The sequence below is a fragment of the Erythrobacter sp. SDW2 genome (assembly GCF_021431965.1).
Classification (GTDB): domain Bacteria; phylum Pseudomonadota; class Alphaproteobacteria; order Sphingomonadales; family Sphingomonadaceae; genus Parerythrobacter.
Genome location: NZ_CP090370.1, coordinates 1,919,527 through 2,147,571 on the forward strand (window position 1 = coordinate 1,919,527; position 228,045 = coordinate 2,147,571).

At 63.3% G+C, this 228,045-nt stretch carries 205 protein-coding genes, 7 tRNA genes and 1 pseudogene (2 of these 213 cut by a window edge); 84 read left to right on the plus strand and 129 right to left on the minus strand.

What is annotated here, in order from left to right; genetic code table 11:
* The 3 genes from LY632_RS09375 to LY632_RS09385 form a co-directional block, all read right to left on the minus strand.
* Positions 1 to 1,284: the 5' end (the start) of an error-prone DNA polymerase gene (locus tag LY632_RS09375; protein WP_234090876.1), read on the minus strand. The gene continues 2,289 nt to the left of window position 1, outside the view; the window shows 1,284 of its 3,573 coding nt (coding positions 1–1,284); it begins with the start codon at positions 1,282 to 1,284; the stop codon falls past the left edge of the window.
* A gap of 1 nt (position 1,285) precedes the next feature.
* Positions 1,286 to 2,716 (minus strand): UdgX family uracil-DNA binding protein, encoded by a 1,431-nt coding sequence (locus tag LY632_RS09380; RefSeq protein WP_234090877.1) that lies wholly within the window; start codon positions 2,714 to 2,716, stop codon positions 1,286 to 1,288.
* A gap of 145 nt (positions 2,717 to 2,861) precedes the next feature.
* On the minus strand, positions 2,862 to 4,106 hold the full coding sequence (locus tag LY632_RS09385; RefSeq protein ID WP_234090878.1) for a putative DNA modification/repair radical SAM protein: 1,245 nt from the start codon (positions 4,104 to 4,106) through the stop codon (positions 2,862 to 2,864).
* A 258-nt stretch (positions 4,107 to 4,364) separates the two neighbouring features.
* Here LY632_RS09385 and LY632_RS09390 point away from each other — a divergent pair, with 258 nt between their 5' ends.
* The gene (locus tag LY632_RS09390; protein WP_234090879.1) at positions 4,365 to 5,090 is read left to right on the plus strand and encodes a carbonic anhydrase; all 726 of its coding nucleotides are present in this window, start codon (positions 4,365 to 4,367) and stop codon (positions 5,088 to 5,090) included.
* 65 nt (positions 5,091 to 5,155) lie between these two features.
* Here LY632_RS09390 and LY632_RS09395 read toward each other — a convergent pair whose 3' ends face one another.
* Both LY632_RS09395 and LY632_RS09400 read right to left on the minus strand, forming a co-directional pair.
* On the minus strand, positions 5,156 to 6,784 hold the full coding sequence (locus tag LY632_RS09395) for a DNA polymerase Y family protein (RefSeq protein ID WP_234090880.1): 1,629 nt from the start codon (positions 6,782 to 6,784) through the stop codon (positions 5,156 to 5,158).
* A complete protein-coding gene (locus LY632_RS09400; protein WP_234090881.1) occupies positions 6,666 to 7,475 on the minus strand; it encodes an ImuA family protein in 810 nt (269 codons plus the stop codon). The genes LY632_RS09395 and LY632_RS09400 overlap by 119 nt, the downstream gene beginning before the upstream one ends.
* Before the next feature lie 124 nt (positions 7,476 to 7,599).
* Here LY632_RS09400 and LY632_RS09405 point away from each other — a divergent pair, with 124 nt between their 5' ends.
* A complete protein-coding gene (locus tag LY632_RS09405) occupies positions 7,600 to 8,082 on the plus strand; it encodes a pyridoxamine 5'-phosphate oxidase family protein (protein WP_234090882.1) in 483 nt (160 codons plus the stop codon).
* 65 nt (positions 8,083 to 8,147) lie between these two features.
* Here LY632_RS09405 and LY632_RS09410 read toward each other — a convergent pair whose 3' ends face one another.
* A complete protein-coding gene (locus tag LY632_RS09410; protein WP_234090883.1) occupies positions 8,148 to 9,728 on the minus strand; it encodes an amino acid permease in 1,581 nt (526 codons plus the stop codon).
* A 135-nt stretch (positions 9,729 to 9,863) separates the two neighbouring features.
* Here LY632_RS09410 and panB point away from each other — a divergent pair, with 135 nt between their 5' ends.
* Both panB and LY632_RS09420 read left to right on the plus strand, forming a co-directional pair.
* The gene (panB, locus tag LY632_RS09415; protein ID WP_234090884.1) at positions 9,864 to 10,733 is read left to right on the plus strand and encodes a 3-methyl-2-oxobutanoate hydroxymethyltransferase; all 870 of its coding nucleotides are present in this window, start codon (positions 9,864 to 9,866) and stop codon (positions 10,731 to 10,733) included.
* Positions 10,734 to 10,789: 56 nt separating this feature from the next.
* Entirely contained in the window at positions 10,790 to 11,839 is a 1,050-nt protein-coding gene (locus LY632_RS09420) for a DUF475 domain-containing protein (RefSeq protein ID WP_234090885.1), read from the plus strand.
* On the opposite strand, the gene LY632_RS09425 is transcribed toward LY632_RS09420, so the two are convergent.
* The 7 genes from LY632_RS09425 to LY632_RS09455 all read right to left on the minus strand — a co-directional run bounded on the left by LY632_RS09425 (position 11,836) and on the right by LY632_RS09455 (position 21,359).
* On the minus strand, positions 11,836 to 12,801 hold the full coding sequence (locus LY632_RS09425; protein WP_234090886.1) for a bile acid:sodium symporter family protein: 966 nt from the start codon (positions 12,799 to 12,801) through the stop codon (positions 11,836 to 11,838). The two genes, LY632_RS09420 and LY632_RS09425, sit on opposite strands and share 4 nt — an antisense overlap.
* A gap of 68 nt (positions 12,802 to 12,869) precedes the next feature.
* Positions 12,870 to 14,534, minus strand: a complete 1,665-nt coding sequence (locus tag LY632_RS09430; RefSeq protein ID WP_234090887.1) for a tetratricopeptide repeat protein — start codon at positions 14,532 to 14,534, stop codon at positions 12,870 to 12,872.
* A gap of 85 nt (positions 14,535 to 14,619) precedes the next feature.
* Entirely contained in the window at positions 14,620 to 15,984 is a 1,365-nt protein-coding gene (gene prsR, locus LY632_RS09435) for a PEP-CTERM-box response regulator transcription factor (protein WP_234090888.1), read from the minus strand.
* Positions 15,985 to 15,987: 3 nt separating this feature from the next.
* Positions 15,988 to 18,054 carry an XrtA/PEP-CTERM system histidine kinase PrsK gene (gene prsK / locus LY632_RS09440; RefSeq protein ID WP_234090889.1) on the minus strand — a complete coding sequence of 689 codons (2,067 nt, stop codon included), beginning with the start codon at positions 18,052 to 18,054 and terminating at the stop codon, positions 15,988 to 15,990.
* A gap of 35 nt (positions 18,055 to 18,089) precedes the next feature.
* Positions 18,090 to 19,475, minus strand: coding sequence for a TIGR03013 family XrtA/PEP-CTERM system glycosyltransferase (locus tag LY632_RS09445; protein WP_234090890.1), 1,386 nt, complete (start codon positions 19,473 to 19,475; stop codon positions 18,090 to 18,092).
* A gap of 124 nt (positions 19,476 to 19,599) precedes the next feature.
* Positions 19,600 to 19,911, minus strand: a complete 312-nt coding sequence (locus tag LY632_RS09450) for a hypothetical protein (protein ID WP_234090891.1) — start codon at positions 19,909 to 19,911, stop codon at positions 19,600 to 19,602.
* 71 nt (positions 19,912 to 19,982) lie between these two features.
* Entirely contained in the window at positions 19,983 to 21,359 is a 1,377-nt protein-coding gene (locus tag LY632_RS09455; protein WP_234090892.1) for a short-chain fatty acyl-CoA regulator family protein, read from the minus strand.
* A 141-nt stretch (positions 21,360 to 21,500) separates the two neighbouring features.
* Here LY632_RS09455 and LY632_RS09460 point away from each other — a divergent pair, with 141 nt between their 5' ends.
* From LY632_RS09460 to LY632_RS09470, 3 genes are all read left to right on the plus strand, one after another.
* Positions 21,501 to 23,099 carry an isocitrate lyase gene (locus LY632_RS09460; protein WP_234090893.1) on the plus strand — a complete coding sequence of 533 codons (1,599 nt, stop codon included), beginning with the start codon at positions 21,501 to 21,503 and terminating at the stop codon, positions 23,097 to 23,099.
* Positions 23,100 to 23,110: 11 nt separating this feature from the next.
* Positions 23,111 to 23,284, plus strand: coding sequence for a hypothetical protein (locus tag LY632_RS09465; protein ID WP_234090894.1), 174 nt, complete (start codon positions 23,111 to 23,113; stop codon positions 23,282 to 23,284).
* Between the two features lie 122 nt (positions 23,285 to 23,406).
* The gene (locus LY632_RS09470) at positions 23,407 to 23,964 is read left to right on the plus strand and encodes a hypothetical protein (RefSeq protein ID WP_234090895.1); all 558 of its coding nucleotides are present in this window, start codon (positions 23,407 to 23,409) and stop codon (positions 23,962 to 23,964) included.
* Between the two features lie 3 nt (positions 23,965 to 23,967).
* Here LY632_RS09470 and LY632_RS09475 read toward each other — a convergent pair whose 3' ends face one another.
* The 7 genes from LY632_RS09475 to efp all read right to left on the minus strand — a co-directional run bounded on the left by LY632_RS09475 (position 23,968) and on the right by efp (position 29,815).
* Positions 23,968 to 25,293, minus strand: a complete 1,326-nt coding sequence (locus tag LY632_RS09475; RefSeq protein ID WP_234090896.1) for an amidohydrolase — start codon at positions 25,291 to 25,293, stop codon at positions 23,968 to 23,970.
* A gap of 68 nt (positions 25,294 to 25,361) precedes the next feature.
* The gene (locus LY632_RS09480; protein ID WP_370636489.1) at positions 25,362 to 27,131 is read right to left on the minus strand and encodes an SLC13 family permease; all 1,770 of its coding nucleotides are present in this window, start codon (positions 27,129 to 27,131) and stop codon (positions 25,362 to 25,364) included.
* A gap of 93 nt (positions 27,132 to 27,224) precedes the next feature.
* Positions 27,225 to 27,809 (minus strand): hypothetical protein, encoded by a 585-nt coding sequence (locus LY632_RS09485; RefSeq protein WP_234090898.1) that lies wholly within the window; start codon positions 27,807 to 27,809, stop codon positions 27,225 to 27,227.
* Positions 27,810 to 27,879: 70 nt separating this feature from the next.
* Positions 27,880 to 27,964: transfer RNA gene (locus tag LY632_RS09490), tRNA-Leu, on the minus strand.
* A 72-nt stretch (positions 27,965 to 28,036) separates the two neighbouring features.
* A complete protein-coding gene (locus LY632_RS09495; RefSeq protein WP_234090899.1) occupies positions 28,037 to 28,855 on the minus strand; it encodes an inositol monophosphatase family protein in 819 nt (272 codons plus the stop codon).
* A gap of 19 nt (positions 28,856 to 28,874) precedes the next feature.
* On the minus strand, positions 28,875 to 29,225 hold the full coding sequence (locus LY632_RS09500; protein WP_234090900.1) for a hypothetical protein: 351 nt from the start codon (positions 29,223 to 29,225) through the stop codon (positions 28,875 to 28,877).
* Between the two features lie 26 nt (positions 29,226 to 29,251).
* On the minus strand, positions 29,252 to 29,815 hold the full coding sequence (gene efp / locus LY632_RS09505; protein ID WP_234090901.1) for an elongation factor P: 564 nt from the start codon (positions 29,813 to 29,815) through the stop codon (positions 29,252 to 29,254).
* Positions 29,816 to 29,944: 129 nt separating this feature from the next.
* On the opposite strand from efp, the gene LY632_RS09510 reads away from it, so the two are divergent.
* Positions 29,945 to 30,307, plus strand: coding sequence for an elongation factor P (locus LY632_RS09510; protein WP_234090902.1), 363 nt, complete (start codon positions 29,945 to 29,947; stop codon positions 30,305 to 30,307).
* Here the strand turns inward: LY632_RS09510 and thiE are convergent.
* Positions 30,304 to 30,963 (minus strand): thiamine phosphate synthase, encoded by a 660-nt coding sequence (thiE, locus tag LY632_RS09515; protein WP_234090903.1) that lies wholly within the window; start codon positions 30,961 to 30,963, stop codon positions 30,304 to 30,306. The two genes, LY632_RS09510 and thiE, sit on opposite strands and share 4 nt — an antisense overlap.
* 48 nt (positions 30,964 to 31,011) lie before the next feature.
* On the opposite strand from thiE, the gene LY632_RS09520 reads away from it, so the two are divergent.
* Entirely contained in the window at positions 31,012 to 31,401 is a 390-nt protein-coding gene (locus LY632_RS09520) for a hypothetical protein (protein WP_234090904.1), read from the plus strand.
* A gap of 3 nt (positions 31,402 to 31,404) precedes the next feature.
* On the opposite strand, the gene LY632_RS09525 is transcribed toward LY632_RS09520, so the two are convergent.
* From LY632_RS09525 to tkt, 6 genes are all read right to left on the minus strand, one after another.
* A complete protein-coding gene (locus LY632_RS09525; protein ID WP_234090905.1) occupies positions 31,405 to 32,289 on the minus strand; it encodes a fructose bisphosphate aldolase in 885 nt (294 codons plus the stop codon).
* An 81-nt stretch (positions 32,290 to 32,370) separates the two neighbouring features.
* Positions 32,371 to 33,018 carry a 2OG-Fe(II) oxygenase family protein gene (locus tag LY632_RS09530; protein ID WP_234090906.1) on the minus strand — a complete coding sequence of 216 codons (648 nt, stop codon included), beginning with the start codon at positions 33,016 to 33,018 and terminating at the stop codon, positions 32,371 to 32,373.
* A gap of 2 nt (positions 33,019 to 33,020) precedes the next feature.
* The gene (locus LY632_RS09535; RefSeq protein ID WP_234090907.1) at positions 33,021 to 33,479 is read right to left on the minus strand and encodes a PaaI family thioesterase; all 459 of its coding nucleotides are present in this window, start codon (positions 33,477 to 33,479) and stop codon (positions 33,021 to 33,023) included.
* Entirely contained in the window at positions 33,476 to 34,675 is a 1,200-nt protein-coding gene (gene pgk / locus LY632_RS09540; RefSeq protein ID WP_234090908.1) for a phosphoglycerate kinase, read from the minus strand. The genes LY632_RS09535 and pgk overlap by 4 nt, the downstream gene beginning before the upstream one ends.
* Before the next feature lie 12 nt (positions 34,676 to 34,687).
* Positions 34,688 to 35,695 (minus strand): type I glyceraldehyde-3-phosphate dehydrogenase, encoded by a 1,008-nt coding sequence (gene gap, locus LY632_RS09545; protein WP_234090909.1) that lies wholly within the window; start codon positions 35,693 to 35,695, stop codon positions 34,688 to 34,690.
* A 14-nt stretch (positions 35,696 to 35,709) separates the two neighbouring features.
* Positions 35,710 to 37,689, minus strand: a complete 1,980-nt coding sequence (gene tkt / locus LY632_RS09550; protein ID WP_234090910.1) for a transketolase — start codon at positions 37,687 to 37,689, stop codon at positions 35,710 to 35,712.
* A 207-nt stretch (positions 37,690 to 37,896) separates the two neighbouring features.
* Here tkt and LY632_RS09555 point away from each other — a divergent pair, with 207 nt between their 5' ends.
* From LY632_RS09555 to LY632_RS09575, 5 genes are all read left to right on the plus strand, one after another.
* On the plus strand, positions 37,897 to 38,124 hold the full coding sequence (locus LY632_RS09555) for a hypothetical protein (protein WP_234090911.1): 228 nt from the start codon (positions 37,897 to 37,899) through the stop codon (positions 38,122 to 38,124).
* Positions 38,121 to 38,762 carry a cell division protein ZapA gene (zapA, locus tag LY632_RS09560; RefSeq protein WP_234090912.1) on the plus strand — a complete coding sequence of 214 codons (642 nt, stop codon included), beginning with the start codon at positions 38,121 to 38,123 and terminating at the stop codon, positions 38,760 to 38,762. The genes LY632_RS09555 and zapA overlap by 4 nt, the downstream gene beginning before the upstream one ends.
* 301 nt (positions 38,763 to 39,063) lie before the next feature.
* Positions 39,064 to 39,636 carry a 5-formyltetrahydrofolate cyclo-ligase gene (locus LY632_RS09565; protein ID WP_234090913.1) on the plus strand — a complete coding sequence of 191 codons (573 nt, stop codon included), beginning with the start codon at positions 39,064 to 39,066 and terminating at the stop codon, positions 39,634 to 39,636.
* Entirely contained in the window at positions 39,633 to 39,848 is a 216-nt protein-coding gene (locus tag LY632_RS09570; RefSeq protein WP_234090914.1) for a DUF2842 domain-containing protein, read from the plus strand. Before LY632_RS09565 ends, LY632_RS09570 begins: the two co-directional genes overlap by 4 nt.
* Positions 39,849 to 39,865: 17 nt before the next feature.
* Positions 39,866 to 41,356 (plus strand): MFS transporter, encoded by a 1,491-nt coding sequence (locus LY632_RS09575; RefSeq protein WP_234090915.1) that lies wholly within the window; start codon positions 39,866 to 39,868, stop codon positions 41,354 to 41,356.
* Here LY632_RS09575 and LY632_RS09580 read toward each other — a convergent pair whose 3' ends face one another.
* Together LY632_RS09580 and LY632_RS09585 are read right to left on the minus strand one after the other, a co-directional pair.
* Entirely contained in the window at positions 41,357 to 42,331 is a 975-nt protein-coding gene (locus tag LY632_RS09580; RefSeq protein WP_234090916.1) for a nitronate monooxygenase family protein, read from the minus strand.
* A gap of 113 nt (positions 42,332 to 42,444) precedes the next feature.
* A tRNA-Asp gene (locus tag LY632_RS09585) sits at positions 42,445 to 42,521 on the minus strand.
* A 242-nt stretch (positions 42,522 to 42,763) separates the two neighbouring features.
* Here LY632_RS09585 and LY632_RS09590 point away from each other — a divergent pair.
* A complete protein-coding gene (locus tag LY632_RS09590) occupies positions 42,764 to 43,156 on the plus strand; it encodes a hypothetical protein (protein ID WP_234090917.1) in 393 nt (130 codons plus the stop codon).
* On the opposite strand, the gene LY632_RS09595 is transcribed toward LY632_RS09590, so the two are convergent.
* From LY632_RS09595 to thyA, 5 genes are all read right to left on the minus strand, one after another.
* A complete protein-coding gene (locus LY632_RS09595; protein ID WP_234090918.1) occupies positions 43,157 to 43,753 on the minus strand; it encodes a YdeI family protein in 597 nt (198 codons plus the stop codon).
* 18 nt (positions 43,754 to 43,771) lie between these two features.
* The gene (locus tag LY632_RS09600) at positions 43,772 to 45,061 is read right to left on the minus strand and encodes a dihydrolipoamide acetyltransferase family protein (protein WP_234090919.1); all 1,290 of its coding nucleotides are present in this window, start codon (positions 45,059 to 45,061) and stop codon (positions 43,772 to 43,774) included.
* A gap of 4 nt (positions 45,062 to 45,065) precedes the next feature.
* Positions 45,066 to 46,136 carry an alpha-ketoacid dehydrogenase subunit beta gene (locus LY632_RS09605; RefSeq protein ID WP_234090920.1) on the minus strand — a complete coding sequence of 357 codons (1,071 nt, stop codon included), beginning with the start codon at positions 46,134 to 46,136 and terminating at the stop codon, positions 45,066 to 45,068.
* Positions 46,133 to 47,422, minus strand: coding sequence for a 3-methyl-2-oxobutanoate dehydrogenase (2-methylpropanoyl-transferring) subunit alpha (locus LY632_RS09610; RefSeq protein ID WP_234090921.1), 1,290 nt, complete (start codon positions 47,420 to 47,422; stop codon positions 46,133 to 46,135). The genes LY632_RS09605 and LY632_RS09610 overlap by 4 nt, the downstream gene beginning before the upstream one ends.
* Before the next feature lie 116 nt (positions 47,423 to 47,538).
* Positions 47,539 to 48,495, minus strand: coding sequence for a thymidylate synthase (thyA, locus tag LY632_RS09615; protein ID WP_234090922.1), 957 nt, complete (start codon positions 48,493 to 48,495; stop codon positions 47,539 to 47,541).
* Between the two features lie 111 nt (positions 48,496 to 48,606).
* On the opposite strand from thyA, the gene LY632_RS09620 reads away from it, so the two are divergent.
* Positions 48,607 to 48,683 (plus strand) — tRNA-Pro (locus LY632_RS09620).
* A 76-nt stretch (positions 48,684 to 48,759) separates the two neighbouring features.
* Here the strand turns inward: LY632_RS09620 and LY632_RS09625 are convergent.
* Positions 48,760 to 49,227, minus strand: coding sequence for a DUF3429 domain-containing protein (locus LY632_RS09625; protein WP_234090923.1), 468 nt, complete (start codon positions 49,225 to 49,227; stop codon positions 48,760 to 48,762).
* Positions 49,228 to 49,259: 32 nt separating this feature from the next.
* On the opposite strand from LY632_RS09625, the gene LY632_RS09630 reads away from it, so the two are divergent.
* On the plus strand, positions 49,260 to 50,594 hold the full coding sequence (locus LY632_RS09630; protein WP_234090924.1) for an AarF/ABC1/UbiB kinase family protein: 1,335 nt from the start codon (positions 49,260 to 49,262) through the stop codon (positions 50,592 to 50,594).
* Positions 50,591 to 51,064: a low molecular weight protein-tyrosine-phosphatase gene (locus tag LY632_RS09635; protein ID WP_234090925.1), complete on the plus strand. Its 474-nt coding sequence runs from the start codon at positions 50,591 to 50,593 to the stop codon at positions 51,062 to 51,064. The genes LY632_RS09630 and LY632_RS09635 overlap by 4 nt, the downstream gene beginning before the upstream one ends.
* Here the strand turns inward: LY632_RS09635 and recG are convergent.
* Entirely contained in the window at positions 51,047 to 53,107 is a 2,061-nt protein-coding gene (gene recG, locus LY632_RS09640; protein WP_234090926.1) for an ATP-dependent DNA helicase RecG, read from the minus strand. The genes LY632_RS09635 and recG overlap by 18 nt on opposite strands.
* A 53-nt stretch (positions 53,108 to 53,160) precedes the next feature.
* On the opposite strand from recG, the gene LY632_RS09645 reads away from it, so the two are divergent.
* Together LY632_RS09645 and mfd are read left to right on the plus strand one after the other, a co-directional pair.
* Positions 53,161 to 53,439: a succinate dehydrogenase assembly factor 2 gene (locus LY632_RS09645; protein ID WP_234090927.1), complete on the plus strand. Its 279-nt coding sequence runs from the start codon at positions 53,161 to 53,163 to the stop codon at positions 53,437 to 53,439.
* A 115-nt stretch (positions 53,440 to 53,554) separates the two neighbouring features.
* Entirely contained in the window at positions 53,555 to 57,055 is a 3,501-nt protein-coding gene (gene mfd, locus LY632_RS09650) for a transcription-repair coupling factor (RefSeq protein WP_234090928.1), read from the plus strand.
* Here mfd and LY632_RS09655 read toward each other — a convergent pair.
* Positions 57,040 to 57,840, minus strand: a complete 801-nt coding sequence (locus tag LY632_RS09655) for an EAL domain-containing protein (protein ID WP_234090929.1) — start codon at positions 57,838 to 57,840, stop codon at positions 57,040 to 57,042. The genes mfd and LY632_RS09655 overlap by 16 nt on opposite strands.
* 109 nt (positions 57,841 to 57,949) lie before the next feature.
* Here LY632_RS09655 and LY632_RS09660 point away from each other — a divergent pair, with 109 nt between their 5' ends.
* Positions 57,950 to 58,738: an NAD kinase gene (locus tag LY632_RS09660; protein WP_234090930.1), complete on the plus strand. Its 789-nt coding sequence runs from the start codon at positions 57,950 to 57,952 to the stop codon at positions 58,736 to 58,738.
* Positions 58,739 to 58,797: 59 nt separating this feature from the next.
* Positions 58,798 to 58,872 (plus strand) — tRNA-Asn (locus tag LY632_RS09665).
* A 7-nt stretch (positions 58,873 to 58,879) separates the two neighbouring features.
* Here the strand turns inward: LY632_RS09665 and LY632_RS09670 are convergent.
* The gene (locus tag LY632_RS09670) at positions 58,880 to 59,620 is read right to left on the minus strand and encodes a sulfite exporter TauE/SafE family protein (protein WP_234090931.1); all 741 of its coding nucleotides are present in this window, start codon (positions 59,618 to 59,620) and stop codon (positions 58,880 to 58,882) included.
* 61 nt (positions 59,621 to 59,681) lie between these two features.
* Between LY632_RS09670 and LY632_RS09675 the strand changes: the two genes are divergently transcribed.
* On the plus strand, positions 59,682 to 60,299 hold the full coding sequence (locus LY632_RS09675; RefSeq protein WP_234090932.1) for an N-acetyltransferase: 618 nt from the start codon (positions 59,682 to 59,684) through the stop codon (positions 60,297 to 60,299).
* Between the two features lie 28 nt (positions 60,300 to 60,327).
* On the opposite strand, the gene secA is transcribed toward LY632_RS09675, so the two are convergent.
* From secA to LY632_RS09690, 3 genes are all read right to left on the minus strand, one after another.
* On the minus strand, positions 60,328 to 63,084 hold the full coding sequence (gene secA, locus LY632_RS09680) for a preprotein translocase subunit SecA (protein WP_234090933.1): 2,757 nt from the start codon (positions 63,082 to 63,084) through the stop codon (positions 60,328 to 60,330).
* A gap of 93 nt (positions 63,085 to 63,177) precedes the next feature.
* On the minus strand, positions 63,178 to 63,438 hold the full coding sequence (locus tag LY632_RS09685) for a hypothetical protein (RefSeq protein WP_234090934.1): 261 nt from the start codon (positions 63,436 to 63,438) through the stop codon (positions 63,178 to 63,180).
* Positions 63,439 to 63,501: 63 nt separating this feature from the next.
* Complete coding sequence (locus LY632_RS09690) at positions 63,502 to 63,849, minus strand: hypothetical protein (protein ID WP_234090935.1); 348 nt, start codon at positions 63,847 to 63,849, stop codon at positions 63,502 to 63,504.
* Between the two features lie 87 nt (positions 63,850 to 63,936).
* Here LY632_RS09690 and argJ point away from each other — a divergent pair, with 87 nt between their 5' ends.
* A complete protein-coding gene (gene argJ / locus LY632_RS09695) occupies positions 63,937 to 65,163 on the plus strand; it encodes a bifunctional glutamate N-acetyltransferase/amino-acid acetyltransferase ArgJ (protein ID WP_234090936.1) in 1,227 nt (408 codons plus the stop codon).
* A gap of 3 nt (positions 65,164 to 65,166) precedes the next feature.
* Positions 65,167 to 65,973 carry an inositol monophosphatase gene (locus LY632_RS09700; protein ID WP_370636573.1) on the plus strand — a complete coding sequence of 269 codons (807 nt, stop codon included), beginning with the start codon at positions 65,167 to 65,169 and terminating at the stop codon, positions 65,971 to 65,973.
* Positions 65,974 to 66,160: 187 nt separating this feature from the next.
* On the opposite strand, the gene trxA is transcribed toward LY632_RS09700, so the two are convergent.
* The 9 genes from trxA to LY632_RS09745 form a co-directional block, all read right to left on the minus strand.
* Positions 66,161 to 66,481 (minus strand): thioredoxin, encoded by a 321-nt coding sequence (gene trxA / locus LY632_RS09705; RefSeq protein WP_234090938.1) that lies wholly within the window; start codon positions 66,479 to 66,481, stop codon positions 66,161 to 66,163.
* An 80-nt stretch (positions 66,482 to 66,561) separates the two neighbouring features.
* On the minus strand, positions 66,562 to 70,008 hold the full coding sequence (gene addA / locus LY632_RS09710) for a double-strand break repair helicase AddA (protein WP_234090939.1): 3,447 nt from the start codon (positions 70,006 to 70,008) through the stop codon (positions 66,562 to 66,564).
* Entirely contained in the window at positions 70,005 to 72,968 is a 2,964-nt protein-coding gene (locus LY632_RS09715; RefSeq protein WP_234090940.1) for a PD-(D/E)XK nuclease family protein, read from the minus strand. Before LY632_RS09715 ends, addA begins: the two co-directional genes overlap by 4 nt.
* Positions 72,961 to 73,677: a nucleotidyltransferase family protein gene (locus LY632_RS09720; RefSeq protein WP_234090941.1), complete on the minus strand. Its 717-nt coding sequence runs from the start codon at positions 73,675 to 73,677 to the stop codon at positions 72,961 to 72,963. The genes LY632_RS09715 and LY632_RS09720 overlap by 8 nt, the downstream gene beginning before the upstream one ends.
* On the minus strand, positions 73,674 to 74,675 hold the full coding sequence (locus tag LY632_RS09725; protein ID WP_234090942.1) for an aminoglycoside phosphotransferase family protein: 1,002 nt from the start codon (positions 74,673 to 74,675) through the stop codon (positions 73,674 to 73,676). The genes LY632_RS09720 and LY632_RS09725 overlap by 4 nt, the downstream gene beginning before the upstream one ends.
* Complete coding sequence (gene tsaE, locus LY632_RS09730) at positions 74,672 to 75,109, minus strand: tRNA (adenosine(37)-N6)-threonylcarbamoyltransferase complex ATPase subunit type 1 TsaE (RefSeq protein WP_234090943.1); 438 nt, start codon at positions 75,107 to 75,109, stop codon at positions 74,672 to 74,674. Before tsaE ends, LY632_RS09725 begins: the two co-directional genes overlap by 4 nt.
* Complete coding sequence (locus LY632_RS09735; RefSeq protein WP_234090944.1) at positions 75,106 to 77,448, minus strand: PAS domain-containing sensor histidine kinase; 2,343 nt, start codon at positions 77,446 to 77,448, stop codon at positions 75,106 to 75,108. The genes tsaE and LY632_RS09735 overlap by 4 nt, the downstream gene beginning before the upstream one ends.
* A gap of 107 nt (positions 77,449 to 77,555) precedes the next feature.
* Complete coding sequence (ahcY, locus tag LY632_RS09740; RefSeq protein WP_234090945.1) at positions 77,556 to 78,965, minus strand: adenosylhomocysteinase; 1,410 nt, start codon at positions 78,963 to 78,965, stop codon at positions 77,556 to 77,558.
* A 141-nt stretch (positions 78,966 to 79,106) separates the two neighbouring features.
* Positions 79,107 to 79,583, minus strand: a complete 477-nt coding sequence (locus tag LY632_RS09745; protein WP_234090946.1) for an S-adenosyl-L-homocysteine hydrolase — start codon at positions 79,581 to 79,583, stop codon at positions 79,107 to 79,109.
* 202 nt (positions 79,584 to 79,785) lie between these two features.
* On the opposite strand from LY632_RS09745, the gene LY632_RS09750 reads away from it, so the two are divergent.
* Positions 79,786 to 80,265 carry a peroxiredoxin gene (locus LY632_RS09750; protein ID WP_234090947.1) on the plus strand — a complete coding sequence of 160 codons (480 nt, stop codon included), beginning with the start codon at positions 79,786 to 79,788 and terminating at the stop codon, positions 80,263 to 80,265.
* A 69-nt stretch (positions 80,266 to 80,334) separates the two neighbouring features.
* Here LY632_RS09750 and LY632_RS09755 read toward each other — a convergent pair whose 3' ends face one another.
* On the minus strand, positions 80,335 to 82,683 hold the full coding sequence (locus LY632_RS09755) for a TonB-dependent receptor (protein ID WP_234090948.1): 2,349 nt from the start codon (positions 82,681 to 82,683) through the stop codon (positions 80,335 to 80,337).
* Between the two features lie 105 nt (positions 82,684 to 82,788).
* Here LY632_RS09755 and LY632_RS09760 point away from each other — a divergent pair, with 105 nt between their 5' ends.
* Entirely contained in the window at positions 82,789 to 83,409 is a 621-nt protein-coding gene (locus tag LY632_RS09760; protein WP_234090949.1) for a TetR/AcrR family transcriptional regulator, read from the plus strand.
* 5 nt (positions 83,410 to 83,414) lie between these two features.
* Here LY632_RS09760 and LY632_RS09765 read toward each other — a convergent pair whose 3' ends face one another.
* From LY632_RS09765 to LY632_RS09785, 5 genes are all read right to left on the minus strand, one after another.
* Positions 83,415 to 83,840, minus strand: a complete 426-nt coding sequence (locus tag LY632_RS09765; protein WP_234090950.1) for a PaaI family thioesterase — start codon at positions 83,838 to 83,840, stop codon at positions 83,415 to 83,417.
* A gap of 21 nt (positions 83,841 to 83,861) precedes the next feature.
* On the minus strand, positions 83,862 to 84,473 hold the full coding sequence (gene folE / locus LY632_RS09770) for a GTP cyclohydrolase I FolE (RefSeq protein ID WP_234090951.1): 612 nt from the start codon (positions 84,471 to 84,473) through the stop codon (positions 83,862 to 83,864).
* A 156-nt stretch (positions 84,474 to 84,629) separates the two neighbouring features.
* On the minus strand, positions 84,630 to 85,121 hold the full coding sequence (locus tag LY632_RS09775) for a hemerythrin domain-containing protein (protein ID WP_234090952.1): 492 nt from the start codon (positions 85,119 to 85,121) through the stop codon (positions 84,630 to 84,632).
* Between the two features lie 111 nt (positions 85,122 to 85,232).
* Positions 85,233 to 85,309: transfer RNA gene (locus LY632_RS09780), tRNA-Arg, on the minus strand.
* Positions 85,310 to 85,369: 60 nt separating this feature from the next.
* Complete coding sequence (locus LY632_RS09785) at positions 85,370 to 85,789, minus strand: NUDIX domain-containing protein (RefSeq protein WP_234090953.1); 420 nt, start codon at positions 85,787 to 85,789, stop codon at positions 85,370 to 85,372.
* A gap of 80 nt (positions 85,790 to 85,869) precedes the next feature.
* On the opposite strand from LY632_RS09785, the gene LY632_RS09790 reads away from it, so the two are divergent.
* Positions 85,870 to 86,058 carry a Flp family type IVb pilin gene (locus LY632_RS09790; RefSeq protein ID WP_234090954.1) on the plus strand — a complete coding sequence of 63 codons (189 nt, stop codon included), beginning with the start codon at positions 85,870 to 85,872 and terminating at the stop codon, positions 86,056 to 86,058.
* Between the two features lie 128 nt (positions 86,059 to 86,186).
* Positions 86,187 to 86,354, plus strand: coding sequence for a Flp family type IVb pilin (locus LY632_RS09795; protein WP_234090955.1), 168 nt, complete (start codon positions 86,187 to 86,189; stop codon positions 86,352 to 86,354).
* 87 nt (positions 86,355 to 86,441) lie between these two features.
* Here LY632_RS09795 and LY632_RS09800 read toward each other — a convergent pair whose 3' ends face one another.
* The 4 genes from LY632_RS09800 to LY632_RS09815 form a co-directional block, all read right to left on the minus strand.
* On the minus strand, positions 86,442 to 87,917 hold the full coding sequence (locus LY632_RS09800) for a M48 family metalloprotease (protein ID WP_234090956.1): 1,476 nt from the start codon (positions 87,915 to 87,917) through the stop codon (positions 86,442 to 86,444).
* Positions 87,918 to 88,006: 89 nt separating this feature from the next.
* Positions 88,007 to 88,951, minus strand: a complete 945-nt coding sequence (locus LY632_RS09805; RefSeq protein ID WP_234090957.1) for an acetyl-CoA carboxylase carboxyltransferase subunit alpha — start codon at positions 88,949 to 88,951, stop codon at positions 88,007 to 88,009.
* 9 nt (positions 88,952 to 88,960) lie between these two features.
* Complete coding sequence (locus LY632_RS09810; RefSeq protein ID WP_234090958.1) at positions 88,961 to 89,848, minus strand: tyrosine recombinase; 888 nt, start codon at positions 89,846 to 89,848, stop codon at positions 88,961 to 88,963.
* A 6-nt stretch (positions 89,849 to 89,854) separates the two neighbouring features.
* A complete protein-coding gene (locus tag LY632_RS09815; RefSeq protein ID WP_234090959.1) occupies positions 89,855 to 91,498 on the minus strand; it encodes a hypothetical protein in 1,644 nt (547 codons plus the stop codon).
* 406 nt (positions 91,499 to 91,904) lie between these two features.
* Here LY632_RS09815 and LY632_RS09820 point away from each other — a divergent pair, with 406 nt between their 5' ends.
* Genes LY632_RS09820 through LY632_RS09835 form a run of 4 tightly spaced genes read left to right on the plus strand, consistent with a single transcriptional unit; the run spans position 91,905 to position 94,836 of the window.
* Positions 91,905 to 92,474, plus strand: a complete 570-nt coding sequence (locus tag LY632_RS09820) for a shikimate kinase (protein WP_234090960.1) — start codon at positions 91,905 to 91,907, stop codon at positions 92,472 to 92,474.
* Positions 92,465 to 93,574 (plus strand): 3-dehydroquinate synthase, encoded by a 1,110-nt coding sequence (gene aroB / locus LY632_RS09825; RefSeq protein ID WP_234090961.1) that lies wholly within the window; start codon positions 92,465 to 92,467, stop codon positions 93,572 to 93,574. Before LY632_RS09820 ends, aroB begins: the two co-directional genes overlap by 10 nt.
* A 32-nt stretch (positions 93,575 to 93,606) precedes the next feature.
* Positions 93,607 to 94,377, plus strand: coding sequence for a cyclase family protein (locus LY632_RS09830; protein ID WP_234090962.1), 771 nt, complete (start codon positions 93,607 to 93,609; stop codon positions 94,375 to 94,377).
* 3 nt (positions 94,378 to 94,380) lie between these two features.
* Positions 94,381 to 94,836: a GNAT family N-acetyltransferase gene (locus LY632_RS09835; protein WP_234090963.1), complete on the plus strand. Its 456-nt coding sequence runs from the start codon at positions 94,381 to 94,383 to the stop codon at positions 94,834 to 94,836.
* Here the strand turns inward: LY632_RS09835 and LY632_RS09840 are convergent.
* The 11 genes from LY632_RS09840 to LY632_RS09890 form a co-directional block, all read right to left on the minus strand.
* Positions 94,833 to 95,204 carry a tRNA-binding protein gene (locus LY632_RS09840; RefSeq protein WP_234090964.1) on the minus strand — a complete coding sequence of 124 codons (372 nt, stop codon included), beginning with the start codon at positions 95,202 to 95,204 and terminating at the stop codon, positions 94,833 to 94,835. The two genes, LY632_RS09835 and LY632_RS09840, sit on opposite strands and share 4 nt — an antisense overlap.
* On the minus strand, positions 95,204 to 97,243 hold the full coding sequence (locus LY632_RS09845) for an acetyl/propionyl/methylcrotonyl-CoA carboxylase subunit alpha (RefSeq protein WP_234090965.1): 2,040 nt from the start codon (positions 97,241 to 97,243) through the stop codon (positions 95,204 to 95,206). Before LY632_RS09845 ends, LY632_RS09840 begins: the two co-directional genes overlap by 1 nt.
* Positions 97,243 to 98,040 carry a DUF3445 domain-containing protein gene (locus LY632_RS09850; RefSeq protein ID WP_234090966.1) on the minus strand — a complete coding sequence of 266 codons (798 nt, stop codon included), beginning with the start codon at positions 98,038 to 98,040 and terminating at the stop codon, positions 97,243 to 97,245. Before LY632_RS09850 ends, LY632_RS09845 begins: the two co-directional genes overlap by 1 nt.
* 122 nt (positions 98,041 to 98,162) lie before the next feature.
* Positions 98,163 to 99,173 (minus strand): biotin synthase BioB, encoded by a 1,011-nt coding sequence (gene bioB, locus LY632_RS09855; RefSeq protein WP_234090967.1) that lies wholly within the window; start codon positions 99,171 to 99,173, stop codon positions 98,163 to 98,165.
* A gap of 10 nt (positions 99,174 to 99,183) precedes the next feature.
* Positions 99,184 to 99,921 (minus strand): HNH endonuclease signature motif containing protein, encoded by a 738-nt coding sequence (locus tag LY632_RS09860; protein ID WP_234090968.1) that lies wholly within the window; start codon positions 99,919 to 99,921, stop codon positions 99,184 to 99,186.
* On the minus strand, positions 99,918 to 102,071 hold the full coding sequence (scpA, locus tag LY632_RS09865; protein ID WP_234090969.1) for a methylmalonyl-CoA mutase: 2,154 nt from the start codon (positions 102,069 to 102,071) through the stop codon (positions 99,918 to 99,920). The genes LY632_RS09860 and scpA overlap by 4 nt, the downstream gene beginning before the upstream one ends.
* A gap of 10 nt (positions 102,072 to 102,081) precedes the next feature.
* A complete protein-coding gene (locus LY632_RS09870) occupies positions 102,082 to 102,693 on the minus strand; it encodes a glutathione S-transferase family protein (protein ID WP_234090970.1) in 612 nt (203 codons plus the stop codon).
* A 1-nt stretch (position 102,694) separates the two neighbouring features.
* Complete coding sequence (locus LY632_RS09875; protein WP_234090971.1) at positions 102,695 to 103,480, minus strand: enoyl-CoA hydratase-related protein; 786 nt, start codon at positions 103,478 to 103,480, stop codon at positions 102,695 to 102,697.
* A gap of 292 nt (positions 103,481 to 103,772) precedes the next feature.
* Complete coding sequence (mce, locus tag LY632_RS09880) at positions 103,773 to 104,222, minus strand: methylmalonyl-CoA epimerase (protein ID WP_234090972.1); 450 nt, start codon at positions 104,220 to 104,222, stop codon at positions 103,773 to 103,775.
* A gap of 377 nt (positions 104,223 to 104,599) precedes the next feature.
* Positions 104,600 to 106,132, minus strand: coding sequence for an acyl-CoA carboxylase subunit beta (locus tag LY632_RS09885; RefSeq protein ID WP_234090973.1), 1,533 nt, complete (start codon positions 106,130 to 106,132; stop codon positions 104,600 to 104,602).
* A gap of 64 nt (positions 106,133 to 106,196) precedes the next feature.
* Positions 106,197 to 107,222 carry an aldehyde reductase gene (locus tag LY632_RS09890; RefSeq protein WP_234090974.1) on the minus strand — a complete coding sequence of 342 codons (1,026 nt, stop codon included), beginning with the start codon at positions 107,220 to 107,222 and terminating at the stop codon, positions 106,197 to 106,199.
* Between the two features lie 78 nt (positions 107,223 to 107,300).
* Here LY632_RS09890 and LY632_RS09895 point away from each other — a divergent pair, with 78 nt between their 5' ends.
* Positions 107,301 to 108,422, plus strand: a complete 1,122-nt coding sequence (locus LY632_RS09895) for an FAD-binding oxidoreductase (RefSeq protein ID WP_234090975.1) — start codon at positions 107,301 to 107,303, stop codon at positions 108,420 to 108,422.
* On the opposite strand, the gene gorA is transcribed toward LY632_RS09895, so the two are convergent.
* The 3 genes from gorA to LY632_RS09910 all read right to left on the minus strand — a co-directional run bounded on the left by gorA (position 108,419) and on the right by LY632_RS09910 (position 112,377).
* Positions 108,419 to 109,768: a glutathione-disulfide reductase gene (gene gorA, locus LY632_RS09900; protein WP_234090976.1), complete on the minus strand. Its 1,350-nt coding sequence runs from the start codon at positions 109,766 to 109,768 to the stop codon at positions 108,419 to 108,421. The two genes, LY632_RS09895 and gorA, sit on opposite strands and share 4 nt — an antisense overlap.
* Positions 109,769 to 109,866: 98 nt before the next feature.
* A complete protein-coding gene (locus tag LY632_RS09905) occupies positions 109,867 to 111,309 on the minus strand; it encodes a DEAD/DEAH box helicase (RefSeq protein ID WP_234090977.1) in 1,443 nt (480 codons plus the stop codon).
* Positions 111,310 to 111,669: 360 nt separating this feature from the next.
* Positions 111,670 to 112,377 carry a CDP-alcohol phosphatidyltransferase family protein gene (locus LY632_RS09910; protein WP_234090978.1) on the minus strand — a complete coding sequence of 236 codons (708 nt, stop codon included), beginning with the start codon at positions 112,375 to 112,377 and terminating at the stop codon, positions 111,670 to 111,672.
* A 61-nt stretch (positions 112,378 to 112,438) separates the two neighbouring features.
* Here LY632_RS09910 and chrA point away from each other — a divergent pair, with 61 nt between their 5' ends.
* Positions 112,439 to 113,740, plus strand: a complete 1,302-nt coding sequence (chrA, locus tag LY632_RS09915; RefSeq protein WP_234090979.1) for a chromate efflux transporter — start codon at positions 112,439 to 112,441, stop codon at positions 113,738 to 113,740.
* Here the strand turns inward: chrA and LY632_RS09920 are convergent.
* From LY632_RS09920 to pgi, 3 genes are read right to left on the minus strand one after another with little or no spacing between them, the layout of a single operon-like run.
* The gene (locus LY632_RS09920; RefSeq protein ID WP_234090980.1) at positions 113,737 to 114,207 is read right to left on the minus strand and encodes a TspO/MBR family protein; all 471 of its coding nucleotides are present in this window, start codon (positions 114,205 to 114,207) and stop codon (positions 113,737 to 113,739) included. The two genes, chrA and LY632_RS09920, sit on opposite strands and share 4 nt — an antisense overlap.
* 45 nt (positions 114,208 to 114,252) lie before the next feature.
* Entirely contained in the window at positions 114,253 to 114,996 is a 744-nt protein-coding gene (locus LY632_RS09925; RefSeq protein ID WP_234090981.1) for a hypothetical protein, read from the minus strand.
* Between the two features lie 46 nt (positions 114,997 to 115,042).
* Positions 115,043 to 116,584 (minus strand): glucose-6-phosphate isomerase, encoded by a 1,542-nt coding sequence (pgi, locus tag LY632_RS09930; RefSeq protein ID WP_234090982.1) that lies wholly within the window; start codon positions 116,582 to 116,584, stop codon positions 115,043 to 115,045.
* 51 nt (positions 116,585 to 116,635) lie between these two features.
* On the opposite strand from pgi, the gene lepB reads away from it, so the two are divergent.
* From lepB to LY632_RS09950, 4 genes are read left to right on the plus strand one after another with little or no spacing between them, the layout of a single operon-like run.
* On the plus strand, positions 116,636 to 117,505 hold the full coding sequence (lepB, locus tag LY632_RS09935; RefSeq protein ID WP_234090983.1) for a signal peptidase I: 870 nt from the start codon (positions 116,636 to 116,638) through the stop codon (positions 117,503 to 117,505).
* Entirely contained in the window at positions 117,502 to 118,173 is a 672-nt protein-coding gene (gene rnc, locus LY632_RS09940; RefSeq protein WP_234090984.1) for a ribonuclease III, read from the plus strand. Before lepB ends, rnc begins: the two co-directional genes overlap by 4 nt.
* Positions 118,170 to 119,075 (plus strand): GTPase Era, encoded by a 906-nt coding sequence (gene era, locus LY632_RS09945; RefSeq protein ID WP_234090985.1) that lies wholly within the window; start codon positions 118,170 to 118,172, stop codon positions 119,073 to 119,075. Before rnc ends, era begins: the two co-directional genes overlap by 4 nt.
* Before the next feature lie 6 nt (positions 119,076 to 119,081).
* Positions 119,082 to 120,341, plus strand: coding sequence for an MgtC/SapB family protein (locus tag LY632_RS09950; RefSeq protein ID WP_234090986.1), 1,260 nt, complete (start codon positions 119,082 to 119,084; stop codon positions 120,339 to 120,341).
* A 630-nt stretch (positions 120,342 to 120,971) separates the two neighbouring features.
* On the opposite strand, the gene LY632_RS09955 is transcribed toward LY632_RS09950, so the two are convergent.
* The 6 genes from LY632_RS09955 to plsY all read right to left on the minus strand — a co-directional run bounded on the left by LY632_RS09955 (position 120,972) and on the right by plsY (position 128,212).
* The gene (locus LY632_RS09955) at positions 120,972 to 121,577 is read right to left on the minus strand and encodes a response regulator (protein WP_234090987.1); all 606 of its coding nucleotides are present in this window, start codon (positions 121,575 to 121,577) and stop codon (positions 120,972 to 120,974) included.
* Between the two features lie 23 nt (positions 121,578 to 121,600).
* Complete coding sequence (locus LY632_RS09960) at positions 121,601 to 121,921, minus strand: hypothetical protein (protein WP_234090988.1); 321 nt, start codon at positions 121,919 to 121,921, stop codon at positions 121,601 to 121,603.
* 81 nt (positions 121,922 to 122,002) lie between these two features.
* Complete coding sequence (locus LY632_RS09965; protein WP_234090989.1) at positions 122,003 to 123,133, minus strand: alpha/beta fold hydrolase; 1,131 nt, start codon at positions 123,131 to 123,133, stop codon at positions 122,003 to 122,005.
* A gap of 40 nt (positions 123,134 to 123,173) precedes the next feature.
* Entirely contained in the window at positions 123,174 to 125,741 is a 2,568-nt protein-coding gene (topA, locus tag LY632_RS09970; RefSeq protein ID WP_234090990.1) for a type I DNA topoisomerase, read from the minus strand.
* Between the two features lie 670 nt (positions 125,742 to 126,411).
* Positions 126,412 to 127,515 carry a DNA-processing protein DprA gene (gene dprA, locus LY632_RS09975; protein ID WP_234090991.1) on the minus strand — a complete coding sequence of 368 codons (1,104 nt, stop codon included), beginning with the start codon at positions 127,513 to 127,515 and terminating at the stop codon, positions 126,412 to 126,414.
* 103 nt (positions 127,516 to 127,618) lie between these two features.
* Entirely contained in the window at positions 127,619 to 128,212 is a 594-nt protein-coding gene (plsY, locus tag LY632_RS09980; protein ID WP_234090992.1) for a glycerol-3-phosphate 1-O-acyltransferase PlsY, read from the minus strand.
* A 150-nt stretch (positions 128,213 to 128,362) separates the two neighbouring features.
* Between plsY and murI the strand changes: the two genes are divergently transcribed.
* The 10 genes and pseudogenes from murI (at position 128,363) to LY632_RS10030 (ending at position 137,885) form a co-directional block, all read left to right on the plus strand.
* Positions 128,363 to 129,133, plus strand: coding sequence for a glutamate racemase (gene murI / locus LY632_RS09985; RefSeq protein WP_370636494.1), 771 nt, complete (start codon positions 128,363 to 128,365; stop codon positions 129,131 to 129,133).
* A gap of 81 nt (positions 129,134 to 129,214) precedes the next feature.
* Entirely contained in the window at positions 129,215 to 130,435 is a 1,221-nt protein-coding gene (gene hemA, locus LY632_RS09990; protein WP_234090994.1) for a 5-aminolevulinate synthase, read from the plus strand.
* A 40-nt stretch (positions 130,436 to 130,475) separates the two neighbouring features.
* The gene (locus LY632_RS09995; RefSeq protein ID WP_234090995.1) at positions 130,476 to 131,702 is read left to right on the plus strand and encodes a cell wall hydrolase; all 1,227 of its coding nucleotides are present in this window, start codon (positions 130,476 to 130,478) and stop codon (positions 131,700 to 131,702) included.
* Positions 131,703 to 131,712: 10 nt separating this feature from the next.
* Complete coding sequence (locus LY632_RS10000) at positions 131,713 to 132,012, plus strand: YdeI/OmpD-associated family protein (protein WP_234090996.1); 300 nt, start codon at positions 131,713 to 131,715, stop codon at positions 132,010 to 132,012.
* 76 nt (positions 132,013 to 132,088) lie between these two features.
* Complete coding sequence (locus tag LY632_RS10005; protein WP_234090997.1) at positions 132,089 to 132,544, plus strand: endonuclease/exonuclease/phosphatase family protein; 456 nt, start codon at positions 132,089 to 132,091, stop codon at positions 132,542 to 132,544.
* Between the two features lie 108 nt (positions 132,545 to 132,652).
* Positions 132,653 to 133,237: a hypothetical protein gene (locus LY632_RS10010; protein ID WP_234090998.1), complete on the plus strand. Its 585-nt coding sequence runs from the start codon at positions 132,653 to 132,655 to the stop codon at positions 133,235 to 133,237.
* Between the two features lie 34 nt (positions 133,238 to 133,271).
* On the plus strand, positions 133,272 to 133,946 hold the full coding sequence (locus LY632_RS10015; RefSeq protein WP_234093212.1) for a nitroreductase: 675 nt from the start codon (positions 133,272 to 133,274) through the stop codon (positions 133,944 to 133,946).
* Between the two features lie 101 nt (positions 133,947 to 134,047).
* Positions 134,048 to 134,851 (plus strand): annotated as a pseudogene (locus tag LY632_RS10020) (TauD/TfdA dioxygenase family protein).
* A gap of 110 nt (positions 134,852 to 134,961) precedes the next feature.
* The gene (locus LY632_RS10025) at positions 134,962 to 137,157 is read left to right on the plus strand and encodes an EAL domain-containing protein (RefSeq protein ID WP_234090999.1); all 2,196 of its coding nucleotides are present in this window, start codon (positions 134,962 to 134,964) and stop codon (positions 137,155 to 137,157) included.
* Between the two features lie 65 nt (positions 137,158 to 137,222).
* Entirely contained in the window at positions 137,223 to 137,885 is a 663-nt protein-coding gene (locus LY632_RS10030) for a LuxR C-terminal-related transcriptional regulator (RefSeq protein ID WP_370636574.1), read from the plus strand.
* 238 nt (positions 137,886 to 138,123) lie between these two features.
* On the opposite strand, the gene LY632_RS10035 is transcribed toward LY632_RS10030, so the two are convergent.
* Together LY632_RS10035 and LY632_RS10040 are read right to left on the minus strand one after the other, a co-directional pair.
* Complete coding sequence (locus tag LY632_RS10035; protein WP_234091001.1) at positions 138,124 to 139,326, minus strand: type III PLP-dependent enzyme; 1,203 nt, start codon at positions 139,324 to 139,326, stop codon at positions 138,124 to 138,126.
* Between the two features lie 193 nt (positions 139,327 to 139,519).
* Positions 139,520 to 140,071, minus strand: a complete 552-nt coding sequence (locus tag LY632_RS10040; protein ID WP_234091002.1) for a LemA family protein — start codon at positions 140,069 to 140,071, stop codon at positions 139,520 to 139,522.
* A 76-nt stretch (positions 140,072 to 140,147) separates the two neighbouring features.
* Here LY632_RS10040 and LY632_RS10045 point away from each other — a divergent pair, with 76 nt between their 5' ends.
* Complete coding sequence (locus LY632_RS10045; protein ID WP_234091003.1) at positions 140,148 to 141,104, plus strand: DUF3137 domain-containing protein; 957 nt, start codon at positions 140,148 to 140,150, stop codon at positions 141,102 to 141,104.
* A gap of 40 nt (positions 141,105 to 141,144) precedes the next feature.
* On the opposite strand, the gene LY632_RS10050 is transcribed toward LY632_RS10045, so the two are convergent.
* The 4 genes from LY632_RS10050 to LY632_RS10065 all read right to left on the minus strand — a co-directional run bounded on the left by LY632_RS10050 (position 141,145) and on the right by LY632_RS10065 (position 144,611).
* Positions 141,145 to 141,654 (minus strand): YbjN domain-containing protein, encoded by a 510-nt coding sequence (locus tag LY632_RS10050; RefSeq protein ID WP_234091004.1) that lies wholly within the window; start codon positions 141,652 to 141,654, stop codon positions 141,145 to 141,147.
* Between the two features lie 69 nt (positions 141,655 to 141,723).
* Positions 141,724 to 142,896, minus strand: a complete 1,173-nt coding sequence (locus LY632_RS10055) for a carboxynorspermidine decarboxylase (protein WP_234091005.1) — start codon at positions 142,894 to 142,896, stop codon at positions 141,724 to 141,726.
* 62 nt (positions 142,897 to 142,958) lie between these two features.
* Positions 142,959 to 143,351 (minus strand): GxxExxY protein, encoded by a 393-nt coding sequence (locus LY632_RS10060; RefSeq protein WP_234091006.1) that lies wholly within the window; start codon positions 143,349 to 143,351, stop codon positions 142,959 to 142,961.
* 48 nt (positions 143,352 to 143,399) lie between these two features.
* Entirely contained in the window at positions 143,400 to 144,611 is a 1,212-nt protein-coding gene (locus LY632_RS10065) for a saccharopine dehydrogenase family protein (RefSeq protein WP_234091007.1), read from the minus strand.
* A 244-nt stretch (positions 144,612 to 144,855) separates the two neighbouring features.
* Here LY632_RS10065 and LY632_RS10070 point away from each other — a divergent pair, with 244 nt between their 5' ends.
* The 3 genes from LY632_RS10070 to LY632_RS10080 all read left to right on the plus strand — a co-directional run bounded on the left by LY632_RS10070 (position 144,856) and on the right by LY632_RS10080 (position 146,736).
* Positions 144,856 to 145,794: a threonine/serine dehydratase gene (locus LY632_RS10070; protein WP_234093214.1), complete on the plus strand. Its 939-nt coding sequence runs from the start codon at positions 144,856 to 144,858 to the stop codon at positions 145,792 to 145,794.
* Positions 145,795 to 145,858: 64 nt separating this feature from the next.
* On the plus strand, positions 145,859 to 146,305 hold the full coding sequence (locus LY632_RS10075; protein WP_234091008.1) for an MAPEG family protein: 447 nt from the start codon (positions 145,859 to 145,861) through the stop codon (positions 146,303 to 146,305).
* The gene (locus tag LY632_RS10080) at positions 146,302 to 146,736 is read left to right on the plus strand and encodes an MAPEG family protein (RefSeq protein WP_234091009.1); all 435 of its coding nucleotides are present in this window, start codon (positions 146,302 to 146,304) and stop codon (positions 146,734 to 146,736) included. Before LY632_RS10075 ends, LY632_RS10080 begins: the two co-directional genes overlap by 4 nt.
* Here LY632_RS10080 and trxB read toward each other — a convergent pair.
* The 3 genes from trxB to LY632_RS14320 form a co-directional block, all read right to left on the minus strand.
* Positions 146,733 to 147,713, minus strand: coding sequence for a thioredoxin-disulfide reductase (trxB, locus tag LY632_RS10085; RefSeq protein WP_234091010.1), 981 nt, complete (start codon positions 147,711 to 147,713; stop codon positions 146,733 to 146,735). The genes LY632_RS10080 and trxB overlap by 4 nt on opposite strands.
* Positions 147,714 to 147,783: 70 nt before the next feature.
* The gene (locus tag LY632_RS10090; RefSeq protein WP_234091011.1) at positions 147,784 to 148,563 is read right to left on the minus strand and encodes a tyrosine-protein phosphatase; all 780 of its coding nucleotides are present in this window, start codon (positions 148,561 to 148,563) and stop codon (positions 147,784 to 147,786) included.
* 102 nt (positions 148,564 to 148,665) lie between these two features.
* On the minus strand, positions 148,666 to 148,800 hold the full coding sequence (locus tag LY632_RS14320) for a hypothetical protein (protein WP_255695716.1): 135 nt from the start codon (positions 148,798 to 148,800) through the stop codon (positions 148,666 to 148,668).
* Here LY632_RS14320 and LY632_RS14375 point away from each other — a divergent pair.
* The gene (locus tag LY632_RS14375) at positions 148,738 to 149,112 is read left to right on the plus strand and encodes a response regulator (protein WP_370636575.1); all 375 of its coding nucleotides are present in this window, start codon (positions 148,738 to 148,740) and stop codon (positions 149,110 to 149,112) included. The genes LY632_RS14320 and LY632_RS14375 overlap by 63 nt on opposite strands.
* Here the strand turns inward: LY632_RS14375 and LY632_RS10095 are convergent.
* From LY632_RS10095 to LY632_RS10115, 5 genes are read right to left on the minus strand one after another with little or no spacing between them, the layout of a single operon-like run.
* Positions 149,072 to 150,466, minus strand: a complete 1,395-nt coding sequence (locus tag LY632_RS10095) for a trehalose-6-phosphate synthase (protein ID WP_234091012.1) — start codon at positions 150,464 to 150,466, stop codon at positions 149,072 to 149,074. The genes LY632_RS14375 and LY632_RS10095 overlap by 41 nt on opposite strands.
* A complete protein-coding gene (locus LY632_RS10100; RefSeq protein WP_234091013.1) occupies positions 150,463 to 152,274 on the minus strand; it encodes a glycoside hydrolase family 15 protein in 1,812 nt (603 codons plus the stop codon). The genes LY632_RS10095 and LY632_RS10100 overlap by 4 nt, the downstream gene beginning before the upstream one ends.
* Positions 152,259 to 152,990 (minus strand): trehalose-phosphatase, encoded by a 732-nt coding sequence (otsB, locus tag LY632_RS10105; RefSeq protein ID WP_234091014.1) that lies wholly within the window; start codon positions 152,988 to 152,990, stop codon positions 152,259 to 152,261. The genes LY632_RS10100 and otsB overlap by 16 nt, the downstream gene beginning before the upstream one ends.
* 55 nt (positions 152,991 to 153,045) lie before the next feature.
* Entirely contained in the window at positions 153,046 to 153,993 is a 948-nt protein-coding gene (locus LY632_RS10110; RefSeq protein ID WP_234091015.1) for an acyl-CoA dehydrogenase family protein, read from the minus strand.
* The gene (locus LY632_RS10115; protein ID WP_234091016.1) at positions 153,990 to 155,129 is read right to left on the minus strand and encodes an acyl-CoA dehydrogenase family protein; all 1,140 of its coding nucleotides are present in this window, start codon (positions 155,127 to 155,129) and stop codon (positions 153,990 to 153,992) included. The genes LY632_RS10110 and LY632_RS10115 overlap by 4 nt, the downstream gene beginning before the upstream one ends.
* A gap of 95 nt (positions 155,130 to 155,224) precedes the next feature.
* Between LY632_RS10115 and LY632_RS10120 the strand changes: the two genes are divergently transcribed.
* From LY632_RS10120 to LY632_RS10130, 3 genes are all read left to right on the plus strand, one after another.
* Positions 155,225 to 156,028, plus strand: a complete 804-nt coding sequence (locus LY632_RS10120) for a crotonase/enoyl-CoA hydratase family protein (RefSeq protein ID WP_234091017.1) — start codon at positions 155,225 to 155,227, stop codon at positions 156,026 to 156,028.
* Between the two features lie 82 nt (positions 156,029 to 156,110).
* The gene (gene acs, locus LY632_RS10125; RefSeq protein WP_234091018.1) at positions 156,111 to 158,054 is read left to right on the plus strand and encodes an acetate--CoA ligase; all 1,944 of its coding nucleotides are present in this window, start codon (positions 156,111 to 156,113) and stop codon (positions 158,052 to 158,054) included.
* A gap of 76 nt (positions 158,055 to 158,130) precedes the next feature.
* The gene (locus tag LY632_RS10130) at positions 158,131 to 158,493 is read left to right on the plus strand and encodes a DUF393 domain-containing protein (RefSeq protein WP_234091019.1); all 363 of its coding nucleotides are present in this window, start codon (positions 158,131 to 158,133) and stop codon (positions 158,491 to 158,493) included.
* Here LY632_RS10130 and LY632_RS10135 read toward each other — a convergent pair.
* Genes LY632_RS10135 through LY632_RS10140 form a run of 3 tightly spaced genes read right to left on the minus strand, consistent with a single transcriptional unit; the run spans position 158,430 to position 159,294 of the window.
* Positions 158,430 to 158,930 (minus strand): TIM-barrel domain-containing protein, encoded by a 501-nt coding sequence (locus LY632_RS10135; RefSeq protein WP_234091020.1) that lies wholly within the window; start codon positions 158,928 to 158,930, stop codon positions 158,430 to 158,432. The two genes, LY632_RS10130 and LY632_RS10135, sit on opposite strands and share 64 nt — an antisense overlap.
* Positions 158,816 to 159,076 carry a TIM-barrel domain-containing protein gene (locus tag LY632_RS14380; RefSeq protein ID WP_370636496.1) on the minus strand — a complete coding sequence of 87 codons (261 nt, stop codon included), beginning with the start codon at positions 159,074 to 159,076 and terminating at the stop codon, positions 158,816 to 158,818. The genes LY632_RS10135 and LY632_RS14380 overlap by 115 nt, the downstream gene beginning before the upstream one ends.
* Positions 158,998 to 159,294 (minus strand): hypothetical protein, encoded by a 297-nt coding sequence (locus LY632_RS10140; RefSeq protein WP_234091021.1) that lies wholly within the window; start codon positions 159,292 to 159,294, stop codon positions 158,998 to 159,000. The genes LY632_RS14380 and LY632_RS10140 overlap by 79 nt, the downstream gene beginning before the upstream one ends.
* Before the next feature lie 407 nt (positions 159,295 to 159,701).
* Between LY632_RS10140 and LY632_RS10145 the strand changes: the two genes are divergently transcribed.
* Together LY632_RS10145 and LY632_RS10150 are read left to right on the plus strand one after the other, a co-directional pair.
* Positions 159,702 to 162,224, plus strand: a complete 2,523-nt coding sequence (locus LY632_RS10145) for a glycoside hydrolase family 3 protein (protein ID WP_234091022.1) — start codon at positions 159,702 to 159,704, stop codon at positions 162,222 to 162,224.
* A gap of 22 nt (positions 162,225 to 162,246) precedes the next feature.
* The gene (locus LY632_RS10150) at positions 162,247 to 163,281 is read left to right on the plus strand and encodes a glycoside hydrolase family 5 protein (protein WP_234091023.1); all 1,035 of its coding nucleotides are present in this window, start codon (positions 162,247 to 162,249) and stop codon (positions 163,279 to 163,281) included.
* Positions 163,282 to 163,287: 6 nt separating this feature from the next.
* On the opposite strand, the gene LY632_RS10155 is transcribed toward LY632_RS10150, so the two are convergent.
* On the minus strand, positions 163,288 to 164,946 hold the full coding sequence (locus LY632_RS10155) for a glycoside hydrolase family 43 protein (RefSeq protein ID WP_234091024.1): 1,659 nt from the start codon (positions 164,944 to 164,946) through the stop codon (positions 163,288 to 163,290).
* 90 nt (positions 164,947 to 165,036) lie between these two features.
* On the opposite strand from LY632_RS10155, the gene LY632_RS10160 reads away from it, so the two are divergent.
* From LY632_RS10160 to LY632_RS10185, 6 genes are all read left to right on the plus strand, one after another.
* Positions 165,037 to 166,161 (plus strand): fumarylacetoacetate hydrolase family protein, encoded by a 1,125-nt coding sequence (locus tag LY632_RS10160; RefSeq protein WP_234091025.1) that lies wholly within the window; start codon positions 165,037 to 165,039, stop codon positions 166,159 to 166,161.
* Between the two features lie 76 nt (positions 166,162 to 166,237).
* On the plus strand, positions 166,238 to 166,996 hold the full coding sequence (locus LY632_RS10165; RefSeq protein ID WP_234091026.1) for an SDR family NAD(P)-dependent oxidoreductase: 759 nt from the start codon (positions 166,238 to 166,240) through the stop codon (positions 166,994 to 166,996).
* Entirely contained in the window at positions 166,987 to 167,871 is an 885-nt protein-coding gene (locus LY632_RS10170) for an SMP-30/gluconolactonase/LRE family protein (protein WP_234091027.1), read from the plus strand. Before LY632_RS10165 ends, LY632_RS10170 begins: the two co-directional genes overlap by 10 nt.
* A 41-nt stretch (positions 167,872 to 167,912) precedes the next feature.
* Positions 167,913 to 169,775, plus strand: coding sequence for a sialate O-acetylesterase (locus LY632_RS10175; RefSeq protein ID WP_234091028.1), 1,863 nt, complete (start codon positions 167,913 to 167,915; stop codon positions 169,773 to 169,775).
* Positions 169,772 to 171,091, plus strand: a complete 1,320-nt coding sequence (locus LY632_RS10180; RefSeq protein ID WP_234091029.1) for a mannanase — start codon at positions 169,772 to 169,774, stop codon at positions 171,089 to 171,091. Before LY632_RS10175 ends, LY632_RS10180 begins: the two co-directional genes overlap by 4 nt.
* Before the next feature lie 47 nt (positions 171,092 to 171,138).
* Positions 171,139 to 171,960 (plus strand): aldose 1-epimerase, encoded by an 822-nt coding sequence (locus tag LY632_RS10185; RefSeq protein WP_255695724.1) that lies wholly within the window; start codon positions 171,139 to 171,141, stop codon positions 171,958 to 171,960.
* A 7-nt stretch (positions 171,961 to 171,967) separates the two neighbouring features.
* Here LY632_RS10185 and LY632_RS10190 read toward each other — a convergent pair whose 3' ends face one another.
* Genes LY632_RS10190 through LY632_RS10200 form a run of 3 tightly spaced genes read right to left on the minus strand, consistent with a single transcriptional unit; the run spans position 171,968 to position 177,028 of the window.
* Positions 171,968 to 173,752, minus strand: a complete 1,785-nt coding sequence (locus LY632_RS10190) for an IlvD/Edd family dehydratase (RefSeq protein ID WP_234091031.1) — start codon at positions 173,750 to 173,752, stop codon at positions 171,968 to 171,970.
* Complete coding sequence (locus LY632_RS10195) at positions 173,749 to 174,861, minus strand: LacI family DNA-binding transcriptional regulator (RefSeq protein ID WP_234091032.1); 1,113 nt, start codon at positions 174,859 to 174,861, stop codon at positions 173,749 to 173,751. The genes LY632_RS10190 and LY632_RS10195 overlap by 4 nt, the downstream gene beginning before the upstream one ends.
* 43 nt (positions 174,862 to 174,904) lie before the next feature.
* Positions 174,905 to 177,028, minus strand: a complete 2,124-nt coding sequence (locus tag LY632_RS10200; protein WP_234091033.1) for an alpha-glucuronidase — start codon at positions 177,026 to 177,028, stop codon at positions 174,905 to 174,907.
* A gap of 58 nt (positions 177,029 to 177,086) precedes the next feature.
* Here LY632_RS10200 and LY632_RS10205 point away from each other — a divergent pair, with 58 nt between their 5' ends.
* Genes LY632_RS10205 through LY632_RS10215 form a run of 3 tightly spaced genes read left to right on the plus strand, consistent with a single transcriptional unit; the run spans position 177,087 to position 183,083 of the window.
* On the plus strand, positions 177,087 to 179,489 hold the full coding sequence (locus LY632_RS10205; protein WP_234091034.1) for a glycoside hydrolase family 3 N-terminal domain-containing protein: 2,403 nt from the start codon (positions 177,087 to 177,089) through the stop codon (positions 179,487 to 179,489).
* A 23-nt stretch (positions 179,490 to 179,512) separates the two neighbouring features.
* Complete coding sequence (locus LY632_RS10210) at positions 179,513 to 181,870, plus strand: glycoside hydrolase family 3 N-terminal domain-containing protein (RefSeq protein ID WP_234093216.1); 2,358 nt, start codon at positions 179,513 to 179,515, stop codon at positions 181,868 to 181,870.
* 1 nt (position 181,871) lies between these two features.
* Positions 181,872 to 183,083: an endo-1,4-beta-xylanase gene (locus LY632_RS10215; protein WP_234091035.1), complete on the plus strand. Its 1,212-nt coding sequence runs from the start codon at positions 181,872 to 181,874 to the stop codon at positions 183,081 to 183,083.
* 140 nt (positions 183,084 to 183,223) lie between these two features.
* Here the strand turns inward: LY632_RS10215 and LY632_RS10220 are convergent, their stop codons facing one another.
* Entirely contained in the window at positions 183,224 to 186,592 is a 3,369-nt protein-coding gene (locus tag LY632_RS10220; protein ID WP_234091036.1) for a TonB-dependent receptor, read from the minus strand.
* Between the two features lie 169 nt (positions 186,593 to 186,761).
* Between LY632_RS10220 and LY632_RS10225 the strand changes: the two genes are divergently transcribed.
* From LY632_RS10225 to LY632_RS10235, 3 genes are read left to right on the plus strand one after another with little or no spacing between them, the layout of a single operon-like run.
* Positions 186,762 to 188,315 (plus strand): tryptophan halogenase family protein, encoded by a 1,554-nt coding sequence (locus LY632_RS10225; RefSeq protein WP_234091037.1) that lies wholly within the window; start codon positions 186,762 to 186,764, stop codon positions 188,313 to 188,315.
* Positions 188,312 to 189,847, plus strand: a complete 1,536-nt coding sequence (locus tag LY632_RS10230) for a tryptophan halogenase family protein (protein WP_234091038.1) — start codon at positions 188,312 to 188,314, stop codon at positions 189,845 to 189,847. The genes LY632_RS10225 and LY632_RS10230 overlap by 4 nt, the downstream gene beginning before the upstream one ends.
* Before the next feature lie 23 nt (positions 189,848 to 189,870).
* The gene (locus tag LY632_RS10235; protein ID WP_234091039.1) at positions 189,871 to 190,860 is read left to right on the plus strand and encodes a cupin-like domain-containing protein; all 990 of its coding nucleotides are present in this window, start codon (positions 189,871 to 189,873) and stop codon (positions 190,858 to 190,860) included.
* Between the two features lies 1 nt (position 190,861).
* Here the strand turns inward: LY632_RS10235 and LY632_RS10240 are convergent, their stop codons facing one another.
* Genes LY632_RS10240 through LY632_RS10250 form a run of 3 tightly spaced genes read right to left on the minus strand, consistent with a single transcriptional unit; the run spans position 190,862 to position 195,241 of the window.
* Positions 190,862 to 192,313: a tryptophan 7-halogenase gene (locus LY632_RS10240; RefSeq protein WP_234091040.1), complete on the minus strand. Its 1,452-nt coding sequence runs from the start codon at positions 192,311 to 192,313 to the stop codon at positions 190,862 to 190,864.
* The gene (locus tag LY632_RS10245; RefSeq protein ID WP_234091041.1) at positions 192,310 to 193,833 is read right to left on the minus strand and encodes a tryptophan halogenase family protein; all 1,524 of its coding nucleotides are present in this window, start codon (positions 193,831 to 193,833) and stop codon (positions 192,310 to 192,312) included. The genes LY632_RS10240 and LY632_RS10245 overlap by 4 nt, the downstream gene beginning before the upstream one ends.
* Before the next feature lie 16 nt (positions 193,834 to 193,849).
* A complete protein-coding gene (locus LY632_RS10250) occupies positions 193,850 to 195,241 on the minus strand; it encodes a sugar porter family MFS transporter (protein ID WP_234093218.1) in 1,392 nt (463 codons plus the stop codon).
* A 155-nt stretch (positions 195,242 to 195,396) separates the two neighbouring features.
* On the opposite strand from LY632_RS10250, the gene LY632_RS10255 reads away from it, so the two are divergent.
* Positions 195,397 to 196,959, plus strand: a complete 1,563-nt coding sequence (locus LY632_RS10255) for an aldehyde dehydrogenase (NADP(+)) (RefSeq protein ID WP_234091042.1) — start codon at positions 195,397 to 195,399, stop codon at positions 196,957 to 196,959.
* 24 nt (positions 196,960 to 196,983) lie between these two features.
* On the opposite strand, the gene LY632_RS10260 is transcribed toward LY632_RS10255, so the two are convergent.
* The 5 genes from LY632_RS10260 to LY632_RS10280 all read right to left on the minus strand — a co-directional run bounded on the left by LY632_RS10260 (position 196,984) and on the right by LY632_RS10280 (position 200,386).
* Positions 196,984 to 197,060: transfer RNA gene (locus LY632_RS10260), tRNA-Met, on the minus strand.
* A gap of 94 nt (positions 197,061 to 197,154) precedes the next feature.
* The gene (locus LY632_RS10265) at positions 197,155 to 197,691 is read right to left on the minus strand and encodes a 2'-5' RNA ligase family protein (protein ID WP_234091043.1); all 537 of its coding nucleotides are present in this window, start codon (positions 197,689 to 197,691) and stop codon (positions 197,155 to 197,157) included.
* Positions 197,692 to 197,785: 94 nt separating this feature from the next.
* Entirely contained in the window at positions 197,786 to 198,754 is a 969-nt protein-coding gene (mltG, locus tag LY632_RS10270; protein WP_234091044.1) for an endolytic transglycosylase MltG, read from the minus strand.
* The gene (gene fabF / locus LY632_RS10275) at positions 198,754 to 200,013 is read right to left on the minus strand and encodes a beta-ketoacyl-ACP synthase II (protein ID WP_234091045.1); all 1,260 of its coding nucleotides are present in this window, start codon (positions 200,011 to 200,013) and stop codon (positions 198,754 to 198,756) included. Before fabF ends, mltG begins: the two co-directional genes overlap by 1 nt.
* Before the next feature lie 136 nt (positions 200,014 to 200,149).
* Positions 200,150 to 200,386 (minus strand): acyl carrier protein, encoded by a 237-nt coding sequence (locus tag LY632_RS10280; RefSeq protein ID WP_120717626.1) that lies wholly within the window; start codon positions 200,384 to 200,386, stop codon positions 200,150 to 200,152.
* Between the two features lie 162 nt (positions 200,387 to 200,548).
* Here LY632_RS10280 and LY632_RS10285 point away from each other — a divergent pair, with 162 nt between their 5' ends.
* Entirely contained in the window at positions 200,549 to 200,980 is a 432-nt protein-coding gene (locus tag LY632_RS10285) for a PA2169 family four-helix-bundle protein (protein WP_234091046.1), read from the plus strand.
* A gap of 65 nt (positions 200,981 to 201,045) precedes the next feature.
* Here LY632_RS10285 and aspS read toward each other — a convergent pair whose 3' ends face one another.
* Entirely contained in the window at positions 201,046 to 202,836 is a 1,791-nt protein-coding gene (gene aspS / locus LY632_RS10290) for an aspartate--tRNA ligase (RefSeq protein WP_234091047.1), read from the minus strand.
* A 186-nt stretch (positions 202,837 to 203,022) separates the two neighbouring features.
* Here aspS and rnd point away from each other — a divergent pair, with 186 nt between their 5' ends.
* Entirely contained in the window at positions 203,023 to 204,219 is a 1,197-nt protein-coding gene (gene rnd / locus LY632_RS10295) for a ribonuclease D (protein ID WP_234091048.1), read from the plus strand.
* 59 nt (positions 204,220 to 204,278) lie between these two features.
* Here rnd and LY632_RS10300 read toward each other — a convergent pair whose 3' ends face one another.
* Entirely contained in the window at positions 204,279 to 205,343 is a 1,065-nt protein-coding gene (locus tag LY632_RS10300; protein ID WP_234091049.1) for a PepSY domain-containing protein, read from the minus strand.
* A complete protein-coding gene (locus tag LY632_RS10305; RefSeq protein ID WP_234091050.1) occupies positions 205,343 to 207,478 on the minus strand; it encodes a TonB-dependent receptor in 2,136 nt (711 codons plus the stop codon). The genes LY632_RS10300 and LY632_RS10305 overlap by 1 nt, the downstream gene beginning before the upstream one ends.
* Before the next feature lie 158 nt (positions 207,479 to 207,636).
* Here LY632_RS10305 and LY632_RS10310 point away from each other — a divergent pair, with 158 nt between their 5' ends.
* On the plus strand, positions 207,637 to 208,533 hold the full coding sequence (locus LY632_RS10310) for a hydrogen peroxide-inducible genes activator (RefSeq protein ID WP_234091051.1): 897 nt from the start codon (positions 207,637 to 207,639) through the stop codon (positions 208,531 to 208,533).
* Between the two features lie 99 nt (positions 208,534 to 208,632).
* Positions 208,633 to 208,968 (plus strand): PilZ domain-containing protein, encoded by a 336-nt coding sequence (locus LY632_RS10315; RefSeq protein ID WP_234091052.1) that lies wholly within the window; start codon positions 208,633 to 208,635, stop codon positions 208,966 to 208,968.
* 12 nt (positions 208,969 to 208,980) lie between these two features.
* Here LY632_RS10315 and pgsA read toward each other — a convergent pair whose 3' ends face one another.
* Entirely contained in the window at positions 208,981 to 209,589 is a 609-nt protein-coding gene (gene pgsA / locus LY632_RS10320; RefSeq protein WP_234091053.1) for a CDP-diacylglycerol--glycerol-3-phosphate 3-phosphatidyltransferase, read from the minus strand.
* A 121-nt stretch (positions 209,590 to 209,710) separates the two neighbouring features.
* Between pgsA and LY632_RS10325 the strand changes: the two genes are divergently transcribed.
* Positions 209,711 to 211,015: an MFS transporter gene (locus LY632_RS10325; protein ID WP_234091054.1), complete on the plus strand. Its 1,305-nt coding sequence runs from the start codon at positions 209,711 to 209,713 to the stop codon at positions 211,013 to 211,015.
* Here LY632_RS10325 and LY632_RS10330 read toward each other — a convergent pair whose 3' ends face one another.
* Positions 211,016 to 211,234 carry a hypothetical protein gene (locus LY632_RS10330; protein ID WP_234091055.1) on the minus strand — a complete coding sequence of 73 codons (219 nt, stop codon included), beginning with the start codon at positions 211,232 to 211,234 and terminating at the stop codon, positions 211,016 to 211,018. It lies immediately after the preceding gene.
* A gap of 148 nt (positions 211,235 to 211,382) precedes the next feature.
* Between LY632_RS10330 and LY632_RS10335 the strand changes: the two genes are divergently transcribed.
* On the plus strand, positions 211,383 to 213,044 hold the full coding sequence (locus LY632_RS10335) for a thiamine pyrophosphate-binding protein (protein ID WP_234091056.1): 1,662 nt from the start codon (positions 211,383 to 211,385) through the stop codon (positions 213,042 to 213,044).
* A gap of 10 nt (positions 213,045 to 213,054) precedes the next feature.
* Here the strand turns inward: LY632_RS10335 and LY632_RS10340 are convergent, their stop codons facing one another.
* Positions 213,055 to 213,465 (minus strand): EVE domain-containing protein, encoded by a 411-nt coding sequence (locus LY632_RS10340; RefSeq protein ID WP_234091057.1) that lies wholly within the window; start codon positions 213,463 to 213,465, stop codon positions 213,055 to 213,057.
* Between the two features lie 163 nt (positions 213,466 to 213,628).
* Here LY632_RS10340 and LY632_RS10345 point away from each other — a divergent pair, with 163 nt between their 5' ends.
* From LY632_RS10345 to LY632_RS10365, 5 genes are all read left to right on the plus strand, one after another.
* Positions 213,629 to 215,290 (plus strand): bifunctional diguanylate cyclase/phosphodiesterase, encoded by a 1,662-nt coding sequence (locus tag LY632_RS10345; protein WP_234091058.1) that lies wholly within the window; start codon positions 213,629 to 213,631, stop codon positions 215,288 to 215,290.
* A gap of 54 nt (positions 215,291 to 215,344) precedes the next feature.
* Positions 215,345 to 216,154, plus strand: coding sequence for a diaminopimelate epimerase (dapF, locus tag LY632_RS10350; protein ID WP_234091059.1), 810 nt, complete (start codon positions 215,345 to 215,347; stop codon positions 216,152 to 216,154).
* Positions 216,151 to 217,326, plus strand: a complete 1,176-nt coding sequence (locus LY632_RS10355) for a MiaB/RimO family radical SAM methylthiotransferase (protein WP_234091060.1) — start codon at positions 216,151 to 216,153, stop codon at positions 217,324 to 217,326. Before dapF ends, LY632_RS10355 begins: the two co-directional genes overlap by 4 nt.
* Positions 217,323 to 218,423 (plus strand): signal recognition particle-docking protein FtsY, encoded by a 1,101-nt coding sequence (gene ftsY / locus LY632_RS10360; RefSeq protein WP_370636498.1) that lies wholly within the window; start codon positions 217,323 to 217,325, stop codon positions 218,421 to 218,423. The genes LY632_RS10355 and ftsY overlap by 4 nt, the downstream gene beginning before the upstream one ends.
* Positions 218,424 to 218,554: 131 nt before the next feature.
* A complete protein-coding gene (locus LY632_RS10365; RefSeq protein ID WP_234091061.1) occupies positions 218,555 to 219,223 on the plus strand; it encodes an inner membrane-spanning protein YciB in 669 nt (222 codons plus the stop codon).
* Here LY632_RS10365 and LY632_RS10370 read toward each other — a convergent pair.
* The 10 genes from LY632_RS10370 to LY632_RS10415 form a co-directional block, all read right to left on the minus strand.
* The gene (locus LY632_RS10370; protein ID WP_234091062.1) at positions 219,220 to 221,154 is read right to left on the minus strand and encodes a potassium transporter Kup; all 1,935 of its coding nucleotides are present in this window, start codon (positions 221,152 to 221,154) and stop codon (positions 219,220 to 219,222) included. The genes LY632_RS10365 and LY632_RS10370 overlap by 4 nt on opposite strands.
* Positions 221,155 to 221,271: 117 nt before the next feature.
* Complete coding sequence (locus tag LY632_RS10375; RefSeq protein WP_234091063.1) at positions 221,272 to 221,970, minus strand: cytochrome C biogenesis protein; 699 nt, start codon at positions 221,968 to 221,970, stop codon at positions 221,272 to 221,274.
* The gene (locus LY632_RS10380) at positions 221,967 to 222,368 is read right to left on the minus strand and encodes a cytochrome c-type biogenesis protein (protein ID WP_234091064.1); all 402 of its coding nucleotides are present in this window, start codon (positions 222,366 to 222,368) and stop codon (positions 221,967 to 221,969) included. The genes LY632_RS10375 and LY632_RS10380 overlap by 4 nt, the downstream gene beginning before the upstream one ends.
* The gene (locus LY632_RS10385) at positions 222,365 to 222,886 is read right to left on the minus strand and encodes a DsbE family thiol:disulfide interchange protein (RefSeq protein ID WP_234091065.1); all 522 of its coding nucleotides are present in this window, start codon (positions 222,884 to 222,886) and stop codon (positions 222,365 to 222,367) included. Before LY632_RS10385 ends, LY632_RS10380 begins: the two co-directional genes overlap by 4 nt.
* On the minus strand, positions 222,883 to 224,829 hold the full coding sequence (locus LY632_RS10390) for a heme lyase CcmF/NrfE family subunit (RefSeq protein WP_234091066.1): 1,947 nt from the start codon (positions 224,827 to 224,829) through the stop codon (positions 222,883 to 222,885). Before LY632_RS10390 ends, LY632_RS10385 begins: the two co-directional genes overlap by 4 nt.
* A complete protein-coding gene (gene ccmE, locus LY632_RS10395; RefSeq protein ID WP_234091067.1) occupies positions 224,826 to 225,287 on the minus strand; it encodes a cytochrome c maturation protein CcmE in 462 nt (153 codons plus the stop codon). Before ccmE ends, LY632_RS10390 begins: the two co-directional genes overlap by 4 nt.
* A complete protein-coding gene (locus LY632_RS10400) occupies positions 225,284 to 225,427 on the minus strand; it encodes a hypothetical protein (protein ID WP_234093329.1) in 144 nt (47 codons plus the stop codon). Before LY632_RS10400 ends, ccmE begins: the two co-directional genes overlap by 4 nt.
* A complete protein-coding gene (ccmC, locus tag LY632_RS10405; RefSeq protein ID WP_234091068.1) occupies positions 225,424 to 226,146 on the minus strand; it encodes a heme ABC transporter permease CcmC in 723 nt (240 codons plus the stop codon). Before ccmC ends, LY632_RS10400 begins: the two co-directional genes overlap by 4 nt.
* A 68-nt stretch (positions 226,147 to 226,214) precedes the next feature.
* Positions 226,215 to 227,279: a Glu/Leu/Phe/Val dehydrogenase dimerization domain-containing protein gene (locus LY632_RS10410; RefSeq protein WP_234093221.1), complete on the minus strand. Its 1,065-nt coding sequence runs from the start codon at positions 227,277 to 227,279 to the stop codon at positions 226,215 to 226,217.
* A gap of 60 nt (positions 227,280 to 227,339) precedes the next feature.
* A tRNA-His gene (locus LY632_RS10415) sits at positions 227,340 to 227,416 on the minus strand.
* Between the two features lie 193 nt (positions 227,417 to 227,609).
* Here LY632_RS10415 and LY632_RS10420 point away from each other — a divergent pair.
* Positions 227,610 to 228,045 carry the 5' portion of a 2OG-Fe(II) oxygenase gene (locus LY632_RS10420; protein ID WP_234091069.1) on the plus strand. It continues 212 nt past the right edge of the window, so the window shows 436 of its 648 coding nt (coding positions 1–436); it begins with the start codon at positions 227,610 to 227,612; its stop codon lies beyond the right edge, outside the window.

The following is a 228,045-nucleotide window of genomic DNA, read 5'->3' on the forward strand; positions in this document are numbered from 1 at the left end:
AATGAAGCGGTCGAACAGCAGCTGGTGCTTGGCCGGATCGACGCTGGTGATGCCGAGCACGAAACACACGGCCGAGTTGGCCGCGCTGCCCCGGCCCTGGCACAGGATCGGCGGGCTCACACCTTCGCGGGCAAAATCAACGATATCCTTGATGGTGAGGAAGTAGCGCGCGAGGTCCAGCTTCTCGATCAGCGCCAGCTCGCGCAGCAGGGTTTCCCGCACACTCTCCGGCAAGCCACCCGGATAGCGCGTTTTCGAGCCTTCCCAGACCGAGTGTTCGAGGAATTGCTGCGGCGTCATGCCGTCGGGATAGATCTCCTGCGGATACTCATATCTCAGCTCTTCGAGATTGAAATTGCAGGCATCCGCCACCTCGCGCGCGGCGCGGATCGCATGCGGCCAGCGGGCGAAGAGGTGGCACATCACCTCGGGCGGCTTGAGATAGCGTTCGGCATTGCCATGGAGCAGGTGTCCGGCCCGAGCGACAGTGGTCTTGTGCCGGATCGCGGTCATGACATCCTGCAAGGGACGTCGCTCAGGTGCATGATAATGCACGTCATTTGTCGCCAACAGGGTGAGGCCGTTGGCCCTTGCCAAGGCGTCGAGCCGGTCGATCCGGGCGATATCATCCCCGCGATAGAGATAGCTGGCCGCGAGGTGGCGCAGGGTCGGCAGCTGGCGGGTCAGGTGGGGGAGAATGACCGGAAAACCGGCGCACAATTGTGTCCACCGCTCTTCGTCGGCCTCGCCATCGTCCTTGCGGAAAGGAACGACATTGCTCTCCACCTCGATCGTGAAACGATGTTCCAGATCATCCGGCGGCAACAGGATCAGCTGCACCCCCTCGCTGTGCTCAGCCAGCATGGCGAGGGAGATGTCGCATTGCCCTTTCGCCTGCCATTCGCCGTCGAGCGTCGCCATCCGGCCGGCGCTGATCAGGCGGCATAGCCCGCCATAGGCGGCGCGGTCACGGGGATAGGCGAGGAAAGCGAGCCCCTCGACCGTCTCGATCCGGGTGCCGATCACGGGGCGTAGCTTGAGCGTCTGCGCCTCGGCATGGATGCGCACCACGCCCGCCATGGTGTTGGCATCGGCGATCCCGATCGCGTCATAGCCGTGGCTTCGCGCGGTCATCACCAGATCGACCGCATCGCTCGCCCCGCGCAGGAAGCTGAAGCAGCTGACCAGCCCCAGCTCGACGAAGGGCGCGCGGTCCGGCGGGTCTATCGCATCGGGATCGAGTTCGATCCGGCGCTTGTCGGGCGTGAGCGGCGCGTCGGGCATGTCACGCCGCCAGCTCCGCCAGGCGCGCCTTCACTGCCGCCAGATCGCGCGCGAACAGCGCCGCCTGCTCCTCCGCTGCGGCCCCGTCGAGTCGCAGCAGGTAGGAGGGGTGTGCCGTCACCCACAGCTCGCTCCCGTCCTCAAGCGCCATCGGCGCCCCGCGCACCCTGGATATGCTGACGGTCTTGCCGAGCAGGCCGCGCGCCGCGCTTGCTCCCAGCGCCAGCACCAGCCGCGGCTGCACCAGCATCCGTTCGCTTTCCAGCCACCAGCGGCAGGTGTCGATCTCCTTGGCGGTGGGCGACTGGTGCAGGCGGCGCTTGCCGCGCATGACGAATTTGAAGTGTTTCACGGCGTTGGTGAGATAGGCGCTGCGCCGGTCGATCCCGGCCCGTTCGAGATGCCGGTCGAGCAATTGTCCCGCAGGCCCCACGAAGGGACGGCCAGCCAAGTCCTCCTGATCACCCGGCTGTTCGCCGACGATCATCAGGCTGGCGTCATGCGGTCCCTCGCCCATCACCGCCTGGTTGGCGAGGCAACCGATATCGCACTGGCGGCACTCATGGATGGCCTGCTCGATCGCTGCGAGGCTCTCGGGCCGATCCGCCAGCTCCCGCGCGCCCGCCGCCACCATTGCCGCCTCGCGCGACTGCGCCCCGGCGATGAGCTCGGGAATGAGCGAGGCTTCGGGCAGGTTCTTCCAGTATTTCCTGGGCATTTCGGAGAGCATGGCCCCGACCTTGAGCCGCGCGGGATTGAAGATCGAAGCGTAATAGGTCCGCCACAAATCCTCCGCAGGGTCGCCCTGCGGAGCGTCGCTTTTCTGTGCCGGCGGGCCTTCGCGCATGACCTGCCCATCCCAATGCAGCGTCCCGCGCGGGGTCAGGATCGACCAGCGCATATTGGCGAAGCGGCGCTTGAAGAAACCGGCATTGGCGCGCAGGATGTGATGATCGGGCTCGAACCAGGCGACATAATGCTCGCCCCCATCCTGGTCCTGCACCTGCCGGAAGCGGACGAAGGCGTGCATCTTGTGGCTGTCGCGCCGCACCGCCTTGGCGAGATCCTCGATCCGCCGGACGTCGGCATCGGCGCCATCCTCCAGCAGGCGCGGGTTCGACTGCTGCCGCCAGACGAGGCGATAGAGCAGCGCGAACCGCTCCGGGTCGGAATGCAGCGCGGCGTTCTGCGCAAGGCTGAGGAAGCGCTTGCTGGCCCGGATCGGCCGCGCATCGGCGGGCGGCACCGGCAGCCGCGTGTCGCCCCCGAACAGATTGCCCGCCCCGCCCGGTTCGATCCACGCCACCCGGTCGGGCGGCACGTCGCACTGCACCAGCTGCCGCGCCCGCTCGCGCCAGAAGGCGAAATCGTCGGGGCGCGGCAGGGTGACCGCATAATAGGCGCCGAGGCGGACATGCTGCATCGCGGTCATAAACTCCCCTCCCGCTTGCGGGAGGGGTCGGGGGTGAGCGCGAAGCCACGGCCGTCGCATTGGCCCACCCGGCTGCGACTAGCGAACAAGTTCGCAAGTCTCGCTGCCCCTCGCGCAAGCGGTAGGGGGAAAGAACCCTCACCCCTCATGCCGCAAACAGCTCCAGCTGCTCCTCTTTCGGGGCGAGCATCCGGCGCAGGTCGGCACGATCGGTGAGGAGCGTCGGGCGCCAGTCGCAGGTGACGATGAAGGGCCGCACCTTGGCCAGCGAGACCGTCAGCAAGGCGACATCGTCGAGCCGCAGCGTCCGGTGTCGCCGCGCGGCGAGGATGCGCCCGACCGACCGCGTCCCCAGCCCCGGCACGCGCAGCAATTGCTCCTTGCTGGCGCGGTTGACATCGACCGGAAAGTGCTCGCGGAACTTCAATGCCCAGGCGAGCTTGGGATCGATATCGAGCGGCAGGTTCCCGTCGGCTTCCGCCGCCTGCACGATCTCTCCGGGGCGGAAGCCGTAGAAGCGCATCAGCCAGTCCGACTGGTAGAGCCGGTGTTCGCGGATCAGCGGCGGGCGTTTGAGCGGCAGTACCGCGCTGGCATCGGGGATCGGGCTGAATGCCGAGTAATAGACCCGCCGCAGCCCGAAGGCGCCATAGAGCCTGCTCGCCTTGCCGACGATATCGGCATCGCTCGCCCCGTCGGCCCCGACGATCATCTGGGTCGACTGGCCGGCGGGGGCAAAGCGGGGCGCGTGGCGGAAGCGCTTCCGCGCATCCTTCGCCTCGACGATAGCCGCCTTGGTCCCTCCCATCGCCCCTTCGATCTGCTTCGCATCCTTGTCGGGCGCGAGCCGGGTCAGCCCGGCTTCGGTCGGCAGTTCGACATTGATCGACAGGCGATCGGCATAGAGCCCCGCCTGCTGGATCAGCTCCGGGTCCGCCTCGGGGATCGATTTCAGGTGGATGTAGCCGCGAAAATCGTATTCCTCGCGCAGGATCCGCGCCGCCTCGACCAGCTGCTCCATGGTATGGTTGGAGCTCTTGATGATGCCGGAAGAGAGGAACAGTCCCTCGATATAATTGCGCTTGTAGAAGCTGATGGTGAGATCGGCGATCTCCTGCGGGGTAAAGCGCGCGCGGCGGACATTGCTGCTCTTGCGGTTGATGCAATAGTGGCAGTCGAAGATGCAGTGATTGGTCAGCAGCACCTTGAGCAGCGAGATACAGCGGCCGTCGGGCGCATAGGCGTGGCAGATGCCCATCCCCTCGGTCGAGCCAATCCCTTTTCCGCCGAGCGAGTTCTTCTTGGCCGTCCCGGACGAGGCGCAGGAGGCATCGTATTTGGCCGCATCGGCGAGGATCTCAAGCTTCTGGAGGATGGTTTGCGAGGACATTTGTTCCTTATATGTTCTTGCTGCCGGCAAGGCCAGCACAGCAATGAAAATTTTTTCGATTCTTCCGGGAACCAATCGCGCGCGCGCGCGTAAGGCGGGTACGGACCGGGCCCCTCTGGCGAGTGCATGCACTCGTGATGTCGGACGCAAGCAGGGGCGGCCGAATTTCACTTCATCGCCCCGAACTGCACTGCCCGGTCTCGTCCCTGACGAAGCCGTGCGGTGCGACACAACGAACGCATGAGTTGGAGACGATTGATGATTTCACGCAGGAATATGCTCGGCGCAACGGGTGCACTGGGCGCGACAGCTCTGGTAGGAGGGGGCGGCGGCGCCTTGGCCCAAAGCAGCGAGATCGGGCTGACCCCGGCCCCGCCGGCGTCCGAACTGACCCCTGACCAGGCGCTGGACCTGCTGCGCCAGGGCAATGCCGCTTTTCTGGGTGGCCAGCAGACCAATGTCCTTACCAGCCCGCAGCGCCGGCTCGACCTTGCCAAGGGCCAGAATCCTTTCGCGGCTTACGTCACCTGTTCCGACAGCCGCGTTCCACCGGAACTGCTGTTCGGCCGCGGCCTGGGCGAGCTGTTCATCATCCGTAATGCGGGGAACACGGTCGATACGGTTGCGCTGGGCTCGATCGAATATGCCGTGGCCGTGCTCCAGGTGCCGCTGGTGGTGGTGATGGGCCACGAGAGCTGCGGCGCAGTGAAAGCTGCGACGGAAGTCGTGACGGACAATGCCACTTTCCCGGGCGTGATCGGCCAGATGATCGAACCGATTATCCCTGCCGTGCTGAGTGCGCGCGGCGAGGAAGGCGATCTGCTCGACAATTCGATCCGCTCGAACGTCCGCCGCGTGGTGCGTTACCTGCGCGAGCATACCGATCCGATCCTGCTCGAACCGCAGAAGCAGGGCAAACTGAAGGTCGTGGGTGCATATTATGACCTCGACGATGGTCGCGTAGACTTCTTCGACTTGCCCTGATTTCTGCCGGCTGCCCGGTTGGCCCCCCTCCCTCCCCCTCCCCCGACCGGGCAGCCACCCTTTCTTCAGGCACACATTCCCTGCAAGTACCAGTCCGGCGGGCCCCCGCGCCCGTCGCCGATCAGGCCGTGGCGATAGATCCAGTAGCGGCAGCCCTTGCTGTCCTCGATCCGGTAGTAATCGCGCAGGCGGACCGTCGAGCGCTCGCGCCACCATTCGGGGGCGATCCGTTCCGGTCCTTCCACTCGCACCACCTCGTGCACCTCGCCGCGCCAGCGGAAGCGCTGGGGATAGCCGTCGGGCGTGGCGTAGAGCACCGCGATAGGCTCGGCCCGGTCGAGCAGCTTCAGCGGGCGGGTATGGAAGCGCAGTTCTTCCTGCTCCGCCGGAGGGGGCGCGAGCGGCGGCTGCCAGCGCTGGGCGCGTTCGGGTATATGGCTGCCGAAGGGGACCGGGCGCTGCACCGCGCGCGGGCCTAGCCGTGTGCTCAGCCGGTCGATGAAAGCGGCGAGCGAAGTGCCGTGATCCTCGGCGGCGGCTTCGATATCGCCCTGCACCAGTGCCAGCGGCTCGGCCCAGCTGGCGCGCAGGCGCACGGTCTCGATCCCGAACCCGGCGTCGATGCCTTCGAGCTTCTCCGAGAACAGCCGGCAGATATGCCCCGCATCGCGGGTGGCGGCGGCAAGCTCCAGGCGCCGGACCACCACCTCGCCATCGACCCGCCACAGCCCGAGTTCGAGCCGCCGCGCGCCCTTGCCCTGCCCCTCCAGTTCACGCGCCATGTCGGCGGCAAGATCGGCCAGCACCTTGTCGAGCAGGTCGCGGTGGCGAATCGGCTCCATCAGGCGGCGCTGCACCAGCGGATCATGCTCGGCGACGACCGGCAGCAGCGGCTCGGGCACGCGGCCGAGCAGCTGGTCCATCCGGATGAGCGGATTGGCGGCGGGCGAGCGGCGGTTGCGGAACCGGCGCATGATCGCATCGCGGCCAACCGTGCCCAATTCGCCCAGGCGTTTCAGACCCAGGCGACGCAGGATGGTGATGACATCGTCGTCGAGCCGCAGCGCCGCCACCGGCAGGTCCGAGAGCCGGGCTTCCATATCATCACCGGGCGAGAGAATGCTGCGCGGCGGGCCGTAGTGGGCCAGCGCCCAGGCCGCCCCGGCGGTCGGCGCGATGGCAAGCCGGGCGGTGATCCCGCGCAGCTCGAACAGCGCCTGTGCATCGGCCAGCAGCTTCGCCTCGCCGCCGAACAGATGCGCGACGGCGGTGACATCGACGATCACCCCGTCGGGCGGGTCGAGCGCGCTCCACGGGCCCCAGCGCTGCGCCCATAAGGCCAGCTTCTCCAGCGCGTCGAGATCGCCGGCCGGATCGGAGGGTGCGACCTTGAGCGAGGGACACAGCGTGCGGGCATCGGCCAGCATCATGCCCTTGCGCGCACCTGCGGCCATACCCGCGTCATTGGCGGCATTGATGCGTGGGCCGTGCGCAGTCTCGGTGATCAGCGCCAGCGGCTCGGCATCCGCTCCCTCGCCACGGGCGCAGCCCCTTCGACCGGGCTCAGGACAGGCTTCAGCCAGCCGCCAGCGGTCGATCGCGAGACGCGCGCACCAGATGGAAAGGATTCGCCGTGGCGGCGCGCCCTTCCCCGCTGTGATGCGGACGCCCGGCGACAAGTTCTGTGCCGTCATCGTGCAATATCCATTCGCCCGGCGCGTGGGAGCGCGCGCGGAACAGTTCGGCCCGCCAGCGGGGTATGCCCGGCGCCTGCGGATTCCATTCGGGTGCCGGCGACGGGGCGCTGCGCGCCTCCCACCGCAGCCTTGCCGACGACAGCTCGCGCGCCGCGTCGAGCCGTATGAGCCACAGCGAGGAGCCATGTTTCTCCGCCGCCAGGCTGAGGCGGCGCGAGGCGGTGAAGTCGAACACCTTGGGATTGCCCGCCAGTTCGCCGATCACGCAGGCGATCTCGCGGCAGCGCAGCCCTTCCTCCAGCGCGAACAGCAGGTCCTGGGGTTTCTCTGCCAGCACATGGATCAAACGGTGGCGCACCGCTTGCGGCAAGCCCGGGCGATAGGGCCGCCCGCTCAGCCGCGCTGCCGCCCGGTCCTGCACCCACAGGATGGCGCGGCGATCCTCCGCCTCTGCCCCCTCAGCAACCGCCTGCGAGCGCAATTCGTCGAGTGCCAGCGACAATGCCAGCCCAGCTCCGCTTCCTTCGCGGCCGCTCGCGAATACCTCGCTGTGCCGCGCGAACTGCCCCTGTCCCGCCAGGCCCGGCCGCCAGCGATTGCTCCGCACAGCAGACAGCGCCCCTATATCGACGGCGGTGATGCGAAACTGGCTGCGGGAAGCAGGATGGAACATGGAGGAACGACTCATATGTTCCTTTTATGTTCCATCTTGTGCGGCTTTGCAATTCATCCTGATACCGCCCTCGGGGCAAGTTCGGAACAGCCACGCGTGCCGACGGTTGGTCAACCATAGCAAGGAGAAAACCCCCACCATGACCGATCAAGCAACGCCCGATGAACTGAAGCAGAAATTCTGGCACGAACTGGCCAATTCGCCGTTCCTGTTCCTGCAACTGGATGGCCGCTCGGACACTTCCGTCCCGATGTCCGCCCAACTCGACAAGGACGCCAACAGCTCGATCTGGTTCTTCACCCAGAAGAACAGTTCCTTCGCACAGCTTGGGCCCGTCACAGCGAGTTTCGCCGGCAAGGGTCACGACCTGTTCGCCCGGTTCAACGGTACGCTGGCTGTCGAGACCAGCCAGGAACGTTTCGACCAGTTCTGGAACAACTTTGTCGCAGCCTGGTATGACGGCGGCAAGGACGATCCCGACATCCTGTTCCTGCGCATGGACCTCGGCGATGCCGAAATCTGGAACGGCGATCTCGGCCTCGTCAACACCGCCAAGATGGCACTGGGCCTGACCGTCCATGACGAGGCGGAAAAGCAGCACGCAGACGCCGTGACACTCTAACCCCGTGAACAATGAAAAAGGGGCCGCTCCCGCGCGGGAGCGGCCCCTTCACTGTTCATGACCCTCTATTCGCCCTTGGGAGTGTCGATCGGGAACGCATGCTCGCTCCCGCCAATGTCATCGACCACTTCTACGATCCCCTTGCCGAGATGGCTGCGGCTGCGGCTGTAGCCGACGTAAATCACGATTCCGATCGCGGTCCAGATCGGCAGCATCAGCATGGCGGCAGCAGGCAGGTTGAGAAACAGGAACAGGCATCCCAACACCGTCAGCGGCGCTATGATCCATACTCCTGGCACGCGGAAACTGCGCGCCCTCTGACCATCAGTCCGGCGCAGGACCATCACCGCCACAGCCACCATCAAAAACGCATAGAGGGTCCCCGCATTGGCAATATCTGCCAATTGCCCAACCGGGAAGAACGCTGCGCCCACCGCAACCAAAACGCCCGTGACCGCCGTCACGATATAAGGCGTCTTCCACTTGGGGTGTACGCGCGACAGCGATTCGGGCAGCAGTCCGTCACGGCTCATGACAAAGAAGATGCGGGTCTGCGCAAACAGCAGAACCAGGATCACCGAAGGAAGAGCCAGGATCGCGGCATAGCCGAGCATGTCGCCGATCGGGCCGAATCCGATCTGCCGCAGGACATGTGCCAATGCTTCATTGGAGCAAACGAGCGCGTCGGCATACTGCGGCATGGCGCACTGACGTGCCAGTTCGGCCGAACCTGCCGGGAACGGCACCCCATTAGGCCCCATGATCGGCTGTCCGCCGATGGTGCCAATCGCGCCCGCAGCGACAAGGATATAGAACACCGTGCAGAACAGCAGTGAACCGATCAGGCCGATTGGCACATTGCGCTGGGGGTTCTTGGTTTCCTCCGCAGCAGTCGAAACTGCATCGAACCCAACATATGCGAAGAAGATCGTGGCAGCGGCACCAACGGCACCAACGCCCGTTCCCCAGCCGCCGAACACGCCGGCCGGCAGGAACGGATTGAAGCGGTCGGCATCGAAATCCGCACTGGTTAGCGTGAGGCCGATAAACGCGGTCAAGGCGCTAACCTTGATCAGGACCAGCACTGCGTTGACCTTGGCGCTCTCGCTGGTGCCGATCATCAGTAGCCAGGTAACAAGCAGCGCGATGATCATGGCCGGGAGATTTATGAACCCACCCGGAGCTCCGCCGAGAGCCAACGGACCTGCAGTCAGCCATGCCGGCAAGGCTATTCCGAAGGTCTCGTTCAAAATTGTGCCTGTGAAATAGCCGGACCAGCCGACCGACACTGCGCTGGCCGCGATTGCATATTCGAGCACGAGCGCCCAACCGACCGTCCAGGCTAGAAATTCGCCCATGGATGCGTAGCTGTAAGTATAAGCCGACCCCGCAACGGGAATCATCGAAGCGATCTCGGCATAGCACAGCGCAGCGACGATGCAGACAGCGCCGGCAATGACGAATGCCAGCATCAGACCAGGCCCTGCCTTCTGGGCACCGGCGGCGGTCAACACAAAAATGCCCGTGCCTATGATGCAGCCGATACCGAACAACATCAGCTGGAACGCACCCAGAGAACGGCGTAGCGACTTTTTCTCCGCGGTTGCCAGAATGGCGTCCAGCGGCTTGACCCTGTCAAGAAACATGCAAAATTCCCCTCATTCGTGCTGCGGCTCCCACCGCGACACCTGAATGGGCCGGAAGCTAGTCGCATTATCGGCCAATACAAGGCGGAAACTGCGGGGTTTCCCCGCTTTCGCGAGGCGTCTAGAACCCGCTGCATGTCGACGACCTTCCAGCTCGATACGAGCACGAGCCGCGCCAACCCCACTCCCGCGCCGATGAAGCGCCTGACCGTGCCTAGCATTCGCGCCCGCAAGCAGGATGGCGTAACCGCCGAACCGCTGGTGATGCTGACTGCCTACACGGCTAGGCAAGCCCAACTGCTGGACGCCCATTGCGACCTTTTGCTGGTCGGCGACTCGCTCGGTCAGGTCATCTACGGCTTGCCCTCCACCATCCCGGTCACGCTGCGGATGATGGCCGATCATGCCGCCGCCGTGGTGCGCGGCAGCTATCATTCGGTCGTGGTGGTCGATATGCCATTCGGCTCCTACGAGGCTTCGCCGCAGCAGGCGTTCGACAGCGCGAGCTTCCTGCTCAAGGAAAGCGGCGCGGCGGCGGTCAAGCTCGAAGGCGGCGCGGCGATGGCGGAAACCGTGGCTTTCCTGAGCCAGCGCGGCATTCCGGTGATGGGGCATGTCGGGCTGACCCCGCAGGCGGTCAATGTCCTCGGCGGCTACATGGCGCGCGGACGCAGCGACGCGGAAGCCGACAAGATCGTGACCGATGCCAAGGCGCTCGATGAAGCGGGCGCCTTCGCCATCGTCATCGAAGGCGTGGTCGAGCCTATCGCAATCGCCGCGACCAAGGCCGTTTCCGCCCCCACCATCGGGATCGGTGCCTCGGCACAGTGCGATGGCCAGGTGCTCGTTACCGAAGACATGCTTGGCATGTTCGAGCGCGTTCCGCGTTTCGTGAAGAAATACGGCAACATCGCCGAGGTTATCGAGCAGACCGCAAAAGCCTATGCCGATGAAGTCCGCGCTCGCGCCTTTCCCGGCTCTGAACAGACTTACCAGCCCAAGTAGTTGCCGCCGGCCCAGCAATCGCCTAGCGGGCCCCAAACGACATAATGGGCTCCAGCATGCAAACGCTTTTCCGCTTCTACGGCTTCTCTCTCATCTTCACACTCGCCTGCCTCGGCCTTGGCGTGTGGTACGGCTGGGAGAGCACCGGCACATTGTCCGGGACAGCCGCCATGCTGTGGATCATCGTGGTGCTGTCGGTGCTCGAAATCTCGCTCAGCTTCGACAACGCCGTGGTCAATGCGTCTGTGCTCAAGGACATGGACGAAGTCTGGCAGAGGCGCTTCCTGACGTGGGGCATTGCCTTTGCCGTGTTCGGAATGCGGATCGTATTTCCGCTGGCAATTGTGGCCATCGCAGCGGGTCTGGGTCCGATCGAGACGGTGAACCTTTCGCTCAACGACCCGCAGGAATACGAGCGGCTGGTCAGTTCGGCGCATGTCGGCATAGCCGGTTTCGGTGGCGCATTCCTTGCCATGGTCGGCCTTAAGTTCTTTTTCGACGCCGACAAGGAAGTCCACTGGATCGGATCGGTCGAGCGGTTTCTCGCCCGTTTCGCATCGCTTCCTGCGGCGGAGATTGCGCTGTTGCTGCTGGCGATGTGGGGCATTTCGACGATGCTGCCCGACGAAGAGGCGCTTACCTTCCTTGTGTCTGGCCTTCTAGGCCTTGTGACCTTCATTGCCGTCGAGGGCGTAAGTACCCTCCTCGAGATGAAGGAAGAAGCGGCGCGCCTGCAAGGTGCCGTGGTGCGCAGCGGACTTGGCGGCTTCCTTTATCTCAATATCCTCGATGCGAGCTTCAGCTTCGACGGGGTGATTGGTGCCTTCGCACTTTCGAACAACATGATCGTGATTGCCTTGGGCCTCTCCATCGGCGCGATGTTCGTTCGCTCGATGACTATCCATCTCGTCAAGCAAGGCACCCTGGCAAACTATCGCTTCCTCGAACACGGTGCCTTCTGGGCGATCATCGTGCTTGGTGCGATCATGCTGCTTTCCGCAAAGTGGCATATCCCCGAAACGATAACCGGCCTGATCGGCGCCATCCTGATCGGGTTGAGCCTGTGGTGGTCGATCCGCCACAACCGCAAGGAAATAGCCGACTAGCCGGACCTTTCGGCCAGCAGGTTTGCCAGCGGTGCCGCAGCGACCAGCTGGAACAGGTGATAGAGAAGCAAAGGGGCGATCACGAACCCGGCGGCCGCTGGCGGGAACAGCAGCGCCGCCAGTGGCGCTCCCACGGCTACGCTTTTCTGGCTGCCCGCGAACAGGAATGAAATGCGGTCTTTGAACGGGTAGCCCAGCGCGCTGCCAGCCAGCCAGACCCCGATGTTCGCAAGCGCCAGGAATGCCACGACCAGGGTGAACAGTATCGTCCAGGTACCGATTTCCATCGACTGGCCGATTCCCTGCTCCACCGCACCCGAAAATGCCACATAGACCGCGATCCCGATCACGATCCTGTCGGTCCACACGATCTGGGCCCGCCGCTGGCTGATCCAGTCCCATGTCCAGCTCTGTACAAGCTGCCCGATTACGAAGGGCAGGATCAACAGCAACGCCACCCGCACGATGACCCCTGGCCCGGCATCTGCGACTGCCCCCCCTCCCAGAAGGGCGAATATCGGCGCGGAGACGAACACGCCCACGATGTTGATCAATGCCGCCCCGATGACAGAGAGGGCGGTATTGCCATTGGCCATGGTCGTGTAGGAAGTTGCCGATTGCACCGTCGACGGCAGCGTGCCCAGATAGAGAAATCCAAGCGCCACCATCGGCGGCAACCATCCTGCCGCCAGCCTGGCAAAGCCCAATCCCATCAGGGCCATCGCGCCGAATACCCACAGACCCAGCGGCAGAAAGAAACGCCAGTTGCGCAGCCCCTTTGCGATTTCGCTGCGGTGGATGCGCATTCCGTTGAGAAGAAAGAGCAGGAAGATCGCTGCGCTCGATATGGTGCCGGCGATTGCGTGCGCTTCACCGGCTGCCGGCGCAACGATCGCCAGCCCGGTCGCGATCGACAACACTGCAATCATCGGGTCGCGCAGGATCTTCAGCCAAGAACTCATGCAGCCGCCCTGCCTGCATCCCGCGACCTTGTCGAGCAAGCGAAGCTAACGCTGCCGCAAGGGGCCCGTTACCGCCCGATTCGCCTGGTTTTTTCCGAGATGGCCGCGGCGAGGTCTCCGCCACCGGCCAGAAGCAGAGCCTGCAGGCTCGCCGGGTGGGTCGGCATGATCTCGAATGCGCGGCCAGCCATGGCCATTGCCAGGTCCGGCTGATCCATTCGCATGGCAGCGGCCGCCCGCAAGGCCAGCAGGTCGGGATCGCGATCCCCGCCAGCGGCCAATGCATGGTCCAGCAGCATCGCCGCCTGCTCCACGTTCCCGCGAGCAAACTGCGCCTGTGCCAGCATGTGCATTGGCTCGACCGCCATCGGATGCCCGGTCACATACTGTCGAAGCAATCGCTCGGCATCAGCCGACCTGCCCAAGGCGTGCAGAGTGGAAATTCGACGCCGGGCGAGCGGCCACGACTGCCGGATGGTTGCCGATTTCGCGTAGTAAGCCATGGCCTTGCCGGGGTTGTTGGCTGCCAGTTCGGCATCGCCAGCCAGCGCCAGTGCATCTGCCGACCCCGGGAAGCGGCCAAGGAACGCGGTGGCAGCACGAATGGCTTCCCCGCTGTTGCCGGCGACAAGGCGACTGCGCACGTAAGCCATGGCATCCCGACCGGAGCTGTCCCCACGGAAAGCCACATCCGCTAGATTATCCGCGGGCCGCAGTGCGATCAGGTTGCCGGACTGCTTGCGGGAAGCAAGGTCGAGCAAGACGGCAGCTTCGGCGCGCTCCCCCAAGGCTTCGTGAGCCCTGCCCACCAGCGTCTGGAGGTATGGCGACGCGCTGGTCAGTCTTGCCGCTGCACCGAAGCGGTACACGAGTTCACGGTGATTGCCTCCCAACGCCAGCGCACGCGCCAGCAAATCGCGCACGCGCCGGTTCTCCGGTTGCTGCCGGTAAAGCCGGTCGAGTTCCTGCGCGGCGCTGGCATGGTTGCCTGTCTCAAGGTCGATAACGCCCGACAAGAGCATTCCTGCAGGCGTGCTTTTCGCCTCTTGGCCGCTGCGCATCAGCAGCTTGCGTGCAAGGCCATATTTCCCCGCCCTCGCCGCGATCACTGCCTGCAGAAAGTAAGACCGCAGATAGCCCGGATCCTGCGCGGTCATTTGGCGAACGACTTTCAGCATCGCTTTCGTTTCGCCAGCCTCTCCCAGAGTGGCCGCATATTCGGCCATGAGGTCGAGCTGGCCGGTCTTGGCGGCAACGGCCTTCTCGAACCACGGCAAGGCAGCCCGCATCCCTTGCGCATCGCGCGCCAGCTGGCCGCGGAACATCAGGGCTTCAGGGTCCTCGGGGCCCAGCTGGACGGCCTTGACCCCGGCGTCCAAGGCCATGGTCTGCTCACCGCCGGCATAGCGCAGGCGGCCGATATCGACCCACAGGCGTGGGCTGTCAGGGGTGAAGCTGTTCGCCCGGTCAAACGCGTCGCCAGCTGCAGGCATGTTGCCTTCGCTCATTTCGAGGCGGCCCAGCATATGAAAGCCGTGACCGGCGGTTTCCCGGGTGAACCGGCCTTCCCCCAGCCACTGGCGGGCTTCGATAGGTTGGCCTTGCAGCAATTCCGCTTGCCCCAGATAGGCCGCCAGAGCTTCGCGCGGTGTGCCGCTGTCGAGCAATTCGCGCAGGGCGAGTTCGGCCCCGAAGCCATCGCCTCTTTCGAGCGCGGCGAGCGCCCGTTCCATCGGCGGCGGTACGGGCTTGGCGTCGCCGCAACCGGCCAGTGCCGCAGAACCAGCAAGCGCGAGCCAGACTGTCCGCAGTGAAGGACTAGGCCTGCAGGTCATACTGCTTGAGCAGGTCGTACAGTGTCGGGCGGCTGATCCCGAGCATCTTGGCGGTGCTGGAGATGTTGCCCTCGCTGCGCGCCAACGCATGACGGATTACCCGACGATCAGCCAGTTCGCGCGCGGCCTTGAGGTTGAGAGCCTGGCACTCACCTTCGCCGTCTGTCGCAAGGTCGAGATCCTCGGCCCCGATCAGGCGAGCGTCTGCCATGATCACTGCGCGCTTCACCCGGTTCTCCAGTTCGCGAACGTTGCCCGGCCAGCCCCAGCCATCGATGGCAGCAAGAGCATCGGGCGCGAAGCCTTTCACTTGAGGGTTCATCTCGCGCGCGAAGCGGGTCAGGAAGGCCTTTGCCAGAAGGGTCGCGTCCCCAGGGCGTTCGGCGAGCGAAGGGATCTTCACTACGATTTCGGCCAGGCGATAGAACAGGTCTTCGCGGAACGTGCCGGCTGCGGTCATCGCTTCGAGATCCTGGTGGGTCGCGCAGACGATCCGGGTGTCGACTGCAATCTGTTTGCGACCACCAATGCGTTCGATGGTCCGTTCTTGCAGGAAACGCAGCAGCTTGACCTGCAAGGGCAGAGGAATGTCGCCGACTTCGTCGAGGAACAACGTACCGCCGTGCGCCTGCTCGATCTTGCCTTCGGTGGTCTTCACCGCGCCGGTAAAAGCGCCCTTCTCATGCCCGAACAGCTCGCTTTCGAGCAGGTTTTCCGGAATTGCCGCGCAATTGATTGCGACGAAGGTCGCATCGCGGCGAGTGCTGGCGTCATGGAGCCCGCGGGCAAGCAGTTCCTTGCCGGTCCCGCTCGCGCCGAGCAGCATGACGGAGACATCGGTGTTGGCGACGCGCTCGATCGTGCGTGCAACCTTGACCATCTCAGGCGCCGCAGTGATCATGGTGCCGAGCACCCGGCGCTCGTCCCCCACCTTTTGCGCCAGCCGACGGTTCTCGCTCTCGATAGCGTGCAGGTTGAAGGCGCGTCGCACGATCAGCCCGAGGTCATCGATGTTCACCGGTTTCTGGTAGAAGTCGTAGGCACCGCGGGCGATCGCCTGCTGCGCGCTTTCCCTTGCGCCGTGACCGGACGCGACAATGACCTTGGTATCGGGCTTCATCGCCATGATCGCGTCCAGCACGGCGAAGCCTTCCGAGGTTCCATCGGCATCGGGCGGCAAGCCAAGATCGAGGGTAACCACCGCAGGCTCCTCCGAGCGCAGCGCAGCCAGCGCCTGGTCGCGATTGCCGGCAATGATGACGTGAAAATCCTCGTAGGCCCATTTGAGCTGCGCCTGCAGGCCCTCGTCATCCTCGATGACCAGCAGTTTGGGTTTGGGATCGGACATGGCTTAAGCCGCCTCCTCGTTTGGACCGGGTTTGAGGAACCGCGCTGCCTCGGCAAGCGGAATGGAGATGGAAAAACGGGTGCCGATGCCAGGTCGCGACTGGACGTCGAGCCGACCGCCCATCGAGCGCACCAGTTCGCGCGCTTCGAATGCCCCGATGCCGAAGCCGCCATCCTTGGAAGACACGAATGGCTTGAACAGCCGGTGACGCAGGAACTCGGCATCCATGCCGCTTCCGCTGTCGATCACTTCAATCTTCGCCAGCAAACCATCGGTCGAAATGTCGATCGAAATCGGCATGTCGGGTACGCTGGCGTCGATGCCGTTCTGGACGAGATGGACCAGCGCCTGTTCCAACCCTTCCGGATCGGCCAGTACGACGCAGGGATCGGCGCGGGTCAGGGCAACGGGATGCGTTCCGTTGAAACGTTCCACCACCCGGCGCCCCAGTGCGGCAAGATCGATTTCACGCAGGGCTGCCTCGCCGCTGGTGCCATAACGGCCAAGCCGGGCGAGGAGTTGCGACAACTTGTCCGAACCGCTCCGCAGCGTCACCAGCATATCCTTGCGGAACTCGGGATTGTCGGCGTGTTTCTCGGCGTTGCGCGCGAGCAGCGACAGTTGGCTGGCAAGATTCTTGATGTCGTGCATGACAAAGGCGATGCGGCGATTGAAGTCGTCGAACTTTGCCGCCTCCATCAGCGCGGCATGGCTCTCGTGTTCGGCGAGGTAGCTGGCCAGCTGGCGACCGACGACCTTGAGCAAGTCATAGTCTTCCCAGTCGAGCGGCCGCACATGAGCAGGCCGAGCCAGCAAGACCGCACCACATATCCGGTCGAAGTGCAGCAGCGGGACGAGCGTCCAAGCTTCCTGGATCGCCAGCACGGCATCGGGCAGGCTGTCTCGGTCTTCCTCGTCGGAGCCTCGCAGTCGATCGATCTCAACCACGAAATCCTCCCGTTCAAGCCGGCTGGTGAAATCCCCTGGCAATGTCACCAGTTCGCGTCCGTCATCGGACCAGTTCCAGCTGGCGGCTTCGCGCAGAAGACCGTCCTCTCCAGGCAGGAAGAGCAAGGCTGCCGGGCTTTCGACAATGTCGGCGATGGCCTTAGAGGCACGCTGGTAAAGTGTGGTCTCGGAACTTCCCATATGGCTGATCGTGCGGGCGAAACGCATCCACTCTTCGCGGTAGTCGTAGCGGTGCTGGAACAGATGCTTGAGCAGTGTGACCCGCAACCAGCCACGCAGCTTCTTGGACGGTAGCCACAGCAAGGTGACTGTCACCGCCGCAACCAGGAAGCCGATTTCCGCCAGACGGCCCAGATTGCCACCAAGGGTGGCAAGCAACTGGGCAGCGCCAAACATGAGCAGCAGGTATCCGCCGATCACCAACAGTGAGAGCGTCTGGAAAGTCATCGAATGGCTCGCTCGCAACCTGCGACCGGCCAGTCCGTTACTCGCCCCGACGACGAGCGGGATCGCCATCAGGCCAGCCACGAGGCCGCGCATTGCAGCGAACTCGGCAGCAGGGGCTTCGCTGAGATAGGCGACCACATAATGGTTCAGTTCGAAGGCCCAGAAGCCCGCGAGGCCTGCTGCGCTCCAGCGCAGGGCATCGCGCGTGGCCGGTTCGGCCCCACCGTAGAGGTTGTGCAGGAGAACCAGAGCCCCGATCGAAACGAGGATGTGGAAGAGAAACCCGATCTGGGTGGTGGTTGCCATCAGTGCCGCAGTGACCGCCCAGTTGTTAGCGATATAGAGCAGCACCGGCTGCAACAGTTCCACCATCGCCAGCACGATAACGACCGGCCGCACCTGAGCCATGCTGAGATCGCGACCGTCGTGGGCAAAGAGGCGATAGAGCACCAGAATCCACGCAAGGTTGCGCGCGGCTTCCGCCAGGGCGGCGACTTCGGTGCCAGAGCCGTAAGCCGAAACCACTGCCGCCCAGAGCCCGGTCAAAGCCAGCGCCGCCATGGTCGGTTTGCGATCACCACGCTTGGTCAACGGTCGCCGCGCCAGCCAGATGACCGCCGATGCGCAGCATGCCGCACCGATCAGGTGCAGCATGTTGGAGGCGAAGGTCCAGATGGCGAGCGAGGAGATCAGCGGGCTCCTTCCGGCCAGAGCACGACCCGCAACGTCTGCAGCAGGATCAGCAGATCGAGGAAGGGCGTGTAGTTCTTGGCGTAATAAAGGTCGTACTCCAGCTTGTGCCGGGCATCCTCGATACTCGCGCCATAGGGATAGTTGATCTGCGCCCACCCGGTAATGCCGGGCTTCACCATGTGCCGTTCGGCATAATACGGCAGCTGCTGTTCCAGCTCGTCGACGAACCTTGGCACTTCCGGACGCGGACCGACGAAACTCATCTCGCCCTTGAGCACGCTCCAGGTCTGCGGCAGTTCGTCGATGCGGACCTTGCGGATGAAGCGGCCCAGGCGGGTGATGCGCGGATCGTCCTTCTCGGCCCACTTCGCCCCATCCTTCTCGGCATCGGTGCGCATCGAGCGGAGCTTGAGCACATTGAACGTTTCGCCATAGAGCCCGATGCGGGGCTGGCGGAAGAAGGCCGGGCCCTTGCTGTCGAGCTTCACGAGAAGCGCGAACAGCGCGATCACCGGGAGCGTAAGGACCAGCAAAAGCCCGCTGGCGGCGATATCGAAGGCCCGCTTGGCAATGCTGGAGAAGGTCCGCCCGGCGCTAAATCCGTCCGAGAAGATCAGCCAGCTGGGATTCACGGTATCGAGGTCCACCCGCCCGGTTTCGCGTTCGAGGAAACTCGAAAATTCGTTTACGTGGACTCCCTTGGTCTTGATCCGCAGCAGATCCTTGAGCGGGAGCGAATTGCGCCGCTCCTCAAGCGCCAGAACCACTTCGCTGGCGCCCAGATTGCTGACGAACTGGCCGAGATCATGGATCGCTTCGCGGGCAATTGCTTCGCGGACTTCGCGCGCTGCCTCGGTCATCGCAATGTACGACACAATAACGAACCCGCTTTCGGGTCGCGCGGCAAGGTCGGCCAGCCGCTTGGCGCGGGCGCCGGCTCCGAGTACCACCACCCGCCGGCGAAAGGCCGAGGTCCCGAGGAGGCTGCCCAGAACAAGACGGTTCACCACCAGAACGGCAACCGCCAGCAGCATGGAGTACAGGAGGGTCGAGCGCCACATCGTGGCGCCGGGGAAGAGGAAATCCAGAAACGACAGGGCAATGATGCCCAGGCTGATCGCGACGAGCAGGCGGGTCCCTGCGAACTGCATCGAACGGAGCGCCTCTGCACCGTAGACGCCGACTGCAATCATCGCAGTCCAGAGAGTGAGCGCAAAGGTAGCCAGGAGCAGAAACCGCTCCGACAGAGGTCCTGGATCCATGCCGATTTGAGAGGCTCGGACCAGCCACGCAACCTCTCCCGCCAGCAGCAATAGCGCAAGGTCGAACAGGCCCAACAACAGGACCGCATGGGGTATGTAGTGTTTGAACAGGCGGATCATCTCTCTGCCCGGCGCTCCTTGGCCAATCGACCAATGCACTAGGGCAGAGAGATGAAATGTCGGTAAACTTTACACCACCTCCTTGAGGGAGGCATTACTGCCGCCAGGGATGGTAAACACGGGCTTACCGGGCCGGATTGGCCTTTTGTGCGGCATCGGAAACAGCCTCACCGGCATCCTGGGCGGCATCGCCAACCTGGTTGGCAGCTTCGCCAACTTCATTCGCGGCCTCCGTGATTGCGTTATCCTTGGCAATCTCGACCCCCGAAGTCTGGCTGAGGAAGTAGGCGCCGACGATCAGGCCGAGGACGAGGATGAGGAGGAAGATGTATTTCCCGGCCCCGCCACCTTCGCTGCGGTCGGAGATGACTGTGGTATGGGTGGTCGAAGTCGTCCCGTCTGGGTTCTCGGTGCGGATAATGCGTTCTTCGGTCATCGGTATTCTCCTTGCCGCGTTCAACGCGGATGCTGGCGACAAGGTTCCGGGTCGTTCACATCATTACATGGTTAACTGAACGAGTATGGCAGGTTCGCGCGCGCAATCAGCTCGAAATTTAGGGTCGCCCCCTTCGGAGGAAGCGATCTTTGGCGGCACTCGCGCCAATAACAGCGCGCGCAGCCCAGCCCTATTCTGGTTGCATCTTCGGGTTGCAGCGACACCCCCTGTGCCATCGCGAGGTCAGCTGCAAGGCGGGCTTCAACACCCAGGACAATTGCGAATTGACCTGACGAGGCCCCTTCGGCCGAAGCGACGGCATAGCTCATGGTGAGCCAATGCGACGGACCGCCCGCGCTCTCCTCCAGCATCACGGGCTGGACCAGCCATCCTTCGCGACGGCCGAAAGTGTGGTGCACCTGCCAAAGCGGGCAGCTATGTTCGCCTTCGATCAATGCGGTGCCGGTAGCCCCGGCAATGCGCTTGGAAAATTGCCCCGCCCTATCGAAACGCGCCATGAAAAATGGCAAACCTCGCTGGCCGACCCGATGCAGTGTCGTAAGCCGTTGGGCTACCAGCTCCACGCTGGCCCCGAACCGACGGGTCAGGACTTCGACATCATAGGCAGTGGCATCGCAGGCCCGCAGGAAGCGGCCATAGGGCATCATAAGCGCGGCCGCGAAATACTCGGAGAGGTGCCGTTCGAAGAGTTTTCGTGCCGCATGGTCCGAAAGATCTGCACCAGCGGCAATGCTGGCGATGGCTGATCCTTGCTCCAGTTCTGCAATCTGCAGCGCCAGCTCGAAATTGCGTGAGGCGGGCGAGAGCATCTCGGAGAGCTGGACCTGACGCGCATGGAAATCGAGCCGACGGATCGCGTCGGGCATGACCTCGCGCGGCAGGATGCGGATAGCCAGGTGGTGCTTCTCGCGGAGGCGATCGGTCGCGGCAGCGAGAAAGTCCTGCCGGGACAGGCGCAGTTCGTCCGCCAGCTGTTCCGCCGCCACATCGAGATCGGCAAAGTGGTTGCGCCAGCGATCGATCTCTCGCCTGCAGGCTGCGAGCGGATCATCGCTATGCGGATCACCCGCCCCCTGTTCGTCGAACAGGCGCGCAAAGGCAGCAGCAGCCTGCGGAGCATTGGCGAGGAACTCGACCACTTCATCCCGGTCGATCCCCAGATCATTGAAGCGTTCGTCGCCGAGGCGGCGGGCCAAGCCATCGATGCCCCCGATGGCTTCGTCTTCCCGCAAGTCGCGCGGATCGAAGCCGAATTCCTCTGCCAACTGCACAATCACCCGCGCCGTGACCGCCCGCTGGTTGCGCTCCATCAAAGTGAGGTAGCTCGAAGAGATCCCGAGACGGTTGGCCATGGCGGCCTGCGTTATTCCTTCACGCTTGCGGAGGCGGCGGAGTGCGGCTCCGGCGAAAAGCGACTGTTCGGCCATTGTAACTATCCTTACAAAGTTACATTATTGCAGTGCCTATATCACCAATTTCGACAAGAAAGTCTGTAAGAATCCCTATCTGAGTCACGCTGCGAGTGCGAAAGGTATCGCAACACCCCATTCCCGGACAGGAGATTCGCCGTGACCTACCAGCAAGCCATCGCAGCGCTCGACAAGACCATCACCGCCAACGGTGCGCCATGGAACGCAATCGACGCCGAATCGGCAGCTCGCATGCAGATCCAGAACCGTTTCCCCACGGGTCTCGACATTGCGCGCTACACCGCCAGGATCATGCGCGAAGACATGGCCGCCTATGACGCCGATCCGGCCAACTACACCCAGTCGCTCGGCTGCTGGCACGGGTTCATCGCCCAGCAGAAGATGATCTCGATCAAGAAGCATTTCGGCAGCACCAAGCGCCGCTACCTCTACCTCTCGGGCTGGATGGTCGCCGCATTGCGCAGCGAGTTCGGCCCGCTGCCCGACCAGTCGATGCACGAGAAGACCAGCGTCCCGGCGCTGATCGAGGAACTCTACACCTTCCTGCGCCAGGCCGACGCTCGCGAGCTGGGCGGCCTGTTCCGCGAACTCGACAAGGCCCGCGAGGCACAAGACGCGGTCAACATCCATCGCCTGACCCGCAAGATCGAGGATCACCAGACCCACGTCGTGCCGATCATCGCCGATATCGACGCCGGCTTCGGCAATGCGGAGGCGACCTACCTGCTCGCCAAGAAGATGATCGAAGCCGGTGCCTGCGCGCTCCAGATCGAGAACCAGGTCTCGGACGAAAAGCAGTGCGGTCACCAGGACGGCAAGGTTACTGTCCCGCACGAGGAGTTCCTGCAGAAGATTCGCGCAATCCGCTATGCCTTCCTCGAGCTGGGCGTGCCCGATGGCATCATCGTCGCCCGCACCGACTCGCTGGGTGCGGGCCTCACCAAGTCGATCGCCTATACCAAGGAAGAGGGCGACCTCGGTGACCAGTACAACAGCTTCCTCGACTGCGAAGAGGTCGATCCCAAGGATATCGCCAATGGTGACGTCTTCATCAGCCGCGGCGGCAAGCTGCTGCGCCCGAAGCGCCTCCCGTCGAACCTCTACCAGTTCCGCGAAGGGACCGGCGAGGACCGCTGCGTGCTCGATTGCATCACCTCGCTCCAGCACGGTGCCGACCTGCTGTGGATCGAGACCGAGAAGCCGCACATCGGCCAGATCGGCGGAATGGTCAGCCGCATCCGCGAGGTGATCCCCAATGCCAAGCTGGTCTATAACAACTCGCCCAGCTTCAACTGGACGCTCAACTTCCGCCAGCAGGTGTTCGACGCCTGGCAGGAAGAAGGCCGCGATCTGGCCAACTACGACCGTGCCCGCCTGATGGACGTGGAGTATGACGAGACCGAACTCGCGGCCGAAGCCGATGACCGGATCAGGACCTTCCAGGCCGACGCGGCCCGCGAAGCCGGCATCTTCCACCACCTGATCACCCTGCCGACCTATCACACGGCAGCGCTGAGCACGGACAACCTCGCCAAGCGTTACTTCGGCGACGAGGGCATGCTGGGCTACGTCAAGAACGTCCAGCGCGAGGAAATCCGCCAGGGTATCGCCTGTGTGAAGCACCAGAACATGGCCGGGTCGGACATCGGCGATGATCACAAGGAATACTTCGCCGGTGAAGCCGCGCTGAAGGCCGGCGGTGCCGAGAACACCATGAACCAGTTCGAAGCCGCCTGAGGAGAGGAAGCATGACCGATACCGAGACCAAGCAGACGGAACCCGGCCGGGCACGCGCCCTGCTCTCGACCGCCGACTTCAAACTGCTGCGGCGTGCGCTGGAAAGCCATGCCAAGGCCACCGAAGACCGCGAGGAGCTGGCCAAGATCAATGCCTTGCACCACCGCCTCGGCAATTACGGCTGAGGCCAACGAAATCTCCTGGGGAGGAGACACGGCCGTCGGAGCTTCTCGCTCCGGCGGCCGTCTACTTTTTTCGGTTCAGTGAGCTTGCGATTGGTTAACCGCTTTGCAGCTATGGCAGGGCGATGGCCCGCGCTCGCAAGAAGCAGAAAGTCGACATGGCGAAAATGTATCGCCATTTCGCTGTCATCACCGTCGCACTGACGGCGATGGTAGGTATCTTTGCGGATGGCGAAGCGCAGCAGGCGGTCAAGAGCGAGCTGCAGGAACGCGCGGAGCAAAACAAGAGGACCCAGGCGAACAAAGGCACCGGCAACGAACTGATCCGCCGCGATCCATACGCCGATGGCGGTGTGGGAAGCTTCAGCCCCGACAATGCATTGACGAGTTTCAATGCCGGACTTGGGTCATCGGATTCGAGCAACTTCATCCAGCTACCGGCCGGAGACAAGGACGCCAATACCGTCTGGGGTCGGCTCGGCATTCCCGAAGAGGATTGGTTCACCCTGCCGAAGGAAGTCCGCATATCGCTCGCCGGCACGAATGACCCTATGATTGTCGGGTTGCCTGAAGAGCGGCGTGCAGCGATCAGGAAGCTGTCGGCCGCCTCGCGGAGTCGGGCCCGGCCCGACACCTCGATGGCAGGGAACGCTATCGTGCTGGATGAAGGCGAAGACTTCTAGGCGTCAGCCGCCGTCCCTTGCCATCAGGTCGAGCGTGGCCGACACCATCGCCTCGCTGGCGGTGGAGATCACCTTCTCCGCGTCCGGCGCCCAATAGGGGCTGTGCAGCGAAGGCAGTTCCTTCTCCCCGCGTTCGGCTGCTGCCATTTCCGCCTCCGGCACACCGCCCACCCAGAAAATCAGCGACTGCACATTCTCGCGGTCGGCACGGTAGAACTGGCTGAAATCCTCGCCACCCATGACCGGCGGCATTTGCACCACCCGCTCCTCGCCGAACCTGGCCTTGAGTCCGGCCATCACTTCTGCGGTGAACTCGGGCGTATTATAGGTCGCAGGGGTGTAGGGGTCCTCGACCGTCACGACCGGCATGCGATCTTCCGGCATACCCGCCGCGATGGCTTCGCCCCGGACGATACGGGCAATGCCGTCGAGCAGGAGTTTGCGTGATTCGTCGCTGTAGGACCGCACCGTCAGCTGCAACCGTGCCTCGTCGGGAATGATGTTGTGCTTGGCACCCGCAAGGAAGCTGCCAACCGTCACGACCGCCGGATCCAGCGGGGAGCTTTCGCGGCTGACCAGCGTTTGCAACTTCATCACGATCGCGCTGGCGAGCACGATCGGATCCTTTGTCGTCTGGGGATAGGCTCCATGGCCGCCCACGCCCTTCACCAGGATATCGACGCTGTCGACATTGGCGAGCGCAAAACCCGGAGTGTAGCCGATCTTGCCCGCCGGGAAGCCTGCCGCATCGTGGAAGCCCAGGACATAGTCAGGCTTGGGGAAGCGTTCGTAGAGCCCGTCCTCCAGCATCGCGAGCGCGCCAAGGCCGATTTCCTCTGCCGGTTGCAGGATCATCACCAGCGTGCCTGACCACTGGTCCTTGCGTTCGGCCAGCAACTGCGCCGCACCGACCCACGCGGTCATATGCGTATCGTGGCCGCAAGCATGCATTACACCTGTCGTTACCCCTGAGGCGGGGGTTGCCGTGACTTTGGAGGCGTAGGGCAAGCCGGTCTGCTCGACCACAGGCAGGCCATCCATGTCGGCGCGCAGCATGACCGTCGGCCCATCGCCGTTGCGCATGACCGCGACGACGCCAGTCTTGCCGACACCTTCGGTCACTTCGAAGCCGAGCTGGCGGGCAATTTCCGCCAGCTTGGCCGCCGTCCGCACTTCCTCGAAGCTCAGTTCGGGATTGGCGTGGAGATCGCGATAGAGCTCCATGAGGCCGGGCATGTCCGCCGCTACATCGGCCCGCAGATCATCGGCCTGAGCCGGAGTTCCCGCCAGCGCCAGCAGAGCCGCGCCCGCCCACATTCCAAAACGCATATCCAACTCCCGGAATCCCCTAGTCACCGATACTTTTTGCACAGTGCTCCAGCTTAGGAAAGCCCGCCTCAGCGCATTCCCGGATAGGTCAGCACCAGCAGGATCGATAGCGTCGTCACCATCAACGCAACCAGCGGCACGCCCGTGCGAATGTAGTCTTTGAACTCGTATGAGCCTTCCGACATGATCAGCATGTTGGTCTGGTAGGCGATCGGCGTGGCATAGCAGAGGTTGCAGCCGAACAGCACCGCGAGGATAAGTGGCTCCGCCGGCAGGCCCAGCTGGTTGGCAATGCTGTAGGCGATGGGCGTGCCAACCGTTGCCGCGGTGGCATTCGAGGCGAAATTGGTCAGCACCGTCACGAACAGCATGATCGTCGCCAGCACCAAGGCGGGCGCGAGGTGCTGCAACCCGCTCGCCAGAACCAGACCGAGCCAGTCGGCTGCGCCGCTTTCGTCGATAATACGGCCGATAGCGATACTGGCGGCGACAAGCACGATGACCTTGGCCGACAGCGCCCTGCCCACCCGGTCGAACTTCACGCAGCCGGTGACGAACATGAGGATCGCGCCTGCCAGCGCGGAAATGGCAATCGGCAGCAGGCCGATCGAAGCGAGCCCGACCGAGCCGATCATGATTCCTGCAGCCAGAGCCGCCTTGGACTTGCGTGGAAGCTCGCGTGTGCCCTCGAGCTGCAACAGGCTGTCGGCTTGGGCAAAGGCCCGCAAATCGGCAGGCAGGCCCATAACGAGGAGCACGTCGCCTTCGGCGATCAGCAAATCGCCAGCCGGGGAATAATCCATCCGGTCACCGACCAGGCGGTCTGGACGATGCATGCCCAGCACCGCGACACCGTAGAGGTCGGCGATGCCGGAAGTCGGCATGGAGCGGTTGATCAGGCGAGAATCGCCGGTCACCGTCATCTCGACGACGACGATATCCTCGCCTGTCTCACTCGATTTGCGGCGGATCTTGTCGGTTACCCAGACAGGTGCGACTTCCGCACCGATAACGCGCATGGCGTCTTCGAGGCCATCATGCGTGCCCGAAATCAACAGCCTCTGCTGCGCGTCGATAGTGCCTTCCACATTATCGTGGACCGTTATGTCGGCGGGCAGTTTCCGAAGCAGGGTCGAAACCTCCTGGCCGACCAGCGACGAGCCCTCGCCAACCCGCAGCCGGGTGTAAAACCGACGCTTCTGATGCAGGTCCTCGACCCGGTTGTCGCCCAGCATCCGCGGCATCACCAGCCAGAGATAGGGCAACGCGATGGCCGCAGCGACGATCACAATGGGGGTGTAGTGGAACACGCTCATCGGCCGCATGCCGAGGTCGGTCGCGATGGAAACGACGAGGATGTTCGTCGAGGTGCCGATCGTAGTGGCCATTCCGCCGATCAGCACAGCCGCGTTGACCGGGATGAGCGTCTTCGACGCAGGCATTCCGCCACGCGCTGCCAGCGAGACGAAAATGGGTAGCAACAGGACCAGCACCGGCGTGTCGTTGACGCCCATGGACAAGGTAAAGGCAATCAGCAGGCTGACCAGCAGGCCGAGCTGGAGATTGTAATTGAACACGCGCTCGAGGAAATAGGCCGCCGGTTCGAGTGCGCCCGTGACCACAAGGCCCCGCCCCATGATCATCAGCGCGCAAATGGTGATCAGCGCGTAATGCCCGAAGCCGGCAAAAGCCAACGCCAGGCCGTCGATCGGCTTGGTATCGGGCATGGGGAAGAAATACAGCCCGACCGCTATCACCGCGATGGTCAGCAGCGAGACGATTTCCACCGACATCCGTCCGCGTGCGAAAGCGACGAACATCGCAATCGTGACGGCCATGGCGGCTATCGCGTGGAAGGAAGGGGCGGCAATCATCGAGTGGGCAAAGGTTACCCGCCCATGCCCCTCTCCGCAATGACTAGAATTACCGGATCAGGCCTCAAACCGCTGCGCCAGCACGCTTATCCCGAAAAGCGCCGTGGCGGTGGTGCCCGCTGCACCGGCTTGCATAACCCACGCCATCCCATCGGCCATGCCGAGCAGGTTGAGACCCACAGCCGCCGCTCCGGCGATGACGGTCAATCCTCCCAAGCCCTTTGCCAGTGCCGTTGCCCTGCCCCAGGCAGCGAGCCCTGTGCCGATGGCGGCCATGCCGATCATCGCCTTGGCATGAAAATAAAGGAAGAACGCTCCGCCCAATACGCTGGCAAAGACCTTGGGGTCCTTAGCTTCAGCGGCAGGGCCGAACTCGGCCAATCCGATCCCGAGCTGCAGGATATTGACTATTCCGGCGAGTGCGACGGCCGACCACACGAGCGGCATGGTACCGCGGGCGATCAACGCCAGCGCAGCCATCGTGAGCACGGAGTAAAGCGCCATCTCGCTCACCCAGGTGATCTTGCGCAACAGCGCATCGTCAGTGGGGGACACCTCACCAATATAGAAGAGTTGCGTCGCCACGGCGGCTAGCAGGGTGATTGCTATGATGATGGCAGCACGGCGTGGTGTGAAGGTCATGGCTGGTCCCCTGTTCTGACGAAACTGGTTCGTATCCCAGGGGGCAAGGGTTACAGCGACGTTGGAAAAGTGGTGCCCCTGGCCCGACTCGAACGGGCACTCCGTAAGGAACTCGATTTTGAGTCGAGCGCGTCTACCAATTCCACCACAGGGGCAAGCCGTGCGAGCGCGGCGGATAGCGCCGCTTGAAAATTACTTCAAGGCATCCTTGCCGCACAATCGCTACGCTACTTGAGCGCGTTCGCCAATAATTTGTGCAGCTTCGAATGCAGCGCATCGTTCGCCGCCAGCACCTGCGCCGAATGGATCGGCTGCGAACGTCCGCGATAGTCCGTCACGAAGCCCCCCGCTTCGCGCACGAGCAGGCAGCCCGCGGCGGTATCCCAGTCGTTGAGGCCGCTTTCCCAGAACCCGTCATAGCGGCCAGCAGCGACCCATGCGAGATCGAGCGAGGCAGCGCCGAAGCGGCGGATGCCCGCAACTTCCGGCCCGATGGCACCGAAGATACGGCTCCACTCGGCGAAATCGCCGTGACCCTGGAACGGGATGCCGGTCGCGACCAGCGCTTCGGGCAGCGAGCGGCGCGCCGAAACGCGCAGACGCGCATCATGCAGCCATGCACCGCGGGTCTTTTCCGCCCAGAAGGTCTCGTCGGTGATCGGCTGGTAGATGACTCCGGCGGTGACTTCGCCCCAGCCCGAACCGTCGAGCTTCGGTTCCTGAACCGCGATGCTGATCGCGAAATGCGGGATGCCGTGGAGGAAGTTGCTGGTTCCGTCGAGCGGGTCGATGATCCAGCGCGGTTTCGACGGATCGCCTTCGATGATGCCCGCTTCTTCCAGCACAAAACCCCAGTCGGGCCGCGCGTGCAGCAGTTCGTCATAGATCGTGCGCTCGGCCACCTGGTCGGCCTTCGAAACGAAGTCGGCCGGTCCCTTGCGGCTGACCTGCAAATGCTCGATTTCGCCGAAGTCGCGACGCAGCTTGCCACCCGCCTTGCGCGCGGCTTTCTCCATCACCCGGATGAGACCCGATACGGCTGCCATTGGTAGTGATACTTTCCTGTCAGTCGAACGCGACGCGGATCGAGCCCGCGGTCAGTTCGATTTCGCCCCAACCGCTATCGATATGGGCGTAGTCTTCGGTGATCATCGCAGAGTGGATGATACTGAGGTCCTGCTGCTCGCCTTCAACCACCTTGGTTTTGCGGATATGGAAATCATCCAGTTCGGCAAAGCGGACGAAGCCCTGCTTGTAGCAGCCATCCTCGCCCGGCTGCGGTGGGACGAAGTCGGGATGATCGGCCTCGAGCCGGAAATCCATCTCCAGCGCCAGTGACTTGTCGTCGTAGATCACGCCGAGGATGAAACTTCGGTCGAGATCGATCTTGTCGAGTTTGGGATGCCTGTCGGACATGGCCGCCTCCGCTTGCTCCGCCTCAGTTAGCCGGCCTTGCCGACGTAGGCCTGTTCATACACGTCGACCACAATGCGCGTGCCGCTTTCGATATGCGGCGGGACCATGATCCGCACGCCATTGTCAAGGACGGCAGGTTTGTAGCTCGAAGATGCTGTCTGCCCCTTAACGACGGCGTCAGCTTCGACGATGGTCGCTTCGACCTGGTTGGGCAGTTCGACCGAGATCGGCCGCTCGTCCCACAGCTCGAGCATGACTTCCATGCCGTCCTGCAGGAACGGGCGGGCATCGCCCAGCAGGTCGCTCGGCAGGTTGATCTGCTCGTAGGTGTCCTTGTCCATGAACACCAGCATCTCGCCGTCTTCGTAGAGGAACTGGTAGTCCTTGGTATCGAGACGGACCTTCTCGACCGTGTCCGCGCTGCGGAAGCGGACATTGGTCTTGCGGCCATCGATGAGGTTCTTCATCTCGACCTGCATATAGGCTCCGCCCTTGCCTGGCTGGGTATGCTGGATCTTGGCGACCTTCCAGATGCCGCCTTCATACTCGAGGATATTGCCGGGACGGATGTCCACGCCGCTGATTTTCATGTCGAAGAGCCTTCAGTGAGGTGTCTGCGCATCGGCACAGCACGGTATTGCGAGCGCCCCATAGCGAGGTGGTCACCTGCGGGCAAGGTTGGTGGCGCTATCGGCGCTCGCATGGTAGAGGCTCGACCCGTGAAACGCGCACTCATCCTGCTTTGCACCACCCTCGCGGTCCCTGCCTTCGCCCAGAATGGCGCGCCGCTCGGCACCTTGCCTGTGGGTCGCTACCAGTGCTCGCTGCCCGGTGACGCCGGTGGCGCCGCGTGGCTGCCCATCGAAGGCAAGAAGTTCTCGATCAAGAACGCCTCGCGCTATCTCCATGAGGATGGAGAGGGGACATATCTGCTAGCGGGGGACGATCTGGTGTTCACCCGCGGCCCGATGAAGGACGAACGCTACCGGCGGACGGGTGCCAGCATGCTGCGAATGAAGAACGCCGACGGCACTCTCAGCCGTATCCGCTGCGTGCGCACCGGCCCGCTGCAATCGGATTAAGCGCGGATCGCCCTGGCAAAGGCCTCGACCGCGGCCCCCTCATCAGCGTTCCATACAGCGCCCGATACGGCGAGGAAGTCGGCGCCGGCCTCAACCAGGGGGCGGCAGTTTTGCGGCGTGATGCCTCCAATCGCGACGCACGGTATCTCGAACAGGGTCGACCACCATTCGAGGATTTCCGGTTCGGGTCGATGCTCGGTTTCCTTGGTGCCCGACGGGAAGAAGGCACCGAAGGCGACATAGTCCGCACCGCGCTCACCCGCTTCCATCGCCAGGTGCTTGGAGGAATGGCACGTCACGCCGATCTGAGCCTCGCGGCCCAGATGCTCGCGGGCATCCTTGGGATCGCCATCGCCCTGCCCCAGGTGCACCCCATCGGCCTTGAGCCGTTTGGCCAGGGCAATGCTATCATTGACGATGAAAGCCACGTCCCGCTCGGCACAAATCGCCTGCAAGGGATCGGCGAGCCGCGCCGCCTCGTGCTGGTCCAGCCCTTTCACGCGAAACTGGAACGCAGTCACGATTCCGTCGCCCGCATCGATGGCGCGCGCGAGCCGCTGGGGAAAATCACCATCCACATCGAGTGGTGAAATCAGGTAGAGCTGGCAATCGGTCATGGCGCGCTCCGTATCGCGATAAGGACGCGTCGTCGACATTCAGATTCAGGCAATCCGCATGCGCGCTATCTTGCCTCCATGAACCGCATGATCCGCCTCGGGCTCCCCGCCCTGCTCGCACCGCTCGCCGCCTGCGCCGTTATTCCTGACGCGCCCATCGTCGAAGGGACCCCGCGCGCCGAACTGTCCCCGGTGGCGCTGGGCCAGCCCGTTTATGTCGGTGATGTGGTCGTCACGCCCAAGCGCGTCGTCGAGGACAGCCGATGCCCCATGAACGCGCGCTGCGTCTGGGCCGGCCGGTTGATTGTCGAGACCCGCATCGATGGCGCTGGCTGGCGCGACACGGCCAACATCACGCTGGGCGAAACCTATGCCACCCATGGGCAGGTCGTCGCCCTGGTGTCGGGAGAACCTGGCCGGATGACGAACGAGGAAACCGCGCCGTCGCAATACCGGTTCGTCTACGAGCCGCGCTGATTCTCAGACGGACGCAGCGGCGATCTGGTCGATCGCCTTGCCGAGAACGTTGTCGAATTCCTCGTCCGACTGCCCCTTGCGCAGGTCTTGCAGGAGCCCGCGACTGAAGCTGGCGATCATGCCCGGGTTCTTGGCGAGTTCCTCGCAGGCCTTGTCGGTCGAATAGCCCCCTGACAGGGCCACAACGCGCAGCACCTTCTGATGACGGGTGAGTTCCGTGTAGAGGCCCGCGGTCTTGGGGATCGAAAGCTTGAGCATCACCTGCTGGCCTTCCGGAAGAGCATCGAGACCTTCATAGATCGCGTCGAGCATAACAGCCTCGCCATCGGCGCGGTCTTCGGCCGTGATGTCATATTCCGGTTCGAGGATCGGCATCAGCCCCGCGGCAAGGATGCGCGCGCCTTCGGCAAATTGCTGATGCACCACGGCCTTGATGCCGGCGGCGTTGTTCGATTTGATGACAGAGCGCATCTTGGTCCCGAACACGCCCAGTTCCTTAGCCCGCGCGCACATGTCCTCGAGGCCCGGATTGGGCTTCATCAGCTGCGCCCCGTCACGTTCGTCCTCGAGCCCCTTGTCGACCTTCAGAAAAGGAACGATGCCGCGTTCCTTGAGGCGCGCGGAAACGGGCTTGCCGCCGCTGGTCCCCTCCATGGTTTTCTCGAACAGGATCGCGCCGATGACCTTGCCATTGCCGAAGCACGGACTTTCGATGATCCGGCTGCGCATGGCGTGGATCTGGGCGAACATCTCGTCATCGCCCGACCATTCGCTGTCCTCGACCCCGTAGCCGCGAAGCGCCTTCGGGGTCGATCCGCCCGACTGGTCAAGTGCAGCGATAAACCCCTGGCCGGTGGCGATGCGGGCGGTCATTTCCTGAAAGTTCATGGGTATTCGTGTCCTGTCTACGCTTCGCGTGCATACGTATGCGCGGCCCAATAGCCACCAGAACCGCAACGGGCAACGGGATTAACTGCGGTTATCGGCCGTCAGTGCCGCCACAAGGTTGATCGCGATCGAGATCCGCGTCCCCTCGCCTTGGAAAGGCCGCACAGCATGCTGCAACCAGCTTGGAAACATCACAATCATGCCAGTCTTGGGACGGATCGAAAGCTCTGTCTGTTGTGGTTGCCCGTTCGCCTCAAGCATTCGCAGGTCCGGTGCTGTCATGCGAACCATCGGCATACGCGGGTCGAGCAATTGCAGTTCACCGCCCAGTGCCGGACTCGCATCGCCGTTGTAGCCATCGTCGATATAGGCAACTGCCGACCAGAAGCTGCCCGGATGGAAATGGTACTGGTTGGCGTGACCCTTGTGGCTGACGTTGGCCCACATCTCGGGGATCCAGCCGAAGAGGTTCGCCTGCGGACTCTTGGCATCGAGTGTCTGGGCATCGGCCATCTGCATCGCCTTGAAAGCGAGCGCGCGGGCCGCCTCCCCGCCCCAATCGATCATCTGCGTGTTGGAGTGCCACCCGCCGATATTGGAGATAGAAATACCCCTGTCATCGCGCGCATGCTCGGCCTCGATGGCCTGTCGCAGAGCCATGATCCCCGCCTCGCTCTGCAATGTATCGACAACGAAGGGTGTCGAAAACAGGCGGCGGGTTTCGGCCACGGTCAGTCGTTCCGCCGTCCGACCTTGCGAACGATGCCGTTGAAACGCAGCGCGGCCTTGCCATCGGCTGTGACGATGCCGGCGATGAAGATCGTCTTGCCGCCGCCGCGCACGACCTCGCCCCGCGCCTCGACCAGCTGGCCGACATAGACAGGCTCGAGGAAATCGCCGGTCAGGCTGAGCGTTACCGCATGGTGTTCGAGCAGCTCATCCCGGGCGATCGAGAACAATGCGCCATCGGCGAAGGTCATCAAACAGCCGCCGTGCATGAAGCCCGCGCCGTTCATGTGGCGCTGCTCCGCGCGGAAGGCGACCAGTATGCTGCCGTCGTCTTCGCGCTTCTCGTAGAAGGGTCCGGCGCGGTCCTCGAAAGGATCGCCGTGCCAATAGGTCCACCCGGCGAACTCACCCTCGGTGCAGGGCCTGCGCCCGCCTACGTTCTCTGGCGGCTGTTCGCTCATGCCTGGAGCGCCTTGACCCCCGGCAGTTCCTTGCCTTCCATCCATTCGAGGAAGGCCCCGCCTGCGGTAGAGATATAGGTCACATCGTCGGTTACACCGGCATGGGCCAGCGCCGCGACAGTATCGCCGCCGCCCGCAACGGAGATCAGCGAACCATCCTGGGTCAGGGCCGCAGCGGTTCGCGCAAGCGCGACCGTGGCGGCATCGAAAGGCTCGATCTCGAATGCGCCCAGCGGGCCGTTCCACACGAGTGTGCGGCAGGTCTTGAGCACATCGCCCAGCGCCTCGACCGCCTGCGGGCCGACGTCGAGGATCATCTCGTCTGCGGCGACCTCGTGGACGTTGCAGGTGCGCAGCGACGGCGGATTGGCGGCAAACTCCTTCGCCACCACGACGTCATAGGGCAAATGCACCGTGCAGCCGGCATGGTCGGCCGCGTCCATGATGGCGTTGGCGGTAGCGGCCAGATCATGCTCGCACAGGCTCTTGCCGACATCGACCCCGCGCGCGGCGAGGAAAGTGTTCGCCATGCCCCCGCCGATGATGAGGTGCTGCACCTTGCCGACGAGGTTCTGCAGCACGTCGAGCTTGGTCGAAACCTTGGCCCCGCCAACCACTGCGGCCACCGGCGTCTGCGGAGTGCCGAGCGCGGCGTCGAGCGCCTTCAGTTCCGCCTCCATTGCGCGACCGGCATAGGCCGGAAGCACATGCGCCAGCCCTTCGGTCGAGGCATGGGCGCGATGGGCGGCGCTGAAAGCGTCGTTGACGTAGAAATCGCCATGTACCGCGATCGCCTTGGCGAAGGCAGGATCATTGGCTTCCTCGCCCGGCCAGAAGCGGACATTGTCGAGCAGCCCGATGTCGCCATTGCCGAGAATGCCGATCGACTGTTCGACCACCGGGCCGCTGACCTCGGGGATGAACATGATCTCGCGATCAAGCACCCGCTCGACATCGCCCTGCACCATGCTGGTGCTCATGGTCGAATGCCGCGCCCCCTTGGGTCGCCCGAAATGGGCAAGCAGGAGGACCTTGGCGCCTTTTGCCGACAGTTCGAGAATGGTCGGTTTGACCGCTTCCACCCGCGTGACATCGCTCGCCCGGCCTTCGTGCATCGGCAGGTTGAGGTCGACGCGGACAAGCGCGACCTTGCCGGTTACGTCGCCAAGGTCGTCAAGGGTTTTGAAGGCGGCCATCAGTCGATCACCTCAGAGGAAGCTCGCCACCACGCCCGAGGTGTCGATCATGCGGTTGGAGAAGCCCCATTCGTTGTCATACCAGCTGACGACTCGGGCGAGCTTACCTTCAAGAACAGCGGTCTCGAGGCTGTCGACGGTCGAGCTGGCCGGGTGATGGTTGAAGTCGCTGCTCACCAGCGGCTGCGTGGTATAGTCTAGCACGCCCTTCATCGGGCCTTCGGCGGCAGCCTTCAGCGCGGCGTTGAGCTCTTCGGCGGTCGTCTCACGACCGGGGACGAAGGTCAGGTCGATCAGGCTGACATTGGGGGTCGGAACGCGGACCGACGAACCGTCGAGCTTGCCCTTGAGTTCCGGCAGCACGAGACCGACCGCACGGGCTGCACCGGTAGTGGTCGGGATCATGTTCTGCGCTCCGCCCCGCGCCCGGCGCATGTCGCTGTGCATCTGGTCGAGGATGCGCTGGTCGTTGGTGTAGCTGTGGATCGTGGTCATGAAACCGCGCTCGATCCCCACCAGCTCGTGCAGCACCTTGGCTACCGGAGCGAGGCAGTTGGTGGTGCAGCTGGCGTTCGAGATGATGTCATCGTCGGCGGTCAACGTGTCATGGTTGACGCCATACACCACGGTCTTCGAAACCCCCGTTGCCGGAGCCGAGATCACCACGCGCTTGGCACCGGCGGCGATATGCCGACGGGCCGCTTCGTCCGACTGGAAGAAACCGGTGCATTCCATCACCAGGTCGATGCCCATGTCCTTGTGCGGCAGATCGCCCGGATTGCGCGCGCTGGTCACATGGATGCGCTTGCCGTTGACGATCAGGTCGTTGCCATCGACGTCCACGGTGCCCGGGAAGCGGCCATGGGTGCTGTCGAAACCGAACAGCAGCGCGTTGGCCTTGGTATCGGCGAGATCGTTGATGCTGACCAGCTCGAGATCATGGTCGGTCCGCTCCAGCAGAGCGCGCGCGACGAGGCGTCCAATGCGCCCGAAACCGTTGATGGCAACCTTGGTGGTCATGGAAGAACTCCTGCTTACGCCTTGATCTTGTTGACAATCTGCGGGACGATTGCGTCCGCCGTGAAACCGAATTTCTCGTAAAGAACCTCTGCCGGAGCCGAGGCACCGAAGCGGTCGAGCCCGATCTTGATCCCGTCCGCGCCGACGTAGCGGTCCCAGCCATAGGTGGCCGCTGCTTCGACCGAAACTTTGAGGACATCGGCCGGAAGGATGTCCGCACGATAGGCGGGGTCCTGTTCGTCGAACAATTCGGTACTGACCATCGAGACGACGTCGGCCCCGATGCCCTGCTCTTCCAGTTTCGCTGCACATTCAGCGGCGATGTGGAGTTCGGAACCGGTCGAAACGAGCACGACCTTGCGGGCGTTCTCAGCGCTCTTGATGCGATAGGCGCCCTTGGCCGAGAGGTTCTCGTCCGCGGCCTGGAGTCGCATCTGCGGCAGGTTCTGGCGGCTCAGCGCGAGAACGGTCGGGCGGTCCATCTGCTTGAGCGCGATTTCCCAGCATTCGGCAGTTTCGATTGCATCAGCCGGGCGCATCACGAGCAAATTCGGCATCGCCCGCAAAGATGCGAGATGCTCGACCGGCTGATGGGTCGGGCCGTCTTCGCCGAGGCCGATACTGTCATGGGTCATGACGTAGATCACCCGGCACTGCTGCAGCGCCGAAAGCCGGATAGCGCCGCGGGCATAGTCGGTGAAGACCAGGAAGGTGCCGCCGTAGGGGATGACCCCGCCGTGCAGCGCCATGCCGTTCATCGCCGCAGCCATGCCGAACTCGCGGATGCCCCAGTAGAGATAACGCCCGCTGTAATTGTCGGCCATGAAGGGTTCGATTCCACCGGCCTTGGTGTTGTTCGACCCGGTAAGATCGGCGCTGCCGCCGATGGTTTCGGGCACGCGCGGATTGATTTCGGCCAGCGCCATCTCGCTGGCCTTGCGGGTCGCCACCTTGACCGGGTTGGCGATCAACTGGGCGAGGTAGTCGTCCATCGCCGCGCTTGCGGGCAGTTCACCCGCCATTCGGCGGAGGAACTCGGCCTTAAGATCGCTGGCCTCAAGCCTGGTTGCCCAGGCACCGTGCGCTTCGCGACCACGATCGCCAATCGAATGCCACTCGCCGAGGATACCCTCAGGAATGACGAAGGGTTCTGCTTCCCAGCCCAGCACTTCTCGAGCTGCAGCAATCTCGTCGGGGCCGAGCGGCGCGCCGTGGGTGGCGCTGGTGCCCTGCTTGTTGGGCGCGCCCTTGCCGATGATCGTTTTGCAGGCGATCAGCGAAGGGCGCGGATCGGCGATCGCTCCGTCAATGGCGCGAGCGATATCGGCGAAATCATGCCCGTCGCATTCGGCGACATGCCACCCGGTCGCTTCATAGCGGGCGCGGATGTTCTCGCTGGTCGAAAGGTCGGTCGCGCCGTCGATGGTGATGGCATTGTCGTCCCACAGCACATTGAGGCGGCCAAGCTTGTGGTGCCCGGCAAGCCCGATCGCTTCGTGGTTGATACCCTCCATCAGACAGCCGTCGCCCGCGATCACCCACGTGCGGTGATCGACGAGGTCGTCACCGAAGGTTGCATTAAGGTGCCGCTCGGCCATCGCCATGCCGACTGCCATGGCCAGACCCTGACCCAGCGGGCCGGTGGTGCATTCTACACCATCGAGAAGGAAGTTTTCCGGGTGCCCGGCACAGGGACTGCCGAGCTGGCGGAAGTTGCGGATATCGTCCATCGTTGGCTGGGCATAGCCGGTCAGATGCAGCAGGCTGTAGATCAGCATCGAGCCGTGGCCCGCGCTCAGGACGAAGCGGTCCCGGTCCGCCCATTTCGGATCGGACGGGTCGAACTTGAGATACTGCGACCACAGCACTGTCGCGACGTCGGCCATCCCCATCGGCATCCCGGGGTGGCCCGAATTAGCCGCCTGCACCGCATCCATCGAAAGCGCCCGGATAGCGTTGGCCATCGGGGCAAGGCGTGCGGGATCGAGACTCATGGGCAGGTGGCTCCGGCAATGTGGCAATCGGCATAGAAAGCAGGGTCCGATTCGCTCGCGCGCACCCTTTGCGAAAGGCGTTTGCCGAGGTCAAGGACAGCGCGGGTTGGGTCCACTATAGCCAACTGACCGCACGCTTCGCCCGACTTATCAACAGGCCCGCCCAAGGCTTTGCCTCTGCACGATAAAGGCGATAAATCACTCGCCATGGAAGGGGAACGCATCGAAACGGCTGTGCAGCGGATCGAGCAGGCACTGGCTCGCATTTCCGCCATCGCCGATAAAGGACCGCCCACAGTCCCACCGATGCAAGGAGCCCCGGCGGCTGTGCCGCCCAACGTCCTCCAGTTGGTGACGCGCCATGAAACCCTGCGCGAAGCCGTGCTTGCCGAACTAGAGCGGCTCGACGAGATAATCGGGAAGCTCGAGGGATGAACACGCTCCAGCTCAATATCGGCGGGCGCACCTTCGCCATCGCTGTGCAGCCGGGCCAGGAAGATCATGTGCATCATCTAGCTTCGCAAATTGATGCGAAATTCCAGCAGCTTACTCCGCGCTACTCGCAGAATCTGCTGTTCGCTACACTGCAACTGGCCGACGAGTTGCATCGCTCGCAACTCGCCTCGGCCCAAGCGAAGCAAGAGGCGCAGGCTGCGGTTGATGGAGCTTCCGACCTCAAGCGCGAGGCGGACATGGCAGTCGGCCAGACTGACAAATTAAAGCGCCGGATTGCCGAACTGGAGGAGGAGCTCAGCAATTTGCAATCCTCGATCCAACAGGAATCCAACAAATACAATGATCTCATCGCCGACAATGAGCGGTTCAAGATTGCCGTCATGGAGGCAGACACGGAGAAAACGCGGCTGCAAGGCGAACTTGCCTCGGCAAGGCGGGAGCGTGACGCACTCGAGCAGCAGTTGGCCGAAGCCCCTGCGGCTGCGTCAGGCCAGCAAGCCTTCTTCGATCCCGCCTCGTCGGCAATCGACCCCGAATTGGTTCCAGCGCTGGAACGATTCGCCGAACTGCTCGAAAATTGTGCCAGCAAGCTTGAGGGTAAGGGCGCCGCATCCTAGATAGGCAGTGGCGGGACTGCCCGGCACGAGCCGAACGAATATCCCTGAGGCTATAAGCAATCCATGGGAGCTGTCCCTGCCTGGGTTAACGGGTTCGTCCCGGGGACTCGGGTAAACGGCGCCCACCTGACGTTAGGCGTCAGAGGATTTCACTGGCAAACGACCCATGGTGGTTCCGCCACACAATTTTGATGAAGTGCCGTAGATCCGTTCAGGCTGAGCCTGTCGAAGCCCCGCACTTTTTCCACTCAACTTATCACGAAGGACGAGCGGCCCTTCGACAAGCTCAGGACGAACGGTGTTGGATAAGGCTGAACTGAGGAAGCGACTCCGCAAGATCCGCCGCGAGCACGTCGCGGGTCAACCGCCTGCGATCCGGTCGCTGCTGTTCAATCGTCCTCCTGCACCGCTGCTCGACATCATCCCCGATGGAGCTGTGATCGGCCTGTATCACGCGACGTCGCACGAAGCACCAACGGCTTCCTACGCCAAGTTTTTCTTCGAACGCGGGCACACCCTGGCCCTGCCACGGTTTGCCACGGAGCGAAGCGAGATGACATTCGCCGCCTATACCGATCCCTTCACCGAGAGCGACCTTCTGGACGGCCCCTTCCAACTGATGCAACCGTCCGCCGCTGCCAGAAAGCTGGTTCCTGACGTCGTGTTCATCCCGCTGGTAGGGTTCACTGCCGACGGCCATCGTCTTGGCCAAGGGGGTGGCCACTATGATCGCTGGCTCGAAGCTCATCCGGACCGGACCAAGGTCGGTCTTGCCTGGGATGTACAACAGGTCGAGACATTGCCACTGGAGCCGCACGACCAGTACCTGGATGCCATCGTAACGCCAACCCGCTTGTACGGACCCTTTGCATGAGAACCGAACCGACCTGGCGAATACCCTTCGGGGTACTACTTCTGATCATCGCGCTCACGGCCTATGCGCTGGTGATCGCACGCTATGTGCCGGAGCTGATCGGTGGATGGCATGCGGCGTTCCAGACCGTCGTCTATCTCATCCTTGGCCTTGTATGGCTGCTTCCCCTCAAACGTTTCCTGCTGTGGATGGAGAGCGGCAGCAGCAAATGATTGACGCGGCGTAACGAGTGGCTAGCTTCCCCTTCAGGAGAGAAACGCTGGCCACATCATCATCTACGTCCGTTGCGGGCGACGTCGCTCGCCAGGGAACCCGTCTCGGTCTCGGTACCAAGCTCGCCTATGGCTTCGGTAGCGTGGCGTTCGGGGTCAAGGACGGTGGCTTTAACTACTTCCTGCTACTGTTCTACGGCACGGTTGTAGGGCTGGAACCGGGTCTTGTCGGTCTCGCCATCCTAATTGCTCTGGTGCTGGATGCGATCAGCGATCCGCTCGTCGGCTATTGGTCGGACAACCTCCATTCCCGCTGGGGCCGCCGACATCCCTTCATGTATGCTTCGGCCATACCGGTCGCGGCAACCTACTATCTGCTGTGGAACCCACCCGAGGGACTCAGCCAAGGCGAGCTGTTCGTTTTTCTGCTTGGCCTGGCGGTGCTGATCCGCACTTTCATCACTTTCTACGAAACGCCCAGCTCGGCGCTCTTGCCAGAACTTACGGCGGACTACGAGGAACGCACCAGCCTCCAGACGTTTCGCATCATGTTCGGCTGGGTCGGCGGCAATGCCATGACCGTGCTGATGTTCGGCGCACTGCTGGTGCCGACAGCGCAGTATTCGCACGGCATCCTCAACCGCGACGGCTATGCATCCTATGGCATCATCGCCTCGGCCCTGATCTTCACTGCGATCGTCGTTTCAGCGCTCGCCACCCACCGGCACATCCCGAACCTGCGCCAGCCTCCGGCAAAGCAGCAGTTCTCGCTCCGCCGGCTGTTCGGGGAGATGTTCGAAACCTTGCGAGAAAGCAGCTTCCTGGCCCTGTTCTGGGCGACCGTGATGGGTTCGGTGGCGACAGGCCTTTCGGCCGCGCTGGCGTTCGTGATGCTCAGCTATTTCTGGGGCTTTTCGTCGGAACAGCAGTTCATCTGGACCGCGCTGGTCTTTTTCTCCGCTCTCATCGCCTTTGCCATCGCGCCTGCCATCGGCAAGCGATTCGGCAAGAAGAAGGCCGTCATAGTCCTGGGCATCGTCGCGTTCACCGTTGCGCCCGCCCCGGTCATCCTGCGCCTGATGGGTCTGATGCCTGAAAACGGCGATCCGATCCTGTTTCCGCTGGTGGCGGCGATCAATACGCTCGACCTGTCGCTCATCATCGCCTTGCAGGCGATCCTCTATTCGATGATCGCCGACCTCGTCGAAAGCAGCGAGCTACGCACAGGAAGACGGTCGGAAGGCGTGTTCTACGCGGCGGTCACCTTCACCCGCAAATGCACCGTCGGCCTGGGATCGTTTACGGGCGGCCTGATCCTGACCGCCATCTCCTTCCCGCAAGGGGCGGATCCATCGACCGTCCGCGCCGATACGCTGTGGTGGCTGGGCGCGGCCTATGCACCGAGCCTGTGGGTGCTGTGGCTGGCGATGCTGTTCTGCATCAGCCGCTATCGCATCACCAAGGAAGAGCACGAGGCGAACCTGGAGCGGCTCGCCTCGCGCCAATAATCAGGCCGCTTGCAGCCTGTTCATACGGGCGAGGATTTCCTCTGCCTCCTGCATGATCCGGTCGATCAGTTCCTTGCAGGTCGGGATATCGTGGATGAGACCGGCGACCATGCCGCAGCTCCATGCGCCGGCATCCATGTCGCCATCCATCATGATGCGCGGATAGACCCCGGCGACTTCGCCGATGATGTCCTCGAACTTCAGCTTGTCGCCCAGCGCCTTCTCTTTCTCGAGCAGGCGCTCGACCGCTTCATTGGTCATCACGCGCTCGGTGTTGCGCAGCGGGCGCATCACCAGGCGGGTGTCGAGCTCGCTGGCGGCGACAATGGCCTGCTTCACATTATCATGCACCGGGGCTTCCTTGGTGGCGATGAAGCGCGTGCCCATGTTCATCCCTGCCGCGCCCATGGCGAGCGACGCAATGAGGCTGCGCCCGTCGGCCATGCCGCCGCTCGAAACGAACGGGATTTCCAGCTCGTCCGCCGCGCGCGGGAGCAGGATAAAATTCGGGATGTCGTCCTCACCCGGGTGACCGCCGCACTCGAAGCCATCGACCGAAACCGCATCGCAGCCGATTTCCTGCGCCTTGAGGCTGTGGCGCACGCTGGTGCATTTGTGGATCACCTTGACCCCGGCATCCTTGAGCGCGGGCATCACCTGCACCGGGTTGCGCCCGGCGGTTTCGACGACCTTCACACCGCCATCGATGATGGCCTTGACCAGCCCCGGATAGTCCGGCGGCGTCAGCGAAGGCAGGAAGGTCAGGTTCACGCCAAAGGGCTTGTCCGTCATGTCGCGGCACTTGGCGATTTCGTTGGAGAGCTTTTCCGGGGTGCCCTGGGTCAGCCCGGTGATGATGCCGAGACCGCCGGCATTGGAAACCGCCGCAGCCATCTCGGCAAAGCCGACATAGTGCATGCCGCCCTGGATGATGGGATGCTCGATGCCGAACATTTCGGTGATGGCGGTTTTCATGCTGGTTCTCTCCCCACAGGTTTTCGCTTGCAACGGACCCTTGCCGTTAGCGAGACAAAGCTCAAACAAAAATTGCCTTGGGAAGGGCGAAACGCGACTTCCCGGGAGGGAAGTGGCGAGAGTGACGGGACTTGAACCCGCGACCTCCGGCGTGACAGGCCGGCGCTCTAACCAACTGAGCTACACCCCCGCAAACCACTGGCGCAATCGCTGCGTTCCTGCGTGGGAGCGGCGCAACTAGGGCAGGCTCCCGAGGCTGTCAATAACCCTTGAACGCAAATTTCGCGGGCGGGAAACATACAACCGCGTTAACCATATTTTCGCCTCTTCCAGGCACCTCCCTGTTCAACGCAATCTGCTGGCAACGGGGGGATTCCTGCCATGCGCAAGTTTGTATTGACTGCCGCCCTTGCCTGCCTCGCCACCGGAGCCATGGCCGCGCAGTCGGCCATCGATATCCGGAAGTCGGTCTATATCGAACGCGCCGAACGACAGGGCGACCGCGTGGTGCGCGCGCTCGAACCTGCGACCACGCTTCGCAAAGGCGATTCGGTGGTCCTTATGCTCACTTGGAGTGCATCCGGGCAGAGCGACAGCTTTACCGTGTCCAGCCCGGTTCCTCGGGATCTCGCCTTCAAGCGCAGCGGCGGCCGGGACGCACAGGTCTCCATTGATGGTGGGAACAGTTGGGGTCAGCTCACGGAGATGCGCATCGGGGCGCGTCGAGCCTCGCCGGAAGAGGTCACTCATTTGCGCTGGCAGGTCAGCCGCGAAGAAGCCCTGCGCGGCAAGGGCATGTTAAGCTACAGCGCTATCGTGCGCTGATCAGCAATTTTCATACTTCCAGTTCCGCTTCTTGCCTTCGGCCAGCCATTCGAGCGTGGACGCTATCCGCTTGGCGCGGGTTTCCTCACGCTTCGCCTCGGTGATCCATTCGAGATATTCCCGGCGGTGTGATGGAGCGAGCCGGGCAAAGGATGCTTTCGCCTCGGGCTTGCCTTCCAGTGCTACCGCGAAATAGTCCGGCATCGGGATCTCCGGCTTGGGCTTTGGCGCGCCGCTTCCCTTGGTCGCGCTGCCGTGCTTGGCCACGCGATCCCGAGCAGCGTGAATCGCTGCGATAACCTTTAACTCAGGCGGGATCTCTTCGAGGCTGGCAATCTTGCCATATCCTCCCATCCCCCCATTCCCCTTTGCAGCCTGGCGTCCATCGCCATGGATGACCAAGGCACAATGCGCCTTGAAGGCCGATATACCGGCGACATTCTTCCCGCCGACAAGGAAGTGCGGCATGCCCCATTTGATGTCCTCTGTGCCCTCGGGCAGCGCCTCATGCGCTAACTCGCGCAGGCGCGTGAGGATCGGCTGCGCAAAGGGCGCGGCCTTGTCGATATAGGCGTCGATGCGCGGGTCCCTCTCCATGCGGAGAGGTATATCACATCAGCCAGCGAGAATCAGCGCCGGAGTTTCCAGCAGTCGCTTAAGTGCCTGCACGAAGCTCGCCGCATCGTAGCCATCGACCACGCGGTGGTCGCAGCTGATCGAGATGTTCATCAGCTTGCGCTTCTCGATCCGCTCGCCTGCCCCCAAACCATTGGCGCCGTCGGGGACAAACATCGGGCGTTCGATGATGCGGTTGGGGCCGATGATCGCGACTTCGGGCCGGTTGATGACCGGCGTGGTCGCCACGCCGCCCAGCGGGCCGAGCGAGGTTACCGTCAGCGTGCCGCCCGACAGTTCATCGGACTTGGCCTTGCCCGTTCGTGCTGCTTCGGCGAGGCGCGCAATTTCATTCGCCAGCTGCCACAGGTTCTTCGCCTCGGCATTGCGGATCACCGGGACCATCAGCCCGGCATCGGTCTGTGTCGCCATGCCGAGGTGCACTGCGCCGCTACGGGTTATCACACCCGCTTCGTCGTCGTAGCGGGCGTTGATCATGGGAAACTCGGGGAGCGTCTTGCAGATCGCGGTGATCAGCAGCGGCAGGATCGTCAGCTTGGGCCGGTCTGCGCGCTTTGCATTGAGCTGCGCGCGAATGGTCTCGAGATCGGTCACGTCGCATTCCTCGACATAAGAGAAATGCGGGATGTGGCGCTTCGAAGCCGCCATGTTCTCGGCGATGCGGCGGCGCATGCCGATGACCTTGATCTCCTCGTCATTGCGCGTCGGCGCAGCTGCGGAGAAGCCGCTGGTATAGGACAGGAAGGCGTCGAGATCAGCGTGGCGAATACGGCCATCCTCGGCCGGTTTCACTTGCGCGAGATCGATGCCGAGATCTATCGCGCGAGCGCGAACGGCGGGCGATGCAAGCACCTTCGCTTCGACCCTGGGAGAGGGAGCAGGGGTAACCGGCTGAGGCGGAGCGGGCTCGGGATTGGCGGCCACCGCATCGTCGCCATCGCTCGCGTCGGGCGTCTCGACTTCGATCCGTTTTTCGACGACTTCAGGCTTCGGTGCCGGAGCAGCCTCGACGGGCTCTTCAGCCTCACCTTCAACCTCGATCACCAGCAGCATCGCACCGACCGAAACCACATCGCCCGGCTCGCCGGCAATCTCGGTCACCGTACCCGCAACCGGGCTCTCGATATCGATCGTCGCCTTGTCGGTCATCACGTCGACCAGGTGCTGGTCTTCCTCGACCCGGTCTCCGACCTTGACATGCCATTCGACGACTTCCGCCTCGGCAACGCCTTCGCCCACGTCGGGCATGTTGAATGTGAACTTGGCCATCGGGTCAGTCCTTCAAAAGTCGGTCAATCGCTTCGCCGAGACGAACGGGGCCGGGGAAATAGGCCCATTCGAGGCTGTGCGGATAGGGTGTGTCGAAGCCGGTGACGCGTTCGATCGGAGCTTCGAGGTGGTAGAAGCAGCGTTCCTGAACCAGTGCGGAGAGTTCCGCACCGAAGCCGGAGGTGCGGGTCGCCTCGTGCACGATCATGCACTTGCCGGTCTTCTTCACCGATGCCTCGATCGCCTCGATATCGAGCGGCACGAGCGTCCTCAGGTCGAGGATCTCGGCATCGACGCCCTTCTCGCGGCACACCGCCTCGGCGACATGGACCATGGTGCCATAGGCCAGCACGGTCAGCGTCTCGCCCTCGGTCACCACCCGCGCTTTGCCCAGCGGGACCTTGTAGTAGCCCTCGGGAACCACCGAATCCTTGTGCTTTTTCCAAGGCTCGACCGGCTTGTCGTAATAGCCGGAGAACGGCCCGTTGTAGATCCGCTTGGGCTCGAAGAAGATCACCGGATCGTCGTCTTCGATGCAGCTGATCAGGAGCCCCTTGGCATCGTAGGGCGTCGAAGGGATCACCGTCTTGAGGCCCGCGACATGGGTGAACAGTGCCTCCGGGCTCTGGCTGTGGGTCTGGCCACCGAAGATGCCCCCGCCAAACGGCGAGCGCACCGTCATCGGTGCAATGTAATCGCAGGCCGAACGATAGCGCAGCCGCGCCGCCTCGGAGATCAACTGGTCGAGCCCCGGATAGATGTAATCGGCGAACTGGATCTCAGGCACCGGACGCAGGCCATAGGCCCCCATCCCCACCGCCGCACCGATGATCCCGCACTCGGATATCGGCGTGTCGAACACGCGGTTCTTGCCGTATTTCTCTTGCAAGTGAGCCGTGGCACGGAACACGCCGCCGAAGTAGCCCACGTCTTCGCCCATGATGATGACGTCGGGATCGCGTTCGAGCATGATGTCGAGCGCGTCGTTGATCGCCTCGATCATGTTGAGACGACGCCCAGTCTCGTTGGCGGTGCCCGCTTCTGCCGCGGCCGGCTCTTTCACTTCGCTGCTCATGCCCAGGGTTCCTCTCCGGGCCATTTTATCTCGCGCTCGCGGCGAGCCTGCGCCGCCTGCTCCTCCAGATGCCAGGGCAGGTCCTCGTAGACATCCTGGAACATGGTGCGGAACGGCTGGTGCAGGCCATGGCCGAGGATGCCGTTCTTTTCGGCTTCCTTGGTTGTCGCCTTGACGTGTTCTGCGGCCTCGAGATCCATCGCCGAATGCCGTTCCTCGTCCCATTCGCCGATGGCGATGAGGTGCTTCTTCAGCCGGTTGATCGGGTCGCCCAGCGGCCATTCCTCCCGTTCCTGAGCGCTGCGATAGGCGCTGGGATCGTCCGAGGTGGAATGACCCTCGGCGCGGTAGGTGAAATGCTCGATCAAGGTTGGGCCCTTGTTGGCACGGGCGCGGTTTGCGGCCCATTGCTCGGCGGCATAGACCGCCAGCGGATCGTTGCCATCGACCCGTAGCGACGCAATGCCATAGCCAAGGCCGCGCGCGGCGAAGGTGGTCCGTTCCGCCCCTGCAAAGCCCGAGAAGCTGGAAATCGCCCACTGGTTGTTGACGACGTTGAAGATCACCGGTGCGTTGTAGACGGTGGCAAAGGTGCAGGCCGCGTGGAAATCGCCCTCCGCCGTCGAGCCCTCGCCCACCCAGGTCGCAGCAATGCGGCTGTCGTTCTTAGAGGCGCTGGCCATCGCCCAGCCCACCGCCTGCGGCAGTTGCGTGGCGAGATTGCCCGAGATCGAGAAGAAGTTGTGTTCGCGGCTCGAATACATGATCGGCAGCTGGCGGCCCTTCAGCTTGTCCGCCTTGTTGGAGTAGATCTGGTTGATCATCTCGACCAGCGGATAGCCGCGCGCGATCAATATTCCCTGCTGGCGATAGCTGGGAAACACCATATCGTCGGCCGCAAGCGCCATGGCGGCCGAGACGCTGGTCGCCTCTTCACCGGTACACTTCATGTAGAAGCTGGTTTTGCCTTGCCGCTGGCCGCGAAACATGCGCTCGTCGAAGGCGCGGACCATGGAGAAATGCCGCAACATGATGCGCAGCGTTTCCGGATCGAGCTTGGGGTCCCAGGGGCCATGCGCCCTGTCATCGTCGCCCAGCACACGGATCAGGTCATGCACCAGCGGCGTCGTCTCGCGCGGGTCGCAGGCCTCGTCGGGACGTGGCTGCGCCCCTGCCGGCGGGATATCGAGATAGGAAAAATCGGCCTTGTCGCCGGGCCGATATCTCGGCTCGGGCACATGCAGTTCGAGGGCGGGCTTGTTCTGCCCTGCGGGCCGGTCGGCCATATCGCGCTCTCCCAACTGGCGCCCCCGGGGATCAGAGACGGCAGATGCATTCTTACAATTGCGCGCACATTTATTGCGCACGATGCAAGTGGTCAAGCTTATGGACCTTCGTGAGCCTAAACCGCAACAGGCGCCGTGATCGGCGGGTGCGGTGTGTAATTTTCGACCACGAAATCCTCGATCTGGTAGTCGAAAATGCTGTCCGCGCGGCGCACTATTTCAAGCCGCGGCCGATCCCGCGGTTCGCGCGCCAGCTGTTCGGTGATCAGATGCGCATGATTCAGGTAGAGATGCGTGTCACCGCCCATCCACACCAGCTCTCCGGGCTCAAGGTCCACCTGCTGCGCGACCATCCGCTGGAGCAATGCCGCCGACCACAGGTTGAACGGCAGGCCCAGCGCGACATCGCAGCTGCGCTGGTAGAGCAGGCAGTTGAGCCGGTCTCCGGCGACATGGAACTGGTAGGTCTTGTGGCACGGCGGCAGCGCCATCCGGTCGAGCTCGGCCACGTTCCAGCCTTCGATGATATGGCGGCGGCTCCCCGGGTTGGTGCGCAAGCTCTCGACCACCTCGGCGACCTGGTTGATCCCCTCGCCCTTCTCGTAAAGCCCGTCCTTGCGATAGCGCCAGGTCGGCCAGTCTACCCACTGCTTGCCATAGACCGGGCCGAGATCGCCCCAGCGCATGGCGAAGGCCTCGTCATCGGCGATCCGCTGGACAAAATCGTCCAGCGCGATGTCATCGCCCGTCTCGCGCACATAGCGAGCGTGCGGCCACTCGTTCCAGATCTTGACCCCTTGCAGCACCAGCGGGCGGATATTGGTATCGCCGGTTAGGAACCAAAGCATCTCGCGCGTGGCGGTCTTCCAATAGACCCGCTTGGTGGTGAGCAGCGGCATCGCCCCGCCCGCGAGGTCGAATCGCAGTTGTGCCCCGAAGACGGATCGTGTGCCGACGCCGGTCCGGTCCACCCGCTCGCTGCCATGCTCCCAGATGTGGCGCATGAGATCGAGATATTGCTGTTCCGGATGCGCTCCGGTGGCAGAATCGAGGGGAAGCGAGGCACTGGCCATGTAAAGTCCCATACCCTGCAATTGCCCGCTTGCCACCCCGCTCGTCCACACCTATAGGGCGCGCCTTGCCTCGACCCGCGGCGGCTTCGGCCCGGCGGGAACGACATCGGTCGGGGAGTAGCTCAGCCTGGTAGAGCACTGTCTTCGGGAGGCAGGGGCCGGAGGTTCGAATCCTCTCTCCCCGACCAGTTTTCACTAGACTAAACCGTCCGGGGGACGGTTTTGCGTGAAAACTCCCGAGCGAAGCGCGGGAGGCGTCACGCTTCAGCGTTGCTCCATCGCCAACAGCGCCAACACTACGCTCAAGCCCCCCAGCCCCAGCGAAAGCCGCCAGCGCAGCGTCATCCATTCCTTGCCACCAAGGGCCAGCTGGCGATCCACCAAGGGCGAGAGGCAGAGCATCAAACCGAGCCACAGCAACGACGGCCCCGGCCATTCCGACCCAAACGTCCAGGGCAGGAACAACGCCAATCCGATCAAGCTCGGCAGCACGGCCACGGCAAAGGCCCAACGCGGCGCTCCGGGGTGGCTCAAGGCCTGCCCCCACCACACACCTCCCAGAAAGCTGAAGATCAGCGCGGCATAGGCATAGCTGGAGGCAAGCGCGATCCACGACAGCGAACCGCCCTGCACCACCAGCAAGATGGCGATCATCTGCGGCAGCAGCCCGGCATAGCCGAGCCACTGCGCCGCTGCCGGAACGGACTGCCGCTCCGCCGTTTTGTCGTTCATTCCTGTTCGATCCCTGCTAACGGCCCACCCACATGTCAGACCAAGATAACCCCTCGCGCCACCGCGCGGTTCCCAGCGGGCGGCTGTCAAGGCTCGCCGGCTTTGGCAGGCTGGCCGGCGGAGTGGCCGGTTCCGTGCTGGGCGAAGGAGCCAAGCGATTCGCCGCAGGAGAACGGCCCAAGCTGGAAGAACTGGTGCTGACCCCTGCCAACGCCCGCCGCCTGACCGACAGGCTAGCGCATCTGCGCGGGGCGGCAATGAAACTGGGGCAGATGATCAGCATGGATGCGGGCGATATGCTGCCGCACGAACTTTCGCAAATCCTGGGTTCATTGCGTGACCAGGCGAACTTCATGCCCCCGCAGCAGCTCGACAAGGTGCTGGCCACCGAATGGGGCAAGGACTGGCGCAACCGCTTCCGCCGCTTCGAACCTCGCCCTATCGCTGCCGCCAGCATCGGCCAGGTCCACCGCGCGCTGACCCGCGAAGGCGAGCTGCTGGCGATCAAGGTGCAATATCCCGGTGTCGCGCAGAGCATCGACAGCGATGTCGACAATGTCGCGACACTGCTCAAAGTGTCTGGCCTGCTGCCCAAGGAACTGGATTACGCGGAACTGCTCAAGGCGGCGAAAGAGCAGCTCCACGAGGAGGCCGATTATGTCCGTGAAGGACAGCAGATGCGGCTGTTCAAGGCGCGGCTGGCCGACCGGCCCGAATTTGTCGTGCCGGTGCTAAACGAAGGGCTGACCACTGACCGTATCCTGGCCATGAGTTTCGAGGAAGGCGCGCCGATCGAAAGCCTCGAGAGCAAGCCGCAGGACCTGCGCAACCACGTGTTTGAGCGGTTGATCCGCCTGGTGGCACGCGAGCTGTTAGAATTCGGCGTGATGCAGACCGACCCCAATTTCGCCAATTTCCGCTACCAGCGCGGCACCGGCAAGGTGGTGCTGCTTGACTTCGGGGCGACCCGCGAAGTCGATCCGTCGATCCGGACGGCCTATCGCAAGCTGCTGATGGCGGGCTTGCAACAGGACCCCGACGCCGTGCGGCGCGAGGCGCTGGCCGCAGGGTTCATCAACCAGAACGTCATCGACCGCCATCCGGAACGGATCAGCCGCATGATCGCCATCATCGTCGGCGAAATGGCCCGCGATACCGATTTCGACTTCGGCGACCGTTCCTTCGTCCCGCTGCTGCGCGACGAGGGCATGGCCATCGCGCAGGACCGCCAGAGCTGGCACCTTCCGCCCGCCGAAACCCTGTTCGTCCAGCGAAAGGTCAGCGGCACCGCGCTGCTCGGCGCGAGGCTGAAGGCGGTGGTCAATATCCGCAAGGTGGTCGAGGAAGTGCTGGAAGCGACCGCATGAACCACAAACCCGCCATCCTGTTCGTCTGTCTCGGCAATATCTGCCGTTCGCCTCTCGCCGAAGCGGCCTTCCGCAAGGCGGCGGCGGAGGCCGGGCTGGAGGCGCATACCGACAGTGCCGGGACCGCCGCCTATCATGTCGGCGAACCGCCTGACCCGCGTAGCATTGCCACCGCTGCCCGATATGGGATCGATATCGCGCACTATCGCGGGCGGCAGATCGAGGCAGCGGATTTCGCGCGGTTCAGCCATATCCTCGCGCTGGATCACTCCAATCTCGCCAATATCCGGCGGATCGCCCCGGATGGCCATACGGCCCATGTCTCATTGCTGATGGACATGGTGCCGGGCCGCGAAGGTGCCGCGGTGGCCGATCCCTATTACGATGGCGAAGAGCAGTTCGAGTACACCTGGGAAGACGTATGGCGCGCGGCGCAGGCGCTGGTGGCCCGCCTAGCCGCCGCGCAGTAACTGCACGCCCCAGTCTCGCTCGAACAGGTAGAGAAGCACCCGAGCCGCCTCCCCGCGCAGAGAGCTAAGTCCACCGTCGCGATCCACCAGCAGGCGCGCGTCGTCGTGCGCAACAGGGAGCAATCGCTGGATCTGCTCGAGATTTGCGACGCGGAATGGCGTATCGCCCGATTGCCGCGTGCCGAGCAATTCGCCGCCGCCGCGCAGGGCCAGGTCTTCCTCGGCGATGCGGAAGCCGTCCTGCGTCTCCCGCATCAGGGCGAGCCGCTTGCGGCCAGTCTCCGACAGCGCCTCACCGCGCAGCAGCAGGCAGACGGACTTCTCCGAGCCGCGCCCGACCCGGCCGCGCAACTGGTGGAGCTGGGCCAAGCCGAAGCGTTCGGCCTGCTCGATCACCATCAGGGTCGCAGCAGGGACATCGACCCCGACTTCGATCACCGTGGTTGCCACCAGCAGTTTCGCCTCACCGCTGGCGAAGCGTTCCATCGCCCGGTCCTTCGCAGACGGGTCGAGCTGGCCATGGACCAGCACCACCGTTTCGCCGAACCGCTCCCTCAGCGCCGCGTGGCGCGCCTCGGCTGCGGCAAGGTCGGTGGTCTCGCTGTCATGGACCATGGGACAGACCCAGTAGGCCTGCTGCCCGCCCTCGATATGCCGCCCGACGGCCTCGACCACTTCGGCGATGCGGTCCTGCCCGACGACCCGCGTATCGATCGCCTGCCGCCCGGGGGGCATTTCGTCGAGCTTGCTGACATCCATCTCGCCATATTGCGCGAGGGTCAACGTGCGCGGGATCGGCGTCGCGGTCATCGCCAGCGTGTGCGGTGTGTGCTTGCCCTTGCGCGCCAGTTGCAGGCGCTGGGCGACGCCGAAGCGGTGCTGCTCGTCGATCACCACGAGGCCCAGATCGCGATAATTGACGCTGTCCTGGAAGATCGCGTGGGTGCCGACGACGATATGGATCGACCCGTCGAGCAGCCCCATCAGGATGCTCTCCCGCGCCCGGCCCTTGTCGCGACCGGTCAACAGTGCGACCTCCGCCCCTGTGGGACGAGCCATGGCCCGCAGGGTCTCGAAATGCTGCCGGGCAAGTATCTCGGTTGGTGCGAGTAGAGCAGCCTGCGCCCCGGCCTCGACCGCGACCAGCATCGCCTCCAGCGCCACCACGGTTTTGCCCGCACCGACATCGCCTTGCAGCAGCCGCAGCATCGGCGCTTCCTGCGCCACGTCGCCTTCAATCTCCCGGATCGAGCGCTGCTGGGCACCCGTGAGCGGAAAGGGCAGTTGCAGCTTGCCCCGGAGCGAGCCATCGCCGACCAGCGCCCGCCCGCGCCGCTGGCGGTTGTCCGCCCGCACCAGCATCAACGCCAGGCTGTTGGCGAGCAGCTCGTCATAGGCGAGCCGGTCGCGCGCCGCCGTGTGCTCGCCCTTGTGCGCCAGCTTGAGCGCATCGGACCACGCCGGCCACCCGGCCTTGTCGAATTGCGCCGGCTCGATCCATTCGGGCAATTCGGGCAGCCGCGCCATCACCTGCGCTACGAGGCTCGCCACCTTGGGCTGGGTGAGCCCCTCGGACAGGGCATAGACCGGCTCGCACAGGCGCTGCAGGCTCTCGCCACCTTCTTCCAGCACATGGTCCGGATGGACGATCTGAAGCATGTCGCCGTATCGTTCCAGCTTGCCGGCGACCCAGCGCCGCTCGCCCACCGGCAGCAGTTTCTTGGCGGAGTAGGCCGCGCGTCCGAAATAGGTCAACGCGCAGACGTTGCCGATCGAATCCTGCGCCAGCACACGGTGCGGCCCGCGGCCCGATCGCGGAGCCCGGTGCTCGATCGGGGTAAGCGCGAGGACGATCTGCTCGCCCTCGCCCGCCTCGTCGAGGTTCTGCACCGACCGACGGGTGACGAAGCGTTCGGGCAGGTGATAGGCGACATCGCGCACCCGCGTCAGGCCCAGTCTGTCGAGCGGCTTCTTGAGCTTCGGCCCGACGCCTTCGAGCGTATCGACCTCGGCAAACAGCGGGTTGAGGATCTCCGGGCGCATGTCATTCCTATACCCGCTTGCGCCGCCAATGCGAGTGCCCTACCCGCCCGCTGATGCCCGACGCACCCGACTTCGCCACCCGTCTCGCCCGCGCCAAATTCCGCGGCTGGCACCGCGGAACGCGCGAGGCCGATTTTATGATCGGCGGATACTTCGACCGCTATTCCGCGAGCTGGGACGAGGCCGGGCTGGCCTGGTTTGAAATGCTGCTGGATGTAGACGATGTCGACATCATGGCTTGGGCCTTGGGCACACAGCCGATCCCCGAGCACATCGCCGGCGATCAGATGGAGCTGATGCGCAAGCTCGATTACGTCGATATCCCGCGCTGACCTTTCGGCGGGGTAGCGCACCGCGCAAACCCCCGCTAACGCACCCTGCAACACTTCACCGCACCCCCTTCCCGATCGGGCAGGGGGCAATCGCGTATGCCGGATAGCCCAAACCATGCCTGACCTCGCCCGTATCCTCAAAGCCGAGTCGCCGCTGACCCTCGCCTCGGTCGCGCGCGGGGCGCAGCCGATGGTGATGGCGGACCTTTCTCGCGCTGCGACCGGACGCGCGGTGTTCATCGCACCGGACGAAGCGGCAATGCACGCCGTAGCCGAAGCGGCGCAGTACTTCGCGCCCGAGTTGGAAGTGATCGAGTTCCCGGCGTGGGACTGCCTGCCCTATGACCGCGCCAGCCCGGCCCTTTCGGTCAGTGCCCGGCGCCTCGCGGCGCTGCACCGGTTGCAGGCAGGCAAGAGCGGTTCGCAACTGCTGGTCACCACTGTCAATGCCGCGCTTCAGCGGGTGCTGACGCCATTCCGCATCCGCGAAAGCGTCCGCGAGTTTTCGGTCGGGACAGAGATCGGGATGGAGAGTCTCTCCGCACTGCTGCGCCGCCAGGGCTATTCGCGGGTCGACACGGTGGTCGACGCGGGCGAGTATGCCATTCGCGGCTCGATTGTCGATATCTTCCCCTCCGGCCTGGAACAGGGCCTGAGGCTCGATTTCTTCGGCGACGAACTCGAAAGCCTGCGGCTGTTCGATCCGTCGACGCAGATGAGCACCGAGGTCATCGAATCGCACCTGCTGCTTCCCGCCAGCGAGGCCTTGCTCGACGAAGACAGCATCAAGCGTTTCCGCAGCCGCTATCGCGAACAGTTCGGCGCGGCGGCGACGCAGGACCCGCTTTACGAGGCAGTCAGTGACGGGCGACGGCTTGCCGGGATGGAGCACTGGCTACCGTTGTTCGAGGAACGCCTCAGCACTGTCTTCGACCACTTCGGCGACAACGACCTGATCGTCATGGACAGCGCCGCAACCAGCGCGGTCGAGGAACGGCTCAAGGATATCGGCGACTACCGCGAAAGCCGGGCCAATGCGACGGGACAGGCCAAGGGCAGCTATCGCCCGCTCCAGCCCTCCGCGCTGTATCTGGACGGCGATGAATGGACCGAAGGTCTGGCCAATGCACCCGCGCACCGCACCACCATCTTTGCTGAACCTGCAAGCGACAGCGTAGTCGACTTCGGCTTTGGTTCAGCCCGCGATTTCACTCCCGAGCGCGGCCGCGGCGACAACGTCTACGAAGTCGCAGCGAAGCACCTGAAGGCGCTGGGCAAGGCGGGCAAGCGTCCGCTGCTGGCTGCCTACTCTACCGGCAGTCGCAGCCGCATCGCCTCGATCCTCTCCGAAGCGGGCTGCGAGACCAAGTTGGCCGACAGCTGGCAAGAGGCGCTCGGGCTCGCGGCCAAGGGCACCCCGGTGGCGCTGGTGTTGCCGGTCGAAACGGGCTTCGCCAACGACCAGTTGGAACTGCTGACCGAGCAGGATCTGCTCGGCGACCGGCTTGTCCGGCGCAAGAAGAAGCGCAAGGATTCCGATGCCTTCCTGGCCGAACTTCAGACGCTCAACCGGGGCGATCTGGTGGTCCATGTCGAACACGGGATCGGCAAGTATCTCGGCCTTGAGCCCATCGCCGTGGGCAAGAGCCAGCACGATTGCGTGATGCTGGAGTACCGGGGCGGCGACAAGCTCTACATCCCGGTCGAGAACATCGACGTGCTGAGCCGCTATGGCTCCTCCGAAGATGCGGTCATGCTCGACAAGCTCGGCGGCGAAGGCTGGCAGCGCCGCCGCGCCGCGCTGCGCGAACGTATCCGGGAGATCGCTGGCGAGTTGATGCGCACCGCCGCAATGCGGGCGCTGCGCAAGGCCCCGGTGCTGGAGACCGACGAGGCCAGTTACAACCAGTTCCTCGACCGCTTCCCTTGGTCGGAAACCGAGGATCAGGACCGCGCCATCGCCGATGTGCTGGGCGATCTGGAAAGCGGCCGCCCGATGGACCGGCTGGTCTGCGGCGATGTCGGCTTCGGCAAGACCGAGGTGGCCCTTCGCGCCGCCTTTGTCGCGGCCATGGCCGGGCAGCAGGTCGCTGTGGTCGCCCCGACCACCCTGCTCGCCCGCCAGCATTTCGAGAACTTCAGCGCGCGCTTTGCCGGCTTTCCGCTCAAGGTCGGGCGGCTCAGCCGCCTGGTCCCGGCCAAGGAGATGGCGGAGACCCGCGATGGCCTGAAATCGGGCGATATCGATATCGTAGTCGGCACCCACGCGATCCTCAGCAAATCGACGCAGTTCAAGAACCTCGGCCTGGTGATCGTCGACGAGGAGCAGCGGTTCGGGGTGACCCACAAGGAAGCGCTCAAGCAGCTGCGCGCCAATGTGCATATGCTCACCCTCACCGCCACGCCGATCCCGCGCACCCTGCAGATGGCGATGAGCGGGCTGCGCGAGCTCTCGACCATCCAGACCCCGCCGGTCGATCGCCTCGCAGTGCGCACATATGTGATGGAATGGGACGACATGGTGATGCGCGAGGCGCTGCTGCGCGAGCATCACCGCGGCGGGCAGAGCTTCATCGTCGTGCCGCGAATTTCCGACATGGAAGGCGTCGAGGAATGGCTGCGCGAGAATGTGCCGGAGATCAAGGCGATCTCCGCTCACGGCCAGATGGGCGCCGCCGAAATCGAGAGCCGCATGAGCGCGTTCTACGAGGGCAAGTACGAGGTGCTGCTTTCGACCACCATCGTCGAAAGCGGGCTGGACCTTCCCAACGCCAACACCATCATCATCCACCGCGCCGATATCTTCGGCCTCGCCCAGCTCTACCAGCTGCGAGGCCGCGTCGGCCGCTCAAAGCTGCGCGCTTATGCCTATCTGACCCATGCGGCGGATACACAATTATCAGAAGTGGCGGAGAAGCGGTTGAAAGTGCTGGGCGATCTCGATTCCCTGGGTGCCGGGTTCCAGCTCGCCAGCCACGATCTCGACATTCGCGGCGCGGGCAATCTGCTTGGCGACGAGCAGTCGGGCCATATCCGGGAAGTCGGGTTCGAACTCTACCAGTCGATGCTGGAGGAAGCGATCCTCGCTGCCAAGGCAGGGGACGCCGGGATGCTGGAAGAGCGCGATCCGCTCAGCCCGCAGATAACCGTCGATGCCCCGATCATGATACCGGAGGACTATATCCCCGACTTGACCGTGCGGATGGCGCTCTATCGCCGCTTGAATCAGGCGCAGGACAAGGCAGAGATCGAGGCACTGGCGGCGGAAATGATCGACCGCTTCGGCCCCCTGCCCTCCGCCACCGCCAATCTCGTAAAACTGATCGAGATCAAGCACCAGGCGATCGAGGCCAATATCGCCAAGATCGACGTCGGCGCGAAGGGCACGCTCGTCACGTTCCACAAGGACGATTTCCCCGACGGGCCCGGGCTGCTGGCTTATGTCGACCGGCTGAACCAAGGGACACAGGACACCGCCAAGCTGCGCCCCGACATGAAGCTGGTGATCAACCGCGCGTGGGGTGACCCGCAAAGCCGTCTCAACGGCCTGTTCCAGCTGACCAAGGGACTGAGCAGTATCGCCCGCCGCAAGCGCAAGCCTCAGAAGGCAGCCTGAGCCTGCGCCAGCTCGCGGAATGTCCGCGCTGGCATGGGGGCGGCTCGCAGGAAGCCCTGGTAGGTGTCGCAGCCCTCGGCCGCAACGATGTCGCGCTGCGCTTCGGTCTCGATACCTTCGGCGATGACGCGCAGGCCCAGCGCCCGGCCCATCGCCACAATCCCGCGCAGCACTGCCAGGTCACGCTCGTCGGTGGCGATCCCGTCGACCATCGAACGGTCCAGCTTGAGGTAATCGAGAGGCAGGATCTTGAGGTAGCGGAAGTTGCAGAACCCCGCGCCGAAGTCATCGAGGGCGATGCGGATGCCGGCCTCGCGCAGGGTACCCAGTGTAACAGCCGCCTTGGGCAGATCACCGAGCAAGACTTCCTCGGTAATTTCGACCGTGAGCCGGGCGGGATTGATCCCTGCCTGTGAAACCCGCAGGAGGAACCCCTCGGCAAAACCGGTCGCGGCCATTTCTTCGGGCAGAACATTGACAGACAGCCGCAGATCGCCTGGCCAGCGAGCGAACTCGGCCAGAGCATTGGCGACAATCCTGTGCGACAAGCGGCTCGTCACTCCCTGGACCTCAGCGATGGCAAACAACGGTCCTGCCCCGATCTCGCCAAGTTCGGGATGTTTCCACCGAGCCAGCGCCTCGGCCCCAATCAACCGCTCTTCGGGCAAGACAAACTGCGGTTGGTACACGGTCTCGATCTCACCGCACTCAATGGCGCTGGCAAGGTCGGGCGCATGATTGAGCACGCGCTGGATTTCCGTTTCAAGGAGCCGGGCTTCGGACATTTGTGGCACCTAGGCGAGGGAACGTTCTCCGTCGCCCGCCAATCTGCAAGCGTTGCCAAATGGCACGGTCCTTCATAGGAGGGCGCATCCAATGGGAGCGGAGGCCAGATTGGCTCGGGACAATCAGTTCAAGACCTTGGCCCTCCAGGCCGCCGATACCGAGCGCGCCGAAGCGGCCGCGGCGGCGCTGGCAAGGGATTTCCCGTTTGCGCCGCTCGCCGAGGCCGACGCAGTGGTGGTGCTGGGCGGAGACGGTTTCATGCTCCAGGTGCTCCACCACATGCTCGACGATGGTGCCGTGAAGCCTGCTTATGGGATCAACATGGGCACGGTGGGTTTCATGATGAATCGCCCACGCAAACGCCCGGACCTGCTGGCCGCTGTCAACCGTGCCTCGCTGCGCTCGGTCGCTCCGTTGCGGATGACCGCCACCGCACAGGATGGCACCGAATACACCGCTGCCGCCATCAACGATGTTTCCCTGCTGCGCGAAACCCGCCAGACGGCCAAGATCGAGGTGTCGGTCGGCGGCAAGGTGCGGATCAACGAGTTGGTCTGCGACGGGGTGCTGGTGTCCACCCCGGTCGGATCGACCGCCTACAACCTCTCGGCCAACGGCCCCATCCTGCCGCTCGATTCGCAAGTACTGGCGCTGACCCCGATCAGTCCGTTCCGACCCCGCAGGTGGCGCGGAGCGATCCTGCCGGAGTATACCGACATCAACTTCCGCGTGCTCGAGCCCGCCAAACGGCCCGTAGCGGTTGTCGCCGACCAGAAGGAATACCGCGACATTGCCGAGGTTTCCGTGGCAATCGAACGCTCCTCTGCCCTGACCCTTCTGTTCGATCCGGGACACTCGCTGGACGAACGCATTGTGGCAGAGCAATTCGTTACCTGAGGGGCTTGCCAAACGGAATCGGCCCCCATATAGGCGCGCTTCGCCTGGCAACGGGCTGCTCCCCGATAGCTCAGCGGTAGAGTAGGTGACTGTTAATCACTTGGTCGTTGGTTCGAATCCAACTCGGGGAGCCATCTTTTCCTAGGCTCCAAGCAGCAGCCTTCCCCCCACCCAGATCGTCAGCGCCGCGGTCAGCCAACGGATAATCCGCGCCGGGAATACCTTGAGCGCCAGCAGGCTGCCGATCTGGCCGCCAACCACCACAGCCAGCATCAATGGCAAGCCGTAAGTCACCGCCTCGCCGAACACCTGCGCGCCGTTCTTGAGCAATTGCCCGACCAATCCGAACAGCGAGTTCACCAGAATGAACAGGCTAGCGGTGGCGGCAATGGCTCTGGCATTGTTCCAGCGCGTCAGATGCAGCAGCGGGGCGAGGAAGATGCCGCCGCCGATGCCGACGAGCCCCGACAGATAGCCGAGCGGCAACGCGATCACCGGCATGAACTTTGCGAGGTGAGTGGGCTCATCACCGCCCGAGCTCTGCGGCAGGAACAGCGCCAGTCCGGCCAGCACCAGGCTGGCACCGAGCAGGGTGAAGAACGCCCCCTGCCCGATGGGTGTCAACCCGCCGAGCAGAGCCGCAGGCGCAGCAACCCCGGTCAGCACCAGCGCACCCTTCCAAGGCATTACCCTGGCGCGGCCGAAGCGGATGGTGCTACCGGTCACCACGGCGATATTGCACACCAGCGACAGCACCGGCAGCAGCCTGTAATCGAACCCGTAGAGCGCTAGCAGTGCGCTGTAGGTCGAGCCGCCGCCAAAGCCGACGCTGGCATAGAGCAGCGCGGTGACGAAGAATCCGGCAACGAGGAAAACAGGCATCGCCGCTCCCTATACGCAGGCGCGCCCGGCTGCTAGCCGTTGATCGGAGCGGGAGGGGGCGATGACACCGGACGATATCGACCTTGGCGAATACTGCCGCCGAGTAGGGACAAACGGGACCACGCTGGTTGGCAGCATCACTGCCGATGCCTTTCGCAACGATCCCTTCAACCTCTGGCTGTTCGGGAACTTCGCCGGGATCCGCAACCTGTTCCAGCTGCAGGCGCGTCGGATCTATACGCCGCGCGGCTATTGCTACACGCTAGGCAACGATGGTGCATGCATGTGGATGCTGCCGGGCGGCGACGCCAGTTTTACGACCGGCGACTATTGGCGCTTTGCCCTCCCGACGATTTTTCTGTGCGGTCCGGGCGCGGTGAAGCGCGGCATCAAGACCGGCGAGGCGATGGCTGCGCGCAATCCGACATTCGAGCATGCCTACCTGTTCAGCATCGGCGTTCGGCAATCGGCACAGGGGAAGGGTCTGGGGCGCAAACTGATCCAGCCCGTGCTCGACGCCTGCGACCGAAAGGGCTTACCGGCCTATCTCGAGAATTCGAACCCGGCCAACACCGGGTTCTACAATTCTTGCGGCTTTACCCAGCTTGGCGACCCGATCATCGTCGAGCCGGGTGCGCCGCCGCTGGTGCCAATGGTCCGCACGCCCCGCGACAGCTAGCAGCGCGGCTGCACGGGGCACACGCGGGTCAGACCGCTGCGCCGTGGCAGTGCTTGTACTTGTTGCCAGAGCCGCATGGACACGGGGCGTTGCGGCTTATTTCCTGCCCGGCCCACGGATTGTCGGTCGCGCCCGCCGCCCCGCCCGGCCCGAAGGCGGCTCGCGGAGAACCTGCCAGCGATCCGAACATCTCCGGTCGTATGTCGGACCCGTCGCCATCGTTCGAGTTGTCGACGCCGCTGAGCGGATCGATATGGCCGGTGAGGAAATCCGGCAGGTCCGGCAGCGCCTGCGGCGGAGGCGGTGCGGCCAGGCGGAATTCCTTCGTCAGGAGGATGGTGGTTACATCCTCGCGAAGTTTGTCCAGCATCGATTCGAACAGGCCAAAGGCTTCCTGCTTGTATTCGTTGATCGGCTGCTTTTGCGCATAGGCGCGCAAGAACACGACTTGCCGCAGCGCATCGAGGGTGGCCAAGTGCTCTTTCCAGAAGTGGTCGAGCCGTTCGAGCAGGATGCTCTTTTCAACGCGCTTCCAGGTGCCGGGGTCGATGTTGGCAATCTTTGCCTCCATTCGCTCGTTTGCCATCGCGACAATGCGTTCTTCAAAGATTTCCGGCTCGATCGCCTCTTCCTGCATCCATTCGTCGAAGGGCGGGGTCAGGCCCAGCACTTCCTCGACCCGGGTCTTGAGCCCTTCGATGTTCCACTGCTCCGGATACGAGCCCGGCGGGCAAGCCTCGCCAACCAGCGTGTTGATCGTGTCATGGCGCATGTCGATAACGACATCGTCGACCGCCTCGCTGTCCATGATCTCGGCGCGCTGCTCGTAGATCACCTTGCGCTGGTCGTTCATCACGTCGTCGTATTCGACGACCTGCTTGCGGATGTCGTAGTTGCGGGCCTCGACCTTTTTCTGCGCGGTCTCGATGGCCTTGCTCAGCCACTTCGACCCGATCGCTTCGCCATCGGCGAGATTCGAATTCATCATCCGGGCAAACAGCGTGTCGGGCCCGAAGATACGCAGCAGGTCGTCCTCGAGGCAGAGATAGAACCGGCTGAGGCCCGGATCGCCCTGACGACCCGAACGGCCGCGCAGCTGGTTGTCGATGCGGCGGCTTTCGTGGCGTTCGGTGCCGAGCACGAACAGGCCACCCGCGGCGAGCACTTTCTCGCGTTCGGCCCTCACCTCGGCCTTGATCCGTTCGATCGCCTCTTCGCGCTCAGGGCCATCCTCCATGTCGCGCAGCTCATCATCGATGCGGAATTCGAGATTGCCGCCGAGCTGGATATCGGTCCCGCGGCCCGCCATGTTGGTGGCAATGGTCACTGCACCAAGACGGCCCGCCTGCGCCACGATATGTGCTTCGCTCTCGTGGAAGCGGGCGTTGAGCACCGCATGCTTGACGCCTTCGACATCGAGAAACTTGCTCAGCTTTTCCGATTTCTCGATCGAAACTGTGCCGACCAGAACCGGCTGGCCGATCTTGCTCTTCTCGGCAATGGCCTTGGCGATGGCCTGGAACTTGTCGTCGGTATTCTTGTAGAATTCGTCTTCCTCGTCGATGCGTTGGACGGGCACGTTGGTCGGGATCTCGACCACGTTCATCTTGTAGATGTCCCAGAACTCGCCGGCCTCGGTCGCGGCGGTGCCGGTCATGCCGGAAAGCTTGGGATACATGCGGAAATAATTCTGGAAGGTGATCGAGGCCATGGTCTGGTTCTCTGGCTCGATCTTGACGCCTTCCTTGGCCTCGACCGCCTGATGCAGGCCGTTCGACCAGCGGCGACCATCCATCATGCGGCCGGTGAACTCGTCGATGATGACGACCTTGTCGTCCTTCACGATGTAATCGATGTCGCGCTTGAACATGATGTTCGCCTTGAGCGCCTGGTCGAGGTGATGGACGACCTGGGTGTTTTCGACATCATAGAGGTTGTCGGTCTCGAGCAAGCCCGAGGCCTTGAGCATTTCCTCGATGTGCTCGTTGCCTTCCTCGGTCCAGGTGATGTTCTTGGTCTTCTCGTCCGCTTCGTACCACGAAGGATCGACCTGTTTCACGATGGCATCGACCGCAACATAGAGATCGGTCTTGTCCTCGGTCGGGCCGGAGATGATCAGCGGCGTGCGCGCTTCGTCGATGAGGATCGAGTCGACTTCATCGACAATGGCGAAGTTGAAGGGCCGCTGCACCATCTGGCCGCGATCATGCTTCATGTTGTCGCGCAGGTAATCGAAGCCGAACTCGTTGTTGGTGCCGTAGGTGATGTCCGAATTGTAGGCTTCGCGGCGTTCGAATTCGTTGAGGCCGGGCACGATCACGCCGACGCTCAGGCCCAGCCACTGATGGAGCTGCCCCATCCATTCGGCGTCGCGGCGCGCGAGGTAGTCGTTGACGGTCACGACATGCACACCCTTGCCCTCGATGGCGTTGAGATAGGTCGCGAGCGTTGCCACCAGCGTCTTGCCTTCGCCGGTGCGCATTTCGGCGATTTCGCCGCGGTGGAGCACAACGCCGCCGACCATCTGCACGTCGAAGTGCCGCATGCCGAGGACGCGGACCGATGCCTCGCGGACCGTAGCAAAGGCTTCCGGCAGAATATCCTCGAGCGTTTTGCCGCCGGCGAGCAGCTCGCGGAACTTGGCGGTCTGCGCCTTCAGTTCATCGTCGGAGAGCGATTTGATCTGCTCTTCAAGTGCGTTGATCTGGTCGACGACCTTGCCGATCGACCTGACGTAGCGGTCGTTCGACGAACCGAACATCGATTTCATGATTTTGTTGAGCATGGGAACGGGCCTGACGGAATGGGAATAAACAAAAAGGAGAACGCCCCCGGCAGACGGCGCGAGGGCGTGAGGCAACAGATGGGCTGTTGGGTCCTATTCGAGCGAAAGATCGCTGCCGAGCATCACGGTCGGCAAGATAATGCGGACCGGCGGAGGCGGCGGGCATTCCCGGGCTGTCTCACGGCGAGCAGGACCCCGCTCGCGGTCGCGCCGCTGGCGGCATTCCTCGCGCCTTTCATCGGCGCGGTCTTGTTGCCTGGTCTGGACCTGAGCACCGAACAGCTCGCCCATGGCCGCGCTCGCGGGAGTGCCGATGGCGGCAAGCCCGGTCAGAAGCGCAAGCAGAGTCAGCAATTGGCGACGCATAGCAAGTCTCATATAGGGTCGGTGGCGGTTCGAGTCCACTGCAGCAGCGCGCTATTCCCCTTTCGGGCTTTGTAGCGCCGAAACGCTATCTTCGGCTTCCACCGCCACATCCTCGACATCGACAGCGAAGGTCATCGAGAACCGCTTGGCCACTGGCTTGCCGTCCCCGTCCTGGAATCCGAGCCTGCAGACTTTCCTTGCCTCATCCTCGCACAGTCCCTTGAATATCCCCATTTCGCCCAGACCGCCTTCGCTTGTTTCAGTGCAATCGGTGACCGTTCCATCGGCGCCCACCACCATCGGCACGGGAGCGGTCGCGACGGGGCGCGGCGGCGGCGCCGGTTCAACATCAATTTTGTGCTGGGCCAAAATGGCCAGCGCGAGAATGCTTGCAATCATGGGCGACCTCCAACCTGCATATTCCTCCCTGCACCCGTTGCCAAAGGCAAGCTTGCAGGTGAACCACGTCACTTCTAGGGCGCGGATATGGACCTCGAACCTTCGCCTCTCGCTCGCCCGTTTCCGCAGATGCCTGCCATTGATGGCGTGACTCTGCGTACCGTGCGCGCCGGCTACAAGAAGTGGGACCGCGCGGACCTGACCCTGATCGAACTGGCTGAGGGGACCAGCGTCGCTGGTGTCTTCACCAAGAGCGCCTGCGCTTCGAGCGAAGTCGAGCTGGGCCGGGAGTATGTGCGGCAGGGCAAGGCCCGCGCGCAAATCATCAACGCGGGCAATTCCAACGCCTTCACCGGCTATCGCGGACGGGAGGCGGTGGAGCGCATCATCGGCAAGGCAGCGCGCCATTTCGGATGCCCGGGCGAGCAGGTGTTTGTCTCCTCCACCGGCGTGATTGGGGTGCCTCTGCCGATCGACGTCGCCGACGCCGGGCTCGAAGCAGCCTTCACCGCCGAGACATGCGAGTGGCAGGACGCGGCACGGGCGATCTCCACAACCGACACCTTCCCCAAGGGCGCGCATGCCTCGGCCATGCTCGGCGGGACGCGGGTCGAGATTTGCGGGATCATCAAGGGCAGCGGCATGATCGCCCCCGAGATGGCAACCATGCTCGGTTACGTGTTTACCGATGCAGCGGTGAAACCCGCCTTCCTGCAAACATTGCTCGAGGCCGCCAACCGGCGCACATACTCCTGCATCACTGTCGATGGCGATACCTCGACCAGCGACACGGTTATGGCATTTGCCACTGGCAAGGCAGGCAACGCGCCGCTGGCCTCGTTCGACGATCCGGGCGCCGACTCCTTCGCCGCCGCGCTGGAGGATGTCTGCCGCCAGCTTGCCCAATTGGTGGTGCGCGACGGTGAGGGCGCAAGCAAATTCGTCGAAGTGCGGGTGGCAGGCGCAGTCAGCGACACAAGCGCCCACCGCATCGGCATGGCCATCGCCAATTCGCCCCTGGTCAAGACCGCCATTGCCGGCGAAGATGCCAACTGGGGCCGGGTCGTCATGGCCGTCGGCAAGGCCGGCGAACCGGCAGATCGCGACAGGCTCTCGATCGGCTTCGGTGGTCACTGGGCCGCCCGCGATGGGCAGCCTATAGCCGATTTCGACGAAACCCCGCTGGCCGAACACCTCAAGGGCGAAGACATCGTGATCGATGTCGAACTGGGTCTCGGCACCGGGCGCGCCATGGTTTGGACCTGTGACCTGACCCATGGCTATATCGCGATCAATGCCGATTACCGGTCCTGAGGTCTGCGCGTGAGCACGCTCGACCGCGAAATTCTCGCACTGATGCAGCGCGTCAGCCGCGACATCATCCTGCCGCGCTATCGCAACCTGTCCGCTGGCCAGATCATCGAGAAAGCGCATGACGACCTCGTCACCATAGCCGACCGGGAGGCGGAGAATGCGCTTTCAGAGGGGCTGGCTACTATCGATCCGTCGCTGGCCATTGTCGGCGAAGAGGCAGCACATGCCGATCCGCTGATACTCAACTCCCTGTCGACCGACTGCTGGATCATCGATCCGATCGACGGCACCCACAATTTCGCCCATGCCCAGGGACCATTCGGCATCCTGCTGGCGCGGGCTTCCGGGGGAGAAAGCCGGTCTGGCTGGATATACGATTGCCTGACGGGCCGATTTTGCGCGGCCCATTCCGGACGGGGTGCGTTCGTTAACGGAGAGCGAGTGCGAGCGGCGAGCACAGGCGAACAGCCGCCGGTAGCGGCAATCTCCGTCATCTTCCTCGACCCCGTGCGTCGCGCGGCAGTCGCCGAGCATATCGCGCCGCATTACCATGTCGTCGAAACACCGCGCTGCGCCGCCGAACAATATCCGCGACTGGCCCTTGGCCAGAACGATGTGTCGTTCTTCGAACGCACGCTTGCGTGGGACCATGCTGCCGGGGCGCTTTGGGTCAACGAGGCTGGCGGCAAGGTTGCACGGCCGGATGGCTCGCCCTACCGCGTCAACGAGTACCACCGCACCGGGATGATCGGCGCGGCCACACCGAAGCTGTGGGACGACCTTGCCACCCATTACGCTAGGCTGGGGTAGTTTCCGCTGTCCTACAGGCCGGGAAACGTGGCAGGTACTGCCGATGCGAAGCGACTGCCAACCATCCCCGGGGCCCCTACGCTCGTGGGTCGAGCGCGCAGAGGGCAAAAGAACACCTTTTAGATCAGTGGTTTGAGCGACGAAGCTGAGATTGAAACGGTGTCAACTTCGTCAAGCAACCGTCAACTTAAAGCTGCTGTTCGAGCCAAGCCTTGAGCTGGCCCTTGGGCGCAGCGCCGGTCATTTCGGCAACTTTCTGGCCACCCTTGTAGAGCGCAAGGTAGGGGATGCCGCGCACGCCCAGCTGGCTCGGCGTGTCGGTGTTTTCCATGATGTCCATCTTGGCGATGGTCACCTTGTCGGCCAGTTCGTCGCTGATTTCCTCGAGCGCCGGAGCGATCATCTTGCACGGACCACACCAGTCGGCCCAGAAATCGACCAGCACTGGTTTGTCGGCCTCGAGCACGTCGGCGTTGAAGCTGGCATCGGTGATGTTGACGGTGGCCATGGGGGGAATCTCCTGTTGTTGGATTGCAATCTAGGCAGCGCGTCCGCCCGGACCAAGGGCGCGGTGACAAAGCTTTCCTGCTATGTTTGCAACGCCGCTTTGTGCGGCGCAAGCAGGGCGTCGGGCAATGCAAACAGTTGCGGCGTCTGGGTGTAGAGCACAGATGCGCGCACTGCGCGTCCGGGATAGATCACTTCCAGCGCCGCGACGTAGGCAGCCATCTGCCGGACGATGCCGTCGGGAATTGCGTCCAGAGAAGAAGGGGGGCGACGCGCGGTCTTGAAGTCGACCACAGTTACTTCGTCGGCGGTGACCAGCAACCGGTCGGCAGTCCCGGCTACGACCTGCCCTCCGACGGTTGCGGCGAGCGGCACTTCAGCCAGTCCATCGGGGCCGAAAATTTCAGCGAAGTCAGGGGTGGAAAGGACCGCCAATGCGCTTGCCAGCAGCTCCTCACGGTCGTTCTCTGGCAGATCGCCGGCCTGCCGTGCCATCCAGCCTCTTGCCGCTTCTGCGCGGCGCTCGTCAGGCACTTCGGGGAGCCGCTCGAGCAGGCTATGCAGCAGCACGCCGCGCCGAGCGGCCAGCGCGACTTGCTCCGGTGGCAGCGGCGGATCGGCGCTGCGGTCTTCCCCTGCCGAACTCGGCGCCAGCGGTCGCGGCGGGCGTGGTTCGGGGCCGATGGGCGTCGTAGCCCAAGCCGGGAGTTCCTTCACAATGTCCTGCTGTACGTCCTTTGCCGAGACAACCGGCGGTGGAAGTTCGCCCCATTCTCGCCGTCCACCCCAGATATCGTCCTGCAGGACCTCGCCTTCCATCAGCGGTTCCAGGCGCGCATACCAACTGTCAGGCTTGGGTCCGTCCTTGTCCTTCTTGCCCAGCGCACCGCCGATATACAGCGCTTCCTCGGCGCGGGTCATGGCAACATAGAGCAGCCGCCAGTGCTCTTCCTTCTCTGTCACATCGGCAGCATCGACAGCGGCGGCGATAGGCCCAGCGCGTTCCCCCTTGGAGAAGGGCAGGATCGGGACAGACTTGCCGCTCGATTCCTCAACCAAGTCGACCGGTCGCGCCTTCTTATCGTCCGGATTACCGACCGCGTCGGCAAGGATGACGATTGGGGCCTGCAAGCCCTTGGAGCCATGAACCGTCATCACCCTGACCAGCCCGTTGTCGCCACCCGCTTCACGCTTCAGATCGGCGTCGCCGGCGTCGAACCACTGGATGAAGCCGGCGAGGCTCGGCGTATGCGACGCCGAGTAAGCGAAGGCAGCGTTGAGCAACTCGTCGATCGGGTCATTTGCCTCACGCCCGAGCCGCGCCACCAGCTTGCGGCGACCTTGCCACGGACCGGTCAGTATCCAGTGGATCAGCGCCTCGGGCGGTTCGAAATCGACCCGCTCCAACAAGCCGCGAAGCCGCTCGATCGTCGCCATGACGAAGGGATCGTCATGCCTGCGCAAGTGATCCCACAGCCGCATATCCTTGTCGCGCCAGGCGTATTTCAGCAGGTCATCCTGCGTCCACTCACCCAAGGGCGAAACCAGCACATTGGCGAGGTTGAGATCGTCCAGCGGCTGCGCTGCAAACCGCAGCGCAGCAACAAGGTCCTTGACTGCCAATGGCGCGCCGAGCCGCAAGCGGTCCACCCCGGCGACTGGGACACCTGCCGCATGGAGCCTGGCCACGATCAGCCCTGCGAGTTCCTTGCGCTTGCGCACCAGCACCATGATGTCGCCCGGCCCGGCGTTGCGATGCTCGCCCTTGGCCAGCGGGTGGCCTTGTTCAAGCCACTGCTTGACCTGCTTGGCGATATTGTCGGCCATCAGGCGGTCAGAGGGCGGGAGCCAGCCTTCTTCGTCGCCTTCACCGTCATCGTCGCTGCCGTCGGAGCTGCGAACCGGGTTCCACAGCGTCACCAGGCCGGGCCGGGTGGCGTCCCCGATGTGCGGCTCATGCGTATCGTCGAGACCGATATTCTCACGCCCGATGGCAGCGATCGCGGCATCGACGAAATCGAGCACGTGTTGCGCCGTACGGAAACTGCGTCCCAGCCCGAGTTCGCGCAGCGAGCGCAAGGCAATGGGCGCATTGCTCCGCTCTTCCCGTGCCAACTCCCGCGCATTGGCAATCGCCGCTTCGATCTCCGCTTTGTAGAGCTCCTTCTGCAGCCGGAAATTCTCGGGGTTGGTGCCCTGGAAACCAAAGATCGCCTGCTTGTAATCGCCGACGACAAAGATCGTCCGCAGCTTGCCATCCCGCTGGCCGAGGCCGGTGAAGAAATCGCCGGTCAGCGCGCGGATTATGGCCCATTGCGCTTCGTTTGTGTCCTGCGCCTCGTCGACCAGAATGTGGTCGAACTGCCGGTCGAGCTTGTATTTGATCCATTCGCCGAGGTCGGATCTGGTCAACAGCTCGGCCGCCCGCCGGATCTGGTCGTCGAAGTCGATCAGGCCGTCACGCTTCTTGCGATCATCCCACGCCAGCGCAAACTTGCGGCCGAGGGTCAATGCGGGGATCAGGCGGTCGGCTATCGCCAGCAACGCCCGCCGCTCGTTGATGGCTGCCATGCTCTTCCCCACCCGCGCGTGGGCCGCAGCGAAAGCCGGATCGAGATTCTTGGGCAGTTTGCCATTGCCGTTCTTGAAGAAGAATGCGTCGGTCAGTTCATCGAGACTGGCGAGTCTTCGTTCCGGCGTCAGGCCCAGCCAAGTGCCGGCGGCCGCAACAGCCTCGCCACCCTGCTTGCCCTTCCATCCTGCGTAGAACGCAACGCAATCGCGCAATGAGCGGACATCGAAGAAATGATCGGAGCACATCGCCGCGAGGTCGGCCTCACCGAAATCGACTGGAAGACCAAGTAGCGGCATTACCCTCTCGCCAAGCGGCGGCTGCCAGCCTGAGGTACCCGTCCAAAGCTCGATCGCTTCGGCGCAGCGCATCAGCCAAGCCTGCGCTCCATCTGGCGCATACTGAACCGAGAGTGCGGCCAATGCGTCAAGATCGTAAGGGTCGCCCTCCAGCAGCAGCTCCGACAGCACTTCCCGCGCGAGCATCACCTTCTCGCGGTCTTCCAGCGCCCTGGTGCCCGGGACCAGCCCGGCCTCCTCCGGAAACGCGGCGAGCAGCCACTGCGAGAAGGCGTGGATGGTGTCGATGCGCAGGCCGCCACCGGGACAGTCGAGGACTTTTGCAAACAGTGTGCGGGCGCGGGCCCGCTCGGCGGGGCCGCTAGGCGCACCGATCGCCTTGAGGTCCAGCTCCAACGAGACCTCGTCCATCCGCACCCAACTCGCGAGCACTTCGTTGACGCGGGTCGCCATCTCGGCCGCGCCCGCCTTGGTGAAGGTCAGGCAGAGCACGCTGTCAGGCGGGCAATCCTCTTGCAGCAAGAGGCGCAAGACTCGTGCCGAGAGGACCTGTGTCTTGCCCGTCCCCGCGCTGGCCGATAGCCACACGCTGTCCCGCGGCTCGACAGCTTCTGCCTGCTGATCCTTGAGCGGATGGACGAGCTTCCTTTTGCTCATTCCTCCCTCCCCAGCCACTCATCGAGCCGCATCAGCTGGTCATAGCTGTTGTAAACCTTGGCATCGGGATTGAGGCGGGCGGTGAAGCCTTCTTCACCCAAGACCCAACGGTCGAGCGCGTCATCCAGATACCGATGGGCCTCAGAAACGAAGTCCTCAGGTAGAATCCCGGTCTTCTTATTGCCATCCTTGATCGGTGTCTGGACATAGCCAAAACCGCTCTCGGACTTGCCTCTACTGTCCTTTGCCAGCGACCAGTACTCGAATTTGCTAGCTTCGCCGTGAATGCCTGCTTTCGCAAAGCCCCCCAATCCAACCATCAAGCCGAGGGTTCCAAGCTGGAGCGCATAGCCCGCTTCCACTTCCTTACCGGTCGGCGGACTACCGGTCTTGTAGTCGACCACTGCGTATTCGCCGTTCTCTAGCAGGTCGAGTCGGTCGATCCGCCCGAAGAGCGTGACCCCGCGATGCTCGACCTCACCCCACTTCTCCCACAGCACCGGCTTGCGGGTCGGGTCGGAAGCAATAGCGAATTCAACCCATTCCAGCCCCTTCAGCAGCCGCGGCTCCCACAGGAACCGGGTCAGCGGATGGTGGTCCATCGACTTGAGCTTGTCGCTGGCGATGGTGACGAGGTCGCCGCCATGTTCGTGCCAATGTTCGAGAATGTCGTGCGCAACCTGCCCCTGCCACGCCGGGGTCGGCTCGGCGTCGAGCAGCTCAAGCTCCTTGAGCTTGAGGATCTCGCCCGCATAGAATTGGTACGGGTCTGACCGGAGCCGGTCGAGAGCGGTGACGCTGATACGCTGGCGGCGCTGTTCGGCGGACGGCTTGGGATCGGGCTTCTCGTAGCGCGGTGCAAGGGGCGCATCGTCAAGCGCGCGCGCCAACTCGGGCAATGTCCCATCCTGGTAGCGATCGAGCAAATCGCCCAGCAGCGCCTTCACCCTTAACAAGAAACGCGATGCTATCGCCGGCCCCTCAGCGTCACGTTCGGAGCGGCTCAGGATCACTTCCGGGGCGCCCAGAGCACCGGCAAGGTCATGCGCGGCGAGCCCGATCCGGAAGTCCGCCCCCGGCACGCCGAGCGCCCTCAGAACGGGCGGTGCGAGCAGCGGATCGACCGACGGCTTCGCCGGCCAGCTACCCTCGTTGAGCCCGGCGCAGATCACCAGATCCGCGCGGGTCATGCGGGCTTCGAGAAGACCATAGATGGCAACCCGTGGGTGTCCGCCATAGGGCGGCCGCACCGCCTTGCTCTCCATTGCGTGCGACAGCACACCATGGAGGTCCTTCGGATCGATCAAGGTCCCGACGTTGCGCGCATGCCCCCGCAGGTCTTCGACAAAGGCAGCAAGTGCGCGGCCATCTTCCTGCGCCCACATTCCCGGCCCGCACAGCGCTTCACCCGTGCCGGCAAGCAGATCCAGCATGTCTGCAAGCAACATTTCTCCCGGCAGGTCGAAGAGAGGCGCCAGAAGCGCTTCGGCCTCGCCCCACCAATTGCCGACACCGGCCTTCCCCGCGACATCGCGTAGCGGTTCCAGACCCGGCGCGGGACGCGGACCGCGCAGTTGGCGTTCGAAGCCGCGCAAAGCTCGCAACCATTCGCGCCGTCCCTCTTCGCGGCGCACCAGAGGATGGCCGAGCAAGCCGACCAGCGGCACCGGCGCGGCACGTTCGGCGATCACGGCGAGAAGCAGGAACAGCCGCCCTGCGGTGGTCTGGGACAGCGGACGCCCTGCGGAATCGTCCGCTTCGATATGCCAGCGGCGCAGGTGGTGGACGATCCGACGCGCCAGCGCACGGTCGGGCGTGATGATCGCCACCCTGCGCTCGGCCACGTCCAGCGCTTCCCGAACCGCGAGGGCCACGGTCTGCGCTTCTGCCTCGGGATTGGGTGTCTCGAGCAGGCGAATACCTGCCATGTGCCGCTGGGCCGGCTTGAGTTCGAACCAGGTCTTGCTTGCCTCGGGTGGCAGGAAGATCGAACTGACCGCATGGCTGCGCTCGGGCCGTGCCGCGCCTCGGCCCTTGCGATGCCACGGCTCGACCTCGCCGCGGCCCACACCCATCCGGTTGAGCAATAGTTTGAGATGGTATTGCGGATGAGTGACGGCATCACCCTTGGCGAAAGGTGCGCCTCCGGACTCGGCAGGGGCGCCCGCGCAGCCGAGTTCGTCCCACACCGCGTCATCCATCGTCAGATCGAAATCGGGCAGGATGACGGCGCCCAGGGGAAGCTCGGACACGACCCGCAAGAGGCGCGCCAAGGCGGGTGCTGCACTGGTGACCCCTGCAGCTACGATTGGCGATGCGGGCGGGTTATCCTTCCAGCGACGTGCGGCATGTTCGAACAGGCGATTGCGACGCGCAGCAGCGTCCAGCTTGCCCATTTTCTGCAACTCGGAGAGCCAGTGCGCCTGGACAACGGCAAAGCGTCGCAAGGACTCCTGCCAATGCTCTGCAAGGTCGGGAACAAGATCGAGCACCGGGGTCTCGAGCAACTCCTCCGGCCCGATATCCTCGACCAGCAGCCGGTCCATGGTCCGCGCCGTTTCCTGCGCCAGCTTGAACAGCGCTGGGCCCTTGGCGCGCTCTGGCTCAAGGTCGCGCAGGATCTGCGCCAACCATAGCCAGCGCCAGGTTGGATCGACTGCCGGAGGAATATCCGCCGCGCCCAGCGGGTCGAGCAAGCTGCCCAGCGTCTCGTCCAGATCCAGGTCGCCGACAACCGCCATGCGCGGCATCAGCAGGCCCTTGGTACCGATTTCGCCAAAGTGGCGGATGAAGGCCTCGGTGACTGTGCGTGCGGCGCGGGCGCTGGGCAGCAGCAGTGTCAGTCGAGCAAGTCCTACACCCTCCTGGGCGTAGCGAGGAACCAGCCCGGCCACGAGCGCATCGGCAAAGCCGCGGTGCGCGGCAATGGAGTACACCTTGGGGCCGCTCCGCTCAGCCACCTGTCAGCATCGTCTCGGTCGGGCGGATGGCTTGCGGAGCGCCAACTTCGAACCACAGCCCGGTGAAGGGCAGGCCATAGAGCCGCCCTTCTCCAATGGCGCGGTCCCACAGCAGCATGGTGCCGAACTTGCCTGTGGGCGCGTCCCGCAGGAGCCGGTGCGAGACGATCTGAATGCCCGTGTAGATAAAGGGCGCGATGCGACCGGACTTGCGGCGAGTGATCCGCCCCATCGGATCGAGATGGAAATCGCCCATGCCATCGAAGTTGACCGCCCGGGCGTGAGGGACAACCAGCAACAGCGCGTCCATTGTTTCGGGATCCCACCGGTCCGACAACTCGCGAAAAGCATTGCGCGGGCCATCGAGCCAGATGTTGTCCGAGTTGAGGCAGAAGAACGGGTCCGGCAAATGCGGCAGTGCCTTGATCATCCCGCCGCCGGTTTCCATTAATTCCGCCCGCTCGTCCGAAATCGTGATTACCGGAGCCCGGCGCGGTGCCAGATGAGCTTCGAGCGCGTCAGCAAGATAGTGGACATTGACAACCGCCTTGGCGACTCCAGCTTCGGCGAGACGATCAAGCGTATGATCGATCAGCGGCTTGCCCGCGACGCGAACCATAGGCTTCGGCTGAGAGGCAGTGAGTGGCCGCATCCGCTTACCCATGCCGGCAGCCATGACCATGGCGGTGTCGCTGGCAAGCTCGCTCATGCGATGGTCCCGCCCAGTTGATGGCGCAGGTCGTCCGGAATGTTCGCATCGAACCACCGCGCAACCGGAGCAAGCGCAGGATGCTTGAGGTCTCGCTCCATCGCTTCCCAGACGCGCGGGACCAGGGCGAGATAGCGCTGCTTGCCGTCGCGCTTGTAGAGGCGCGTGAAGATGCCGACGATCTTGGCGTTCCGCTGGGCCCCGAGCAGCGCGTAGTCCGCATCGAAATGTTCGTTTGCCAAGCCGTGCGACTGGTACCGCTCGAGCATTTGCGCTTCGAGTTCGATCGAAACGTCGCGCCGGGCATCTTGCAGCAATGACACCAGGTCATAGGCCGGATGGCCCGCAAGCGCGTCCTGGAAATCGATCAGGCCCTGTTCGCCTGAACCGTCTGACGCCGGGCCGAGCAGCATGATATTCTCTGCGTGGTAATCGCGCAGCACGGTCACGCCTTTGCCCTGGCGCGCGAGCAATGGTCCAAGCGCGTTCTGCCAAGCCTCGACGAACCCTTCTGCATCGACTTCAAGCCCCATTGCCGGAGCGTACCATTCGGTCAGCAGGTTCACTTCCCGCCTGTAGGTAGGCCAGTCATACGGCGCGAAAGGCCCTGCCTCGATCCGATGGAGCGGCACCAGCGCATCGATCGCGGCAGTATATGCACCCGCCTCGCCTTGCGGGTTATGATCGAGCCAGTCTCGCATCCGGTCGTTGCCGAAATCTTCGATCAACACCCAGCCTGAAGCGCGGTCGTCGGCATATATCTGCGGTGCTCGCGCGCCCTTCGCGCTGAGCCAGCGTGCGACATCGAGGAACGGCTGTGGATCCTCATGCGGCGGCGGAGCGTGCATCAGCATCGCTCCGCCACGCTCACCCGTCAGCCGGAAGTAGCGTCGGAAGCTGGCATCACCCGGTATTGGATCGATAGTGCAGCCCGCCCAACCGGCCTGGTCCAGGAATGCAGCGCCGCCTTCGGGCAGCGCATCGGTATTCTCGCTCATGGCAACCGCTCTAGCCAAGCCGACCCACCTTCGACAATCGCCCTGCGCCCGTTTCCGGCAATTTCCAGCAGGATCGAGAGGCACGCCGGCTCGTGGGCAAAACCACCCGCCTTGCCCGGCCATTCCGCCAACAACGCCGCGCCATCGCGGTAGTCGTCGAGGCCGATCTCGTCGGCTTCGGAAGGATTTTCGATTCGATAGAAGTCGGCGTGCACGACCGGTGGGTCGAGCGTGTCGTAGGTCTCGATTATGGTGAAGGTCGGCGACGGGACTTCGCCTTGATGCCCCAGGGCTGCGAGGATCGCACGGGAGAGGGTCGTCTTACCCGTTCCAAGTCCGCCTTCCAGCGCAACGACATCGCCGGCTTGCAGGCGGGCTGCGATCCGCGCGCCGAGCTGCGCCATCGCGCCGAGGTCCGGAAGATCGACGATCACGGCAGAACGATCATTACCGCGGTCCCGAGCTTCTTGCGCGACTGGATCGTCAGAGTCCCTCCGTGGGCCTCGACGAGTTGCCGAGCGAGCGGGATACCAAGCCCCTGCCGCCGTTCCATGCCGGATCCATCGGCCTTCGGCCGCAACCCTTCCATGGCCCGATTGAGCTCCTCGGGCGACATGCCGCAGCCACTGTCGGAAATGACGATCCTCGTTCCCTCCGGCTTTTTCGAAAGATCCACCAGGATCTTGCCGCCGCTGTCAGTCGCAACAATGGCATTGTCGACCAGGTGGCCGATGGCTCGTGCCAGCTGGCGGCGGTCGGCCTCAACTTTCAGATTGGCACCTCCGCGCAGATCGAGGGTCAGCGCCTTGGCGGTGATCTCCTGCTCGCGTTCGCGCACTACGCGGGTGACAAAAGGAAGCAGTTCCAGCTTCTCCTTCTGGATCGGCAGCAGCCCCGCCTCGCTCTGCGACAGGTCCAGCACGTTTTCGACCTGGTCGGTCAGTCGCGCCACGGAATCGATAATTGCGCTGACATATTCCTTGCCCTGGTCGGACAGTTCGCCCGCGACCCCGGCCTGCAACAGCTCGGCAAAACCTCCGATCGAGGTCAGCGGCGTCCGAAATTCGTAGGACATGTTGGCGAGGAAGCGGGTCTTGACCCCGTCGGCCTGTTCCAGCGCCTGATTGCGTTCGCGCAGTGCCGTTTCGGCCTGCTCATTGGCCGTGACATCGAGCGTGGTCAGCAGACCGTTCCCGTCGGGAAGCGGGATGCCCGCAAACTCCAGCGTGCGCCCGTCAGCAAGCGCAACACGTCCGGCCAGTTCCTTGCGATCCAGCGTAGCAGCCCTGATGACTTCACCCAGCAGCTTGACCTGCTTGGGCTTTGCAAGGTTGCCAGCAATCTCTTCAAGCAGGTCATCCACCAGCGGGTGCTGGTCGAGCATTTCCTGCTCGACGCCCCAGGTTCCGGCAAAGCTGCGGTTCCACAATTGCAGGTGGCCATCTGGCGCAAACACCGCCAACGCTTCGAACAGGCTGTCGAGCATGGCCGTCCGGGTACGCAGGAGTGTGTCCCGCGTAGCCGAAAGGGCCAGTTGCTCGGTCCGATCCTCGGCAATCAGCGCCAGCCCGCCGTCTGGCATTGGTTGGGCCACAAGCCGGAGGTGTGTGCCATCCGATAGCGGCCAGGCTTCTTCCTGAGCCTCACCCGCCGTGAACCAACCGACCCGTTCGGCTCGCCACGCGGGAAAGTCGCGAACTTGGGGGGTCTTGCCCGCATCACGCGCGTCCGAAACCAGGCGCTCGAACAGGAGTCCGTCAGGAACTACGCCGAGCTTCATCCCGAATATGCGGCGGAATGGCTGGTTCGCAAAAGTGAGCTTCCGCTCGGCATCGAATTGGGCCACGCCAACGGACAGGCGATCCATCATTCCGCGCTGCGCTTCGGCATAGGCACGGTGGGAGCGGGCCTGCTCTTCCATTTCCTGGATATCGACCGCGTATCCGGCAACGCCTTCCTTACCCAACGGAAGGTCGGAGACCCGCAGGGCCCGGCGCTGACCTCCGATCGTGGCCTGCACGATCCGTTCGATCGCTTGCTTCTGCTGCATTGCCTGTCCCGCGATCTGGGCAGCCGAAAGCCCGTCGACGGCTTCAATCAATTCTGTCTGAGCGGCCACCACACTCTCGGCATCCTTGCCCGCAACAGCTTCGACATAGGCGCTGTTGACGAGCCTGATCTTGCCGTCGGAACCACGAAACCACATCGGCATCGGCGCGGCTTCGATAAGCCCCACCAACGCGGCGAAATCACCTTTCGCGCGCGAGGATTCCTCGCGCATCCGGCTCAGCTCGGTGGCACTCTCGCTGAAATCGAACACCCATACCAACGCTGCCCCGCCCGGTGAAACCTGCGGGTCGGCTAACTGGCCACGCAGAGCCAAACTACGCTGCGAACCCGGCACCGTAAGGTTCATGCGAAAAGGAGCGGCAGTCTTCTGCGCGCGGCGGACCTTCTGGGTCAGTTCGGACAGCTGCTCGCGAGTCAGTCCCCGATCCCCGTCTTCGGCAAGTTCGCTGATGAACTGTGGCAATCGTTCGAATCCGAGCCAATGGGCAAGTCGCTCCGAGCCTTCCATTCGCCCGTCGGCACGAACCAGCAGCGGAATTGCCGGCGCCTCATCGAGCATCCGAGCCATTCGGCGGGCAGCGGCGCGAGTCTTCTCCGCTCCTCTCGCCTTGGCCACGGCGCCTATCATCAGCCATGCCGCACCTGCCGTCCAAGCGGCGAGGAGGAGGCCAATCAAGGCCATAACGGTGGGCGTGATTTCCATGTGATAATGCAGCTATGCCGCGCCGGGGCACGATGCAACCTGGTGCAAAAGGAAAAGCCCCCGCAATTGCGAGGGCTCTCCTGTTTTCTGCGATCAAACGACGCCGATCAGTAGCGGTAGTGGTCCGGTTTGAACGGTCCTTCGACCGGCACCCCGATATAGTCGGCCTGAACCTGGCTGAGCTTGGTCAGCTTGACGCCCAGCTTGTCGAGGTGGAGCGCCGCAACCTTCTCGTCGAGGTGCTTGGGCAAGACATACACGTCGTTATTGTACTCGTCGCCCTTCGTCCACAGCTCGATCTGCGCCAGCGTCTGGTTGGTGAAGCTGAAGCTCATCACAAAGCTGGGGTGCCCCGTCGCGCAAGCGAGGTTCACCAGGCGACCCTGGCCGAGAACGATGATTTCCTTGCCATCGGGGAACTTGACCAGGTCCGTGCCCGGCTTGAGTTCGTTCCACTCGTAGTTGTTGAGCGCCGAAATCTGGATTTCACTGTCGAAGTGACCGATGTTGCAGACGATGGCCTTGTCCTTCATCGCCTCCATATGGGCGGCGGTGATGACATGCTCGTTGCCCGTCGCGGTCACAAAAATGTCGGCCTTGGTCACGGCTTCTTCCATGGTCACGACTTCAAAGCCGTCCATCGCCGCCTGTAGGGCGCAAATCGGATCAATTTCCGTCACCAGAACCCGCGCACCCCCGTTACGAAGCGACTGGGCACTGCCCTTGCCCACGTCACCGAAGCCCGCAACACAGGCGACCTTGCCCGAAAGCATCACGTCGGTGGCGCGGCGAATGGCGTCGACCAGCGATTCGCGGCAGCCATAGAGGTTGTCGAACTTCGACTTGGTCACGCTGTCGTTCACATTGATGGCCGGGAACGGCAGCTTACCGTTCTTGGCGATATGGTAGAGCCGGTGAACGCCAGTGGTGGTTTCTTCCGAGACTCCGACGATGTTCTTCACCGAGCGGGTCAGGTAGCCCGGCTTTTCCTTCACGAACGCCTTCAGCGCGCGTTGGAATTCGATTTCCTCGGCATTGGTCGGTTCCGGCAATTCATCGCCGGATTCGATGCGCGCACCCCACAGCGCGAACATAGTGGCATCGCCCCCATCGTCGAGAATGAGGTTGGCGGTCCGGTCCGGATCGGCACTGGTCGACCAGTCGAAAATACGACCGACGTAGTCCCAATAGTCGGCGAGGCTCTCACCCTTCACAGCGAACACCGGAATGCCCTGTTCCGCAATGGCAGCAGCGGCGTGGTCCTGGGTCGAGAAGATATTGCATGTCGCCCAGCGGACGTCGGCGCCAAGCGCGACAAGTGTTTCGATCAAGACAGCGGTCTGGATCGTCATGTGCAGCGAGCCGGTGATGCGCGCGCCCTTGAGCGGCTGCGCGTCGCCGTATTCGCTGCGCAGCGCCATCAGGCCCGGCATTTCAGTCTCCGCAATTGCGATCTCGTCGCGGCCGTATTTGGCGAGCGCAATATCCTTGATGACGTAGGGAGGATGGGCCGACATGGGGGTGCTCCTTGCAGTGCAATACGCACCGGCAAAATTCATGCGGGCGCGCGAAAAGAATGACGCGCGCGCCTTAGCGACCCGTTCCGATCGGGGCAAATATAAAGATTTCTTTATATGGGAGTTGCGCTACGCTTACCGTCATTCACGGAGTGCAAGTGTCGTTCCCGCAGGTCGGCGTTCGGCCAGCAGGTAATTCGCCTCTACGAGCAGTTTGTCACCTTGGCGCTTGTCTGCCAGGTCACGGGTAACGCTCTTGAGCTCGGCACAGCCGAGCCAAGGATGCCCTTGACCGTATAGGTTGGCCATACTGACGCTGATGTCATCCAGCATCCGCGTTGCTCGCTTCGCGCCGTGCGTGCGCGCAAGGATATCGTGCAGCGCGCGATAGGCTTCGTTCAACGTCGGCAGATGCTGCGTGGAGAAACGCTGGTAATCGGCCTGGAAATCGTCTGGCCCGAAACGGCACCTTAGCGAACTCACCATCAACATGATGTCGAGCTTGCGCACCGATTCCGCTTCGTTTTGCGAATACATCGCCTGGGCAGGCGTCGCCATCGGCAACGCGACCGCAGCCGCCAGGCACGCCGCGCGCGCCCGCATTCCGTTCTTTCTCATCGTCCGTCTCCCCGCGGACCCCCTTTTCGCCCGCGCCAAGAAGACTGGCCTATCCCGTTTACCCGTTCTTAAACGTCAATGGTGAACCAGGATTCACCATGCGGAATGTGGCGCCGGTGCCTCGCAATGGCCATTGCACCGTTGTCGTTGCACCCTATCTGTGGGCCACACATTACTCCCAACCAAAAAGGATGCAGCCGACATGTCGATTTCCAAAGGCGATACCCTCCCCGATGTGAAACTGGTCAAGCCGACCGAAGCCGGACCCGAGCAGGTCCAGTCAGGTGACTATTTCAAGGGCAAGAAAGTTGCGCTCTTTGCGGTTCCGGGTGCCTTTACCCCGACCTGCTCGGCCAAGCACTTGCCTGGTTATGTCGAGAAGGCCGAGGAATTGAAGGCCAAGGGTGTGGACGAAATCGTCTGCACCTCCGTCAACGATCCGTTCGTGATGGGCGCCTGGCAAAAGGCCGATGGTTCGCCCGAGATCACCTTCCTGGCTGACGGCAACGGCGATTTTGCCAAGGCAATCGGCCTTACCATGGACGGCAGCGGCTTCGGCCTCGGCACCCGCAGCCAGCGCTATTCGATGATCGTGGAAGACGGCAAGGTGACCGAGCTCAACGTCGAGGCGCCCGGTGATTTCTCGGTCTCGAGCGCGGAACATTTGCTCGGCCAACTCTAAGCCAATTTGATCCGCCAAAAGTAAGGGCGCCCCCGTGAGGGTGGCGCCCTTTTTCTTCGGAGAGACGGTTCAGAAGCGGATTTCCCCGGTCACAAACACCCGACGCGGATCGCCGTAGAAACCCGTCAGAGTTCCTTCGCGGCCTAGGGTCGGGACGAAGGGCGCGCCATTCACGCCGCCCGCCACAAAATTGTAGCCTGCGACAATGTAACGCTTGTCGAACAGATTCTTCACATGCAGGCCGATAGTGAACAGGTCGCTATCTGCGGTGTAGACGAGGCTCGCATCGACCAGTGCATAGCCATCCTGGTCAAGATAGGGGTTCGGCACTTCGAACTGGCTGGCATCGCTGCGATAGGAAACCGAGCTCAGCAGGTCGACCATGCCTCCAGCAGCGGGAACGCCAAGGTCGAAACCGAAATGGCCGGTGAACTCCGGCGTATTCTGGAACACCCGCTGGTCAGCCACATCATTGCCGAAGTTGTCGATAAAGGTGTTGAACTTGGCATCGAGATAGCCAAGCGACCAGTTGACGTTCAGGCGGCTGCCGATTCCGGCAAAATCGCGGCCAACCAGCGCCCTGCCTTCAAACTCGAACCCGTTGACGTCGGCAGAGGCCGCGTTGGAGGTAATCCCGATAAAGCTGTCGTTGACACCATCATTGTTGGTGTCGATCCCGACCGAGCCGGGAATCTGCACATCCTTGTACTGACCCAGGAATCCCGCAAGGCTGATGTTGAGACGGTTGTCCAGCAGCGATGCCTTCCAACCCAGTTCGAAACTGTCGACCGTTTCAGGATCGAAACTCAGGAACGCGAACTGGTCGTCATAGTCCCGGTCGCCATCACCGTCGAGGTCGGGCGCAGCGCTGGTCTGGCCACGCGGATCGAAGCCGCCCCCCTTGAAGCCGCGCGAGTAGGTGAAATAGATGTTGTTGTTATCGTTCGGCTTGAAGCTGACCGACGCGCGCGGGGTGAACTCCTTGAAAGTCTTACTGCCGAGGAAGTCCGACGTGACAGCAATCGGGATTGCGGTCGACGGCGGGAACAGGTCCGAAAAGCCACCGATGAAGGTCGTCCGCAGCACGCGGCTGGTCCGCTTGTCGCTTGTGTAACGACCGCCGAGCGAGACACTCAGCCGGTCGGTGATGTCGTAGGAGAAATCGCCGAAGATCGACCAGGTGCTGGTGTCGACATCGCCGACGGTCTGCGCATTGAGGCCCGGGAGGTTGAGGATCGCACCTGTCGTGAACAGTGCTACATCGAAGGCAGTGAAAGCGTTGGCATCGAGGTAATAGGCCCCGAGCACACCGTTCAGCTTTTCGCCTTCGTACAGGAACTGCAGTTCCTGGCTGAATTGCTTGTTGTTGTAGATCGCGGGCACATCGAGGTCGGCCGACGGCAGGCTGTCGAAGTCGATCGGTGTGGTCGACTTGTCCTTGCGATAGCCGGTAATCGACTTCAGCGTGATGGTGTCGGAAACCTCGTAGGAAATTGCCAGCGCCCCGCCCCATGCCTCGACTTCCTGGTCGACGACATTCAGACCGGCGCGGGTGTCGTAAACATTGTCCAGGACCGGCGCACCAGTGACAAGGGAGGGGATCAGGCGATGCCCCTGGCGAGCCTCGCTGTTGTCCTTCACATAGTCACCGGACAAGCGGATGAAGAGCGGTCCGCTTTCCATCTCGATAGTCCCGCGCGCCGCCCAAACGTCCTTGTTGTAATTCTCCACCCCTTGGAGATTGAGATTGTCGCCAAAGCCGCCACGGCTGAGCCGCGCACCGCTTGCACCAATGCGGATTGCCTCCGAGAGCGGCACGGAGGCGCTGAGAATCAAGTCTGCCTGGTCATAAGAGCCGTAGGTTGCCCGGGCCTTGAAGCTGGGATCCTCGGGAAGGCGAGCAGTGACGTACTTGATCGCACCGCCGATAGTGTTGCGACCGTAAAGGGTACCCTGCGGGCCGCGCAGCACTTCGATCCGCTCTACATCATACACGTCAAGAACGGCCGCTTGCGGACGATTAAGATAGACGTCATCAACGTACAGTCCGACGCCCGCTTCAAAACCCGCAACCGGGTCTTGCTGGCCCACACCACGGATAAAGGCGGTCAGCGTCGTGTTGGTGCCGCGGCTTACTTCGAGCGTAAGGTTTGGCACTTCCTGCGCGATGGCGGTGATTTCCTGCGTTCCCTTCCGGTCGAGGTCGGCACCTGAAATCGCCGTCAGAGACAGCGGGACGTCAACGGCCAGTTCCTCGCGCCGACGTGCTGTAACCACCAAGGGCTGTCCATAGCCTTCAGATTGACTGAGAGAATCTTCGGCTTCGCCAGCGTCCTGCGCGGCAGCCGGTGCAGCGAGCCAGAATGTGCTGGCAGCGCCAACCATCAATGCAGCGCGCAAACGAGGCGGATTGGACATGATTCTTTCTCCCAAAAGCTGTTATGGGAGGAATCATATTGAAAGATGAACCACCTTTCAAGTTAAGACTTGTCGACAGCCTGGTTTGCGCATAGCTTGCGGTCCATGGACGGGGACACAACAGCAACAAACGGAGCATTGACCCCGGTTACCGAACGCGGGCGCCGCACGCGCCGCAAACTGCTCGATGCAGCCAAATTCGAATTCGGCGAACGCGGCTTCCACGAAGCTTCAATCAGCGGGATCACCCGGCGCGCAGGGGTCGCCTTGGGCAGCTTCTACACCTACTTCGAATCGAAGGAGTCCATTTTCCAGGCGCTCGTCCGCGACTTTAGTGATGGAGTGAAGCAAGCCGCTTCCTCAGCCCTGGAGAACAGCGCATCTGCCTTTGACCGCGAGCGCGACGCCCTCTCCGCATTCCTTGCCTTCGCGCTGGAACACAAAGAGATATATCGCATCATCGACGAAGCCGAATTCGTCGACCCGCCTAGCTATCGTGCCCACTACGAAAACACCGCGCTACGCATCCTCGAACGGTTGCGGGACGGAGCGGCCAAAGGCGAACTCATTGATGATCTGAATGAAGCCCATGCCTGGGCGATCATGGGAATGAACGTGTTTCTCGGCCTGCGCTATGCCGTGTGGGCGCGCGAGGGGGATGATATCGCTTCAGTGCCGGACCTTGCCCGCGACATCTTGATGCGCGGCATCAGCCGTCACTCCTGACTCACTCAGGGAATGGCGTAGGTCACGGTCGACTGCGCAACAATGTGGTGTTCGCTGTCCTGCCACAAGCGGACATCCACCGAAGCCAGTTTCCGTCCCAGCTTGAGCAAAGTGGTGTCAGCGTAGACCGCATCCTTCTGAACCCCCCGAAGGAAGCTCATGTTGAGATTGCTCGTCACCGCCATCGCCACCGGGCCGATGTGAGCTAGAATTACAGCATAGGCGGCACGATCAGCCAGTGCCATCTGGGTCGGCCCCGAAACCAGATTGCCTGGACGCAGCATTGTCTCGTCGGGCACCATCCTTATGCGCAGGAAGCCTGGTTCGAACCGTTCGAACGCGAAATTTCGCTGCGGATCGCCGGGAAAGGCCTGACAGAAGAACTCCGATAGCTCGTCTGGCGTCATCGCCAGTTTGAACTCACGCGCCATGCCCCTTCCCTTCGCGCTGGCTCAACCGTAGCCCATCAGGCTAAGCACTTCCTTGCGGCTGCTGTGGTCATCAAGGAAACATCCGAGCAGGCGGCTAGTAACCATGCCGACCCCCGGTGTGCGAACACCACGTCCCGTCATGCAACCATGCTGCGCCTCGATCACGACGGCGACTCCATGAGGTTCGAGATTGTCCCAGATGCACTGGGCGACCTCGGCCGTGAGACGCTCCTGGATTTGCAGCCGGCGAGCATACCCGTGGAGCACACGCGCCAGCTTGGAAATTCCCACCACATGCTTGTTGGGCAAATAGGCAATGGCGGCCTTGCCGGTGATCGGCGCCATATGGTGTTCGCAGTGGCTCTGGAACGGGATGTCCTTGAGCAGCACGACCTCGTCGTAGCCACCCACTTCCTCGAATACGCGAGACAGGTGGATGGACGGCTCTTCCTGGTAACCCTGGCAATATTCGAGCCAGGCCCGCCCTACCCGCCTCGGTGTATCGAGAAGTCCTTCACGCCTGGGGTCATCGCCCGCCCATTCAATAAGCGTGCGGATCGCATCCTGTACGTGCTGAGGGACATCGGGCTTGCCCGATGTGTTCCCATGATCGTGATCTGCGTCGCAACCCATAGTGGCGCGTTCCTCCAAGGTGCGACGGTTGCCGCATATGCCATGTTCCAGCCCCAGCCTTCGCCGAGGCGAGCGAGAAATGCAAATAGGTGCTGGCGCGCCGACAAAAAACCCGGCCCAAAGGACCGGGTCATTGGTTCGGATGTCACCGGTGGCTCACTCCTTGGCGTCTTCCTTCTTCTCCGGAGTAACCTCGGCTTCGGCCTTCTCGGCTGCCTTCCTCCGTTCGAAGACCTCCTCCATCTGCTTCACATCTTCGGCGGTAAGATATTCCTCAAACTCAGGGAAATGCTCGTCTTCCTCTTCCTTGATGTGATGCCGATAATCGTGGTCGAGCTGCTTGAATTTCTGGAGCCAGGCCGAAGATGACATATCGGTCGCAGCGAGATCGTTGAGGGCTTCTTCGATTTCGTGATGCTCGGCGACGGAATGGCGCGTCTCATCGGTCGTCGGGGGCTTGCGGAGCATGGATGCATAAAGTGCCTGCTCTTCTGCCGACGCGTGGCCCTTCACTTCCCTGGTAAAGGCTTCGAACAATTCGCGCCGCTCGGGCGTGTCGCCACTGGTCTGCGCAATCTGGTCGAGGAGTTCGCGGTGACGGTCGTGGTCCTGCTTAAGCCGGCTGAAAATATCCTGGGTCGCTGACATTGGTGGGTCTCCGAGATGCAAGTGTTACAGGGGCAACGGAGAAGCCCAACCCCGGTTCCAAACCTAATGATGCACAAAAGGCCGCCCCTCTTGCGAGGAACGGCCTTTTGATGGCGCACCCGGAACGATTCGAACGTCCGACCCCCAGATTCGTAGTCTGGTGCTCTATCCAGCTGAGCTACGGGTGCGCGTTGGAGGGCGGCACATAGGAGTGCGCTCGAGGCTTGGCAATCCCTTTTGAAGCGCAGTTAGGGCCTTTTTTGCGCCAGTTGCCGTGCCAGCACGACGTCGAGCGGTGGTTTGTCCAGTGTCGCGATCCCGGCATGGTCGAACCACTGGAACTGACCACCCTCACGCGCCTCTAGGTCTCCGTGCCATCGTTCGGCGGTGTAAAGAAGGATGACAATCCCGTCCGCACTCTCGTCACCGCAGGAGACCGCAAAGCCCGTTTCAGCCAATTCATCCGGGTCGAGTCGTATTCCGGCCTCCTCCTCGATCTCTCTTGCCAGTGCCGTACCGGGGCATTCATCGGCTTCGACCTTGCCGCCCGGGAACTCCCATAGTCCGCCGTGCTGCTTGTGCGCGGGTCGCTTGTGCATCAGCCAGCGCCCACTTCCATCGCTCACGGCCGCAGCGACCACGATCAGAGGTGTAAACTTTTTTGTCATTTCTGTGGCCTCAGCAAACCCTTTCTTAACCCTGGCGCGGCAATATCGGCGATCAGTGCACTCATTGGGTGGGATTTTACATGCGGAACCTGATCAAAAAGCTCTTCAGCGACAGCTCGGGCGCGACGGCCGTCGAATACGGTATCATCCTCGCCATGATCTTTCTCGCCATGATTGCGTCGGTTTCGCAGGTCGGCAACGTCGTTACTGACAAGTGGAACTTTGTTTCTGATACCTCGCAAGAGGCCGTCGACAAGGCATCCATCTGATCACCAATGACAAAAAAACCGTCACTCGCTTTAGGATTTTGTCAACCGCTCACCCTTACACCGAAATTCGCTCGATCCGGATCACTGGAAAGAGTCGGGTACCGAAGACTGAAACCAGGAGACTACAAATGACTTTCTTCAAGAACCTCATGAAGGACAACGAAGGCGCGACCGCCATTGAATATGGCCTGATCGCCGCTCTGATCGCCGTCGCCGCCATCTCGGCGATGTCGGGCCTCGGCAACCAGCTGAGCAACACCTTCGGCAAGGTTTCGTCGGACATGGCTTCGGTCTAATTCGACGGCGCAAGCCAAAAACAGAAACGGCGGGGAGCGATCCCCGCCGTTTTTGTTTGTGCGTGGCAAACACGACGCCCGTCAGCGTTAGCGTCCGCGAACGACCAGCTTTACCTTCTGTCCGGCCTGGAGTTCATCGGTCGAGCCAAGGCCGTTGAGCACACGGAAGCGTTCAACCTGGGCATTGTCATAAGCCATCCGGCGCGCCAGCGATGCAACCGTATCGCCGCGGGCAACAGTCACGACCTGGATCTTGCGTGGGATCACTGCAGAAGCCTCGGCGGTCGTAATCCTCCGCATCGACTGGTACATTGGGGCGAACACGTCTCCCTTCCCTGCTGCTGTGACAGCCTGAAAATGAAATGCCTGGCTTGGTGCGAATTCATACGCAAACACAGTGACATCGATCTGCCCTGAACCATTGCTCACCCGGGCCGTGCCATAGGCGGCCTTCAGCCCGTTCACTGTCGTGCGCTGGATCGATGAAGGTGCCAGTTGCTGCTGATTACCGCCAAGCGCGGCGAAGGCGGCCCGGATGTAGGCATCGAGATCGCCGTTGTAGCTCGCCGTGGTCAGCTGCGCCTGGCCCGACTGGCCGTTGATACTGACCGCGCGGGTCCCGTTGATCATGTAGAATCCGGTCGGCGCCGAAAAACGCAGCTTCAGATCAGGATGGATGAAATCCTGTCCTTCGATCACACCTTGTGCCGGATCGTCGCCGTAGAGAATGCCGTCGATTCTCGTCAGGAAGGTGTCCCGATTGGTGATGCTGCCCGCCAAGCCCTGCGCCTTTTGGCGGGCAGTCGTTACACGGCTTGCCGGATCGGGGTGGGTCGATGCCCATTCCGGGATCGAAGCATTGCGGCCCTGCAATTGCGCATCGAGATTGTTCTGCATTGCAAGGCTGCGCAGCACTGTGCTCATCGCTTGCGGATCGTAATTGGCCTGGGTCAGGTATCTGATGCCCAATTCATCGGCTTCAAGCTCCTGGCTCCGCGAAAACTTCAGCGTCAAAAGCTGAGAACCCTGTTGGAACACATTGGAAAGCGTGTTGCCGAGGCCCGAGTTACCGAGAATCACGTTAGAGGCGATGGCGCCAAGAATGCCGAGGATCGAGTTGCGCTGCGCCGCCGCCTGTCGCCGCTGCGAATGTCGAGCGGCAACGTGGCCAACTTCGTGCCCCAGCACCGCAGCCAGTTCGGCTTCGTTGTTCATCAGCGCGACCAGTTGGCGGGTGGTGTAAATATAGCCGCCGGGGATCGCGAAGGCGTTGTTGACCGAGCTGTTGACGAGGCTGACGGTGAAATCTTCACGGGCGTTGCCAAGGCCCGACTGCACCGCGACGTTCTTGCCGATTTGCTCGACGTAGGTCGCCTGCGGCCCCGTCATCGCCCCGCCGAATTCGGCTAGCAGCTTGGGGTGCGCCTCTGCGCCCTGCTGGGCTTCGCTCTGCGTGATGGGTGCCGAAGCACTGGGAATCGAGCCACCTGCGCCCATGCAACCCGAGAGGGCAAATGCGAGCGCTGCCGTGCCGAGAAAGGCCGGTTTCAGGGTTCGGGACATATCTTGTGTCTCCTCATCTTTAAGCTTCCCAGAGCCTTAGCATGGGCCCGTCGGAAAGGTTGTCAGATGGCGTAACGCAGCAATGGCGATTAAGCTCCGATCTGAAGAAACCTTTCTTCGCGTATCCTGCGCAGTCCGTCCGAAGGAATGGCACCCAGCGCAGTCAATTCCTCGTCGATCGCAGCCGCCAGGCTCTGGCAGGCCCCGGCGGGATCACGATGTGCCCCGCCAACGGGCTCATTTACGATCCGGTCTATAACGCCCAGATCCTTGAGATGTTGCGCAGTGACTTTCATAGCCTCGGCGGCATCGGGTGCCCGCTCGGCGGTCCGCCACAGGATCGAAGCGCAACCTTCGGGCGAAATGACCGAATAGACAGCATGCTCGAACATCAGGACCCGCTCTGCACTCGCCAGCGCCACGGCACCGCCGGATCCACCCTCGCCTACAATTGTCGCAACCATAGGAACGCCTAGCGCGAGGCAAGCCTCGGTCGAACGAGCGATGGCTTCCGCCTGGCCGCGTTCTTCGGCTTCCACCCCCGGAAAGGCTCCGGAGGTGTCGACCAGGGTCACCACCGGCAGGCCAAACCGATCAGCCAGCTCCATCAACCGGATGGCCTTGCGATACCCTTCGGGCTTCCCCATGCCGAAATTGTGACGCAGCCGACTTTCGGTGTCGTGGCCCTTTTCGTGTCCGATCAGCATGACCTTGCGCCCCCTGAGCTTGGCAAAGCCGCCCATGATCGCTTCATCGTCGCCATAAAGACGGTCACCGCCCAGCGGCACGAACTCGTCGAACGCATGGGCAACGAAGTCGCGAAAATGAGGCCGCAGCGGATGCCGGGCTACCTGGGTTTTCTGCCACGGCGTCAGCGCCGCGTAGGTGCTCGCGAGCAGTTCGGCACTTTTCTTCTCGAGCCGCTTGAGCTCATTGGAGATATCGACCTCGTCACCCTCGGCGGCGGCGCGCAATTCCGCGATCCGCGCTTCGAGCTGGGCGACAGGCTTCTCGAATTCGAGATAGGCATTCATGCGGACGCGCTAGTCGCCTCGCCGCTTTTCCGCAAGCGGATGCCGTTCATTGACCAATGCTACCAAGCGCGCAGCGTCGACATGGGTATAAATCTGCGTGGTGGCGATATCGGCGTGGCCGAGCAGCGTCTGGAGTACGCGCAAGTCTGCCCCGCCCTCGAGCAAGTGAGTCGCAAAGGCATGGCGCAGGACATGCGGGCTGATCTTACCCGGATTCAATCCCGCGTGGGTCGCCAGTTCCTTGAGCAACTGGAACAACCGGATTCGCGTCAGATGCTTCCCGCGCGACGGGAACAGCCATGGCGAAACGGCTTCACGCAACGGGAGCCATCGAGCAAGTGCCTCACCAGCGCGGCGGCTGATCGGGACCATGCGCGCCTGTCCTCCCTTGCCGGTCACAGTCAGGAATGGCGCGTCCCTCGGGACTGCCGAAACCGGAAGCGATACCAACTCTGTCGCTCGCAACCCCGAACCATAGAGCAATTCGAGCAATGCAAGCATTCGAACCGTTCGAGGACGACCGGATGCGGCCTCCAATTCAGCGCGCGCGAACAGTGTTTCGATCTCGTCATGCGATAGGATCTTGGGGAGCAGCCGGCGCGTCGCCGGCCTCGGAAGCGCCGGCGATGGATCATCATCGCGCAACCCTTCGTCGATCAGAAACCCGAAGAATTGGCGCAAAGCCGACGATTTGCGCGCGACAGTCGAAGGAGCCAGCGAAGCCCAGGCACTGCCCAGCTGCGACACCTTGGCGCGCGGGGCGGACGCCAGCTCTCCGACCAGTTTCTCCGCTCCTTCGAGATCCCGGCGATAGGCCGCCAGAGTATTGGCCGCCGCACCGCGTTCGGCCGCCAGCATGGCGAGGAAATCTTCGATCGGGGCCGAGGCTGCGCCCATCGCCGATCAGCCGCGGGCAACGGCCTCGGCAGCTATCATCCGCGCCTCGCTAGCCAGTCCTGCATTGTTGAGAGCACGGACGATGTAAAACAGATGGCGAGGGGTCATTCTGTCCCAGCCTTCGCCCTGCATCCCGACTCCGACAAGGAAGGATACCAGTGGCTGGTTACGAAGCTCTCCGGCTCGACTGACCATCCGGCTCCACCGCGTTTGCCGTCCAAGTTCGAGACCGAGCGACTGCGAATAGCTGTTCACAGCGCCGTTCTCCAGGCGACCGAGCCCGGCGAGACCAGCAACCAGGAAAGCCGATTTGCGCTGACCCGAACTGGTATCGTCATCTATAAATGCATCAACGTCGCCGCTCCCGACAGGCGTAGACCTGCTCGGCTGGGCCAGCACCAATTGCGCCCAACCCTGACTACCCTCGGGAACGACTTCACCCCATTCGAGCGCGTCCTTGTCCAAGCCAGCGGCCAACATCGAGGCAATGAGCGGTCCGGCATCCTCCGCCAATTCCTGGCTCGCCGGCAGGCGTGCGGCTGCATAAGCAGTCAGGACAAGCCGCGCGTAGTCTGGCGTTTCATTTCCCCATACGGCCTTTATGGCAGCGAGCCTTTCCCCCGGATCGGTCGCGATATAAGCGTTGCGAAGCTGGGCTGCGAGCGGTCCCCAGGTTCCTTCGTTGCCGTTCTCGGCATAAAACTGGCCATAAAGGTCGATCAGTGCCCGGGACGAAAAGATGCCTTCACGCGCTGCCCGTTCCGCAGGCCCCATTCGATCTACCACCGAAAGAGCCGGATTGCGTGCCGCAACGCGCTGGTAATAGGTGCCCAGATCGTCGGTCAGTTCGCCGGGAATTTCGGCTCCTAATGCAAGCGCGAGGCCATAACGCCACGGATTGAGTTCCTCGACGCCCTGCCATTCAAGGTTGACAGCGCTGCGCCCACGCCCTGCTGCCCCGGCATAACGTTGGGCCAGCAGCACATCGATCGCGGGTGCCGTGTTCTGGTTGCGCATGCGTATCAGGGCACTGCGCGCACTGGCGCTTTCGCCGGCGAAAGCATTGCAGATTGAGCCCAGCATCCGCCACTGGGCATCGTCTCGCAAAGCGCCACGGAAACGCACAGCCGGGCACGCGCCGGTAATATCACCTGTCGCGATAAACGAATTCACGGCCGCGTCGGCCAATGTCTTGTTCCAGTTGCCGACATCGATGTCCTGCGCGATTCCGCGCGCAGCCTCGAACTCACCCATGGAATTAAGAGCCTTGGCACGCAGCCCGGCAAACTCAGCCGGTGCCATTCCAGCGGGGGTTTCCAGCCTGCTTACCAGCGCACGACGGACGAGGATATGGCCCCAGCGAGAGATCATCGGCGTCTTGAGACCGTTCAGGGATGCACGCACCAACGACACAGGTTGCCTTCCGACCGATCCCACCGGCATGCCGCCTTCACTGGCATCGAGCAAACCAACCTGCTCCATTGACCTGCGCGCGCCTGGCGGCATGTCGTATTTGGGCTTGAGACCCAAAAGTTCGTCGAGTTCGGCAGGGTCAAGCCTTTCCAGCTCTTCAAGCGAAGGCAAGCCGGGCGGCAACGTCACAGGTCCGGAGGGCGCTGATCCGCCACCACCAGGGATCGGCTGGATCACGGGCACACTGCCTCCCGACGGAGCCGACGGGACCGTTTGTGTCGAAGGAGAAGCAGGACGCGGCGCCGGGCGCGCACTCGGTGCGGGAGCGGGATCCTCGAAGCCCGGCGGCAGGAGCGACTCGGGCGAAGCACTGGCACTCGCAAAGGCTGTGGTCAGGGCCAGCGCCCCGGCACCTGCCAGAAGACCCAACACAGCCGACCGCTTCATTGCATACCCTCCGGTACCGGAACCGCCTGCTCGATCGGACGAAGCGGTTCCCTGCCGCCGTCCCACCAAGCCCAGGCCAGGATAGCCAGCACGAGCAAAACACCGATGCCCGCCCACCGAACCATAGCCATTTTCGTTTCCAGCAAAACTTACCCTTTGTTGCCTTCGCCCTAGCCCATCTCTAGGCCAAGCGGCAATGCAAGACAGCACGCCCCTCACCAACCCAGCCGATATTGCGGCGATCTCCCGACGGATTGAGCGGCCGGTCGTGCTGGTCGGACTTATGGGTGTTGGCAAGTCAACCGTTGGCCGCCGCCTTGCAAGCTTGATCGGGCGAGACTTCGTCGATGCCGATGAGGAGATCGAAGAGGCCGCGCAGATGTCGATCTCGGAGATTTTTTCGGAGTTCGGTGAGGCATATTTTCGGGATGGCGAGCGGCGCGTGATAGCCCGACTAATCGAGGAAAAGCATGGGGTCATCGCCACCGGCGGCGGTGCTTTCGTCAATGACGAAACCCGTGCGCTCATTCTCAATGAGGCGATTGCCGTTTGGATCGATGCCGACATTGCGACTCTGGTGGAGCGCACCTCGCGCCGCAACACCCGTCCGCTCCTCAAGCAGGGCGATCCCGAGGAAATACTGGCCCGCCTTCACGCCGAGCGGCAGCCGTTTTATTCGCAAGCACCGATCCACGTTCGCAGCGAGAACGGGCCACACATATCGACCGCCAATCGCATCCTGGAGGCAATCGACCAATGGCTGTGATTCCTGTCGAACTCGCCGGACGCAGCTACGATGTGCACGTTGGTCGCGGGCTGCTCAGTGATGCTGCCACTCTCGCGAAGGATTTTTTGCGCAAGTCAATCGTACCGGTAGTGGCCGATGCCAATGCCTGGGCCGATCATGGCGCCACACTGATGGCAGCACTCGCGGCAGCGGAACGGGAAGTAGCGCTTTATCAAGTGCCCTCAGGTGAGGACTCAAAAAGCTGGCAGAGCCTGCAAACCCTCACCGATTGGTTACTCACCCAAGGTGTTGAGCGCGGAGACCATGTCTTTGCACTGGGCGGCGGTGTCGTTGGCGACCTGACCGGTTTTGCCTGTGCCATCCTCAAGCGCGGATGTGGCTTCGTCCAGATACCGACAACCTTGTTGGCGCAGGTCGACAGTTCGGTTGGCGGCAAGACGGCGATCAACACCGCTGCGGGGAAGAACCTCGTCGGGGCGTTCCATCAGCCGTCGCTCGTATTGGCCGATACCGCCACCCTCGACACCCTGCCCGACCGCGAAATGCGCGCTGGTTTCGCCGAGGTGCTTAAATACGGCATTCTGGGCGATGCGGAGTTCTTCGCGTGGCTGGAAGCCAATGGCGGCGCAGTATTGGGGCGGAACGAATATGCGCTTGAACACGCGGTCACGGCCAGTGTGGCTGCCAAGGCGCGGATTGTTGCCGAGGACGAGCGTGAGACCAGCGGCGTGCGGGCCTTGCTCAACCTCGGGCACACCTTCGGCCATGCGCTGGAGGCTGAGACCGGTTTTTCCGACCGTTTGCTCCACGGCGAAGGAGTCGCATTGGGAATGGTGCTCGCGGCACGCTATTCGGCGCGGCGCGGCGAGCTGCCGGTCGAAGACGCCGAGCGGGTCACCCGGGTGATTGCGGCTTCTGGCCTGCCTTCGGAGTTATCCTCAATAGGATTGAAGACCGACGGTGCCGGACTGGTGCAGCACATGCTCCACGACAAGAAGATGGACGCGGGCACCCTGCCCTTCCTTTTGCTGCGCGGCATTGGTGCAGCATATCTGGCGAAAGACGTCGATCTTCAGGATGTTGCCGCCTTCCTTGACGAGCAGCTTGTCCTGCATTGACGGAAACACTGCCCCGCGCGATTGTGCGCAGCATGACCCGCTTCATCGATCTGTCGATCCCGATCACCAACGATGTCACTTCCGATCCGGAAGTGATGCGCCCCAAGGTCACCTACATGACCCATGAGGACACCTGGCAGCAGATCGCCATGTTCTTTCCGGGTCTGGAGAAAGAGGACCTGCCCGATGGGGAAGGCTGGGCGGTCGAGATGCTGGAACTCAGCACTCACAACGGCACCCATATGGACGCGCCGTGGCATTATCATTCGACCACTGAAAGCGGTGCCGCTCCCGCCCCCAGCATCGACGAAGCACCGCTTGACCGGTTCTTTCGCCCGGGGGTCAAACTGGACTTCAGCCACCTGCCGCATGGCCATGTGGTCAGCGCAGCCGAGGTCGAGCAGGCGTTCGACAAGATCGACTATGATTTGCAGCCGCTCGATATCGTGCTGGTCCAGTCCGGCGCAGTTTATGGCACCGAGAACTTTACCGATCAGGGTGTGGGGCTTGGCGCAGAGGCAACGCTGTGGCTGACCGAACGCGGGGTCGAGGTCGTCGGGACCGATGCGTGGAGCTGGGATGCGCCATTCAGCCACACCGCTCGCCGCTGGGCCGAGACACGCGATCCGGCGATCATCTGGGAAGGCCACAAGGCCGGCCGCATCCGGCCCTATTACCAGATCGAGAAGCTGACCAACCTGGCCGCCCTGCCCACCCACGGCTTCACCTTCAGCTGCTTCCCGGTGAAGATCGAGCGCGCCAGCGCCGGATGGATCAGGGCCGTGGCGCTGGTGGAGGATTGATAGATGCGCGTAGACCCCGCCAGCTTGGAAGACCCTGCCGTCCGCCAGATGGTCGAATATCACCAACGCGATGCGCAGTCCTTGTCCCCACCCGGCACCAGCTTCGCGCTCGATGTTTCGGGATTGGCAGGGCCGTCGATCACTCTGCTTGGCGCTTGGGAGAACGAGACACTGATCGCAATCGGCGCGCTCAAGCGCCTGTCGGGGACCCACGCCGAATTGAAATCCATGCGCACTCACCCCGACCATCTCGGCAAGGGCGCAGCCAAGGCAATCCTGAACGCGCTGACCGAAATCGCGCGTTCAGAAGGTATGCTGCGGTTGAGCCTGGAAACCGGAACGGGCGAAGCGTTCGCACCGGCGAAGGCACTCTACAGCGGCTTCGGATTTGCGCCGGGGGAGGCCTTTTCGGACTACGTCAACGGGGCGCACAACCAGTGCTGGCACATGGCGCTCTAGAAAAGGCGCGAACCGTCGGGCACCTTCACGTCGGGCGCGAATAACACGACCTCGCCTGCCTCGTCGGCGAAGCCTAGCGTCAACACTTCGGACATCGCCGGGCCGATCTGGCGCGGCGGGAAATTGACCACCGCCGCGACCTGCCGCCCGACCAGATCGTCGAGGTGATAATTGGCCGCAATCTGCGCGCAGCTCTTCTTCTCGCCGATCACCGGGCCGAAATCGATCCGCAGGCGGTAACTCGGCTTGCGCGCTTCGGGGAATTCCTCTGCTGCCACGATGGTCCCGATGCGGATATCGACCTTGAGGAAATCGTCGAAGGCGATTTGTGCAGCGGCCGGAGCATCGGGATCGTGGCGGAGATGCATTATTCCAGCTCGAGGATCACCGCATCGACCGCCAGGCTGTCGCCCTCGGCCGCGTTGATTTTGGATACCACCGCCTGCTTCTCGGCGCGCAGGATGTTCTCCATCTTCATCGCCTCGACCGTGGCAAGCGGCTGGCCGGGCTGGACTTCCTCGCCCTCGCCAACGTGCAGCTTCACCAGCAGGCCAGGCATCGGGCAGATCAGCAGCTTGGAGAGATCGGGCGGGATCTTCTCGATCATGTGGTCCGCCAGATGTGCGATGCGGGTCGGCAGGATGCGCAGCTGGTGGGTCGCACCGCGCGTGGTGATGGCAAAGCCGGTGCGGGTGGGCCTCAGCTGCAAGGTCAGTGCCTCGCCTGCCACCTCTTCATCGCCGCCCCATTCGACATCGACCATCGCCTCGCCGGGCGTGTATTCCATCTCCAGCGCTACAGCATCGCCATCGACCGTGATCGCCTCTTCCTCGAGACTCACGATATAGTCACGCTCGCCGATGCGGACAGTCCAGTCCCCCGGCGGCAGCATGTTCCCGTCGAGCTGCTGGTCGATCCGCCGCGCCCGGTCCGCATCCGCGGTGGCAATTACACCGCCAATGGCAGCAAGTGCGCGGAGCAAGTCATCCGAAGCCGCCGCACCGTTGAACCCTTCCGGATATTCCTCGGCGATGAAGCCGGTGGTCAGTTCGCCCGATCGGAAACGCGGGTGCTGCATCAGCGCGCTGAGGAAATCGACATTGTGCCCCAGCCCTTCGATGCGGAAGGCATCGAGCGCCTGGATCTGCAAGTCGGCCGCCTCGTCGCGGGTTTCGCCCCAGGTGATCAGCTTGGCGATCATCGGGTCGTAGTACATCGAGACCTCGCCGCCTTCATAGACGCCGTCGTCGATCCGCACTCCGCCAACGCCGCGCCGGCCATTGGCGCTGCCATCATCGGTCCAGCCCTGGAGCGGCGGCTGATAGCGAACAAGCCGCCCGGTGCTGGGCAGGAACCCGCGATAGGGGTCCTCGGCATAGACGCGGTTCTCGATTGCCCAGCCATCAATGCCAATTTCGTCCTGCGTCATCGCCAATTTCTCGCCGGCAGCCACGCGGATCATCTGCTCGACCAGATCGATGCCGGTGATCGCCTCGGTAACCGGATGTTCCACCTGCAGGCGGGTGTTCATCTCGAGGAAGTAGAAGCTTTCGCCGGTCGGGTCCGCGCCGCTGACGATCAGTTCGACCGTGCCTGCGCTATAGTACCCGACGGCGCGCGCCAGCGCGACGCATTGCTCGCCCATCGCCTTACGCATCCTGGGCGTGACGAAGGGCGACGGCGCTTCCTCGACCACCTTCTGGTGGCGCCGCTGGATGCTGCATTCGCGCTCGTTGAGGTAGAGGATGTTGCCGTGCTGGTCGCCGAGGATCTGGATCTCGATGTGGCGCGGATTCAGGATGAACTTCTCGATGAAGACGCGGTCGTCGCCGAAGCTGTTGAGCCCTTCTCGCTTCACGCTCTCGAAGCCTTCGCGGACATCGGCGTCGTTGTAGGCCAGACGCATGCCCTTGCCCCCGCCGCCGGCGCTGGCCTTCATCATCACGGGGTAGCCGATTTCCTCGGAAATCCGGACCGCGTGGTCGGTATCCTCGATCTCGCCGACGAAACCGGGGACCACATTGACCCCCGCTTCCCTGGCCAGTTTCTTGGACTCGATCTTGTCGCCCATCGCCGCAATCGCGCCGACCGGCGGGCCGATGAAGGCGATGTTCTCCTTCGCCAGCGCTTCGGCGAAACTGGTGCGCTCGGAGAGGAAGCCATAACCCGGATGGACCGCTTCGGCTCCCGTTTGCTTGCACGCGGCGATGATCTTGTCGGCGACCAGGTAGCTCTCGGCCGCAGGCGCAGGCCCGATATGAACCGCCTCGTCCGCCATGCGCACGAAGGGAGCGCGCGCATCGGCGTCCGAATAGACCGCAACTGTTTGGATACCCATGCGGCGGGCGGTCTTGATGACGCGGCAGGCAATCTCGCCGCGGTTAGCAATCAGGATTTTCTTGAACATCAGCCCTCGGATTCCTCTCTTCGCCCATCCGCATAGCCCAACAGCGCCGGAAGGTAAGCCCCTATCCCGCGTCGTTCGCGCTCGCCGGAGGGAATGGCCTGGACGGCTTCGGCCAGCCAGTGGATCGAGTCCGCCGGCAACGATCCAAGCGGCTCCACATAGACGCCGATGGTGAAGAGGATCGCGCCCGTCTGCGGCAGCCGGCGCAGGGTCTGGCGTTCGCAACGGGCGAAGAGGCGGTCCCCGGCGTTCTCGGCGGTGACACCCGCGAACAACTCGCGCTCGCCTGGCAGGTGGCACAGGGCACCGCTGTCGACGACGAACCAGTTGCTGCGGCCATACAGCGCGCCGGGCTTGAGCTTGGCCATGAAGCGGTCCACCCCGGTGGCCAGCTGTTCGGCATAGCCATGGATCGGGGCATGCATCATCGCGAGCGGCAGGCCCATCTTCTGCTCGACCCGCCAGTCGGTCGGGTACGCCACCGCGGCACCGATCAGGCGGTAGATGTCCTCATCGGGCTGTCGGGTGAGGAGGCACATGTCCTCGTGTTGCGCGCGGGCCGCCTCGGCCAGGCCGCCGGAAAGGCCAAGCATGGCGGCGAGTTCGGCACCGGGAGCTTTGGCCTCTTGGGTCAGCTGGATGGCTTCCGGTCGGGCATCAAAGGCTACTGCGCGAGTGGCGAGATCAGGATCAGGCTGGAGCCATTCATCCTCGTCCAGCGCGCGCAGGCCGATCTTGAGCTTCTCGCCATTGCGCGCGTGCGGGAGCAATTCGCGGACGGAGAAGCCGAGGGTCATGCCCCTACCCTACCCCTTCACGTCACCCCGGACTTGATCCGGGGTCCCGCTACCTGTTGTGCCCGGCTTCGAGAAAAGCGGGACCCCGGCTCGGGGGCCGGGGTGACGAGAATGAGAGTTCTTCACTCCGCCGGTACCGCTTGCCGTTCGGCACGCATCGGCTCCTCGCCTTTCAGCGCCGTCAGCCCCAGCTTGGCGAAGAGCGCGGCGTCGCTGTCGTCACCGGCATTGGGCGCGGTCAGCAACTTGTCGCCGGTGAAGATCGAGTTCGCGCCCGCAAGGAAGCACAGCGCCTGTGTCGCCTCGCTCATGCTCTCACGCCCGGCGCTGAGGCGGACCATGCTCTTGGGCATACAGATGCGCGACACTGCGACGGTGCGGACGAATTCGATATCGTCGATCTTCGCCAGCGGCGTGTCGGCCAATATATTGCCCAGCACCGTGCCCTTGATCGGCACCAGCGCGTTGACCGGCACGCTTTCGGGATGCTGCGGCAAGGTGGCGAGCGTGTGGACGAAGCCGACGCGATCCTCGCGGGTCTCGCCCATGCCGATGATGCCGCCGCTGCACACGTTGATCCCCGCGCCGCGCACGTGGTCGAGCGTATCGAGCCGTTCCTGCATCGAACGCGTCGAGATGATCCGCTCGTAATACTCCGGGCTGCTGTCGATATTGTGGTTGTAGTAGTCGAGCCCCGCCTCGGCGAGCATGCCCGCCTGCTGCGGCGTCAGCATGCCCAAGGTCATGCAAGTTTCCAGCCCCATCTCGCGCACGCCCTTCACGATCTCGACAATCGCGGGCATGTCGCGGTCCTTGGGATTGCGCCACGCCGCGCCCATGCAGAAGCGCTGGCTGCCCGCATCCTTGGCCTGCGCCGCTCGCTGGAGCACGGCTTGCACGTCCATCAGCTTGGTCGCCTCGACGCCGGAATCGGCATGGACCGACTGCGAGCAATAGCCGCAATCCTCCGGACACCCGCCGGTTTTGATCGACAGCAGCGTACAGAGCTGCACCTGCTCGGGCGGATGGAAAGCGCGGTGGACCGTGGCGGCCTGGAACAGCAGCTCGGTGAACGGGAGGTCGAAGAGGGCCGCGATTTCCTCGCGGGTCCAGTCGGTGCGGATGGGGGTCATTGGCGAAGTCCTACAAGCCTTGGAGAATTTTTTGAAACTCTCTTTCCAGCTTAATTCTGTTTGAGCCAAAGTGCGCCTCCCGATGATGGTTTGGGCACAGCGCGATAACGTTTTTCAGGGTGTCTGGCCCCTGCTTGGAAAGGCTAATGATATGGTGTGCCTCGACATATCGACCTCTACCCTCAGTTTCGAAACCGCGCTTGCCACAGTACTCGCACCTGCCGTTAGCCCGATGGCGGACCGCGTTCCTAACATTCTCATTGCGAATGAAGTATGTTCCGGATGATTTTCGGCGCGCCGGACGCTCAGATCCGAGATTGTCGTCCGGCAGGTCATCGATTGCCGATTGTCCATTCGCAGCTGCCCTTTTCGCTGATTCAGTTATCCAGAAGCGATGCTTGTGATTTTCAAGTGTTACACCAATTCGGCGAGCATAGGCTTCTAGCTCAACATGCAGAGCTGCATCCTCCACATAGCCTGACCCGATAATTCTATTGATCTCGCGATTGGTGTCTTTCCCGTCACGCGAACCGCGAATGTCCAAATGCTTCAAAAGATCGTTGTTTCGATATCCAACAAATTTTGAGGGACAAAATGCCAGTTTGCCCTGAAACTGAAAAGGGAAGAAAGCCCTTCCCTTTCGAATGAGAAGCGCTGCGTCCGAACTCAGGTCATTGTCAGACTCAATGATCTCAGCAAGATAGTAGGCATTGCGCTCCAAGTCGCGAAGGTTGCGAACAAAGCTCACTCCGCCGCCTCGTCCAGCTCATCCCCCGCTGGCGGCATATTGTGGCCCAGCAGCCGCAGGATATCCGCGCCGCATTCGACTACATTGCTGCCCGGGCCGTAGATGCCCTGCACTCCCGCCTCGCGCAGGAAGTCGTAGTCCTGCGGCGGGATCACGCCGCCGGCGACGACCTTGATGTCGCTCCGGCCGGCCTCGCGCAGCAGGTTGATCAGTTCGGGGATCAACGTCTTGTGCCCGGCGGCAAGCGAGCTCGCACCGATGGCATCGACGCCGTGCTCGAGCGCCATTTCCATCGTCTCTTGCGGCGTCTGGAACAGCGGGCCGGAGATCACGTCGAAGCCCATGTCGGTGAAGGCGCTGGCGATGACATTGGCACCGCGGTCGTGGCCGTCCTGGCCCATCTTGGCGACCATGATCTTCGGCTTGCGGCCGAGGCGGCGTTCGACCGCCTTCACCCCGTCCAGCACCTGCTGCCAGCGGCGGTCGAATTCGTAGGCCGACTTGTAGACCCCGCGCACCGGCTTGGGGGTCGCATCGTGGCGGCCGAAGACTTCCTCCATCGCCGCCGAAATCTCGCCCAGCGTTGCATCGTGACGGGCGGCTTCCACAGCGAGCGCGAGAACATTGGCCCCGCCCGCCGCGCCTTCGCTGAGTGCCTTGAGCGCTGCCCGGCACGCCGCCTCGTCGCGCACATCGCGCACCGCCTTGAGCCGCGCGATCTGGCCCTGCCGGACCTTGTGGTTGTCCACCTCCAACGTATCCATCGCGTCTTCGGTTTCGCGGCGATACTTGTTGACCCCGACGATCACCGTCTCGCCCCGGTCGATCCCGGTCTGCTTCTGCGCGGCGGCGGTCTCGATCGCGGCCTTGGGCGCGCCGGTGGCGACATAGGCCGTCATCCCGCCGGCCGCCTCGACTTCCTCTATCAGCGTCCAGGCATCGTTCACCAGCTGCTTGGTCAGCGCCTCGATGTAATAGGAGCCGCCGAGCGGATCGACCACGTGGCAGATGCCGCTTTCCTCCTGCAACACAAGCTGGGTGTTGCGGGCGATGCGGGCGGAGAAATCGGTCGGCAAGGCAATGGCTTCGTCGAGCGCGTTGGTGTGGAGCGACTGGGTGCCGCCCAGCGTGGCGGCCAACGCCTCCACCGTGGTGCGGATGACGTTGTTGTAGGGGTCCTGCTCCTGCAGGCTCACACCCGAAGTCTGGCAGTGTGTGCGCAGCATCTTGCTGCGTTCGGACTTGGCCCCCAGCCCGTCCATGACCCGCCACCACAGTGTGCGCGCCGCGCGCAGCTTGGCGATCTCCATGAAGAAGTTCATGCCGATGCCGAAGAAGAAGCTCAATCGCCCGGCGAAGGCATCGATATCGAGCCCGCTGGCCATCGCTCGCGTGACATACTCCTTGCCGTCGGCGATGGTGAAAGCGAGTTCCTGCACCGCCGTCGCCCCGGCCTCGTGCATATGATAGCCGCTGATCGAAATGCTGTTGAATTTCGGCATGTTGGCCGAGGTATAGGCGATGATATCGCTGACGATCCGCATGCTCGGCTCAGGCGGGTAGATATAGGTGTTGCGGACCATGAACTCCTTGAGGATGTCGTTCTGGATGGTCCCGTCGAGCTTGTCCTGGCTGACCCCCTGGCGCTCCGCCGCGACGATGAAGAAGGCCAGCACCGGGATCACCGCGCCGTTCATGGTCATGCTGACCGACATCTGATCGAGCGGGATGCCGTCGAACAGGATTTCCATGTCGCGCACGGTGTCGATCGCGACGCCGGCCTTGCCGACATCGCCGACGACGCGGGGGTGGTCGGAGTCATAGCCGCGGTGGGTGGCGAGGTCGAAGGCGACCGACAGCCCCTTCTGCCCGGCGGCGAGGTTGCGGCGGTAGAAAGCGTTCGATTCCTCGGCAGTGGAGAAGCCCGCATATTGCCGGATCGTCCACGGGCGGCCGGCGTACATGCTGGCCTTCACCCCCCGCGTGAACGGAGCGAAACCGGGCAGGCCGGGGTCGATATCCGCCGTATCCTCTGCCGTATAGAGCGGCTTGATGGTGAAGCCTTCCGGCGTGTGCCAGTCGAGATCGCGGCCCTTCACTTCCTTGTCGGCAAGGGACTTCCAGTCGGCGGGGGTCGGCTTGTCACTCATCTCGGGTCCTTCAAGCGGCGGCGCTGGGCCGCGCGCTTACGCGTTCGTGCCATGCCAGCAGCGCTGCACAATCTTGCGGCGCTCCGCAACCCACGAAACCGGCAAAATCCATCGTCGTGAGCAGGAGGATATCGGCCATGGTATAGCCGTCGGTAGCGAGGAATTCACCCCCCTCAAGCGACTGGTCGAAGAACCGAAACGCTTCCTCCACGCGCGCGCGATTGGTCTCGCCCCATTCGGTATTGCGGCCGGGGAGGCGCGCGGTGAAGGCGTGGGTGTGGACCCAGACGGCCCCGACCGGCGGCATCAGAATCATCTCGACCCTTCGGCTCCACTGCTCGATATGGGCAATCTCCAGCGGCGTGCTGCCGAACAGCGGCGGTTCGGGGTGGAGCGCCTCGAGATAGCGGCAGATCGCCACACTCTCGGTGATCACCTCGCCATCGTCGGTTTCCAGCGCCGGGGTCTGCCCACGGGGGTTGATCCGCAGGAACTCCTCCGACTTCTGCTCGCGCGCCAGGATCGAGATTTCGCGGCTTGGCAGGTCGATGCCCTTTTCGGCCGCAAAGATGCGCACCCGGCGCGGGTTGGGCGCCGGGTTCGGGCTGTCGTAGAACAGCATCCTACTTCCCCTTGAACTCGGCCTTGCGCTTCTGGAGGAAGGCCATGCCGCCTTCCATCGCATCGGCGCTGGCCCCGGCGATCTGCTGTCCTTCGGCCTCGGCCAGGAGAACGTCGGACAGGGTGCCGTCCATCGCCAGCGCGATGTTGCGCTTCATGGTGGCGTAGGAAACGGTCGGGCCATTGGCGAGCTTCTCTGCCAGCGCCTTCGCCTCCGCCATCAGCGCGTCATCATCGACCGCCTTGTAGATCAGGCCCCATTCCTCGGCCTGCTGCGCCCCGATCTTCTCGCCCAGCATCATCATGCGGGTGGCACGGGCGCGGCCGATCGCGCGGGCGAGCAGCCAGGTCGAGCCGCCGTCGGGCACGAGGCCTATATTGACGAAGGCCTGGAGGAAATAGGCGCTCTTGCCCGCGATGGTGAAGTCCGCCGCCAGCGCCAGCGAGCAGCCGACACCTGCCGCCGGGCCGTTGACAGCACAGATCACCGGCACCTTGGCCCGCAGCACCTGCGTCACCGCCGGATTGTAGTGGTTCTGCAAGGCGCGGTGGCTGCCGCCCTTGGCCTGCAGCGCACTGCGCTCGCCGCGCGCCGCAAGGTCCGCGCCCGAGCAGAAGCCCTTCCCCGCCCCGGTGATCAGCACCGCCCGCGCATTGCCCAGGTCATAGAATGCCCCGCCCAGCTCGTCGGCCATGTCCGGACCCATGGCGTTGAGGCGCTCGGGCCGGTTGAGGGTGATGGTCAGCAGCGGGCCGTCGCGCTCGACGGTGATGGTTTCGTAGGACATGCTTGTCTCTCCCAAAAGTCCTGTTTCGCAACCGACTGTGGCGCGGGTGAGCGGTGGTGGCAAGTCCTTAGCGCCACCTTACACGTCACCCCGGACTTGATCCGGGGTCCCGCTGTTCTTCGGGTGGGACGCAAAATCGAGCGGGACCCCGGCTCGGGGGCCGGGGTGACGGGGTGACGGGGTGACGGGGTGGGCAGTTGGGGGAGCCGTCATCCCAGCAAAAGCTGGGATCTGCCTCCCACTCGCTCCATGCCGAGAAAGATCCCAGCTTGCGCTGGGATGACGCGAGCGATCAATTCGACCAGTGCCCGCCTTCCTTGGGCGTCTCCATGATCTCCGTCAGCATACCCTGCATGTCCTTGGGATGGAGGAAGAAGATCGGCGTGCCGTGCGCGCCGATGCGGGTCGGGCCGAGGATGCGCTTGCCCATGTCCTCGAATGCCTCGCGGGCGATCTCGATATCGGGCACTTCAAAACAGACATGGTGCTGCCCGCCGAGCGGGTTCTTGGCGAGGAAGCCCATGATTGTCGAATTCTCGTCCAGCGGCTCGATCAGTTCGATCTGGGTGCCGTCCATGCCGGATGAGGTGGGCGTATTGACGAAGCAGACCTTCACCCCCTGCTCGGGCATGTCGAACGGCTCGGAGATATCGGTCGCGCCCATCACATCGCGATAATGCGCAATGGAGTCCGCGATCGAGGGTGTCGCGACGCCGATATGGTTGAGACGGCCGAGTTTCATATCGCCACTCCGTTCTCTGTCAGGCGGCCGCTCAACAAACGACACCCTTTTTACTACATACGACCGAGCGGATTGCTTTGTCGATGTCCTCTAGATGGCGTTTCTGCTCTTCGACGCGCCTAGTGCTTTCCACAACCGCTTCGTTCGCAGCCTCAATCCGTGGAGCCCATTCTGCGTCGATTGCGTCCAAACTAGCGGCTATTTCTCGATCGCGACACGATTCTGTGAAGCAACGATCAAGTGGAGTCAGTTGCGAGTACCAGATTGCGATAACGCCTGCGCCGACGACGAGCATACAAGCGACAATGGCGCGCTTCGAAAGGTGAATTGTGAGTCCGTCCTGAGTTGTCACAGATTTTCCTCGTTTTTATAACGCATCACAACGGAATATTATCATGCTTCTTCCACGGGTTCTCCAGCACCTTTCCGCGCAACTTCCGTAGCCCCAGGGCAATCCGCCGCCGGGTCGAGTGCGGGTAGATCACCTCGTCGATATAGCCGCGCTGGGCCGCGACGAAGGGGTTGGCGAAGCGGTCTTCATATTCCTTCGTCTTCTCGGCGATCTTGTCCGGATCGTCGCGGTCCTGGCGGAAGATGATCTCCACCGCGCCCTTCGCGCCCATCACGGCGATTTCGGCGGTGGGCCAGGCGTAGTTGAGGTCGCCGCGCAGATGCTTGGAGGCCATCACGTCATAGGCCCCGCCGTATGCCTTGCGGGTGATGACGGTGATCTTGGGCACGGTTGCTTCGGCATAGGCGAACAGCAGCTTGGCGCCGTGCTTGATGATCCCGTTATGCTCCTGGTCGGTGCCGGGGAGGAAGCCGGGGACATCGACGAAGGTCAGGATCGGGATCTCGAACGCGTCGCAGAAGCGCACGAAGCGTGCGGCTTTCTTGCTCGAGTTGATGTCGAGCACGCCCGCCAGCACCATCGGCTGATTGGCGACCACGCCCACCGTGCGCCCCTCGACCCGGCCGAAGCCGCACAGGATATTGCCCGCATGGGCCGGCTGGATTTCGAAGAAGTCGCCTTCGTCGAGCACCTTCCGGATCACTTCGTGCATGTCATAGGGCTGATTGGCGTTGGCCGGGACCAGCGTGTCGAGGCTGTCCTCGATACGGTCCCACGGATCGCTGGTCGGCCGTTCGGGCACCGGCTCGCGGTTCGACAGCGGCAGGTAGTCGAAGAAATTGCGGGTCGCGAGCAGCGCCTCGATGTCGTTTTCGAAGGCGATATCGGCGACGCTGGTCTTGGTGGTGTGGGTCACCGCCCCGCCCAGCTCCTCCTGCGTCACGGTCTCGTTGGTGACGGTCTTCACCACATCCGGCCCGGTGACGAACATGTAGCTCGAATCCTTCACCATGAAGATGAAGTCGGTCATCGCCGGGGAGTAAACCGCCCCGCCCGCACACGGCCCCATGATCAGGCTGATCTGCGGCACCACCCCGGATGCCAGAACGTTGCGCTGGAACACCTCGGCATAGCCACCAAGGCTCGCAACACCCTCCTGGATGCGAGCACCGCCGCTGTCGTTAAGGCCGATGACCGGTGCGCCGACCTTGAGCGCGGTGTCCATCACCTTGCAGATCTTCTCCGCATGCCGCTTGCTGAGCGAGCCGCCGAAGACAGTGAAATCCTGGCTGAAGACAAAGACCAGACGGCCATTGATCGTGCCGCTGCCGGTGACGACGCCATCGCCCGGGATCTTCTGGTCCTGCATGCCGAAATCGGTGCAGTCATGCTCGACATAGGCGTCGAGCTCTTCGAAGCTGTCTTCGTCGAGCAGGATATCGAGCCGCTCGCGCGCGGTCAGCTTGCCCTTGGCATGCTGCGCGGCAATGCGTTGCTCGCCCCCGCCCAGCTTGGCCGAGGCGCGGCGGCGTTCCATTTCAGCGATATTGGCGGACATGCTCTCTCCAGATTTGTTGCACGGCGGTTAGCCAGCGCAAATGCCCAGCGTCAAGCGAAGTGGCTCAGAGCTTCACCACGCCGTGTTCGAACAGGCTGCGCGCGCAATCGAGGATGCTCTCCTGCTCGGGACGGGTTTTCCAACCCAGCACCTTTTCGGCGTGGCTGGCGTCGGAATGGCGAATGCGGCCCAGCTCGCTCTTCACCGAGCGGAACGGCGGGTTGATGATCATGAACAGCGCCACCAGCCAGCCCGGCATAACCCTTTTGGGCAGCTTGCGGCCCTGTTCCCTCGTCAGCCCGGCGCGCAGGATGTTGGCGATCTCGATCATCTTCAGGAACCGGCCCGACGCAATGAACCGCTCACCCGCGATACCGGGGGTTTCGAGGCAGCGGACATGCAGGTCGGCGACATCGCGCAAATCGACCACGCCAAACCCGATATCGGGCGCCATCGGCACCTTGCCGCTCAGCAGCATGGTGATCGGGGTGACCGAGGGCGAGAAATCGCCGCTGTCGACCGGGCCCAGCACCAGCACCGGGTTGACGGAGACGAACTCCATCCCGCCGTCCTCGGTCTCGATGAACTTGCGCGCCTCACGCTCGGCGATGGTCTTGGACTTGGCGTAGGCGTTGGTGTCGGGCGAGTTGATGTCGGTCCAGTCGGCCTCGGTCGAGGTATATTCCTGCCCGCCCCTTCCATAGGCGATGGCGGCGATCGAGCTGGTCTGGACGAAGCGCTTGACCCCTGCCGCCTTGGCGAAGCGCAAAGCGCGGAGCGTGCCCTCGCGGGCCGGGACGATCAGGTCGTCTTCGTGATCCGGCACGGAATCCGATACGGGCGAGGCAACGTGGGCGACATGGGTGCAGCCCGCCACTGCCTCGGCCCAGCCATCGTCGCTGAGCAGTTCGGCCTGGAAGACCTTGAGCCGCTCTGCCGGCGGATTGCCGAAGCGCTGGCGCAACCCCGCCTCGCTTTTCGCCGTGCTGCGAACGGTGGTGTGGACCGTCCAACCCTTGGCCAGCAACTGCTTGATGAGTTCGCCGCCGATGAAGCCGGTGCCCCCGGTGACCAGAACCGTATTCGCCATGCCCGCTCTCCTTTACATGCGGCCTAAGGCCAAAGGTTGCAGCGCGCAACGGATTGCGTCAGGCTGGCGCGCATGCAGATGGTCGATACTCTGGTCATCGGTGGCGGGATCGCCGGATTGTCACTCGCCGCGCGCTGCGTGAAGCATGGCAGCGTTGTGGTGCTGGAGGCGGAAAGCGCGTTTGGCTACCACTCCTCGGGCCGCAGCGTCGCGCACGCCCATTTCGGGCTAGGCGACGATGTGATCCGGGCGCTGACGGCGCTGAGCATGGAGCGACTGGCCGAGGTGCCGGAGGATGGCAGCCCGCCTGCGGGTGTGGTGCATCCGTCGTTGCACATTGCCAGTGCTGACGATCTCGACGCGCTTGACGAGTTGGAGGCGCAGCATCGCCGGTTTGCGACCAATTTTTATCGCATCGGCGGGATCGAGGCGCAGGACATGGTGCCGGTTCTGACTGATTGGTCAGTGAACGAAGCAGTGCTCGACTATGCCGCACTGAAACTCGATGCCGATGTCATGTTGCAAGGGCATATCCGCGCCGTCCGGTCGGGAGGTGGGCAGATGCATTGCAGCTCGCAGGTTAAGGCCATTGTTTGCAGTAACGGCGGCTGGGTGGTTGAAACGACAAGCGAAAGCTATCGGGCCGCGAGGATCGTCAATGCCGCCGGGGCCTGGGCAGATGTAATCGCTGACATGGCCGGAGTGTCTCAAATCAAACTAGAGCCGAGACGCCGCACGGTCATTTCTTTTGACGGTCCTTCAGGACAGGACATCTCCAATTGGCCCTTCATCAAGACAGTCGGCGAGGGCTTCTACATGCTGCCCGAGGGCGCGGGGCGGCTGCTTGCCTCATCAATGGACGCTACCCCCTGCGAGCCCTGCGACGCCGCGCCGGAGGAACTCGATATCGCGACAGCCGCCCACCGCGTCGAGGAAGGGACCACGCTCGAAATCCGCCGCATCCATCACAGTTGGGCGGGCCTGCGCAGCTTCGCTCGGGACGAGCGGCCCGTGGTCGGTTTCGCGCCCGATGCACCCGGCTTTTTCTGGTTTGCCGGGCAAGGCGGGTTCGGCCTGCAAACCTCTCCCGCTCTCGCCGATTTGGGGGAGCACCTGCTGTTCGGCACACCCCTGCCGGAGGAGTTCGCTGGCTTCGGCCTTTCGCCTGAGCTGCTCTCCCCTGACCGTCTGCGCGCCTAGCGCATCAGCACAAGCTCTTCCGCCATGGTCGGATGGATCGCCGTGGTCGCGTCGAAGTCGGCCTTGGTCAGGCCGGCCTTCACCGCAATCGCGGCCGCCTGCATCATCTCGGCCGCGTCGGGCGCGATCATGTGGATGCCGACGATCCGTCCGTTGCTGTCGTCGCATACCATCTTGAACAGGCTGCGCTCGTTGCGTCCTGCCAGCACGTTCTTCATCGGCCGGAAATCAGCCTGGTAGACCCTGACCGAGCCGAGCGTGTTTCGCGCCTCGCTCTCCGTCAGCCCGACGGCCGCGATCGGCGGATGGCTGAAAACAGCGCTGGGAATGCAGCTGTGATCGACGGCGTAGGGCTCGCCCTTGCCGAACACGCTATCGGCAAAGGCCTGGCCCTCGCGGATGGCCACCGGGGTCAGTTGGACCCGATCGGTGACGTCACCGACGGCATAAAGATAATCGACGCTGGTCTTGCTGTAGGCATCGACCTTGATTTCGCCACGCTGGCCCAGTTCGACCCCGACCTTGTCGAGCCCCAGTCCCTCGACATTGGGTACGCGCCCGGTCGCGAACATCACCGCGTCGACTTCCATATCGTCGCAGCCGTCCAGTTCGACCTGCAAGGTCCCGCTCGCGGTCTTCGTGATCGATTTGAAGGTGGTGTTGAACTTGAACTCGATGCCCTTCATTAGGCTGATCTGCAGCAGCCGGTCACGCAGCGCTTCGTCATAGCCGCGCAGCAGCACGTCGGACCGATTGACCAGCGTGACCTTGCTGCCGAACTCGTTGAAGATCCCGGCAAACTCGTTGGCGATATAGCCGCCGCCGGCGATGATGATCCGCTTCGGGAGGGCATCAAGGTGGAACGCCTCATTCGAAGTGATGATGTGCTCGGCCCCCGGAAAATCAGGCACGAACGGCCGGGCGCCAGTGGCGACGAGGATATATTTCGCAGTGACCTTCCGTCCGCTTGCCAGGGTCACCTCATGATCTCCGGTGATCTCGGCGCGTTCCTCGAAGATCGTTACCTCATGATTGCCGAGGGTCTGGGTGTAGAGACCCTCCAACCGGGTCACATCGTTCAGCACGGCGTTGCGCAGCTTGATCCAGTCGAAGCTCTTGCCCTCGATATTCCAACCGAACTGCTCGGCGTCCTCCAGGTCCTCGGCGAAATGCGCGCCATAGACCAGCATTTTCTTGGGCACACAGCCGCGGATCACGCAGGTGCCGCCGATACGGTGTTCCTCGGCCACAGCCACCCTTGCACCATGTGCTGCGGCCACGCGGCTGGCGCGGACCCCGCCGGAGCCCGCGCCAATTGTGAAGAGGTCGTAATCGTAATCGGCCATGCGGCTCATCTCCTGCTGCGCGGGCGATATGGCGGCTCATGGTAAGCTTGCCAACCGCCGGGCGCGCAAGAGTGTGTTCGTGGCCAAGAAGCGCAGGGTTACCCCTGCCGGCGTTGCTGACCCCCGCCACCGTTGCCACCGCCACCAAAGCGACGACGGCGATTTCCGCCCGACTTGCCTCCGGGGGCGCCCTGCCCGGCATGCTTGGGCTTGCCGGCGCGGTTCGGATGCTTCTTCCCCGGACTGCCCTGCTTCTTGGCCGGGTTCTCGACCGGACCGCGAGCCTCACCGCCACCGCGCGGCGCACTGTTACCGCGCGGCTTGGGCTGCACGCGCGGGCCGCGCTGCTGTTGCTCGCGCTTGGTCGGGCCCACGCCTTCGACAACCGCGCGGAAATTGTCCGGCAGGGCGAGCCGCTCGAACTCCGCGTCGGTGTTCTTGCGGATATCCTTCAGGTACGCGCGTTCATCCTCGGCGCAGAAGGCGATGGCGATGCCGTCCTTCCCGGCCCGGGCGGTGCGGCCGATGCGGTGGACATATTGTTCGGGCACGTTGGGCAGTTCGTAGTTGATCACGTGGCTGACGCCCGGGATGTCGATACCGCGCGCGGCGACATCGGTCGCGACCAGCACGGGCACACGGGCGCTCTTGAACTCGGCCAGAGCGCGTTCGCGCTGCGGCTGGCTCTTGTTACCATGGATCGCGTTGGCGGCGATACCGACCTGCGCCAGCTTCTTCACCACGCGGTCCGCGCCATGCTTGGTGCGGGTGAAGACGAGGATCCGCTCCTGCTTGCCGGGCACCGGATGGCGGCCCTTGAGGATCATTTCGAGCAGCGACTGCTTCTCGTCCTGCTGGACCATGAACAGGTACTGGTCGATCCGCTCCGCCGTGGTCGCCGCTGGCGTGACAGAGACATGCGCCGGATTGGTCAGGTAGTTCTTGCTCAGTTCCTTGATGCTCGTCGGCATGGTGGCGCTGAACAGCAGCGTCTGGCGCTCCTTCGGCAGCATCGGCACGATCTTGCGCAGGGCATGGATGAAGCCGAGGTCGAGCATCTGGTCGGCCTCGTCGAGCACCAGGATCTCGACCCCGCCAAGACCGAACGCCTTCTGGTCGATCAGGTCGAGCAGACGGCCGGGCGTCGCGACGAGAATGTCGGTGCCGCGGTGCAGCTTGTTGCGATCCTTGCCCACGGACGTGCCGCCGACGATCGACTGGACCTTGAGGCCCGCCATCGCGCCATAATCCTTGGCCGACTGGGCGATCTGCCCGGCCAGCTCGCGGGTCGGCGCGAGCACCAGCATACGGCATGACTTGAACGGCGTCTGCCGGTCGGCCTCCCGCAAATTGTCGATGCTCGGCAGCATGAAGGCGGCGGTCTTGCCGGTGCCGGTCTGGGCAATGCCCAGCAGGTCGCGGCCTTCCAGCAGCAGCGGGATGGCCTGTTCCTGGATCGGGGTCGGCGTGTTGTAGCCCTTCATGTCGAGGGCCTGCAGCACGGGCTGCGACAGCCCGAGGGTTTCGAATGTGGTTGTCATAGGTACTCGCAAAATGTGCGGTGCGCCTGCGGACTCCAGCCGGAGTCCGGGCGCAGCGCGGGTGTCAAAACGACCCGCGTGAAAAGGGAAGCTTCTTGAAAAGGACCGAAGGGCTGCCGGGGCCTGGGGAATGTCTCTCCCCGGCCGCTTCACGCTGGCGCGCGCTTCGATGCGCGTCATATGGTGCAGCGCAGCATGAAAGTCAATCGGTTAGGTCGCGCAGAGCTGAAAGGTCAGACAAAGTTCACACCAACCTTACAGTGGCGAAGGCGCTTTCTCGGGATTTTTCTCGAAATAAGATCAATGATTCGAAAGAGCGATGGCGCTCCATGCCGCACCTTGGTGCCTGTTGGATAGCGCTTATCGCCTACGCCACTCCTCGTTGCGGGCGGGTTCTTCTTTCGCAAGGCGCCGCGCCGTCACGGCCGTCTGGATCGCGAAGAGCGCAATCAGAATGAGCCCGACGCCTCCGGTGAACAGGTCGAAGCCCGAAATATCTCCGAACCAGCCCGGCCCCGTCCCGAACCCCATCATCGCCAGCGTCAGGCCAATGAGGAGGAAGCGCAGCTCGGTCGGGCCGGCATTGAGATAGGACAACTTGAGTTCCCCCAACACCCGAACCGAGAGAAAGGCGTGGATCGACAGCAGCAGGTAGCCCGCCAGAGCCACCAGCGCCCATTCAAGCGTGACATAGGGGCTGAGGCCGATGCCCACCACCACCAGCGTCGTTGCCAGGCCATCACAGCTATGGTCGAGGAAATAGCCGTAACGCGGCCGTTCGATCTGCCGGAAGCGGGCGAGACTGCCATCGGTGCTGTCACCGAACCACTGCACGCCGTAGCCCGCGATCGCCAGCCACAACCAGTTCTCGCCCATATTGCTGGCAAGGTAGCCACCGAACACCATGAAGGCACCGACCATACCGATGCCGGTCAGCAAGTCCGGCGTCACCCATCCTGGCAGCCGCGCGCAGATCCAGTTCAGCAGCCGGCGTTCGCTGCGGGCGAGGAGGTTTTCCTGAATACGATTGATCGGTGGCAGGGGTTTGGGGGACTGTGACGTTTGCATGACAATGCCATGCGCCGCTTTGCCATGGCACACAATCGCTAATGCGCGCATATACAGCTGGATGAGCGATCCCCGCACTGGCCTGCCGGACCTGACGCGAGCATTCTGGCGTATCGGCTGGCTCAGCTTTGGCGGTCCGGCGGGCCAGATAGCGCTGATGCACCGCGAAATCGTGGAAGAGCGCGGCTGGGTCGACGAGAGCGACTATCTCGAGGCGCTGAACCTGTGCCACCTCCTGCCCGGACCGGAGGCGCAGCAGCTGGCGACATGGATCGGCTGGCGGCTTCATGGATGGCGTGGCGGTGTCATCGCGGGCGGGCTGTTCGTGCTGCCCGGCGCGCTGGTGATGCTGGGGCTGTCGGTGTTGTATGCCCTGGCCGCCAATCTCACCTGGTTCGAGGCGTTGTTCCTCGGCATCAAGGCTGCGGTGCTGGCCATCGTGTTGCAGGCGCTGAACCGGATCGGCTCGCGCGCATTGGGAGGCTGGCTGCGCAAACTCCTGGCCATCGCGGCATTCTTGGCGCTGTTCGTGTTTGGCCTGCCCTTTCCGCTGGTGGTGCTCGGTGCGTTGGCCCTGGGTGCCATGATCGGCGGGGTGCGGCCTGGCTGGCTGGCGCTTGATACGGTCGAGACCACGCCGCACGGGCCCATGCCATGGATTGCCAGCCTGCGCGCGGTGGCCAGCTGGGGCGCGATCTGGATCGCTCCGCTGGCATTGGTGCTGGCGACGCTCGGACCGGGCCATGTGCTATGGGATGTCGGGCTGTTCTTCTCGAAGCTGGCGGTCGTCACATTCGGTGGGGCCTACGCAGTGCTGGCCTACATGGCGCAGCAGGCGGTCGAAACCTACGGCTGGCTAGGCCCCGGTGAAATGGCCGACGGACTGGGCCTGGCCGAGACGACCCCCGGCCCCCTGATAATGGTGACGCAGTTTACCGGCTTCCTCGCCGGATGGCGCGCACCGGAGCCGTTCTCACCGCTGCTGGCAGGTGTGCTGGCAGCGGGGTTGACGACGTGGGTGACCTTCGCCCCGTGCTTCCTGTGGATTTTCGCGCTGGCCCCGTGGATGGAACGATTGAAGTATGCGCCCCGCATCCGCGCCGGACTGGCCGCGGTGATAGCGGCGGTGGTGGGCGTGATCGCCAACCTCGCGTTGTGGTTCGCGCTGCACGTGCTGTTCGCGCGGGTCGGGACGATGGATGCCGGGCCGGTGAGCTTCTCGTTGCCGGAATGGACCACACTCGACTGGCGCGCGGCGGTATTGACCGTGCTCGCGCTCCTGTTGACATTCGGGTTCAAGTGGAGCGTCATGCGGGTGCTGGCGCTTTGCGCAACCGGTGGGCTCGCGCTGACCCTTCTTTAGGCAAAGGGGCGGTTGAGCCGCACGATCACGAAGTTGAGGCAAGCCGCGAAACTGACCCAGACGAGGTATGGCACGATCAGCCAGCTCGCGAGGACCGAGAAGTCGCGCAACAAGACGCACAGCGCGAGCACCGAGGCCCACAGGAACGGCACCTCGACCAGCGCCCAGTCGGGCCGTTTGAGAGTGAAGAACAGCGGCGACCATAGGAAATGGAACACGCCATTGACGAGGAAGAGCGCGATCAGCAATCGCCGCGCGCCTTCGTCCGGCGCCGCGTTCCAGCTCAGCACGAAAGCCCATGCCGCCAGCCCGAGGATGATCGTCCACGCCGGGCCGAACAGCCAGTCGGGCGGTTGCCAGCTAGGTTTCTTGAGCTCGCGGTACCAGCTGCCGATCTTCGTCAGCAGTCCACCGCCCAGGCCGAGAATGACGGCCCATGCGATCGCAAAGGTTAGCGCGGAGGTCATTTTCGCATGCTATGGCTTAAATGCCGGAAGCGTCCAGCTCTTTGGTCAGCCGAGCACGGAATACATCAACAACTCGCCATCATAAACACCGCGCACGGGCTCGCCCGATGCGTTCACCGCCGGCTCGAACTTGTGGTATTTGGTCAAGACTTCACACAGCGACTTCTTCACGATCGCGCGCCTGAAACTCTGCGACAATCGGCAGTCGGTGATTTCTCCGGTTGCTGAAACCGCCAACGCAAATCCAAGCCGTTGCCTCAGCAAGCCAAGCGAGGAGGCGGTCCGAACCAATTCTGCCCCCCCATCGTACGAGATCAGCTTGGGAACGGGCCCACGCGTAATCAGCCCTTTCAACCGGTTCATGCAGCGGGCGAACTGCGGCTTAACATCCGCCAAACCTGCAGTGTCGAAGCGCTCCGAATTGCCCTTGCCATCCACCACATCAAAGTATGGGGCGTCACCCAACACACCAAAGAGGGTGAACAACTGGAGCACAGGGACGGTGCGATCCTCGACCTTCAACATCACATCGAAACGGTTCGATTCTTCTAGCAGAATAGAAGGAGTGGTGAGGCCCACGTGGTAGCCGTATTCTTGGTCAGTGTGATAATGGAAGATCCGGCCCCGTTCGGGCGAACTGGTGATTGTGCAGACTTCTCCGTCTGTCGTGACCGACCATGTCTCACTTTTGGCAAGAACTTCGGTTGCCGCAGGTGCCTCTTCTGCCGAGGCGGTTGTACCGCTCAACAGCAACACCGTGACTAATAGGCAAAAAATAACATCGCGCATTGGACCACACCGTTTTCAAGCGGTCTCTGTCTAGCCTGAAACCGAACTACTGCAACCCTGCCGCCTCCAGCAGAGCCTGCGTACTCGCATCGAATGTCGCCCCGCCCGCCTCGATATCCTTGGCCATCTTCTTGCCCAGCTCGACGCCGAACTGGTCGAAGGGATTGATGCCCATCAGCACAGCGTTGGCGAAGGTGCGGTGTTCGTGGAAGGCGATCAGCGCGCCCAGCGTTGCGGCGTCGAGATCGTCGCACAGCATGGTCGCGCTGGGGCGGTCGCCGGGGAAGGCGCGCGCGGGGTCCTTGCCGTCGGCGCTCATATTGCCGCCCGCCATCAGCGCCGCGCCCTGCGCAAAGCAGTTGGTCAGCAGGATGCGGTGATGCGCCGGGTCGAGATTATCGCCGGGGGCGATGCTGGCGATGAAGTCCACCGGCACCAGATTAGTGCCCTGGTGGAGCAGCTGGAACACCGCATGCTGGGCATCGGTCCCCACCCCGCCCCAGGTGATCGGCGCGGTTGCACCATCCACCGGTGAGCCGTCCGCCTTCACCATCTTGCCGTTCGATTCCATCTCCAGCTGCTGGAGGTAATCGGGCAGCAGGCCGAGCCGCTCGTCATAGGCGAACACCGCCCGCGTCTGGCAGCCGCGCACGCGGGTGTAGTACTGATCGGCAAAGGCCGCGAGCAGCGGCAGGTTCGCCCTGCCCTCTTTCTGGGCGAAGTGGGTATCGACGGCCTGCGCGCCCGCCAGCATGGCCTCGAACTCGTCCCAGCCGGCCGCCAGCGCGACCGGGAAACCGATGCTCGACCACAGTGAATAGCGCCCGCCGACGCTCTCCATGAAGGGCAGCACGCGCGTCTCGTCGACGCCCCATTCGACCGCCTTCTCGGGCGTGGCGGTCAGCGCGATCACCCGCCCGCTCGGGTCCTTGACCCCGCCATCAGCGAGCCATTTGAGCGCGCTGTCGGCATTGGTCAGCGTCTCGATCGTGGTGAACGTCTTGGAAGCGACCGCGACAAGCGTGGTCGCCGGGTCGCAGGCGGCAAAGGCCTGCTCCAGCGCCACTCCGTCGATGTTGGAGACGACATGAACGTCGACCAGCGCGAGGTCCCGCGTCAGCGCATCGATCGCCAGCTTCGGACCCAGTGCGCTGCCGCCGATGCCGATGTGGATCAGGTGCCTGACCTCGCCCAATGCGCTCTGGTGGATTGCCTCGACCAGCATGTGCATGCGGGCCAGCAAGGCCTGCGCTTCTTCGACGCTTGCGTCCGACCCGGTGCCGCGCTGCGCAGTATGCTCGGCCGCGCGCCCTTCCGTGACGTTGATCTTCGCGCCTGACAGCAGCTTCTCGCGCGCGCCGGCGAAGTCCATTGCCGTGGCCAACGCTTCGAACTGGTCGAGCAACTCTCCGGTCAAATGCGTCTTAGACCAGTCGAACAGGATCCCGCCTTCGGTCTCGCCTTCACCCCAGCTCAGGCGCTTGCTCAGCTTGCTAACGCGGTCACAATCGGCGGCGAACAGCTCCAGCAGGGTGTCCCTCTTCGCCGAACGGATCGCATTCCAGGCGTTTTTCACAGCATCGGTCACGGCTTTAGAATCCCCTTGCCAGTCGTTGCCGGTGGCCTAGTGGTGCAGCCGATGGATGAAAAGACCGAAACCCTGCCCGCTTCCGCCATGAATACGGTTGCGCCGCATGCGGGCGGCACGAATGACACAGCGGACGACAAGCCCAAGCGCAAGGAGATGAGCTTCCCGCTCTTCCTGCTGCTGGTGGTGCTGGGCGCGCTCGCCTTCCGCAGCTTCGCCTTTTCGCTGTTCAACATTCCCAGCGAGAGCATGCTGCCGCGCTTGCTGGTGGGCGACTATCTGGTTGCCTCCAAGTGGAGTTACGGCATCTCGAAACACTCGCTGCCAGTCGAACTGGGCCTGCCGGGTGGCAGGCTGCTGGCGAGCGATCCCGCGCGCGGCGATGTGGTGATCTTCAAGCATCCGGTCGACCATGTCGACTACGTCAAGCGGGTTATCGGCCTGCCAGGCGATATCGTCGAGCTGCGTGACGGGCTGGTAGTAGTGAACGGCAATGTCCTGCCCCAGCGCCGCGTCGGCGAGTTCCGCGTGCCCGTCTCGCCCAACACCGATTGCCCGCCAGGCATCCCGATCCAGCGGCGCGAGGACGGGATCATGTTGTGCCGCTATGCCCTGTGGCAAGAAACCAACCTCCAGGGGCGCAGTTACCAGGTGCTCGATTTCGGCAAGAGCCCGCAGGACAACTGGGGCCCGCGCGTGGTGCCCGAAGGCCGGCTGTTCCTGATGGGCGACAACCGCGACAATTCGCAAGACAGTCGTTTCCCGGCCGAAAGCGGCGGGGGGGTGGGAATGGTTCCCGCGGCCTTGCTGGTCGGCAAGGCGCAGAGGATCGTCTGGTCGACCGATGGCAGCGCCGAATGGCTCAAGCCATGGACGTGGTTCACCGCTGCGCGCAAGGGGCGTATGGGGGACGGGATATGACTATACTCGCCCCGGAGACCCGTGACTGGCTGATCGGACATGGCTTTGCCGTTTCCGACGACGAGCTGTGGCTGGAAGCACTGACGCACGGCAGCACCGGGGCCATGCGCGACTACCAGCGGCTCGAGTTTCTGGGTGACCGGGTGCTGGGCCTCGCCATTTCCGACCATCTCTATCGCAATGTCGGCGGGGCCGAGGGTGCACTGGCCCAGCGGCTCAACGCTCTGGTGAGCAAGAGTGCCTGCGCCAAGGTCGCCCGGCATCTCGGCGTCAGCGAGCATGTCGTACTCGGCAAGCAGGCGCGCGAGGACGGCGCGGCCAAGAGCACCAATATCATGGGCGATGTGATGGAGTCGCTGCTCGGCGCGAACTATCTCGAGGCCGGATATGGTCCGACTGCCGCGCTGGTGCACAAGTTCTGGGCCGAGGATCTCGACGGCAAGACCGGCCGGTCCAAACATCCGAAATCGGCGCTGCAGGAATGGGCCGCCGGCAACCAGCGCCGCCCGCCGGAATACACGCTGGTCGACCGGTCCGGGCCCGACCACCAGGCGATCTTCACGGTCCGCGTCGAAGTCCGCAAGGTGGGTGCGGCCGAAGCCACCGCCAGCAGCAAGCAGGAAGCGGAAACGGCCGCCGCCAAACTTTTCATGGAGCAGTACGGTTGACCGACACCCCCACCACCCACTGCGGCGTCATTGCCGTGCTCGGTGCCCCCAACGCCGGCAAGTCGACGCTGGTGAACCAACTCGTCGGCCAGAAGGTCGCGATCACCAGCGCCAAGGCGCAAACCACCCGCGCGAGGATGCTGGGCATTGCGCTGCACGAGGCGACGCAGATGATCCTGGTCGACACCCCCGGCATCTTCGCGCCCAAGCGTCGGCTCGACCGCGCCATGGTCAACGCTGCATGGGAAGGCGCGGAAGCCGCCGATGCCGTGCTGCTGATGGTCGATCCGGTCAAGCAGCGGCGGCACGAGCTGGAGCCGCTGCTGGAAAACCTCAGCCAGCGGCCCGAGCGCAAGATCCTGGTCCTCAACAAGGTCGATGTGGCGAAAAAGGAGCCGCTGCTGGCGCTGGCACAGGACCTCGCCGCCAAGGTTGAGTTCACAGAGATCTACTTCGTCTCGGCCCTGACCGGGGACGGCGTGCCCGAACTGAAGCAGGCACTCGCCGCGATGATGCCCGAGGGGCCGTGGCACTATCCCGAAGACCAGGTGAGCGATGCCAGCGAACGGCTGCTGGCGACCGAGATCACCCGCGAGCAGCTCTATCAGCAGCTGCACGAGGAACTGCCTTACGACAGCGCGGTGCGGCCCGAGCTCTACCAGCACCGCCCCGATGGCAGCCTGGAGATCCACCAGCAGATCATCGTCACCCGCGACAACCAGCGCGCCATCGTGCTGGGCAAGGGCGGCAGCCGGATCAAGGCCATCGGTGAGGCGGCGCGCAAGGAACTGGCCGAAGTGCTGGGCGTGAAGGTCCACCTGTTCCTGCATGTCAAGGTCGAGGAAAACTGGGCCGAGAGCCGCGAGATCTTCGAAGAGATCGGGCTCGACTGGGTGCGATAAGGCACGGTGGCACTCTTCCCGCCTGACCTCTGGGCCCATGCCGCCTCTGGACTGGCGGTCGGCTTGCTGGTCGGGATCGAGCGCGGGTGGAAACTGCGCGGCGAGGCGGAGGGATCGCGGGTCGCGGGCATCCGCACTTTCACCCTATTGGGGCTCGTCGCAGGTCTTGCGGGCGTGCTGGCGGCGGCCGGATATCCGCTCGCATCAGGGATGATGATTGCCGCCGCCGCAGTCGTCGTGGCTATCGGTTACGGCAGGGCAATGTTGGACAAGGGTTCGCCCGACGCGACCTCGGCCGTTTCGGCTCTGGCCGTGCTGGCGCTGGGCTTCCTCGGAGGCATTGGCCAACCCGCGCTGGCGGTGGCAGGCAGTGCGGTGATGACGCTGATCCTGGCGCTGCGCACCGAGGTGCATGGCTTCATCGATCGGCTCGACGAGGCCGACATCAAGGCCTTTGCCCGCTATGCCGTAATTGCGCTGGCGGTCTATCCCTTCCTCCCCGCTGGTCGCTACGGTCCCTATGACGCGTGGGAGCCGCGGACGCTGTGGCTGGTGGTGGTGCTGGTGACCGGCTTCTCCTTCGCCGGATACGTCGCCAACCGCATCTTCGGAGCCAAGCGAGGGACCATTGCCACAGCGATCATCGGCGGGGCCTACAGCTCGACCGCCGTGACCCAATCGCTCTCGCAAAGGCTGGGCGCCGGACAAGGCACCGGCGCAGAGAATGCGGGCATCGCGCTGGCGACGGCTGTGATGTACCTGCGGGTCACGCTGCTGGTCGGGGTGCTGGCCACACCGCTGCTCAAGCCTTTCGTGATCCTGATCCTGCCCGCGCTGCTGACCGGCTGGGGCGTGAGTTGGTGGCTTTACCGCCGCGCCGCGCATAGCACCGGCCCCGCCCCGCCCGGCAACCCGATCGCGCTGATCCCAGCTTTCGGTTTCGCCGCCTTCGTCGCCGTGGCCGCTGTCGCCGCGCGCTGGGCGCAAGGTGAGTTCGGCGAGCAGGGCATCGCGGTCTTGCTCCTGCTGATGGGCAGCATGGATGTCGATGCCGCCATCGTCACGGCTGGTGGGTTGGAACCCGGCACCATCGCCAACGAACTCACCGCACTGGCGATCACCGGGACGATCCTCGCCAATATGGCCGTCAAGCTCGGGGTGACAATCGCTTACGGGAGAGCAGCCGCGAAGCCCGCTGGGTGGGCGCTGGGGGCGAGTATGCTGGCGCTGAATGCAAGTCTCTTAGCAGGCTACATTCACCTCTAAAAATTTGCTGAACAAGAAGCAAACATCTACGAAGAAAATGAGATCTCTATCAGAGTTTCGAGAGAAATCTCATCGGACAATTTTCGGGATTAAGCTGGATAAAAATGGGCTCAGTGAAGCAAGGCTCGGTACAAACAAGAGAACCAATCTACGGTCAAGGCGGGCTCTCGGCACGATCTCGCGGGAGGATTCACAAGGAGCGCTACCAACGTGACTTCGACATTTCTGCGGAACAAGTCACTGGAATGTCTAAGTGGCTAACAGCGAGCCTTTTTGCCGCAAATTCTGGCGGTGTTCTGACTGTACTGAACACGGCAGATAAGCTAACTAATCCAGACACGGCTGCGGCTCTTTTCGCAGGAGGGCTGTTGTTTGCGCTACTAAGCGGAACAGCGATTCAGGAGTTCTATAACCAAATCTCTGATCCGCTTGACGACCTCATCCAATACTGGTCAGAGGTCGAGGAGGGACAGCCAGAAGACAGTGATAGGTTTGATGAGATTGTAAGGCGACTTTCCACAATCAAGAAATGGACGTGGACAGCGCCAATTCTCGGATGGCTATCCGGTGCTCTATTCGTAGCTGCTTCATTTTCGGTGGCTTACGGTCTTGCCGGGAATAGTGAGAAGACTACCCCGCCACCATCCGCTCAACCTTCGCCTTCAGCGCGGCCTCGGTGAACGGCTTGACGATGTAGTCGTCGGCTCCGGCGCTGATGCCTTCGTGGATGTCGGTCGCTTCACCCTTGGAGGTGCAGAACATCACCTTGGCGCGCTCTCCACCCGGGATGGCGCGCAGGCGGGCGACGAATTCGACGCCGCTCATGACCGGCATCTGCCAGTCGGTGATCACAAGATCGGGCATGCCGCCCTTGCAACGGGCCAGCGCTTCCTCGCCATTCTCGGCTTCAGCCACGCGGTAGCCCAGCTCCTCGGCGATCTTGCGCGAGAGCTTGCGGACGACGCGGCTGTCATCGACGATCAGGCAGCGTTTGCTGCCCGTGACTGCCGCATTGCCTTCGCGCATGGCCTTGGCGGCAGCAACGATGGCGTCGGTATCGCTCAGGTCCTGCGGCGCAGGCGCGCTGTCAGGTAGGGGATCGTCCTTGTAGGGCACGTCTTCATACACCAGCTCGCTGCGGGTGGTCGGCTCCGGCGGATAAACTGGTTCCTCACGCGGGACAGCCTGCTGCTTCGCAGGCGCCTGGGCGTCATGCGGCAAGGGTTCCTGGCCCACAGAAGGGCCGGTGCGGCGCTTGATCAGATTTTGAATGGTCGTGCCTCCCGCTCGAGCGCGCTGCGCATGGCGAAGTCGTCGTCGAACTCGCGATCATAGCCGTCGTCGAAACCGTCGTCGTTGACGCCGCCGAGTTCCTCGCCCGCGGTCAGGCGGACGTGGATATAGGGCATCCAGACATCGCCGAAATCGGCCTTCTGGTACCACACGTCCAGCACGTCATAGCTCGCCCACATGCCGTTCTTTTCGCGCAGCCGCAGGCCTTCGCCGATGCGCGGCACGGCGGCAAAGCGCAAGCGATGTTGCGACTGGTGCGTTTCGTTCTGGACTTCGATTTCGATCACAACCGTTCCCCGATTGGGGACAGCCCTAACAGTCAATGCTTGATGATTTACCAACAAACGTGTGTGGGCATTCGACGGAGCCTAGAACTGCCCGCAATTGCCGGTTGCCCGGCGACCGGCAAAGCGGTCCGCTATCCACGCCAGCGACTGCACAGTGCTGTTCAAAGCCGTGCGCGGGTGATCCCCGCCAGGAAGCGAATCATACTGGACGCTACGCCCCCGGCGGCACAGGCCGCGCGCAAATTCGAGCGTGACCTGCGGCGCAACCAGCGAATCCTCGACGCTCTGGGCGATGTAGACCGGCCCCGGGACGTCGCCCGGCTTGATGCTGTTGCGCCGGATCAGCGACGACCAGCCGTCGATGCGCGCAATATCCTTGCCTGCCAGCGCGTTGCGTATGGACAGGATGCCGAGCAGCGTACCCAGTTTGGGATCGGATTCGAGGCTGATGCACTTCTGCGCCAGCGCATTGGCGACGCCGCGGTTGAGCGGCCCGAACAGCTTGTCGAGCGGGGCATCGAACCGCTTCGACCAGCTATAGGCCACGAAGGCCGTGAGGAAAGCGCGGGCATTGGCATCGCTCGCCTGCGACAGGTTTTTGCCCAGATCGGTCGGCGGGGCGGCGGCCAGCGTGCCGACGAGATTCAGTTCGCGGGCATAGCTTTTCGCCTCGCGCGCGGTCCAAAGCGCGGCATGGCCGCCTTGGGATTCGCCCCAGACCACGAATTCGGTCCCGGCATAGGCACCGGCGATGGCCCTTGCCGCGCGTATCGCATCGAGAACCGAGCGCGCGGTCTCGCGGCCGACCAGATAGGCATGCTGGACGGGGCTGCCGAGCCCGGGATAGTCCGGCGCTACGACGACATAGCCGGCCGAGATCATCTCGCTCAGACCGGGTGTGAAATCGAAGAAGCCAGGTTTGTCCGAGAGGTCGCACTCTTCCACTACGCCCGAGGTGCCGTGGGTCCATGCGACGATCTTGCGCGGCTGGCGCGGAGCAGCCTCGCGCGGGGCCACCACCATGCCGGTGGCTTCGATCCGCTGTCCCTCTTCGCTCGTGGTCCAGTAACGGATGCGCCAGGCCTGTGCGCCGCCGGGGGTTTCGACCACCGGATCGGCAGAGATCAGTTCACCTGCTGACTGCGCGGTAGCGGAAGGGGCGAACAGGAATGCAAGCAGAACGGAAAATGCGTAAAGCAGGCGCGTGACCATCGTTGCTCTCCAGCGACGGAAGCGATCAATCAGGCCTGTATCACTTTCCTGCGGGTGCTGCAGCCTTCTTCTTTGCCGGAGAATTCTTTTTCGCTGCTGCCTTCTTCGGAGCAGCTTTCTTGCGGCCTTTCTTCTTCGGAGGGCCCTTGGCGGCGCGGGCGTCGATCAGTTCGATCGCCTGCGCCTCTGTCACGTCCTCGGGCTTCACGTCCTTGGGCAAGGTCGCATTGGTGGTGCCGTCGGTGACATAGGGGCCATAACGGCCGGGCATGACCTTGATCTCGCCGCCGCTGGTGGGGTGGGTGCCGAGCGCCTTGATCGGCTCGGCCTTGGCGCGGCCCCCGCCGGCGCCGCGATTGGCCGCCTGGGCAAGGATATCGACCGCGCGGTTCATCCCGACTTCGAAGACTTCACGGGTGTTCGTCAGCTTGCCGTATTTCCCGTCGTGGCGGAGATACGGCCCGTAACGCCCGATATTGGCTTCGATTTCCTTGCCTGTTTCCGGATGCTCGCCGATGATGCGCGGCAGGTCGAGCAGCCTGGCGGCCCATTCGACATCGAAATCGTCGAGATCCTTGGGGATCGAGGCGCGCTTCTTTTCGCCGTCCGCTTCCATTTCGACATAGGGACCGAAGCGCCCGGTCTTGCGGTGGATATCCGCCCCGGTGACGGGGTGCTGGCCCATCACACCGTCCTCTTCGCCCGCTCCGCCATCGGCGCCCGGCTGAGCGAAGCGGCGGGTGAATTTGCATTCGGGATAATTGGCACAGGCGACGAAGGCCCCAAACTTGCCGCCACGCAGCGCCAGACGGCCACCGCTGCGGCCTTCGGCAAGGCACTGCGGGCAGGCGCGCGGATCGCTGCCGTCCTCGCGCGGGGGGAACAGGTAGTCGGAGAGATATTCGTCGAGCGCCTCGGTCACTTCCGAGGGCAGCTTCTCCATCACCTCGTCGGCCTTGGGCTTGAAGTCGGCCCAGAACTTGGCGAGCAGCTCCTTGTACTCCTCGCGCCCGTCGGAGACGGTGTCGAGCTCGTCCTCCATCCCGGCGGTGAAGTCATAAGCGACATACTGCGGGAAGAAGCGTTCGAGGAACACCGTGAGCAATCGCCCCGATTCCTCTGCAAAGAAACGGTTTTTCTCCATCCGAACATAGTCGCGGTCGCGCAGGGTCTGGATGGTCGAGGCATAGGTCGACGGGCGGCCGATGCCGAGTTCCTCGAGCCGCTTGACCAGCGAAGCTTCGGAAAAACGCGGCGGCGGCTGGGTGAAGTGCTGGTTGGCCTCCACGCCGCGCTTGGCCGGACTGTCGCCCTTGTGCATGACGGGCAATAGACCGTCATCGTCATCCTCGGACTTTTCGTCGAAGCTTTCCTGGTACACCGCAAAATAGCCCGGGAATTTCACTACCTGGCCGCTGGCGCGCAGCTCGTGCTGCCCGGTCGCATCGCGCAGCGTCACGGTGGTGCGTTCGAGCTGCGCGGCGGACATCTGGCTCGCCATCGCGCGCTTGAAGATCAGGTCATAAAGCTTTGCTTCGTCACCGGAAGCCGCATGCTCGCGCTTGAAATTGGTCGGTCGGATCGCCTCGTGCGCCTCCTGCGCGTTCTTGGCCTTGGTGGCGTAGAAGCGCGGCTTTTCGGGCCGGTAATCCTCGCTGAAGCGCTCGGCGATGGCATCACGCGCGGCCATGATTGCCGACATGTCCATCTGCACGCCGTCGGTCCGCATGTAAGTGATTGCGCCGGCCTCATACAGCGATTGCGCGAGCCGCATGGTGTGGCTGGCCGAATAGCCGAGCTTGCGCGCGGCCTCCTGCTGCAGGGTCGAGGTGGTGAACGGCGGCGCGGGATTGCGCTTGAGCGGCTTGGTCTCGATGTCCTCTACCGTGAAGCGCCCCTGCTCCACCGCCGCCTTGGCCGCGAGCGCCGAGCCTTCATTGCCCAGCGTCATCTTGTCGAGCTTCTTGCCCTCGAACCTGACCAGGCGGGCATCGAACTCGGTCCCGTCGTGGAGCAGCTTGGCAACGACCGACCAGTATTCCTCGGCCCGGAAGGCCTCGATCTCGCGCTCGCGGTCGACGATCAGCCGCAGCGCGACCGACTGCACCCGGCCCGCGCTCTTGGCGCCGGGCAGCTTGCGCCACAGCACGGGGCTGAGGGTAAAGCCGAACAGGTAATCGAGCGCGCGGCGGGCGAGATAGGCATCGATCAGCGGCTGGTCGAGTTCGCGGGGGCGGCCCATCGCTTCGGTCACCGCGGCCTTGGTGATGGCGTTGAAGGTGACACGGTCGACCTTGGCGGGCAGTGCCTTGCGCTTGGCCAGCAGCTCGCGCACGTGCCACGAGATCGCCTCGCCTTCACGGTCGGGGTCGGTCGCGAGCACGAGCCGATCGGCCTTCTTCGCGGCGTCGGCGATTTCCTTGAAGCGGCTCTGCTTGTCGCGATAGAGTTCCCAGTCCATCGCGAAATCCTCGTCCGGCCGCACGCTGCCGTCCTTGGGCGGCAGATCGCGGACATGGCCATAGGAGGCGAGGACCTTGAAGTCCTTGCCCAGGTAACCCTCGATGGTCTTCGCCTTGGCCGGCGATTCAACGATAACAAGCTGCATGTGAGGTGCGATCCAGTCCCTTACGCGTATACGTGTACGTACGCGCGAGGGTGGGGTTGGGTTCACGGAGGTGTCAAGCGGCAGAGCTAAGCAGCACTATTTCAGTTCGAATTGAACCGCCGATATACACCCCAGCACAGCAAACATAAACCGCCCAAGAGCGGCCAACGAGCTTCAAGACCTGTGTCCAAAATTTCGGCACCTCGCAGCACGTTCCCAAACACTCCGGAACCGCCGTAGCGGATGTCCATCAGAATGACGCTGGCCAACGCGATCGCAATCCCAGCCATGATGAAACGATTGGCACTCCTATAATCCATCTTATGCTGCTCCGTACCCTAACAGCCCTTTCAGATGGGACACATGCGCCAACGTAGCAATCCGGCTAATTTCAATCCATTGCGTTAGTCGTCTTTCAATGCGCCCACGCAAGCCGGACATTCTTCGTTTGCCCCGGGGTCGGTCCCATACGGAATAACGGCACCGCAGTAAGGACATCTGCGACCATCTCGCTCGGCTGCGTCATGTTGCGCTTGGTCGAGCAACTCCAGCTCATGCTTCGCTTGTCCCATCTGGGACCTCCTTGCTTCTCTTTGAGTCCTACGAGAAGCTAGCCGACAGCCGTCAAAATGCAAGTTTGGAGAACATGATTAACACCCTCAGCGTGACCCTATCTTAAACTCACCCGCCCAGCCGCGTGCCGCTCCAGCCGCCCGGCAATCTCCAACTCCAGCAGCGCCAGTTGCACCGACGCGGCGCTTGTCCCCGACTGGCGGATCAGTTCGTCCACGGCCACCGGGGCGGTGGTCAGCAGGCTCGCAATATCGGCGGGCTCGGCCTTGGCCAGTTCCTCCGGCGCGTGGTCGAAATCGTGCCAACCGCCCTCGCGGAAGCTCGACCGCGGGGTGCCCTCGAAGCTGCTGAGCAGTTCGACCACATCCTCCGGCCCCTGCACCAGCACCACGCCTTCGCGGATCAGCTGGTTGCACCCGGCAGAACGGGCATCGAGCGGGGAGCCGGGGATCGCCATGACCTCCCTGCCCGCCTCGCCCGCCAGCCGCGCGGTGATGAGCGAGCCTGACTTCGGCGCAGCCTCGACCACCAGCGTGCCTGCCGCGAGGCCAGCGATAATGCGGTTGCGGCTGGGGAAGTGGCTCCCGCGCGGTTCGGTGCCCGGCGGTTGCTCGGCCAGCAGCAGCGCTTCGCTGCCGATGCGCTCCTGCAGCTCGGCATGCTGCGGCGGATAGGCGATGTCGATCCCGCTGGCGATGACGCCGATGGTCGCCCGCGAGGGATCGCTCAAGGCACCCTCATGCGCCGCGCCGTCGATGCCGCGTGCCAGCCCCGAGACCACAGTGAACCCCTCCCCCGCCAGCGCCGCGGCGAACTCGCGGGCGATCTTGACCGCCGCCGCGCTCGAATTGCGCGCGCCGACCATGGCGACGCAGGGCTTGGCAGCGAGCGACAGGTCACCGCGAAAGGTGAGGATCGGCGGCGCGCTGTCGAGCTCGCCCAGCAGCGCCGGATAGTCAGGCTGGTCATGGAACAGGTAGCGCGCGCCGGCCTTGCGCACCGCCTCGACCTCGCGCTCGACCACCTCGGCGGCGACCGCACGATAGGCCCGCCCGCCGCGCTGGGCCAGATCGGGTAATGCCTCCAGCGCCGCCTCAGCCGTGCCGAACCGCGCCAGCAACTGGGCATAGCTGACCGGCCCGATATTAGGCGAGCGCAGCAGCCGGATGCGGGCAAAGGCTTCGGACTGGGAGAGTGACAAGCCTAAACTCCGTCATCCCAGCAAAAGCTGGGATCTCTCCGAACGGCAGTGCCAGCCTCAACCAGATCCCAGCTTTTGCTGGGAAGACGAAAAGGCAAGGAGATCACGACTTGCTGCCCACCTTGGGCTCCTCGCCCCGGCGCAATCGGCCGATATTCTCGCGGTGGAGCCAGAGAACGATCACTGCGATCAGCCCCAGCGCCGCGGCGAAGGTCGGCCGGTCGAAATACCACGCCGCCCCGACCGAGGCGACGGCTGCGCTCATCCCTGCCAGCGAGCTGATCCGCGTCAACGCCAGCATTCCGAGCCATACCACGGCATAGGTCAAGCCGATCGGCCAGCCGAGCCCGAAGCACACGCCCGCCGTGGTCGCCACGCCCTTGCCGCCCTTGAAGCCGAGCCAGACCGGGAAACAATGCCCCAGCACCGCCCCCAGCGCGGCCCAGCCGATATCGTTGGTGAACCAGCCCCAGGCAAGAAACACCGGGACGAAGCCCTTGAGCCCGTCGAGCAGCAAGGTCGCTGCGGCGATCCCCTTGTTGCCGGTGCGCAGCACATTGGTCGCGCCGATATTGCCGCTGCCGATCTCGCGCACGTCGCCCATGCCGGCCATACGGGTGAGGATCAGGCCGAACGGCACCGAGCCGAAGGCGTATCCCAGCAGCAGCGCCAGCGACGGGTCGATGTTGAAATCCATGTGCCAATTCCCCCACATCGAAACAGATGTAACGACTCACAGGAGCAACCGTCCCGCGCTTGTCGAACGACGGTTGTTTCCTCTACGGCAGGCAAACGCAAGCACAGCCCGCACGGAATTGGACTTTTGGACGCCAGCTCACCCATCCTGTTGTTCGATTCCGGTGTCGGCGGGCTGACGGTGCTGGCCGAGCTGCGCAAGCTGTTGCCGCAAGCGCCGCTGATCTATGCCGCCGACCTCGCCGGTCTGCCCTATGGCACCAAGAGCGAAGCCGAAGTCGCCGCGCGGGTCTGCGGCCTGCTGGGCCGGATGAGCGAACGCTACCACCCGCGCGCCATTTGCATTGCCTGCAACACCGCCAGCACGATCGCGCTGGGCATGGTCCGCGAAGTGCTCGAGGTGCCGGTGATCGGCACCGTCCCCGCGATCAAGCCGGCTGCCGCGATGACACGGACCGGAGTGATCGGCCTGTTCGGCACCGCCGCGACCGTGCGTCAGCCCTATGTCGACCGGCTCGAGGCCGAGTTCGCCGAGGGCAAGACCCTGCTGCGCCACGCTGCGCCCGGCCTCGTCGCCCTGGCCGAGGCCAAGCTGCGCGGCGAGGCGGTCGATCTTGCGGCGGTCCGGGCCGAGGTCGGCGGACTGCTTGATGCGCCGGGCGGCGAGCAAATCGATACGGTGGTGCTCGCCTGTACCCATTTCCCGTTGCTGGAAACGGAGCTGGCGCAAGTGTTCGGCTCGCAGGTTCGCTTCATCCACGGCGCGGAAGGCATCGCCCGGCGCATTGTTGCGATCACAGAAGGTCAGCCTTTCGATCAGCAGTCCGGGGATCTGTTCATCGCCACCGGCGAAGTGGCGGGAATCGAACGACTTTCCGCGCAACTTGCGGAATATGGCTTGGTGCGGATCGAGCGCTTCTAGCCGCCACGTCAATCCTGCGAATCGTTCGCAAAGATCGTGCTGGAATGGCGCGGAATTCCACACTATTTGACCCGCCAGCTCATGAACTACGATCAGATCTTCGACCAGGCGATCGACCGGCTCCACGCCGAAGGCCGCTACCGGGTCTTCATCGACATCCTGCGCAACAAGGGTGCCTATCCCAACGCGCGGTGCTTCCACGGGCACAACGGGCCCACGCCGATCACGGTATGGTGTTCGAACGACTATCTGGCGATGGGCCAGCACCCCAAGGTGATCGCGGCGATGGAAGAGGCGCTGCACGATGTCGGCGCCGGTTCGGGCGGCACGCGCAATATCGGCGGCAACACCCACTACCATATCGAGCTGGAGCGGGAACTGGCCGAGCTCCACGGCAAGGACGCGGCCTTGCTGTTCACCAGCGGCTATGTCTCCAACGATGCCACGCTCAGCACACTGGCCAAGCTGCTGCCGGGCTGTGTGATCTTCTCGGACGAGCTCAATCATGCCAGCATGATCGCCGGCATCCGCAATTCGGGAGCCGAGAAGCGGGTGTTCCGCCACAACGATATCGAACACCTCGAAGAGCTGCTTGCCGCCGAAGACCCTGCGACGCCCAAGCTGGTTGCCTTCGAAAGCGTCTATTCGATGGACGGCGACGTTGCCCCGATCCACGCGATCTGCGACCTGGCCGAGAAGTACAACGCCCTCACCTATATCGACGAAGTCCACGCTGTCGGCATGTATGGCGCGCATGGGGGCGGCATTTCCGAGCGCGACGAGGCCGCGCACCGGATCGACATTATCGAAGGCACCATGGGCAAGGCCTTCGGCGTGATGGGCGGCTATATCGCGGCCGATCGCAAGATCGTCGACTGCATCCGCAGCTATGCGCCCGGCTTCATCTTCACCACCTCGCTCGCCCCGCCGCTGGTGGCGGGTGTGCTCGCGTCCGTGCGGCACCTGAAGCAGTCGAGCATCGAGCGCGAGGGCCAGCAGGCTGCCGCCGCCACGCTCAAGGCGCTGATGCGCGATGCCGGGCTGCCGGTGATGGACAGCACCACGCATATCGTCCCGCTGATGGTCGGCGATCCCGTCCGCGCCAAGAAAATCAGCGACATCCTGCTCGCCGAATACGGCGTCTATGTGCAGCCGATCAATTTCCCCACCGTACCGCGCGGGACCGAACGCCTGCGCTTTACGCCGGGCCCGGCGCACAGCGAAGATATGATGCGCGAATTGGTCGATGCGCTGGTCGAGATATGGGACCGGATGGAACTGGCACTAAAGCAGGCGGCCTGACCCCCTGTTACCGGCGGCCTCGCCTGCCTAGATTGGCAGCATGAGCACCGATCATCCCCTGCGGCGGCATGTGCGCGAAAACGCGCCTCTGCTTGGCGTGGTGGCCGTGATGATCGCCGCATTCATCGGACTGGCCGCTCTTTCTCCTGGCGAGCCTACGGGCACAGGCAAGGATGCAAGCGGTCCCGCAATCGGCAAGAACGGCACCATGACGTCAGGGCTCGATGGCCTGCCGGCAGCGGCGAACGATACCGTCGTGCTGTCGGAACTTGCGCCTGACGATGCCCGTGCGCGCAATGCTCTGGTGGACTTCGCCAAGGTCGGCCCTGGCGCACCTAGGCCGTTCCAGTTTCGTGGCACAGCCGCCGACCGGATCCGCGCCCGCGATTGCCTCGCCCTCGCCGGCATGGCCGAGGCCGGCAGCGGCGACGGCGATCAGCGCGCCGTGATGCAGGTAATCCTCAATCGGGTGCGCCATCCGGCCTTCGCCAAGACCGTCTGCGGCGTGGTGTTCGAAGGGTCGCAGCGCGCCACCGGTTGCCAGTTCAGCTTTACCTGCGACGGCTCGCTTGCCCGGCGCTATGCCGATGCCTCATGGGCCGCAGCACGCAAGCGCGCGGAGGAAATGCTCGGCGGTGCCACCTATGCTCCGGTTGGCAATGCGACCCATTTTCATGCCGACTATGTCTATCCCTGGTGGAGCCCCCAGCTCGACAAGGTAGCGCAGGTCGGCGCGCATATCTTTTTCCGCTGGCGCGGGCATTGGGGGACGACTGCCGCGCTATCGGCCAGCTATGCTGGGACGGAGCCTGATCCGATGGCCTTGCGCCAAACCGCGATCGACGTGGCAGAGGCCAATCCCCTGCCGACACTCCCCGCAACGCCGACTCTGCTCGAGAGCGGTGAAGCGGTGCGAACAATCACGGCCACGGGAGCTTCCGACGTCAACGGTGCCGCTGTCGCAAGTGGCAGCCCCGGCTCACCCGCCGCTGGGGTCCACTTCGTGATCGTCTCGGGCAGCGAGTCGCCCGAAGCGCTGGTCGCCAAGGCCCGCATGCTGTGCCCGGGCGACCGCTATTGCCAGGTCTACGGCTGGAGCGATGCAGGCGATATCCCGGCCAAGCTGCCGCTTCCCGCCGCATCACGCCAGACACTGAAATTCAGCTTTCTGCCCGCCCGTGGCGGCAGTGGCGAGGCCGTCTACTTCGATTGCCAGCTGTTCCCGGCCCCGGCCATCGGCAGTTGTCTTCCCCGCGCCAGACCCTAGAATTCGGCGCATGATCCAGGGCGCCGATCCAGAGTTTCGCCACAACACGCCGGACGATATCGCCGCAGGGCTGGCGGCCGACGGCGGGCTGAGGGCCCGATGGAACGCCTTGACCCCGCTCGGCCGCAACGAATGGATCTGCTGGACCATCAGTGCCCAAAAGGCCGACATCCGCGCCAAGCGGCTCGCCCGCTTGCAAGAGGGGGGGGGCCGCAGGCAAGAAGCGTCCATGCTGCTGGCCTGGTTGTCCCCACCGACGCGAAAGCGCACGCAAATGGGTGGACGCCTGAAGACAGGACCGGACGCATAGCCGAGGATGCCGCCAGAGCATCACCGCATCAATCGATCGCCGGGTCGCTTCCGCTTGGAAACGAGGAGGCGAAGCAATGACGATGATAGACCGGGTCCGCTGGCAGTTTGCGGACAATCCCGCGCACCGCGAATTCGTGGCCGAGCGGCTGCTGGGCCTGAATCACGCGCTGGGCGAGGAAATCCACGGCGGCACCAACGAGAATTCGCTGCGCCTGGCCTCGTGGAACATCATGCATTTCGGCAACCGCGGATCCTATGACCGCACGCCGGAATCGATGCTCTACATCGCAGAGATCATCGACCATTTCGACCTTGTCGCGGTGCAGGAGGTCAACCGCAACCTCGCCAAGCTCGAGGACTTGCTCGAAAACTACCTCGGCAATGACTGGGACTATCTCGTCACCGACACCTCGGGCGGGCACGGCGGGGTCAAGGACGCCGGGAACGACGAACGGCTCGCTTTCCTGTTCCGCAAGTCCAAGGTCCATTTCCGCAAGGAAGTGGGCGAGATCGTGCTGCCCGAAGGTTAGGCCATCGCCGCGCCGGATGCGGAGAACACTGGCCGCCAGGTCCAGTTTGCACGCACGCCTTTCTCGGTCGCCTTCCGCGCCGGCTGGCTCAAGTTCAAGCTCTGTACGGTGCACATCTTCTACGGCTCGGACGACGAGGATTCGCCCGACATGCGCCGCCGCAAGGCCGAGATCCGCAAGATCGCCGATTTCCTCGCCCAGCGGCAGGAGATCGAACGGGCTGCGGCAGTCGATGCGGTCAAGGGCAAATGGGACAAGCCAGCAGAGGCCGGATGGGATTGGAACTACATCCTGCTGGGCGATTTCAACATCATTTCGCCCGAGCACGGCACCATGGCGGCACTGGAGGATGCTGGCTTCACCGTCGCCACCAAGCCGCACCGGACGAATCTGGGTAGCAATATGCACTATGACCAGATCGCCTATCGCGCAGCCCATCCCGGCTTCGAGGTGAGGAAATCGGGCGTGTTTTCCATGCTCGACCATGTCTATCGCGATGTAGACGCTTCACATTATGTCGAAGTGGCCAAGATCGCCAAGCTGACGGAGAACGGCCGCACCGGCACCCGGGCGAAAGCGTATTTCAAGCAATATTACCGCCGTCAACAACTCTCCGACCACAAGCTGCTGTGGGCGGAAATTTACATCGACTATTCCCACGAATACCTGCAGGCGGTTATCGACGAGACATAACCGGTTACAGGGGGAATCGATGAGTGGGACGGCAATGAATTATGACGAGGTGGTGCTGGGACGCAGATCGATCCGGGGCTATCTCGACAAGCCGGTACCGCAGGTGTTGATCGAGGAAATCCTTGCGCTGGCGATGCGGTCGCCTTCGTCGATGAACACCCAACCCTACTACTTCCACGTCATTACCGGCGAGCCGCTTGACCGTATACGCCAGGGCAACACTGAGAATATCCTTGCGGGCGTGCCTGACAGCCGCGAGTTTCGCCGCGGGCATCCCTTCCAGGGTGTCCACCGTGACCGTCAGGTCGGCTGCGCCATCCAGCTGTTCGAAGCGATGGGCATTGCCCGCGACGACAAGGAGGCCCGGCAAGACTGGGTGCTGCGCGGTTTCCGCCAGTTCGACGCGCCGGTCTGCGTGATCGTTACCTATGACAAGGAACTATCCGACAGCGACGATACACCGTTCGATTGCGGCGCAGTGACCACGGCGCTGGTCAATGCAGCGTGGAGCCGAGGGCTCGGCTGTGTCATCAACTCGCAAGGCATCATGCAATCGCCCGTTGTGCGCGAACACGCGGGTATCCCGGACGACCAAGTGATTTTGAAAGCGGTCGCCATGGGCTGGCCTGACCCGGATTTCCCCGCCAATCCGGTCAAGATCACCCGCCGCGAAGTCAGCGAGGCCGCACGCTTCGTAGGGTTTGAGTGACAGCACGCTTCGGCCCCCCCCCGGAGGGAGAGAGACAGGGCCACCGCCGACGACAGATTCGACCGGGCACAGCTGACACGGCCAAGCTCGACGTTCGCCCGATGACGCCGGCCATCGGCGCGCAGATCTTCGGTGTCGATCTGGGCGCAAGCGACATTGCCGCCAGCATTCCAGCAATCCACGCGGCGCTGCTCAGGTACGGGGTCGTTTTCTTCCGCGACCAGCGTTTGTCGCAGGAACAGCATATCGCCTTTGCGCGCCAATTCGGCGAGCTCGAAATCCATCCGGACACACCGAAGGACCAGCCCCATCCGGAAATGCTGCGCATCGCGCATGGGCCTGACAGTCGCGGGCAGGAAAACAACTGGCATTCCGACGTCACCTGGCGCCAATGTCCTTCGCCCGGATCGATCCTCCGTGCGCGCGAAATTCCGGAGGTCGGGAGCGACACGCTGTTCGCCAACATGCACATCGCTTACGAACGGCTCAGCCCCGAGATGCAGGAATTCGGCTGCGGGGTGACAGCGGTGCACGATATCGCCCGTGTTTTCGCCAAGCGGTTGGGCAAGGCACCGGAGGAGCTGCACGAGAAGTACCCGCCGATGCGCCATCCGGTAATCCGCACCCATCCGGAAACGGGCGAGCGGGCGATCCACGTCAACGTCGGCTTCACCAGCCATATCGATGGCCTTTCCGCCGACGAGAGCCGCTGATTGCTGGACCATCTCTACGCCACTGCGAAGGATGTCGAAATCCAGTGTCGCTTCCGCTGGCAGACCGGGTCGGTCGCAGTCTGGGACTACCGGGTGTGCAAGCATTTGGCGGTCAGCGACTATTTTCCGGCGCGACGCGTCATGGAGCGGGTAACGGTTGCCGGCGACAGGCCGTTCTTCCGCCCCGATTAACGGCTCCTTTGCCCCGCAATTGCCTCCTTTCCTTAGGCCGATAGTAACCACTTTGGTCCTACCCCTATCGGTCAATAGCGCGCTTGCAAAATCAGGGAACCGCACCACTCATGTCCGTCCGCAGCCTGTTCCAGGGAAAATCATCGCACGCAGACGGTGCGGGGATCATCGGACCTGAGGACAACGCGCGCCGCCTCGAAGTGTTGGAGGACATCGAGCAGGCGGGGATCGGCTGGATCTGGGCGAGTGACTCCGAAGGACGGCTAATCTATCTTACCGATGGTGCCTGCCGGAAACTGCCACTGGAACGCCCCGATGTGTTGGGCAAGCCGCTGATAGAATTGTTCGAGACCGATCCCGACAATCCCGACGGTGGCACCGCTCGCCCGCTCAACTTCCAGCTCAAGGCGCACAACAAGCTGCATGACCTCGTCGTGCGGTTCGCCCTCGGCAAGTCGAAGCATGATGTGCAGCAGATCTGGTGGTCGCTGACTGCCCATCCCAAGTTCGACAAGAACGGGAATTTCTGCGGCTATCGCGGCCATGCCAAAGACATCACGGTCGAATACGAGCGCAAGCTGATCGACTCGAAGCTGGCCGAGTACGATTCGCTGACCGGCCTCGCCAACCGCCACTATATGAACAAGCGGATCGAAAACATTCTCGCCGCCTATCGCAGCGCCAAGCGCTCCTGCGCGCTGATGATGCTCGATCTCGACAAGTTCAAGTACGTCAACGACACCATGGGCCATCCGGCCGGCGATGCCGTGCTGGTGCAGGCCGCTGAACGCTTGCGCGCGGTCATTGGCGATCGTGGCGAGATTGGTCGTCTGGGCGGTGACGAATTCCAGGTCATCCTGCCCGACATTGATGACCGCGGCACGCTTGGCGAATTGGCCGAGAAGATCATCAAGATCGTCAGTCAGCCCTACCCGATCGAGGACGAAAAGCGCGCCGTGATCGGTACCTCGGTGGGCATCGCCATCGCCCCCTATGACGGTGTCGACAAGGAAGAACTGGTCAAGGCCAGCGACCTCGCGCTCTACGCCGCCAAGAATGGCGGACGGGGCCAGTTCCGTTTCTACCACGCTGATTTCAAGGACGAGGAAGAAGAGCGTCAGGCGTTGCTCGACGATCTTCGGGTGGCGTTGAAGAACGGCGAACTGGAGCTTCACTACCAGCCCGTTGTCCGCGCCAATGACAACACCGTCGCTTGCCTCGAGGCGCTGATGCGCTGGCAACACGCCGAACGCGGTGCCGTCAGTCCCGACGTGTTCATCCCGGTGGCCGAGGAATCCGACCTGATAATCCAGATGGGTGAATGGGCGCTGCGCCAGGCTTGCGACCATGCCATGGCATGGCCTTCGACGGTGCGCGTCGCCGTCAATGTTTCGGCGGTGCAATTCGTCCACAAGGGCTTCCCGGAAACAGTCGCCAACGTCATCGCCCAAACAGGGATCGATCCCGACCGGCTGGAGCTGGAACTGACCGAAAGCATTTTCCTTGGCGATACCGACGCCACTGAAGAGACTTTCAAGACCCTCAAGCGGCTCGGCGTAAGGCTGGCGCTGGACGATTTCGGCACCGGTTATTCTTCACTAAGCTACTTGCGCTCGGCGCCATTCGACAAGATCAAGGTCGATCGCAGTTTCGTCGATTCCTGCACCGAGCAGGAGAAGAACAGCGCCAAGATCATCGCCGCGATCGTCGGTCTTTCCAACGCCCTGGGCATGGAAACCACCGTCGAAGGCGTCGAGGCGTTCGACCAGCTCAAGGTCGTCCGTGAAAAAGGTGCCAAGCTTATCCAGGGCTGGCTTTATGCAAAAGCCATGCCGCAGGAGAAGATTCTCGAGCTGATCAAGTCCGGCGAATTCATCATCGAGCCTGAAGGGCCGGACACGCACCGCCGCGAACGCCGCAGCGTGTTCCGCCGCATCGGCGTGATCCATGACGATCATCACTATCGCGCCGTCATGCGCGACCTTTCGACCACCGGCGCAAGGATCGAAGGACTTGTGGGAGTGCCGGTCGGCACGCCGCTCGTGCTCGATCTGGGTGCGGGTCAGCTCGTCGTTTGCGAAGTCATCCGCAGCAAGGATGCGATGATTGCCGTCAATTTCGAGACCCCGCTCGTCAGTGACGGGGCCGGCGGCCTGGTCACTCGCCATCGCGTTTCGCCCTATGCACTTGCTGCAGCCGGGATGCCGCTGACCGCACTTCCCGAAGGCAGCTATCCGATGGAGCGGATGCATGGTTCGCCAAACAGCAAGCCGCAATTCCTGGAAGTGCAAGTGGGCCATAGCTGAGCAAGACTGGGCGCTGAATCGCTGCAACCATTGCCAATTTCGAACATTGTCCCAATATGGCAATCATGGGACTGGTCGAACGGCCTTCAGAAACGGCAGGCGAATCGCGCGATCAGCGCGCGGTGGAAAGTCCTGCGCGCTGGGTGCTCGACCTGATCGAAGCAAGCCCGATTGCCTCGGTGGTCTCCGATCCCCGTCTGCCGGACAATCCGCTGGTCGCAGTCAATGACGCTTTCGTCGAACTGACCGGCTACACCAAGGAAGAATGCATCGGTCGCAATTGCCGGTTCCTGTCAGGCAGCGGGACCGAGCCCTGGCTGACCGAGAAAATCAAGGAAGGCGTCCGCGATCGCAAGGCGGTTCTTGTGGAGATACTGAACTACAAGAAGGATGGCACCCCGTTCCGCAATGCCGTTCTCGTCGCACCGATCTTCGAAGAAGGCGACGAACTCACCTATTTCCTGGGCAGCCAGGTCGAGGTGCAGGACGACCAGCCCGCTATGGGCATGGCCCGGCGCGAGAAGGCAGCCGAAATGCTCAAGACCCTTTCGCCGCGCCAGCTCGAAGTGACTGCACTGGTGGCCTCGGGCTTGCGCAACAAGGAAGTCGCCTACCGGCTCGGCCTCTCGGAAAAGACCGTCAAGATGCACCGTGGACTGGTGATGGAGAAGCTGGGCCTCAAGACGAGCGCCGACCTCGTCCGGATCGCTGTCGAAGCCGGAATCTAGGCAGCCCTAGCCCAAGGTCCATATTTTGCGCTGACTGCAAACGGCGTAGGCCATCGACTGCCGGGTTCGGTTGCTGGCAGTTTCCTCCTGTCCCTCCCGAAGCGCCCTTCGACCGACCCGGCAGCGCCTGTCAGCGACAAGAGCCGCCTTGTTCCGGACAGAACCTGAGGGTCGCACCTTGAAGACCGCCACGACCGATCCCGTCGTCGGCGGTCTTCTACATCCGGAACGCTGAAACCTAGCGAAGGCTGACGACGTTGTCGGTCGCCTTGAGTACGCGATCACCGCGATAAAGGCTCTCCATCGGTTCGTCTTCCACCACGATCTGCTGTGCATTGCCGAAGCCGTTGAAGCCGGTCTTCATTGCCGCGCCATACGCACCGAGCATACCGATCTCGATGAAGTCGCCGGCCTGGATGTCTTCCGGCAGCCGGAACGGGCCTTCCATGTAGTCGGCATCGTCGCAGGTCGGACCGTAAAAGGCGAACTCGGCCTCCGGCTTGATCAAGTCGTCGTCAAGCGCGCGAACTGGGAACTTCCATGCCACATGCGCCGCATCGTAGAGCGCGCCATAGGCGCCGTCATTGATGTACAACTCCTCGCCGCGGCGCTTCTCCACCCGCACGATCAGCGAGCTGTATTCGGCGCACAATGCACGACCCGGCTCGCACCACAGCTCAGCGTTATAGGCAATTGGCAGCGCTTCGAAGTGCTTGTGGATGATGGTGAAGTAATCCTCCATCGGCGGAGGATCGAGCTCCGGATAGATGCTCGGGAAGCCCCCGCCAACATCGATCATGTCGATCACGACCGAAGCATCGGCAATTGCCGCGCGGGTCCGCTCGATCGCCTGGACATAGGCAAACGGGGTCATCGCCTGGCTGCCGACATGGAAGCACACGCCCAGCCAGTCGCAATGCTGGCGCGTCTGCTGCAGCAATTGTGGCGCTTCGATCAGGTCGCAGCCGAACTTGCTGGCAAGCGACAGCTCCGAATAGTCGGAAGACACGCGGATCCGCACGCACAGTTTGAGATCCCTGGCCGGATTGCCCTGCTCATCGGAGCAAGCCTCGACGATCTTCTCCAGCTCCTCGACCGTGTCGAGGCTGAAGGTACGCACGCCATGCTGGTGATAGGCTTCGGAGATTGCGCGCGGCGTCTTGACCGGGTGCATGAAGCACAAGGTCGCCGCCGGCAGCGTCTGGCGAACCAGGCGCACCTCGGCGATCGAGGCGACGTCATAATGCGTCACGCCGTTGTCCCACAGGATCTGCAGCAGCTCCGGCGAGGGATTGGCCTTGACCGCATAGAGCACCCGCCCAGGGAACTTCTCGACGAAGAAGCGGGCGGCGCGCGCAGCGGCGTGCGGGCGGTTGAGAATGACCGGTTCGTCCGGCGCGAGGGCGCGAACTACAGACCGTGCGTCAGGGAAATGCTGCAACTCAAGGGACCCCCTAAACGGCTCTTTCAAGCCATGAAACGACAAGCTGCCTTGCGGTTAGGAAGTCCCCTTGGGGCAGCGGAAGGCGCGCGTATATAGATTCGGTCATGAACAGCAAGTGTAAATCGGACCCCGATTGCACAAGCCCGCCAAGGGGTGCTGCGGGCCTCAGGTGCGGTGGGTCGTTACCCGCTCAGAAGTTGATCTGTGGGACCTGGTCGACCACGCCCTGCTCGCTGTCGTCGAGCCTGTGGAAGTCCGCCTGATGGAACCCCATCGCGCTTGCGAACATCACCGCCGGGAAGCTTTCACGCGCCGTGTTGAAGCGCGCGACGGCGGCATTGAGCGCACGGCGGGCGGCGGCGAGCTTGTCTTCGGTATCGGCCAGTTCGCGCTGCAATTCCTGGAAATTGACGTTGGCCTTGAGCTCGGGATAGGCCTCTGCGAGCGCCAGCACGCGATCGAGCGCGACCTTCAGCTGGGCCTCGTCCGACGACGATAGCGAGCCGGACGCCGCTCGGTTACGGGCATTAATTACCTGTTCCAGCGTATCTTTTTCATGCGTGGCATAGCCCTTCACCGTTTCGACCAGATTGGGAATCAAATCATGTCGCTGGCGCAGCTGGGCATCGATATCGGCCACGCCCTGCTGGACATTCTGCCGCAATCCTACCAGCCGGTTGTAGATGCCGACCACGACCAGCGCGATTGCCGCCAGCACGCCCAAACCGATGATCCAGCCCATCGCCCTATTCCCCCGCCCTATCACTCTGCCTTGGTGGGCGATATAGGACCCCAAGCAGCATGGGGGGTCAAGCACAATGGTGACGATGCCGGACATCGACCGGTTGATGGCCGGTTCGCTCGGCCAGTTTCTCACTGCGCAGGCAGAAGCACGAGCGGAAGCGAAGGCCAAGGCGTGGTCGCGGGTGTGGCGCAGCGCAATTCTCGTCGGGCCGCTGGTGCTGGCAGCGGCAGTCCTTCTCCCTCTCCCGCTCGATGTGAAATTGTGGGGCAGCGGCCTAATCACGATGGGAATCTGGTATTGGACGCAAGGCCCGGTCCGCGAGGCCAAGCGGCGGGTCAAGATCGGCATCAACGAAGGCATCGCCGCCGCCCTTGGGCTGACCTACACCCATGACGGCGAGGAAGGCCGCGAGTTTGCCCTGTCAAAACAGTACCGGCTGCTACCGGGACATGACCGCCACGCGCTCGAGGACTTCTGGAGCGGCACGCTCGAAGAGCATGATTTTCTGCTCCACGAAGCGCATCTTGAGGAGCAACGCGGCTCGGGCAAGAACCGGCGCTGGGTAACGGTGTTTCGCGGGGCCATCATCCGGATTGCCGCCAAGCGCCGGTTTCATGGCACGACGCTGGTGCAGCGAGCGGGCAAGCACCGCAAGTTCCTCGGTCTCGGCGGGCGCAAGGACAATGTCGAGTTCGATGGCCATAGGCTCGACACCGTCGATATGGTGCACCCCGATTTCGACGACACGTTCGAAGTCTGGTCCGATGACCAGGTCGAGGCTCGCTATCTGGTGCACCCGCGCTATGTCGAGCAGCTGCTGGCGATCGAAGCGGCGTTCGACGGGCAGGATATCCGCTCGCTGTTCACCGCTGGCGATATCATCGTCGTCGTCGGCAGCGGCAACATGTTCGAGGGGGGAACCATGAACCCGGCCAGCGACCGCGAGATGGTGGAAAGATGCGCGCAGCAGTTCGCCTCGCTCGGGCGGTTGGCGCAAATGGCGAACGAGACGCGCACCCTGGAAGGATGAGCGCCTCGTTCAGGCCGACAATGCAATCAGGCTTGAAGGATCAATAGCCTTCTTCGCCCAGCACGACGCCATAGGCCGCGCTGGAAACATCGAGCAGGACCAGCACATTGGCCTTGATGTTGGCCATGGTCACACCGTCATCCAGAACCTGATAGCGGGTGAAGCCCAGCGTGCCGTCGCTGAAATCGGCCCAGGTATTGACCGCGGCCTGAGCGAGGTTCGCTTCCGAGAGACGCTCATGGGTCATCCCTTCAGGGATATCATAGCGGACCTGCATCATGATGCCCTGGCAGCCGGAGACGCCGTTGACGTCGCAAGCCGTACCGATCAGCAGATAGATGATACCATATTCGTCGGTCGCCACGACGCTGGTATCGCCATAGTCGCCTTCGCTGTTGAAGGTGTGGCCAAGCTCCGACACTACCGCTTTGAGATCGCCGACCGTGACCGACTTCTTGATTGTGGTGGCGTTGTAAGACTGCGCTGAAACGGCGGCGGGTGCGGCAACGGCGAGCACGGCACCGGCGAGCGCAAGAGCACGAAACTTCATGGGTAGAATCCCTCCTGGTAAAACCCCACGCGACTCATCGCATGCCAGCCACGTTTTGGCGAGCGGAGATTAACTCAGCCTGTCACGAAAATCTTCGTAGCCGAACGACTTGATCTGCTCGAGCTGGTCGGTGGCGCTGTCCCACAGCCAGATGCTGGGGAGCCGGACCCCATTGAAGGTGTTGGTTTTGACCATCGAATAATGCGCCTGGTCGAGGAAGGCGAAGCGCTGGCCGGGTTCGCACGGCACCGGCAGGCGGTAATCGCCGATCACATCGCCGGCAAGGCAGGATGGGCCGCCGAGACGGACAGCCTCGCCTTCCCGCGCCTCGTGCAACATGGCGGGGCGATAGGGTGCTTCGATGACATCGGGCATGTGGCAGGTGGCGGAGACGTCGACGATGGCGAAAGGCACCTCATTGACCCCGGCATCGAGGATGGTGCCGACGAGGATTCCCGCATCGAGCGCCACCGCCTCGCCCGGCTCGAGATAGATCTCGGCTCCGGTGTCTTCCTTGGCGTCACGGAGGAATTCGACCAGCTCCTCGCGCTGGTAATCGGCGCGGGTGATGTGATGACCGCCGCCCATGTTGATCCATTTGAGCTGGCCGAACCACGGTTCGATGGCGTCGAACACCTTGTCCCAGGTCTGATGCAGCGGCTCGAAATCCTGCTCGCACAGGTTGTGGAAGTGGATGCCATCGATCCCCTCCATGATATCGGGCGTCAGCTGGTCGATCGGGAAGCCGAGGCGGCTGCCGGGGCTGGAGGGATCATAGCGCGGCACTTCGCCGGTCGGGACCATCGGGTTGATGCGCAGGCCGACCTCGAAACTGGCACCTGCCCTGCGGGCCTGCTCGAGGATCAGCGCCGCGCGCTCGATCTGCTGCGGCGAGTTGAAGATGACATGATCCGACAGGCGGCAGACTTCGGGCAGGTCCTCCGGCTTGTAGGCAGCGCAATAGGTGCTGATCTCGCCGTCGTAGAATTCGGACGCGAGCCGCGCTTCCCACAGGCCGCTGGTGCAGACACCATCGAGATATTCGCCGATGATGGGCGCCACGGAATGCATCGAAAACGCCTTGAGTGCGGCCAGCACCTTGATCTCCGCCGCATCGCGCACGTCCGCGAGGATCTGGAGGTTGGCGCGCAGTTTCGCGGCGTCCACCACAAACGCGGGGCTATCGACGCGGCTCAGGTCGAAGTGGGCAAAGGCGCCCGGATCGCCGGCTTTGGTTTGCATTTGAACTTTTGAGCCTTTTTGGTTCGGGGGAGACCGCAGAGGAAAGAAGACCGCAGAGCGCTTTACCCGATTTGATGGTTGTTCACGAGCCTTCTGATACCCTCACGCATGGTCGGGGCGGAGAAGTTGAGAAGCAGCCCTACGGGCTGTTTGGTGAGGCGCAAATAGGTTAGCATCTGCTTTGCATGCACCTTGCTCAATTGCTCGACCGATTTGATTTCAAGGATAAGCGTGCCTTGAACAAGAATGTCGATCTTGAACGCTGCGCCGAAGGCGTGGCCATCGAATTCAATCGGGACCGGCACCTGCCTCTCGGCGCGCAAGCCGCGTTTTTCCAAACGTCCGGCGAGGACTGTCTCATAGACCGTTTCAAACAATCCTGGTCCCAGCTCCCGGTGAATCCCGATAGCCTCATCAATCACGATAGAGGAAAGCTGATCGCCCGTCGAAAGCACCCTCTGCGATCTCCTTTCCTCTGCGTTCTCTGCGCGAACCAAAAAACCTCAGAAGCTCACCGGCCCGTCCAGCTCCTCGACCGTCCATGGCAGGCCGTGCTGGTTGAGCATCTCCATGAAGGGGTCGGGGTCCATCTCCTCCATGTTGAACACGCCCGCACCGCTCCAGATGCCCTGCACCATCATCGCGCTTCCGATCATTGCCGGGACGCCGGTGGTGTAGCTGACGGCCTGGTTTCCGGTTTCCTCGTAAGCGGCCTCGTGGGAGCAGATATTCTTGATATAGAACGTCTTCTCGCCCGAACCATCGAGCGCCTCGCCGGTGGCGATGCAGCCGATGTTGGTGTTGCCCTTGGTCGTCTCGCCCAAGGTTTCCGGCTTGGGCAGCACGGCGGCGAGGAATTGCAGCGGGATGATTTCCACGCCCTTGTACTTGATCGGCTCGATGCTGGTCATGCCGACGTTCTGCAGCACGGTGAGGTGGGTGATATACGCATCACCGAAGGTCATCCAGAAGCGCGCCCGCTCCATCTCCGGGTTGAACCTGGCGAGGCTCTCCAGCTCCTCGTGGTACATCATGTACATGTTCTTCTTGCCGACGGCTTCGAAGTCGAACTCGACCTTGTGCGCCATCGCCGGGGTCTCGACGAATTCGCCATTCTCCCAGTGCCGGGCAGGCGCGGTGACTTCGCGGATGTTGATTTCCGGGTTGAAGTTGGTGGCGAAATGCTGGCCGTGGTCGCCGCCGTTGCAGTCGAGAATGTCGAGCGTGCGGATGGTCTTGAGCTTGTGCTTCTTGAGCCACATGGTGAAGACGCTGGTGACACCCGGATCGAAGCCCGACCCGAGCAGCGCCATGATGCCGGCTTCCTTGAAGCGGTCGTGATAGGCCCACTGCCAGTGATATTCGAACTTGGCCTCGTCCTTGGGCTCGTAGTTCGCCGTGTCGAGATAGTTCACCCCGGCGGCCAGGCAGGCGTCCATGATCGGCAGGTCCTGGTACGGTAGCGCAAGATTGACCACCAGCGAGGGCTGCACTTTCTTGATCAGGTTGATCATCGCCGGGACTTCTTCGGCATCGATCTCGTAAGTCGCCACATGGACACCGCAGCGTTCCTTGACGCTGGCGGCAATCGCATCGCACTTGCTCTTGGTGCGGCTGGCGAGGTGGATGCTCGGGAAGATGTCGGGATTGAACGCCATCTTGTGGACGCAGACCGAGCTGACGCCGCCGGCTCCGATAACGAGGACTGTCGACATGTGGGTGGTTGCTCCTGAAACGAATCTTGCGCGCGCTCTAGTCGAACGTGCCTGCGGGGTAAATCGATCCGCGCTTTCCTACTGGGCTGAAGGCGCGATAAGGACGCACCATGACACAGCTCCTTTCCCTGCGCTCAACCAACATTGTTATGTTGCTTCCGGTCGCCGGGGTTTTGCCTCAGGACAGTGTGACAAGTGTGACACGCGAACATTCAGGAGCACCGCAAACGTGACCATCGACCGTATGCCGACCCGCGCCGGAGTGCTCGAAGCGGCGGAGAAGATCGCCACCATTCTCCCCCCTACCCCGCTGCTGCCTGTCACCATCGGTGAGGTGCAGAGCTGGGTGAAGGCCGAGGTGCTGCAACCTGTCGGGGCATTCAAGATTCGTGGCGCTTGGCACCGGCTGACGGCGCTGGACGCGGACGAGCGTGCGGCGGGCGTGGTCGCAGTATCGAGCGGGAACCATGCGCAGGGAGTCGCTTGGGCCGCCAAGCGGCTCGGCATCCGCGCGACGATTGTCATGCCGCACGATGCTCCGCAGGTGAAGCTCGATGCGACCAAAGCTTTGGGGGCGGAGATCGTGCTCTATCAGCGACCGGGCGAAGATCGCGACGCCGTGGCGGCAGGCATCATTGCCGAGCGCGGCGGCACGCTGGTCCACGCCTTCGGCGATCCGTGGGTGATCGAGGGGCAAGGGAGCGCCGGGATCGAGATCACCGCGCAATTGGGCCGTGAGCCAACCCGCATCCTCGCCTGCTGCGGCGGCGGCGGGCTGACGGCGGGCCTCGTCCTGGCCTGTCCGGATGCTCAGGTGCACCCCGTCGAGCCCGTTGGCTGGGACATGGTCGGGCAAGCGATGCGGAGCGGCGACATCGTCAGCGCCGCGCCCGATGCACCCAAGACCATCTGCGACGCGCTTCAGCCTCTCGCGACCAAGCTGGTCAACCTCGCCGTGCTGATGAATCATGCCGCACCCGGGCTGGTGGTGAGCGACGACGAGGTGCGCGCGGCGCAGCGTTTCGCGTTTTCGCAGCTGCGGCTGGTGGTCGAACCGGGCGGAGCGGCCGCCCTCGCCGCCGCTCTGGCGGGCAAGGTCGCGCTCGACGGACACACCGTCATCATGCTGACCGGCGGCAATACCGATCCTGCGAGCTTCGCCGCAACTCTGGCCAGCAGTTGAGTTGCATTTGACAATCCACCACGCCGCCGCCACTCTGACTCTTCGCAAATAGGGAGGGGAACCCATGCAGGCACAAATGCTCGCACCGGCCGCAGTGCTGGTCTTGTGGTCGATTGTCATGCTCTTCTGGATGGCGGGCACCAGACTGCCGGCAATGAAGAAGGCTGGTATCGATATGGCCGGCGCGCCCGGCGGCCGCGGCCAGGATCTGGAAGGCCGGATCGATGCCAAGGCCAACTGGAAGGCGCACAACTATGCCCATCTGATGGAGCAGCCGACGATCTTCTATCCCACCGTCGTCATCATCGCGATGATGGGCGCGGGGCAATGGGATGTGCTGCTGGCGTGGATCTATGTCATCCTGCGGATCGTCCATTCGGTGTGGCAGGCAACGGTCAACAAGGTCAACATCCGCTTCCTGCTGTTCATCCTCTCGACCACCGCACTGGCCGTCCTGGCAATCCGCGCGGTGCTGCTGACCCTGTTCCACAACCCGGGAGTTATCGCATGACGACAGGTATGGGTATCCTGCAACCGGTTGTCGCGCTGGCGGCGTGGACCATGCTCATGTGGCTGTGGATGTATGTCACCCGCATCCCGGCGATGAGCAAGGCCGGGATCGACGGCAAGAAGCTGGTCGGGTCAACCGGGGCCAGCCTGCGCGGGCAATTGCCCGACAGCGTCAACTGGAAGGCCGACAACTACAACCACCTGCATGAACAGCCGACGGTGTTCTATGCCATTGCTATAACGCTGGCGATCATCGGCCAGGGCGACGGGCTCAACGCCCTGCTCGGCTGGATATATGTGGGGCTGCGTGTGGCGCACTCGCTGGTGCAGGCGACTTCAAACGTGGTTTTGGTCCGGTTTGTGCTGTTTGCGCTGAGCAGCCTGGTATTGATGGCGCTGGTCCTCCATGCGGGGATCGCGCTGTTCCACTAGGCCTCGGCAGGAGCATGGACGTGACCGTCATGCTCGATCTCCAGCCCGGCGAGGAACCGTTCGGCATCGAGCGCGGCCATGCAGCCCATACCGGCCGCTGTAACGGCCTGGCGATAGACATGGTCGGTGACGTCACCGGCGGCAAAAACGCCGGGGATTGCCGTCTTGGGTGAGCCGGGTTCGGTCAGCAGATAACCGCTTTCGTCGAGCGGCAGCTTGCCCTTGAACAGCTCGGTCGCCGGGGCATGGCCGATCGCGACGAATGCGCCGTGGGCCTCGAACGTGGAGCTCTCGCCCGTGACGGTGTCGCGCAGGACAAGATGCGACAGCCCGCCGTCCGCACCCGCCTCGAACCGCTCGACCGTCTTGTTCCAAAGCGTGGAGACCTTGGGATGCTTCATCAAGCGGTCTTGGAGGATCTTTTCCGCCCGCAACTCGTCGCGGCGGTGGATCAGCGTCACATCGTCGGAGTGGTTGGTCAGGTAGAGCGCTTCCTCCACGGCAGTATTCCCTCCGCCGATGACAACCACCTTCTTGCCGCGGTAGAAGAACCCGTCACAGGTGGCACAGGCCGACACGCCCTTGCCACCCAGCTCCATCTCGCCCGGCACGCCGAGCCACTTGGCCTGCGCCCCGGTAGCGATCACCAGCACGTCGCCGATATATTCGTCACCGCTGTCGCCGATCGCGCGAAAGGGCGAGCCGCCCTCGAGATCGACCGATACGATCGTGTCCCACATCATCCGCGTGCCGACATGCTCCGCCTGCTTTTGCATCTGGTCCATGAGCCACGGACCCTGGATCACGTCGGCGAAGCCGGGATAGTTCTCGACATCGGTAGTGATGGTCAGCTGGCCGCCCGGCTGGAGGCCCTGCACCACGATCGGCTCCATCATCGCGCGGGCGCCATATATGGCGGCGGAATAGCCGGCCGGGCCGGAACCGATGATGAGCATCTTGGTGCGATGGGTAGCCATGGTGTGCGTCCTGCGAGGAAAGGTCGGCCGGTCCTTGCGACAAGCCGCGCCGAGCGTCCAGCCGATGTGGTCAGCTTTCCACCAGATGCAAGCGCAGCGCCTCGCGCTTGGCTGCATCGACCCCCAGCACCTGCTCGAGGAAGGCATCGATCGAGCCGAACCGGTCCAGTAGCGCCCTGCGCGCAGCGAGGAGATAGCGTTCGTGAACCGTCATCACCACACGCACGGTTTCGTCATCGACATCACCATATCGGGCGCGGATGGTCGGCGCGCTCTGGGCAATGCGCGCCTCCTGGTCGCCGATGCTGTTGGTTAGAAGGAAATCCGCCATCGCGTCGTCCGGATGGACGCCTAGAATATGATGCAGCAGGTCGACCGCCATGCCGGTTCGGTCCTTGCCCGCATGGCAGTGAACGAGGCTGGTTCCCTCCCCTTTGGCCAGCGCATCGAAAAAGCGTCGCAGGATCCAATTGAGGTTCTGCCGATCGGGGAGCGAACTGTACAGTCGCTCCATGGCCCGGTGGGCATCCTCGGCAGTCATGTTGCCTTCGATAGCCTCCATGTGCGGGCCCAAGCCGGCGGTTTCGCCGTCGAAATAAAGCAGCTCGCCTATAAAGCGCTGAGGCAGCCGCACCGGGTGGCTTGCCCGCTCGCCATTGCCGCGCAGGTCCACCACATGCGCCAGCTCCAGTGCATCCATCGCCTGCAGGTCCGCCTCGGTTGCATCGGCATGATGTCCCGAGCGCCACAGCAATCCAGTCCTGACCCGACCACCGCCTTGTGTGGGGTAACCGCCATAGTCTCGGAAGTTGTGGACCCTTTCGAGCGGTAGCAAGCGATCATCTGTCATGCGCTCGCCATGCATGGCGATGACGCTTGGCACAAGCTGGCTTGACATCCCGCTATGCGAAAATCCCTATGCCGCTGCATCGGCTTGCTGCCAGATTGTCCATTACCATGGTGGGGAGAACAGTTTGGAGCAGGTGACGTGGCGCGAGTACTGGTTGTCGATCATGACCCACTGGTGGGCGGGCTCGCGCTCGCCTTCCTCGGCGAAACTGGCCACGTGGGCCAATGGGTCGGTCATGGCAATGAAGCGCTTCAGTCCCTGCTCTGGCAATGTCCCGATGTGGTGCTGGTGGAGCAACATATGGGAGGGACGCCCGGGTCGCTGCTTATCCGGTCGATCCGCGAATCGGAACGCTATGGCGATGTGGCGGTGATCCTGATGACCATGGGCAACACAATACAGGACCACCGGTTTGCCACACGCGCGGGGGCGGACGGGCTGTTGCCGAAACCACTGACGCCCAGGCCGCTGGCTGCCGCCATCGATCGTGTCGTGGCGCCCGTCTGCGCTACCCGCGGGCTTGCTTCGTCCCGGCGAGGTCGCGGGTGAACCGCTCTGTCCAGTTCTGCACATTGTCATCGCGGACGGTGGCGATCATTGCCTCGTAACGCCGCTTGCGTTCCTCAAGTGGCATGTCGAGCGCAATACGGATGGCATGGCTCAAGTCATCGGGACTGTGGGGGTTGACCAGTACTGCATCGGGCAATTGCGCCGCTGCTCCGGCAAAGCGAGACAGTATCAGGACACCCGGATCCTCAGGCTCCTGCGCGGCGACATACTCCTTGGCGACAAGGTTCATCCCGTCGCGAAGCGGAGTCACCAATCCGATCTTGGACGCGCGGAAGAAGCCATAAAGCTCCGCATGGGAATAGCCCCGATTGACATAACGGATGGGGACGAGGTCCACTTCACTTCGCGCGCCATTGATTTGACCGGTCTTCTGCTCCAGCACGTTGCGGATGTGCTGGTAACTTTGCACATCTTCGCGGCTCGGCGGGGCGATCTGGATGTAGACCAGGTCTCGCACGCGTTCAGGGTTCTGGTCGAAGAAACGGCCAATCCCGTCGATCCGTTCCGGCAAACCCTTCGAATAATCGAGCCGATCCACCCCGATCATGGCCGTGCGATAGCGGGTGGATGACAGCAGCCGCTGGGCTGCCTGGCGGGCCTCGCCTGTATCGCGCTGAGCCTGGAAGTGGTCCCAGTCGATACCGATCGGATAGGCTTTCGCGAGCACCTCGCGGCCATCGCAGATAACTTTGCCACTGGCCTCGTCGACCTTTGCGCCGAGTTCCTTGGTGCAATAGTGGAGAAAACTCTCGAGCCATTCCTGCGTCTGGAAGCCGATCACATCATAGGCCAGCATGGTTTTCACCAGCCGCTCGTGGAACGGCAGCGAGACGAACAGCCGCGTCGGTGGCCAAGGAATGTGCAGGAAGAATCCGATGCGGTTCTTGAGTCCGCGGGCGCGCAGGCGGTCTCCGAGCGGCAAAAGGTGATAATCGTGCACCCACACCAGATCATCGGGCTCGATCAGGGGCTGCACACACTCCGCAAAGCGCTCGTTGACCCGCTCATAGCCCTTGCCTGTCTCGCGTTCGTATTCGGTCAGGTCGAGCCGGTAGTGGAACAACGGCCACAAGGTCGAATTGGCATAACCGTTGTAGTACTCGTCCACGTCGCGATGGCTGAGATCGATCGTGGCGATTGTCACCCCGTCATTGCGCTGCAGATTGATATTGCCGGTCCGATCCTCGCTTTCCTGACCTGACCAGCCGAACCAGATGCCTCCGTGTTTCTTGAGCGCCGAGTTTAGAGCCCCTGCCAGCCCGCCCTGCGCGCCCGCCGCGCCGCGCGCCTTGGGCACGGCCACGCGATTGGAAATGACTACGAGCCGGCTCAACGCACCTCGCTCCAGGGTTTGGACAACAGCCCCGCACAATTGATTATACCTACCAGCGAGTAAGTCTGCGGGAAGTTCCCCCACAGCTCCCCGGTATCCCAATCGAGGTCCTCGCTGAGCATGCCCGATCCGGTACGATGGGCGAGCATTGTCTCGAACAGGCCGCGAGCCTCCTCGCTGCGTCCGGCAAGGTGCAGTGCTTCGATCAGCCAGAAAGTACAGACGTTGAATGCCGTCTCGGGCGCACCGAAATCGTCCTCGGTGGCATAGCGCAGCATATGTTCGCCCCGACGCAGCTCCTTTTCAATGGCGGCGAAAGTCGACTGGAAGCGAGGGTCGTCCGGCCGCAGGAAACGCAAGTCGATCATCTGCAGCAAGCTGGCATCGAGGTAGTCGGTTTCGAAGGTTGCCTTGTAGTGCCCGGTGATGCCGTTGCCGTCATCCTCGACCCAGGCTTCGGTCTCGATCTTTCTCCGGATCGCCTCGGCCCGTCCGCGCCACAGCTCTGCCCGATCCTCCTTGCCGAGATGTGCTGCAGTCATGGCCAGGCGGTCACAGGCGGCCCAGCTCATGACCGCGGAGTAGGTGTGGACTTCCTGCCTCGTGCGGAATTCCCAGAGGCCGGCATCGGGCTGGTCGTGCATGGCCCACGCCATTTCGCCCACTTCTTCAAGGCTCTCGAAATCGCGATCATCGGCTATTCGCAACAGGCGGCGGTCGATAAATCCCTGCACTGTCGGCAGCACGATCTGGCCGTAGCAGTCGTGTTGGATCTGCTGGTAGGCAGCGTTGCCTATCCGCACCGGCCCCATTCCGCGATAGCCCGGAAGATCGGCAGCCGTGGTTTCGTTGAGCTCGCTCTCGCCCATCACGGAATAGAGCGGCTGGATCTGCCCGCCCTTGGCGCTGTCGACGATATTGCGCAGATACCCGAGATACTTCTCCAGCACGTCCAGCGCACCCAAGCGGTTGAGTGCCTGCACGGTGTAATAGGAATCGCGGATCCAGCAGTAGCGGTAGTCCCAGTTCCGCTCCGAACCCGGCGCTTCGGGTATCGAGGTGGTCAGCGCCGCGACGATCGCGCCGGTTTCCTCGTGCTGGCACAGTTTGAGAGAGATGGCGCAACGGATCACTTCGTCCTGCCAATCGAGCGGAGTGGCCAGTCCACGGACCCACAGTTGCCAGTACCGGCGGGTCGATTGCTCCATCCGCCTGATCTCCTCGCGCAGATTGCCCGCGAATGGCTCGTCCGGGCCGAGGAAGAAGTGGAGGTCCTCCTCCAGCCGGAACGCACGTTCTTCCAGCACATAGCCAACCGGCGCATCCGTACTGAGCCGCAGGGCCTGAGGCCCGACGAGGTAGCGGATGTGGTTGGTGCCATTGGTGGTCGCTGCCAGTTTGGCGCCCCAGCCACTCATCGGCCGCAGGACAAGCTTGATCCGGGGATTGCCGGCAATCGGGCGAACTATACGACTGAAAGCGACCGGACGATACATCCTGCCCTTGCCTTCGAAGCGGGGACAGAAATCAAGAACTTCGACCGCACTTCCGTCTTCCGCCCGGAGGCGTGTGATCAGTATCGGGGTATTGCGGATGTACTCCTGGCTGGCGCTGACCTGCCCCTCAAGCTCGACCCGCCAGACGCCCGCATCCTGATTGTCGCCATTGAGCAGTGCGCAGAACACCGGATCGCCATCGACCCGCGGGATGCAGCCCCAAACCAGCCCGCCACGGCGATCAATCAGGCCAGACACCTGACAATTCCCAATCGGCCAGAGTTCCAGGTCGACGGTCACAGGTTGAGCCATGAATGGACGTCCTTGACTGAGCAAAGGTGATAGCTTGCATGTTCGAACGGGCGTTCTCCAACCGCGATCCCGAAACCGCCTAGTTCGGCGGCTGCGGTCATCCCGTCTTCGTCCGTGACATCGTCACCGACGAAGATCGGGATGGCACCGGCGAATGCAGGCTGCCGCATCAGCAACCGCACCGCCCCGCCTTTGTCGGCCCCGGGGCGCACAATTTCGATGACGCATTTGCCGCGCTTGGTCGCCAGCCCATGCTGCCGTGCAAGATCCGAGGCAAAGTCTTGCGCACGCTCTGCCAGATCGGGCCTCGTGCGATAATGCAGCGCTGCGCCATGCGACTTGCGCTCATAGAGCAAACCATTCTCACTTGCGAAACCACCGAGCTGCTCTCCCACGATTGCAGCCAGCGGCTCTGACACCTTCAATGCATCGCCGGTGTCACCCACGACATGCCCGCCATGAGAGCCGGCGACATGCAAGGCGAGCGGCCCAATGAACTGAGTCAGATTGTCGATGCTGCGCCCGGTCACGACTGCGAGCCGACCGTCGAGCCGCTTCGTCAGAATTTCAAGCCGCTGCCCCAGGCCTGCGGCCACCGTAATGGCATCCGGGTCGCTCGCAATCTCCACCAGCGTGCCATCGAAATCGAGGAACAGGGCAGGCCGCTCCAGCTCGGAAAGCGGCGGTGGCGGCGGCAAGGTGCTGCACTGCAACATGACCCTAGGCATAGCGCCTCAGGCCAAGGGCGCAACCCGCAGCCTCGATGGATAGCTATGCAGGATCGGTGCGCAGGGTGAGTTGGTCCCAAAGGCACGCGCCACCCCAATGCAGCACTTGTTCGCCGAGCCGCTTGCTCCAAAAGGCGTCATTGCCCCCCTCGCTGCGCCAACCCATCATGCGACGGGTAAGATCATGTAGCGGGTAGTCCCGGGTGAATCCAATTGCGCCATGGACCTGGTGCGCGATCGCGCAGCCGGTCTTGATCGCGATATTGGCACGCAGCTTGGCCGCGCCGATTTCGAAGTTGGCCCCGCCCCCATAGCCAAAGCGGTCGAGCGCAGCCGCTGCGCCCTGTGCTGCGCAATTGACCGCCGCCGCTTCGATGGCCAGCAAGGCAATGCTTTGCTGCACTGCCTGGAATTGCGACAGTTTGCGCCCGAACTGTTCGCGCTGACTGGTGTGATCGATGGACAGGGCGAGCGCTGCATCCAGCGCACCGGCGGTCTGGCAAACCCGCAGGAAGGCGACAAGCGCGTCGATCTCTGCCCTAACTGGCAGTGCGGTGGCGCAGCGGAGATCGATGATCACACGGTCGCGCGGTTCCCCAGCGGGGCTTTCTCCTTCCCCGACTTCGCCCTCGGCCAAGACGACTTCGTCCGAGCCGCTCAGGAGATAAGACTTGAAACAGCGCCCCCAAGGGGCGGAGCCATTGGCCATCAACAGGCCGGTTCCAATTTCCGGGCGGCCGGCCTCGAAAGCTAGTTTTCGGGCAATTACATGCTCGCCCAACGGCGCTGCCAGTGCGTGCTTGCCCGCTAATCGCATCACAGCAGCGAGATCGCCCCAGTCGCCGCCGAACCCGTCCGCTTCTTCGGGCAACAGCAACTGTCCAAACCCAGCATCTTGAAGCCGGGGCCAGATCGCCTCGAATTCCTGCCCGCGCAGTTCGGCAAAAAGACCATCGGCCATTTCACACAGGGCGTCGCGGTTCTCGCTCATCTCAGGCCCAATCCCCGCGCGATGATTCCGCGCAGGATCTCCCGGGTCCCGCCACGCAGCGAGAAGCTGGGCGAGACTTGCAACAATCTCGCCAGCAAACGCGCCAGCGCGGTGTTGTCGGCGAGATCGGCATTGGCCACCGCCTGGATCGCAAGTGGCAGTTCCTGCTCGAAGGTGTTGCCGAGGTCCTTGACGATCGAGGCCTCGACCACCGGATCGACCCCGCTCGCCAGCTTCGCCGCGACTGACATCGACATTTGCCGCAAGGTCCACATCTCGCTCACCAGCCGGCCGATGGTTGCGACGACGTCCGGTGCGGCATCAGGCCCCGCGCTGTCGATCAATTCGACCAGGAGCGCATGGCTGGACAAATACCGCTCCGGCCCCGAGCGTTCGAGTGCAAGTTCGGCGGTCGCCTGCTTCCACCCCTCGCCTTCGGTCCCGACCAACGCGCCGTGCGGCACTTCGACATCCTCGAAGAACACCTCGTTGAAATGATGGGTGCCGAACATGTCGATGATGGGGCGGACGGTGACACCCGGCGTATCGAGATCGATCAGCAACTGGCTCAGCCCCGCCTGCCGCTCGCTGCCCTCGCCCGTGCGGACCAGCGCCAGCATGCCGTGGCTGATATGCGCGCCGGTGGTCCAGACCTTCTGACCGTTGATGAGCCAGCCCTTGTCCGTCCTGCGCGCCGAGGTGCGGACGGAGGCGAGATCGGACCCTGAGCCCGGCTCGCTGAGGCCAATGCAGGCGTACATCGTACCCGCAGCAAATCCCGGGAGATACTTCTGGCGCTGCTCTTCGGTGCCGTAACGCAGCAACAGCGGACCGGTCTGGCGGTCGGCGATCCAGTGGGCACCGACAGGGGCGCCCGCCGCCAGCAGTTCCTCCAGCACGATGTAGCGTTCCAGCGGGCCGCGCTCATGCCCGCCATATTGCTTGGGCCACAGCATGCCGATGAAGCCAGCCTCGCCCAGCGCTGCCGAGAATGCGGGGTCGAATTCAGTCCAGCAATTGGCGCGGCGGACCGGATCGTCCTGCGGCTGGTGCGCGGCCAGAAAGGCTCGCAATTCCTGGCGGATTTGCTGCGCGTTCTCCGGCGCTTCGAAGGGATGGACCGCAAATGTCTGCACGCCATCGTGATGCGCAAAAGCGGTGGGGTGCGCAAGGGCTGGCGGTGCGTCATTCTGCTGCTAGGAAGTCTAGCAATTCTACGGGAGAGAGACGCATGGGTGATTTCGTGAAGCTGGAGAAGCGCGGCAAGGTCGCCATCATGACGCTCAACAGCCCGGAGACCCTCAACGCCATCGGCACGCAGGAAGATTGCGAGGACGTGATCGCCGCGCTCCATGCCATCGGCGAAGATACCGGCGTATCCTGCGCCATCCTGACCGGCACCGGCAAGGGCTTCAGCGCCGGAGGCAATATCAAGGCGATGAAGGAGAAGACCGGCATTGGCCCGCGCGCCAAGCCGGACGAGACCCGCGCCAATTATCGCCGCGGTGTGCAGCGCATCACCCGCGCCTTCATGGATTGCGAAGTGCCCCTGATTGCCGCGGTGAACGGCCATGCGGTTGGGCTAGGCTGCGACCTTGCCTGCCTGTGCGACATCCGGCTCGCGGCCGGGAGCGCGAAGTTCTCGGCCAGCTTCATCAAGGTCGGGATCGTCCCCGGCGATGGCGGTGCCTGGTCGCTGCAGCGCGTCGTAGGCTATTCGCAGGCGGCGGAGATGTTCCTGACCGGCGACCGCTACTCGGCCGACGAAGCCAAAAGCTTCGGTTTGGTCAGCCGCGTTGTTCCCGACGATCAGTTGATGGCCGCCGCCATGGACATCGCCGAGCGCATTGCTGCCAATCCGGCCCGCTCGCTGCGCCTGACCAAGCGCCTGCTGCGCGAGGCCCAGCATAGCCGGATGTCGGATATCCTCGAGTTGTCCGCCGCCTATCAGGCCCTCGCCCATACCACCGACGACCATGCCGAGGCCGTCGATGCATTCATGGAGAAGCGCGAGCCTAAGTTTACCGGCGGCTAGATGACATTGCGCGGGTGGGCTTCACAAGACCAGGCTGTCGAAGCTACCGAGCGATAACGTGGACATTCGAAGAGGAACCGCCATGAGCAACCACGACGACGAATGGGTCCGTCGCCCCGCCAGCGCCGAGCAGGGCACAAATTGCACCGCCGAGCAGTACGCGGCAATGTACGCCCGTTCGAACGACGACAGCGACGGTTTCTGGGCCGAGCAGGCGCAGCGGCTCGACTGGTTCAGCCCGCCCACCAAAATCGCCAACTGGAGCTTCGATCCGGTCAGCATCAAGTGGTTCGAGGACGGCTCGCTCAACATCTGCCACAATGCCGTCGACCGCCACGTCGCCGCCGGCAGGGGCGACACTGTCGCACTGATCTTCGAGCCTGACGATCCGGCAGGCGAAGTGCGCCGCATCACCTATGCCGAGCTGCAACGCGAAGTCATCCGTATGGCGAATACCTTCAAGAAGCTCGGCGTGCAGAAGGGTGACCGGGTCACGATCTACATGCCGATGGTGCCCGAAGGTGCGGTAGCGATGCTCGCCTGCGCCCGCATCGGGGCGGTGCATTCGGTCATCTTCGGCGGCTTCTCGCCCGATGCGATTGCAGGCCGCGTGGAGGATTGCGAGAGTGACTGGATCGTCACCGCCGATGAAGGACTGCGCGGCTCGAAGAAAATCCCGCTCAAGGCGAATGTCGACGCCGCGCTGGAGAAAGTCAGCGCCAAGGGCGTGCTGGTGCTACGCCACACCGGTGGTAAGGTCAGCATGTCCGCAGGTCGCGACCACTGGTACCACGAGTTGTGCGAAGGTGTGTCCGGCGAATGCCCCTGCGAGCCGATGAACGCCGAAGATCCGCTCTTTATCCTATACACAAGTGGTTCAACCGGCAAGCCCAAGGGCGTGCTCCATACCACCGGCGGCTATGCGGTCTGGACCGAAACGACCTTCCGCTACATTTTCGACTATCGCCCCGGCGAAGTGTTCTGGTGCACCGCCGATATCGGCTGGGTCACCGGCCACAGCTATATCGTCTATGGCCCGCTGCAGAACGGCGCGACCGCGCTGATGTTCGAAGGCGTGCCCAATTACCCGGACCATGACCGGTTCTGGGCGGTGTGCGAGAAGCACAAGGTCAATATCTTCTACACCGCCCCCACCGCGATCCGCGCGCTGATGCGCGAGGGCGACGGGCATGTGACAAAGCACGATCTTTCCTCGATCCGCCTGCTCGGCAGTGTCGGCGAGCCGATCAACCCCGAGGCCTGGCGCTGGTATCACGACACTGTCGGCAAGGGCGCGGTCCCGATCATCGACACCTGGTGGCAGACCGAGACCGGCGGCTGCATGATCACCACCCTGCCCGGCGCGCACGACATGAAGCCGGGCAGCGCCGGCAGGCCGTTCTTCGGCGTTTGTCCGCAGCTGGTCGATGGCGACGGCAATGTGCTGGACGGCGCGACCAGCGGGAACCTGTGCATCACCCGCAGCTGGCCTGGCCAGGCGCGCACTGTCTTTGGCGATCACGAACGCTTCGTGCAGACCTATTTCAGCACCTATAAGGGCAAATATTTCACCGGTGACGGCTGCCGCCGTGATGCCGACGATTACTACTGGATCACCGGCCGGGTCGACGATGTCATCAACGTCAGCGGCCACCGCATGGGCACCGCAGAGGTCGAAAGCGCCCTGGTGCTGCATCCAAAGGTCAGCGAAGCGGCGGTCGTCGGCTTCCCGCACGACATCAAGGGCCAGGGCATCTACTGCTACGTCACGCTGATGGAGGGCGTGGAGGAAAGCGAAGAACTGACCGCTGAACTGCGCCAATGGGTGCGCAAGGAAATCGGTCCCATCGCCACGCCCGATCACCTCCACTTCACCCCGGCCCTGCCCAAGACCCGCAGCGGCAAGATCATGCGGCGCATCCTGCGCAAGATCGGCGAGAACGACTTCGGCGCGTTGGGCGACACCTCGACCTTGGCGGACCCATCGGTGGTCGAAAGCCTGATCGAAGGGCGCAAGAACCGCTAGGGGAAGTGCGTCTCACGCATCGGTTCTTGCGCTCATGCACGTTGAAACGCGCCTTGTCGCGGTCCATACCCACGGGATGAAACCGCAAGTCACTGTCTGGTATGATGGCGCATGCCCGCTGTGTCGGCGCGAAATTGCGGTGATGCGACGGCTCGATGGTCAGCAGCGAATCGAATTTATCGATGTCGCCGAAGAGGGCGACGCGGGCTGTCCCATCGACAAGGCCGAACTGCTGGCCCGTTTTCATGCACGCGAAAACGGCAGGCTATACTCGGGCGCGGCAGCGTTTGCCGCCATGTGGCGCGCTATCCCGATTTTGCGGCCTATCGGATTGGCTGCCAAGAGCCCGTTGATCGAGGCGGTCTTTGAACGCCTTTACCTCCTTTTCCTGCGCCAGCGGCCGAAGCTGCAGCGTCTTTTCGAGGCGTCTTCAGGATGAGCAGCGATCAAGCTAGAACTCCATCCGCATTCCTTCTCCGGCACAGCTAATCGTCTCTTCGCTCCGGGCTGCGAAGGAATCTCCACCTCCGTCACCCCCGTGAACAGGTCGATCGTCAAGGCCCCGCGCGGATTCTCATCGCTCCATTGCACATCCGGACCGCCGGGAATGATAGCACCTGTACGAACGAACAGCGGTACCCGCTCGCGTGGCGCACCTGCAACGATGGTCCGGCCACCTGGAATCCTGCGCCCGGTTTGCGCATCAAACCATTCGCTTCCCGCAGGAAGGTAAACTTCCCGCTGGCGAGCTTCGAATTCGGTCACGGGAGCGACCAGCAGCGAAGGGTCAAAGAGGTATTGGTCGTGGGTCCAGTCGGGCACAGCCGCCAGGCTAAGGTTGAGCCCGGCGCTGATCTGGTCGCGCAGGTCGCCCACCGTGCTGCAACATCGCCCGACCGCAGCGCTGAAGAGGTCCGCTGGATACCGCCAAAGCCGCTCCGCGTCAGGATGAAAGGGCGCTGGTCCGGCGGTGCCGCGCGCGGGCCGTTCGCGACCCTTCGGCGCGCATCAGCGGATAGCAATTGAAGATAGCCGCACCGGGGATGCAGGTGGCGGGCGAAGTCATCTGTCCGTCCTTGCCGAAGGCGGACACTGCACCATCGCCAAGCGAAAGGACGATGGACGAATGATCCGTAGCGAGCCTGGCCTGATCTTCGATCAGCGAGAACACCGGCTCGCCGTCCGGTTCCTTAACCACCATCGGCGTCGGGCGTTCGAGCGGCGGAAGTTCCTTACCCACCGAAACGCGAACGTGCCATCGGCGTACGCCAGCACGCGCACCCTCTTGCCGTCATCGGCGGTCATTTCCATGCCATGGGGGAGCCGATGCGCCTCACCTGCCACTGCCTCGCCAGACCACAGCATGAGCGAGAACATCAGGCTTGCGATGCCCAAGGCCAGAACGCGCTGGTGTTTAGTTGATATCGCTACCACCCGGCTGCCGGATTGGTTCACAATTCCCTCCTCGCCATCCTTGGCCCTTTTATGACGAGCCTCTTCAGCACGTTTGCCGCAGTCGACTGAATTCGCCCAAACGCGCCCGGATTGACACCGGCGATTCAGGAAGGTACCAAAAATGTTAGCGCTCACAATAGGGCGGGTGAACCGGCGAGAGGGTCGCCAGTGTCACCCAGGGAGGGATCGAATATGGCCGCGACCGGCAAGACTTTGATTGCACTCTGCGCAGTACTTTTCGTCGGCTGCACAGGCAGGGGCGCGCCAGCGGCCATCGCCGGACCCGCCTCCGGCGAGGCTCTCACCGCCGATGAGCGCGGCATCGCCCATCCCGAGCAATGGCCGGCCTACGCATATCCGGTTCCCCTCCAATCCGACGACGAGGCACGCATTGCGTCGCTGCTCGCCAGGATGACGCTGGAAGAGAAGATCGGCCAGCTCGTCCAGGCCGACCTTTGCTGCGTGACGCCCGATGACGTGCGCAAGTACAACCTCGGCTCGATCCTCGTCGGCGGCAACAGCGGCCCGAACGGCAACGACCTGTCTCCGGCACCCGACTGGCTCAAGGCAGCCGACGATTTCTACCTGGCATCGATCGACACCTCCGATGGCGGCGTCGGTATCCCCGTCGTGTGGGGCACCGATGCGGTGCATGGGCACTCCAACATCATCGGAGCGACCATCTTCCCGCACAATATCGGGCTTGGCGCGATGCGCGACGTCGCCCTGATCGAGAGAATCGGCGAAGTCACCGCGAAGGAAATCCGCGTCACGGGGCAGGAATGGACCTTTGCCCCGACCGTCGCCGTGCCGCAGGACTTTCGCTGGGGGCGGGCCTATGAAGGCTACTCCTCCGATCCCGATCTCGTCGCATCCTATGTCGGCGCGATGGTGCGCGGCCTGCAAGGGCCGCCGACCAACGACAACCTGCTCGCCGGGCCCTATGTCATCGCATCGACCAAGCACTTCCTCGCCGATGGCGGGACTGACAATGGCGTCGACCAGGGCGACAGCTCGATCAGCGAGGCCGAACTGCGCGATATACATGGCAAGCCTTACGGTCCGGCCATCGCGGAGGGGGTTTCGACGGTGATGGTGAGCTTTTCCAGTTGGCAGGGCGTCAAGATGACCGGCAACAAGTCGCTGGTGACAGGCGTGCTGAAGAAGCGAATGGATTTCGGCGGCTTCGTCGTTTCCGACTGGAACGCCCACGGCCAGGTCGCCGGCTGCACCAATGAGAGCTGCCCGCAAGCGCTGATGGCGGGGATCGACATGTATATGGCGCCCGACACCTGGAAGCCGATCTACGAAGACCTGCTCGCCCGCGCAAAGGCCGGGGAAATCCCGATGGAGCGGATCGACGATGCGGTGACCAAGATCCTGCGGGTCAAGGGCAGACTCGGCCTGTTCGACGCTGGGAAGCCGTCGTCGCGTCCGTTCTCCGGCCAGTACGAGTTACTCGGCGCGCCCGAGCATCGCGAGATTGCGCGCGAAGCAGTGCGCAAGTCGTTGGTCTTGCTCAAGAACGACGGGGTCCTGCCGATCGCGCCGGGTGGCAGGCTGCTGGTGGCCGGCGAAGGCGCTGACAACATTGCCCGCCAGTCGGGCGGCTGGACATTGAGCTGGCAGGGGACCGGCATCGACAACAGTCACTTCCCCGGAGCGACATCGATCTGGGCCGGGCTCAACCAGGCAGTGACTGCCGCCGGCGGAAGCGCGGAACTCTCGCCCGACGGCAGCTTTGCCGTCCGGCCGGATGCAGCGGTGGTCGTGTTCGGCGAGACGCCTTATGCCGAGTTCCAGGGTGACCGCGCAGTCCTTGCGCTCGATCCGGAACTGACCGGGCCGTTCGAGACGATGAGAAAACTCAAGGCGCAGGGCATCCCGGTGGTGGCGCTGATGATCACCGGCCGACCGCTCTACGCCAATCCCGCGCTGAATGCGGCGGATGCGTTCGTCGTGGCATGGCTGCCGGGTAGCGAAGGCGGTGGCATCGCGGATGTTCTTATCGGCAAGGACGATGGCAGCGCGCGCTACGATTTTACCGGCAAGCTTCCCGCAGCATGGCCCCGGACTGCGGACATGGCCGATGGTGCCCTGTTCGACTTCGGTTACGGCCTGACCTATGCCAGCCCGCCGACCGTTTGGCCCGACCTCCCCGAGCTCGATGCCTCCGCTCTTGGCGGCGACAGCCGTCTCTGGTTCAGTGCAGGTCTCCCGGCTGCGCGCTGGTCGCTGCTGGTCAACGGAGAAACCACTGGCGAGCAGACCCGCATCACCACCCTCCCCGCCGTCGCGCTGGGCGGTCGGGTCCGCGTAACGGCGGAGAACTACCTGGTGCAAGAAGGCGCTCGACGGTTCGCCATCGATGGCGGTACCGCGAATGTGGCGCTGCGCAATTTCGAAGCGGTCGATATCGCCAAGGAAACCAACGCCGACGTCCTCCTGCTTGCCACGATCAAGGTATGGGACGCACCTGACAGAGCGATGATCGGTGCAATCGGACCGGCGACGCGGGGCTTTACCGCTTTCACCTTGCCGCAGGGCAATGACTGGGTCCGTTACGGCATCCCGCTCAAATGCTTGCGCAGCAAGGGCGCGGATGTCGCTGAGCTGACCGAACCTTTCGTACTGACAACCACCGGCAAGGCCGACTACGCCATTGGCGAAGTGCGGCTCGGCACCGATGCCGACGTTGTCCTGCCCTGTAACTAGGAACCGGAAGAGGAGCGAGGAAATGGACAGGCTGCTTGTTTCGGGCTTTTCCGCAATGGCGCTGGCTGCTCTGGCAGTCCCGGCCTGGACCGGAACGGCTGCCGACGACCATGTTGCGGCTTCCCCGCTGCCGGTCGGCACCTGCATCAACATGGGCAATGCGCTCGAGCCGGAATTCGAAGGCAGCTGGGGCGGCGCCCCGATCGAGGCCGAGGATTTCAAACGGATCAAGGCCGCCGGCTTCCAGACCGTCCGCATCCCCGTACGCTGGCACAACAAGTCGATGGCTCAGGCGCCCTACACCGTCGATGCCGCCTGGATGGACCGGGTACAGCAGGTGGTCGACGAGGCGCTCGCAGCCGATCTGAATGTCATCCTCAACAGCCATCATTTCGACCCGATCCATGACACGCCGCTGGAAGTCGCGGAGTGGCACGGCGGCGTGTGGAGGCAAATCGCGGAAAGGTTCGCGGGCTACCCCGAAGATACGCTGTGGTTCGAGCTGGAGAACGAGCCGCACAAGAACTTCGACCATTCCAACCTGCTGCAAACCCTTGCCCCGGCGCTCGCCGAAGTCCGCAAACTCCACCCGACCCGCGCCGTGATCATCGGCGGCGAAGACTGGAGCGGGATCGATTCGCTGGCGACGCTGCCACTGCCCGACGATCCCAACGTCCACCCGACGTTCCACTACTACAACCCGTTCCTCTACACCCACCAGGGTGCATCGTGGACCGCGCCGGATATCCCGCCGGTAGGTCGCAAGTTCCCGACCGAGGAAGACCGCGAACAGCTGGTCAAGGATGTCGCCAAGATCCGCGACTACATCGCCCGCACCGGCAAGACGCCGTTCATGGGCGAAGTCGGTGCCTATGACGGACACATTCCGACCAAGGACCGGGTCAGGTATCACCGGACCATCTACGATGCCTTTGCCCCGACCGGCATCGGCATGTGCATGTGGGCCTATGCCAACACCTTTCCGTTCTGGGATCGTGCAAAGCAGCGCTGGCTGCCGGGAATGCTCGAAGCGATTGGGTTGCCGAAGCCGGAATAGCGTCGTCTAGGGGGATGCGCTGTAGGCGTAGGGCCCGACCACCAGGCCTGTGAACAGCCCGGCATGGACCGAGGCAAGCGGCTCAACATCGATCGTTTCGCCCAGCTGTTGCCATGGCGTCTCGCCGGCGCTTCGCCAGAATACCGTCGCCGCGCCGCCGCGCAGGGCGATCCGCAGTTCGACCGGGCCTGTCGCTGGTAGCGACGTGCTGGCAACAACCTCGCCCCGCTCCGACTGGGCAGCGTCGGTTCGCATCCGCGCGACCACCCTGCCCTGCTCCACCCCGAAGGCTAGGAAATGGCTCTCGTCCATGAAGGCCAGCAGACCCGCAAAATCGCCCTCACCGTCCGGCGTGAAGCTGACCCGCGTAGTGAAGTCGGCTTTGTGATGCCACAAGCGCCTGCCGACGAAGGCCGGCTTGCCCAAACTGCCCGCCGCGTCCTTGCCGGAGACCAGCTGCAATTCTCCGGCATTGCTATCGACAAGCACCTGCTGAACCTGCTGCGGCGTCCTGAGCCCGATCCAGTCGGCGCTGAGCGGACCTGCGAAGTTCTCTCTCCAGCGGGTCTGATCCACCGGCCGGTCAGGCGTCAGCCGCGGTTTCGCCAATTCCATCGGAACCGGGGCACCCTGGTCGAGAAACCTCGGCCAGCCCTCGACCCATTTCAGCGGAAGCAGGAAAGTCTCGCGTCCCATCAGCGTGGATTGCTGGGCGAAGGGTCGGGTCGCGAGGAAGACGCCCCACCAGCTGCCATCGTCGAGCTTCACGATATCGGCATGACCGGTCGCTTCGACGCGTTCCGGCCGGTCGCGGGGAAGATCGCGCTGGGTCAGGATCGGATTGTACGGTCCGGGCTGATACGGCCCCTGCAGATTGCCTGATCGATAGATGGTCTGGGAGTGCTGGTCGGCCGTGCCTCCTTCAGCCGTCAGCAGGTAATACCAGCCGTCGATCTTGTAGAGGTGCGGCCCCTCGGCCCAGATCGGATTGGTCGACGGATCGACGCCGCCGTCCACCAGCAGCGTGCGGCCCGGCATCACCTGTCTCTTCACGTGATCGAATTGCTGCAACCACAGCGCACGGTGCCCTTCATAGCGCGGCTCGCCCGGGGGCGCGTCGTTGTAGACGATCCATGCGCTGCCATCGTCCTCGAAGTACAGCGAAGGATCGATCCCGCCGAAGTCGAGCCAGTCGGGATCGCTCCACGGCCCTGCCGGGTCCTTGGCCGTGATGACGAAATTGTCGCCGCATTCGATGCAGGTGTTGACGATCCAGAACAGCCCGTCGAGATAGGTGATGGCCGGCGCGAAAAGCCCGCGATTGGTGCCCAGACCCGAGAAATCGACCTGTGTCGATCGATCGATGGCATTCCCGATCAGCCGCCAGTTGACCAGGTCGCGACTGTGGAAGATCGGCAGGCCGGGAAACCAGCTGAAAGTCGAGGTAACCGCATAGAAATCGTCGCCGACCCGGACGATCGAGGGATCGGGGTGGAAGCCGGGCAAGATGGGATTGCGGTAATTTGACGATGAAGCCGAGGAATCCGCTTCGACCGCGCGATACTCCACATAGTCGAACCGAGCGGTCGGCCCCGCAGCGGCAGGCGCGGCAAGGCTCGAGAAGCAGCAGCCAACTGCCAGAGCTGCTTGGATGAACTTCCTCACATCGTCTCTCCCAGACTGATCTTTGGGGCTTGCCGCCCACAATTGTCCTGCTTATGGTAGCGCTATCACCTAGGAGGGCAAGAGCCAGAAATGGCCGAGAGGATTCTGGAAGCTCTGCCTGCGGATCATGTCCGCGGGACATTTATCGGGCGCGCGCAGACGCCTGAGGGGCCGTGCGTTATCCGCTTATCCGACGGAAAATTGTACGACCTGACCGGCGAGGTATCGACCGTCGCTGGTGCGATCGCCCGTCGTGCATTCGATGGCGGCACCGAACTCGGAGCAGTCGAGGATGGCCTTCCGGAGGGCTGGACTCTGCTCTCCCCCATCGATCTGCAATGCATCAAGGCTGCGGGCGTGACCTTTGCCCTCTCGGCCATTGAGCGGGTGATCGAGGAGCGCGCTCGCGGCGATTCCGGCAAGGCCGCCGAGATCCGCCGCCAGCTCGAAAGCAGGATTGGCGCAGGAATCCGCTCGGTCGTTCCCGGCAGCGACGAAGCGCTGCAGCTCAAGGCCGCTCTCATCGAACAGGGCATGTGGTCGCAGTATCTGGAAGTCGCGATTGGCCCGGATGCGGAGATCTTTTCCAAGTCGCCGGTGCTCTCGTCGGTTGGCTATGGCGCCATGATCGGCGTGCGTTCGGATTCGAACTGGAACAACCCTGAACCGGAAGTCGTGCTGGTGTGCGATGCGCATGGCGAAGTGGTCGGCGCGACGCTCGGCAACGACGTCAACCTGCGCGATTTCGAGGGGCGCTCGGCATTGCTTCTTTCCAAGGCGAAGGACAACACCGCCAGCTGTGCCATAGGTCCATTCATTCGCTTGTTCGACGACAGCTTTACGCTCGACGACGTCCGCAGTGCCGATGTCGAGCTGCTGATCGAGGGGACCGACGGTTACCGGCTCGAAGGCAAGAATGTCATGGCGCAGATCAGCCGCGACCCGGTCGAACTGGTGGCGCAGTGCCTGTCCGAGCATCACTACCCCGATGGCTTCGTGCTGTTCTGTGGCACACTGTTCGCGCCGACGCAGGACCGCGATGTCTCGGGCGCCGGCTTCACGCACAAGATCGGTGACAAGGTGACGATCCGCTCGCAAAAGATCGGGACGCTGACCAACACGGTGACGACATCGCGCGATACTCCGGCATGGACGATGGGGATTTCGGCTTTCATAGCCAATCTGGCCGGCAGGGGACTGGTCGAAAAGATTTGATGCCGGCACGCTCTGTGCAGGCGAATGGATCATGGGTGAGGGAATCTAATTGATGTCGCAAGGAAGTGGTCCTGCTGTGCACACAGCGACCTATCCCAGCTTGAAGGGCCGCAGGGTCATCGTCAGTGGCGGCGGCTCGGGCATCGGCGAAGGCATCGTCGAGGCCTTCGTGCGCCAGGGTGCAGCCGTTGCCTTTGTCGATATTGACGAGGACGCCAGCGCGGACCTCCAGACGCGGCTTAGTGACGCTGAAATCAAGCCGATCTTCGTCCATTGCGATATCACCGATTGCGACGATTATGGCGCCAAAATCGGCGCGATCATCGAGCAGTTGGGCGGTTGCGACATCCTCATCAATAATGCGGCCAACGATGACCGTCATACCATCGCCGAGGTGACCCCCGAATACTGGGATCGCAGCATGGCAGTGAACCTCAAACACCAGTTTTTCGCTGCAAAGGCCGTGGTGCCCGCAATGCAGGCCGCCGGTGGCGGCTCGATCGTCAACCTGGGCTCGATCAGCTGGCACCTTGGGCTGGAGGACCTGGCAATCTACCAGACCGCGAAAGCGGCAATCGAGGGTCTGACTCGCAGCCTCGCCCGCGAGCTGGGCCGCGACAATATCCGCGTCAACACCATCATCCCCGGCAACGTCCAGACGCCGCGCCAGATGAAATGGTACACCCCTGAGGGCGAGGCGGAGATCGTTGCCGCCCAATGCCTCGATGGCCGGATCCAGCCGGTCGACATAGCAGCGATGGCGCTGTTCCTCGCTTCCGACGATGCGCGATTTTGCACGGCGCACAATTACTGGGTGGATGCAGGATGGAGATAGAGCTTCCGGTCAAACAATTGCTGGCCGCCGACACGAAACTTGGTGAAGGCGTGCTGTGGGATGCCGCGCGGCAGGTCGTCTGGTTTGTCGATATCAAGCAGCACCGCCTGTGGCATTACGACCCGGCAACCGGCAGCAACACTTGCAGCGAAGCGCCGGAGCAGATCGGTTGGGCGATCCCCGCCGAGGGCAAACTGCTGCTGTGTGGTCTCAAGGACGGGCTCCATATTTTCGATCCCGAGGCCGACCGGTTCGAGAAGCTCTCGGACGTTCCGGGAGAACCCGCTTCTAACCGGCTCAACGATGCTTGCACCGACCCTTGGGGTCGCGTCTGGTTCGGGTCGATGGACGATGGCGAGAATCAGGCTTCGGGCCGGTTCTACGTGTTCGACCGTGGCAACATTCGGCCTGCCGGCCCCTCCGGCATCAGCATCACCAACGGCCCGGCGGTCAATGCACAGGGAGACCGCATCTATTTCACGGATACTACGAACCAGCAGATCATGGTGGCCGACCTGAGCCCCTCGGGTGTCGGCGAGGCACGCCCGTTCGTCGATACCAAGGCCCTGTTCCCCCATGCATATCCCGACGGCCCCGTCGTCGATGCCGAGGATCACGTCTGGACCGGCCTCTATCTTGGCAGCCGGGTGGCGCGTTTCTCGCCCGATGGCGAGTTGGTCGCGACCATCGCCATGCCCGCGCGCGATATCACCAAGATGGCCTTCGGCGGCGCAGACCTGCGCACCGGCTATGTGACCAGTGCGACCAAGAACATGGAGCCAGACGACATGCAACGCCTCCCGCAGGCAGGCAGCCTGTTCGGCTTCGATGCACCCGTGCGTGGTTTTGCGCAGGCAAGGGCCCTGCTGGGATGATGCGGCTGGGCCTGCCTCTCGCCGGCCTTCTGGCTCCGGCGATGGCGTCCGCCGCTCCCGGCTTGGGGCCCGCCTATGGCGACAACATGGTCCTGCAAAAGGATCAGCCCGTGACGCTGGAAGGGCATGCGCAAGCCGGCGAAATGGTGCGTGTAAAACTCGGCGATGCGACATCCAGCGTTAGAGCGGACAAGTCGGGCAGTTTCGCGGTCACCCTGCCCCCTCAACCCAAGTCTGCTGCGGGTGTGGCTCTGGAGCTTACCGATAGCACCGGGACCACTCGCTTCGCCAACATCCTGTTCGGCAACGTCTTCCTGTGTTCTGGCCAGTCGAACATGGAGCTGTCCGTAAATCGCGCGCTCGACACCTGGAACCAGCTACGGCTGGCGGCGGATGACGGCATCCGCCTGCTGATGGTGCCCAGGGCCACCGCGCCCGTGCCCCAGGCGGACTTCGCCGGGCCGGTCGCATGGAAGGCCGCCACCAGCGAGACTGTGGCCGAGTTCTCCGCCGCATGTTTCTACATGGGCAAGGAACTGCGCCGGCTCGATCCCGATACACCCGTCGGGCTGATCCATTCGAACTGGGGCGGCAGTGCCGCCAGGGCATGGATGACGCAGGAAAGCGTTCGCGCACTCTATGGTGAAGATGCCTTGGCGCAATTGCAGACCTATGCCCGCGATCCTTTCGAAGCGACGCAGGCATTCGTCCCGCATTGGTTCGACTGGTGGCGCCGGCAGGACGATGGCGGCGAGCCGTGGCAGGACAGCGGCGCTCTCGACTGGAAGCCGATCCCGAAGTTCTCGTTCTGGAACGAGTGGGAGGGAACCGGTCTCGACCGCGAACCGCGCGCCAATGTGTGGCTGCGGCAAACGCTGACCCTGACCGCCGAACAGGCGAGCCAGCAAGGGGAAGTTTCCATCGGGGCGATCGACGATCTCGACCTGACTTTCGTCAACGGCAGGCCAATCGGCTACACCTTCGGCTGGGGTGTCGAGCGGACCTACCGCGTGCCGGCGGGATATCTGCGCGAAGGCGCGAACGAGATCCTCATCGCTGCCAACAACATGTGGGACACCGGGGGGTTCTTCGGATCCTCTGATCGCCTCTTCTTCCAGCCGGGGGACGGCAGCGCACCCGTCCCGCTGGGCGCCGACTGGGAATATTCGGTCGCGCAGACGCAGGATGTCCCGCCCCGCGCGCCATGGGATGCCAATGCAGGTCTCGGGGTGATGCACAACGCCATGATCGCGCCGCTTGGGCGCATGCGGCTTGCCGGGGTGGCATGGTACCAGGGCGAATCCGACGTCGGGCAGCCCGACTACGACAGCAGGCTGCGTGAACTTTTCGCGGGCTGGCGTGGCCAATTCGGCGACCAGACGAAGATGCTGGTTGTCCAGTTGGCGGATTACGGCGCGCGGGTTACCCGGCCCGTCGCTTCGGGGTGGGCGCAGCTTCGGCAGGAGCAACTTGAAGCCGTCGAGGCCGACAGCAACGCTGTGCTGGTCACAGCCATCGATATCGGCGAGGCGACCGACATTCACCCGGCCAACAAGAACGATCTGGGCAAGCGGCTGGCACGCGCCTTCCGTGGCGAGTCCATGCCGATGCCGGTCGCAGCGGTGCAGGAAGCAAGCACAGTCACGGTCAACTTCAAAGGTGTCGAGGGTGGCCTTGTCGCTCAATCCGGCCCCTATCCCATCGGCGTGGAACTGTGCGGCACCTCGCAGGAGAGCTGCCGCTATGTCGTGCCGCGCCTTTCCGGCGAGTCCCTGATCATTGATCTGGCGGAAGGCGAGATCGCGACGCGTGTGCGCTATGCCTGGTCAGACGCCCCGATCGTGAATCTCTACGATGGCCGCGGCTTGCCGGTGCCGGGCTTCGAACTGGAGATCGCGCAATGATCCTCGATCGCCGCAGCTTCCTGGTGACGACGGCCGGAGCGGCAGGTGCGCTGGCACTTGCCGGCTGTGCGACCGGTGGCGAGCCTGGAAGCCAGTTCGTCCAGCGTACCGGCACCAGGCTCACCCGCGGCGGCCAACCCTATCGTATCGTCGGCACGAACATGTGGTACGCGGCTTGGCTGGGTGCCGACGCCGATTATGGCGACCGCAAGCGGCTGGTGCGCGAACTCGACCGCTTGCAGGCGCTGGGCCTCAACAACCTCCGGATCATGGCAGCCGCGGAGGAAGGCCCGCTCAGCAACTCGATCAAGCCAGGTTTCACCCGTGCCGACGGGTCGGACAATGTCGCCCTGCTCGAAGGCCTCGATTTCGCCATCGCCGAGAGCGCCAAGCGGGGCATGACGGTGGTGCTCGCCCTGTCGAACTTCTGGGAGTGGTCGGGCGGACTGCAGACCCTGCTCCAGCGTGTGACCGGGAGCTATATCGACATGGGCGACCCGGCACATCCCTGGCCCGCGTTTGCCGATTCCACCGCCGCGTTCTACGCCAATCCCGGCGCCGTAAGACTCTACCTCGACCATGTTCGCAGCATTGTGGGCCGCACCAACTCCGTCACCGGCATGACCTATGCCGAGGACCCTGCCATCATGAGCTGGCAATTGGCCAACGAACCGCGCCCCGGGGGAAGCGATTCCGCCATCGCCGCCAACCGTCCGGCCTACCTCGACTGGATCGCCCAATCGGCCGAACTCATTCGAGGTATCGACGACAACCATCTGGTTTCATTAGGACAGGAAGGAACTCAAGCTACCAACGGAAGCGAGGAACTGGTGACCGCGGCCCATCAGAATATCGACTATCTCACGGCCCATATCTGGCCGCTCAACTGGGGATGGGTCGCAGGCGACGACCTGGCGGGAACCTGGCCTGATGGCAAACGCAAGGTCGAGGCCTATATCGACACGCACACCCGGTTGGCCGCAGCCATGGACAAGCCTCTCGTCATCGAGGAGTTCGGTTTCCCGCGGGATCGGGAAGCCTATTCGCCCGACACCACAACGCGGTTTCGCGAGCAGTACTATAGGGTCATCTACAAAGCAGTCGAGGACAGCTGGCGCGACGACGGCCCACTCCAGGGCAGCAATTTCTGGGCATGGAACGGTGAAGCCCGCGCGCGACACGCGGATTTCCGTTATCGCGATGGTGATCGCGCCTACATGGGCGATCCGCCGCATGAACCGCAGGGCTGGTACGGCAATTTTGACAGCGACAAGGCGATGCTCGAACTCGCTTCGGCACACGCAGCAAGAATTTGAATCGAAACAATTCGACGATGACCGAACGGACTTTTGGCCAAGGCAAGATGCGGGCATCGGCACGGCCCGAGGCTGGCGGGCTGCTATCTTGCTTGTCGATGGATGGCGCACACGTCCTGCGGCCCATGCCGGTTTCCAGCAGCAATCCGCTCGACAGTGCCTGTTTTCCCCTGGTGCCGTTCGCCAACCGGATTGCCGATGCACGTTTCGATTGGAACGACGCCGGGGTCCAGCTGCAGCAAAACTTTCCCCTCGAAACCTCGGCCTTACACGGCACCGGCTGGCAGCGCCCGTGGCAACTGACCGAGACAACGCCGGAACGATGCGTCATGGCCTACGCTCATGCCGCGTCCGACTGGCCCTGGGATTTCCAGTCCATCCAGACATTCGAATTGCGTGACGACTGCTTTCTCGCCACGCTCGAACTCGCCAATTGCAGCGGTATCGACATGCCCGCCGGGCTCGGCCTGCACCCCTATTTCCGCCGGCGCCCGGAGACGCGCGTATTCTTCGAGGCAGGCGGGATCGTCCTGTCGGGCCGCGACCAAATCCCGACAGGTGAAATCGCTGCTCCGGGAGCCCTGGCCGAGTTTAGGACCGGATCACATTTGCCCGGCGCCTTGATCGACCACTGCTACACCGACTGGAACGGCGAAGTTGTGATCGAGGATGATCTCGGGCGGATCGAGATGCGCGCGGTCGGGGCATCTTACCTGCACGTCTACGCGCCACCCGGCACGGACATCCTGTGCCTCGAGCCGGTGACCCATCCCCCGGATGCGCTCAACCGGTGGCCGGAAGAAATGACAGTTCTCGAGCCGGGCCGCAGCACCAGCATCGCCATGCGGATCAGTGCATCGCTGCGATAGTTTCCGGCTAGTGATTGTGCCGTGGCAGTTTGCGTGCGATGCCGCGAAACTTCAGCGCAAACTCCATCACCCCACCCTCGCCCAGTTGCCCGGTTTTCTCGCGGAACAGCTCTTCCCAGGGGGTATTGCTCTCGGGAAACGGCGGCGCGGGTTCCTGGGCCAAACGACGCGCAATTTCAGCCTCGTCCACCAGAGCGTCACAGCGACCGGTGTTGAGATCCACCCGGATCGTGTCGCCAGTACGCAGCCAAGCCAGTCCGCCGCCTACGGCGCTCTCCGGAGACACGTTGAGGATCGACGGGCTGTCGCTGGTCCCCGACTGACGCCCGTCGCCCAGTGTCGGGAGCCACTGCTTGCCGGCGCGGATCATGGCATCGGGCGGCTGCATATTGACCACCTCGGCACTACCTGGCCAGCCGATCACGCCTGAACCGCGGATGACGAGGATGCAGTTTTCATCAATGGCCAGTGACGGATCGTTGATCCGGTGATGGTAATCGTCCGAGCCGTCGAACACGATCGCGCGGGCCTCGAACACGCCCTCGGCCCCGGGATGCGAGAGATACTGGGCGCGGAACTCATCGCTGATGACCGACGTCTTGAGGATCGCGAAATCGAACAGATTGCCCGACAGGACGAGGAAGCCCGCATTCTCACGCAAGGGATCGGCAAAGGGCCGGATCATCTCGCGGTCACTGCTTTCACGGCCGATCAGGTTATCTGCCATCGCTGCCCCCGTGCAGGTCAGGCAGTCGCCCTTGAGCACGCCAGCCTGCAGCAGCTCCCACATCACCGCCGGGACCCCGCCGGCACGATGGAACCGCTCGCCCAGGTACTTGCCGGCAGGCTGCATGTTGAGCAGCAGCGGCAAACGATAGCCATGCTCCTGCCAGGCCGACAACGGCAGTTCCACCCCGGCGTGCGCGGCCATGGCCTGGATATGCGGCTGGGCGTTCGATGAGCCGCCACAGGCGCTGACCACGGCGATCGCATTGAGAAACGCGTCCTCGGTCAGGATATCCGAAGGCTTGAGATCGGCGTGGACCATTTCGACGATCCGCCTGCCGGTACGATAGGCCATCTGGCCTCGCTCTCGATAGGGTGCGGGGATTGCAGCACATCCGGTCAAGGACAGACCCAGAGCCTCGGCCACCGCATTCATCGTGCTGGCCGTGCCCATCGAATTGCAGTGTCCCGCGCTCGGCGCGCTGGAGGTGGCGCGTGCGAGGAATTCCTCTTCCGAAATCTCGCCCGCGGCCAGCTTGCGCCGGCTGCGCCAGATCACCGTGCCGCTGCCAACCAGCTCGCCTTCGTGCCAACCGTCGAGCATCGGCCCGCCCGACAGAACGATGGCCGGGATATCGACGGTGCTCGCAGCCATGATCTGGCTCGGCGTGGTCTTGTCGCATCCGGTTGTCAGCACCACCCCATCGATCGGGTAGCCGTTGAGCAACTCGACGAGGCCGAGATAGAGCAGGTTGCGGTCGAGCGCCGCAGTCGGGCGGCGGCAGTTCTCGAAGATCGGGTGCACCGGAAATTCGATCGGAATTCCCCCTGCATCGCGGATCCCGTCCCGGGTCCGCCTGGCCAGTTCCAAGTGGATGCGGTTGCAGGGCGAGAGATCGCTGCCCGATTGCGCGATGCCGATGATGGGCTTGCCGCTGCGCAGTTCCTCGGGCGTGACGCCGTAATTCATGAACCGCTCGAGATAGAGCGCGGTCATGTCCATGCGGTCGGGGTTGTCGAACCAATCGCGCGAGCGAAGCCGCCGACCGCTGGAGTCATGCGTCATTTTCTATCCGTATTCTGCTTGAAGGAGGACGCCAGGCTGGGCCCGGCGTCCGAATTGCGCCTGACCAGCTTGTAGGCGAGCGTGACCTGCTCCGCCTTCGCCTTGGAGGCAGGGGTTTTCTGCTTGTAGGCTCGCGCGATCATCACCACCGCCTGCGCTGTCATTTCGCGAATCGGCTGGCGGATGGTGGTGAGCTCCGGCCAGATCGAACTGGCCAGTTCAGTATCGTCGAAGCCGCACACGGTGATGTCGTTGGGCACGTCGAGATGACGCCGGTGCGCCATGGCAACGGTCGCGGCGGCCATGTCGTCGTTGGACGCAAAGATCGCCGTCGGCGGGGGATTGACCGACAACAGGCGTTCTGCGGCAGTCATACCCGAACGGTAGGTGAATTGCCCCTGTGCGATCAGGCGATCGCTGATCGGAAGGCCCGCCTCTTCCATGGCTGCGCGAAAACCTTCGAGCCGCTGGCCGCTGGCGACCTGTTCGGGGTTACCGATGATGAAGCCGATCCGTTCATGCCCCAGCCCAATGATGTGGCGGGTCATGTCGTAGGCGGCCTGGAATTCGTCGATCTGGACCGAACCATGCGAACCGCTGGCACGACCCGGCCCAACGGCTACGGCGATCCCGCCGGAGGCACGAACCTGGTCCAGTACGCTCTGGTCGTCACACAGCGGTGGCGGCAGGATGAAGCCGACGATCCCCCCATCGACCAGCTTGGAGATCAGTTCCTTGCTTTCCGGCACGGTTTCGCAGCTCTGCACCACCAGGTGGATATCTCGCTTGCTCGCCTCTTCCAGCGCTCCCATCAGGAATTCGCTGAGGTAGGACGCCGAAGGGTTATCGAACAGCAAGGCAATCCGCAGCTGTGCCCCGCCCGCGAGCGAACGTGCCGCGCGATTGGGAATGTAGTTCAGCTTGGCGATGGCTTCCTGCACCTGGATCCGGGTCGCCTCGCGAACATTCTCCTCGCCATTGATCACGCGGCTCACTGTCATCGGAGAGCATTGCGCCTCGCGCGCGACATCGGCGATGGTCGGGGCGGCGTTGCTGCGGCGCGAGCTGCGCTTGCGGGCGGCGGGACGGTTGTCGTGGGTGATGTCCATGGTCATCGCCATAGGCCCAACGTTAATCTGCCAGCAAGTGCCATCATTGCCCCGGTGCCTCGGGGAAAGTCAGCGACTTGTAGTGTTCGAGCGACTCCGCAGGAGGTTCGACACCTTCGGGCAGCGGCAACCCGTTGAGCGACTGCCAATAGGCGACGGACGCGTCTCTCCACCAGCGCGCTTCGCGGTGCTGGATTTGCAGACGTTCCGCAACCGCGCGATACCGCTCGCTGTCGATATACCGGGAGAGGCCGGACCATGTCCTTGCGAAGCTGTCTGCTTCGGCCACCCCGCAGTCATATTCGGCGATGAGCCGCTCCCACAGGCTGCGGCCGCCGGCCAGCTTGTGATCCCAGCGAACATGGTGGAACCAGAGAAGGTAGTTCGGATCGATGGTGTCGAGATCAGACCATTTGGCAGCAATCGGGGGCGCGTATTGGGTCAGCGCGCCGGAGCCGGTGGCTGTGCGGTCGAAACCGATCCCATCGACATCGGCGCGGTGGTAATAGCACGGGTTCCATTCCGGTCGCGGCAAGTCGCAAACCCATGGCGCGGGGCCATAGTGGTGGCCCGTGCCCATAAGATGCGACAGTCCGAGTGGGGTCATATAGCGCACAACCGCTTCGCGGCTGGCCAACATCAAGGCTACAATCGGTTCAACCGCCTCTGGCGCCCGGGTGAAGGTCTGCGACGTCCATTCTCGCGCAATCGCCACACTGCTCAGGCTCGGGTCCCAGGCCAACCGGCCGAAGGCGTACCAGTTGGCCTGATCGAAGTCCGAACCAGTCCAGTTGCGATTTGAGCCGGTGTTGGCGACTCCAGCCATTCCCGCTGGTGCCACGACCTGCGCCACCGTCGCGCCGCGGCCGGTGGCGGCGCGCAGCACTTCTGCCCACATCGGGCCGAGGAAAGCGAGGTGGCTGGAGAAGCCGAGATATTCCTTCGTCACCTGCACTTCGAGCATGAGCTTCGTCTTGGGCATCGCTCCGAACAGAGGATGGAAAGGCTCGCGCGGCTGGAAATCGATCGGGCCGTTCTTGACCTGGACGATCACATTCCGGGCGAATTGCCCGTCGAGCGGCATGAACTCGTCATAGGCCTGCTTGGCCCGGTCAGAGCTGTTCACGGCCGAATAGACGAAAGCTCGCCAGATGATCGTCCCGCGCGGGCCGACCGCCTCGGCCAGCATATTGGCTCCCTCGGCGTGGGTCCGGCCATAGTCCTGCGGGCCGGGCTGTCCTTCGCTGTCGGCCTTGACCAGGAAACCACCGAAGTCGGGGATCGCGGTGTAGATCTCGTCTGCCCTGGCCTTCCACCAACGCCGCACCGCAGCATCGAGCGGATCGGCCGTTGCCAGGCCGCCGACGTCACGCGGAGCGCTGAACCGGGCAGACAGATACACCCGGATACCATAAGGGCGCCATGCATCGGCTAGCCGCTTCAGCTTGGCGATATAGCGCGGCTCGAGCATGAAGGCGCGGGCGTTGACGTTGTTGACCACCGCCCCGTTGATGCCCACCGAGGCGTTCGCGCGCGCGTAGTCGATCATCCGCGGATCAAGTTGCTCCGGCAAGTGCCACCAGTCGAAGATCGACCGCCCGGCATAACCCCGCTCGACATGCCCGTCGGGATTGTCCCAATGGTTGAGCATGCGCAACGGCATGGCCGGTGCGGAGAATTGCTCGACGCCCTCGAGCGACGCATTCGCTTGCACGTGTCGCAGGAAGGCGAAGACGCCATACAGCAGACCGATATCGTCATTGGCGGCGATCGCGATCCGGCCATTGCGGACCCGGCGGATCGAAAAGGCACCGATCGGGGCGCCGGCCAGGCGGTTGTCCGCTGGATAGCCGCCGGCTTCCAATCGATCCGCCAGTGCCAGCACTAGCCGGGGATGGGGCGAATCGCTGGCGCCGACCATGGTAGTTCCCGCCCGTCCGAGCTCGCTCGATGCAGCGTCGATGGTCGGCGAGCGGTCTGCCAGCAATTGCACGCCCCGGCCGAGAAAGGGCCGTATTGCGTCAGCCTGCACACCTTCCAGCGGGACATAGCGGAGCCAGAGGTTATAACCATCCTCCGCCCTCGCCGACCCGGCAAGCAGGACAGCCGCAAGCGCGGCGACGAAACATGTCGCAAGCCGGTTGACAAGCTTCCTCTCCCTCATCATGGTAGCGCTACCACAACAGAGGCGCCAGTCAAGTCGCGCTCAAGGGGAGGTAACGGAAATGCGAGCAATAAAGCGGAGCGCTCTGGCCCTCGGCGTGTGCCTGGCCGCGCTGCAACTGGCCCCCATCGCGCCCCTTTCGGCGCAGGAAGTAGCCGTCGAACGTCCCATGTCCGATGCGCCCTACTGGGATGCCAGCCTGCCGGTCGAGCAGCGCGTCGAAGACTTGCTCTCGCGCATGACGCTGGAGGAAAAAGTCGCGCAGATCATCACCGTCTGGGACGGCAAGGGCGAGATCCAGGGCGAGGGCGACGTCTTCGACCCTGCCAAGGCGAGCGCCCGCTATCCCGACGGGATCGGCCAGATTGCCCGTCCATCCGACCGGCTGGGCCCGTCCAGCCCCCGCGTCGTCCCGCGACGCAGTATCGAAGACAGTGTGCAGTATGTCATCGATGCGCAGAAATGGGCGATGGAGCAAACCCGGCTCGGCATCCCCATCCTGTTCCATGAAGAATCGCTCCATGGCTTCGCTGCCAAGGATGCGACCTCCTTTCCTCAATCCATCGGCCTTGCCAGCACCTGGGACCCGGATCTCGTCCGCGAGATCAACGCCCTGATCGCCGGCGAGGTGCGCGCGCGCGGCGTTCACCTGGTTCTCTCTCCCGTGGTGGATGTCGCGCGCGATCCGCGCTGGGGTCGGATCGAGGAAACCTTCGGCGAGGACCCGTTTCTGGTCGGCGAGATGGGCGTCGCCTCGGTCGAGGGGCTAAGCGGGATCGGCACCGACAAGAAACTGGCACCCGGCAAGGTCCTTGCGACGCTCAAGCATATGACCGGGCACGGACAGCCGGAAAGCGGCACCAATGTCGGCCCGGCGCAGATCAGCGAGCGGACCCTGCGCGAGATGTTCTTCCCGCCGTTCGAGCAGGTGGTGAAGCGCACCCCGATCGAAGCGGTGATGGCGAGCTACAACGAGATCGACGGCATCCCGTCGCATTCGAGCAAGTGGCTGCTGACCGACGTCCTGCGGGGAGAATGGGGCTATCAAGGTGCCGTTGTCTCGGACTACTACGCCATCGAGGACCTCGCGCGCCTGCACAAGATCGTGCCTGACATGAAAGCCGCCGGCGAGATTGCCTTGCTGGCCGGGGTCGATGTCGATCTGCCGCAAGGAGCCGGGTTCGCCTTCCTCGTCGACAGCGTCAAGGACGGCAGCGTGCCGATGGCGGCCATCGACAATGCCGCCCGCCGCTTCCTGACCATGAAGTTCAATTCCGGCCTGTTCGACGATCCGTGGCCCAACCTGGCAGAGGCGCTCCGGTCAAACGGACCGGAAGGTGTCGCCCTCGCCCGCAAGGCGGCGGAGAAATCGCTGGTCCTGCTGAAGAATGACGGTGTGCTGCCCCTCGCCCTGCCCGCTGCGGGCAAGTCGAAGCCGACCATCGCAGTGATCGGGCCGAATGCTGATGTGGCGCGCCTGGGCGGCTATTACGGCGAGCCGCGCGCGACCGTGACCCCGCTGCAAGGCATCCGCGACGTCGTGGGCGACAAGGCCACCATCGTTTATTCCAAGGGCGTCGAGATCACCGTCGGCGACGACTGGTGGGAAGATGCAGCGGAACTGGCCGACCCGGCCGAGAACCGACGCATGATCGCCGCCGCGGTCGAAGCCGCCAGGGGCGCCGACACGATCCTGCTGTTCATTGGCGATACCGAGAAGACCAGCCGCGAAGGTTGGGCCCCGGGTCACCTTGGCGACCGCACCAGCCTCGATCTCGTCGGCGAGCAGAACGAGCTGTTTCTTGCGCTCAAGGCCTTGGGCAAACCGATAGTGGCGGTGCTGGTGAACGGACGCCCGCCGAGTTACCCGATCATTGCCGAACAGGCCGACGCCATCCTCGAAACCTGGTACGCCGGGGAGCAGCAAGGCAACGCCATCGCCGATGCGCTGTTCGGGCGGGTCAATCCGGGCGGCAAGATGCCGGTCAGCACCGCGCGCAACGAAGGCCAGCTGCCCAACTTCTACAACTACAAGCCCAGCGCCCGGCGCGGCTATCTATTCGACGAGGTCACGCCGCTGTTCCCGTTCGGCTTCGGGCTGTCCTACACCACCTTCGATATCGGCACCCCGACGCTGTCCGCCGCGACCATCAAGCCCGGCGAAGGGGTCACGGTGCGGGTGACCGTCAGCAACACCGGTAAGATGGCTGGCGATGAAGTGGTTCAGGTCTACCTGCGCGACGAGATTAGCTCGGTCACCCGCCCGGTGAAGGAACTGGTCGGGTTCAAACGCGTGACGCTGAAGCCGGGCGAAAGCCGCGCTGTCGATATCGCGGTTCGGCCTGAGGCGTTCATGCTGTGGAACCGCGAGATGCAGCGCGTGGTCGAGCCCGGCGAGTTCACCATCATGGTCGGCCCCAACTCGCAGGATGTGGTGGAAACCAAGCTGACCGTCAGTCCGTGAAGCGGCGCGATGCCCTGCGCCTGATGGCGGCGGGTTCGCTGTCCGCGCTGGCCGTGGCGCAAGCACCCATGGCCTTCGCGCAGGACGGGACACCGCGCTACAGGGATCCGCTGGCACCCATCCCTTTGCGGGTGGCGGACCTCATGGCGCGAATGACGCTGGAGGAGAAGGTCGCGCAGATCCGTACCGCCTGGGCGGCCAAGGCGGATATGATCGATGGTCTTGCATTCGACCCTGCCAAAGCCAGCGCCGCCTTTCCCGATGGCATCGGCCATGTCACGCGGCCAAGCGACAAGCGCGGCGTGCCGGGCATCACGGGCGCAGCCGGTGGCACGGCAGCGCGCTGGCGAACACCGAAGGAAACGGTCGACTTCATCAACGCGCTGCAGCGCTGGGCGCTCGAAGAGACCCGCCTCGGCATTCCCGTCCTGCTGCACGAGGAATCGCTCCACGGCTACATGGCGACCGAGGCGACCATGTTCCCGCAGGCCATTGCGCTGGCGGGATCGTTCGACACCGAGCTGATGCGGCGCGTGCAGTCGGTCATCGCCCGCGAGGTGCGCGCACGTGGCGTGCCTTTCGTCCTGAGCCCGGTGGTCGACATAGTGCGCGATCCACGCTGGGGCCGGATCGAGGAAACCTGGGGCGAGGATCCATACCTCGTCGGCGAAATGGGCGTCGCGGCGGTCGAGGGTCTGCAAGGCCCCGGCAAGTTCGAGCGACTGGGCGAGGACAAGGTCTTCGCCACGCTCAAACACATGACGGGGCATGGCCAGCCGGAAGCCGGCAACAATGTCGCCCCTGCCCAATTGTCAGAGCGCGAACTGCGCGAGAACTTCTTCCCCCCGTTCCGCGAGATTGTCACCCGGACGTCGGTTGGCGGCGTGATGCCGAGCTACAATGAGATCGACGGTATTCCCAGCCATGCCAATACATGGTTGCTCGGCGAGGTTCTGCGCGGCGAATGGGGTTTCGACGGTATTGTTGCGAGCGACTATGGCGGCGTCCACGAGCTCGCCACCCTGCACATGGTGGCGAGCGACCTGGAAGATGCAGCCAGGCAATCGCTGGAAGCAGGGGTCGATAGCGAATTGCCCGAGGGCATGGCTTTCGCCACCGTGGTCGAGGCCGTCCGCGCCGGACGCATCCGGCAATCGCTGGTCGATACCGCCTGTGCGCGGATGCTGACACTCAAGTTCCGCGCCGGGCTGTTCGAGAATCCCTATGGCGACTGGGCCAAGGCGGAACGGATCACCGGCAATGCCGAGGCGCGGGCGCTGGCGCTCGAGGCAGCGCGCAAGGGGCTATGCCTGCTGACCAACCGCAATGGCACGCTTCCGCTCGACCGCAAGGCCATGGGCCGTGTCGCAGTGATTGGCCCCAACCAGGCGATTGCCAGGCTGGGCGGCTATTCGAGCGTGCCGAAGCAAGCCATCAGCCTGATCGAGGGCTTGCGACAGATCGCGCCCGCGGCAGATTTCGTCACCGCGCAAGGCGTGTTCATCACCACCAGCGAAGATCGCTCGCAGGACATCGTCTCGCTCGCCGATCGGGCGGAAAACCTGCGGCTGATGGCCGAAGCCGTCGATGTGGCGAGGACCGCCGACACCATCATCCTTGCCATCGGCGACACCGAACAGACGAGCCGCGAGGGCTTTGCCAGGAACCACCTCGGCGACCGCACCGATATCGACATCGTCGGCGAGCAGAACGAGTTGGTCGATGCATTGGCGGCACTCGGCAAGCCCTTGATCGTGGCGGCTTACAACGGCCGCCCACCCAGCTGGCCCAATGTCGTGGCGAAAGCCGACGCCATTCTCGAATGCTGGTACCCGGGACAGGAAGGCGGCCTCGCCGTTGCCGAAGCGCTCCTTGGCGATATCAACCCGGGTGCCAAGCTGCCTGTCAGCGTCGTCCGTAACGAAGGCCAGATTCCGCTCTCTTACAACCACAAGCCGAGCGCGCGGCGCGGCTACCTGTTCGACGACAAGGCTCCGCTGTTCCCGTTCGGGCACGGCCTTTCCTACACCAGCTTCACCATATCTGCGCCGCGCACCGGCAAGGCTCGATTTGGCCGCAACGAGGCGATCATAGTCTCGGTCGATGTGCGCAACACCGGCCAGCGCACCGGCGATGAAGTGGTGCAGCTCTACATCACGCGCAGCGATGTCTCGGTGTCGCGCCCCGTCCTCGAACTCAAAGGCTTCGAGCGCGTCACACTGGCGCCGGGTGACCAGCGCACCGTCCGCTTTACCATCGAGCCGCGCCATCTCGCGATCTGGAACCGTGCCATGGCGGAGGTCAACGAGCCGGGTCCAGTGCGACTGTCGGCCGGGAAGAGCAGCGCCAATTTGCAATCCATCGATGTGGAGATCGTCTGACATGAGCAAGGGGTTCCAATTCGACCGCCGCGGGGCGATGACGGGACTGGGTGCCCTGGCCCTCGCCGCCTGCGGAGGCGGCAGCGGAGCACGGCCGGTGACCGGCGCGACGCCGCCCCCGCCCCCGCCCCCGCCCCCGCCGCCCGCCGGCCTGCCTACGCCCGGGCTCAACGCACTTTCGACACGCAAGGGGCGCAAGTTCGGCACCGCCATCGCCTCCAGCCCGGGCCGGAGCGAGGCGGGCTCGGTCCAGAACCCCCGCTATACCGACATTGTGCTGACGGAGTGTGGCATCGTCGTCCCGGAAAACGAGATGAAGTGGCAGGCCGTCCGCCCGTCTGCCGACACTTACAATTTCGCCCGGATGGACGAAATCGTCGCCTGGGCGCAGGCCCAGGGACTTGCGGTGCGCGGCCATACGCTCCTGTGGCACCGGCCGCAGTGGTTTCCGGTCTGGCTCAACAGTTACGACTTCGGTGCCAATCGCGTTGCCGAAGCCGAGCGGTTGCTGACCGAGCATATCCGGACTGTGACCCGCCGCTACAAGGGCGTGATCAACAGCTACGATGTCGTCAACGAGGCAATCGACCATGATACCAACGGGACGATCGAGACCAGCCTGAGCCGCGCGATGGGCAGTCCGGAGGCGGTGATCGACCTCGCTTTCCACACCGCACGCGCGGAACTCCCGACAGAGCAGCTGGTCTACAACGACTACATGAGCTGGGAGCCGCAGCACCGCGCCCACTGCGACGACGTGCTGCGCCTGCTGGAAGGCCTGCGCAAGCGCGGCACACCGGTCGACGCGCTGGGCATCCAGTCGCATATCGAGATGTTCTCGATCGATCCTGCGACAGGCGTCGGCCCCTATGCCGAACGCGAATGGCGCCGTTTCCTCGATGAGGTTACCGGCATGGGCTACCGCCTGCTGATCACCGAGTTCGACGTGAAGGACAAGGCGCTGCCCGCCGACATCGCGCTGCGCGATGCCAAGATCGCCGACTATGCGCGGCGCTATTTCGAGCTGATGCTCGAGTATGATGCCCATCTCGACGATATCCTGGCCTGGGGCATGGTCGACAAGTTCAACTGGCTGCAAGGCTTTGCGCCGTCGAAGCGCACGGATGGCCTCGAGGTGCGCGGGACGCCCTACGATTCCGAGTATCGGCCCAAGCCGCTGCGGACGGCGATTGCAGCTTCACTCGCCGCCTGACAATCCGCCATTCAAAGACGCACCGGGCGGCCGAGCGATCGTCCGCCCGATCCTGTTCCCGCTATCCCTTGCACCCAATTGGCAACGGGCCGCCCCACCGCGAGGTGGAGCGGCCCGCCAGCCTTCAGACCAACCGTGGTCTAGAAATTGCCCCGGATGATGAAGCTGAAGCGCCGATCGTTCATGAAGTAGGAACGCGGTGCCAGGTCAGCCGGATCCCCGGTGAAAGCCTGCGTCGTCTTGGTGACTTCGTTGAGCAGGTTCACACCCTGGATGCCGACACGCAAGTTGTCGCCGAGGTTGAAGAACACCGAAGCATCGAGCTGGCCGGTCGGCTCGTTGAAGATCGAGTAATACGGGAAGATCACGTCCGAAGCCGTCAACAGGAAGCGCGAGCGCCAGTTGTAGGCAGCACGGAGCGAGATCGGCCCCTTCTCGTAGAAAGCGGTGATATTGAAGTTGTGCTTCGACAGCTGTTCCAGGGGCAAATTGCCTGGCGGCACCGTCGACTCGTTAACCGGGGAGCCGGTGTTGAGGAAGGTGTTGGGCAAGCCCGAGCTGTCGATATAGGTGTAGTTGGCCTGCACCCCGAGTCCGTCGAACGGCGCCGGGAGGAAATCGTAGGTCTGCTGGTAAGCGACCTCGAAGCCCTTGACCTTGCCAGTCCCGTCGAAGTTGGCGGGGCCGCGGATCAGCACGTTCTGCGTCACGCCATTGCTGGTGATGTCGCGGCTGGTAATCTCCTGGAAGAAGAAGTCCTTCACCGATTTGTAGAACGCGTTGAAGGTAAGCGAGCCGACCTGTTGGGCGAAATACCATTCGAGGCTGGCGTCGAATTGCCATGCAGTCGCAGGTTTGAGGAAGGGATTGCCGGCGGTTGCCGTCAGCTCGCCCGAAGTGCCCAGACCGATGGTAAGGAAGTTGCGGATGTAGGAGTTCTCAGGCCGTGAGAGGACCTTCGAACCTGCGAGCCGCAGGATGATGTCATCGGTCAGGCCGAACCGCAGGTTGAGGCTCGGCAGGAAATAGTCGTAAGAAAACCGTGCTGCGTCGAAATTGGTCTGTCCGGTGGCGAACTGCTGAAGCTGTGCGTAGCCCGCCGCGCCCAGCGTACAAACCCCGCCCGGAGTCTGCGGCAAGGTACCCGGCGGCGAACCGGGCGGCACGACCGGGGCACATCGAACAGCGAACGGATCGGCAATATTGAGCGCTTGCTGGCTCGGCACACCGATCGCACCCTGCGACTGGATCTCGGACTTGACCCAACGGACGCCGATGTTGCCGCCGAAGCGGACGCCGCCGAACATGTCGTCGCTGCCAAAAGCGACCATGGCATAGGCCGCCCAGTCGTCCTGCATGATGGGCTGGATGTCCGACTGGATGAACGGCGTGCCGTTCAAGGCACCGCCACGACCGGCGAGAGGCGTCCAGGTTGGGCTACCGCCAAACTGGGTGGTGTACTGGTCCTGGATGGATCGGAAGAAATCGACCGAGCCCTCATAGTCGCCGGTCAGATCGCCGGCGTAGTAGAACGCCCCCGGAGGTCCGGGCACCTTGCCGCGGAAGAAGTTCGGGAATTCATAGCGTTCCGACGAACCGGCAGGGGTGTCCGCGAAATTGACCGGGCGCGCGCCCGACCAGGTCTCGCTAAGCATACCCCAGTTGTAGGTCGTGTAGCGCACCGTCTGCTCGCGGCCCTGGAACCGGGCACCGATTTTGGCCCGTTTGATGAAAGAGTCTTCGTCGAACTCGTAGGTCCAGTCGTTGGCGAAGGCATACTGTGTGCCGGTGCTGTCTTCGATGTGGTCCATCGCCGCGCGCCAGAACTGGAACCGCGGATCGTTGAAGTATTCTTCCTCCGTTGCATTGGCGAGGTCAGCCCCAGGCGCCGACCAGACATAACCGAGGAATTGCGGCTTGTGCGGAATGACCACCGGCAGGTCGCCGGTCAGATCGAGTTCCTGGTCCGCGAAAGACGAGCCGAGCACGCTGAAGTCGAGGTTCTGCTTGCGCGACTTTGCATACTGGAAATCGATTTCCGTGCTCAGGCGATCGGTCAGCTGCTGCTGGAAGTTGAGACTGTAATCGGTGTTGGTCGTCTCGTCGGCCACTTGGCGGCGTGCCAGCGACTGCTGCAAACCACCAATCGGCACGAAGGGCGAAGTGCCGGGATTGCCTCGCCAGCCGTTGGAGGCGTTGACGATGTAGCCCGACTGGAACAGCCCGCGGTCGTCATAGACATAGTCGGTGAAACCGCCGACCGGGCATTGCGCACGAGCCGTGGGATCGCCCAGACCACCACCCGGATTGATCACGTTCGGACCATCGGCATTCTGGCGACAGCCGATCGGATAGGTCGAATATTCGGCCAGGTCGGGGGCGGTCTCAAAGGTGTATTCACCCCAATCGTTGGTCGTGTGCGAACGGATGAATTCGAGGGTCAGTTGCGAGCGTTCATCCAGGCTTTCCCACTGAGCCGAAACAGCGATGCCATCGCGTTTGCGGTCGAAATCCTGGGTGCGGAACTGGCCGCCAACGGGAGCCACGCGGAAATCGGCATAATCGGCAAAGCCGTCGGCCCCGGCCGTGCCGAAATTGCCGCACTGCGAACCAGCCGGCGGCAGGGTGAAGCTGTCGCTGCCCGAAGGAAGCGGATTGCGGCAAACCCGCACGCCGTTGGTATTGGCAGCGTTGACCAGCACACCGTCACGGGTCTGGTAATTGGCGATCTGGATGCCGTCGGAACGGCTCTTGATGCGCGAATAGGCTCCACTCACCAGCACCCCGATGCGCCCGATATCGGTGTCCCAGGTATTGCTGATGAGACCCGAGATCGTCGGGGTCCATTCCTTGCGCAGATCGCCGTAATTGCCCTCGATACTGAAGGCCATCTTGAGGCCGTTGTTGTCGAACGGTTTGCGGGTGTTGAGATTGACGGTGCCGGCCAGGCCGCCTTCGATCATATCGGCGGTCGCGTTCTTGCTGATGATGACCGAACCGAGAAGTTCGGAGGGCACGTCGGCAAAATTGAGCGCCTGCCCGCCCACGCCCGCAGCAAAAGCGGTGCGACCGTTGAACTCGGAGCGGACAAAGTTGAGGCCGCGCACGACCACCCCCGAACCTTCGACCGAGAAGTGATCCGGGTCGTTCGAACCGGCAAAGCGGTTGATCGCGACACCGGGAACACGCTGAAGTGCTTCCGTTACCGAGCGGTCCGGCAGCGCACCGATATCTTCGGCGGTGATGGCATCGACCACCGTGTCCGAATCGCGCTTGAGATCCTGCGCATTGGCAAGCGATTGCCGAATGCCGCTGACAACGATGACGTTGCCTTCGGGCTGTGCTGCGGCTTCCTCGGTTTCGGGATCCTGCGCGTCCTGGGCGTAGGCCGCCTGCGCAGCCATGACGCCGCCGACCACCATCATCGAGGCGCTGCTACGCAAGAATGTCTTGAACAGTTCCTCGTTGCGGACAGCTCGTCCCCCACGAGTTGACGTCGTCTTGGTCATGTGACCATCCCTCCCATGTTAGCGCTACCACTATGCGATGTGGCGCTTGCCTTTGCTTTGCACTCAGGCTTATCGGGCAGCGGAACCCTTGGCAAGAGGGCGTGTGCGCCTTTAGCTGATTTCTGTGGTAAATTGCCCACAGCGGCGAAAAGCGATAAGCGGAGCGCTGATGGGGAGGAGAAATGGTATCGTTACCGTAAATCGTATCGCACGGGTCGTGATCGTCGGTGGCGGGACAGCCGGATGGATGGCTGCTGCCGCCATGTCGCGCTATTTCAACGACGGTCGACGAGCCATCACGCTGATCGAATCGGACGCGATCGGTACGGTTGGCGTCGGCGAAGCGACAATCCCGCCCATCCGCAATTTCAACGCCATGCTCGACATAGCCGAGCCGGACTTCCTGCGCGCCACTCGCGGTACGTACAAGTTGGGTATCGAGTTCGTGAATTGGGGGGCACTGGGCGACCGCTACTTCCACCCCTTCGGCGAATACGGGCAGGACTTTCACGGCATCCAGTTCCACCACCTCTATTTGCGCGAACACGATCGTGGTGCTGCACCGGGAGACATCGGCGACTTTTCCATGTGCACTGCTGCCGCCCGGAGGGGTCGTTTCGCCCGGCCGGCTGCCGGGGCGCAGTCGCTGGTCTCGCAGATTGCCTATGCCTATCATTTCGATGCCAGTCTCTATGCCGCCTATTTGCGCCAACTGGCCGAGCGGCAAGGCACCGTGCGCAAGGAAGGCCGGATCACCGAGGTACGCCGCGACGGCGAAACCGGTGACGTCACCGATGTGGTGCTTGACGATGGCTCACTGGTCGAAGGCGACCTGTTCATCGATTGCTCGGGCTTCCGCGGCCTGCTGATCGAGGAAGCACTGGAAACCGGCTATGAGGACTGGAGCCACTGGCTGCCAATGGATCGCGCCATTGCGGTGCCCACAGCCAACATCGGTCCGCCCTCCCCCTTCACCCGTTCGACCGCGCATGCGGCGGGCTGGCAATGGCGAATTCCCCTGCAACACCGCACCGGCAACGGTCATGTCTTCTCAAGCGCCTATATGGACGAGGACGAAGCGCGTGATCTCCTGCTCGCCAATCTGGAAGGAGAAGTGCTGCAGGAACCACGGACCTTGCGCTTCCTAACCGGGATGCGGCGCAAGGCATGGAACCACAATGTCGTCTCGCTCGGGCTGTCGTCGGGCTTCATAGAGCCGCTCGAATCGACCAGCATCCACCTGATCCAGAACGGCATTGCCCGCCTCTTCGCGCTTTTCCCGGACAACCCGATCAGCCCGATCGAGCGTGGCGAATACAACCGGGGAATGCGCGAGCTCTACGAGGACGTGCGGGACTTCATCATCCTCCATTACAAGGCGACCCAGCGCGATGACACGCCCTTCTGGCGCTATGTCCGCGACATGCCGGTGCCAGGCAGCTTGGCGCGCAAAATGGAATTGTGGCGGCTGCACGGCCGCGTTTTCCGCGAGAATGCCGAGCTGTTTGCCGCGCCCAGCTGGATCGCGGTGATGCTGGGGCAGAACATCTGGCCCGATGCCTATGACCCGATCGCCGACACGCTCGACGAAGCCAAGGTCGCGGGCGCGATGCAGCAGATGCGGCAGGCCTATGCCGACATCGCGCAGAAGCTGCCCACGCATGAGGAGTTCATTCGCCAGTCGGGCGGGTGGCATGATGCACGGCAGGGTGGGCTGCAATGACACGCAAGCCAGTGACCCAGGTCGTCATCCTCGGCGGCGGCACCGCAGGCTGGATGGCTGCCACGGCGCTGGTGCGCATCATGGGCGATTTGCCCGGCTTCAGCGTCACCCTCGTCGAATCGGAATCCATCGGGACCGTCGGCGTCGGTGAAGCGACCATCCCGCAGATCATCGGCTTCAACCGCCTGATCGGCCTCGACGAGATGCAGTTCATGCGCGAGACCTGCGCGACCTACAAGCTGGGCATCGAATTCGTCGACTGGCTGCGGCCGGGGCATTCCTACGTCCATCCCTTCGGCTCGTTCGGGATCGACATGCTGGGGATCGAGTTCCAGCACTTCTGGCTGCGCGGCGCGTCGCTAGGCGATCCGGCCAGCATCGACAGCTATTCGATCGCTGCCGTGGCAGGTAAGGCCGGCAAGTTCGGCTGGCCCCAGCCCGACAATCACAAGTCGCCGCTCTCGCGGCTGTCCTATGCCTTCCAGTTCGACGCCGGACGCTATGCGCGCTTCCTGCGCGGCATGGCCGAAGCGCGAGGCGTCAGGCGCGTTGAGGGCAAGGTCGTCGAAGTTGGGCAAGACGCTGAAACGGGGCACGTCACTGCCCTCACGCTCGACAATGGCACCACCCTCGCGGGCGAGCTGTTCATCGACTGCTCGGGTTTCCGCTCGCTGCTGCTGGGCCAGACGCTGGGCATTCCCTTCACCGACTGGTCCAAATGGCTGCCGTGCGACGGCGCGGTGGCGATCCCGTGCGAGCGGGGCGGGGCGCACGAGCCGCTGACCCGCTCGACCGCTCGTCCGGCCGGCTGGCAATGGCGCATTCCGCTGCAGCACCGCATCGGCAACGGGCACGTATTCTCCTCGGCCTTCATGGAGCGCGAGGAGGCGACGGATATTCTGCTCGCCAATCTGGACGGAAAGCCTCTGGCCGATCCCAACAATCTCCGCTTCACGGCGGGCCACCGGACCAAGGCCTGGGCCAAGAACGTCGTGGCACTGGGGCTGGCTGCAGGCTTCCTCGAGCCGCTGGAATCAACCTCGATCCACCTCGTCCAGTCGGGCATCGCGCGGTTGATGTCGCTGTTCCCCGACACCGGTTTCAGCCAGGTCGAGATCGACCGCTTCAACCGGGAGACCGAGCAGGAGTATGTCGACATCCGCGACTTCCTGCTGCTGCATTATTCTGCCACCGAGCGCGACGATTCCGAATTCTGGCGCTATTGCCGTAACCTCGAGCCGACCGACGGGTTAAAGGCGAAGCTGGAAATGTTCCGCAGTTCGGGCCGTATCTTCCGCGAAAACAACGAGCTTTTCACCGAGGCGAGCTGGCTCTCGGTCATGCTTGGCCAGGGGATCAAGCCGGAGGCCTACCACCCCGCCGCGGCGCTGCTTGATGAGCGGGAAACGCGCGACCGGCTGGGCCATATCCGCGAAGTCATTGCCAACACTGTCGCGCAACTGCCGACGCAGGACGCGTTTCTGCGCCAGCGCGGCGGTGCCATTGCGCCCGGGGAACTCGCCACCACATGACGACGATCCCCGCTCCCGCGCCGATGAACGAAGCCCCGGGTCCGGTCGATCCGGAGACTTTCGAGGCCATCCGCACTGCTGGTCGACCGATAGTCCTGCGCCGCCAGATCGCGGACTGGCCCGCAGTCGCCGCTGCGCAAGGGGGCGATGCGGCAATGGTTGCCTACCTGACTCGCGAGCCGACTGCGCGGCCCGTTGCAGCCATCGCCGCGGCGCCCACGGAAAAGGGCAGGTTCTTCTACACCCCCGATCTGACCCGGCTCAATTTCGTCCGCGGCAGTGGCCGCCTTGAGAGCTTTCTGGAAGACCTGCTGGGTGTCGCGACCATACCCGATCCTCCCGCCATGGCGGTGCAATCGGAGGATATCTCCAGCCTCATTCCCGGTTTCGCTCGCGAAAATCGTCTCGGGCTTCTGCCCGATGTCTCGGCCAAGATCTGGATCGGCAACCGTATCCGGGTCGGGACACATTACGATGCCAAGGAGAACGTCGCGTGCTGTGTGGCCGGGCGCCGCCGCTTCACGATCTATCCGCCGGACCAGATTGCCGGACTTTACCCGGGCCCCTTCGAACTGACCCCCGCGGGCATCCCGGTCAGCATGGTCGATCCGATGGCGCCCGATCTCGAAAAATATCCGCGCTTTGCCGAGGCCGCTCGTCATGCCCAGGTCGCGACACTCGAGCCGGGCGATGCGCTCTATATCCCCTATGGCTGGTGGCACGGAGTGGAATCGCTCGATCCCGTCAGCATCTTGGTCAATTACTGGTGGACACCGGGGCAGCCCGACGGGATCGCCAGCCCTTACGAAGGATTGCTGCACGCGCTCATGGCGTTCCGGCATTTGCCCGAGGATCAGCGCGCGATGTGGAAGGTGATGCTCGACTATTACGTCTTCGAAACAGCCGGCGACCCCTCAGCGCATCTGCCCGAGCACGCCAAGGGAATCCTCGGCCCTCCCACGCCCCGGCGCTTTGCACAGATGCGCGAAGCTATCCGGCAGGCGCTGCGCTAGCCTATAGCACCGAGCCGAGCCACTGCCTGTACAGCGGAGCAAAACCGACGGCTTGCTGCGACCGGGCGGCAAACTCGGCTCTCGCCCTGTCCTCCGATGCCGGGTCGGCGGCTTGCGCAGCGGTCGACAGGCCCGGCGTGAAGCCCAGCGCCACCATGAGGGCGAATTGCTCTTGCAGTGCCAGCGGGCTTTCTTCGCGGAAAGGAATGCGTCCGCGCCTGGCAAACTGGTCGAGCACCTCCGCCAGCCTTCCGGGCAACGGCAATTCACCGAACATTGCCCGCCCGAGCGGCGAGGCGAAATGCAGCGCAAGAACCTCGTGCACGCCCTCCATCATCAGCACCGAACGGCGGTTGTACTCCGCTCGCTCGAGCGGTTCGATGCTTTGGCCGGGAAGCATGTCCAGCAGCAGCGCCAGTTGGCGATGGGCGAGGTCCAGGTGATAGGGTCCGAGCGGTTCGAACCGCGCCGCCGCATCGCCCAGCGCCACAACATTGCCGAGCCATGGCCGCGCCGCCCTTCCCGGTACCAGCGAAACCACCGCAGCGGCCGGGCAACCCAGTTGCGACAGCGCTGCGCTGCGATCCATTCCAGCAGGTGCGCCGAAGGTCCGATAGAGCCCGTCGCGCCCGGCGATTTCGGTCAGCCAGCCGCCCGGTACGAGCGTCACCCGGTCTTCCAGCACAGCCATGGGCGCGCCGGGCTGGCCGAGATAGACCTGCCGCGTGGGCAGCGTCGCCGACCAGTCGACCGGATCGAATTCGGGATGCGAGGCGAGCAGGCTAGCCTGGGGGCCGCTGCAATCGACAAACAGATCGGCTTCGATCTGCCCCTGCCCGGCAATGCCCACCCCGCGAACCAGACCGTCGGCGCCCACATCGACATTCTCGATCGCGCCCTCGATGTAGTTCACGCCGAGCGCTTGCGCCTGCTCGACCAGCAAGGCGCGATAGGCACCGGGGTTCCAGCGCAGCGCGTAGTCGACGTCCGAAATCGGGGTCAGCTGGTCAGGCGGTGGCGGCGCGAACCTGCCTGCATTGGCAAGGGCTTCGGCCAGCGAGCCGGTCGGTCGCGCTCCGCCGCTGTGTTGCCGTCCGCCGCCCCAATCGCGGACAAAGGCGGTCTTGAGCGCGGGGTCGAGCGTTTCGCCATAGGACAGCACTCCGCCCTGCCCCTCCCCACCCCACCCGATCAGGCGCGTGACGAGCCGGTGGCTGCCCCCGGCGCGAAGGACGAGGGCGCCTTCGTCGATCCCCAGCCGGTCGTGCAGCTTGTTCGTAAACGGTAGCGCCGTGGGTGACCTGTCTGCGAACGACGCCGGCGAAGGTGCCTGTGCGATGACGACCACCTGGCACCCCGGTAACGCGCGCCCGAGCGCCACAGCTGCCAGCACGCCCAGCTGTCCGCCGCCCGCAATGACGATACGGCGCAAGGGCTCGCGCGGATTGCTCACGCCGCCTCGGCGATGCGAGCCGCCTCGCGGGTGAGGTAATCCACGTGGCGCGGCATAGTGGCGACTTCCTGCCGGATCGCGTTGGTCAGGCCCCTCGCCGCCCGCGCCAATTGCTGCGGATTACCCAGCGCCGGGCGCGGATCATACGCTTCGGGCAGCATTCCCTGCCCGACATACACCGCGATCCAGCTGGCATCGTAAAACAGCCCGTCGGAGTACTTCTCGATCCGCCCGGCCTTGCGCCACAGCTCCAGCTTATCGGCCAGACTGTCGGGGACGGTCATGGTGCGAACGTGGTTCCAGAACTCGGAATCGTCGCGGGTGGTGGCGTGGTAATGCAGGATGAGGAAATCGCGCACCCGGTCGTATTCCATGTCGACCAGCCGGTTGAACTCGTCGCGGTCGCGCGGGTCGATGGCGCCGCCCAGCGGAAACAGTTCAATCAGATAGGTGATTGCCATCTGCGCGAGATAGATCGACGTGGATTCAAGCGGTTCGAGGAAACCGCTCGCCAGCCCGACACCGATGACATTGTGGCTCCAGGATTGCTTGCGCCGACCAGGACGGAAACGCAGGATGCGTGGATCGGCCAGCGGCTCGCCTTCGGCAGCGGCACGGATTGCATCGCACGCCGCCTCCTCGCTCAGATGCGCGCTGGAGAAGACATAGCCATTGCCCATGCGGTGCTGCAGCGGGATCTGCCAGCGCCATCCGGCGGGCATGGCCGTGGCGGTGGTATAGGGGCGAAGATCCTCGGTCGCGTGGGTGCAGGGCATCGCGGCAGCGCGGTCGCAGGGCAGCCAGTGGCTCCAGTCCTCCCAGTCGACATCGAGTTCCTGGCCCAGCAGGATGGAACGGAAACCCGAGCAATCGACGAACAGGTTGCCCTCGATCCGCCGCCCGTCCTGCAGCACCAACGCGGTGACTTCGCCACTCTCGCCGTCGCGCTCGACCGAGGTGACGATCCCCTCGTGCCGTTCGACGCCGATCCCGATGCCGAACTCGCGCACGAACGGCCCGAACAGCGTCGCGTCGAACTGGTAGGCATAGCCGTAAGTCGACGCGAGCGTGTCATCCTGTGCCGGGGGCTTGAACCGGTTGGCCAGCGCCGCCTGCACCGCCAGCGAGTAATCGCCCAGCGGGCCGCCCAGTCCATGCCGCTGCAACTCCAGCCAGTAGTGATGGAACCCGACCCCGTGCAGCTCCTCGCCGAAGGAACCGAAGGGGTGAATGAAGCTCTCGCCGATGCGGCCGAAATCGCGGAAGTCGATCCCCAACTTGAAGGTTGCGTGGGTCGCCTTCATGAAACTGGCTTCGTCGATGCCGAGCTTTTCGACGAAGCCGCGGATATGCGGCAACGTCGCCTCGCCCACTCCGACAATGCCGATATCCTCGCTCTCGACCAGCTGAACGCTGGCGAGACCGGGCAGCAGCTTCGCAATCCCGGCCGCCGTCATCCAGCCCGCCGTGCCGCCGCCCAGGACGACGACACGGAAAGACGTGGGACGATCTTCGCTCATTCCATGAAGCCCGCGCTCAACCTTCCATTTCCTCAAGCTCCTTGCCCTTGGTTTCGACGATGAAACGCTGGACCAGGAAGAAGCTGATGACCGCGCAGACGGCATAGAAGCTGTAGCTGGCGGCAAGGCCGATCCCGGCGGCCATCACCGGGAAGCTCTGGGCGATGAGGTAGTTGGCGAACCACTGGAAGAAACCGGCCACCGCCAGTGCCGAACCACGGATCTGGTTGGGGAACATCTCGGCCAGCATGACCCACATCACCGGACCCCAGCTGACGTTGAAGAAGATGACATAGAGGTTCGCCGCCACCACCGCGATGGTCCCGAGCGATGGCGACAGGACAAGGTTGCCCGCCGCGTCGAGTCCGCCCTGGCTAAAGACATAGACCATCACGAACAGCGTTGCCGCCATCCCGGCCGAACCGATCAGGAGCAAGGGCTTGCGCCCGATCTTGTCGATCACGGCGATGGTGATGAAACAGGCGGCGATCGACACCGCGCCGGAAACGATGTTGATCAGCAGGCTGTCGTTTTCGGTAAAGCCGGCCAATTGCCACAGCGTCGCGCCGTAGTAGAAAATGACATTGATGCCGACGAGCTGCTGGAACACCGCCAGCATGATCCCGACCCACACGATCGGCCGCATCCCGAGGAATCCCTTGGTCCCGGCCGGGGCGAGCACATCGCTCAGGCGCGGACGGTGATCGAGAGAGAAGCTGTCGCCGATTTCCTTGAGCTTGGCCTTGGCTTCAGCTTCCCCGAACAGCCGGGTCAGCACGCTACCAGCCTCTACGTTGCGCCCCTTCGAGACGAGGTAACGCGGGCTCTCCGGAATGAAGAACAGCGCCACCAGGAACACCGCCGCCGGGACTGCCTGCATCAGGTACATCCAGCGCCAGGCCTCGATCCCGCCCCAAAACGCGGCGGTTGAATCGCCTGCCGCTGCAGCGAGGAAGTAGTTGACGAGGAAGGCCAGCGTCAGGCCGGTGATGATCATGATCTGCTGGACCGTGGTCATCCGCCCGCGAATGTTGGCAGGGGCAACTTCGGCGATATAGGCAGGCGACAGCACGCTCGCCGCGCCGACCGCTATGCCTCCGGCCAGACGGGCGATAACGAACAGCATGTGGTCCGCGGTCAGCCCCTGGACCAACGCGCCGACAAGGAACAGCACCGCGGCAATCCGCATGACATTGCGCCGCCCCATCTGGTCCGCCAGTGTGCCGGCGAAAAAGGCGCCGATGAAGCAGCCGATCAGCAGTGACCCGACGGTAAAGCCAAGCCCGCCTTCACTCAAGGCAAAGGCCGCCTTGAGGCCAGGCTGGGTGCCGTTGACGGCCCCGCTATCGTAACCAAACAGCAAACCGCCAATCGTTGCGACCGCCACGATTGCCGAAATCAGGGCCATGTTCTGGCCGCCACGCGTGTTGTCCACTTCCGCTCTCCCCCTGGTCGCAAGGTTGCAACCATCCACTTTTATGGTAGCGCTACCTTTCACCGAATTCGGCGCAAAGGCAAGGGGCCTTTTCGCATCTTGAACAGCCACGTGGAAAGGAAAATCGGATGCTGCACGGCAAGAACCTTGTTGCAGGTGAATGGCGCGAGGGGGCAGGAAACTATCTCGCCAAGGCAGCGGCAGACGGGCGCCAGCTTGATCCCCCCTTCCAGCAGGCAACACCGGACGATGTCGCCGACGCCTGCGCCGCTGCTGCTGCAGCCCAGCCCGTCTATGCCGCCTTGCCCCTGTCCGAGCGGGCCGCCTTCCTGCGCCTGGCCGCCGACAAGATCGACGCCCTGGGCGATTCGCTGACCCAGCGCGCCATGCTCGAAAGCGGCCTTGCCGAAGCGCGCCTCACTGGCGAACGCGGCCGCACCGTGGGACAGCTTCGCCTGTTCGCGGGCGAGGTCGAGAACGGCGCATGGCAAGGCCTCCGGATCGACCACGCCGATCCGGCTCGCAACCCGCCAAAGCCGGATTTGCGGATGCGCAGGATTCCGCTCGGCCCGGTGGCGGTGTTCGGCGCGAGCAATTTCCCCCTCGCCTTCTCGGTCGCAGGTGGCGACACCGCCTCCGCGCTCGCGGCGGGTTGCTGTGTGGTGGTGAAGGGTCATCCCGCCCACCCCGGAACCTCGGAACTGGTAGCCGGCGCTATCGCTGAAGCAATCAAGGAGGCGGGCCTGCCCGGCGGCGTCTTCTCCCTGCTTGGCGGGACCGATTACGAACTGGGTGAGGCATTGGTAAAAGACCCGCGCATTGCCGCCGTCGGCTTCACCGGTTCGCGCGCGGGAGGCCTGGCACTGATGCAGCACGCTGCTTCACGCCCCGTCCCGATCCCGGTTTATGCCGAGATGAGCAGCATCAATCCGGTCGTCCTGATGCCGGCCCGGCTCGGTGGCGCGGCCGAGGAGTTGGCGACAGCCTATGTCGCCTCGCTCTCACTCGGTGCGGGTCAGTTCTGCACCAATCCGGGCATCGTGCTGGCGGCGGAAGGTGAAGCGCTCGATCGATTCCTCGAATCCACCGCCGCAGCGCTGGCACCGCTCCCCGCACAGACCATGCTGACGGCCGGTATCCATGCCGCTTTCGACAGCGGCACGGCAATGCTTGCCTCCCTCACCGGTGCGCAACTGGTGGGCTTGGGCAGCGAACCGAACGAAAGGTGCGGCCGCGCACAGGTCTATGCCGTCAGCGGCGCGGACTTTCGCCGCGATGCGGCGTTCCAACAAGAGATTTTCGGCCCAAGCTCGATCGTCGTGTGCTGCGCCGATCTCGCGGAGATCGCCGAGATCCTGCAAGCCATGGAGGGCCAGTTGACAGTGACCTTGCACATGGACACCGCCGACCATGCAGAAGCCGCCATACTGCTTCCGATCCTCGAACAGCGCGCCGGACGTATCATCGCCAATGGCTGGCCGACCGGCGTCGAAGTGACACACGCGATGGTTCATGGCGGCCCCTTCCCGGCGACCTCCGATGGCCGTTCGACCTCGGTCGGTACGCTCGCCATCGACAGATTCCTGCGCCCGGTAAGCTACCAGGACATGCCAGCGGCACTTTTACCCGAGGTCTTGCTCGACGGGAAAAGCCCGGTCGTGCGGCGGGTCGACGGCACATTTGTCTGTTGAGAAGGCCGCGCGAACGCCAGGCCATGGTAGCGGAGGAGGGACTCGAACCCCCGACACGCGGATTATGATTCCGCTGCTCTAACCACCTGAGCTACTCCGCCGTACCAAAGTCGCCCTTGGAGGCATCTGCCAGGCGCATCGACCCTCGGCAGGCGGCGCATTTAGGGCCGGGAATTGCCCCGGTCAACCCGCCATTCAGGCCTTTTCTCGGCCCCGGAAGGCGAAGTCGCCAATATGCAGCCACGGGCCGCCCATGTAGCGGTGCAGACCGAACCCCCGGAAGGCAAATCGGCGGGGTTCGATGTTGCTTGCGAGCGACGCCAGCAGCGCCTTGGCCTCAGCCGGTGACACCCTGTTCTGGATTGTGACATGCAGCCGTGGACGGTGCTGATCCTGTGCGGTGAGCAGGCCGTGCAGATGATCCGCTATCGCCTCCCGCAAGCGCAGGATACCGGGACTCTCGAGCTTGAGCGCTGTCCCGCGTCCCAGCGACATCAGACCGACAAGTTCGGCATCCACCGGCGCGAATGCGGCAGCGAGCCGCTTTAGCACTCCTGCCACCTCCGCCTCGCAATGTGCGGGGATGGCATGAAACACCGTTACATGCGCTTCGAGGTGGTTCCGCTCCGGCGGGAAATGCCGCGTTCGCAGCGCGGTTGCCCACGCGTGCATGTCCTTTGGCAGCAATGCTGTAAGGATCAGCGGAGCACCCTGTCCCGCCGCGCCGCTCACATCTCGCCCCGCTGGCGGCTTCATTTGTTACCAAGCGCCGAGGACCGCCAGTATGGGCCCGACACGCCGTTCATCCAGGCAGGTAGATGCGCAATTACATCTCGCCCCGCTGGCGGCGCAGCTCGTACCATTCGGCGACATTGGCGTTGTGCTCTTCCAGCGTGTCAGCGAACTTGTGCCCGCCAGTGCCGTCCGCGACCATATAGAGCGCGCTGGTGCTGTCCGGATCGAGCACGGCGGCAATGGACTCGCGCCCCGGATTGGTGATCGGGCCCTTGGGCAGGCCGAGCATCGAATAGGTGTTGTAGTCGTTGATCGCGCGCAGTTCCGACTGGCGGATACGGCGGCCAAGCGGCTTGCCCTTGGTGATCGGGTAGATGACGGTCGGGTCGGCTTGCAGCAGCATTCCCGTCTTCACCCGGTTGGAATAGAGGCCAGCGACCATGCGGCGTTCGGACGGCTTGCCGGTCTCCTTCTCGACAATCGAGGCGAGGATCACCGCGTCCCGGATATTGTCGACAGCGATGCCCGGTTTGCGCTTGGGCCAGGCCTCGGCGAGATAATTGCGCATCGCCGCCTGCATCCGCGCCAGCACGGCGGTGCGGTTCTCGCCGCGCTCGAAGGAATAGGTATCGGGCAGGATCGAGCCCTCTTCCGGCACCGGAATCTCACCGGTCAGCAGGTCTTCCGCCATCAGCCTTTCATAGACCAGTATCGAAGGCATCCCTTCGGGAATGGTAATGAAACGATTGATGGTCTCGCCATTCTGGAACATCGACAGGATCGATGCCGGGCTGGCACCGGCAGGCAGCGCGAACTCACCGGCCTGGATGGCATCGCCCCCGCCGAGGATCTTGGCCCGCAGCAGGAACGCCTCGGCAGAACCGATAATCCCTTCCTCTTCCAGCTTCTGTGCCACTGCCGTCAGGCTGGAGCCCTGCGGGACGATAAAGCTGGTATCCTGCTCGAGCGAGCTCTCGCCATACCAGCCGGCGGCGAACCAGCCTCCCGCGCCGAGCACCATCAGGGCAGCGGCGGCCAGCAGCCAGCCAAACGCGCGCATCAGTCGACCTTCTGCATCACCAGCGAGGCATTGGTCCCGCCGAAGCCGAAGCTGTTGTTGAGCACGGCACGGACTTCACGGCTCTTGGCCTTGAGCGGGACAAGGTCGACACCTTCGGTGCCTACGTCGGGATTGTGCAGGTTGAGCGTCGGTGGCACGATCTGGTCGCGCATGGCGAGCAGGCAGAAGATCGCCTCGACCGCGCCTGCACCGCCCAGCAAGTGGCCGATGGCGGACTTGGTGCTGCTCATCGACGCTCCGCCCAGGTCATTGCCCAGCACGCGCTTCACTGCGGCGAGTTCGATGGTGTCGGCCATGGTCGAGGTGCCATGGGCGTTGACGTAGTCGATGTCGGCCGGCTTCAGCCCCGCCTTGCGCAGCGCCATTTCCATGGCCAGCTGCGCGCCCAGCCCGTCGGGATGCGGCGCAGTGACGTGATAGGCATCGCCCGACAGGCCATAGCCGGTCACTTCGCCATAGATCTTCGCTCCGCGCGCCTTGGCCCGCTCGTATTCCTCCAGCACCACCACGCCCGCGCCCTCGCCCATGACGAAGCCATCGCGGTCCTTGTCATAGGGGCGGCTGGCTTCGGTCGGCCGGTCGTTCATGCTCATGTTGAGCGCCCGCGCCTGCGCGAAACCGGCGATGCCGAGCGGATTGACGGTGCTTTCCGCCCCGCCCGCCAGCATCACATCGGCATCATCCATGGCGATCATGCGCGCGGCGTCACCGATCGAGTGCGCGCCGGTGGAGCAGGCGGTCACCACGGCGTGATTGGGGCCCATGAAGCCGTATTTGATGGTGACCTGGCCGGTGATCAGGTTGATCAGGCGGCCGTGGACGAAGTGCGGCGAGACACGGCCCGGGCCGCGCTCGTGCAGAACAATCGACTCGCTCTCGATACCGGGCAGCCCGCCGATGCCCGACCCGATCGAGGCACCGGTGCGGCGCTTCTCGGCCTCGGACATGTCGGTCAGACCGGCGTCTTCGAGCGCCTGGCCGGCGGCGTCGATACCATAGACGATGAAGGGATCGACCTGGCGCTGGATCTTGTGATCGACGCGCTTGTCGGGATCGAAGCCCCACGGGTGGTCCTTGCCCTTCACTTCGCAAGCGATGGTGCACTTCTGGTCGGAAGCATCGAAGCGGGTGATCTGGCCCGCACCGCTTTCCCCGGCGAGCAGGTTCTTCCACGTCGTCTCGACATCACCGCCGAGCGGGGTGACGAGACCGATACCGGTGACAACTACGCGGCGCATGCAATTCTCCAAAACGCAAAACAGGCTCAACCCCGTTCGGGCTGAGCCTGTCGAAGCCCTGTTCTTGCTTCTTGCGCTAGGTCAAAAAGAAGGACTGCCCTTCGACAAGCTCAGGGCGAACGGGCGGCGGGGCTGCTTAGCCCTTGTGCTCTTCAATGTATTTGGTCGCATCGCCGACGGTCGAGATCTTCTCGGCCGCATCGTCGGGGATTTCGACGCCGAATTCTTCTTCGAAAGCCATCACCAGTTCGACGATGTCGAGGCTGTCTGCGCCCAGATCGTCGATGAAGCTGGCTTCCTGGGTGACCTTGTCGGCCTCGACGCCAAGATGCTCGACGACGATCTTCTGCACGCGTTCAGCGGTATCGCTCATTCTGTGTCCCTCTGTTTGGTGGGGTTTGTATGTTGGGTTTTGCCCTAATGAACGCAAGTGGGATAGGCAAGAGGCGACAATCGACCCGCAAGGGAGAATTTCCGGACCCGGATGCCGGCTGGTGCATTGACCAGACATCACCCCCCCACACGGAGATGCCCCATGGCCAGTACCACGTTCAAATCCCTCACCGACACCGTTTTCGACTCCCTCGAAGGCTATCGCAAGGCCGCCGAAAAGGCCGATAACCCGCATCTCAAGCAGGCGCTGATGAGCCGCCTCGAACGGCGCAGCCAGACGCTCGAGGCGATGAATGCCGAATTGCAGCGACAAGGCGACACGCTGGTAACCGAGGGAACCGTGTCGGGCGAACTGCACCGCATGTGGTTGACCATCACCGACATGTTCGAACGCGGCGACGAAGCGGCGGCCGAGCGGGTCGAAGGCGGCGAGACCTATCTGAAGAGCAAGTTCGACGCGGCGCTCGAAGGCGACAGCCTCTCGGCGGAAGAGCGCGTCGTGACCCGGCGATGCTATGACGAAGTATGCGAAGGCGTGCGGTTCGGCACGGCCATCGAGGCCCAGTTCGACTAGGCGCGAAGTCGCGCTCGGAAGGGCGCGGGAATGGAACGAGTCCGTCCCGCGCCCTCCGTTCCCCGTCAGGCTTCGGCCTTCTTAGGCGGTTCGACCACGCGCAGGTGCAGCTCGCGCAGCTGCTTCGGTTCCGGCAGGCTGGGCGCGCCCATCAACAGGTCTTCGGCCTTCTGGTTCATCGGGAACAATGTGATTTCGCGCAGGTTCTGCGCGCCGCACAGCAGCATTACGATGCGATCGACGCCTGCGGCCATCCCGCCGTGCGGCGGCGCGCCGTACTGGAAGGCGCGGTACATCCCGCCGAAGCGTTCGATCACGTCGTCCTTGCTGAGGCCGACGATCTCGAACGCCTTGACCATCGTTTCGGGCTTGTGGTTGCGGATCGAGCCCGAGGCGAGTTCGTAGCCGTTGCAGACGAGGTCGTACTGATACGCCTTGATCGTCAGCGGATCCTGCCCTTCCAGCGCTTCCATCCCGCCCTGCGGCATGGAGAAGGGGTTGTGGCTGAAATCGACCTTCTTCTCGTCCTCGTTCCATTCGTAGAACGGGAAATCGACGATCCAGGCGAATTCGAAGCGGTCCTGGTCGATGAGGTCCAGCTGCTCACCTACGCGGATGCGAGCGGCGCCCGCGAGCTTCCCCGCGTCGGCTTCCTTGCCGGCAGCGAAGAACAGGCCATCGTTCTCGCCCAGCCCCAGTTCGGCATAGAGCGCTTCCATGCCTTCGGTGCCGTGGTTCTTGGCGATGGGACCGCCGAACTCGCCACCCTTCCGGGTGACGTAGCCGAGGCCGGCGAAGCCTTCCTTGCGTGCCCAGTCGTTCATGTCGTCGAAGAACTTGCGGCTCTTCTCATGCGTACCGGGTGCCGGGATCGCGCGCACCACCCCGCCGCCGCCGACGATCTTCTCGAACAGGCCGAAGCCCGAGGTCTTGAAGTGCTGCGACACGTCGGTGATCACCAGCGGGTTGCGCAGGTCGGGCTTGTCGGTGCCGTACTTCAGCATCGCTTCGGCATAGGGGATGCGCGGGAAGCTGCCTGCGGGCGTCACATGCTTGCCCTCGGCAAAGGCTTCGAAGGTCCCGGCGATGACCGGCTCCATCGTGTCCCACACTTCCTCCTGCGTGACGAAGCTCATTTCAAGGTCGAGCTGGTAGAACTCGCCCGGCAGCCGGTCGGCGCGCGGGTCCTCGTCGCGGAAGCAGGGGGCGATCTGGAAATAGCGGTCGAAGCCGCTCACCATCAGCAGCTGCTTGTAGATCTGCGGCGCCTGCGGCAGCGCGTAGAACTTGCCCGAATGGATGCGGCTGGGCACGAGGAAGTCGCGCGCGCCCTCTGGCGAAGACGCCGTCAGGATCGGGGTCGAGAACTCGTTGAAGCCGACCTCGGCCATGCGGCGACGCAGGTCCGCCACCACCGCGACGCGGGTCATGATGTTGCGGTGCAGCGTTTCGCGCCGCAGGTCGAGGAAGCGGTAGGTGAGGCGAATGTCCTCGGGATAGGGCTGCTCGTCGGCGACCGGCAACGGCAATTCCTCCGCCGCGCTCTGGACGGTGACGGCCTTGGCGAAGACCTCGATCGCGCCGGTCGGCAGGTTCGCGTTGACCGTGCCCTCGGCCCGCGCCTTGACCACGCCGTCGATGGTGACGACGCTTTCCGCGCGCAGCTTCTCCAGCACCGGCAATGCCGGCGAGTCGCTGTCGGCCACGATCTGTGTCAGGCCGTAATGGTCGCGCAGGTCGATGAAGAGCACCCCGCCGTGATCGCGCTTGCGGTGGATCCAGCCCGAAAGGCGGACCGTTTCGCCGACTTCTGCCGTCGTCAGCGCTGCGCAGTTGTGGGTACGATAGGCGTGCATCTAAAATCTTTCCATTTTCGGAGCTATGAGGCTAAGGGCGCGCGCGTTCGCGAGCATGGTGAGCCGAGTGGCCCCCTAGCCGGAATTCGCGCGCGCTAACAGGGGATGCACCGCAGTTTGTCAAGTGCGGCGCCTTCCCGGGAATACTCCCGAGTTGCGGTACTCCGCACACCTAAGAAAAGACACATGAAGATACACGAACTGATTACCGATACCGAAACGCTCCGCCAGCTTTGCGAGCGGCTCGCCAAATCCGACTTCGTCTGCGTCGATACGGAGTTCATGCGCGAGAACACCTACTGGCCCGAACTCTGCCTGATCCAGATCGGCAACCAAGAGGAAGCCGCGGCGGTCGATCCGCTCGCGCCCGGCATCGACCTCGCCCCGCTGTGGGAGCTGATGTGCAACAATGAGGACGTGCTCAAGGTCTTCCACGCCGGTGGGCAGGACGTCGAGATCGTCTACAACTTCACGGGCAAGACCCCGCACCCGATCTTCGACACCCAGATCGCGATGATGGCGATCAGCCAGTCCGAACAGATCGGCTATGCCAATCTGGTCGAAACCTGGCTGGGGCTGACGATCGACAAGGGCGCGCGCTTCACCGACTGGAGCCGCCGTCCGCTGACCGATCGGCAGATCGAATATGCCATCGGTGACGTGACCCATCTCGCCGACATCTTCCCGCGCATCCTCAAGAAGTTGGTGAAGACCGGACGCGGCGCGTGGCTCGATGCCGAGATGGAAAAGCTCGCCGACCCGGAAAACTACGCCAACAACGCCGATGTCGCCTGGCGCCGTATCCGCTCACCCGGGCGCAATCCGGCGGTGCTCGGCCGGCTCAAGTCCCTCGCCGCCTGGCGTGAGGCCGAAGCGCAGCACAAGAATATCCCGCGCGGCCGCATCGTCCGCGACGAGACGCTGGCCGATATCGCCAGCCACCCGCCCAAGAAGCAGGCCGATCTCGCCAAGGTCCGCGGCCTCAGCCAGGCCTGGCGCGACAACGACATCGGCAAGCGGCTGATGAAGGCCATCGAGAAGGCCGAGCCGCTGCCGAAGGAGGAAATGCCCGAGAAGACCGGCCATGGCGCGCCGCTGGGCAAGGAAGGCGCGTTGGTGGCGGATCTGCTCAAGCTGCTGCTCAAGATTCGCGCCCGCGAAATCGACATCGCCGCCCGCCTGCTGACCCGCGCCGACGAAATGGAAGCCCTCGCCGCCGGCGTACGCGACCTGCCGATCCTGCAAGGCTGGCGCTACGAAATCTTCGGCAAGGACGCGCTGGAACTGGTCGAAGGCAAGCTTGCCTTCGCGGTCAAGAACGGCAAGCTGACGATGACGCATGTCGATGACATGGCAGGCGTGCTGGGGGAAGCGGCGGAGTAGTCGATCTCTGCAGGTAGGGACCCCAAGAGCTGCGCGACTGCCGGTCCGGCCATCGAGGGTCAGCTGGCTGCGCGCGGAATTACTTGGCGGGGTCGAACCCTGGCCCGCCAGAAACTCCAGCTGGCAAGCAAGCCCAGCATAGTTAGAGCCACGCCTGCAAAAGTCATCGCGAGGCGCCAAAGCAGCCCCCCGACTTTCGCGGCATGGATCGGATAGAACTTCTCCACGACTGCGGAAGCGGTGTCTCCCACAGCCGGATCCTTTACCGCCACCACTTTTCCATTGGCAGGATCAAGCCAGACATAGCTGCGACCGTTGGGGGTCCATTCGAATTCCTGACGGTAGCGTAAGGTTACAGGAGCGCCGGGTTCTGCAGGCATGGTGAGACGCCGGGGCTCGGCACCGGGAAATATCCCGGCGGCGTTGCTCATGATGATTGACCAATCAGTGGAGCCATCGACTTTCTGCAGGCCCGAAGGGAGGCCAGGGTCGGTATCGCTCGTTGCGAGCGGAGCCAGAACAAGGTCCGAAATCGCCGGAAAGACCATCATGGTCCCCGTCGCAGCAGCAAGGATCAACAGCGGGGAAGCAACGACACCGAGATCGCGATGGTGTCGTACGATCGCGCTCTGGGTATAGCGCGCGGGCCAGACGCGAAACCGAAAGGTTTTGCGGGTCCGCCACCAAAGGACAATTCCCGTCAGGCAGAAAGCCAGCAGCAATATGCCGAGTATCCCCGTCACCACCTTTCCGGCTTCACCCAGCAGGAGATAATGATGCAGCTCGAACAACCACAACTCGGGCCTTTCCCACAGGCTCGCCCATCGTTCGATCACTCGTCCGTCCTGCGCAATATAGGCGCCGCTACCATCGCTGTAGATCGCCTGGTGCAGACCAATCTCGTCCCCCGCGAAAGTGATGCGCGAGAGCTCGCTTCCCTGTTCGGTGGCTACAGAGACCGCTCGGGCAAGCGACTGTGGATCGACGGATGCGGTGCTGCCCGCGCCTTCGAGCAGTATCCAGCTGTCTTCCCATAACAGGACGGTACCGGTTAGACCGATGACAGCCAGCAGGATGCCGACCACGCCTCCCGTCCAGCGGTGCAGCTGGGAAAGAAAAGCCATCAGAATTCGCCGCGCCAGCCAATGGTGAATGTGCGGCCTCGCCCAGCAAAAAAGCGGCTGGCATCGGTAACCCGGACCGTATCGCTGTCGTAGGTGATATAGAACTCGTCGGTCAGGTTCTGCGCCGCCAGCGCGATCTCGCCGAATTGGGTGCGATAGGAAAGGAAGGCATCGAGCAGGGTATAACCTTCGAAATCGGTCGCGGTGGAGGCATCGTTGAATTCGCGCTCGAGATAGAAGCGTGCCTGCGCCCGGGCGCTGAACCGGCCGCTGCTGTATTCGGCAGCGAGATTGACCCGGTCCGGTGAAATATTGGCTCCGTCGAGATCCTCGTCGATCAGGCCATCGGCATCGCCATCGGTGCGGCCGGTGAGCGCCGCAAAGCCGCCGCTGAGAGCCAGGCCGGGTATCGGCGTCTGCCAGTCTATGCTCGCTTCGACACCTTCGATTTCGATCGGCTGGCGCTCGACCTCGAATACGCCGTTGCGCAAGACCAGCAAAGAACCGAAATCGCTCGAAGACCAGAAGTAACTCGCCGACGCACTAAGCGTTCCCCGATCCCATTCGAGGCCTAGCTCGCGGTTGTTGGATATGACCGGCTCGAGCGACAGGAAGTCATCCACATCGACTCCGGCCTGGGTGATGCCGCGGAGGATACGCCCGACATCGGCAATCGTGAAACCCTCGGCATAGCTGGCGTAGGCGCGCAGGCCATCGAGCGGCTCGACAATGATGCCGCCGTTCGACAACACGTCTTCGAACGAAGGCGATCCCCCGGCAACGCTGACCGGACCGTAACTTGCCAAGGTGGTGAAATCGCCGACATTGAGTTCGACATTCTCATACCGCAAACCCCCGGCAATCCTGACGAGCCCATCGGCCAAGGCGAGATTGCCTTGCAGGAACGGCGCCAGGCTGCGGAAATTGCTGCGCGGAACCCATACCCGGCCGGTCTGGACCAGTGACTGCTCGGTGCGGTCGAACAGTGCGTCGAAACCGACAGTGAGGACCAGGTCTTCGAACCCGGGCAGAGCGCGTTCATAGCTGACCTTCCCCCCCAACTTGCGCGACTGGTTGGCCGACTGGTCGAACAGCCTGCCACTGGGGTCAATCGCGGGATCCTGGAACACGCCGAAAACACCGCCTCCGAACACGTCGTCGGTGCGGCTGTAGAAGCCTTGCAGGACAAAGGTTCCCCCACCAAGGTCTTCGTCGATGAGCGAGGCCGAGACCAGTTCGGCGGTGTTCGAAGGAGGCGCGCCCGGGGTTTCCCCGCGAATGCTTGAAGCGGGCACGCCAGTCGCGCGATTGCCCGGGACCAGGATGTAATTGGCATTGCCTTCCAGCTCGAACCGGTTGGCCACAAGTTCCAGCCGGGCCCCGCCAGGCAACTCATAGCCCAGGCGCGCGAAGACAGACCAGCTGTCACTGTCCTGGATTTCGCCTTGAGTTCCGTCGACACCGATCCGGCTGCCCGTGCCATCGAAGAAAGCACCTCGCCGCTCGACCGTGGCTCCGAAACTGGCGTCAAAGGGGCCCGAGCGATAGCCGAGCAGAGCGCCCGCCTTGGCGCCGATACCCTCACCGGCGAAGCCGTCCGGTAACGTCGTTTGCAGCAATGTTCGCACTGTAGCGCCGTCATTCTTGGGAGCGCCGACGGTCACCTGGTTCACCACACCACCTGTCGCGCCGATCCCCTGCAAAGCATTGGAGCCGTAGATCACTTCGACCCGGTCGATGAAGAAAGGATCGATGGTATAGCCGTCCCTGGAACCGTCGCGAACGGGGGTCGACTGCGGGATGCCGTTGATCGCGTAGAGCGGCGAGCGACCACGAAGGCTCTCGCCGGCACCGGAAAGCTTCTCGCGGGTGGGCGAAAATGACGGGAGAAGCGCGGAAACCGCATCTACCGTTGAACCGGAGATCAGCAATTGACGCTCCAGCGCCTCGCTGTCGATCACGTCGACGGTCAGGGGCAAAGCACTTGCCGGGAGTTGGGTCCGGGTCGCGGTGACGACAATGGTCTCTCCATCAACGCCAACCTGCTCTCGATCGGCCTCGTCCCCGGAGGTCGATTGGGCAACGGCGGGTGACACAGCGACAAGCGCGAATGCGCTGGCGAAATAGCGAAACATGACGGCTCCTTCTGGATTCGAAGGCGTCCCAATTAATGCTATTGCGACTAATTCGCAATAGCATTAATTGGGTTCGGTCTTCGTTGCGCGAGCAATCGGTTCGTAAGGGAGCACATTCCCTTCCCGCCCCCACTCAAACCCGCTAGGTCTCGACAACGATGTCCACCTACCTCCCCACCATCAAGCAGTTGCAGTATCTCGTCGCGCTGCACGAGCATGGGCATTTCGGGCGAGCGGCGGAGGCTTCGTTCGTGTCGCAGTCGACGCTTTCGGCGGGGATCCGCGAGCTGGAATCGCTGCTCGGCGTGACGCTGGTCGAGCGGTCCCGCCGGGTGGTGCGGTTTACGCCGCTGGGCAACCAAGTGGTGGAGAAGGCCCACCGGCTGCTGCGCGAGGCGGAGGAACTGTCGGATCTAGTCCAGGCCGCAGGCAAACCGCTCTCCGGGACGCTGCGCATGAGCGTCATCCCGACCATCGCGCCGTTCCTGCTGCCGCGCATCCTGCCGCGGCTGCGCAGGGAACGGCCCGAGCTCAAGCTGTTCCTGCGTGAGGAAACCAGCCATGATGCGGTCGAATCGCTCCATCACGGCCGGGTCGATTGCGTGCTGCTCGCCCTGCCCTTCGCCACGGGGGAGGTGGAGATGGAGCATATTGCCGACGACGAGTTGCTGGTCGCCTTCCCCAAGGACGATCCGCGCGATCCCCCGGCGATCATCAAGCCCAACATGATCGATGAAGGCCGCCTGCTGCTCCTGGAGGATGGGCATTGCCTCAAGGAACACGCCCTCGCCGCCTGCAACCGTCCCGAACTGCGCGGTAGCGCGACGATGATCGGAACCTCGCTGCATACGCTGGTGCAGATGGTCGATAATGGTCTTGGCCTCACCATGCTGCCACAGATGGCGCTCGATGCGGGGATCCTTAACGGCACTCATGTCGTCGCGCGTCCGCTCAAGTCGGCTGCCGCGACTCGCGAGATCGCGCTGATCTGGCGCAAGAACTCTCCACGGGCAGACGAGTTCAAGCTGCTCGCTGCGGAGCTACGCGCAGGGTAACGGGCCGATACTTGCTCGATTGGGAGCGTTCACGAAATTTTTGTGAATTTGCAACATAGGGGTAGCCCCTAGTGTCACAACAACGAGAAGTCACTGGCCATGCGTTCTTTCAACCGGTTCTCGACCGACGAAGAAATCGACATCAGGATCGACGGCGAGCGTGATGTCGCAACTCTCTACAACCTGTCTTGCGGCGGCTGCATGATCGAACTGCGCAATCCTGCCGCGCGCGAAGGCACGCCGGTTGAGGTCAATTTGCGCGACATGGTTACGGCGCAGGGCCGCGTCGTGTGGCAAATCGATGGCAAATGCGGAATCAGGTTCGGCACGCCGGTGCACCATAAATTCGTGCAGATGCTGGGCTACACCTCGGCCACGGAAGGCTTCGACGCGGAGGATCCGCGCGACCGTTTCGGACTGCCGCTGTTGGGGTAATCTGCGTCAGCGTCAGTCCATGTGCTTGAGGCCGACGCGCAGGTAATCCCAGCCGGTGATGACTGTCAGGACGGCCGCGCCCCACAGGCTCGCCAGCCCGACGAGGTGGATCCACTGGTCCGCCAGCGTGCCGCAATCGGCTGCGACCGAGTGACACGGCACCCCGTGCACCGCCCCTCCTAGGATCAGCGCGCCCAGGCTAAGCAACTGGAAGGTCGTCTTCCACTTGGCGAGCTTCGACACAGGCACCGAAACCTTCAGCGGACCGAGGAATTCGCGCAGGCCCGAGACCGCTATCTCGCGGATCAGAATGATCAGCCCGGCAATCACATGAAGGTCGCCAACATAGGGCCCGCGCAGGAAGCCTTGCGCGGTCAGCACCAGGATGACCGAAGCGACCATGATCTTGTCCGCAATCGGATCGAGGAACTGGCCCAGCTTGGACACGGTCCCCTGCGCCCGAGCCAGATACCCGTCGAGATAGTCGGTGATCCCGATCAAGCTGTAGAGCACGAAGCCGATCGCGTAACCCAGCCGCCAGTCCGGCCACCACAGGAAGAACGCAAGCAGCGGCACCGCCAAGATACGCGACAGGGTGAGGATGTTAGGCAAGGTCAGCATCGCCCGCATCCCTAGCGCACGCGGCTTCGCGGAAAAAGCGCCAGCAAGTGACTATCCCTCGCCAAATTGTCGCTCTAGAGAAAGGCGAGCTGCGGCTTGCCCGCGCCGCCCAGGGGAATCCATGACATCGCTCGACCTGTTGCGCAGCCGCAAGTTCCTGCCGCTGTTCGTCACGCAACTGCTCAATGCTTTCAACGACAACCTCTACAAGAACGCGATGGTGCTGTTTGTTGTCTACAGCATCTACAATTCGGAAGCGGCCGAGGGCGCGTTTAGCGGGATCGCTTCGGGCGTGTTCATCCTGCCCTTCTTCATCCTTTCCGCGCTCGCCGGGCAACTGGCCGACATGCGCGACAAGGCCAAGATCATACGCATCATAAAGTTCTGCGAAATCCTGATCATGGTTGTCGGCTCAGCCGGGCTGGTCATGGCGTGGGAAGGCATCGCAGTGCACAGCTTCGCCATTCCGCTCTTGCTGGTGGCGCTGTTCGCCATGGGAGTCCATTCGACCTTCTTCGGCCCGATCAAATACGCCATCCTGCCCCAACATTTGCCGCGCGAATCCGTATTGGCGGGGACCGGTTGGGTCGAAGCCGGGACTTATATCGCCATCCTCGCCGGGACGATCATCGCCGGGTGGATCTCGGTCGAAGCGGCAGCGGTTGGGATCGTCCTCACGGCAATCATCGGTTGGCTCACCAGCCTGACCGTTCCTCCCGCCCCTCCGCAAGGAGAGGTCGAGCCGCTCGACTGGCACATACTGCGCGCCTCGGTGAAGTTAGTGCGAGAGACCATGAAAATTCGCCAGGTCTGGCTTGCCATCCTGTCGATCAGCTTCTTCTGGTCGATCGGCACAGTGCTGTTTGTTCAGTTCTTCCCGCTGGCCAAGAACGTCATCGTCGCCAGCAAGGAGGTCGCCAGCCTCTTCCTGGTTGTGTTCTCGGTCGGGGTCGCGATCGGTTCAGTGGTTGTCAACCGGCTGCTCAAGGGGGTTGTCTCGGCCCGCTATTCGCCGGCCTCCGTGATCGTGATGGGACTGTTCGTTGTCATCTTCTATGTGCTTTGCAAGATCTGGCAGACGGACGCTCCAACCGATCTGCTCACCGTCCGCGAGTTCATCGCTTGGCCGATGGCCAATGTGCTGCTGCTGTGCCTGCTGGGAATCGCCATCTCCGGGGGCATGTTCGTGGTACCGCTTTATGCCTTCCTCACGACGCGAGTGGCACCCGACAAGACGTCGCGCACTATCGCCGCAAACAACATCGTCAATTCGGGCGCAATGGTGCTGGGATCATTGATCGTGATGGGGATGAGCGTGGCAGGTGTGCCGGTGACCGAGCAACTGCTCTTCACCGGCAGCATGTGCCTGGTCTCGGCATGGCTCGGCGGCTTGTTGCACAAGGCCGAATTGAGTGACCCGGCCTGATCAGAGCAAGAAGACGAGCGCCGCCGCAAGGCTCGCGAAGTATGCGCTGGCAAAGCCGCGGATGTCTTCGCGCGTCACGACCCATGCCGCGCGCAGCGGCTTGTCCGGAGCTTCGCTGCGGACATGCGGCGGCAGCGAGACAAGGAAGGGATGGCGAGCGCCCTCATCGGTGAGGACGAGCGACCGGCGACGCGACTTGGCAATTGTTATTGTGCTCATGGTGGGATGTTAACGAATTGGTAACCAATTCGCTCCCCTGTATTTCAATGTGTAACATCGCGGGACGTTAAGGCTGTCCGTTCATCACGAGGGGGGTGGAAAACTCACCCCGTTGTCGGGCCTTGGCAGGGGCGCTAGAGGCGCACATATGAGCCAATCGCGAACCCCAGATGCCGCCCGCCTGCTGGTCGAATGTCTTGTCGAACAAGGCTGTGACCGCATCTTCACCGTACCGGGCGAAAGCTTCCTGCAAGTGCTGGATGGCCTGCACGGGCAGGCCGATATCGATGTCATCACTTGCCGCCAGGAAGGCGGGGTAAGCTTCATGGCCTGCGCAGACGGGGCAATGACCGGACGGCCCGGCGTGGGCTTCGTCACCCGCGGACCAGGCGCAACGAACGCCACCATCGGCGTTCACGTCGCTTTGCAGGATTCGCAGCCGATGGTCCTGTTCGTCGGCGACGTGGCGCGCGACATGAAGGACCGCGAGGGGTTCCAGGAGGTCGATTTCCCGGCCTTCTTCGGCCCCATCGCCAAATGGGCAGCCAAGATCGACAATGCCGAACGGATCCCGGAATACGTCGCTAGGGCGTGGTCGGTGGCAATGTCAGGGCGACCCGGCCCGGTGGTCCTGGCGTTACCGGAAGACATGCTATCGGACGCAACCGAGGCCAAGCCGCGCCCCCAGGTCGTGCGCCCGGCCCAGCCGCCCTGTCCCGACGCGATGCAGGCCATGCTGGCAATGATCGGCGATGCGGCGTCGCCTGTAGCCATCATCGGCGGAGCGGGATGGAATGCCAAGGCTCGCGATCACTTCCAGAGCTTCGCCGAGCGGATCGGGCTGCCGGTCGCGACGGCTTTCCGCCGTCAGGATGCCATTTCACCGCGCTCGCCGGTCTATGCCGGGAACCTCGGCTACGGGCCCAATCCGAAGCTGGTCGAACGGATCAAGCAAGCCGACCTGATTCTAGCAGTCGGTGCACGGCTGGGTGAAGCGACCACCGATGGCTACACCATCGTCACCCCTGACCATCCCGAACAGCAACTGATCCATATCCACCCCGATCCGAACGAACTCGGCCGGGTGTATCGGACCGACCTCGCGATCTGCGCCGACATGGCCGAATTTTCGGAGGCGGCCGACCTGTGGGAAGACAGTGCGGTAATCCCCTTCGATGCCGGGGCAGAGGCGCATGCCGAATGGCTCGCATGGTCGAAGGCCAAGCCGGCGGACTGGCCGCTCGATCTCGCCAGTTGCGTCGCCTTCATGCGCGAGACCCTGCCGCCCGATACGATGATCTGCAACGGCGCGGGCAATTTCGGCGGCTGGTGGCATCGCTATTGGCAATATGACGGCTATCCGACGCAGCTCGCTCCGACCTGCGGCGCTATGGGTTATGGCGTGCCCGCAGCCATCGCCGCCGCGCGGCGCTTCCCGGATCGCACCGTTGTCGCGGTTGCTGGCGACGGTGATTTCATGATGAACGGGCAGGAGCTGGCGACCGCCGTCCAGTTCGGCGTCGACCTGCTGGTCATCGTGGTCGACAACGGCGCCTACGGCACCATCCGCATGCACCAGGAGCGCGAGTTTCCGGCCCGCATATCGGCCACCGAGCTCAAGAATCCGGATTTTGCGGCCTTGGCCAAGGCTTATGGCGGCTGGTCAGCGCGAGCGGAGACAACCGAGCAGTTCAAGGTGGCGCTGGTCGAGGCAAAGGCCACCAAGGGGCTCCGCCTAATCCATTGTCTGATCGATGTCGAACAACTTGCCGCAAGCGGTGCGACCGTAAGCGGGTTGCGCAACCGCTAGCCTCAACGTTTTATTCTCCGGCCATCTCGAGGATGATCCTCCACTCCTCCGGCCGGATCTCGGCGACCGACAGGCGCGAAAGCTTGATCAGTTCGATGTCGGCGAGGCGCGGCTCGGCTTTGATCTGCTTGAGCGTAACAGGCTGCTTGAGCTTGCGAACGGGCTTCACTTTGACCGCGTTCCACTTCTGCTCTGGGTCGGTCGGGTCCATGATGCCCGCCACGCTGACTTCGCAGATGCCGACGATCTCCAGCCCTTCGCGCGAGTGGTAGAAGAAGCACTTGTCACCCACCTCCATCGCCGCGAGGTTGTTGCGCGCACGGTAGTTGCGGACGCCGTCCCAAGTGCCTTCCTGCTCGGCCACAAGATCGTCCCAGCTGTACTTGAATGGTTCCGATTTCATCAGCCAGTAACGCGCCATGATGGGCTTTCTCCTTGCTTCCCGGGGATTTGGCACCCCACCGCAGGCAGGGTCAAACAGGGTTTTCGCGCGGTAAACAGGCAATTTACCCAATTTTCAACCGGACTGGTCATAAGCAGCATGCACTTTCCCCCGCGACGGGGAAGCAGACAGCCGGGGGCTCATGGTCGAACTGCGTGGCAAGAAGAAAGACGGGCTGGAAAATACCCGTCGCGATGTCGTGGCTTTGGGGATCGCCATTGCTGCGATCATTATGTTCGTCGGTACCGGCAGCGCGGTGCTGCCACAGATCATCCGCCAGTGGACCACCGGGACCGCCAACGGGCCCGACATGGTGCTCAACAATGCCCTGCTGCTGAACATTGCCCTCATCATCTTCGGCTGGCGCCGCTATCGCGAACTGCGCGCCGAGATCGATACCCGCCGCGAAGCCGAAGAACGTGCCCGCCAGCTGGCAGAAATCGATCCGTTGACCGGTTGCCACAACCGCCGCAGCGCAACCCATGAGACTGACCGCGCTATCGCCCGCACCCAGCGCGAGAGCAAGGCCATTGCCTTCATCATGGTCGACCTCGACAATTTCAAGCAGGTCAATGACCTCAACGGACATCAGGCTGGCGACGAGGTGCTGGTCCGGGCGGCAGAGCGGATGAGCGCGCTGTTGCCGCGCGATGCCCTGCTGGCTCGCTTGGGCGGCGATGAATTCGCGGTGGTCTATCCCTATGAACGGAACTCGCCCGACCATGTCGAGCAGTTCGTTTCCCGCCTGATCGACAGCGTCGCGGCCCCCATGACGATCCAGGGGCAACAGATCGAAATTACCTTGTCGATCGGCGTGTCCTCCGGTCTTTCCGGCCGCCACGGCGAACGCAGCGAAGTCGATGCCCAGATGCTGATGCACCAGGCCGACATCGCGATGTACCACGCCAAGCGCCAGGGCAAGAACCGCTATTACTGGTTCGAAGAAACCATGGAAAACGAGCTGCGTTTCCGCAACCAGCTCGAAACCGGCATCCGCCTCGGCATCGGGAAGAACGAGTTCGTGCCTCATTACGAACAGCAGGTGGATATCAACACCGGCCGCCTGATGGGTTTCGAAATGCTGGCACGGTGGAATTCGCCGCGGCTGGGCATGGTCAGCCCGGAGATATTCATCCCTGTGGCCGAAGAAATCGGCGTCATCGGCGAGCTGTCGGAAAGTCTCATGCGGCAAGCTTTCAGCGACGCCAAGGAATGGCACCCGTCGCTGACCATCTCGGTCAACATCTCGCCGGTCCAGCTGCGCGATCCGTGGTTCTCGCAGAAGATCCTCAAGCTGCTGCTAGAATGCAATTTCCCGCCGCAGCGGCTCGATATCGAAATCACCGAGAGCTGCCTGCACGAGAATGTCGGCGTCGTCCGCTCGATGATCACCAGCCTCAAGAACCAGGGCGTGAAGATCAGCCTCGACGATTTCGGCACCGGCTATTCCTCGCTCGCCCAGCTGCGTTCGCTACCGTTCGACCGGATCAAGATCGACCGCAGCTTCGTAAGTGAGCTCAAGGAAGAAGACGCCAATTCCCAGATCGTCGCTGCGATCATCGCGTTGGGGGCGGGGCTCGACATGCCCATCACCGCCGAAGGAATCGAAGACAGCACCATCCTCGAAACGCTAAAGACCATGGGTGAAATGAAGGGCCAGGGCTATCACTATGGCCGCCCCGAATGCGCCGCCGACGTGCGCAAGCGGCTTGAGCGCGAAGGCCTGCTGGTCGCTCGTCCGGATACGACCGACGACGCTGCCAGGGGCAATGCGGTAGCCGAAGAGGCGCGCAAGACCGCCTAACTTCGCATCCGCGGCCCCTTTACCTTGCGGCAGCGGGTCCATAGATGCGCAGGGATGCGCGTCCCCTTCACCAAGATGCACGGCCTGGGCAATGATTTCATCATGCTCGACGCCCGAGAGAAGCCGCTTCCGCCAATGTCGGAAGGGATTGCGCGCGCGCTGGCCAATCGCACCACCGGGATCGGCTGTGACCAGCTGATCGTGCTCGAGCCGTCCGATGTCGCTGACTTCCGCATGCGCATTTTCAATGCCGACGGCGGCGAAGTGGAGGCTTGCGGCAACGCCAGTCGCGCTGTCGCGCTGCTGCACGGCAGTGCTGCGAAGGTCGAGACCTCCGGCGGATTAATCGAAGTCGAACCGACCGATGGCGGCGCGAGGGTCGATATGGGCATCCCCCGCTTCGAATGGGAGGCCATCCCTCTCGCCTATGCCATGGACACGCTGAGCATGCCGGTGGCGTGGGGCGAGCTGGAGAACCCGGCGGCGGTCAATGTCGGCAACCCGCATGTGGTGTTCTTCGTGCCCGATGCCGACGCCGTCCCGCTCGACATGATGGGTCCGGGGATCGAGACCGACCCGTTGTTCCCGGACCGAATCAACGTCAACGTCGCCAGCATTACCGGCAAGGATTCGATCAAGCTCGACGTCTGGGAACGCGGGGTCGGCCTGACCCGTGCCTGCGGTACCGGTGCCTGTGCCACTGCCATCGCCGCAATGCGCCGCCGCCTGACTGGGCGCAAGGTGGCGGTCACCCTGCCCGGCGGCACGCTGACCATCGAATGGGACGCGAATGGGCGGATCATCATGACCGGTCCTGCGACCGAAAGCTTCCGCGGCAGCTTCGACTGGGGCGACTACGCGTGAAGGCGGAAGTGATTTCGCTCGGCTGCCGACTGAACATCGCGGAAAGCGAGCAGATTCGTACGTTACTGGCGAACGAGAGCGATGTGGTGGTGGTCAACAGCTGTGCCGTCACCAGCGCGGCTGTGCGCCAGACACGGCAGGCGATTCGCCAGGCTCGCCGCGCCCGGCCCGACGCACGCCTGCTGGTCACGGGCTGTGCGGCCGAGATCGAGCGCGAGGCCCTCGCCGCCATGCCTGAGGTTGACGGCCTCATTGCCAACACCGCCAAGCTCGATCCGCGCGCCTGGAATGTGCCGGCACAGCCGCTGCCGGTGCGCAGCGAGAAACACACCCGTGCTTTCATCGCGGTGCAGAACGGCTGCGACCATGCCTGCACCTTCTGCGTCATCCCGCAAGGCCGCGGTGACAGCCGCTCGCTCACGGTGGCGCAGGTCCTGCACGAGGTCGAACGGCATCTGGACCTCGGCGCTAAGGAGGTGGTCCTGACCGGCGTCGATGTGACCAGCTGGGGCCATGACTTGGCGGCGTTGCCAAAGCTTGGCGAGCTCGTCCGGCAGGTGCTCGATACCTTCCCCCAACTCGCCCGCCTGCGGATGTCCTCGCTCGACGGGATCGAGGTTGATGGCGACCTGTTCGAGCTGTTCGCCCACCACCCGCGCGTGATGCCGCATATCCACCTCTCGCTGCAGCACGGGCACGACCTGATCCTCAAGCGCATGAAGCGTCGCCATAGCCGCGCCGATGCGGTGGAGCTGGTCAGCCGCCTGAAGGAAGCCCGGCCCGAAATCGCTATCGGCGGGGACCTCATCGCCGGTTTCCCGACCGAGACCCATGTGCACCATACCGCAAACCTCTCCATAATCGAGGAACTCGAGATCGTTCACGGCCACATCTTCCCCTATTCGCCCCGCCCCGGCACGCCTGCCGCGCGCATGCCGCAGGTCGATGGGAGGGCAATCCGCGCCCGCGCCGCTGACTTGCGAGCCTGTGTCGCCCGGATGCGCCAGCGTTGGCTCGAACAACAGGTGGGCAAACCGCAGGTGATCCTCGCCGAAGCCGATGGTTGCGGCTATTCGGAAAGCTACGCCCGTGTCGCTGCACCTGCGGGCACGCCAACTGGAAGCATTGTGACCGTTACTCCCTCCCAACTCGACAAGGGCCTGTTGATATGAGCTGGACAGAGCGCCTGTTCGGCGGCTTCCGCAAGACTTCCGAGCGGCTGAGCGAAAACCTTGCCGTTGCGGTCAGCTCTGCCGAGCCGGTGCCCGTAGAAGAACTCGCACCCGAACCTGACCAGCAGCCCGAACCCGCCGCCGAGCCCGAACAGGCTGCCGCTCCACCGGCACCGGCTCCCGCTCCAACCCCGGCTCCGCTCCCGGCGCAAACGCCCGACCCCCGACCTTCGATGGTCGCCAAAGTCGCAACCACCATGCGCACGGCGCGGCTCGACGATGCCACGCTCGACCATGTCGAAGACGCGCTGATCATGTCGGACCTCGGCCCCGCAGCTGCTGCCCGCATCCGCACCAAGCTGATGGAAAAGCGGTTCGGCCTGCAAATCAGCGAGCGCGAGCTCAAGGAAGCGGTGGCTGACGAGATCGCTGCCATTCTGCGGCCCGTGGCGAAACCGCTCGAGATCACCGCCTTCCCTCGCCCGCAAGTGATCCTGGTCATCGGGGTCAATGGCAGCGGCAAGACCACCACCATCGCCAAGCTGGCGCACTGGCTGAAGGAAGACGACTATGCTGTGATGCTGGCAGCCGGAGACACCTTCCGCGCCGCCGCCATCGCCCAGCTCGCGACCTGGGCCGACCGGCTCGGCGTGCCGATCGTCAAGGGCCCGCAGGGCGGCGACCCGGCCAGCATCGTCTTCGACGGAGTAAAGGCCGGGACCGATCGCGGCACCGATGCGCTGATCGTCGACACGGCCGGACGCCTGCAGAACAAGCGCGAGCTGATGGACGAGCTAGCCAAGATCCGCAAAGTCCTCGGCCGTCTCAACCCGGAGGCGCCGCATGATGTAATCCTGGTGCTCGATGCGACCAATGGCCAGAACGCGCTGAGCCAGATCGACGTGTTCAAGGAAGTAGCCGGGGTTACCGGACTGATCATGACCAAGCTCGATGGCACCGCGCGCGGCGGCGTGCTGGTCGCAGCGGCCGAGCAGTACGGTCTGCCGATCCATGCCATTGGAGTCGGCGAGAAGATCGACGATTTGCGTCCATTCGATCCGGACCTTGTCGCCAAGGTAATTGCGGGGATAGCTTAGTCACCGGCATCCTCCTCGTCATTGCGAGGAGCCGAAGGCGACGCGGCAATCCATGGTGCCGCGCTCACCGACACCACTGGTCCATGGATTGCCGCGCGGCTGCGCCGCTCGCAACGACGGTTTGAGAGAATATGAGCGAAGCAACAGACACGGCGAAATCCTCGGAGAAACCCAGACCGTCAGGCTGGCTCAATGTCGCGGTCGACTATGGCCCGCTGCTGGTGTTCTTCCTCGCCTACAGATACTTCTCGCCCGCCGAGAGCGATGCGATCGGCGAAGTGACAGCGATCATCAAGAGCACGCTGGCCTTCATGGTCGCCTCCGTGATCGCGCTGCTGTTCTCGAAGTTCAAGCTCGGCAAGGTCTCGCCGATGCTGTGGTTTTCCACTGCCCTCATCGTCGGATTTGGCGCGCTGACAGTATTCTTCGGTGACGAGACCTTCGTCCAGATCAAGCCGACGATCATCTATGTCGTTATGGGCGGCGCGCTGCTGATCGGCTGGATGCGCGGCAAGTCGCTGCTCAAGATCTTGCTCGACGCTGCCTTCGAAGGATTGAACGACGAAGGCTGGCTCAAGCTGAGCCGCAACTGGGGCGTGTTCTTTTTCGCGCTGGCAGGCCTCAACGAATTCCTGCGCTGGTACCTCGACTTCGGCGATTGGCTGGCGGCCAAACTGTGGGTGTTCCTGCCGCTGACTTTCCTGTTCACCTTCACCCAGATCCCGATGCTGCTGAAGCACGGACTGGCGATCGAGGACACCGACGAGGTGGTGAAGGACGAGCCGCCGACTGCGGGCTAAATCTTCAACTGGCTCCCCAACTCCACCACCCGGTTGGTCGGCAGGTTGAAGAACTCCATGGCCGTTGTCGCATTGCGCAGCATCCAGGCGAAAATCTTCTCGCGCCAGACCGGCATTCCGGGCTTGTCTCCGGGAAGCAGGGTCTGGCGGCTGAGGAAGAAGCTGGTCTGCATCATGTCGAACTTGCCGCCGCAAGCCTCCATCTGCTTGAGGCCTTCGGGCACGTTGGTCTCCTCCATGAAGCCATAGTGCAGCACGGCGCGATAGATGCCCTGCCCGACCTCAGAGATCTCGCAGCGCTTCGCCGGATCGACATAGGGCTCTTCGGCGATATCGACCGTCAGGATCACCACCCGCTCGTGCAGCACCTTGTTGTGCTTGATGTTGTGCAGCAGGGCGGAAGGAACGCCGGCCGTGCTGGCCGCCATGAAGATCGCTGTGCCGGGCACACGTACTGCGCTGTTATTGGCGGATTTGGCGAAGATCTCGATCGGCAGCGCAACCTCGCTCATCCGGTCACGCATCAGCTTGCGCCCGCGCGCCCAAGTTGTGAGCAGGGTAAAGATCACCAGGCCGACCACCAGAGGGAACCAGCCACCGTCGGGCACCTTGATCAGGTTCGCACCAAGATAGGCCATGTCGACGATGATGAAGACAGCCACCAGCGGCAACGCCTTCCACAGCGGCCAGCGCCACAGCGAAATGAGCACAGCCGCCAGCAGGATAGTGTCGATGAACATCGCTCCGGTGACGGCGATACCATAGGCGGCGGCGAGGTTGCTCGAGGACTGGAACATCAGCACCAGTGCGATCACCATCACCATCAGGCCCCAGTTGATGACCGGGATATAGATCTGGCCGGCGGTCGAGGCGCTGGTGTGCTTGATCCGCATGCGCGGGATGAAGCCCAGCTGGATCGCCTGCTGGGTCAGCGAAAACGCGCCCGAGATTACTGCCTGGCTGGCAATGATCGTCGCCGCCAGCGCCAGGAACACCACCGGAATGCGCACCGCATCGGGGATCATCAGGAAGAACGGATCCTTGATCAGCGCGTAAGCGTCCGTTTCCGGCGACAGCACCATGGCGCCCTGACCCATGTAATTGATCATCAGGCAAGGCAGTACGATCGCGATCCAGCTGAGCCCGATCGGCTTGCGCCCGAAGTGGCCCATATCGGCATAAAGCGCCTCTGCGCCCGTCACGGCCAGCACTACGCTGCCCATGGCGACGAAGGCGCGAAAGCCATCGGTCATGAAGAATGTCAGCGCGTTGAGCGGGTTAAGCGTCTGGAGGATGATCCCAGGCATCTCGACAATATACATGCTGCCCAGCGCTGCCAGCGTGGCGAAGTAGAGCAGCATGATCGGACCGAACAGTCGTCCGACCTTCTCCGTTCCTCGCGACTGCAGCGCGAACAATGCGAACAGGATCGCAACCGCCAGCGGCACGATATAGGGTTTGATGCCCGGGCTGACGTATTGCAGGCCCTCTGTCGCTGACAGCACCGACATGGCCGGGGTGATCATCGAATCGCCGTAGAACAGCGCGGTGGCGAATACGCCGAGCAGCACCAGCGGCGCGGTCCATTGCGCCCCGCGCGAGCGGCGGTTGATCAGCGCGAGCAGCGCCAGGCTGCCCCCTTCACCCCGGTTGTCGGCCCGCATGATGGTCATCACGTATTTGAACGTCACCACCATCATCATCGACCAGAACACCAGGCTCAGCACGCCATGGATGTGGACCGGATCGACCTGAATGCCGGGAACGTCGCCGTGCGAGGCAAAGGTTTCGCGGAATGCATAAAGCGGGCTGGTGCCGATGTCGCCGAAGACCACGCCGATCGCACCGAGCGCCAGCTTGGCAGTGCCGCTTTTGCGATGATGCCCGGCAGCTTCGGGGACAAATTCTGTAGGAGGCGAGGGTTCGCTCATAATACCGGTGTTTCCAACCCTATGGCTGACGGTGCACAGCGCGCTTGGCGCAGCTGGCTTCTCCCGCACCAGTTGCGAGGCGCGCGATTAGCAGGGGTGCAAAGGGCATGCAACAAATCACTCTTGCGGCGCTGGTGGTGCCGAAGCTCCGGCCTGTCGCCCCCCTTGCTGACCCAGCTGCTGCTGCGCCGCCATTGCGTCGACCAGCCGGTCCAGCCCCAGCACGCGCTCCGCGACGAACTCGCGCCCCTCAGCGCCGTCATTCGATTGCTGGAGCCCCTCGACCCACAGCGCCCGCGCCTGCGGCAGGTCACCGCTGCGTAGCGCGTTGACCCCCTCGAAAAAGGCAGGGCCAGGATTGCCGGGCAGCTTGGCTCGCGCCTGGATCATCGCGTACTCGGCTGGCTTGGTCACACGACCCCCGGCATGCTCGACCAACGCAATCCCCAGCGCCAGCCATGCCTCGCCATCGTCGGGGTTCTTCGCCACCGTGCCCTGCAACAGCCGCGCAGCACGCCCAAAATCGCCCTGCCGCGCGAAGCCATCGGCAAAGATCACGAACTTGCTCGGCACGTTCGATGGCGAGAAGAATTCGCGCCGGCCATCGACCAGCCCGACATTGCCCTCAGGCTCGTCGCCGGCGGTCCTTGCAGGTGCCGAGGGGTAGCCGGGCGATCCCTGCCAGGCATAACCAGCCAGGCCGAATACGACCACTGCGGCGAGCAGGGTCCAGAGGCTGCGCTGCTGGCGCAGCATCAACATGCCTGCACCGAGCGCCGCCAGCCCGACAAAGGCTACTCCGAACCAGCCACTCATTGCCGCCGCATCCTGTGCCAGAACAGCCCCAGCGCCGCGAGCAGCAGCAGGACGGGAATCGCGAACAGCGGCCATGTCTGCGCGTTCATTACCGGTTCGTAGCTGATGTAGTCGCCATAGCGCTCGATCATCCACGCGCGGATCGCCTCCGGGTCCTCGCCCGCCGCGATGCGGCTGCGGACCTGGTGGCGCATGTCGCCGGCGATGGCGGCGTCGCTGTCATGGATCGATTGCGACTGGCAGGTGAGGCAGCGCAACGTCGCCATCAGCTCCAGTGCCTCGGCCTCCTGCGCCGGGTCTTCCAGCTGGGTATTGGCATAGGGCGCCTGCGGCATCTGGTCCTGCGCCAGCGCTGGGGCTGCCAGCAATGCCAGCGCGATGAGCAAGGCGCGAATCACTTCGCCTTCTCCAGCTCGGCAAGCAATGTCTCGACGTCGCGCTCCATTACCGGGCCGATATGCTGGTAGCGGATAATACCCTCCCCATCGACCACGAAGGTTTCCGGCACCCCGCCCGCGCCAATGGCGACATGCAGCTGCGAATAGTCATCGCGCACGATCCGGCTGTAAGGGTTGCCGTAACGCTCGAGGAAGATCGCCATGTTCTCCGGCTTGTCCTTCAGCGCCACGCCGACGATGTCGGCGCCGCGTTCCTTCAGGACTTCCAGGAGCGGTGCCTCGGCGATGCAGGGCGCGCACCAGCTGGCCCAGACATTGAGCAGCTTGGGCTGGCCATCGCGGAAAATGGCGTTGGTGGCCATCTGGCCGTCAGGATCGGCGAGTTCGAACGCCGGGACCGGCTTGCCGATCATGGCGCTGCGAACGTTTTCATCCTTTGGCTGGGTCAGCTGGTAGGCAGCAACCCCGACGAAGAAAAGAAACAGGGCCAGCGGCACCCAGATCATCAGCTTCTTCATGCCACACCTTCCCGTCCTCTGCGGATGGCAATCTGGCGCATAACCTCGCGTTTGCGCAGGTGCCCGATGACATGGCCAAGCATGGCCAGCACCCCGCCAAGCGCGATCAGCAGCCCCCCATACCAGATCATCGTCACAAACGGCTTCCACCACAGCCGCAACTGCCAGCGGCCATCCTCGGTCGCATCGCCGAGCACTGCGTAAAGCTGGCCGTTCCAGCGAGTCTCCAGCGCAGCTTCGGTCGTATCCTGCACCGGATCGGTAAAGGTCCGCGCCTGGGGTTTGAGCACATGCACCGCGCCGCCATTGCTGAGCGAGAGACTTGCCTCCAACGCGGTCCAGTTAGGGCCCGCGGTTGGCGTGACGCTGTCGAGAGTCACGATCCAGTCACCGACGACAGTCTTCTCTCCCGGGCTGAGCGCAGCAAGCTTTTCACGTGTGAAAGCCGCCTCGCTCGCCATTCCGAACAGGGACACAGCAACGCCAAAATGTGCCAGCACCATGCCCCAGGTCGGCAGCGGCAACCGGCGCAGGTTGCGCCCGACCAGCGGCTGCAGGCTGGCCACGGCCAGCGCAGCGGCCAGTGCCAGACCGAGGGTCGGCAGGACACCATGCCCGCCCAGCAATCCGCCGAGGACGAGCGCAGCAACCAGAACGGCAGCAGTGAGCGCGACAGGCCTTGTCACCCGGCCGAGACAGTCCTTCCGCCAGCGCAGCAGTGGCCCGACGCACAGCACCAGCACCAGGGGAACGAAGAACACCGCGCTGACAGGATTGAAATATGGTGGCCCGACCGAAACCCGCGTACCCATTGCCTCGGTCAGCAAAGGATACAGCGTGCCGAGCAGCACCACACCGAGGATCGCGCTGAGCATGACATTGTTGAACACCAGCGCACTCTCGCGGCTCGCCATGGAGAAACGTTCGCCCTCGGCAATGCTGCCCGAACGGAGCGCAAACAGGGTCAGCGAACCACCAATATAGATCGCCAGCAAGATAAGTATGAAAAAGCCCCGCTCGGGATCGACCGCGAAAGCGTGGACGCTCGTCAACACGCCGGAGCGCACAAGGAAGGTGCCGAGCATGCTCATCGAGAAGGCGATGACGCCAAGCATCACCGTCCAGGTCCGCAATGCGTCGCGATTGGCCAGCACGCTCACCGAATGCAGCAGCGCGGTTGCCGCCAGCCATGGCATAAGCGAGGCGTTCTCGACCGGATCCCAGAACCAGTATCCACCCCAGCCGAGTTCGTAATAGGCCCAGTAGGATCCCGCCGTAATGCCGATCGTCAGGAACACCCACGCGGCGAGCACCCACACTCGCATCGCGCGGGCGAAGTCGGGCGTCACCTGTTTGGTCACCAGCGCGCCGACCACGAAGCTGAAGGCCACCGAAAGCCCGACATAGCCGATGTAGAGCGTCGGCGGATGGAACGCCAAGCCGATGTCTTGCAACAACGGGTTGAGCCCCGCCCCGGTCAGCGCCGGCGACGGCAGTCGCTCGAACGGATTCGAGGCAAAAAGCAGGAAAGCAAAGAAGCCCAGCGCAACGAAGCCCTGCGCCGCCAGCGTTGCCTGCATGGTCTTTTCAGGCAGGCGCTTCTCCAGCCAGGCAATCGCCGCACCGGCCAGAGCCATCACTGTAACCCACAGCAGCATCGAGCCTTCGTGGTTTCCCCATGCCCCGCTGAGCTTGTAGATCAGCGGCTTGTCGGCATGGGAGTTGGCGGCGACCAGCTTGACCGACAGATCGGTGGTCGCGAATATCCACAGCAGGCAAGCGAAGGCGATGGCGAGCATCAGTCCCTGCAGCATGGCGAGCGGACGGGTCAGATGGCCGACTTCTGCCCCTTCCTCGCGGAGTGCCAGCGCACCGCACAGCAATTGGGCAAGGCTCAGCGCAGCAGCGATCCAGAGCGCGGCAAGACCGGTTTCTGCAATCACGAGGCCGGGGTTTCCTCGAGCGTCGCTGGCGTCTGGTGCCCCTGCATGTCCTGCAATTCGCGCGGGACATAGTTCTCGTCATGCTTGGCGAGGAGGTTGTGGGCGACAAATGTGCCGTTGGCCTGATACTTGCCCTCTGCAACCACGCCAGACCCCTCGACGAATAGGTCGGGCAGGATCCCGGAATAGCGCACCGGCACGGTTGCCTCGCCATCCCCGACCACAAATGCCACAGTGACCCCGTCAGACTGGGTCTTGATGGAACCCAGCTGCACCATGCCGCCCAGCCGTACGGCCTGCGAGGGTGCCGGTTTCTCGACGGTAATCTGGCTCGGCGTATAGAAATAGTTCGCCTGGTTGCGCAGCGCCCATGCCGCCAGCAGCCCTGCGCCGAGCAGCGCAATCAGCGCGATCACGACCAGCACGAGCCGCTGGTGCTTGGCCTTGAGTCCGCTCATTTGCCTCTCACCCTATCCCGTCGCGCCTCGGCACGCTTCATAGCGATCCAGCTCCAGACTACGGTTGCCAGCGTGCCAGCAATGCCCAGCGCATAGGCCGCGATCACGAAGTCCCACTGATCCAGTGCCTCACGCATCATGCGGCCTCCATCGCTCTGCGGCGCAGCCGCGCTTCGGCCTGGATGTCGGCCAGCAGCGCCCGCATCCGTGCCAGCACCACACCGCCGAAGATCAAGGAGAAGCCTATGGTGGCGATTAGCAGGGGCCACAGGAATTCAGGCGCGATGGCGCTCTTGCCCATGGTGATCGATGGCGGCTGATGGAGCGAGTTCCACCACACCACGCTGCGGTTGATGATCGGGATGTTGATCGCGCCTACCAGCCCGAAGATGGCCGGGATGCGCGACGATGCGCCTTCACGCTCGCTCGCCTGCGCCAGCGCGAGGTAGGCGGCGTAGAGGAACAGCAACACCAGCATGCTGGTCAGCCGCCCGTCCCACACCCACCAGGTGCCCCAGGTCGGGCGCCCCCAGATCGATCCGGTGGCAAGACAGATGGCGGTAAAGACCATTCCGGGCACTGCCGCCGCGCGCGCCGCAATGGCCGCGAGCGGATGGCGCCAGACGAGGAACACAAGGCTCGAAATCGCAATCGCTGTCCAGCCGCCCATGCCGAGCCATGCGGCCGGGACATGCAGATAGAGGATGCGAACAGTCTCGCCCATCAGCCGGTCGGGTGAGACCTGCGTCAGCCCCCACCACAGCGCGCCGCCGGTCACCAACAAACCGCTCACGAGCAGCAGCGGAGTCAGCCAGCTGGCAAGCGACAGGAACCGTTTGGGATTGGCGAAAGCGTGCATCTGGATAGGCCTGCGGGGCCTCTACCCCGCCCGCTCGCCGCCCGCAAGCAGGACCGGAGGCGGTATCGTCAACGCCCGATCAGCTGCTGCGCCATCCGGTCGGCAACGACATCCGATGACACGCCGCTGCGCTCGCTTTCCTGCCAGATCTGGACCAGTCGCTCGGGGATCTGGGCGATGCGTTTGCGCACCTCGTTGATCCCGCCGGCGTTGCCCGACTGGCGGTCGAGATACTCCTGCGCCACGCTGATGATGCCGCCAGCGTTGATGACATAGTCGGGTGCGTAAAGGATGCCGCGCGCCGCCAGCATCTCGCCATGTTTGGCGCGGGCAAGCTGGTTGTTGGCGCCACCTGCCACGATCGGGCAGTCGAGCCGGGCGATGCCCTCGTCATCGAGTATCGCGCCGAGTGCGTTGGGGCTGAAGACGTCGCAAGCCACGCTCATGATGGCATCAGGAGCAACCGCATTGCCGCCTAGTTCCTGCGCCAGAATGGCAGCACGCTGCTCGCTGATATCCGCAAGGGTCAGTCTGGCCCCGTCCTTGGCCAGCAGGCGAGCCACCCCGCTGCCGACGCTGCCGGTGCCCTGCAGCGCAACATGGACTCGCGCAACGCTGTCCTTGCCGAGATTGTGCTTCACAGCGGCCTTGATGCCGAGATAAATGCCCATCGCGGTGAAAGGGCCGGGATCGCCGCCCGCCGCGCCTTCGCCCGCGACGGGAAGCCCGGAAACATGGCTCGTGCGCTGCGAGACCGCGACCATGTCAGCCTCGCTGATGCCGACGTCTTCAGCTGTCACATAACGCCCGCCCAGCGCCTCGACGGCATCACCGAAGGCAGCGAGCATTTCCGGCGTCTTGGTCTTGTCCGAATCGGCGAGGATAACCGCCTTGCCGCCGCCCATAGGCAGGCCGGCCATGGCGTTCTTGTAGCTCATTCCACGGCTGAGGCGCAGCGCATCGCGCATCGCCGCCTTCGGCTCGGCATAATGCCAGAACCGGGTGCCGCCCGCTCCGGGACCAAGATGGGTCGAATGCAGCGCGATAATCGCGGTCAGGCCACTGCTGCGGTCGTGCACGAGCTGCACCAGCTCGTGATCGTCGTAATCCGCTTCGGTCCAGAAAGCCGTCATCGCGTTCATTGTCCCCTGCCCCTGATATGGGTGGAAATGACTGTGCAAGACGGGGAGAAATGGGGCGATCGAGGGGTCTCGAACCCCCGACCTCCGGTACCACAAACCGGCGCTCTAACCAACTGAGCTACGATCGCCACATGCCCCGAACAAGCCGTGTAAGGCGGGGCTGTTACGCCGTTCCGGACACCCGTCAAGGCCACCCGAACGCGGGGGCGAGCCTGTTGCACAGAGCGGCTTTGATGTGAAGCGAAAAGTGCATTTACAAGGGACGAGCGCAAGATTCTTTCGCGGGCTTGCGGCAAGCATCGAAGAGGCTAGAGGAACTGCATGCTTCCCGCAGGCGAATCTTCTGCCGAACGCTTGGCGCAGTATGGCGGCGTCCAGCATCTGCCATACGACAAGCTCGAACTGTTCCAGCGCAAGGAGTTCCTGCCGCCCGAACTCTGCGCACAATTGATTGAACTGATCGAGGTGAACCGTCGCCCCTCGACCCTCGCCGATCACAATGGCGACCAGTATTTCCGCACCAGCGAGACCTGCGATCTCGATGCCAACGAACCGGCGGTGCAGCGGCTGGAAGAGCTGCTCCTTGCCTTGAACGGGATCGACCCTTCCCATGGCGAACCGGTGCAGGGCCAGCGCTATGACGTGGGGCAGGAGTTCAAGGCCCATGTCGACTGGTTCAATCCGCACGGACAGGACTGGCAAAAGTATTGCGCCGTCTCGGGCCAGCGGACCTGGACCTTCATGATCTATCTCAACG

What these genes read in the sequence shown, in the direction of transcription:
- LY632_RS09380 (WP_234090877.1), bottom strand. Translation starts at nt 2,716, where the DNA reads ATGACCGCGATGCAGCATGTCCGCCTCGGCGCCTATTATGCGGTCACC.
- LY632_RS09385 (WP_234090878.1), bottom strand. Translation starts at nt 4,106, where the DNA reads ATGTCCTCGCAAACCATCCTCCAGAAGCTTGAGATCCTCGCCGATGCG.
- LY632_RS09390 (WP_234090879.1), top strand. Translation starts at nt 4,365, where the DNA reads ATGATTTCACGCAGGAATATGCTCGGCGCAACGGGTGCACTGGGCGCG.
- LY632_RS09395 (WP_234090880.1), bottom strand. Translation starts at nt 6,784, where the DNA reads ATGACGGCACAGAACTTGTCGCCGGGCGTCCGCATCACAGCGGGGAAG.
- LY632_RS09400 (WP_234090881.1), bottom strand. Translation starts at nt 7,475, where the DNA reads ATGAGTCGTTCCTCCATGTTCCATCCTGCTTCCCGCAGCCAGTTTCGC.
- LY632_RS09405 (WP_234090882.1), top strand. Translation starts at nt 7,600, where the DNA reads ATGACCGATCAAGCAACGCCCGATGAACTGAAGCAGAAATTCTGGCAC.
- LY632_RS09410 (WP_234090883.1), bottom strand. Translation starts at nt 9,728, where the DNA reads ATGTTTCTTGACAGGGTCAAGCCGCTGGACGCCATTCTGGCAACCGCG.
- panB (WP_234090884.1), top strand. Translation starts at nt 9,864, where the DNA reads ATGTCGACGACCTTCCAGCTCGATACGAGCACGAGCCGCGCCAACCCC.
- LY632_RS09420 (WP_234090885.1), top strand. Translation starts at nt 10,790, where the DNA reads ATGCAAACGCTTTTCCGCTTCTACGGCTTCTCTCTCATCTTCACACTC.
- LY632_RS09425 (WP_234090886.1), bottom strand. Translation starts at nt 12,801, where the DNA reads ATGAGTTCTTGGCTGAAGATCCTGCGCGACCCGATGATTGCAGTGTTG.
- LY632_RS09430 (WP_234090887.1), bottom strand. Translation starts at nt 14,534, where the DNA reads ATGGAACGGGCGCTCGCCGCGCTCGAAAGAGGCGATGGCTTCGGGGCC.
- prsR (WP_234090888.1), bottom strand. Translation starts at nt 15,984, where the DNA reads ATGTCCGATCCCAAACCCAAACTGCTGGTCATCGAGGATGACGAGGGC.
- prsK (WP_234090889.1), bottom strand. Translation starts at nt 18,054, where the DNA reads ATGCTGCACCTGATCGGTGCGGCATGCTGCGCATCGGCGGTCATCTGG.
- LY632_RS09445 (WP_234090890.1), bottom strand. Translation starts at nt 19,475, where the DNA reads ATGATCCGCCTGTTCAAACACTACATACCCCATGCGGTCCTGTTGTTG.
- LY632_RS09450 (WP_234090891.1), bottom strand. Translation starts at nt 19,911, where the DNA reads ATGACCGAAGAACGCATTATCCGCACCGAGAACCCAGACGGGACGACT.
- LY632_RS09455 (WP_234090892.1), bottom strand. Translation starts at nt 21,359, where the DNA reads ATGGCCGAACAGTCGCTTTTCGCCGGAGCCGCACTCCGCCGCCTCCGC.
- LY632_RS09465 (WP_234090894.1), top strand. Translation starts at nt 23,111, where the DNA reads ATGACCGATACCGAGACCAAGCAGACGGAACCCGGCCGGGCACGCGCC.
- LY632_RS09470 (WP_234090895.1), top strand. Translation starts at nt 23,407, where the DNA reads ATGGCCCGCGCTCGCAAGAAGCAGAAAGTCGACATGGCGAAAATGTAT.
- LY632_RS09475 (WP_234090896.1), bottom strand. Translation starts at nt 25,293, where the DNA reads ATGCGTTTTGGAATGTGGGCGGGCGCGGCTCTGCTGGCGCTGGCGGGA.
- LY632_RS09480 (WP_370636489.1), bottom strand. Translation starts at nt 27,131, where the DNA reads ATGGCCGTCACGATTGCGATGTTCGTCGCTTTCGCACGCGGACGGATG.
- LY632_RS09485 (WP_234090898.1), bottom strand. Translation starts at nt 27,809, where the DNA reads ATGACCTTCACACCACGCCGTGCTGCCATCATCATAGCAATCACCCTG.
- LY632_RS09495 (WP_234090899.1), bottom strand. Translation starts at nt 28,855, where the DNA reads ATGGCAGCCGTATCGGGTCTCATCCGGGTGATGGAGAAAGCCGCGCGC.
- LY632_RS09500 (WP_234090900.1), bottom strand. Translation starts at nt 29,225, where the DNA reads ATGTCCGACAGGCATCCCAAACTCGACAAGATCGATCTCGACCGAAGT.
- efp (WP_234090901.1), bottom strand. Translation starts at nt 29,815, where the DNA reads ATGAAAATCAGCGGCGTGGACATCCGTCCCGGCAATATCCTCGAGTAT.
- thiE (WP_234090903.1), bottom strand. Translation starts at nt 30,963, where the DNA reads ATGTCGACGACGCGTCCTTATCGCGATACGGAGCGCGCCATGACCGAT.
- LY632_RS09520 (WP_234090904.1), top strand. Translation starts at nt 31,012, where the DNA reads ATGATCCGCCTCGGGCTCCCCGCCCTGCTCGCACCGCTCGCCGCCTGC.
- LY632_RS09525 (WP_234090905.1), bottom strand. Translation starts at nt 32,289, where the DNA reads ATGAACTTTCAGGAAATGACCGCCCGCATCGCCACCGGCCAGGGGTTT.
- LY632_RS09535 (WP_234090907.1), bottom strand. Translation starts at nt 33,479, where the DNA reads ATGAGCGAACAGCCGCCAGAGAACGTAGGCGGGCGCAGGCCCTGCACC.
- pgk (WP_234090908.1), bottom strand. Translation starts at nt 34,675, where the DNA reads ATGGCCGCCTTCAAAACCCTTGACGACCTTGGCGACGTAACCGGCAAG.
- gap (WP_234090909.1), bottom strand. Translation starts at nt 35,695, where the DNA reads ATGACCACCAAGGTTGCCATCAACGGTTTCGGGCGCATTGGACGCCTC.
- tkt (WP_234090910.1), bottom strand. Translation starts at nt 37,689, where the DNA reads ATGAGTCTCGATCCCGCACGCCTTGCCCCGATGGCCAACGCTATCCGG.
- LY632_RS09555 (WP_234090911.1), top strand. Translation starts at nt 37,897, where the DNA reads ATGGAAGGGGAACGCATCGAAACGGCTGTGCAGCGGATCGAGCAGGCA.
- zapA (WP_234090912.1), top strand. Translation starts at nt 38,121, where the DNA reads ATGAACACGCTCCAGCTCAATATCGGCGGGCGCACCTTCGCCATCGCT.
- LY632_RS09570 (WP_234090914.1), top strand. Translation starts at nt 39,633, where the DNA reads ATGAGAACCGAACCGACCTGGCGAATACCCTTCGGGGTACTACTTCTG.
- LY632_RS09580 (WP_234090916.1), bottom strand. Translation starts at nt 42,331, where the DNA reads ATGAAAACCGCCATCACCGAAATGTTCGGCATCGAGCATCCCATCATC.
- LY632_RS09590 (WP_234090917.1), top strand. Translation starts at nt 42,764, where the DNA reads ATGGCCGCGCAGTCGGCCATCGATATCCGGAAGTCGGTCTATATCGAA.
- LY632_RS09595 (WP_234090918.1), bottom strand. Translation starts at nt 43,753, where the DNA reads ATGGAGAGGGACCCGCGCATCGACGCCTATATCGACAAGGCCGCGCCC.
- LY632_RS09600 (WP_234090919.1), bottom strand. Translation starts at nt 45,061, where the DNA reads ATGGCCAAGTTCACATTCAACATGCCCGACGTGGGCGAAGGCGTTGCC.
- LY632_RS09605 (WP_234090920.1), bottom strand. Translation starts at nt 46,136, where the DNA reads ATGAGCAGCGAAGTGAAAGAGCCGGCCGCGGCAGAAGCGGGCACCGCC.
- LY632_RS09610 (WP_234090921.1), bottom strand. Translation starts at nt 47,422, where the DNA reads ATGGCCGACCGGCCCGCAGGGCAGAACAAGCCCGCCCTCGAACTGCAT.
- thyA (WP_234090922.1), bottom strand. Translation starts at nt 48,495, where the DNA reads ATGGCCAGTGCCTCGCTTCCCCTCGATTCTGCCACCGGAGCGCATCCG.
- LY632_RS09625 (WP_234090923.1), bottom strand. Translation starts at nt 49,227, where the DNA reads ATGAACGACAAAACGGCGGAGCGGCAGTCCGTTCCGGCAGCGGCGCAG.
- LY632_RS09630 (WP_234090924.1), top strand. Translation starts at nt 49,260, where the DNA reads ATGTCAGACCAAGATAACCCCTCGCGCCACCGCGCGGTTCCCAGCGGG.
- LY632_RS09635 (WP_234090925.1), top strand. Translation starts at nt 50,591, where the DNA reads ATGAACCACAAACCCGCCATCCTGTTCGTCTGTCTCGGCAATATCTGC.
- recG (WP_234090926.1), bottom strand. Translation starts at nt 53,107, where the DNA reads ATGCGCCCGGAGATCCTCAACCCGCTGTTTGCCGAGGTCGATACGCTC.
- LY632_RS09645 (WP_234090927.1), top strand. Translation starts at nt 53,161, where the DNA reads ATGCCCGACGCACCCGACTTCGCCACCCGTCTCGCCCGCGCCAAATTC.
- mfd (WP_234090928.1), top strand. Translation starts at nt 53,555, where the DNA reads ATGCCTGACCTCGCCCGTATCCTCAAAGCCGAGTCGCCGCTGACCCTC.
- LY632_RS09655 (WP_234090929.1), bottom strand. Translation starts at nt 57,840, where the DNA reads ATGTCCGAAGCCCGGCTCCTTGAAACGGAAATCCAGCGCGTGCTCAAT.
- LY632_RS09670 (WP_234090931.1), bottom strand. Translation starts at nt 59,620, where the DNA reads ATGCCTGTTTTCCTCGTTGCCGGATTCTTCGTCACCGCGCTGCTCTAT.
- LY632_RS09675 (WP_234090932.1), top strand. Translation starts at nt 59,682, where the DNA reads ATGACACCGGACGATATCGACCTTGGCGAATACTGCCGCCGAGTAGGG.
- secA (WP_234090933.1), bottom strand. Translation starts at nt 63,084, where the DNA reads ATGCTCAACAAAATCATGAAATCGATGTTCGGTTCGTCGAACGACCGC.
- LY632_RS09690 (WP_234090935.1), bottom strand. Translation starts at nt 63,849, where the DNA reads ATGATTGCAAGCATTCTCGCGCTGGCCATTTTGGCCCAGCACAAAATT.
- argJ (WP_234090936.1), top strand. Translation starts at nt 63,937, where the DNA reads ATGGACCTCGAACCTTCGCCTCTCGCTCGCCCGTTTCCGCAGATGCCT.
- trxA (WP_234090938.1), bottom strand. Translation starts at nt 66,481, where the DNA reads ATGGCCACCGTCAACATCACCGATGCCAGCTTCAACGCCGACGTGCTC.
- addA (WP_234090939.1), bottom strand. Translation starts at nt 70,008, where the DNA reads ATGAGCAAAAGGAAGCTCGTCCATCCGCTCAAGGATCAGCAGGCAGAA.
- LY632_RS09720 (WP_234090941.1), bottom strand. Translation starts at nt 73,677, where the DNA reads ATGAGCGAGCTTGCCAGCGACACCGCCATGGTCATGGCTGCCGGCATG.
- LY632_RS09725 (WP_234090942.1), bottom strand. Translation starts at nt 74,675, where the DNA reads ATGAGCGAGAATACCGATGCGCTGCCCGAAGGCGGCGCTGCATTCCTG.
- LY632_RS09735 (WP_234090944.1), bottom strand. Translation starts at nt 77,448, where the DNA reads ATGGAAATCACGCCCACCGTTATGGCCTTGATTGGCCTCCTCCTCGCC.
- ahcY (WP_234090945.1), bottom strand. Translation starts at nt 78,965, where the DNA reads ATGTCGGCCCATCCTCCCTACGTCATCAAGGATATTGCGCTCGCCAAA.
- LY632_RS09745 (WP_234090946.1), bottom strand. Translation starts at nt 79,583, where the DNA reads ATGAGAAAGAACGGAATGCGGGCGCGCGCGGCGTGCCTGGCGGCTGCG.
- LY632_RS09750 (WP_234090947.1), top strand. Translation starts at nt 79,786, where the DNA reads ATGTCGATTTCCAAAGGCGATACCCTCCCCGATGTGAAACTGGTCAAG.
- LY632_RS09755 (WP_234090948.1), bottom strand. Translation starts at nt 82,683, where the DNA reads ATGTCCAATCCGCCTCGTTTGCGCGCTGCATTGATGGTTGGCGCTGCC.
- LY632_RS09760 (WP_234090949.1), top strand. Translation starts at nt 82,789, where the DNA reads ATGGACGGGGACACAACAGCAACAAACGGAGCATTGACCCCGGTTACC.
- LY632_RS09765 (WP_234090950.1), bottom strand. Translation starts at nt 83,840, where the DNA reads ATGGCGCGTGAGTTCAAACTGGCGATGACGCCAGACGAGCTATCGGAG.
- folE (WP_234090951.1), bottom strand. Translation starts at nt 84,473, where the DNA reads ATGGGTTGCGACGCAGATCACGATCATGGGAACACATCGGGCAAGCCC.
- LY632_RS09775 (WP_234090952.1), bottom strand. Translation starts at nt 85,121, where the DNA reads ATGTCAGCGACCCAGGATATTTTCAGCCGGCTTAAGCAGGACCACGAC.
- LY632_RS09785 (WP_234090953.1), bottom strand. Translation starts at nt 85,789, where the DNA reads ATGACAAAAAAGTTTACACCTCTGATCGTGGTCGCTGCGGCCGTGAGC.
- LY632_RS09790 (WP_234090954.1), top strand. Translation starts at nt 85,870, where the DNA reads ATGCGGAACCTGATCAAAAAGCTCTTCAGCGACAGCTCGGGCGCGACG.
- LY632_RS09795 (WP_234090955.1), top strand. Translation starts at nt 86,187, where the DNA reads ATGACTTTCTTCAAGAACCTCATGAAGGACAACGAAGGCGCGACCGCC.
- LY632_RS09800 (WP_234090956.1), bottom strand. Translation starts at nt 87,917, where the DNA reads ATGTCCCGAACCCTGAAACCGGCCTTTCTCGGCACGGCAGCGCTCGCA.
- LY632_RS09805 (WP_234090957.1), bottom strand. Translation starts at nt 88,951, where the DNA reads ATGAATGCCTATCTCGAATTCGAGAAGCCTGTCGCCCAGCTCGAAGCG.
- LY632_RS09810 (WP_234090958.1), bottom strand. Translation starts at nt 89,848, where the DNA reads ATGGGCGCAGCCTCGGCCCCGATCGAAGATTTCCTCGCCATGCTGGCG.
- LY632_RS09820 (WP_234090960.1), top strand. Translation starts at nt 91,905, where the DNA reads ATGCAAGACAGCACGCCCCTCACCAACCCAGCCGATATTGCGGCGATC.
- aroB (WP_234090961.1), top strand. Translation starts at nt 92,465, where the DNA reads ATGGCTGTGATTCCTGTCGAACTCGCCGGACGCAGCTACGATGTGCAC.
- LY632_RS09830 (WP_234090962.1), top strand. Translation starts at nt 93,607, where the DNA reads ATGACCCGCTTCATCGATCTGTCGATCCCGATCACCAACGATGTCACT.
- LY632_RS09835 (WP_234090963.1), top strand. Translation starts at nt 94,381, where the DNA reads ATGCGCGTAGACCCCGCCAGCTTGGAAGACCCTGCCGTCCGCCAGATG.
- LY632_RS09840 (WP_234090964.1), bottom strand. Translation starts at nt 95,204, where the DNA reads ATGCATCTCCGCCACGATCCCGATGCTCCGGCCGCTGCACAAATCGCC.
- LY632_RS09845 (WP_234090965.1), bottom strand. Translation starts at nt 97,243, where the DNA reads ATGTTCAAGAAAATCCTGATTGCTAACCGCGGCGAGATTGCCTGCCGC.
- LY632_RS09850 (WP_234090966.1), bottom strand. Translation starts at nt 98,040, where the DNA reads ATGACCCTCGGCTTCTCCGTCCGCGAATTGCTCCCGCACGCGCGCAAT.
- bioB (WP_234090967.1), bottom strand. Translation starts at nt 99,173, where the DNA reads ATGACCCCCATCCGCACCGACTGGACCCGCGAGGAAATCGCGGCCCTC.
- scpA (WP_234090969.1), bottom strand. Translation starts at nt 102,071, where the DNA reads ATGAGTGACAAGCCGACCCCCGCCGACTGGAAGTCCCTTGCCGACAAG.
- LY632_RS09870 (WP_234090970.1), bottom strand. Translation starts at nt 102,693, where the DNA reads ATGCTGTTCTACGACAGCCCGAACCCGGCGCCCAACCCGCGCCGGGTG.
- LY632_RS09875 (WP_234090971.1), bottom strand. Translation starts at nt 103,480, where the DNA reads ATGTCCTACGAAACCATCACCGTCGAGCGCGACGGCCCGCTGCTGACC.
- mce (WP_234090972.1), bottom strand. Translation starts at nt 104,222, where the DNA reads ATGAAACTCGGCCGTCTCAACCATATCGGCGTCGCGACACCCTCGATC.
- LY632_RS09885 (WP_234090973.1), bottom strand. Translation starts at nt 106,132, where the DNA reads ATGTCCGCCAATATCGCTGAAATGGAACGCCGCCGCGCCTCGGCCAAG.
- LY632_RS09890 (WP_234090974.1), bottom strand. Translation starts at nt 107,222, where the DNA reads ATGGCGAATACGGTTCTGGTCACCGGGGGCACCGGCTTCATCGGCGGC.
- LY632_RS09895 (WP_234090975.1), top strand. Translation starts at nt 107,301, where the DNA reads ATGGTCGATACTCTGGTCATCGGTGGCGGGATCGCCGGATTGTCACTC.
- gorA (WP_234090976.1), bottom strand. Translation starts at nt 109,768, where the DNA reads ATGGCCGATTACGATTACGACCTCTTCACAATTGGCGCGGGCTCCGGC.
- LY632_RS09905 (WP_234090977.1), bottom strand. Translation starts at nt 111,309, where the DNA reads ATGACAACCACATTCGAAACCCTCGGGCTGTCGCAGCCCGTGCTGCAG.
- LY632_RS09910 (WP_234090978.1), bottom strand. Translation starts at nt 112,377, where the DNA reads ATGCAAACGTCACAGTCCCCCAAACCCCTGCCACCGATCAATCGTATT.
- chrA (WP_234090979.1), top strand. Translation starts at nt 112,439, where the DNA reads ATGAGCGATCCCCGCACTGGCCTGCCGGACCTGACGCGAGCATTCTGG.
- LY632_RS09920 (WP_234090980.1), bottom strand. Translation starts at nt 114,207, where the DNA reads ATGACCTCCGCGCTAACCTTTGCGATCGCATGGGCCGTCATTCTCGGC.
- LY632_RS09925 (WP_234090981.1), bottom strand. Translation starts at nt 114,996, where the DNA reads ATGCGCGATGTTATTTTTTGCCTATTAGTCACGGTGTTGCTGTTGAGC.
- lepB (WP_234090983.1), top strand. Translation starts at nt 116,636, where the DNA reads ATGGATGAAAAGACCGAAACCCTGCCCGCTTCCGCCATGAATACGGTT.
- rnc (WP_234090984.1), top strand. Translation starts at nt 117,502, where the DNA reads ATGACTATACTCGCCCCGGAGACCCGTGACTGGCTGATCGGACATGGC.
- LY632_RS09965 (WP_234090989.1), bottom strand. Translation starts at nt 123,133, where the DNA reads ATGGTCACGCGCCTGCTTTACGCATTTTCCGTTCTGCTTGCATTCCTG.
- topA (WP_234090990.1), bottom strand. Translation starts at nt 125,741, where the DNA reads ATGCAGCTTGTTATCGTTGAATCGCCGGCCAAGGCGAAGACCATCGAG.
- plsY (WP_234090992.1), bottom strand. Translation starts at nt 128,212, where the DNA reads ATGGATTTCAACATCGACCCGTCGCTGGCGCTGCTGCTGGGATACGCC.
- hemA (WP_234090994.1), top strand. Translation starts at nt 129,215, where the DNA reads ATGAACTACGATCAGATCTTCGACCAGGCGATCGACCGGCTCCACGCC.
- LY632_RS09995 (WP_234090995.1), top strand. Translation starts at nt 130,476, where the DNA reads ATGAGCACCGATCATCCCCTGCGGCGGCATGTGCGCGAAAACGCGCCT.
- LY632_RS10000 (WP_234090996.1), top strand. Translation starts at nt 131,713, where the DNA reads ATGATCCAGGGCGCCGATCCAGAGTTTCGCCACAACACGCCGGACGAT.
- LY632_RS10005 (WP_234090997.1), top strand. Translation starts at nt 132,089, where the DNA reads ATGACGATGATAGACCGGGTCCGCTGGCAGTTTGCGGACAATCCCGCG.
- LY632_RS10015 (WP_234093212.1), top strand. Translation starts at nt 133,272, where the DNA reads ATGAATTATGACGAGGTGGTGCTGGGACGCAGATCGATCCGGGGCTAT.
- LY632_RS10025 (WP_234090999.1), top strand. Translation starts at nt 134,962, where the DNA reads ATGTCCGTCCGCAGCCTGTTCCAGGGAAAATCATCGCACGCAGACGGT.
- LY632_RS10030 (WP_370636574.1), top strand. Translation starts at nt 137,223, where the DNA reads ATGGGACTGGTCGAACGGCCTTCAGAAACGGCAGGCGAATCGCGCGAT.
- LY632_RS10040 (WP_234091002.1), bottom strand. Translation starts at nt 140,071, where the DNA reads ATGGGCTGGATCATCGGTTTGGGCGTGCTGGCGGCAATCGCGCTGGTC.
- LY632_RS10045 (WP_234091003.1), top strand. Translation starts at nt 140,148, where the DNA reads ATGGTGACGATGCCGGACATCGACCGGTTGATGGCCGGTTCGCTCGGC.
- LY632_RS10050 (WP_234091004.1), bottom strand. Translation starts at nt 141,654, where the DNA reads ATGAAGTTTCGTGCTCTTGCGCTCGCCGGTGCCGTGCTCGCCGTTGCC.
- LY632_RS10055 (WP_234091005.1), bottom strand. Translation starts at nt 142,896, where the DNA reads ATGCAAACCAAAGCCGGCGATCCGGGCGCCTTTGCCCACTTCGACCTG.
- LY632_RS10065 (WP_234091007.1), bottom strand. Translation starts at nt 144,611, where the DNA reads ATGTCGACAGTCCTCGTTATCGGAGCCGGCGGCGTCAGCTCGGTCTGC.
- LY632_RS10070 (WP_234093214.1), top strand. Translation starts at nt 144,856, where the DNA reads ATGCCGACCCGCGCCGGAGTGCTCGAAGCGGCGGAGAAGATCGCCACC.
- LY632_RS10075 (WP_234091008.1), top strand. Translation starts at nt 145,859, where the DNA reads ATGCAGGCACAAATGCTCGCACCGGCCGCAGTGCTGGTCTTGTGGTCG.
- LY632_RS10080 (WP_234091009.1), top strand. Translation starts at nt 146,302, where the DNA reads ATGACGACAGGTATGGGTATCCTGCAACCGGTTGTCGCGCTGGCGGCG.
- trxB (WP_234091010.1), bottom strand. Translation starts at nt 147,713, where the DNA reads ATGGCTACCCATCGCACCAAGATGCTCATCATCGGTTCCGGCCCGGCC.
- LY632_RS10090 (WP_234091011.1), bottom strand. Translation starts at nt 148,563, where the DNA reads ATGACAGATGATCGCTTGCTACCGCTCGAAAGGGTCCACAACTTCCGA.
- LY632_RS14320 (WP_255695716.1), bottom strand. Translation starts at nt 148,800, where the DNA reads ATGACCGACCCATTGGCCCACGTGGCCAGTTTCGCCGAGGAAGGCGAG.
- LY632_RS10100 (WP_234091013.1), bottom strand. Translation starts at nt 152,274, where the DNA reads ATGGCTCAACCTGTGACCGTCGACCTGGAACTCTGGCCGATTGGGAAT.
- otsB (WP_234091014.1), bottom strand. Translation starts at nt 152,990, where the DNA reads ATGTTGCAGTGCAGCACCTTGCCGCCGCCACCGCCGCTTTCCGAGCTG.
- LY632_RS10110 (WP_234091015.1), bottom strand. Translation starts at nt 153,993, where the DNA reads ATGAGCGAGAACCGCGACGCCCTGTGTGAAATGGCCGATGGTCTTTTT.
- LY632_RS10120 (WP_234091017.1), top strand. Translation starts at nt 155,225, where the DNA reads ATGGGTGATTTCGTGAAGCTGGAGAAGCGCGGCAAGGTCGCCATCATG.
- acs (WP_234091018.1), top strand. Translation starts at nt 156,111, where the DNA reads ATGAGCAACCACGACGACGAATGGGTCCGTCGCCCCGCCAGCGCCGAG.
- LY632_RS10130 (WP_234091019.1), top strand. Translation starts at nt 158,131, where the DNA reads ATGAAACCGCAAGTCACTGTCTGGTATGATGGCGCATGCCCGCTGTGT.
- LY632_RS10145 (WP_234091022.1), top strand. Translation starts at nt 159,702, where the DNA reads ATGGCCGCGACCGGCAAGACTTTGATTGCACTCTGCGCAGTACTTTTC.
- LY632_RS10150 (WP_234091023.1), top strand. Translation starts at nt 162,247, where the DNA reads ATGGACAGGCTGCTTGTTTCGGGCTTTTCCGCAATGGCGCTGGCTGCT.
- LY632_RS10160 (WP_234091025.1), top strand. Translation starts at nt 165,037, where the DNA reads ATGGCCGAGAGGATTCTGGAAGCTCTGCCTGCGGATCATGTCCGCGGG.
- LY632_RS10170 (WP_234091027.1), top strand. Translation starts at nt 166,987, where the DNA reads ATGGAGATAGAGCTTCCGGTCAAACAATTGCTGGCCGCCGACACGAAA.
- LY632_RS10175 (WP_234091028.1), top strand. Translation starts at nt 167,913, where the DNA reads ATGGCGTCCGCCGCTCCCGGCTTGGGGCCCGCCTATGGCGACAACATG.
- LY632_RS10180 (WP_234091029.1), top strand. Translation starts at nt 169,772, where the DNA reads ATGATCCTCGATCGCCGCAGCTTCCTGGTGACGACGGCCGGAGCGGCA.
- LY632_RS10185 (WP_255695724.1), top strand. Translation starts at nt 171,139, where the DNA reads ATGCGGGCATCGGCACGGCCCGAGGCTGGCGGGCTGCTATCTTGCTTG.
- LY632_RS10190 (WP_234091031.1), bottom strand. Translation starts at nt 173,752, where the DNA reads ATGACGCATGACTCCAGCGGTCGGCGGCTTCGCTCGCGCGATTGGTTC.
- LY632_RS10195 (WP_234091032.1), bottom strand. Translation starts at nt 174,861, where the DNA reads ATGGACATCACCCACGACAACCGTCCCGCCGCCCGCAAGCGCAGCTCG.
- LY632_RS10200 (WP_234091033.1), bottom strand. Translation starts at nt 177,028, where the DNA reads ATGATGAGGGAGAGGAAGCTTGTCAACCGGCTTGCGACATGTTTCGTC.
- LY632_RS10205 (WP_234091034.1), top strand. Translation starts at nt 177,087, where the DNA reads ATGCGAGCAATAAAGCGGAGCGCTCTGGCCCTCGGCGTGTGCCTGGCC.
- LY632_RS10210 (WP_234093216.1), top strand. Translation starts at nt 179,513, where the DNA reads ATGGCGGCGGGTTCGCTGTCCGCGCTGGCCGTGGCGCAAGCACCCATG.
- LY632_RS10215 (WP_234091035.1), top strand. Translation starts at nt 181,872, where the DNA reads ATGAGCAAGGGGTTCCAATTCGACCGCCGCGGGGCGATGACGGGACTG.
- LY632_RS10220 (WP_234091036.1), bottom strand. Translation starts at nt 186,592, where the DNA reads ATGACCAAGACGACGTCAACTCGTGGGGGACGAGCTGTCCGCAACGAG.
- LY632_RS10225 (WP_234091037.1), top strand. Translation starts at nt 186,762, where the DNA reads ATGGGGAGGAGAAATGGTATCGTTACCGTAAATCGTATCGCACGGGTC.
- LY632_RS10230 (WP_234091038.1), top strand. Translation starts at nt 188,312, where the DNA reads ATGACACGCAAGCCAGTGACCCAGGTCGTCATCCTCGGCGGCGGCACC.
- LY632_RS10235 (WP_234091039.1), top strand. Translation starts at nt 189,871, where the DNA reads ATGAACGAAGCCCCGGGTCCGGTCGATCCGGAGACTTTCGAGGCCATC.
- LY632_RS10245 (WP_234091041.1), bottom strand. Translation starts at nt 193,833, where the DNA reads ATGAGCGAAGATCGTCCCACGTCTTTCCGTGTCGTCGTCCTGGGCGGC.
- LY632_RS10250 (WP_234093218.1), bottom strand. Translation starts at nt 195,241, where the DNA reads ATGGCCCTGATTTCGGCAATCGTGGCGGTCGCAACGATTGGCGGTTTG.
- LY632_RS10255 (WP_234091042.1), top strand. Translation starts at nt 195,397, where the DNA reads ATGCTGCACGGCAAGAACCTTGTTGCAGGTGAATGGCGCGAGGGGGCA.
- mltG (WP_234091044.1), bottom strand. Translation starts at nt 198,754, where the DNA reads ATGCGCGCGTTTGGCTGGCTGCTGGCCGCCGCTGCCCTGATGGTGCTC.
- fabF (WP_234091045.1), bottom strand. Translation starts at nt 200,013, where the DNA reads ATGCGCCGCGTAGTTGTCACCGGTATCGGTCTCGTCACCCCGCTCGGC.
- LY632_RS10280 (WP_120717626.1), bottom strand. Translation starts at nt 200,386, where the DNA reads ATGAGCGATACCGCTGAACGCGTGCAGAAGATCGTCGTCGAGCATCTT.
- LY632_RS10285 (WP_234091046.1), top strand. Translation starts at nt 200,549, where the DNA reads ATGGCCAGTACCACGTTCAAATCCCTCACCGACACCGTTTTCGACTCC.
- aspS (WP_234091047.1), bottom strand. Translation starts at nt 202,836, where the DNA reads ATGCACGCCTATCGTACCCACAACTGCGCAGCGCTGACGACGGCAGAA.
- rnd (WP_234091048.1), top strand. Translation starts at nt 203,023, where the DNA reads ATGAAGATACACGAACTGATTACCGATACCGAAACGCTCCGCCAGCTT.
- LY632_RS10300 (WP_234091049.1), bottom strand. Translation starts at nt 205,343, where the DNA reads ATGGCTTTTCTTTCCCAGCTGCACCGCTGGACGGGAGGCGTGGTCGGC.
- LY632_RS10305 (WP_234091050.1), bottom strand. Translation starts at nt 207,478, where the DNA reads ATGTTTCGCTATTTCGCCAGCGCATTCGCGCTTGTCGCTGTGTCACCC.
- LY632_RS10310 (WP_234091051.1), top strand. Translation starts at nt 207,637, where the DNA reads ATGTCCACCTACCTCCCCACCATCAAGCAGTTGCAGTATCTCGTCGCG.
- LY632_RS10315 (WP_234091052.1), top strand. Translation starts at nt 208,633, where the DNA reads ATGCGTTCTTTCAACCGGTTCTCGACCGACGAAGAAATCGACATCAGG.
- pgsA (WP_234091053.1), bottom strand. Translation starts at nt 209,589, where the DNA reads ATGCTGACCTTGCCTAACATCCTCACCCTGTCGCGTATCTTGGCGGTG.
- LY632_RS10325 (WP_234091054.1), top strand. Translation starts at nt 209,711, where the DNA reads ATGACATCGCTCGACCTGTTGCGCAGCCGCAAGTTCCTGCCGCTGTTC.
- LY632_RS10330 (WP_234091055.1), bottom strand. Translation starts at nt 211,234, where the DNA reads ATGAGCACAATAACAATTGCCAAGTCGCGTCGCCGGTCGCTCGTCCTC.
- LY632_RS10335 (WP_234091056.1), top strand. Translation starts at nt 211,383, where the DNA reads ATGAGCCAATCGCGAACCCCAGATGCCGCCCGCCTGCTGGTCGAATGT.
- LY632_RS10340 (WP_234091057.1), bottom strand. Translation starts at nt 213,465, where the DNA reads ATGGCGCGTTACTGGCTGATGAAATCGGAACCATTCAAGTACAGCTGG.
- LY632_RS10345 (WP_234091058.1), top strand. Translation starts at nt 213,629, where the DNA reads ATGGTCGAACTGCGTGGCAAGAAGAAAGACGGGCTGGAAAATACCCGT.
- dapF (WP_234091059.1), top strand. Translation starts at nt 215,345, where the DNA reads ATGCGCGTCCCCTTCACCAAGATGCACGGCCTGGGCAATGATTTCATC.
- ftsY (WP_370636498.1), top strand. Translation starts at nt 217,323, where the DNA reads ATGAGCTGGACAGAGCGCCTGTTCGGCGGCTTCCGCAAGACTTCCGAG.
- LY632_RS10365 (WP_234091061.1), top strand. Translation starts at nt 218,555, where the DNA reads ATGAGCGAAGCAACAGACACGGCGAAATCCTCGGAGAAACCCAGACCG.
- LY632_RS10370 (WP_234091062.1), bottom strand. Translation starts at nt 221,154, where the DNA reads ATGAGCGAACCCTCGCCTCCTACAGAATTTGTCCCCGAAGCTGCCGGG.
- LY632_RS10375 (WP_234091063.1), bottom strand. Translation starts at nt 221,970, where the DNA reads ATGAGTGGCTGGTTCGGAGTAGCCTTTGTCGGGCTGGCGGCGCTCGGT.
- LY632_RS10385 (WP_234091065.1), bottom strand. Translation starts at nt 222,886, where the DNA reads ATGAAGAAGCTGATGATCTGGGTGCCGCTGGCCCTGTTTCTTTTCTTC.
- ccmE (WP_234091067.1), bottom strand. Translation starts at nt 225,287, where the DNA reads ATGAGCGGACTCAAGGCCAAGCACCAGCGGCTCGTGCTGGTCGTGATC.
- LY632_RS10400 (WP_234093329.1), bottom strand. Translation starts at nt 225,427, where the DNA reads ATGATGCGTGAGGCACTGGATCAGTGGGACTTCGTGATCGCGGCCTAT.
- ccmC (WP_234091068.1), bottom strand. Translation starts at nt 226,146, where the DNA reads ATGCACGCTTTCGCCAATCCCAAACGGTTCCTGTCGCTTGCCAGCTGG.
- LY632_RS10410 (WP_234093221.1), bottom strand. Translation starts at nt 227,279, where the DNA reads ATGACGGCTTTCTGGACCGAAGCGGATTACGACGATCACGAGCTGGTG.